The sequence below is a fragment of the Rhizobium sp. Rhizsp82 genome, from assembly GCF_047325115.1.
Lineage (GTDB): Bacteria > Pseudomonadota > Alphaproteobacteria > Rhizobiales > Rhizobiaceae > Rhizobium.
On sequence record NZ_CP168570.1, the window covers coordinates 417501 to 639473 of the forward strand.

Annotated in this window: 219 protein-coding genes, 2 tRNA genes and 1 pseudogene (2 of these 222 running past the window's edge); 94 read left to right on the top strand and 128 right to left on the bottom strand. The window is 61.8% G+C overall.

Annotation, left to right across the window (positions count from 1 at the left end; translation table 11 throughout):
* Positions 1–1078, top strand: the 3' portion of a protein-coding gene (locus tag ACEN84_RS06725; protein ID WP_413710364.1) for a M23 family metallopeptidase. Its footprint begins 860 nt before the window's first position; the window shows 1078 of its 1938 coding nt (coding positions 861–1938); its start codon lies off the left edge, out of view; it ends in the stop codon at positions 1076–1078.
* Positions 1079–1200: 122 nt separating this feature from the next.
* Here the strand turns inward: ACEN84_RS06725 and ACEN84_RS06730 are convergent, their stop codons facing one another.
* On the bottom strand, positions 1201–1506 hold the full coding sequence (locus ACEN84_RS06730; protein WP_413710365.1) for a hypothetical protein: 306 nt from the start codon (positions 1504–1506) through the stop codon (positions 1201–1203).
* Between the two features lie 19 nt (positions 1507–1525).
* The gene (gene clpB / locus ACEN84_RS06735) at positions 1526–4126 is read right to left on the bottom strand and encodes an ATP-dependent chaperone ClpB (protein WP_413710366.1); all 2601 of its coding nucleotides are present in this window, start codon (positions 4124–4126) and stop codon (positions 1526–1528) included.
* Positions 4127–4171: 45 nt separating this feature from the next.
* On the opposite strand from clpB, the gene ACEN84_RS06740 reads away from it, so the two are divergent.
* Positions 4172–4366, top strand: a complete 195-nt coding sequence (locus ACEN84_RS06740; protein WP_413710367.1) for a hypothetical protein — start codon at positions 4172–4174, stop codon at positions 4364–4366.
* On the opposite strand, the gene ACEN84_RS06745 is transcribed toward ACEN84_RS06740, so the two are convergent.
* Positions 4344–5249 carry a S1C family serine protease gene (locus ACEN84_RS06745; RefSeq protein WP_130284166.1) on the bottom strand — a complete coding sequence of 302 codons (906 nt, stop codon included), beginning with the start codon at positions 5247–5249 and terminating at the stop codon, positions 4344–4346. The genes ACEN84_RS06740 and ACEN84_RS06745 overlap by 23 nt on opposite strands.
* A gap of 224 nt (positions 5250–5473) precedes the next feature.
* Between ACEN84_RS06745 and ACEN84_RS06750 the strand changes: the two genes are divergently transcribed.
* Together ACEN84_RS06750 and ACEN84_RS06755 are read left to right on the top strand one after the other, a co-directional pair.
* Positions 5474–6352: a MurR/RpiR family transcriptional regulator gene (locus ACEN84_RS06750; RefSeq protein ID WP_413710368.1), complete on the top strand. Its 879-nt coding sequence runs from the start codon at positions 5474–5476 to the stop codon at positions 6350–6352.
* Between the two features lie 322 nt (positions 6353–6674).
* A complete protein-coding gene (locus tag ACEN84_RS06755) occupies positions 6675–8831 on the top strand; it encodes a TonB-dependent receptor family protein (RefSeq protein WP_413710369.1) in 2157 nt (718 codons plus the stop codon).
* 71 nt (positions 8832–8902) lie between these two features.
* Here ACEN84_RS06755 and ACEN84_RS06760 read toward each other — a convergent pair whose 3' ends face one another.
* The 6 genes from ACEN84_RS06760 to ACEN84_RS06785 form a co-directional block, all read right to left on the bottom strand.
* On the bottom strand, positions 8903–9601 hold the full coding sequence (locus ACEN84_RS06760; protein WP_413710370.1) for a DUF4167 domain-containing protein: 699 nt from the start codon (positions 9599–9601) through the stop codon (positions 8903–8905).
* A gap of 343 nt (positions 9602–9944) precedes the next feature.
* A complete protein-coding gene (prmC, locus tag ACEN84_RS06765; RefSeq protein ID WP_413710371.1) occupies positions 9945–10817 on the bottom strand; it encodes a peptide chain release factor N(5)-glutamine methyltransferase in 873 nt (290 codons plus the stop codon).
* Positions 10814–11893, bottom strand: a complete 1080-nt coding sequence (gene prfA, locus ACEN84_RS06770; protein ID WP_112720257.1) for a peptide chain release factor 1 — start codon at positions 11891–11893, stop codon at positions 10814–10816. Before prfA ends, prmC begins: the two co-directional genes overlap by 4 nt.
* Before the next feature lie 28 nt (positions 11894–11921).
* Positions 11922–14189, bottom strand: a complete 2268-nt coding sequence (ptsP, locus tag ACEN84_RS06775) for a phosphoenolpyruvate--protein phosphotransferase (RefSeq protein WP_112720256.1) — start codon at positions 14187–14189, stop codon at positions 11922–11924.
* A gap of 91 nt (positions 14190–14280) precedes the next feature.
* Positions 14281–15555 carry an aspartate kinase gene (locus tag ACEN84_RS06780; protein WP_112386085.1) on the bottom strand — a complete coding sequence of 425 codons (1275 nt, stop codon included), beginning with the start codon at positions 15553–15555 and terminating at the stop codon, positions 14281–14283.
* 198 nt (positions 15556–15753) lie between these two features.
* Entirely contained in the window at positions 15754–15924 is a 171-nt protein-coding gene (locus tag ACEN84_RS06785) for a hypothetical protein (protein WP_162708790.1), read from the bottom strand.
* Between the two features lie 111 nt (positions 15925–16035).
* Between ACEN84_RS06785 and ACEN84_RS06790 the strand changes: the two genes are divergently transcribed.
* Positions 16036–17367 carry an APC family permease gene (locus ACEN84_RS06790; protein ID WP_112720255.1) on the top strand — a complete coding sequence of 444 codons (1332 nt, stop codon included), beginning with the start codon at positions 16036–16038 and terminating at the stop codon, positions 17365–17367.
* Between the two features lie 34 nt (positions 17368–17401).
* Here the strand turns inward: ACEN84_RS06790 and ACEN84_RS06795 are convergent, their stop codons facing one another.
* Positions 17402–18184 (bottom strand): LuxR C-terminal-related transcriptional regulator, encoded by a 783-nt coding sequence (locus tag ACEN84_RS06795; RefSeq protein WP_413710372.1) that lies wholly within the window; start codon positions 18182–18184, stop codon positions 17402–17404.
* Positions 18185–18278: 94 nt separating this feature from the next.
* Here ACEN84_RS06795 and ACEN84_RS06800 point away from each other — a divergent pair, with 94 nt between their 5' ends.
* Together ACEN84_RS06800 and ubiG are read left to right on the top strand one after the other, a co-directional pair.
* Complete coding sequence (locus tag ACEN84_RS06800; RefSeq protein WP_413710373.1) at positions 18279–19709, top strand: amidase; 1431 nt, start codon at positions 18279–18281, stop codon at positions 19707–19709.
* 52 nt (positions 19710–19761) lie between these two features.
* On the top strand, positions 19762–20508 hold the full coding sequence (gene ubiG / locus ACEN84_RS06805; RefSeq protein ID WP_413710374.1) for a bifunctional 2-polyprenyl-6-hydroxyphenol methylase/3-demethylubiquinol 3-O-methyltransferase UbiG: 747 nt from the start codon (positions 19762–19764) through the stop codon (positions 20506–20508).
* Positions 20509–20512: 4 nt separating this feature from the next.
* Here ubiG and ACEN84_RS06810 read toward each other — a convergent pair whose 3' ends face one another.
* The 5 genes from ACEN84_RS06810 to ACEN84_RS06830 are packed head-to-tail and all read right to left on the bottom strand — an operon-like array spanning position 20513 to position 23454.
* A complete protein-coding gene (locus ACEN84_RS06810; protein ID WP_413710375.1) occupies positions 20513–21091 on the bottom strand; it encodes a DUF3291 domain-containing protein in 579 nt (192 codons plus the stop codon).
* A gap of 1 nt (position 21092) precedes the next feature.
* Complete coding sequence (locus tag ACEN84_RS06815; RefSeq protein WP_130284187.1) at positions 21093–21521, bottom strand: DUF1178 family protein; 429 nt, start codon at positions 21519–21521, stop codon at positions 21093–21095.
* The gene (locus ACEN84_RS06820) at positions 21518–22375 is read right to left on the bottom strand and encodes a carbon-nitrogen hydrolase family protein (RefSeq protein ID WP_413710376.1); all 858 of its coding nucleotides are present in this window, start codon (positions 22373–22375) and stop codon (positions 21518–21520) included. The genes ACEN84_RS06815 and ACEN84_RS06820 overlap by 4 nt, the downstream gene beginning before the upstream one ends.
* A 10-nt stretch (positions 22376–22385) precedes the next feature.
* Positions 22386–22643: a glutaredoxin 3 gene (gene grxC / locus ACEN84_RS06825; protein ID WP_112720248.1), complete on the bottom strand. Its 258-nt coding sequence runs from the start codon at positions 22641–22643 to the stop codon at positions 22386–22388.
* Between the two features lie 34 nt (positions 22644–22677).
* Complete coding sequence (locus ACEN84_RS06830; protein WP_413710377.1) at positions 22678–23454, bottom strand: ComF family protein; 777 nt, start codon at positions 23452–23454, stop codon at positions 22678–22680.
* A 77-nt stretch (positions 23455–23531) separates the two neighbouring features.
* Between ACEN84_RS06830 and ACEN84_RS06835 the strand changes: the two genes are divergently transcribed.
* Positions 23532–24416, top strand: a complete 885-nt coding sequence (locus tag ACEN84_RS06835; RefSeq protein ID WP_413710378.1) for an SAM-dependent methyltransferase — start codon at positions 23532–23534, stop codon at positions 24414–24416.
* A gap of 9 nt (positions 24417–24425) precedes the next feature.
* Here ACEN84_RS06835 and ACEN84_RS06840 read toward each other — a convergent pair whose 3' ends face one another.
* The 6 genes from ACEN84_RS06840 to ACEN84_RS06865 all read right to left on the bottom strand — a co-directional run bounded on the left by ACEN84_RS06840 (position 24426) and on the right by ACEN84_RS06865 (position 28479).
* Positions 24426–24599 carry a Flp family type IVb pilin gene (locus tag ACEN84_RS06840; RefSeq protein WP_413711271.1) on the bottom strand — a complete coding sequence of 58 codons (174 nt, stop codon included), beginning with the start codon at positions 24597–24599 and terminating at the stop codon, positions 24426–24428.
* 50 nt (positions 24600–24649) lie between these two features.
* Positions 24650–24970 carry a hypothetical protein gene (locus tag ACEN84_RS06845; RefSeq protein WP_112720246.1) on the bottom strand — a complete coding sequence of 107 codons (321 nt, stop codon included), beginning with the start codon at positions 24968–24970 and terminating at the stop codon, positions 24650–24652.
* Between the two features lie 124 nt (positions 24971–25094).
* Positions 25095–25508, bottom strand: a complete 414-nt coding sequence (gene mutT / locus ACEN84_RS06850) for an 8-oxo-dGTP diphosphatase MutT (RefSeq protein ID WP_112720245.1) — start codon at positions 25506–25508, stop codon at positions 25095–25097.
* 2 nt (positions 25509–25510) lie between these two features.
* On the bottom strand, positions 25511–26326 hold the full coding sequence (locus ACEN84_RS06855; RefSeq protein ID WP_413710379.1) for a GNAT family N-acetyltransferase: 816 nt from the start codon (positions 26324–26326) through the stop codon (positions 25511–25513).
* Positions 26295–27536, bottom strand: a complete 1242-nt coding sequence (argJ, locus tag ACEN84_RS06860) for a bifunctional glutamate N-acetyltransferase/amino-acid acetyltransferase ArgJ (RefSeq protein ID WP_413710380.1) — start codon at positions 27534–27536, stop codon at positions 26295–26297. The genes ACEN84_RS06855 and argJ overlap by 32 nt, the downstream gene beginning before the upstream one ends.
* A 55-nt stretch (positions 27537–27591) precedes the next feature.
* Positions 27592–28479: a peptidylprolyl isomerase gene (locus ACEN84_RS06865; protein ID WP_112720242.1), complete on the bottom strand. Its 888-nt coding sequence runs from the start codon at positions 28477–28479 to the stop codon at positions 27592–27594.
* Positions 28480–28728: 249 nt separating this feature from the next.
* Here ACEN84_RS06865 and secA point away from each other — a divergent pair, with 249 nt between their 5' ends.
* The 3 genes from secA (at position 28729) to ACEN84_RS06880 (ending at position 34301) form a co-directional block, all read left to right on the top strand.
* On the top strand, positions 28729–31443 hold the full coding sequence (gene secA / locus ACEN84_RS06870; protein WP_112720241.1) for a preprotein translocase subunit SecA: 2715 nt from the start codon (positions 28729–28731) through the stop codon (positions 31441–31443).
* A gap of 165 nt (positions 31444–31608) precedes the next feature.
* Entirely contained in the window at positions 31609–33024 is a 1416-nt protein-coding gene (locus tag ACEN84_RS06875; RefSeq protein ID WP_413710381.1) for a lipopolysaccharide biosynthesis protein, read from the top strand.
* On the top strand, positions 33024–34301 hold the full coding sequence (locus tag ACEN84_RS06880; RefSeq protein WP_413710382.1) for a GNAT family N-acetyltransferase: 1278 nt from the start codon (positions 33024–33026) through the stop codon (positions 34299–34301). Before ACEN84_RS06875 ends, ACEN84_RS06880 begins: the two co-directional genes overlap by 1 nt.
* Positions 34302–34311: 10 nt before the next feature.
* On the opposite strand, the gene ACEN84_RS06885 is transcribed toward ACEN84_RS06880, so the two are convergent.
* The gene (locus ACEN84_RS06885) at positions 34312–35940 is read right to left on the bottom strand and encodes an AMP-binding protein (protein ID WP_413710383.1); all 1629 of its coding nucleotides are present in this window, start codon (positions 35938–35940) and stop codon (positions 34312–34314) included.
* Positions 35941–36124: 184 nt separating this feature from the next.
* Between ACEN84_RS06885 and ACEN84_RS06890 the strand changes: the two genes are divergently transcribed.
* Positions 36125–37105, top strand: coding sequence for an aldo/keto reductase (locus ACEN84_RS06890; RefSeq protein ID WP_199627810.1), 981 nt, complete (start codon positions 36125–36127; stop codon positions 37103–37105).
* Between the two features lie 17 nt (positions 37106–37122).
* On the opposite strand, the gene ACEN84_RS06895 is transcribed toward ACEN84_RS06890, so the two are convergent.
* Positions 37123–37710, bottom strand: coding sequence for a TetR/AcrR family transcriptional regulator (locus ACEN84_RS06895; protein ID WP_112720237.1), 588 nt, complete (start codon positions 37708–37710; stop codon positions 37123–37125).
* A 126-nt stretch (positions 37711–37836) separates the two neighbouring features.
* Between ACEN84_RS06895 and ACEN84_RS06900 the strand changes: the two genes are divergently transcribed.
* Together ACEN84_RS06900 and ACEN84_RS06905 are read left to right on the top strand one after the other, a co-directional pair.
* Positions 37837–39132, top strand: coding sequence for an MFS transporter (locus ACEN84_RS06900; RefSeq protein ID WP_413710384.1), 1296 nt, complete (start codon positions 37837–37839; stop codon positions 39130–39132).
* Between the two features lie 118 nt (positions 39133–39250).
* Positions 39251–39335 (top strand) — tRNA-Leu (locus tag ACEN84_RS06905).
* A 207-nt stretch (positions 39336–39542) separates the two neighbouring features.
* On the opposite strand, the gene ACEN84_RS06910 is transcribed toward ACEN84_RS06905, so the two are convergent.
* From ACEN84_RS06910 to ACEN84_RS06920, 3 genes are all read right to left on the bottom strand, one after another.
* Entirely contained in the window at positions 39543–40409 is an 867-nt protein-coding gene (locus tag ACEN84_RS06910) for a DUF3800 domain-containing protein (RefSeq protein WP_413710385.1), read from the bottom strand.
* Between the two features lie 462 nt (positions 40410–40871).
* Positions 40872–41159 carry a hypothetical protein gene (locus ACEN84_RS06915; RefSeq protein ID WP_413710386.1) on the bottom strand — a complete coding sequence of 96 codons (288 nt, stop codon included), beginning with the start codon at positions 41157–41159 and terminating at the stop codon, positions 40872–40874.
* Positions 41160–41300: 141 nt separating this feature from the next.
* Complete coding sequence (locus tag ACEN84_RS06920) at positions 41301–41510, bottom strand: hypothetical protein (protein WP_112720226.1); 210 nt, start codon at positions 41508–41510, stop codon at positions 41301–41303.
* Positions 41511–41697: 187 nt separating this feature from the next.
* Between ACEN84_RS06920 and ACEN84_RS06925 the strand changes: the two genes are divergently transcribed.
* From ACEN84_RS06925 to ACEN84_RS06935, 3 genes are all read left to right on the top strand, one after another.
* Positions 41698–43461, top strand: coding sequence for a cation:proton antiporter (locus ACEN84_RS06925; protein WP_413710387.1), 1764 nt, complete (start codon positions 41698–41700; stop codon positions 43459–43461).
* A gap of 115 nt (positions 43462–43576) precedes the next feature.
* Positions 43577–44173, top strand: coding sequence for a YqaA family protein (locus ACEN84_RS06930; protein ID WP_112720224.1), 597 nt, complete (start codon positions 43577–43579; stop codon positions 44171–44173).
* A gap of 22 nt (positions 44174–44195) precedes the next feature.
* Positions 44196–44711 carry a disulfide bond formation protein B gene (locus ACEN84_RS06935; RefSeq protein ID WP_413710388.1) on the top strand — a complete coding sequence of 172 codons (516 nt, stop codon included), beginning with the start codon at positions 44196–44198 and terminating at the stop codon, positions 44709–44711.
* Positions 44712–44726: 15 nt separating this feature from the next.
* Here the strand turns inward: ACEN84_RS06935 and ACEN84_RS06940 are convergent, their stop codons facing one another.
* Both ACEN84_RS06940 and ACEN84_RS06945 read right to left on the bottom strand, forming a co-directional pair.
* A complete protein-coding gene (locus tag ACEN84_RS06940; protein ID WP_112720222.1) occupies positions 44727–45284 on the bottom strand; it encodes an HNH endonuclease in 558 nt (185 codons plus the stop codon).
* Between the two features lie 111 nt (positions 45285–45395).
* On the bottom strand, positions 45396–46082 hold the full coding sequence (locus ACEN84_RS06945; protein ID WP_413710389.1) for a DNA-3-methyladenine glycosylase family protein: 687 nt from the start codon (positions 46080–46082) through the stop codon (positions 45396–45398).
* On the opposite strand from ACEN84_RS06945, the gene gluQRS reads away from it, so the two are divergent.
* A complete protein-coding gene (gene gluQRS, locus ACEN84_RS06950; protein WP_413710390.1) occupies positions 46081–46962 on the top strand; it encodes a tRNA glutamyl-Q(34) synthetase GluQRS in 882 nt (293 codons plus the stop codon). The two genes, ACEN84_RS06945 and gluQRS, sit on opposite strands and share 2 nt — an antisense overlap.
* Here gluQRS and ACEN84_RS06955 read toward each other — a convergent pair.
* Positions 46927–47892 carry a YihY/virulence factor BrkB family protein gene (locus ACEN84_RS06955; RefSeq protein ID WP_112720219.1) on the bottom strand — a complete coding sequence of 322 codons (966 nt, stop codon included), beginning with the start codon at positions 47890–47892 and terminating at the stop codon, positions 46927–46929. The two genes, gluQRS and ACEN84_RS06955, sit on opposite strands and share 36 nt — an antisense overlap.
* Positions 47893–47968: 76 nt before the next feature.
* On the opposite strand from ACEN84_RS06955, the gene ACEN84_RS06960 reads away from it, so the two are divergent.
* The 7 genes from ACEN84_RS06960 (at position 47969) to ACEN84_RS06990 (ending at position 53331) form a co-directional block, all read left to right on the top strand.
* Positions 47969–48802, top strand: a complete 834-nt coding sequence (locus ACEN84_RS06960; RefSeq protein ID WP_413710391.1) for an SDR family oxidoreductase — start codon at positions 47969–47971, stop codon at positions 48800–48802.
* An 18-nt stretch (positions 48803–48820) separates the two neighbouring features.
* Entirely contained in the window at positions 48821–49024 is a 204-nt protein-coding gene (locus ACEN84_RS06965) for a twin transmembrane helix small protein (RefSeq protein WP_112386119.1), read from the top strand.
* A 23-nt stretch (positions 49025–49047) separates the two neighbouring features.
* Positions 49048–49626, top strand: coding sequence for a cob(I)yrinic acid a,c-diamide adenosyltransferase (locus ACEN84_RS06970; RefSeq protein WP_413710392.1), 579 nt, complete (start codon positions 49048–49050; stop codon positions 49624–49626).
* A gap of 34 nt (positions 49627–49660) precedes the next feature.
* A complete protein-coding gene (locus tag ACEN84_RS06975) occupies positions 49661–50416 on the top strand; it encodes a rhomboid family intramembrane serine protease (protein WP_413710393.1) in 756 nt (251 codons plus the stop codon).
* A gap of 180 nt (positions 50417–50596) precedes the next feature.
* Positions 50597–51346: an electron transfer flavoprotein subunit beta/FixA family protein gene (locus tag ACEN84_RS06980; protein WP_413710394.1), complete on the top strand. Its 750-nt coding sequence runs from the start codon at positions 50597–50599 to the stop codon at positions 51344–51346.
* Between the two features lie 23 nt (positions 51347–51369).
* Positions 51370–52299, top strand: coding sequence for an electron transfer flavoprotein subunit alpha/FixB family protein (locus tag ACEN84_RS06985; RefSeq protein ID WP_130284228.1), 930 nt, complete (start codon positions 51370–51372; stop codon positions 52297–52299).
* 150 nt (positions 52300–52449) lie between these two features.
* Entirely contained in the window at positions 52450–53331 is an 882-nt protein-coding gene (locus tag ACEN84_RS06990; protein ID WP_413710395.1) for a 3-hydroxybutyryl-CoA dehydrogenase, read from the top strand.
* A gap of 6 nt (positions 53332–53337) precedes the next feature.
* On the opposite strand, the gene tlpA is transcribed toward ACEN84_RS06990, so the two are convergent.
* The gene (gene tlpA, locus ACEN84_RS06995) at positions 53338–54000 is read right to left on the bottom strand and encodes a thiol:disulfide interchange protein TlpA (RefSeq protein WP_413710396.1); all 663 of its coding nucleotides are present in this window, start codon (positions 53998–54000) and stop codon (positions 53338–53340) included.
* 41 nt (positions 54001–54041) lie between these two features.
* Here tlpA and argH point away from each other — a divergent pair, with 41 nt between their 5' ends.
* The 5 genes from argH to ACEN84_RS07020 all read left to right on the top strand — a co-directional run bounded on the left by argH (position 54042) and on the right by ACEN84_RS07020 (position 60397).
* Positions 54042–55445, top strand: a complete 1404-nt coding sequence (gene argH / locus ACEN84_RS07000) for an argininosuccinate lyase (protein WP_203427839.1) — start codon at positions 54042–54044, stop codon at positions 55443–55445.
* A 96-nt stretch (positions 55446–55541) separates the two neighbouring features.
* Positions 55542–55736 (top strand): LPS translocon maturation chaperone LptM, encoded by a 195-nt coding sequence (lptM, locus tag ACEN84_RS07005; protein WP_130284234.1) that lies wholly within the window; start codon positions 55542–55544, stop codon positions 55734–55736.
* A gap of 12 nt (positions 55737–55748) precedes the next feature.
* Entirely contained in the window at positions 55749–57017 is a 1269-nt protein-coding gene (gene lysA, locus ACEN84_RS07010) for a diaminopimelate decarboxylase (RefSeq protein ID WP_413710397.1), read from the top strand.
* 149 nt (positions 57018–57166) lie between these two features.
* Entirely contained in the window at positions 57167–59869 is a 2703-nt protein-coding gene (locus ACEN84_RS07015) for a TIGR02302 family protein (RefSeq protein WP_413710398.1), read from the top strand.
* A 78-nt stretch (positions 59870–59947) separates the two neighbouring features.
* Entirely contained in the window at positions 59948–60397 is a 450-nt protein-coding gene (locus ACEN84_RS07020) for a hypothetical protein (protein WP_112720268.1), read from the top strand.
* 12 nt (positions 60398–60409) lie between these two features.
* Here the strand turns inward: ACEN84_RS07020 and ACEN84_RS07025 are convergent, their stop codons facing one another.
* The 3 genes from ACEN84_RS07025 to ACEN84_RS07035 all read right to left on the bottom strand — a co-directional run bounded on the left by ACEN84_RS07025 (position 60410) and on the right by ACEN84_RS07035 (position 62156).
* Positions 60410–60769 (bottom strand): response regulator, encoded by a 360-nt coding sequence (locus ACEN84_RS07025; protein WP_130284240.1) that lies wholly within the window; start codon positions 60767–60769, stop codon positions 60410–60412.
* A 120-nt stretch (positions 60770–60889) separates the two neighbouring features.
* Positions 60890–61432, bottom strand: a complete 543-nt coding sequence (gene hpt, locus ACEN84_RS07030; protein WP_112720206.1) for a hypoxanthine phosphoribosyltransferase — start codon at positions 61430–61432, stop codon at positions 60890–60892.
* A gap of 61 nt (positions 61433–61493) precedes the next feature.
* On the bottom strand, positions 61494–62156 hold the full coding sequence (locus tag ACEN84_RS07035; RefSeq protein ID WP_413710399.1) for a hypothetical protein: 663 nt from the start codon (positions 62154–62156) through the stop codon (positions 61494–61496).
* Between the two features lie 207 nt (positions 62157–62363).
* On the opposite strand from ACEN84_RS07035, the gene ftsE reads away from it, so the two are divergent.
* The 4 genes from ftsE (at position 62364) to ACEN84_RS07055 (ending at position 65697) form a co-directional block, all read left to right on the top strand.
* Complete coding sequence (gene ftsE, locus ACEN84_RS07040; RefSeq protein ID WP_112720204.1) at positions 62364–63023, top strand: cell division ATP-binding protein FtsE; 660 nt, start codon at positions 62364–62366, stop codon at positions 63021–63023.
* A 58-nt stretch (positions 63024–63081) separates the two neighbouring features.
* On the top strand, positions 63082–64029 hold the full coding sequence (locus ACEN84_RS07045; RefSeq protein WP_413711272.1) for a cell division protein FtsX: 948 nt from the start codon (positions 63082–63084) through the stop codon (positions 64027–64029).
* A 67-nt stretch (positions 64030–64096) separates the two neighbouring features.
* The gene (locus tag ACEN84_RS07050; RefSeq protein WP_112720202.1) at positions 64097–64813 is read left to right on the top strand and encodes a YdcF family protein; all 717 of its coding nucleotides are present in this window, start codon (positions 64097–64099) and stop codon (positions 64811–64813) included.
* Positions 64814–64899: 86 nt separating this feature from the next.
* Positions 64900–65697, top strand: coding sequence for a lysophospholipid acyltransferase family protein (locus ACEN84_RS07055; protein ID WP_413710400.1), 798 nt, complete (start codon positions 64900–64902; stop codon positions 65695–65697).
* 1 nt (position 65698) lies between these two features.
* Here the strand turns inward: ACEN84_RS07055 and ACEN84_RS07060 are convergent, their stop codons facing one another.
* Positions 65699–66229, bottom strand: a complete 531-nt coding sequence (locus tag ACEN84_RS07060) for a gamma-glutamylcyclotransferase (protein WP_130284248.1) — start codon at positions 66227–66229, stop codon at positions 65699–65701.
* A gap of 51 nt (positions 66230–66280) precedes the next feature.
* Between ACEN84_RS07060 and ACEN84_RS07065 the strand changes: the two genes are divergently transcribed.
* A complete protein-coding gene (locus ACEN84_RS07065) occupies positions 66281–67282 on the top strand; it encodes a DUF2125 domain-containing protein (RefSeq protein WP_413710401.1) in 1002 nt (333 codons plus the stop codon).
* A gap of 26 nt (positions 67283–67308) precedes the next feature.
* Here ACEN84_RS07065 and ACEN84_RS07070 read toward each other — a convergent pair whose 3' ends face one another.
* From ACEN84_RS07070 to ACEN84_RS07080, 3 genes are all read right to left on the bottom strand, one after another.
* Positions 67309–68241, bottom strand: a complete 933-nt coding sequence (locus ACEN84_RS07070) for a prephenate/arogenate dehydrogenase family protein (RefSeq protein WP_130284252.1) — start codon at positions 68239–68241, stop codon at positions 67309–67311.
* Complete coding sequence (gene hisC / locus ACEN84_RS07075) at positions 68238–69347, bottom strand: histidinol-phosphate transaminase (RefSeq protein WP_413710402.1); 1110 nt, start codon at positions 69345–69347, stop codon at positions 68238–68240. Before hisC ends, ACEN84_RS07070 begins: the two co-directional genes overlap by 4 nt.
* An 87-nt stretch (positions 69348–69434) precedes the next feature.
* On the bottom strand, positions 69435–70211 hold the full coding sequence (locus tag ACEN84_RS07080; protein ID WP_112720196.1) for a class I SAM-dependent methyltransferase: 777 nt from the start codon (positions 70209–70211) through the stop codon (positions 69435–69437).
* A gap of 53 nt (positions 70212–70264) precedes the next feature.
* Between ACEN84_RS07080 and gloB the strand changes: the two genes are divergently transcribed.
* Together gloB and ACEN84_RS07090 are read left to right on the top strand one after the other, a co-directional pair.
* The gene (gloB, locus tag ACEN84_RS07085; RefSeq protein ID WP_413710403.1) at positions 70265–71035 is read left to right on the top strand and encodes a hydroxyacylglutathione hydrolase; all 771 of its coding nucleotides are present in this window, start codon (positions 70265–70267) and stop codon (positions 71033–71035) included.
* A complete protein-coding gene (locus tag ACEN84_RS07090) occupies positions 71035–71457 on the top strand; it encodes a cupin domain-containing protein (RefSeq protein WP_130284258.1) in 423 nt (140 codons plus the stop codon). Before gloB ends, ACEN84_RS07090 begins: the two co-directional genes overlap by 1 nt.
* On the opposite strand, the gene ACEN84_RS07095 is transcribed toward ACEN84_RS07090, so the two are convergent.
* Together ACEN84_RS07095 and ACEN84_RS07100 are read right to left on the bottom strand one after the other, a co-directional pair.
* On the bottom strand, positions 71458–72351 hold the full coding sequence (locus ACEN84_RS07095; protein ID WP_413711273.1) for a DMT family transporter: 894 nt from the start codon (positions 72349–72351) through the stop codon (positions 71458–71460). It lies immediately after the preceding gene.
* Between the two features lie 30 nt (positions 72352–72381).
* Positions 72382–73158 carry a DUF3108 domain-containing protein gene (locus ACEN84_RS07100; RefSeq protein ID WP_112720193.1) on the bottom strand — a complete coding sequence of 259 codons (777 nt, stop codon included), beginning with the start codon at positions 73156–73158 and terminating at the stop codon, positions 72382–72384.
* Between the two features lie 237 nt (positions 73159–73395).
* Here ACEN84_RS07100 and rpmB point away from each other — a divergent pair, with 237 nt between their 5' ends.
* The gene (gene rpmB, locus ACEN84_RS07105) at positions 73396–73695 is read left to right on the top strand and encodes a 50S ribosomal protein L28 (protein ID WP_112386143.1); all 300 of its coding nucleotides are present in this window, start codon (positions 73396–73398) and stop codon (positions 73693–73695) included.
* Positions 73696–73828: 133 nt separating this feature from the next.
* The gene (locus ACEN84_RS07110) at positions 73829–74464 is read left to right on the top strand and encodes a VUT family protein (RefSeq protein ID WP_199627828.1); all 636 of its coding nucleotides are present in this window, start codon (positions 73829–73831) and stop codon (positions 74462–74464) included.
* Positions 74465–74485: 21 nt separating this feature from the next.
* Here ACEN84_RS07110 and ACEN84_RS07115 read toward each other — a convergent pair whose 3' ends face one another.
* From ACEN84_RS07115 to ACEN84_RS07135, 5 genes are all read right to left on the bottom strand, one after another.
* Complete coding sequence (locus ACEN84_RS07115) at positions 74486–75046, bottom strand: AAA family ATPase (RefSeq protein WP_413710404.1); 561 nt, start codon at positions 75044–75046, stop codon at positions 74486–74488.
* Between the two features lie 69 nt (positions 75047–75115).
* Positions 75116–76105 (bottom strand): esterase-like activity of phytase family protein, encoded by a 990-nt coding sequence (locus tag ACEN84_RS07120; protein WP_413710405.1) that lies wholly within the window; start codon positions 76103–76105, stop codon positions 75116–75118.
* Between the two features lie 5 nt (positions 76106–76110).
* Complete coding sequence (cobT, locus tag ACEN84_RS07125) at positions 76111–78012, bottom strand: cobaltochelatase subunit CobT (protein ID WP_413710406.1); 1902 nt, start codon at positions 78010–78012, stop codon at positions 76111–76113.
* Positions 78013–78024: 12 nt separating this feature from the next.
* A complete protein-coding gene (gene cobS / locus ACEN84_RS07130; RefSeq protein ID WP_112720187.1) occupies positions 78025–79017 on the bottom strand; it encodes a cobaltochelatase subunit CobS in 993 nt (330 codons plus the stop codon).
* A gap of 305 nt (positions 79018–79322) precedes the next feature.
* Positions 79323–79940: a J domain-containing protein gene (locus ACEN84_RS07135; RefSeq protein WP_112720186.1), complete on the bottom strand. Its 618-nt coding sequence runs from the start codon at positions 79938–79940 to the stop codon at positions 79323–79325.
* Between the two features lie 55 nt (positions 79941–79995).
* Between ACEN84_RS07135 and ACEN84_RS07140 the strand changes: the two genes are divergently transcribed.
* Positions 79996–80328 carry a BolA family protein gene (locus ACEN84_RS07140; protein WP_203427828.1) on the top strand — a complete coding sequence of 111 codons (333 nt, stop codon included), beginning with the start codon at positions 79996–79998 and terminating at the stop codon, positions 80326–80328.
* A 53-nt stretch (positions 80329–80381) separates the two neighbouring features.
* Here ACEN84_RS07140 and ACEN84_RS07145 read toward each other — a convergent pair whose 3' ends face one another.
* The 3 genes from ACEN84_RS07145 to ACEN84_RS07155 are packed head-to-tail and all read right to left on the bottom strand — an operon-like array spanning position 80382 to position 83409.
* On the bottom strand, positions 80382–81692 hold the full coding sequence (locus tag ACEN84_RS07145) for an HlyC/CorC family transporter (protein WP_413710407.1): 1311 nt from the start codon (positions 81690–81692) through the stop codon (positions 80382–80384).
* Positions 81689–82822, bottom strand: a complete 1134-nt coding sequence (gene aroB, locus ACEN84_RS07150; RefSeq protein ID WP_112720183.1) for a 3-dehydroquinate synthase — start codon at positions 82820–82822, stop codon at positions 81689–81691. The genes ACEN84_RS07145 and aroB overlap by 4 nt, the downstream gene beginning before the upstream one ends.
* Positions 82819–83409 (bottom strand): shikimate kinase, encoded by a 591-nt coding sequence (locus tag ACEN84_RS07155; RefSeq protein WP_112720182.1) that lies wholly within the window; start codon positions 83407–83409, stop codon positions 82819–82821. The genes aroB and ACEN84_RS07155 overlap by 4 nt, the downstream gene beginning before the upstream one ends.
* A 147-nt stretch (positions 83410–83556) precedes the next feature.
* On the opposite strand from ACEN84_RS07155, the gene ACEN84_RS07160 reads away from it, so the two are divergent.
* The 5 genes from ACEN84_RS07160 to ACEN84_RS07180 all read left to right on the top strand — a co-directional run bounded on the left by ACEN84_RS07160 (position 83557) and on the right by ACEN84_RS07180 (position 87396).
* Complete coding sequence (locus tag ACEN84_RS07160; protein WP_413710408.1) at positions 83557–83733, top strand: hypothetical protein; 177 nt, start codon at positions 83557–83559, stop codon at positions 83731–83733.
* A 4-nt stretch (positions 83734–83737) separates the two neighbouring features.
* Complete coding sequence (gene xerD / locus ACEN84_RS07165) at positions 83738–84691, top strand: site-specific tyrosine recombinase XerD (RefSeq protein WP_413710409.1); 954 nt, start codon at positions 83738–83740, stop codon at positions 84689–84691.
* Positions 84692–84753: 62 nt separating this feature from the next.
* Positions 84754–85707 (top strand): acetyl-CoA carboxylase carboxyltransferase subunit alpha, encoded by a 954-nt coding sequence (locus ACEN84_RS07170; RefSeq protein WP_112720180.1) that lies wholly within the window; start codon positions 84754–84756, stop codon positions 85705–85707.
* A gap of 199 nt (positions 85708–85906) precedes the next feature.
* Positions 85907–87166, top strand: coding sequence for a L,D-transpeptidase family protein (locus ACEN84_RS07175; protein ID WP_413710410.1), 1260 nt, complete (start codon positions 85907–85909; stop codon positions 87164–87166).
* Positions 87163–87396, top strand: coding sequence for a sulfurtransferase TusA family protein (locus ACEN84_RS07180; RefSeq protein WP_413710411.1), 234 nt, complete (start codon positions 87163–87165; stop codon positions 87394–87396). The genes ACEN84_RS07175 and ACEN84_RS07180 overlap by 4 nt, the downstream gene beginning before the upstream one ends.
* Before the next feature lie 3 nt (positions 87397–87399).
* On the opposite strand, the gene ACEN84_RS07185 is transcribed toward ACEN84_RS07180, so the two are convergent.
* Together ACEN84_RS07185 and ACEN84_RS07190 are read right to left on the bottom strand one after the other, a co-directional pair.
* On the bottom strand, positions 87400–88566 hold the full coding sequence (locus ACEN84_RS07185) for a CobW family GTP-binding protein (RefSeq protein ID WP_413710412.1): 1167 nt from the start codon (positions 88564–88566) through the stop codon (positions 87400–87402).
* Between the two features lie 11 nt (positions 88567–88577).
* The gene (locus tag ACEN84_RS07190; RefSeq protein WP_413710413.1) at positions 88578–89699 is read right to left on the bottom strand and encodes a D-alanyl-D-alanine carboxypeptidase family protein; all 1122 of its coding nucleotides are present in this window, start codon (positions 89697–89699) and stop codon (positions 88578–88580) included.
* 150 nt (positions 89700–89849) lie between these two features.
* Here ACEN84_RS07190 and ACEN84_RS07195 point away from each other — a divergent pair, with 150 nt between their 5' ends.
* Together ACEN84_RS07195 and ACEN84_RS07200 are read left to right on the top strand one after the other, a co-directional pair.
* Positions 89850–91010, top strand: coding sequence for a M20 aminoacylase family protein (locus tag ACEN84_RS07195; protein WP_413710414.1), 1161 nt, complete (start codon positions 89850–89852; stop codon positions 91008–91010).
* A 72-nt stretch (positions 91011–91082) separates the two neighbouring features.
* Positions 91083–91159, top strand: a tRNA-Arg gene (locus ACEN84_RS07200).
* A 157-nt stretch (positions 91160–91316) separates the two neighbouring features.
* Here ACEN84_RS07200 and ACEN84_RS07205 read toward each other — a convergent pair.
* The gene (locus tag ACEN84_RS07205; RefSeq protein ID WP_199627837.1) at positions 91317–91832 is read right to left on the bottom strand and encodes a DUF992 domain-containing protein; all 516 of its coding nucleotides are present in this window, start codon (positions 91830–91832) and stop codon (positions 91317–91319) included.
* A 354-nt stretch (positions 91833–92186) separates the two neighbouring features.
* Between ACEN84_RS07205 and ACEN84_RS07210 the strand changes: the two genes are divergently transcribed.
* The gene (locus ACEN84_RS07210) at positions 92187–92405 is read left to right on the top strand and encodes a hypothetical protein (protein ID WP_112720172.1); all 219 of its coding nucleotides are present in this window, start codon (positions 92187–92189) and stop codon (positions 92403–92405) included.
* A gap of 125 nt (positions 92406–92530) precedes the next feature.
* Positions 92531–92695, top strand: coding sequence for a hypothetical protein (locus ACEN84_RS07215; protein WP_413710415.1), 165 nt, complete (start codon positions 92531–92533; stop codon positions 92693–92695).
* Here ACEN84_RS07215 and ACEN84_RS07220 read toward each other — a convergent pair whose 3' ends face one another.
* The 3 genes from ACEN84_RS07220 to ACEN84_RS07230 all read right to left on the bottom strand — a co-directional run bounded on the left by ACEN84_RS07220 (position 92696) and on the right by ACEN84_RS07230 (position 94560).
* Positions 92696–93493, bottom strand: a complete 798-nt coding sequence (locus ACEN84_RS07220) for a class I SAM-dependent methyltransferase (RefSeq protein WP_413710416.1) — start codon at positions 93491–93493, stop codon at positions 92696–92698. It abuts the gene before it with no gap.
* A 109-nt stretch (positions 93494–93602) separates the two neighbouring features.
* Positions 93603–93869, bottom strand: a complete 267-nt coding sequence (locus ACEN84_RS07225) for a BON domain-containing protein (protein WP_112720170.1) — start codon at positions 93867–93869, stop codon at positions 93603–93605.
* Positions 93870–93927: 58 nt separating this feature from the next.
* Positions 93928–94560, bottom strand: a complete 633-nt coding sequence (locus ACEN84_RS07230) for a hypothetical protein (RefSeq protein WP_413710417.1) — start codon at positions 94558–94560, stop codon at positions 93928–93930.
* Positions 94561–94891: 331 nt separating this feature from the next.
* On the opposite strand from ACEN84_RS07230, the gene dxr reads away from it, so the two are divergent.
* Entirely contained in the window at positions 94892–96085 is a 1194-nt protein-coding gene (dxr, locus tag ACEN84_RS07235) for a 1-deoxy-D-xylulose-5-phosphate reductoisomerase (RefSeq protein ID WP_413710418.1), read from the top strand.
* Positions 96086–96122: 37 nt separating this feature from the next.
* On the opposite strand, the gene hemA is transcribed toward dxr, so the two are convergent.
* The 4 genes from hemA to ACEN84_RS07255 all read right to left on the bottom strand — a co-directional run bounded on the left by hemA (position 96123) and on the right by ACEN84_RS07255 (position 101257).
* A complete protein-coding gene (gene hemA, locus ACEN84_RS07240) occupies positions 96123–97337 on the bottom strand; it encodes a 5-aminolevulinate synthase (protein WP_413710419.1) in 1215 nt (404 codons plus the stop codon).
* A 189-nt stretch (positions 97338–97526) separates the two neighbouring features.
* A complete protein-coding gene (locus ACEN84_RS07245; protein ID WP_413710420.1) occupies positions 97527–98324 on the bottom strand; it encodes an FAD binding domain-containing protein in 798 nt (265 codons plus the stop codon).
* 12 nt (positions 98325–98336) lie between these two features.
* Positions 98337–100682: a xanthine dehydrogenase family protein molybdopterin-binding subunit gene (locus ACEN84_RS07250; RefSeq protein WP_413710421.1), complete on the bottom strand. Its 2346-nt coding sequence runs from the start codon at positions 100680–100682 to the stop codon at positions 98337–98339.
* Positions 100683–100765: 83 nt separating this feature from the next.
* Entirely contained in the window at positions 100766–101257 is a 492-nt protein-coding gene (locus ACEN84_RS07255; RefSeq protein WP_112720165.1) for a (2Fe-2S)-binding protein, read from the bottom strand.
* A gap of 280 nt (positions 101258–101537) precedes the next feature.
* Here ACEN84_RS07255 and ACEN84_RS07260 point away from each other — a divergent pair, with 280 nt between their 5' ends.
* From ACEN84_RS07260 to ACEN84_RS07270, 3 genes are all read left to right on the top strand, one after another.
* The gene (locus ACEN84_RS07260) at positions 101538–101804 is read left to right on the top strand and encodes a YMGG-like glycine zipper-containing protein (protein WP_112385738.1); all 267 of its coding nucleotides are present in this window, start codon (positions 101538–101540) and stop codon (positions 101802–101804) included.
* Between the two features lie 169 nt (positions 101805–101973).
* Complete coding sequence (locus ACEN84_RS07265) at positions 101974–103896, top strand: autotransporter assembly complex protein TamA (protein ID WP_413710422.1); 1923 nt, start codon at positions 101974–101976, stop codon at positions 103894–103896.
* A gap of 62 nt (positions 103897–103958) precedes the next feature.
* The gene (locus ACEN84_RS07270) at positions 103959–110063 is read left to right on the top strand and encodes a translocation/assembly module TamB domain-containing protein (RefSeq protein ID WP_413710423.1); all 6105 of its coding nucleotides are present in this window, start codon (positions 103959–103961) and stop codon (positions 110061–110063) included.
* Here ACEN84_RS07270 and ACEN84_RS07275 read toward each other — a convergent pair whose 3' ends face one another.
* Positions 110064–110492 carry an Lrp/AsnC family transcriptional regulator gene (locus ACEN84_RS07275; RefSeq protein WP_112720162.1) on the bottom strand — a complete coding sequence of 143 codons (429 nt, stop codon included), beginning with the start codon at positions 110490–110492 and terminating at the stop codon, positions 110064–110066.
* 128 nt (positions 110493–110620) lie between these two features.
* Between ACEN84_RS07275 and rocF the strand changes: the two genes are divergently transcribed.
* From rocF to ACEN84_RS07305, 6 genes are all read left to right on the top strand, one after another.
* Positions 110621–111556, top strand: a complete 936-nt coding sequence (gene rocF / locus ACEN84_RS07280; RefSeq protein WP_112720161.1) for an arginase — start codon at positions 110621–110623, stop codon at positions 111554–111556.
* Positions 111557–111573: 17 nt separating this feature from the next.
* Positions 111574–112773, top strand: coding sequence for an ornithine--oxo-acid transaminase (gene rocD / locus ACEN84_RS07285; protein WP_112720160.1), 1200 nt, complete (start codon positions 111574–111576; stop codon positions 112771–112773).
* 298 nt (positions 112774–113071) lie between these two features.
* Positions 113072–114856, top strand: coding sequence for a PAS domain-containing methyl-accepting chemotaxis protein (locus tag ACEN84_RS07290; protein WP_199627846.1), 1785 nt, complete (start codon positions 113072–113074; stop codon positions 114854–114856).
* On the top strand, positions 114856–115332 hold the full coding sequence (locus tag ACEN84_RS07295) for a chemotaxis protein CheW (RefSeq protein ID WP_413710424.1): 477 nt from the start codon (positions 114856–114858) through the stop codon (positions 115330–115332). The genes ACEN84_RS07290 and ACEN84_RS07295 overlap by 1 nt, the downstream gene beginning before the upstream one ends.
* A gap of 315 nt (positions 115333–115647) precedes the next feature.
* On the top strand, positions 115648–117405 hold the full coding sequence (locus tag ACEN84_RS07300) for a methyl-accepting chemotaxis protein (protein ID WP_413710425.1): 1758 nt from the start codon (positions 115648–115650) through the stop codon (positions 117403–117405).
* 517 nt (positions 117406–117922) lie between these two features.
* On the top strand, positions 117923–118639 hold the full coding sequence (locus ACEN84_RS07305) for a hypothetical protein (protein ID WP_413710426.1): 717 nt from the start codon (positions 117923–117925) through the stop codon (positions 118637–118639).
* A gap of 155 nt (positions 118640–118794) precedes the next feature.
* Here ACEN84_RS07305 and ACEN84_RS07310 read toward each other — a convergent pair whose 3' ends face one another.
* From ACEN84_RS07310 to ACEN84_RS07350, 9 genes are all read right to left on the bottom strand, one after another.
* Entirely contained in the window at positions 118795–120453 is a 1659-nt protein-coding gene (locus ACEN84_RS07310; protein ID WP_413710427.1) for an OFA family MFS transporter, read from the bottom strand.
* A 91-nt stretch (positions 120454–120544) separates the two neighbouring features.
* Positions 120545–120790: a formate dehydrogenase subunit delta gene (locus tag ACEN84_RS07315; protein WP_413710428.1), complete on the bottom strand. Its 246-nt coding sequence runs from the start codon at positions 120788–120790 to the stop codon at positions 120545–120547.
* Positions 120780–121607 (bottom strand): formate dehydrogenase accessory sulfurtransferase FdhD, encoded by an 828-nt coding sequence (gene fdhD / locus ACEN84_RS07320; RefSeq protein ID WP_413710429.1) that lies wholly within the window; start codon positions 121605–121607, stop codon positions 120780–120782. The genes ACEN84_RS07315 and fdhD overlap by 11 nt, the downstream gene beginning before the upstream one ends.
* Positions 121607–124486: a formate dehydrogenase subunit alpha gene (fdhF, locus tag ACEN84_RS07325; protein ID WP_413710430.1), complete on the bottom strand. Its 2880-nt coding sequence runs from the start codon at positions 124484–124486 to the stop codon at positions 121607–121609. The genes fdhD and fdhF overlap by 1 nt, the downstream gene beginning before the upstream one ends.
* Positions 124487–124492: 6 nt before the next feature.
* On the bottom strand, positions 124493–126049 hold the full coding sequence (locus ACEN84_RS07330; RefSeq protein WP_413710431.1) for a formate dehydrogenase beta subunit: 1557 nt from the start codon (positions 126047–126049) through the stop codon (positions 124493–124495).
* Positions 126046–126525 carry a formate dehydrogenase subunit gamma gene (locus ACEN84_RS07335; RefSeq protein ID WP_413710432.1) on the bottom strand — a complete coding sequence of 160 codons (480 nt, stop codon included), beginning with the start codon at positions 126523–126525 and terminating at the stop codon, positions 126046–126048. Before ACEN84_RS07335 ends, ACEN84_RS07330 begins: the two co-directional genes overlap by 4 nt.
* 141 nt (positions 126526–126666) lie before the next feature.
* Positions 126667–127560, bottom strand: coding sequence for a LysR family transcriptional regulator (locus tag ACEN84_RS07340; RefSeq protein WP_130284330.1), 894 nt, complete (start codon positions 127558–127560; stop codon positions 126667–126669).
* Between the two features lie 68 nt (positions 127561–127628).
* Positions 127629–127970, bottom strand: a complete 342-nt coding sequence (locus tag ACEN84_RS07345) for an ArsR/SmtB family transcription factor (RefSeq protein WP_112720148.1) — start codon at positions 127968–127970, stop codon at positions 127629–127631.
* A gap of 102 nt (positions 127971–128072) precedes the next feature.
* On the bottom strand, positions 128073–128843 hold the full coding sequence (locus ACEN84_RS07350) for an SDR family NAD(P)-dependent oxidoreductase (protein ID WP_130284332.1): 771 nt from the start codon (positions 128841–128843) through the stop codon (positions 128073–128075).
* Positions 128844–128937: 94 nt separating this feature from the next.
* Here ACEN84_RS07350 and ACEN84_RS07355 point away from each other — a divergent pair, with 94 nt between their 5' ends.
* Positions 128938–129720, top strand: a complete 783-nt coding sequence (locus ACEN84_RS07355) for a DeoR/GlpR family DNA-binding transcription regulator (protein WP_112720146.1) — start codon at positions 128938–128940, stop codon at positions 129718–129720.
* A 58-nt stretch (positions 129721–129778) separates the two neighbouring features.
* Entirely contained in the window at positions 129779–131341 is a 1563-nt protein-coding gene (gene glpD, locus ACEN84_RS07360; protein WP_413710433.1) for a glycerol-3-phosphate dehydrogenase, read from the top strand.
* Here glpD and soxR read toward each other — a convergent pair.
* Positions 131338–131799 carry a redox-sensitive transcriptional activator SoxR gene (gene soxR, locus ACEN84_RS07365; protein ID WP_112717968.1) on the bottom strand — a complete coding sequence of 154 codons (462 nt, stop codon included), beginning with the start codon at positions 131797–131799 and terminating at the stop codon, positions 131338–131340. The genes glpD and soxR overlap by 4 nt on opposite strands.
* Before the next feature lie 72 nt (positions 131800–131871).
* Here soxR and ACEN84_RS07370 point away from each other — a divergent pair, with 72 nt between their 5' ends.
* On the top strand, positions 131872–132435 hold the full coding sequence (locus ACEN84_RS07370; RefSeq protein WP_413710434.1) for an NADPH-dependent FMN reductase: 564 nt from the start codon (positions 131872–131874) through the stop codon (positions 132433–132435).
* Between the two features lie 145 nt (positions 132436–132580).
* Here the strand turns inward: ACEN84_RS07370 and ACEN84_RS07375 are convergent, their stop codons facing one another.
* From ACEN84_RS07375 to ACEN84_RS07420, 10 genes are all read right to left on the bottom strand, one after another.
* Positions 132581–132988 carry a F0F1 ATP synthase subunit epsilon gene (locus tag ACEN84_RS07375; RefSeq protein WP_112717964.1) on the bottom strand — a complete coding sequence of 136 codons (408 nt, stop codon included), beginning with the start codon at positions 132986–132988 and terminating at the stop codon, positions 132581–132583.
* Complete coding sequence (locus tag ACEN84_RS07380; protein ID WP_112717962.1) at positions 132988–133221, bottom strand: hypothetical protein; 234 nt, start codon at positions 133219–133221, stop codon at positions 132988–132990. The genes ACEN84_RS07375 and ACEN84_RS07380 overlap by 1 nt, the downstream gene beginning before the upstream one ends.
* On the bottom strand, positions 133221–134693 hold the full coding sequence (atpD, locus tag ACEN84_RS07385) for a F0F1 ATP synthase subunit beta (protein WP_112717960.1): 1473 nt from the start codon (positions 134691–134693) through the stop codon (positions 133221–133223). Before atpD ends, ACEN84_RS07380 begins: the two co-directional genes overlap by 1 nt.
* Before the next feature lie 23 nt (positions 134694–134716).
* A complete protein-coding gene (locus tag ACEN84_RS07390; RefSeq protein ID WP_112717958.1) occupies positions 134717–135601 on the bottom strand; it encodes a F0F1 ATP synthase subunit gamma in 885 nt (294 codons plus the stop codon).
* A 26-nt stretch (positions 135602–135627) separates the two neighbouring features.
* Positions 135628–137157, bottom strand: coding sequence for a F0F1 ATP synthase subunit alpha (atpA, locus tag ACEN84_RS07395; protein WP_112717956.1), 1530 nt, complete (start codon positions 137155–137157; stop codon positions 135628–135630).
* Positions 137157–137723 (bottom strand): F0F1 ATP synthase subunit delta, encoded by a 567-nt coding sequence (locus ACEN84_RS07400; protein ID WP_112717954.1) that lies wholly within the window; start codon positions 137721–137723, stop codon positions 137157–137159. The genes atpA and ACEN84_RS07400 overlap by 1 nt, the downstream gene beginning before the upstream one ends.
* A gap of 254 nt (positions 137724–137977) precedes the next feature.
* Positions 137978–138367, bottom strand: a complete 390-nt coding sequence (locus ACEN84_RS07405; protein WP_112717952.1) for a DUF4345 domain-containing protein — start codon at positions 138365–138367, stop codon at positions 137978–137980.
* An 82-nt stretch (positions 138368–138449) separates the two neighbouring features.
* Positions 138450–140666, bottom strand: a complete 2217-nt coding sequence (locus ACEN84_RS07410; RefSeq protein ID WP_413710435.1) for a primosomal protein N' — start codon at positions 140664–140666, stop codon at positions 138450–138452.
* A gap of 48 nt (positions 140667–140714) precedes the next feature.
* On the bottom strand, positions 140715–141863 hold the full coding sequence (locus tag ACEN84_RS07415; protein ID WP_413710436.1) for an AAA family ATPase: 1149 nt from the start codon (positions 141861–141863) through the stop codon (positions 140715–140717).
* A 25-nt stretch (positions 141864–141888) separates the two neighbouring features.
* On the bottom strand, positions 141889–142833 hold the full coding sequence (locus tag ACEN84_RS07420; RefSeq protein WP_413710437.1) for a GNAT family N-acetyltransferase: 945 nt from the start codon (positions 142831–142833) through the stop codon (positions 141889–141891).
* Between the two features lie 144 nt (positions 142834–142977).
* On the opposite strand from ACEN84_RS07420, the gene ACEN84_RS07425 reads away from it, so the two are divergent.
* Positions 142978–143913 (top strand): tyrosine recombinase XerC, encoded by a 936-nt coding sequence (locus ACEN84_RS07425; protein ID WP_413710438.1) that lies wholly within the window; start codon positions 142978–142980, stop codon positions 143911–143913.
* 87 nt (positions 143914–144000) lie between these two features.
* Positions 144001–145074, top strand: a complete 1074-nt coding sequence (locus tag ACEN84_RS07430; protein ID WP_413710439.1) for a TraB/GumN family protein — start codon at positions 144001–144003, stop codon at positions 145072–145074.
* A gap of 370 nt (positions 145075–145444) precedes the next feature.
* Here ACEN84_RS07430 and lpdA read toward each other — a convergent pair whose 3' ends face one another.
* The 15 genes and pseudogenes from lpdA to sdhC form a co-directional block, all read right to left on the bottom strand.
* Positions 145445–146851, bottom strand: coding sequence for a dihydrolipoyl dehydrogenase (gene lpdA, locus ACEN84_RS07435; protein ID WP_413710440.1), 1407 nt, complete (start codon positions 146849–146851; stop codon positions 145445–145447).
* Between the two features lie 45 nt (positions 146852–146896).
* On the bottom strand, positions 146897–147649 hold the full coding sequence (locus ACEN84_RS07440) for an SDR family oxidoreductase (protein ID WP_413710441.1): 753 nt from the start codon (positions 147647–147649) through the stop codon (positions 146897–146899).
* A complete protein-coding gene (locus tag ACEN84_RS07445; protein ID WP_413710442.1) occupies positions 147646–148155 on the bottom strand; it encodes a hypothetical protein in 510 nt (169 codons plus the stop codon). The genes ACEN84_RS07440 and ACEN84_RS07445 overlap by 4 nt, the downstream gene beginning before the upstream one ends.
* Positions 148152–148898 carry a DUF4241 domain-containing protein gene (locus ACEN84_RS07450; protein ID WP_413710443.1) on the bottom strand — a complete coding sequence of 249 codons (747 nt, stop codon included), beginning with the start codon at positions 148896–148898 and terminating at the stop codon, positions 148152–148154. Before ACEN84_RS07450 ends, ACEN84_RS07445 begins: the two co-directional genes overlap by 4 nt.
* 14 nt (positions 148899–148912) lie before the next feature.
* Entirely contained in the window at positions 148913–150148 is a 1236-nt protein-coding gene (odhB, locus tag ACEN84_RS07455; protein ID WP_413710444.1) for a 2-oxoglutarate dehydrogenase complex dihydrolipoyllysine-residue succinyltransferase, read from the bottom strand.
* A gap of 51 nt (positions 150149–150199) precedes the next feature.
* A complete protein-coding gene (locus ACEN84_RS07460) occupies positions 150200–153184 on the bottom strand; it encodes a 2-oxoglutarate dehydrogenase E1 component (RefSeq protein WP_130283293.1) in 2985 nt (994 codons plus the stop codon).
* A gap of 166 nt (positions 153185–153350) precedes the next feature.
* A complete protein-coding gene (gene sucD / locus ACEN84_RS07465; RefSeq protein WP_112717926.1) occupies positions 153351–154253 on the bottom strand; it encodes a succinate--CoA ligase subunit alpha in 903 nt (300 codons plus the stop codon).
* A 16-nt stretch (positions 154254–154269) separates the two neighbouring features.
* Positions 154270–155463, bottom strand: a complete 1194-nt coding sequence (sucC, locus tag ACEN84_RS07470) for an ADP-forming succinate--CoA ligase subunit beta (RefSeq protein ID WP_413710445.1) — start codon at positions 155461–155463, stop codon at positions 154270–154272.
* A 40-nt stretch (positions 155464–155503) separates the two neighbouring features.
* Positions 155504–156466, bottom strand: a complete 963-nt coding sequence (gene mdh / locus ACEN84_RS07475; RefSeq protein WP_112385778.1) for a malate dehydrogenase — start codon at positions 156464–156466, stop codon at positions 155504–155506.
* Positions 156467–156642: 176 nt separating this feature from the next.
* Complete coding sequence (gene zapE, locus ACEN84_RS07480; protein WP_413710446.1) at positions 156643–157806, bottom strand: cell division protein ZapE; 1164 nt, start codon at positions 157804–157806, stop codon at positions 156643–156645.
* A gap of 48 nt (positions 157807–157854) precedes the next feature.
* Positions 157855–158363: pseudogene (locus ACEN84_RS07485) on the bottom strand (protease inhibitor Inh/omp19 family protein).
* A 268-nt stretch (positions 158364–158631) separates the two neighbouring features.
* Entirely contained in the window at positions 158632–159411 is a 780-nt protein-coding gene (locus tag ACEN84_RS07490; RefSeq protein WP_112517747.1) for a succinate dehydrogenase iron-sulfur subunit, read from the bottom strand.
* Positions 159412–159423: 12 nt separating this feature from the next.
* Positions 159424–161265, bottom strand: a complete 1842-nt coding sequence (gene sdhA / locus ACEN84_RS07495; RefSeq protein WP_130283281.1) for a succinate dehydrogenase flavoprotein subunit — start codon at positions 161263–161265, stop codon at positions 159424–159426.
* A 7-nt stretch (positions 161266–161272) separates the two neighbouring features.
* Entirely contained in the window at positions 161273–161653 is a 381-nt protein-coding gene (gene sdhD, locus ACEN84_RS07500) for a succinate dehydrogenase, hydrophobic membrane anchor protein (RefSeq protein WP_112717916.1), read from the bottom strand.
* Between the two features lie 11 nt (positions 161654–161664).
* A complete protein-coding gene (gene sdhC / locus ACEN84_RS07505; protein ID WP_112717914.1) occupies positions 161665–162057 on the bottom strand; it encodes a succinate dehydrogenase, cytochrome b556 subunit in 393 nt (130 codons plus the stop codon).
* Positions 162058–162374: 317 nt separating this feature from the next.
* Between sdhC and ACEN84_RS07510 the strand changes: the two genes are divergently transcribed.
* Entirely contained in the window at positions 162375–162818 is a 444-nt protein-coding gene (locus ACEN84_RS07510; protein WP_413710447.1) for a hypothetical protein, read from the top strand.
* On the opposite strand, the gene ACEN84_RS07515 is transcribed toward ACEN84_RS07510, so the two are convergent.
* From ACEN84_RS07515 to tsaD, 5 genes are read right to left on the bottom strand one after another with little or no spacing between them, the layout of a single operon-like run.
* Entirely contained in the window at positions 162808–163455 is a 648-nt protein-coding gene (locus ACEN84_RS07515; RefSeq protein ID WP_413710448.1) for a class I SAM-dependent methyltransferase, read from the bottom strand. The genes ACEN84_RS07510 and ACEN84_RS07515 overlap by 11 nt on opposite strands.
* A gap of 6 nt (positions 163456–163461) precedes the next feature.
* Positions 163462–163893, bottom strand: a complete 432-nt coding sequence (locus ACEN84_RS07520) for an EVE domain-containing protein (protein ID WP_413710449.1) — start codon at positions 163891–163893, stop codon at positions 163462–163464.
* Between the two features lies 1 nt (position 163894).
* Positions 163895–164188, bottom strand: a complete 294-nt coding sequence (locus tag ACEN84_RS07525) for a YciI-like protein (RefSeq protein WP_413710450.1) — start codon at positions 164186–164188, stop codon at positions 163895–163897.
* Between the two features lie 9 nt (positions 164189–164197).
* Entirely contained in the window at positions 164198–165181 is a 984-nt protein-coding gene (locus ACEN84_RS07530) for an NAD(P)H-dependent glycerol-3-phosphate dehydrogenase (RefSeq protein ID WP_413710451.1), read from the bottom strand.
* On the bottom strand, positions 165178–166275 hold the full coding sequence (gene tsaD / locus ACEN84_RS07535; protein ID WP_413710452.1) for a tRNA (adenosine(37)-N6)-threonylcarbamoyltransferase complex transferase subunit TsaD: 1098 nt from the start codon (positions 166273–166275) through the stop codon (positions 165178–165180). Before tsaD ends, ACEN84_RS07530 begins: the two co-directional genes overlap by 4 nt.
* Positions 166276–166347: 72 nt before the next feature.
* On the opposite strand from tsaD, the gene hemC reads away from it, so the two are divergent.
* From hemC to ACEN84_RS07565, 6 genes are all read left to right on the top strand, one after another.
* Positions 166348–167277: a hydroxymethylbilane synthase gene (hemC, locus tag ACEN84_RS07540; protein ID WP_413710453.1), complete on the top strand. Its 930-nt coding sequence runs from the start codon at positions 166348–166350 to the stop codon at positions 167275–167277.
* 6 nt (positions 167278–167283) lie between these two features.
* The gene (locus ACEN84_RS07545) at positions 167284–167982 is read left to right on the top strand and encodes a uroporphyrinogen-III synthase (protein ID WP_413710454.1); all 699 of its coding nucleotides are present in this window, start codon (positions 167284–167286) and stop codon (positions 167980–167982) included.
* Positions 167983–168072: 90 nt separating this feature from the next.
* Complete coding sequence (locus ACEN84_RS07550) at positions 168073–169350, top strand: COG4223 family protein (protein WP_413710455.1); 1278 nt, start codon at positions 168073–168075, stop codon at positions 169348–169350.
* A gap of 3 nt (positions 169351–169353) precedes the next feature.
* A complete protein-coding gene (locus ACEN84_RS07555; RefSeq protein ID WP_413710456.1) occupies positions 169354–170967 on the top strand; it encodes a heme biosynthesis protein HemY in 1614 nt (537 codons plus the stop codon).
* Positions 170968–170984: 17 nt separating this feature from the next.
* Entirely contained in the window at positions 170985–171470 is a 486-nt protein-coding gene (locus ACEN84_RS07560) for a TerB family tellurite resistance protein (protein ID WP_112718453.1), read from the top strand.
* On the top strand, positions 171460–172221 hold the full coding sequence (locus tag ACEN84_RS07565) for a glutamine amidotransferase (protein WP_112718451.1): 762 nt from the start codon (positions 171460–171462) through the stop codon (positions 172219–172221). The genes ACEN84_RS07560 and ACEN84_RS07565 overlap by 11 nt, the downstream gene beginning before the upstream one ends.
* Here ACEN84_RS07565 and ACEN84_RS07570 read toward each other — a convergent pair.
* A complete protein-coding gene (locus ACEN84_RS07570) occupies positions 172196–173446 on the bottom strand; it encodes an MFS transporter (RefSeq protein ID WP_413710457.1) in 1251 nt (416 codons plus the stop codon). The genes ACEN84_RS07565 and ACEN84_RS07570 overlap by 26 nt on opposite strands.
* 141 nt (positions 173447–173587) lie before the next feature.
* Here ACEN84_RS07570 and ACEN84_RS07575 point away from each other — a divergent pair, with 141 nt between their 5' ends.
* Both ACEN84_RS07575 and ACEN84_RS07580 read left to right on the top strand, forming a co-directional pair.
* Positions 173588–173878, top strand: a complete 291-nt coding sequence (locus tag ACEN84_RS07575) for a YggT family protein (protein ID WP_112718505.1) — start codon at positions 173588–173590, stop codon at positions 173876–173878.
* Positions 173875–174177: a DUF167 domain-containing protein gene (locus ACEN84_RS07580; protein ID WP_413710458.1), complete on the top strand. Its 303-nt coding sequence runs from the start codon at positions 173875–173877 to the stop codon at positions 174175–174177. Before ACEN84_RS07575 ends, ACEN84_RS07580 begins: the two co-directional genes overlap by 4 nt.
* 2 nt (positions 174178–174179) lie before the next feature.
* Here the strand turns inward: ACEN84_RS07580 and ppa are convergent, their stop codons facing one another.
* The gene (ppa, locus tag ACEN84_RS07585; RefSeq protein ID WP_112718445.1) at positions 174180–174713 is read right to left on the bottom strand and encodes an inorganic diphosphatase; all 534 of its coding nucleotides are present in this window, start codon (positions 174711–174713) and stop codon (positions 174180–174182) included.
* A 219-nt stretch (positions 174714–174932) separates the two neighbouring features.
* On the opposite strand from ppa, the gene ACEN84_RS07590 reads away from it, so the two are divergent.
* Complete coding sequence (locus ACEN84_RS07590) at positions 174933–175373, top strand: MEKHLA domain-containing protein (RefSeq protein WP_413710459.1); 441 nt, start codon at positions 174933–174935, stop codon at positions 175371–175373.
* A gap of 12 nt (positions 175374–175385) precedes the next feature.
* Here ACEN84_RS07590 and ACEN84_RS07595 read toward each other — a convergent pair whose 3' ends face one another.
* From ACEN84_RS07595 to ACEN84_RS07610, 4 genes are all read right to left on the bottom strand, one after another.
* Positions 175386–175892 carry an N-acetyltransferase family protein gene (locus ACEN84_RS07595; RefSeq protein WP_413710460.1) on the bottom strand — a complete coding sequence of 169 codons (507 nt, stop codon included), beginning with the start codon at positions 175890–175892 and terminating at the stop codon, positions 175386–175388.
* 193 nt (positions 175893–176085) lie between these two features.
* Positions 176086–177909: a translational GTPase TypA gene (gene typA, locus ACEN84_RS07600; protein ID WP_112718439.1), complete on the bottom strand. Its 1824-nt coding sequence runs from the start codon at positions 177907–177909 to the stop codon at positions 176086–176088.
* A gap of 122 nt (positions 177910–178031) precedes the next feature.
* Positions 178032–179609 carry an alkaline phosphatase D family protein gene (locus ACEN84_RS07605; RefSeq protein WP_413710461.1) on the bottom strand — a complete coding sequence of 526 codons (1578 nt, stop codon included), beginning with the start codon at positions 179607–179609 and terminating at the stop codon, positions 178032–178034.
* A 113-nt stretch (positions 179610–179722) separates the two neighbouring features.
* The gene (locus ACEN84_RS07610) at positions 179723–181810 is read right to left on the bottom strand and encodes a M3 family metallopeptidase (protein WP_413710462.1); all 2088 of its coding nucleotides are present in this window, start codon (positions 181808–181810) and stop codon (positions 179723–179725) included.
* A 210-nt stretch (positions 181811–182020) separates the two neighbouring features.
* On the opposite strand from ACEN84_RS07610, the gene ACEN84_RS07615 reads away from it, so the two are divergent.
* Positions 182021–182455: a hypothetical protein gene (locus ACEN84_RS07615; RefSeq protein ID WP_130283249.1), complete on the top strand. Its 435-nt coding sequence runs from the start codon at positions 182021–182023 to the stop codon at positions 182453–182455.
* Between the two features lie 4 nt (positions 182456–182459).
* On the opposite strand, the gene ACEN84_RS07620 is transcribed toward ACEN84_RS07615, so the two are convergent.
* Complete coding sequence (locus ACEN84_RS07620) at positions 182460–183101, bottom strand: LysE family translocator (RefSeq protein WP_112718431.1); 642 nt, start codon at positions 183099–183101, stop codon at positions 182460–182462.
* A 119-nt stretch (positions 183102–183220) separates the two neighbouring features.
* A complete protein-coding gene (locus ACEN84_RS07625) occupies positions 183221–184444 on the bottom strand; it encodes an argininosuccinate synthase (protein ID WP_413710463.1) in 1224 nt (407 codons plus the stop codon).
* Positions 184445–184634: 190 nt separating this feature from the next.
* On the opposite strand from ACEN84_RS07625, the gene ACEN84_RS07630 reads away from it, so the two are divergent.
* Together ACEN84_RS07630 and ACEN84_RS07635 are read left to right on the top strand one after the other, a co-directional pair.
* Positions 184635–185486, top strand: coding sequence for an SDR family NAD(P)-dependent oxidoreductase (locus ACEN84_RS07630; protein ID WP_413710464.1), 852 nt, complete (start codon positions 184635–184637; stop codon positions 185484–185486).
* Positions 185487–185581: 95 nt separating this feature from the next.
* Positions 185582–186223, top strand: coding sequence for a LysE family translocator (locus tag ACEN84_RS07635; RefSeq protein ID WP_413710465.1), 642 nt, complete (start codon positions 185582–185584; stop codon positions 186221–186223).
* Here ACEN84_RS07635 and ACEN84_RS07640 read toward each other — a convergent pair.
* The 7 genes from ACEN84_RS07640 to ACEN84_RS07670 form a co-directional block, all read right to left on the bottom strand.
* Positions 186220–187467 carry an RNA polymerase sigma factor gene (locus ACEN84_RS07640; RefSeq protein ID WP_413710466.1) on the bottom strand — a complete coding sequence of 416 codons (1248 nt, stop codon included), beginning with the start codon at positions 187465–187467 and terminating at the stop codon, positions 186220–186222. The genes ACEN84_RS07635 and ACEN84_RS07640 overlap by 4 nt on opposite strands.
* Positions 187467–187820, bottom strand: a complete 354-nt coding sequence (locus ACEN84_RS07645) for a YciI family protein (protein ID WP_413710467.1) — start codon at positions 187818–187820, stop codon at positions 187467–187469. The genes ACEN84_RS07640 and ACEN84_RS07645 overlap by 1 nt, the downstream gene beginning before the upstream one ends.
* 114 nt (positions 187821–187934) lie before the next feature.
* Positions 187935–188729, bottom strand: coding sequence for an ABC transporter ATP-binding protein (locus ACEN84_RS07650; RefSeq protein ID WP_413710468.1), 795 nt, complete (start codon positions 188727–188729; stop codon positions 187935–187937).
* A complete protein-coding gene (locus ACEN84_RS07655; protein WP_413710469.1) occupies positions 188726–189607 on the bottom strand; it encodes an ABC transporter permease in 882 nt (293 codons plus the stop codon). Before ACEN84_RS07655 ends, ACEN84_RS07650 begins: the two co-directional genes overlap by 4 nt.
* Before the next feature lie 109 nt (positions 189608–189716).
* Positions 189717–190670 (bottom strand): ABC transporter substrate-binding protein, encoded by a 954-nt coding sequence (locus ACEN84_RS07660; RefSeq protein WP_203427770.1) that lies wholly within the window; start codon positions 190668–190670, stop codon positions 189717–189719.
* 91 nt (positions 190671–190761) lie between these two features.
* Entirely contained in the window at positions 190762–191991 is a 1230-nt protein-coding gene (rlmN, locus tag ACEN84_RS07665) for a 23S rRNA (adenine(2503)-C(2))-methyltransferase RlmN (protein ID WP_413710470.1), read from the bottom strand.
* Positions 191992–192219: 228 nt separating this feature from the next.
* Entirely contained in the window at positions 192220–192738 is a 519-nt protein-coding gene (locus tag ACEN84_RS07670; RefSeq protein ID WP_112385816.1) for an invasion associated locus B family protein, read from the bottom strand.
* A gap of 336 nt (positions 192739–193074) precedes the next feature.
* Here ACEN84_RS07670 and ACEN84_RS07675 point away from each other — a divergent pair, with 336 nt between their 5' ends.
* Positions 193075–193635 carry a sigma-70 family RNA polymerase sigma factor gene (locus ACEN84_RS07675; RefSeq protein ID WP_413710471.1) on the top strand — a complete coding sequence of 187 codons (561 nt, stop codon included), beginning with the start codon at positions 193075–193077 and terminating at the stop codon, positions 193633–193635.
* Between the two features lie 11 nt (positions 193636–193646).
* Here ACEN84_RS07675 and ACEN84_RS07680 read toward each other — a convergent pair whose 3' ends face one another.
* On the bottom strand, positions 193647–194036 hold the full coding sequence (locus tag ACEN84_RS07680; RefSeq protein ID WP_413710472.1) for a YkvA family protein: 390 nt from the start codon (positions 194034–194036) through the stop codon (positions 193647–193649).
* A 50-nt stretch (positions 194037–194086) separates the two neighbouring features.
* Positions 194087–194395, bottom strand: a complete 309-nt coding sequence (locus ACEN84_RS07685; RefSeq protein ID WP_413710473.1) for a 4a-hydroxytetrahydrobiopterin dehydratase — start codon at positions 194393–194395, stop codon at positions 194087–194089.
* Between the two features lie 37 nt (positions 194396–194432).
* Between ACEN84_RS07685 and ACEN84_RS07690 the strand changes: the two genes are divergently transcribed.
* Positions 194433–194933: a low molecular weight protein-tyrosine-phosphatase gene (locus tag ACEN84_RS07690; protein ID WP_203427767.1), complete on the top strand. Its 501-nt coding sequence runs from the start codon at positions 194433–194435 to the stop codon at positions 194931–194933.
* On the opposite strand, the gene thpR is transcribed toward ACEN84_RS07690, so the two are convergent.
* The gene (gene thpR, locus ACEN84_RS07695; RefSeq protein WP_148194744.1) at positions 194852–195433 is read right to left on the bottom strand and encodes an RNA 2',3'-cyclic phosphodiesterase; all 582 of its coding nucleotides are present in this window, start codon (positions 195431–195433) and stop codon (positions 194852–194854) included. The two genes, ACEN84_RS07690 and thpR, sit on opposite strands and share 82 nt — an antisense overlap.
* Positions 195434–195501: 68 nt before the next feature.
* Positions 195502–196146: an arylesterase gene (locus ACEN84_RS07700; RefSeq protein ID WP_112718401.1), complete on the bottom strand. Its 645-nt coding sequence runs from the start codon at positions 196144–196146 to the stop codon at positions 195502–195504.
* Positions 196147–196199: 53 nt separating this feature from the next.
* Between ACEN84_RS07700 and ACEN84_RS07705 the strand changes: the two genes are divergently transcribed.
* From ACEN84_RS07705 to ACEN84_RS07715, 3 genes are all read left to right on the top strand, one after another.
* Positions 196200–196907 carry an ABC transporter ATP-binding protein gene (locus ACEN84_RS07705; protein WP_130283218.1) on the top strand — a complete coding sequence of 236 codons (708 nt, stop codon included), beginning with the start codon at positions 196200–196202 and terminating at the stop codon, positions 196905–196907.
* Positions 196904–199447, top strand: a complete 2544-nt coding sequence (locus ACEN84_RS07710; protein WP_413710474.1) for an ABC transporter permease — start codon at positions 196904–196906, stop codon at positions 199445–199447. Before ACEN84_RS07705 ends, ACEN84_RS07710 begins: the two co-directional genes overlap by 4 nt.
* Before the next feature lie 181 nt (positions 199448–199628).
* The gene (locus ACEN84_RS07715; RefSeq protein ID WP_112718395.1) at positions 199629–200357 is read left to right on the top strand and encodes a Bax inhibitor-1/YccA family protein; all 729 of its coding nucleotides are present in this window, start codon (positions 199629–199631) and stop codon (positions 200355–200357) included.
* 167 nt (positions 200358–200524) lie between these two features.
* Here ACEN84_RS07715 and ACEN84_RS07720 read toward each other — a convergent pair whose 3' ends face one another.
* On the bottom strand, positions 200525–200761 hold the full coding sequence (locus tag ACEN84_RS07720) for a hypothetical protein (RefSeq protein ID WP_207225207.1): 237 nt from the start codon (positions 200759–200761) through the stop codon (positions 200525–200527).
* Positions 200762–201000: 239 nt separating this feature from the next.
* On the opposite strand from ACEN84_RS07720, the gene ACEN84_RS07725 reads away from it, so the two are divergent.
* A complete protein-coding gene (locus tag ACEN84_RS07725; RefSeq protein WP_413710475.1) occupies positions 201001–201558 on the top strand; it encodes an N-acetyltransferase family protein in 558 nt (185 codons plus the stop codon).
* 4 nt (positions 201559–201562) lie between these two features.
* On the opposite strand, the gene ACEN84_RS07730 is transcribed toward ACEN84_RS07725, so the two are convergent.
* From ACEN84_RS07730 to acnA, 3 genes are all read right to left on the bottom strand, one after another.
* Positions 201563–201964, bottom strand: a complete 402-nt coding sequence (locus tag ACEN84_RS07730; protein WP_112718393.1) for a DUF2794 domain-containing protein — start codon at positions 201962–201964, stop codon at positions 201563–201565.
* A 278-nt stretch (positions 201965–202242) separates the two neighbouring features.
* Positions 202243–202983 (bottom strand): DUF1223 domain-containing protein, encoded by a 741-nt coding sequence (locus ACEN84_RS07735; RefSeq protein ID WP_112718391.1) that lies wholly within the window; start codon positions 202981–202983, stop codon positions 202243–202245.
* Positions 202984–203200: 217 nt separating this feature from the next.
* A complete protein-coding gene (gene acnA / locus ACEN84_RS07740) occupies positions 203201–205891 on the bottom strand; it encodes an aconitate hydratase AcnA (protein WP_413710476.1) in 2691 nt (896 codons plus the stop codon).
* 261 nt (positions 205892–206152) lie between these two features.
* On the opposite strand from acnA, the gene ccmA reads away from it, so the two are divergent.
* The 5 genes from ccmA to ACEN84_RS07765 all read left to right on the top strand — a co-directional run bounded on the left by ccmA (position 206153) and on the right by ACEN84_RS07765 (position 209273).
* Positions 206153–206800: a heme ABC exporter ATP-binding protein CcmA gene (ccmA, locus tag ACEN84_RS07745; protein WP_413711274.1), complete on the top strand. Its 648-nt coding sequence runs from the start codon at positions 206153–206155 to the stop codon at positions 206798–206800.
* 220 nt (positions 206801–207020) lie between these two features.
* Complete coding sequence (ccmB, locus tag ACEN84_RS07750; protein ID WP_413710477.1) at positions 207021–207680, top strand: heme exporter protein CcmB; 660 nt, start codon at positions 207021–207023, stop codon at positions 207678–207680.
* 58 nt (positions 207681–207738) lie between these two features.
* Positions 207739–208500, top strand: a complete 762-nt coding sequence (locus ACEN84_RS07755) for a heme ABC transporter permease (protein WP_413710478.1) — start codon at positions 207739–207741, stop codon at positions 208498–208500.
* A 3-nt stretch (positions 208501–208503) separates the two neighbouring features.
* A complete protein-coding gene (gene ccmD / locus ACEN84_RS07760; protein WP_413710479.1) occupies positions 208504–208671 on the top strand; it encodes a heme exporter protein CcmD in 168 nt (55 codons plus the stop codon).
* Positions 208668–209273 (top strand): DsbE family thiol:disulfide interchange protein, encoded by a 606-nt coding sequence (locus ACEN84_RS07765; RefSeq protein WP_203427760.1) that lies wholly within the window; start codon positions 208668–208670, stop codon positions 209271–209273. The genes ccmD and ACEN84_RS07765 overlap by 4 nt, the downstream gene beginning before the upstream one ends.
* Positions 209274–209444: 171 nt before the next feature.
* On the opposite strand, the gene ACEN84_RS07770 is transcribed toward ACEN84_RS07765, so the two are convergent.
* The 6 genes from ACEN84_RS07770 to ACEN84_RS07795 form a co-directional block, all read right to left on the bottom strand.
* The gene (locus ACEN84_RS07770) at positions 209445–210032 is read right to left on the bottom strand and encodes a DUF2585 domain-containing protein (RefSeq protein ID WP_413710480.1); all 588 of its coding nucleotides are present in this window, start codon (positions 210030–210032) and stop codon (positions 209445–209447) included.
* Positions 210029–210673 carry a septation protein A gene (locus ACEN84_RS07775; protein ID WP_130283199.1) on the bottom strand — a complete coding sequence of 215 codons (645 nt, stop codon included), beginning with the start codon at positions 210671–210673 and terminating at the stop codon, positions 210029–210031. Before ACEN84_RS07775 ends, ACEN84_RS07770 begins: the two co-directional genes overlap by 4 nt.
* A 79-nt stretch (positions 210674–210752) precedes the next feature.
* Positions 210753–212381, bottom strand: a complete 1629-nt coding sequence (ftsY, locus tag ACEN84_RS07780; RefSeq protein ID WP_413710481.1) for a signal recognition particle-docking protein FtsY — start codon at positions 212379–212381, stop codon at positions 210753–210755.
* 16 nt (positions 212382–212397) lie between these two features.
* Complete coding sequence (gene mtaB, locus ACEN84_RS07785) at positions 212398–213672, bottom strand: tRNA (N(6)-L-threonylcarbamoyladenosine(37)-C(2))-methylthiotransferase MtaB (RefSeq protein WP_413710482.1); 1275 nt, start codon at positions 213670–213672, stop codon at positions 212398–212400.
* Positions 213669–214574, bottom strand: a complete 906-nt coding sequence (gene dapF, locus ACEN84_RS07790) for a diaminopimelate epimerase (RefSeq protein WP_413710483.1) — start codon at positions 214572–214574, stop codon at positions 213669–213671. Before dapF ends, mtaB begins: the two co-directional genes overlap by 4 nt.
* A gap of 73 nt (positions 214575–214647) precedes the next feature.
* Complete coding sequence (locus ACEN84_RS07795; protein ID WP_413710484.1) at positions 214648–215655, bottom strand: MBL fold metallo-hydrolase; 1008 nt, start codon at positions 215653–215655, stop codon at positions 214648–214650.
* A gap of 294 nt (positions 215656–215949) precedes the next feature.
* Between ACEN84_RS07795 and ffh the strand changes: the two genes are divergently transcribed.
* The 5 genes from ffh (at position 215950) to trmD (ending at position 219655) form a co-directional block, all read left to right on the top strand.
* On the top strand, positions 215950–217530 hold the full coding sequence (ffh, locus tag ACEN84_RS07800; RefSeq protein WP_199627911.1) for a signal recognition particle protein: 1581 nt from the start codon (positions 215950–215952) through the stop codon (positions 217528–217530).
* Between the two features lie 16 nt (positions 217531–217546).
* Complete coding sequence (locus ACEN84_RS07805; RefSeq protein WP_112718363.1) at positions 217547–217855, top strand: chorismate mutase; 309 nt, start codon at positions 217547–217549, stop codon at positions 217853–217855.
* A 48-nt stretch (positions 217856–217903) separates the two neighbouring features.
* Positions 217904–218272, top strand: a complete 369-nt coding sequence (gene rpsP, locus ACEN84_RS07810; protein ID WP_112718361.1) for a 30S ribosomal protein S16 — start codon at positions 217904–217906, stop codon at positions 218270–218272.
* A 129-nt stretch (positions 218273–218401) separates the two neighbouring features.
* A complete protein-coding gene (gene rimM / locus ACEN84_RS07815; protein ID WP_112718359.1) occupies positions 218402–218971 on the top strand; it encodes a ribosome maturation factor RimM in 570 nt (189 codons plus the stop codon).
* A 3-nt stretch (positions 218972–218974) separates the two neighbouring features.
* Positions 218975–219655 carry a tRNA (guanosine(37)-N1)-methyltransferase TrmD gene (trmD, locus tag ACEN84_RS07820; protein ID WP_413710485.1) on the top strand — a complete coding sequence of 227 codons (681 nt, stop codon included), beginning with the start codon at positions 218975–218977 and terminating at the stop codon, positions 219653–219655.
* 28 nt (positions 219656–219683) lie between these two features.
* Here trmD and ACEN84_RS07825 read toward each other — a convergent pair whose 3' ends face one another.
* Positions 219684–221138 (bottom strand): NCS1 family nucleobase:cation symporter-1, encoded by a 1455-nt coding sequence (locus ACEN84_RS07825; RefSeq protein WP_413710486.1) that lies wholly within the window; start codon positions 221136–221138, stop codon positions 219684–219686.
* A gap of 335 nt (positions 221139–221473) precedes the next feature.
* Between ACEN84_RS07825 and rplS the strand changes: the two genes are divergently transcribed.
* Positions 221474–221973: the 5' portion of a 50S ribosomal protein L19 gene (rplS, locus tag ACEN84_RS07830; protein ID WP_112718353.1), read on the top strand. Its footprint extends 37 nt past the window's final position; the window shows 500 of its 537 coding nt (coding positions 1–500); its start codon is at positions 221474–221476; its stop codon lies off the right edge, out of view.

Below are 221973 nucleotides of genomic sequence, written 5' to 3' on the forward strand. Positions count from 1 at the left end.
TCCCGACCCGCAGGCGAAGATGCTTTCCGGTTATCTGTCGCAACCGCTCGGCAGCGAGGATCTGTCGACGGGCGACGTGCTGCGCATCGGCATCATCCAGAAGGGCGAACAGGCAAAACTGATCCGCGCCAGCGTCTATCGCGGCACGCGGCATCTCGTGACGATCGCGCTCGATGACAAGGGCCGCTTCGTCGTTGCCAGCGAACCGCCGATGCTGGACGCCGTCGCCACCGCCTTCAGCGACGACTCCCTGTCGGTGCCCTCCGGACAGAACCTGCCGCGCGTCTATGACGGCATCTATCGCGCCGCGCTGTCCTACGGCATGACCAAGGACATGACGGCGCTGATCATCAAGCTGCTGGCCGCCAATGTCGACTTCCAGGCGCAGCTGAAATCCACGGACTTCCTCGAAGCCTTCTTCTCTGTCGCCGACTCGACCGGCAAGGCCACCGACGATTCCGAACTGCTCTATGTCAACGCCCGCTTCGGCGACACGGCGATCCGCTTTTACCGCTTCCAGGCCGATGACGGCAGCGTCGACTACTTCGACCAGGACGGCAAGAGCATCCGCCAGTTCCTGCTGCGCAACCCGGTTCCGAACGGCATCTTCAAATCCGGCTTCGGCATGCGCCGTCACCCGATCCTCGGCTTTGCCCGCATGCATACCGGCGTCGACTGGGCCGCCCCGCGCGGCACGCCGATCATCGCGACGGGTAACGGCGTCGTCGAAAAGGCCGGCTGGGATTCCGGCGGCTACGGCAACCAGACGATCGTGCGCCATGCCAATGGCTATGAATCCTCCTACAATCACCAGAGCGCCATCGCCAAGGGTGTCGTTCCCGGCGCCAAGGTCCGCCAGGGCCAGGTGATCGGCTGGGTCGGCACCACAGGTGAATCGACCGGTCCGCACCTGCATTACGAAATGATCGTCAACGGCACCAAGGTCGATCCGCTGCGCATCCGCCTGCCGGGCGGAAAATCGCTGGACGGCGATGCGCTCGCCAAATTCCAGGACGAGCGCAAGCGCATCGACACGCTGCTGAACAACCAGCCTGTCGATCAGGTTGCCAGCAAGTAGCCTTTACTACTCCAGGCGGCGGCAATGCTCTCTGAGACGAGTAGAATTCATCCCTGAAAATTTCGATTCAAGTAGAATCTATTTGAAGTAAAATATTCGAAAGTGATTCGGCATCGGTTTAGCTAAATGATTTGGCGGGCGACATGGAATCGAGCGATGCATTCGAAAAGTGGGCTTTGTGCAAGGCGCATGAAATCCTTTCGAAAGAAGGATTTCTTCTGATGGACGCGGCACAGGCCCTCGACAAGAAGAGAACCAAATCCAACGCATTTCTGCTGCGCAACGCCATTGCCCGCTCCCTGATGGAAGCGGCAAGCCTTCGCAGCCTTCCGGCAGCCGGCGAAACCGCTTGAACCTTCCGGAAACGCCATTGCCAGCGGGCAATGAAAAATGCCGCCCCGGCTTTCCAGCGGGACGGCATGCTTCAATTCCGTTCTGATCCGGCGCTTATGCCGCTTCGCTGACATTCTGCCGGGTGCGGAACAGCAGCCGGTCGGAGCCGTTCGTCACCTTGACCAGCGAACCATCCGGCACTTCGCCGGACAGGATCTGTTCGGCCAGCGGATCCTGAACGTATTTCTGGACCACCCGCTTCAGCGGACGCGCGCCATAGACAGGATCATAGCCCTTGTTGGCTAGCCAGTTGCGGGCATCCTCGTCGAGATCGATGACGATCTTGCGCTCGGACAGCAGCGCCACCAGCCGCTTCAGCTGGATATCGACGATCGCGCCCATTTCCTCACGCTTCAGGCGGTGGAACAGGATGATTTCGTCGACACGGTTCAGGAACTCCGGACGGAAATGCGCCTTGACGACATCCATCACCTGTTCGCGAACATTTTCGCTGTCTTCACCCTCGGAGAGCTGGGTCAGATAGTCAGCACCGAGATTCGACGTCATGATGATCATCGTGTTGCGGAAATCGACGGTGCGGCCCTGACCATCGGTCAGGCGTCCGTCGTCGAGAACCTGCAGCAAGATGTTGAAGACATCGGGATGCGCCTTCTCGATCTCATCGAACAGCACGACCTGATAGGGCCGGCGGCGGACGGCCTCCGTCAGCGCACCACCTTCATCATAGCCGACATAGCCGGGAGGCGCGCCGATCAGGCGGGCCACGGAATGCTTCTCCATGTACTCGGACATGTCCATGCGCACCATTGCCGTCTCGTCGTCGAAGAGGAAGCGGGCAAGCGCCTTGGTCAGCTCCGTCTTGCCGACGCCGGTCGGGCCGAGGAAGATGAACGAGCCGATCGGCCGGTTCGGATCCTGCAGGCCGGCGCGGGCGCGGCGGACGGCACGCGATACGGCCTGAACCGCATCACCCTGACCGATGACCGACTTCGCCAGTTCGTCTTCCATCCTGAGCAGCTTGTCGCGTTCGCCTTCAAGCATCTTGTCGACGGGAATGCCGGTCCAGCGCGAGACGACGTGAGCGATATTGTCGGGGGTCACGACCTCCTGCACCATCGCACTGCGATCGCCATCCTGCTTTTCAGCATCGGCAAGCTGCTTCTCGAGCTCGGGGATGACCCCATAGGTCAATTCGCCGGCGCGCTGGAATTCCCCCTTACGCTGGGCAATCGCCAGTTCGTTGCGGGCATCATCGAGCTGCTTCTTCAGGTCGGCGGCGAGGCCGAGCTTCTGCTTTTCCGCCTGCCAGCGCGCGGTCAGCGCATCGGCCTGCTCCTCCAGATCGGTTACCTCGGTCTCCAGCCGCTTCAGACGGTCTGCCGATGCAACATCGGTTTCCTTCTTCAGCGCCTCGCGCTCGATCTTCAGCTGCATGATGCGGCGATCGAGTTCGTCGAGCTCTTCCGGCTTGGAATCCACCTGCATGCGCAGGCGGGCTGCCGCCTCGTCCATCAGGTCGATGGCCTTGTCAGGCAGAAAACGGTCGGTGATGTAGCGGTTCGACAGGGTCGCAGCTGCAACCAGGGACGAATCCGAGATGCGGACCTTGTGATGCTGCTCGTATTTTTCCTTCAGGCCGCGCAGGATCGAGATCGTATCCTCGACCGTCGGCTCATCGACAACGACGGGCTGGAAGCGGCGGGCAAGAGCCGGATCCTTCTCGACATGCTTGCGGTACTCGTCGAGCGTGGTGGCACCAACGCAGTGCAGCTCGCCGCGGGCAAGCGCCGGCTTCAGGAGGTTCGACGCATCCATGGCGCCATCGGCCTTGCCGGCACCGACAAGCGTATGCATTTCGTCGATGAACAGGATGATCTCGCCATTCTCGGACTGAACTTCGTTCAGCACCGCCTTAAGGCGCTCCTCGAATTCACCACGGAACTTCGCACCGGCAATCAGCGCGCCCATGTCGAGCGCCATCAGTTTCTTGTCCTTGAGGCTTTCGGGCACGTCGCCATTGACGATGCGCAGCGCCAAGCCTTCGACGATCGCCGTCTTGCCGACGCCGGGTTCACCGATCAGGACCGGATTGTTCTTGGTGCGGCGCGACAGGACCTGGATCGTGCGGCGAATTTCGTCGTCGCGGCCGATCACCGGGTCGAGCTTGCCCTCACGCGCCTCAGCTGTGAGATCGCGCGCGTATTTTTTCAGGGAGTCGAAGCCCTGCTCCGCGTTGGCGGAATCGGCCGTGCGGCCCTTGCGGATCTCGTTGATCACCTGGTTGAGGCTCTGGGCCGAAACGCCGGCGTTCTTCAGCGTGATCGCCGTCGATGCCGAAGATTCGATCGCCAGTGCCTGCAGCAGGCGCTCGACGGTCACGAAGCTGTCGCCGGCCTTCTTGGCGGCTTCCTCGGCGGTCGAAAAGACCTTCGCAAGCGGTGCAGCGAGATAGATGTTGCCGTTGCCGCCGGAAATCTTGGGAAGCTTCGCAAGCGCAGCGTCATTGGCCAGACGGGCGGCCTTGGCGTCGCCGCCGGCACGCTCGATCAGCGAGGCAGCCATGCCCTGATCGTCGTCGAGCAGCACTTTCAGCACATGCTCGGGCGTGAATTGCTGATGGCCCTGGGCCAGGGCGTAAGTCTGAGCGGACTGGACGAAACCGCGTACGCGCTCGGAATATTTCTCGATATTCATACTGTACCTCCATGGATCGCCCTGCCCTGCAAGAGGCGCAGACCGATGATTGAGATTGAGCTCCCTGAAAAGGCAAGCCCGGCTTCACCGCTTTGGGATTCCGGCGAAGCAATCGAACCGAATATGGTGGGATATCGGGAGAGTTTAAAGGGGGATTGCTGCGAAAAGCGGCAGTTTGGCGCCGGCGCGGGCGCCGCGTTTGCAGCGCCCGTTTTGCCTATTGAAGCTGCGGCTTCTTGAGGAAGCTGTTGCGGTCTGCAGACTTGATGCGAAGCCATGCCTCGCGCCCGTCCCGCAGCACCCGCATCGGGATTTCGGCGCCGGCAGATCCGCTTTCCCAGACCTTGCGGTAGAAGTCCGCAAGCCCTTCGACCTCGCCGTCGCGGATCTCGGAAATCACGTCACCCTGGCGCAGACCGGCTTTCGCTGCCGGACCATCAGGCGCGACGCTCATGACGATCACCTCGCCGTTGCTCTCTGCCGAGAAGGCACCGAGCCATGGGCGGGCGGGCTTGTTGATCTGGCCGCGATTGAGCAGATCGTCGAGGATCGGCCGCAACAGGTCGATCGGGACGATCATGTTGATATCGGCGACCTCGCCATCCTTGGCCATTTGCAGCCGCAGCGACCCGATGCCAAGCAGCTTGCCTTCGGCATCGACCATCGCCGCCCCGCCCCAAGAGGGGTGTGCGGGCACCGTGAAGATCGCTTCGTCGAGCAGATATTCCCAATAACCGGCGAATTCCTGCTTGGCGACGATATTGGCGCGGACGAACTGGCCGATGCCATCGGCGACGATAACGGGATCGCCGACCTGCGCATCAGCCGAATTGCCGAGCGGAAGGGCTGGAACATCGAGCGCGCCGAGCGCCTGGACGAGGCCGAAACCGGTCTCCTGGTCATAGGCGAGCGCATGACCGGCAACCACATGGCCATCCTGCCGGGTGAGCCAGACCTCTTCGGCCTCGGTAATCAGGTAGCCGATGGTCAGCACGAGGCCGTTTTCGCGAATGACCACGCCGCTTCCTTCCCGGACGGTGCCGAGTGTCGAAGCGGTAAAAGCATCCTCCGGAATGGAGGAACGGACGGCCACGATCGACCGTAAAATCTGATCGGTATTCATCTCTTGACCCTGACGGTTCTGGAAAAGAGGCGCACGATACGCGTCTTGGGGAGCGGCGTATCATGCTTGATATAAGGTATGAACTGCCGTCTGCGAGTGCAAGCTCGGCACTATCAGTACGGCGAACCTCACCAGAGCATGCATGCGTAAGTTGGTGAATTTCCGTATCTATCAACGGCAAATTCGGCTATTCGCGCATTTGTGATCACAGCGGGTTGGAGAAGATGGAAACAAGCGACCGGGCCTCGTCGGTACTCAAGCAGCATTTCGACCAGCACAGGACCGAGCTCAGCCGCTCGGAGCTTGCGGTCGCCGAGTATCTCGTCGGCCTGCCGATCGATGTCCTGATCTTCAAGAGTGCCGAAGAGATCGCCGCCGACGCGGGAACCAGCGACGCAACCGTCATCCGTACCGCCCGTCGCCTCGGCTTCAGCGGCCTGCCGGAGCTGAAGCGTATCTGCAGCCGCACGATGGCGCGCACCATCCCGACCAGCGACCGGCTGGAGCAGCGCTTCCGCGGCACCGGCAGCGATCTGCCGAAAGTCGCGCATCAGATGTTTGCCACCGCCCGCGAGGTGCTGAGCTCGACCGAGGAGCAGCTCGACGAGGAAGCCTTTGCCGCCGCAGTTTCGCTGCTGGAAAGTGCCGACACCGTCTGGTGCCTTGGGATGGGAACGGCCGAGGTCGAGGCCAGGCACTGCTCGATTGCGCTCAGCCGGACGGGTCTGAGAACCCGCTGTTCCGGCGCTTCCGGTTTCACGCTCGCCAACGAGCTTCTAGATCTCCGCAAGGACGATGCCGTCATTCTCTTCAACGCCGTCCACGAAACCGCGGAATTCTCGCTGATCACGAGCCAGATGGCCGAACTCGGTTGCAAGCTCGTCCTCGTTTGCGGCGTGCAGCTCGGCGAGCTCTATCGCAACAAGGTGGATGCGCTGCTCACCTGCGTCGGCTCGCCATCGAAACTGGCAAGCTGGAGCCTTGGCGCGATCGTCATCGGCGACCTGCTCGCCTATGGCGTGGCGGTGAAGAACCAGCCGCGCGCAGTCGCCACGAAACGACGCCTTGCCGGCCTGCGGAGTAAGGTCCTCAGCCCGAAATGATCGGCCTCAGGTGGCCATCAAAATAAACATGACTATTTGAGTTATATTTATTGAAACGCTCACTACAATATTGTAGTGAGCCCAACACCGGCGTCCGGCTATGGATTTCCGGCGTTGGGGACAGACCGCATGACGCATCTCTTGGATGATCGAGGAGACCGCTCCGGCCGGACGGCTTTTGGCGTCATGCCGCGACCTCCCAACTCGAGTTGATCCCCGCGCTTCCATCACCAAAACCTGATGCCGCCAGACAACGGAAGAAGCCGCGCTTCTTTTCCGGATGATGGCTCATTGCCTGATCTTACCTACCCGCAGGACCCCCATGCTCAACAGACGATATCTCGCAGCCACCTTCGCGCTGCTCGCTTCCGCGACCTCGACGCTTGCTCAGGATGCCGCAAATTCCGGCGATACCACCACGCTCGAAGCCATCAAGATCACCGGAAACTGGCTGGACGAGCCGAACGAGGAGAAGGTTCTGAAACACCCCGGCGCCAGAACCATCGTCGATCGCAAGCAGATGGAAGAGCGCGGCGCCACTGACGTGCGCGATGCCCTGAACCTCGTCCCCGGCGTCCAGGTTCAGGAGAGCAATGGCACAGGCGGCAGCGATGTGTCGCTCAATCTCGGCGTTCGCGGCCTCACCTCCCGCCTCTCCCCACGCTCGACCGTGTTGATGGACGGCATCCCGCTCTCCTACGCACCGTATGGCCAGCCGCAGCTGTCGCTCTTCCCGCTGACGCTCGGCAATGTCGAGACGATCGATGTCGTGCGCGGCGCGGGCTCAGTACGCTACGGCCCGCAGAATGTCGGCGGCATCATCAATTTCGTGACCCATCCCATCCCGGACGAATTCACCGCGCGCTTTTCTTCGGGCGCCGACATCGCGAGCGGCACCGGCAACGTCAAGGCAACGCCCAACTTCCTGATCGGCGGCACCAATGACGACGGCTTCGGCGCCGCGCTCCTCTATTCCGGCATCCACGGCGAGGGCTACCGCGAAAGCAACGACCGCACCGATATCGACGACATCATCTTGAAGGGTAGCTACGAACTGACCGATACCGACAAGATCAGCGCGCAGTACCATCACTACGAAGGCGAAGGCAAAATGCCGGGCGGCTTGACGGCGGCCGAATATGCCGAGGACCCGTTCCAATCGACCCGCCGCTACGACGATTTCAGCGGCCGCCGCGACGACATCTCGCTGCGCTACCAGCATGACGATGGCGAAAACAATTTCGAACTGCTGACCTACTATGTCGACTCGTTCCGCGGCAGCCATGTCGAGCAGCAGGGCACCGGCGCCAGCGCCGGCCTCTATCGCCTGACTTCGGCGCCGCGCGAATACAGCTACTTCGGCATCGAGCCCCGCTATTCCCGCCTTATCGAGCTCGGCGGCATCACCCAGGAAGTGACGATCGGCTATCGCTATCTCTGGGAGGAGAGCTCCGAAGTCGCTGCGAGAACCGCTTTCTACAATCGCGCGGCCGGCATCGATCCCAACTCGCTGGCGATGAACACCTATCAGACCAGCGACGGCGGGACGACGGCGCATGCCTTCTACATCGACGACAAGATCGAGATCGGCGATTGGACGATCACGCCCGGCGTCCGCTACGAAATTATCAGCACCCATAACGATATCGCCAACCTGACCGGCGGCGTTGTCACGAGCACCTCCTCGCCGTCGATCGATGCCCATGAGGCCCTGCCGACCCTGTCCGCGGCCTACCAGATCAACGATTCCTGGAGCGTCTTCGCCAATGTCGGCGTCTCATTCGGCCCCCAGCAATACAGCCAGCTGGCCTCGACGACCGATGGCCTGCACCCGGAGAAGGCAACCACTTACGAAATCGGCACGCATTACGAGGGCGACAATTGGAGCGGCGAACTCACGCTCTTCAACATCGATTTCGACAAGGAACTCTATCTCGGCCGCACCATCGTCGGCGAAGGCATCTGGACCGATCTCGGCGCCACCCGCCATCGCGGTGTTGAAGCCGCCGGCCGCTATGACCTGAGCGATCTCTCGCCCGCACTCGACGGCCTGTCGCTGTCGGCGACCTACACTTATACCGAAGCGACCTATGAGGCCGGCGCCTTCGAAGGCCGCGATCTGCCCTTCTATTCCCGGCATTTCGGCTCGGTCGGCGCCCGCTATCAGTATAACGACTGGGCGATCAATGCCGATGTCTTCGCGCAATCGAAGCAGCATTCGCCGGGCAACGCCGCCGATGGCGCAACCTACGTGACCGACGAGGATCCGACCGGTCGCCTCGGCGACATTCCCGGCTATGCCACGGTCAACCTGCGCGTCGCCTACGAACCGCAGGACAAGAAGAATGCCCCGAAATTCGCCTTCGGCGTCAAGAACCTGTTCGACAAGGAATATTTCACCCGCTCGACCGACAACAACGGCGGCAAGTTCGTCGGCCAGCCGCGAACCTTCTTCGTCAACGCGTCCATCGCCTTCTGAGACCAGGCAATCCCGCAAAACAAAAAGGCCGCCCAAAAGGCGGCCTTTCGCATATCTGTGTTCGGCTCAGCTTACTCGGAAGCAGCGTCTGCCAGAACCGGAGCCTCGGAAGCGGCTTCGCCTTCGCCCTCACCGGCTGCGCGACGCGGACGGCGCGGGCGGCTGCCGGCATTGCGGCGGCGCGGCTGGCGCGTCTGGCCACCTTCTTCTTCCATCGAAACTTCGGCCGGAATGCCGTCGATCTCCGGCTGAGGGCCGGTGCCGTCGATGGCTTCTTCGGAAGCGGTGGGAGCTTCTGCTTCGACACGCTGTTCACGTTCGGCGCGCTGCTCGCGAGGCTGACGCTGCTGCTGTTCGCGCGGCGGCTGAACCACGACAACGTCATCGTTGTCGCCATTGTCCATATCCTCGCCATCGCGCTCGGCGCCCTGGTCCTGATAGTCGCCACGATCGTCACGCTGGAAGCGTTCCTGCATCTGCGCCTGAGCGCTTGCGATGATGCGGTTATAGTGCTCCGCGTGCTGCAGATAATTCTCGGCAATGACGCGATCGCCGGAGCTCTGAGCATCACGGGCAAGCTGGGCGTACTTTTCGGCAATATGCTGTGCGGTACCGCGGATCTTAACGTCAGGACCAGAGCTGTCGTAGGTCCGAGTCAGCGGGTTGCCGCCCTTGCGGTTGAAATTGTTGTTATTGTTATTTCCGCCGCCGCCGCCATTGTTGTTATTGCCACGCCCTCGACCGCGCTTGTTCTGCTGTCCTGGCCTCATAGATCGTTCACCTGAATTCTCTGTTCGTGTGGAGTTAAGGCACCGATCGCCAAGGCCGGGAAAAACCGGCTCAGGGCCTTCGTGCCGCAAGCATGATGCGCCTTCGCGCCGACCTGCCGCTTGTTCCTCAAGTCATATTGACTGATTCACGCATTGGGTCGTGTTCAACCTTTGAAACTCTCGTTTAAAAGAGTGGACCCCCGAGGCCGACCAAGTACCGAACGAATCTTCGTTCATTCCTGAGTGCCCAACGCGTGAGCGCAACCTATCTTGCTTCCTGGGGAAATCCAAGCCTTTTCTTCGCAATAGCAATATCGTCCTGTCCAATGCTGCAATTTGTCGCTCAAACATTGAGTGCGAACACGAGCACCCGGTCATTCTGGCCGTAGTCCTTTACGGACTCCAGACGTTTGAAGCCTTCTTTCTCGAAGACATCCGAGACGTCATCACATTGATCGAAGCCGATCTCCAGTCCGATAATGCCATTCTGCCGCAAGAACCTTGCCGCATCCTTGGCGATCGCCCTGTAGGCGTCAAGTCCATCCGGGCCGCCATCCAAAGCTGCCGCGGGATCAAATTTCTTCACTTCGGGAGCGAGATCGTGAATGACCTTGGAGGCAATATAGGGCGGATTTGAGACGATCGCGTGAAAGCGTCCATCGATATTGTCAAACCAGCTGGATTGTATTGCCCGGAACCGCTCCTCAAGCCCGTTCCGCTTCGCATTGGCCGCAGCCGTTTGAAGCGCGTCGGTCGATATATCGCTACCGGTCCCTTTGGCTTGTGGAAGCTCGCTCAACAGTGCCAGACATATGGCGCCCGTTCCCGTTCCGATATCCAGGATATGGAGATCGCCGCCCTCACTTGCAAGGGTTCTCAAATACGGAAGCATCGTATCGACAAGAATTTCCGTATCAGGTCGCGGCTCCAGCGTTTCGGCCGAAAGCGACAGCGGCAGACCGTAGAATTCACGCTCGCCAAGAATGCGATGAACCGGCTCGTGCTGCAGGCGGCGTTCGATCGCCGCCTCGATCACGGCGATCTTCTCGGCATCGGGAACATCATTGGCCCGCGTCAGCATCTCCGTCGACGACAGGCCGAGCAGACCCGAGATCAGCAGGCGAGCATCGGTGGCCGGATCGGCGATCCCGGCTTCCGTGAAGCGGCTGCGGGCGCCGGAAAGGATCGCCGAGACCGTTCGCCCGCTTGCCGTCATTGCTGTTCGCCGAGGCTGGCAAGCTGGCTTGCCTGATAGTCGGCCAGCAGCGCATCGACCACTTCGTCGATTTCGCCGACCATCATCCGGTCGAGCTTGTAGAGCGTCAGATTGATGCGGTGATCGGTGACGCGGCCCTGCGGGAAATTATAGGTGCGTATGCGCTCCGAGCGGTCGCCGGACCCGACCTGGCTCTTGCGGTCGGCCGACCGCTCGCTGTCGGCCCGCTGGCGCTCTGCATCGTAAAGTCGCGAACGCAGCACCTGCATGGCCTTGGCGCGGTTCTGGTGCTGCGATTTTTCGGAGCTGGTGACGACGATGCCGGTCGGCAGGTGAGTGATGCGCACCGCGGAGTCGGTCGTGTTGACGTGCTGGCCGCCGGCACCCGACGAGCGCATCGTATCGATGCGGATATCTTCCGGCCGGATTTCGATATCGATCTCTTCGGCTTCCGGCAGAACCGCAACGGTCGCCGCCGACGTGTGAATGCGCCCGCCCGCTTCCGTCTCAGGCACGCGCTGCACGCGGTGTACACCGGATTCGAACTTCAGCTTGGCGAACACGCCGCGGCCGGTGATCGTCGCGATGATTTCCTTGAAGCCGCCGGCTTCACCCTCGCTCGACGAGAGAACCTCGACCTTCCAGCCGTTGGCAGCCGCAAAGCGCTCGTACATCCGGAACAGGTCGCCGGCAAAAAGCGCTGCTTCCGACCCACCGGTTCCGGCGCGGATTTCCAGGATGGCGCTCTTCTCATCCGCCGCATCCTTCGGCAAGAGCAGGATCTGGATTTCCTGCTCCAGCCCCTCGATGCGCTCCTTAACGTCAGGATATTCAAGCTCGGCGAGATCGCGCATCTCGCGATCGACGGACTTGTCTTCCAGCATCGCTTCCAGATCGGCAAACTCGGCCACGGCCTTCTGATAGGCGCGGATCTTGCCGACCACAGGCTGCAGTTCGGAATATTCGGAGGCGAGCTTCACATAGACGTCGGCCGCGGGACCGGCGGACATGCGCGCTTCGATCTCGCCGAAGCGGCGTTCCAGCTCGCGCATCTTTTCAAGGGGAAGCTTCGCCACCCTTCACTCCAATTCTTCTTATCGTTGTCTAAAGCGGAATATTGTGGCTGCTGGCGAAGCGGACAAGAATGTCGCGCATCGATTCCGTGCCATGCGTATCGTCAAGCGCCTCGTCCATGACCTTGGCGAGCGCCGTCACGTCGAGCCCGAGCAGCATCGCCTTTACCGGACCGATAGAGGCCGGCGACATCGATACCGAGCGGAACCCGATCCCCATCAAAGCCATTGCCGAGATCGGCTTGCCGGCGAGTTCGCCGCAGAGCGTCACGGTCGTATTGTTGCGCTCGCCGGCGCGCGTGATATCGCGCAGGATGCGCAGGAACGGACGGCCCAGCGTATCGAAACGGTCGGACACGCGCGCATTGCCGCGGTCGACAGCCATCGCGAACTGGAACAGATCGTTGGAACCGACCGAAACGAAATCGGCAGCCTCCATCAGCTCATCCAGCTGCCAGAGCAGCGCCGGAACCTCGAGCATCGCGCCGAACTGCAGCTTGCGCGGCAGGCCATGGCCGAAGCGCGAAAGGTGCTGCACTTCCTTCTGCAGCAGTTCGCGGACCGCCTTCAGCTCCGAGACCTCGGTCACCATCGGCACCATGATCTTCAGCTCGGTGCCGGCGGCGGCCTTCAGCATGGCGCGCAGTTGCGTGCGCAAGAGACCCGGCCGGTCGAGTGACAGGCGGATCGCGCGCCATCCGAGCGCCGGATTTTCTTCCTCATGCCCGCGGAAATAGGGAACGACCTTGTCACCGCCGATATCGAGCGTGCGGAAGGTCACGGGGCGTCCTGCCGCCTGCTTCAGCACGTTGCGGTAAAAGGCTTCCTGCTCTTCCGCCTTCGGCATGGTCGAGGCGATCATGAACTGCAGCTCTGTGCGGAACAGACCAATGCCTTCAGCACCGGATTCGGCGAGCTGCGGCAGGTCGACCAGCAGGCCGGCATTCATCTGCAGCGCAATCCGCTTGCCATCCTTGGTCAGCGGCTCGACGGCGCGAAGCGCGCGGAACTGCTCCTGACGGCGGGCGCGGAAGCGGACCTTCTCCTCGTAGGAGCGCTGCAAATCCTGCATCGGCCGCAGGTGCACATGCGCCTCATCGCCATCGACGATCGCCGCATCACCATTTTCGGCAAGCGCCACGACACCGGCAACCTGACCGATAACGGGAATGCCCATGGCACGCGCGACGATAACGACGTGGCTGGTGACCGCGCCTTCCTCAAGCACGAGACCGCGAACATTGGCGCGCGGATAATCGAGCAACTCGGCAGCGCCCATGGCGCGCGCAAAGATGATCGCATCGTTCGGGAAGCCATCAGCGGTAGTGCGGCCGGTATAGCCGGTCAGCTGCCGCAGCAGGCGGTTTGCCAGATCTTCGAAATCATGCATCCGCTCGCGCAGATACGGGTCGGTGAGGCGCATCATTCGCGCTTTCGTGTCCGACTGAACCTTCTCGACCGCGGCTTCCGCCGTCAGGCCGTTGCGGATCGCCTCTTCCAGCTTGCGCACCCAGCCCTGATCATGGGCGAACATGCGGTAGGTTTCGAGAACCTCGCGATGCTCGCCTTCCATCGACACGTCACGGCGCGACAGCATGTCGTCGATCGACAGCCGCAGCGAACCCATGGCTTCGGCAAGGCGGCGGATTTCCTTTTCGGAATCCTCGTTCAGCAGGTTGGTGACGACGATGCGCGGCTCGTGCAGCACGACGTAACCGAGACCGATACCTTCATTATAGGTGTCGCCGTCGATCGTGACCGAGCGCGTCAGGTCGAGCTCGAGGCCGGGCTTGGTGATCTTCTTGAGTTCGCCGGTGGCGATCATCTCGGCGAGCACCATCGCCGTCGTTTCGAGCGCTTCGAGCTCTTCATCGCGATAGTTGCGGCTCGCCTTGTTCTGGACGACGAGAACGCCGAGCGAACGGCCCGTGCGCAGGATCGGCACGCCGAGGAAGGAGTGATAGATCTCTTCGCCGGTTTCCGGCAGATAGCGGAAGGCCGGATGCGATTGCGCATCGGAAAGATTGAGCGGCTGCGCGGAAGCGGCAATCGTACCGACGAGACCCTGTCCCATCTTCAATTGCGAAAGGTGGACGGCTTCCTTGTTCAGACCTTCGGTTGCGTAAAGCTCGAGGACGCCGTCGGCGCGCAGCACGTAAACGGAGCAGACCTCCGCCACCATGTTGCTGGCAATCTGGCGTACGATCCGGTCGAGTCGCTCCTGCGGCTCCAGCGGCTCCGCCATCAACTCGCGCAACCGCTTGAGCAGTACGCGCGGACCGCCGGACAGGTCTCTCATTGCGTCTCAAGCTCCCCGAAACAAATGCCTAATGCGGCCAGCAAACCGGCCGCATCTCTTCATGTCGAAGGGGCGGCCCGCCCGCTGGGAATCAATTCTTATCGAGACCGTAGCAGGAATGCAAAGTTCTGACAGCGAGTTCCGCATACGGGCCGTCGATGAGGATCGAAATCTTGATCTCCGACGTGGTGATCGCCTTGATGTTGATACCCTTTTCCGCGAGCGCGCGGAAGGCCGTAGCTGCAACGCCAGCGTGCGAACGCATGCCGATGCCGATAACCGATACTTTCACCAGGCCCGATTCGTGCTGCACGACATCGTAGCCGATCGCCGGCTTGTTGTCGGACAGGACCTTGATCGCCTTGTCGACATCGCCCGACGGAACCGTGAACGTCATGTCGGTCTTCGAACCGTCTTCAGAGATGTTCTGGACGATCATGTCGACATTGATGTGGTTCTCGGCCAGCGGTCCGAAGATCGCGGCGGAAACGCCCGGCCGGTCGGCAAGACGGCGAAGCGAGATCTGAGCTTCATCCTTGGCATAGGCGATGCCGGTGACTACTTCCTGTTCCACGATTTCATCCTCGTCACAAATCAGCGTTCCGGGCGGATTTAAGAAGTCACCCATGCCCGGAGCATCGGGATCTTCGAAAGAGGAGCGCACGAAGGTACGAACCTTGTGCACCATGGCAAGTTCCACCGAGCGGACCTGCAGAACCTTGGCGCCGAGCGATGCCATTTCGAGCATTTCTTCGAAGGCGATCTTCTTCAGGCGGCGCGCCTGCGGCACGATGCGCGGGTCGGTCGTGTAGACGCCGTCGACATCGGTATAGATGTCGCAGCGGTCAGCCTTCAGCGCCGCAGCAACGGCAACGGCCGACGTATCGGAACCGCCGCGGCCGAGCGTCGCGATGCGATTGTCCGGGCCGATGCCCTGGAAACCGGCGATGACGGCAACCTGGCCTTCGCCCATGCGCTTGACGATATCGGCACCGTCGATTTCCTGGATGCGGGCGGCGCCATGGGCGTTGTCCGTGCGAATGGCGATCTGCCAGCCCTGCCAGGAGCGCGCATTGATATCCATCGCCTGCAGCGCGATCGCCAGCAGACCGGCCGTGACCTGTTCGCCCGAGGCAACGACGGCGTCATATTCGCGCGCATCGTAAAACGGAGAGTTGGCGCCCACGACCTTCGGCATGTTCTGTACCCAGCCGACGAGCTCGTTGGTCTTGCCCGACATCGCCGAAACGACGACCGCGACTTCGTGGCCCGCGTCCACTTCACGTTTCACATGGCGGGCAACGTTCTTGATGCGGTCCAGATCGGCGACGGAAGTTCCGCCGAATTTCATAACGATGCGTGCCATAAGCCTCTACCACAGCCAGCGCCGGGGGCCGCGAGCGGATTTCTCCGGCCGATCATGCGCCATTGACAAACCACCGGGAGAGACGATTGCCAGACCCGGCATCAGGAGCCGGTCGGACCAAAGGCCGGAGCGCTCGAATTGGGAGTTCTGGAACGCTTCTAAAGCCTTGGCGCCCAAGGGCTCAAGTTGCGGCGTCTCTTAGCGGCTTTGCATGGGGGTGGCAAGGTCGCCAATTGGCGTTTGGCGGTACGGTTTAGCAAAGTTTTCCGCAATCGGCGGCAGAGGCTTTTCCCGGCGGCTGTTGACGTCTCCGGCAGCCGCTCCCCATAACACCTTGGGGTTATGTTCGATCTCCGCCCGCTCGTTCATCTTTTCTTCATAAATAAAAAATGCGGGCGGTGACCTGCGCGGAACAGCTAAAAGAATTGCCCTGCGCAGCTCCCGGGAAGATCAATCAACAACTCTTCGCGGAGGCAGAACATGAATGACACAGTAAAACTCGACCGCACATTGGGCCTCTGGTCCGTTGTGCTTTTTGGTCTGGCCTATATGACGCCGATGATCGTCTTCGGCACGTTCGGCGCACTTGCCGCCGCAAGCCAGGGCACGACGGCCATGGCCTATCTCGTAGCGGCTGCCGCGATCCTGCTCACCGCCATCAGCTACGGCGTCATGGCCCGCGTCTATCCGGTCGCCGGTTCCGCCTACACTTATGCCCGCCGCTCGCTGAGCCCGAGCATCGGTTTCCTCGTCGGCTGGGCAGTCCTGCTCGACTATTTCTTCCTGCCGATGGTCATCTGGCTGATCGGCGCGGCCTACCTGACCTCCGCCTTCCCGGCCATCCCGGCCTATGTCTGGATCATCGGCTTCATCCTGCTGACCACGCTGGTCAACGTCGTCGGCATCGCCTTCGCAAACCGCGTCAACTTCATCCTGATGCTGGTGCAGCTCGCCGTCCTGATCGCCTTCGTCTTCCTCGCAGCCCGCTATGTTATGGCTGCCAGCGGCCCGGGCGGCCTCGTTTCGGCAACGCCGTTCTTCAAGGCTGACGTGCCCTTCTCGGCATCGATCGCCGGTGCGGCAATCGCCGCCTACTCGTTCCTCGGCTTCGACGCCGTCTCGACGCTGACCGAGGAAACCAAGGATGCCAAGCGCACCATGCCCCGCGCCATCCTGATCACCGCCCTTGCCGGCGGCCTGATCTTCGTCGTCGCGGCCTATGTCACCCAGCTTGCCCATCCCGGCATGGACTTCGTCTCGGTCGATGCCGCTGCCAGCGAAATCGCCAAGACCATCGGCGGCGACCTCTTCGTCACCATCTTCCTTGCAACGCTCGTCGTCGCGCAGTTCACCTCGGGTCTCGCCGCCCAGGCCAGCGTCGGCCGCCTGCTCTTCGCCATGGGCCGCGACAGCGTTCTGCCGTCGTCGATCTTCGGCAGCCTGCATCCGAAGTGGCATACGCCTGTCATCAACCTCGTGCTCGTCGGCATCGTCGGCCTGCTGGCGCTGACCATGGACGTGACGACCTCGACCTCCTTCATCAACTTCGGCGCATTCCTCGCCTTCACCGCGGTCAACATCTCGGTCATCGCTCTCTATGTGAAGGGTGACCAGCAGGTGAAGCCGCTCGGCGCGCTGATCGGTCTCGTCATCCCGGCGCTCGCCGCGGTCTGCGATCTCTTCCTGCTCTGGAATCTCGACGAGCATGCCAAGGTTCTCGGCCTGATCTGGCTGGTCATCGGTGTCGGCTATCTGGCCTACCTGACCCGCTTCTTCCAGTCCGCGCCTCCCGAAATGGACTTCGCAGAGTAAGCTTCGAAAAGCGGCCCGGCCGGAAACGGCCGGGCTAAGCCAGGAACAGGCGGAAGAGCTCGGCCTGGCTGGAAATGTTGAGTTTCGAGTAGATCTGCCGGCGGTGCACCTTCACGGTGTTGGGCGAAAGCTCGAGAACGGCGGCAAGCGAGAGGTTGGAATGTCCCTTGAGGATCAGCGTCACGATCTCGAGTTCACGCTTGGTCAACAGCGGATGTTCGATCCGTGCGGCTGGAGCGGCATTCTTGATCTCCAGCGACAGGCCGGACACATGGAACCAGTGACGGCTTCCAAGCGCGCAGACGAGCAATGCGGCCGAACGCAGCCGCTGCATGTCCTCTTCGGAAAACAGCGCCGCGTTGCCAGTGCGCGACAAAGACAGCACGGCGATATAGCCGCTCTCGAGCGCCAGAACGAAACCGATCTCGTCGATGATCTCGGTCGTCGCGTAGTGCAGGCGGAAATATTCGGTCTGCGCAAAATCATCGGGCGCGATCTCGCGCATCACGATCATCCGCGCGCCGCCATCGGCACGGATCGCGTCATAGAAAGGATCGAGCACGAAGGCACCCGCCAGATACCGGTCGACGATCAGCGATCTCTCGGCGACGATCTTCTCGTTATAGAGATCGAAGGCATGGCCATCAGGCGAATAGATGAAGCCGTTCATCATCTGGAACGGCGCCAGCAGCCTGAGCGCTGCGGCAAGCGCATCCGGAAAGGCCCGCGAGCCGATGGCGTTCGCAGCCTGCGCGAGAGCAGCATTCCAGACGTCGAAGGACGGCATCTGGGAAGTTGGTCTCGAAACGGAATTCATGAATTGTCCTGGCAATGAAAAGCCGTAGACGGCCTCCGGCACAGCAAGCACTCTTTCAAAGCGAAATGCAATGACCCCGATGGAACACGCAGACATGACCAAGAACGCGGCCGAACAATCCGCCTCCCACCCGGTCGACCTCCCGGCGACGGAGATCGCCCGCGGCATTCGCGAAGGGAGTTTCTCGTCGGAATCAGTCGTTGCTGAATCGATCCGCCGTGCCAGGGCCGTCAACGCGACCCTCAACCCTTTCACGGTGATCCGCGAGGAACAGGCGCTGGAAGCTGCCCGCGCCGCGGACCGTGCCGCAGCGCGCGGCGAAGCGACCGCCCCCCTTCACGGCGTCCCCTTCGCCGCCAAGGACATGACCCCCACCAAGGGAGACCTGACGACGCTCGGCTCCTGGACCCAGGGGGACCGGATCCCCGACGAGACCGCCCTCGTCGTCCGCCGTCTCCAAGATGCCGGCGGCATCCTGATGGGCAAGACGACGACCCCGGAATTCGCCTATGCCAGCTTCACCCATAGCTCGCGCTGGGGGATCACCCGCAACCCGTGGAACCCGGAGCGCACCTCCGGCGGCTCCTCCGGCGGCTCTGCCGTGGCGGTCGCAACCGGCGTCGTGCCCTTTGCCGAGGGTACGGATATGGGCGGCTCGGTCCGCATACCCGCGGCCTTGAGCGGCACGGTCGGCCTCAAGGCCAGCATCGGCCGCATCCCGATGACCATCCTGCCGAGCGTCTTCGACAACATCTCGCATTTCGGCCCGCTCGCCCGCACCGTCGGCGATGCCGTCTCCTTCATGGAAGCGACCTGCGGACCGAGCGACGAGGACATCTCGTCGCTGCCGGTCGGCTTCGTCTCGCATGTTGCTCGCAACGGCAGCCTCGCAGGCAAGCGCTTCGCGCTCTCGGTCGATCTCGGCTATTATCAGGTCGAACCCGAGGTCGAGCGGCTCGTCCGCCAGGCGGCCGACGAACTGCGCCGCGCCGGGGCAACGGTTGATGAAGTACCGATGCAATGGACACGCGCCGTCAACGACGAATGGTTCGACCTCTGGTGCGTCTTCATGTCCGGCTTCTTCGGCGAGACGATCGAGACCTATCGCGACAAGATGGATCCGGCCGTCGTCTCGATGATCGAGCGTGGGCTGGCGATGAACGCCACCGCCTACAAGCGCGTCGAGCTGCTGCGCACCCGCATGTGGCGCGACATGGCGGCCCTCTTTGAAAATTACGATGCGCTGCTCTGCCCGACCTGCGCCGTCACTGCCCCGCTGGTCACCGAATGCGATGACGATTATGTCGCGACCGGTCCGGATGGCCGGTTCGTCGGTCTCGACATGACCTGTCCCTTCAACATGCTGCCGCAGCTTCCCGCCCTGTCGCTTCCCGTCGGCCTAGCATCGAACGGCCTGCCCGTCGGCCTGCAGATCGTCGGCCGCCGCTTTGCCGATGAAAACGTGCTGTCGATGGCTGCGGCGCTGGAGGCGCGGCTCTCTGTCCCGCGGCTTCCCGCCCCTTGACTTATGCCGCCGATCGTCCGACTTCACTCTGACTGACGCAAGGAGCAGACCCATGAGCGAAGCCGCAAAGAGCACGATCGACCAGAGCGAAGTGGACCGCTTCTCGGCGATGGCCGCTGAGTGGTGGAGCCCGACCGGCAAGTTCAAGCCGCTGCACAAGTTCAACCCGGTGCGGCTGACCTATATCCGCGACAAGGCAGCCGAGAATTTCGGGCTCGACCCGAAAAGCCCGAAGCCGCTGGAAGGCCTGCGCGTCCTCGACATCGGCTGCGGCGGCGGCCTGCTGTCCGAGCCGGTCGCGCGGATGGGCGCCACCGTCGTCGGCGCCGACCCCTCCGAAAAGAATATCGGCATCGCCTCCACCCATGCGAAGGCGTCGGGCGTTTCCGTCGATTACCGTCCTGTCACGGCCGAACAGCTCGCCGAAGCCGGCGAGACCTTCGATATCGTCCTGAACATGGAAGTCGTCGAGCACGTCGCCGACGTCGAATTCTTCATGTCGACCTGCTCGAGGATGGTCCGCCCCGGCGGCATGATGTTCGTCGCCACCATCAACCGCACGATGAAGGCCGCCGCGCTCGCGATCTTCGCAGCCGAAAACATCCTGCGCTGGCTGCCGCGCGGCACGCATCAATATGAAAAGTTGGTCCGTCCCGAAGAGCTGGAAGCGCCGATGACCGCCTCCGGCCTCGAAATCATCGACCGCACCGGTGTCTTCTTCAATCCTCTGGCCAACCAGTGGAATCTGTCGAAGGATATGGACGTGAACTACATGCTACTGGCAAAGCGCCCGGCCTGAGCAATCAGACCTTCAATTTACTGACGAGTTCCAAGAGATCCTGCTGGCGCGTGGCGTTTTGGGCAGCAAGCTCCTTCACCCGTTCGCGGTCGATGGTGATTTGCTCGCCGTCAGGACCATAAGGCTGCTTGAAGTTGAACGCATGCGCGCTCGGTCCGTGATCGTCGAGATATTCAAGCCGCGAGGCGCCCTCCTGCCAGTCTGGCCGATGCGTGGCCGAAACCCACCACAAAACCAGCGGCGGCCAGCTCTGCCGGGCATTCCAGGCCCGGGCATTCTTCAACGCGTCGGCATGCACGCCGTTATAGCTGAAGGCCATCAACGACTCGATATCGGCCCAGAGCGACAATGAGGACGGCGCGGTGGTGAAGCCGCTGCCTTCGATATATCTCGGAAAAACCTGAACGCCCCAGCTTCGCGTACGGGGTACGCCCGGATAACCCGAACGCCCCAGGAAGCCTTGTGCTCGCGCCGCTGCTTCGAAATTTGCGGGTTCGCGCAGCATGAAGCCGCGAACCGCCTCACTATCAGCCGGCGCCACATGAAGCCCGAAATTGTAGAAGGCGAGGCGCGCGGACTGCATGTCAGTTCACATCGTCAGGTAGGACGGGCAGGGCAGCGATCTCGATGCCCTCCTCGATCAGCTCCTGGGCCTCGTTGGCCGTTGCCTGGCCGATAATGCCGCGCGCATCGGCTTCGCCGTAGTGGATCTTACGCGCCTCCTCTGGGAAGCGCGTCCCGACATCTTCGGAATTCGCCTTCACCTGAGCAACGGCATCCTTGAGCTTCTGAAACGCTTCACGGCGCATCGCGTCCATGGCGACGGTCTTGATTTCGTCCTTCTTGCGTGCGGTGGAGACGGACGGCGCCATGAGCACTTTCGAGATCGAGCCCGAATGGCAGACGGGGCAGGTCAGGAAGCCGGACGCTACCTGCCTGTCGAAATCGGCGCTCTCGGAAAACCAGCCTTCGAACTCGTGGGCATTCTCGCAACTGAGGGAATAGCGGATCAAGCGGCAACGCCTCCCTTCACCGCCCCCGGTATCTTCTCGATCGAGAATTCCCGGCCGTTCTTCAGGTTCGGGATCTTGTCATGCGCAGCCTTCACGGCAGCCGGATCGATCTCCGCCAGGATAACGGCCTCGCCGGTGCCCCCGGCAGATGTCAGAACCCGGCCCCAGGGATCGATGATCATCGAATGGCCGAACGTCTCCCGCCCATCCTCATGCACGCCGGCCTGCGCGGCAGCGATGACGAAGACACCGTTCTCGATGGCGCGGGCCCTCAGCAGGATTTCCCAATGCGCTTCGCCGGTCTGCCTCGTGAAGGCGGCAGGAACCGTCATCACTTCGGCACCGGCAACCGCCTGCGCCCGGAAAAGCGCGGGAAACCGGACGTCGTAGCAGATGGTGAAACCCATCTCCACAAATGGCAGCGACACGACACGGGCTTCCGAGCCAGGCCGGTAGGCAGCGCTTTCACGCCAGCTCTCGCCGTTGTCTAGGTCCACATCGAACATGTGGATCTTGTCGTAGCGGTTCAGGACCTTGCCATCGGGGCCGAACAGAAAGCCGCGATTGGCCATCTTGCCATCGTCGAGCGCGATCGCCGTCGAGCCGACATGCATATGGATGCCGAGCTCGGCCGCAAGCTCCGAAGCGGTCCGCACGATGATATCGTCGGCTTCACCGCGCAACACCGCTTTGGCTGCCGCGCGGTCTCGCTGCAGCATTCCTGTCATCTCGGGCGTCTGAACATAGGTCGCGCCCTGAGCCGCAGCCTCACGGACAAGCCGCGCCATAGACACGGCATTGCGCGCCGGATCGACGCCCGAGCACATCTGAACCGCTGCAGCCTTGAAGACCATGGTGCTACCCTCAGGCCGCCAGCATCGGATCGAGCTTGCCGGCTCGGTCGAGCGCGAAGAGATCGTCGCAACCGCCAACATGCTCACTGCCGATGAAAATCTGCGGGAAGGTCGTGCGGCCGTTCGATTTGCCGATCATCTCCTGGCGCAGATCGGGCGAGAACGTCGCATCATGCTCGACGTAGTCGACACCCTTCTCTTCGAGCAGGGATTTGGCGCGGGCGCAATAGCCGCAGAACTGCCGTGTATAGATCGTGACGGGTACCATATTCCGGTCTCCAGACGGGCCTGTTTTCTCCTTGTCATATAGGTTCTTGCAGAGCCCTTGCAAAGGTCAAAACAGTGATGTCGGAGGCGCCTGCCTTGCGCAAGACGCGCGTTGCCGCAGCCACTGTCGCGCCGGTCGTGTAGACATCATCGACAAGCACGATCCGTTTGCCGAAAACATCGTTTTCCCGCCCGCGTGCGATCGCGAAGGCTCCGCGAACATTCTCCTCACGCGCCCTCGCCCCGAGCCCCACCTGCTGTTCCGTTCGCTTGACACGCAGCAAGGTGGCGGGAAGCAACGGCTTGCCCGAGACGCGGCCCAGATGCCGCGCAAGCTCCGCCGCCTGGTTGAACTTGCGCGACAGCATCCGCGACCGGTGCAGCGGCACCGGAATGATCGCATCGCAGGCTTCGACGGCGCCATCGCTCGCCCGCAGCATCCAGCCCGCCATCATCGGCGCAAGATCGACGCGGTCGCGATACTTCAGCCCATGCACCAGATTGCGGACCGCCTCGTCGTGAACGGCGGCGGAGCGCAGGCGATCGAAGGGTGGCGGGTCGGCAATCGCCTGCGCACTCAGGATACCGCCTCCGAGATCGTGAGAGAATGGCGACCCCAGCACCTCGCAATAGGGCCTCTCGATGAAGAGCACGCCCGACCAGCATTCGGCGCAAAGCCCGCGATGCCCTGATGTCATCGTACCGCAGGCAGCGCAGGCCGGCGGATAGACGAGGTCGGCAAGCGCATGGAAGGGCCGCGCAAGATGCGCCCAGCCTGACCGCGCTGCTTTGCCGAAATCGATTGCCCCCATGGAGCGAGAGTAGCCGCTTCCGGCCAAAAGGAAAATCCGTCTTGCCGCCTGCCGGTGACGGGACTATGCACTTCGCCATGGATATCATTTTCGATAGAGCCGCGATCGCCGCCCACCGTCACCGGGCGCTGAAGAACGGCGACCACAACGCAGCCTTCCTTCTCGACATAGCAGCAACCGAGCTTGCCGAACGGCTGTCCGTCGTGGAGCGGCAGTTCGATCGCGCCGTCGAGCTGCATGGCGCGACCGGCACGGCAGCAAAGGCAGCGCTGGCGCTCGGCAAGATCGGTCAATTGGACCGCGTCGAAACAGAGGCAGCCTACGGCGCCGAGGGAGAGGTCGCCTTCGTCGCCCCCCTCGAAGACGTCCCGCTCGAGCCGCAATCGGCTAATCTCATCATCGCGCCGCTCAGCCTGCACCTGACCAACGACACGCCCGGCGTCTTCATCCAGATCCGCCTCGCCTTGAAGCCCGATGGCCTTTTTCTTGCGGCTATCCCCGGCGCGGGCACGCTGCAGGAACTGCGCGACGTCCTGCTTGCCACCGAAGCCGAAATGACCGGCGGCGCCAGCCCTCGCGTCATTCCCTTCGCCGATGTCCGTGATGTCGGTAGCCTGTTGCAGCGCGCCGGCTTCTCGCTGCCGGTCATCGATGCCGAGAGCTATACAGTGCGCTACGACTCGATCTTTCCGCTGATGAAGGATCTGCGCGCCATGGGGATGGCGAACCCGCTCGCCGCCCGCAGCCGCAAGCCGCTCTCACGCGCCTTCTTCCTGCGTGCCGCCGAGATCTATGCCGAACGCTATTCCGATCCTGATGGCCGGATCCGCGCGACATTCTCGATCATCTATGTCTCGGGATGGGCTCCACACGAGAGCCAGCAGAAACCTTTGCAGCCGGGATCGGCCAAGGCGCGTCTCGCCGATGCTCTCCGGGTCGAAGAGCACAAGCTGAAGCAGTAGTCAGCAGCTTTACGGCGACTTCGAGCCAATCGTGGTGCTGAGATTCATGAACGTGTTCTGCAGGCTGTTGCTGAACGTACCGACACCGGCAATTGCGCCAACCGAGATCAGTGCCGCGAGCAAACCGTATTCAACGGCAGTTGCGCCGCGGATGTCGGCGATCAAGGCTTTCAGAGAACGCATCATCCCAACCCTTCCCGCAGAAAGCGGCGCATCAGCCATTTGATCTTCCATCAGCAGCCGGCCCCCGAGCCGTATCCCTGAACGACGCAAACGGAGCCCGGAGTTTCCTGGAGCACGCTGCGGCGGATCGTGTAACGCTTGCCGTTCTCGGTCTTGGGGATCGAGCCGGTGGTGATGTTGTCGAAGTCGGAGGGAACGCTTGCGAAAACGCTCGACTTCGACTTGTCGGCTAGCATCGGGGTGAGGATGAGGGTGAGCGCCACGGCGGCGGTGCCGAAGAGCAAGGCAAGATTGAGCGCGCCCGTCCTGCGTGAAGCATTCGAGCCTTGCTGTTTTTCTCTAACCGCTTTCCAGAAATCGTCGTCGACCATGCGTCAAGCCTTCATACACACACGCCAGTTGCTTGATTGAGGCCGATCTTTGGCAGAAGGTGTTAAACGATCGATTAATATCCACAGACAAAAACCGTCCGTGAAAGCAAATAGTGAGAAATCCCTAAAGTAGATCCTGCAGCATCGGGATCAGCGGCTCGTCAGCCGGCGGCATGGGATAATCACGCAATTGCATGGGCTTGACCCATTTCAGCGCCTGCCCTTCCCGGCTTTGTGGGATGCCTTCATAGCGGCGGCAGACATAAAGCGGCATCAGCAGATGAAATGTGTCGTAGCTGTGGCTGGCAAATGTCAGCGGCGCCAGGCAGGCGACCTTCGTCTTGATGCCGAGCTCCTCTTCGAGCTCCCGCACCAGGCACTCTTCCGGCGTCTCACCCGGCTCGACCTTGCCGCCCGGAAATTCCCAGAGACCGGCAAGCGACTTACCCTCCGGCCGCTGCGCCAGAAGAATGCGCCCGTCGGAATCGATCAGCGCGCAGGCAGCAACCAGGAGAATTTTCTTGCCGGCGTCGCTCATCGTCAAAGCGCCTTGCGCCAGTAGCTGTAGCGATAGGCTTCCCGGAAGCCGAGGCGGTCGTAGAGTGCAAGAGCCGGCGCGTTATCGGCCTTGACCTGAAGCCAGCCGGTGCGGGCACTGCGCATACGCGCCCAGCGAAGAGCCGATGTCAGAATTTCGAGACCGAGACCTTCGCGCCGGCGCTCCCGGGCGACCGACAGCGACATGATGCCGGCCAGATCGTTGTCCTGCACGCAAAGAACCGTCGCCAGCGGCCCCGATGCCGGATCCTCGATCATGAACAGGCCGGACGGCGGCTTGATCGCGTTGATCACTTCGGCCAGCGCCGCCTTCAGCCGCGGCGAGACCTGGTCGGTCGAGAGATTGGCGTCGACGAAGCGGCCGATATCGTGCGTCGGCAAATGGTCGAGGGTATCTGGAAGATCGGCCTGTGTCAGATCGCAGGTCATGACGATCGTTTCGTCGAAATGCGTCCAGTTCTGCGCGGCGACCAGATCGACGAGTAGCGCCGTGCAGAGCGGCGTCTGCCGCAGCACGGCCGGACGGCCATAGGCTTCGAACTTCCTGCTCGCCTTTTCCAGGCGGATCTCGATATCGCGATGATCGGACGGATCGAGCGGCACGATGGAGTTCAGACGGTTCGACGGATGACCCGCCGTCAGCCGTACCTGCCAGCTGCCGTCATACTGCACGGAAGAAGCGGGCCACGCCCGGAAGCCAACTGCTTCCAGCCTGCGAACGAGCGGCAGGTTTGCCGTCTTTGAAGAAGTCTCAGTCAATGAACGATCAGCTCCGGTAGTCACCGTTGATCGCCACATACTCCTTAGTGAGGTCGCAAGTCCAGACCGTTGCCTGACCTTTACCGAGACCGATGTCGACTTTGACCGGAATATCCTGCTGTTTCATGACATTCGAGGCCGCGTCTTCGGAATAGCCGGGATCGCGCTCGCCGTTGACGGCAACGCGCACATCGCCGAACCAGATCGCCAGGCGGTCGCGATCGGCCATCTCGCCAGCCTTGCCGACAGCCATGACGATACGGCCCCAGTTGGCGTCCTCACCGGCAGCCGCCGTCTTGACCAGCGGCGAATTGGCGATCGACAGGGCGATCCGCTTGGCCGCCGCATCGCTCTCGGCACCGGTCACGGTGATTTCGAGCATCTTGGTCGCGCCTTCGCCGTCGCGGCAGACCTGCAGCGCCAGATCCTTGAGCACTTCGTTGAGCGCGACGCGGAAGGTCGCGAGGCGCGCATCGTCGGCGCGCTCGACGCGCGCCTGGCCGTCAGCCGCTGCGGCGCCGGTTGCAAACAGGATCAGCGTATCGGAGGTCGAGGTGTCGCTATCGACGGTCATCGAGTTGAAGGTCGGGCCGACGCCATCCGACAGCATCGCCTGCAGCGCGGCCGGAGCGATATCGGCGTCGGTCACGACGAAGGAGAGCATCGTCGCCATGTCGGGCGCGATCATCCCGGCGCCCTTGGCGATCCCGTTGATCGTCACCTTGACGCCGCCGATTTCGGCGCTGCGGGTCGCGACCTTCGGATAGGTGTCCGTCGTCATGATCGCCTTGGCGGCCTCGAACCAGAAATCACCGGTCGCATCGCGATGCATGGCATCGAGAACACCGGAAAACTTGGTCGCATCCAGCGGCTCGCCGATAACGCCGGTCGAAGCGAGGTAGACTTCGTTCTCGCCGCAGCCGACGGCAGCCGCAGCGGACTTCGCGGTCAGCTCGGTGGCGGCGCGGCCCTTCAGGCCGGTGAAAGCATTGGCATTGCCCGAATTGACGACGACGGCACGCGCAACCCCGTGCGGCAGATTGCTGCGGCAGAAATCGACCGGCGCCGACGGGCACTTCGAGCGGGTAAAGACGCCCGCGACCGAAGCAGGCTTGTCGAACACCATCATCAGTACGTCGGTTCGGTTCTTGTACTTGATCCCGGCGGCAGCGGTCGCCATGCGCACACCGCGCAGCGCGGGCATGGATGCGAAGGTCTTCGGGGCGAGCGGAGAAACGGAACCGGACATTGTGATGGACCTGCCTGATAGTGAAGGGCCCGGAAGAACCGGGCCCGAATGATGATTACTGCTGCGGCTGAACGGCGGGCTCATCGCCCGGCGCCGGCTGCTTGTTGGCATCCTCGTAACCCTTGCGAAGGGTTTCGTCCATGATGTCGACCTTGGACTTTTCCTTCGCCGAAGCGAGAAGAGCAAGATACTTGTCGCGCATGACGAGCTGACGAACCTGGTCCTTGACCTGGTCGAACGGCGGCGGCGGGGCGTCGCGCTTATCTTCGACCTTGATGACGTGGTAGCCGAAATCGGTCTTCACCGGGGTCTTGGAGTAGGTGCCCTTTTCGAGCGCGAAGGCTGCGTCTTCGAATTCCTTGACCATGCGGCCCTTGGTGAAATAGCCGAGATCGCCGCCGTCAGCCTTGTTCGGGTCGGTGGACTTTTCCTTCGCGAGTTCAGCAAAATCCTTGCCGGCGTCGAGCTGCTTGATGACGTCCTTGGCTTCATCCTCGGTCTTGACCAGGATGTGGCGGGCGTGAACTTCTTCCTGCTTCGGCAGGGCTGCGACTTCCTTGTCGTAGCGTGCCTTCACTTCGTCGTCGGTGACGGTGTCGACAACGTGCTTCTTGAAGTAGGCATTGTGCAGCTCGCGATCGGAAAGATACTGCATGCGCTTCTTGAATTCTTCGGTCTGGTCGAGCTTTTCGGCGGCGGCGTCGCCGGCCAGCAGCTTCACATCGATGGCAGCAGAAAGGGCAGCGACCTTCTTCTGATCGTCCGGCAGCTGAGCGAGCTGCGGGTCCAAATTGGCGATCGCCAGATCGAGTTCCGACTGATGAATTTCCAGGTTGCCAACCTTGGCGATGACGGCGTCCGGCTTGTCTTCAGCGTAGACCGGCGCATGGAACGCAACGAAGGTCGCGACCGCCATCACGGCAAGTTTGTTGTAGCTCAACATCAAATAACCTTTCAGAGTTACACCACCGGCTTCAGCATCACGTGTGAATCCAGCCTAAAACAGCGTTCAACACTGGAATGTGGCCTTTCTATATCAGCCAAATCCGTTGACATCATTCGACCCCCCTCTTATCTGTCACGCAACCTCGCGTCCAGAACAGTTTCCTGGCGTTTCGAGGCGTGCGCCTGAATTTCGGCTGGGTGCGCGCATAAGAAAAGCCGGGGAAGAATATGAGAAAGGGCCAGTCATATGGTCAGCTTTGGCGGCATCGCCCGCAAGATATTTGGCTCTGCCAATGACCGCCGCGTGCGGTCTTTCCAGCCGAAAGTCGCAGCAATCAGCGCCATCGAAGAGAAGACGAAGGCCTTGAGCGACGAGCAGCTCGCCGCACAGACGGTCGAGTTCCGCAAGCAGCTGGCAGATGGCAAGACGCTCGACGACATCCTGATCCCGGCTTTTGCCGTGGTCCGCGAGGCCTCGCGCCGTGTTCTCGGCATGCGACCTTTTGACGTACAGCTCGTCGGCGGCATGATCCTTCACTCCGGCGACATCGCCGAGATGAAGACCGGTGAAGGTAAGACGCTGGTCGCAACCCTGCCGGTCTATCTGAACGCGCTTTCCGGCAAGGGCGTGCACGTCGTCACCGTCAACGACTACCTGGCGCAGCGCGACGCGGCGACCATGGGCAAGGTCTACGGCTTCCTCGGCCTCACCACGGGCGTCATCGTCCACGGTCTTTCCGACGAGGAGCGCGCAGCCGCCTATAACTGCGACATCACCTACGCCACCAACAACGAGCTCGGCTTCGATTATCTTCGCGATAACATGAAGTATGAGAAGGCGCAGATGGTCCAGCGTGGCCATAACTTCGCGATCGTCGACGAAGTGGACTCGATCCTGGTCGACGAAGCCCGCACGCCGCTGATCATCTCCGGCCCGCTCGATGACCGCTCCGATCTCTACAACACGATCGACGCCTTCATCCCGCTGCTCTCCGATGGCGATTACGAAATCGACGAAAAGCAGCGTTCCGCCAACTTCTCCGAAGAAGGCACGGAAAAGCTCGAAGGCCTCCTGAAGCAGGCCGGCCTGCTCAAGGGCGCTTCACTCTACGACATCGAAAACGTCGCGATCGTCCATCACGTCAACAACGCGCTGAAGGCCCACAAGCTGTTCCAGCGCGACAAGGACTACATTGTCCGCAACGACGAGATTGTCATCATCGACGAGTTCACCGGCCGCATGATGCCGGGCCGCCGTTATTCGGAAGGCCAGCACCAGGCGCTCGAAGCCAAGGAAAAGGTCAAGATCCAGCCGGAAAACCAGACGCTGGCGCAGATCACCTTCCAGAACTACTTCCGCATGTACGGCAAGCTCGCCGGCATGACCGGCACGGCGCAGACGGAAGCGGAAGAATTCGGCAACATCTACGGCCTCGAAGTCGTCGAAGTCCCGACCAACCTGCCGATCCAGCGTATCGACGAAGACGACGAGGTCTACCGGACCTTCGAAGAGAAGTACAAGGCGATCATCGCCGAGATCGCTGACGCGCAGAAGCGCGGCCAGCCGGTTCTCGTCGGCACCACCTCGATCGAAAAGTCCGAACTGCTCGCCGACCTGATGCGCAAGCAGGGCTTCAAGGACTTCCAGGTTCTGAACGCCCGCTACCACGAGCAGGAAGCCTATATCGTCGCCCAGGCCGGTGTTCCCGGCGCTGTGACAATTGCTACCAACATGGCCGGCCGCGGTACCGACATCCAGCTCGGCGGCAACCTCGAAATGCGTGTCGAGCGCGAGCTCGAAGGCGTCGAGCACGGTCCAGAATATGATGCCAAGGTCGAGGCGATCCGTGCCGAGATCAAGCAGCTGAAGGAAAAGGCGCTTGCCGCCGGCGGTCTCTACGTCATCGCGACGGAACGCCACGAAAGCCGCCGTATCGACAACCAGCTGCGCGGCCGTTCCGGCCGTCAGGGCGACCCGGGCCGCTCGAAGTTCTACCTGTCGCTCCAGGACGACCTGATGCGCATCTTCGGCTCCGACCGTATGGACGGCATGCTGACGAAGCTCGGTCTCAAGGAAGGCGAGGCAATCGTTCATCCCTGGATCAACAAGGCCCTTGAGCGCGCGCAGAAGAAGGTCGAAGCCCGTAACTTCGACATCCGCAAGAACCTGCTCAAGTATGACGACGTCCTCAACGACCAGCGCAAGGTCATCTTCGACCAGCGCCTGGAGCTGATGGAAGCCGCCAACATCGCCGAGACTGTTTCGGATATGCGCCGCGAAGTCATCGAAGACCTCGTCGACAAGCACATTCCGGAACGCGCCTACGCCGAACAGTGGGATGCTGCCGGTCTCAAGGAACAGGTCGCAAACCTTCTCAACCTCGACTTGCCGATCGAAGATTGGGCCAAGGAAGAAGGTATCGGCGAAGACGATATCCGCGAGCGCATCACCGAAGCTGCAAACGCCGCCTTCACCGAGAAGGCCGAGCGTTTCGGCGACGACATCATGCGCTATGTCGAGCGCTCGATCCTGATGCAGACGCTGGACCACCTGTGGCGCGAGCACATCGTCAACCTCGACCACCTGCGTTCGGTTATCGGCTTCCGCGGCTACGCGCAACGCGACCCGCTGCAGGAATACAAGTCCGAAGCCTTCGAGCTCTTCCAGTCGCTGCTGAACAACCTCCGCCAGGCGGTTACCGCGCAGCTGATGCGCGTCGAGCTGGTCCAGCAGGCACCGGCCGAGCCGGAGCTTCCGGTCATGCAGGCCCAGCACCTGGATCCCGACACCGGTGAGAACGATTTCGCGCCGATCTACCAGGCATCAGAAGTGATCGTCGCGCCCGAAAACCGCGATCCGAACGATCCCTCGACCTGGGGCAAGGTCGGCCGCAACGAGCCCTGCCCCTGCGGTTCCGGCAAGAAGTTCAAGCATTGCCACGGCGCTTTCGCCGAAGCGTGATTGACTGAAAAAGATGATGAAGATGCCGCCTCCGGGCGGCATTTTCTTTTGTGGATCAAGCAACTTCAATGTTGGGCACGCGCCGCCCGCACAACCGTTTCTTAACCCTGATCTGGCAAGACTGAGAACACGATTTGCCTGAGTTCTGAGTTGTGCGTGTTCATTATGGCAGTCATTGAAACAGCTGAAAGAATGCTGCCCGCCAGCTTGCGTCCGGCCGGCAGCCGTCTTCTACGCATGCTCGCTGCTGTCCTGACCGAACGTGACGGCAAGGCGGCCGCCCAGCGCATGGCGCTGACCGCTTTCGCAATCCGCATTATGAGCGCCGCCCTCGCCTTCGTTTCCCAGATCATCCTGGCGCGCCTGATGGGCGAGTGGGAATATGGCATCTTCGTCTTCATCTGGGTGCTGATCGTTCTCTTCGGCGATCTCTCCTGCCTCGGTTTCCATACCGCGATCGTCCGCTTCCTGCCGCAATACAAGGCATCCGGCGCCTTCGAAGAAATCCGCGGCCTGACGGGCACCGCCCGCATCTTCGCCATCCTTTCCGGCTCGCTGCTGATGGTCGCGGGCATGGTTGGCCTGCATTTCTTCGGCGACAAGATCGAGATCTATTATCTGATCCCCGGCTTCCTCGGCCTGCTCGCCCTGCCGATGATCGCGCTCGGCGATATCCTGGAAGGCACCTCGCGCGCCAACCATTGGCCGGTCATGGCGCTGAGCCCGGTCTACATCGTCCGGCCGATCCTGATCATCCTCTTCATGCTGATCGCCAATGCCATGGGCGCCGAGCATACGGCGGTCGTTGCGATGCAGTCCGCCCTGCTCGCCACCTATGTCACGGCGCTCGGCCAGTATGTGGCAACGCTGCTGCGCCTGCGCCGCCACTACGACACCGGCCAGCGCAAGGTGGATTTCATCGCCTGGCTGAGCGTCGCCTTCCCGATCTTCCTGATCGAGGGGGCGAGCTTCCTGCTCACCAATTCCGACGTCGTCATCGTCGGCATCTTTCTCGAGCCGCACGACGTCGCGATCTATTTCGCCGCCGCCAAGACCATGGCGCTGGTGCAGTTCATCATGTTCTCGGTGAAGGCAGCATCGGGCCCACGCTTCTCCAGCATCATCGCCGGCGGCAACCGGGCCGAGCTTGCCGTTGCTGCTGCCGATGCGGCCCGCTGGACCTTCTGGCCGGCGCTCGGCATCGGCCTCTGCGTTCTGGCCGCGGGCCATCTGCTGCTGTCGCTCTTCGGCGGTGCGTTCACTGCCGGTTATGTGCTGATGGCGATCCTGCTTGCCGGCATCCTCGCCAAGGCGCTGGTCGGCCCGGCCGAAACGCTGCTGATGATGGCGGGCAAGCAGAACCTCTGCGCCGCCCTCTATGCCGGCGCGCTGACGGCAAACATCACGCTCAACCTGACCCTCATCCCTCACCTCGGAACCGTCGGCACCGCGATCGCCACGGCATCGGCCATGGCTGTCGAGGCGACACTTCTCCACATCGCCGTGCGGCGCACGCTCGGCATCGTTCTCTTTGCATTCAGCCGCCCGGCAACGGCGCAGGCAGACAGGAAGGCCCATTGATGGTGCGCACTCCTCCGAATACCGAGTCCACGGACGCCACGACGAACCGCATGGTCCATGAGCTCGCCTCCTTGAATTTCGACGGACCGCAGGCGGAAGCCCGCGTCGAGGTCGGCCGCGCCGGCCGCGAGCTCTGCGTCTATCCCGGCAAGCTTGGCTATGAGCTGCAGGACGAGCTCGACTTCCTTTCGAACCGCGCGATCGAGCCGAACGTCTTCTTCACCGGCCGCTTCCTGGCGCCCGCCATGCCGCGCCTCGACGACAGGCAGGTGAGCTTCGCCCTGATGCGCGACACCGCCAGCAACCGCAGCCGCATGCGCTTCCTGATGCCCTTCTCCGTCGAGAAGCCGGGCTTTGCCGTCGGCCCCTCGATCATCCGCGGTTGGTCGAACAGCTTTGCGCCGCTCGGCACTCCGCTCGTCGATGCCGAGGATGCCGCCGAGACGCTCGATAACCTGTTCGAAGGCCTGACGGCCCGCGACCTGCGACTGCCGCAGATCCTCGTGCTGCCTGATCTCCGGCTGAACGGCATCTTCGCCCGGCTGGTGAAGGCCGTCGCTCTCGGCCGCAACCTGCCGCTGACGATCACCAATCCGTTCGAACGCCCGATGCTGGAGAGCGAGGAAGACGCCGTCGCCTATCTCGCAAGCTCCGTCTCCTCCTCGCACATGCGCGAAATGCGCCGCCAATGGCGCCTGCTCGAGGACAAGGGCACCGTGACCTACAGCGTCGCGCGCCAGCCGCGCGACGTGCATATGCGCTTCGAAGAATTCCTGGCGATGGAAGCCGGCGGCTGGAAGGGCAAGAAGCGTAGCGCGCTGGTCACGGACCGCTATCATACCGCCTTCGCCCGCGAAGCCGTCTCCAATCTCGCAGCCATCGACGCCGTGCGTATCCATACGATCGACTTCAACGGCAAGGCAATCGCCGCGATCGTCGTGCTGATGATGGGCGGCGAAGCCTATACCTGGAAGACGGCCTATGACGAGGAATTCGCCCGCTTCTCGCCAGGCAAGCTGCTGATGGGCGAGCTGACGGAATGGCATCTCGACGACGCCAACATCGTCCGCTCGGATTCCTGCGCCATCCCCGATCACCCGATCATGAGCCGCTTCTGGAAGGAGCGCGAGGATATGGGCACGCTGGTCATCGGCCTTAACCAGAACGGCGACCGTGATGTCCGTCAGGCGGCCACCCAGCTTCACATGTACCGCAACACCCGCAACATGGCGAAGATGCTACGCGCCAAGATCATGTCGCTGGCAGGCCGCGGCTAAACTGCGGAACCTACGCGGCTTCGGCCGCTGCCCGCTCGCGCAGCAGGCGGCGGATCACCTTGCCCGTCGTCGTCAGCGGCAGTGAATCGACGAACTCCACCTCGCGCGGATATTCATGCATCGAAAGCCGCATCTTCACCCAATCGCTGATTTCGGTGGCAAGCTCGGCACTGGCGCTAACGCCGGGTACCAGGACCACATAGGCCTTGACGATCTCGGTGCGAACCGGATCCGGCTTGCCGACGGCAGCCGCCAGCTGAACGGCCGGATGGCCGGACAGGCAGTCCTCGATCTCGGCAGGTCCGATCCGGTATCCCGAGGAAGTAATGACATCGTCATCCCGGCCCTCGAAGGTGATGAACCCTTCCGCATCCTGATGTGCGAGGTCGCCCGTCAGCAGCCAGCCATTGGCAAACTTGCGCTCCGTCGCCTCCGGATCGTTCCAGTATCCCAGAAACATCACCGGATCGGGCGCCTTGACACCGATCTGGCCTGTCTCGCCCACCGGCAATTCAATGCCGCAATCATCGACGACGGCAACCCGATGTCCCGGCGACGGACGGCCGATCGCCCCGGCCTTGGAAACACCTGCAGCCCGGCTTGAGGAGATGACGAAATTGCACTCCGTCTGGCCGTAGAATTCGTTGACCGTGATGCCGAGCGTATCGCGCGCCCAGACATAGGTTTCGCGCCCGAGGGATTCGCCGGCCGAACCGATCGTCCGCAGATTGAGCTTGTGCTTCAGATACGGATCACCGGCCGCCTTCAGCAGCCGCAGCGCCGTCGGCGGAATGAACGCATTGCGCACCTGCATCTCGGCCATGATGCGGTAGGCCGTATCGGCATCGAACTTCTGCGCCGGAGACGAGACGACGGGGACGCCCAGCAACAGGCTCGGCAGCAGCGCATTGAGCAAGCCGCCCGCCCAGGCCCAGTCCGACGGCGTCCAGACCTTGTCCCCCGCCTGCGGAAATCCTTCATGGGCAAACTGCATGCCGGGAATATGCCCTGCCAGCACACGATGCCCATGCAGCGCACCCTTCGGCGCTCCCGTCGTGCCCGAGGTAAAGATCATCAGCGCCGGATCGTCCGGCCCCGTATCGACCACCTCGAAGACCGGCGGATGCGAAGCGACGAGCTCGTCAAATGCCAGTGCCTCTCCGCCATCAATCGAAATCACCGTCTTCAGATCAGGCAGGCGATCGCGAATCTCTGATATCCGCGCCATGCCGAAAGCATTGGTGATGACGGCGGACGCACCCGCGGTTTTCAGCCTGTATTCCAGCGCCTCGACACCGAAGAGCAACGCCAGCGGCAGCGCAATCGCGCCCATCTTGTAGATCGCCACATGCGAGATGACAGTCTCGAAGGATTGCGGCAGCAGCAACGCCACGCGGTCCCCCCGCCGGATGCCGAGCGATACAAGCCCATTGGCAAGCGATGCCGACCGCGCCGACAGTTCGCCATAGGTCATCGAGGGGTGCTGGCCGCCGGGATCGAAATGCTCGAGACAGATCCGGTCGGGCTCGATCTTCGCCCAGTCGTCGCTGACGGCACGGCCCATATTGAAATCATCGGGGATGTCCCACGCAAAATCGCGGTAGAGATCGTCATAGCGATCGAAGCGGGGCAATTTCATAGGCTAGTTCCGGTCAATGCTGCACCAGCTAACACCCGCAGGCGCGCGAGTGCAAGCGCGAGCATTCAAGGCGCCCTCCGCCCTGTCATCGAAATTTATGCGCGATGCTTGCTGACTTTTGCCGCCGCTCCGCCCTAAATTGATCTTCAGGCGGCGGGCGGAATTCAATCACGGAGTCATTTCAATGGATTATGTAAAACTCGGCAAGACAGGCCTCGAAGTTTCAAAAATCTGCCTGGGCTGCATGACCTTCGGCGATCCCGGCCGCGGCAACCATGCCTGGACGCTCGGCGAGGAGGAAAGCCGCGCGATCCTCAAGCAGGCAATCGATCTTGGCATCAACTTCCTCGATACGGCCAATACCTATTCCGACGGTTCTTCCGAAGAAATCGTCGGCCGGGCCATCAAGAGCTTTTCCAAGCGCGAAGACATCGTGCTCGCCACCAAGGTCTTCAACCGCATGCGCCCGGGCCCGAACGGCGCTGGCCTGTCGCGCAAGGCGATCTTCGACGAGATCGACAACAGCCTGCGCCGCCTCGGCACCGATTATGTCGACCTCTACCAGATCCATCGCTTCGACTATTCGACACCGATCGAGGAAACGCTGGAGGCGCTGCATGACGTCGTGAAGGCAGGCAAGGCCCGCTATATCGGCGCCTCCTCGATGCATGCCTGGCAATTCGCCAAGATGATTTACACCGCGCGGCTCAATGGCTGGACGGAGTTCGTCAGCATGCAGGACCACGTCAACCTGCTCTACCGCGAGGAAGAGCGCGAGATGCTGCCCTTCTGCCAGGACCAGAAGATTGCCGTTATCCCCTGGAGCCCGCTCGCCCGCGGGCGCCTGACGCGGGACTGGGACGAGCAGACGGCCCGCACCGAAAGCGACGAATTCGGCAAGACGCTCTACCGGCAGGCCGAAGATTCCGACCGCAAGATCATCGATGCTGTCGGCCGTCTCGCCAAGGAGCACGGCGTTCCTCGCGCGCAGATCGCCACCGCCTGGATCCTGCAGAAGAGCGCCATCACCGCCCCGATCATCGGCGCCTCACGCCCCGGCCACCTCAGCGACGCCGTCGCCGCGCTTGCCGTCAAGCTGACGCCGGAGGAAGTGGCGATGCTGGAGGAACCCTACGTTCCGCACCGCGTCGAAGGTTTCAAGTAAGACGCTCGCGCGGCGCCTCAGATTTCGAGAGGCGCCGTCGCCGGCGACAGCTTCTGGCGCGTGGTCGAGAGAAACTGCGCGGCAAGCTCGCGGCTCTCGACAGCCCGCGCGAGGCTGACCGCCCCCATCATCGACGACAGGGTCGTAAAGCCGTTCTTGCGGCGTTCTTCCGGCGTATCGCCAGGCACGACTTCGGCAAGGATCGACACGAGCATCGAGAGCCCGTCATTGAAAATTTCCCGCACGGCACCCTTGCTGCGGGCAACCTCGTCCATCAGCGACACGAAAACGCAGCTGTTGCCGGGATCGTCGACTGCGCACCAGGAGACATAGTGCTCCAGCAGCGCTTCGAGCGGCCGGTGCGGCGAGCCTGCTATCAATTCCTTCCAGCGCACCTCGACGCGGGCCACCAACGCGCGGCTGACCTCGATCTGCAACTCGTCTTTCGACTGGAAGTGACCGTAGAACCCTCCATGCGTCAGCCCGCAGGACTTCATGATGTCGGCGACACCGACGCCATCGAAGCCGTTTTCGCGAAACATCACCCCGGCGGCCTCGATGATCTTCTGGCGGTTTTCGGCAAATTTTTCGCGGCTCACGCGCATTGCAGCAATTCCTGAAATTGGTCGCTTGACAATTTATATGATGCCAATCATCAATACGCAACAAATATGATGACCATCATCTAAATCGGTGATGTATTGATCAGCCCTCTGAATGGATGACGCCTCATGGTATCGACAGCGCTTGCCTCCACCCTCGCCCGGCGAAACATTCATTACGGATGGATCATCGTCGCCGCCACCTTCCTGACCATGCTGGTCACGGCCGGCGCGATGGGCGCGCCCGGCGTCCTCATCAAGCCGCTGCAGGATGAATTCGGCTGGGAAACCTCGCAGATCTCCTCGGCCTTGGCGATCCGCCTGATCCTCTTCGGTCTGATGGGTCCGTTCGCCGCCGCCTTCATGAATTATTTTGGCGTCCGCAAGGTCATCGTCTTCGCCCTCGGCCTGATCGGTGCCGGCTTCATCGGCTCGCTGTTCATGACCTCGCTCTGGCAGCTTCTGGTGCTCTGGGGCATCGTCGTCGGCTTCGGCACCGGACTGACGGCCATGGTGCTGGCGGCAACAGTCTCCGCCCGCTGGTTCACCAAGCATCGCGGCCTCGTCGTCGGCATGCTTTCGGCGAGCTCGGCAACCGGCCAGCTGGTCTTCCTGCCGCTGATGGCCGAGTTGACGGAGCGCTACGGCTGGCGCTCGACGGTGTTCTTCGTCTGCGCCATGATCATGGTCGCCGCCCTCGTCGTCCTGCTCTTCATGCGCGACCGCCCGTCGGACCTGAACCTGCCGTCCGTCGGCGAGGCGCATGTGACGGCCGCTCCGGCCCGCGGCACGCTGATCGACGCCTTGAAGATGCCCCTCGTCATTCTCCGGGAAGTCTCGACGACCTCGACCTTCTGGATCCTGTTTGCCACCTTCTTCATCTGCGGCCTCAGCACCAACGGCCTGATCCAGACGCATTTCGTCACCCTCTGCGGTGACTTCGGTATCCTGCCTGTGGCCGCCGCCAGCGTTCTCGCCGTCATGGGCATCTTCGATTTCTTCGGCACGATCGGCTCCGGCTGGCTTTCCGACCGCTTCGATAACCGCTGGCTGCTTTTCTGGTATTACGGCCTGCGCGGTCTCTCGCTGCTCTTCCTGCCCTTCAGCGATTTCACCTTCTACGGCCTGTCGATCTTCGCCGTCTTCTACGGCCTCGACTGGATCGCCACGGTGCCGCCGACCGTGAAGATCGCCGCCGATCGCTTCGGCAAGGAAAAGGTCGGCCTCGTCTTCGGCTGGGTCTTCGCCGGTCACCAGCTGGGTGCCGCGACCGCTGCCTACGGCGCCGGCCTGTCGCGCACCGAGCTGCAGAGCTATCTCCCCGCCTTCTTCATCGCCGGCGCCTTCTGCTTGCTCGCCTCGATCCTGGCGATCACCCTGAAGAAACCCGGCGTCGGCAGCGCCGGAGAGGCCGTCGCCCACTAACGAAAATGGCTTCCGGCGCGCCTGCGCCGGAAGCCATATCAAATCAGCCGGATAACACCGCCCACCGTCTTGCATGCGCAGGCGCCTGCATGTTAGACACCCGCCCGTTACTATCCGTGCCCCATTGGCGGAATTGGTAGACGCGCTCGACTCAAAATCGAGTTTCGAAAGAAGTGCTGGTTCGACCCCGGCATGGGGCACCACGTCTCTGTTTGGCTTTTCCGAATTTTTTTTGGCGCTTAAGGGCGATGGGTGGATTCGCCAAGTCATTGAAATGAATCACGCAACAAGATGATGCGCGGAATAGGTCGATAAATACGGCATGTCGGCCCACTTGTTGCCAGGATTCCACTGACATATATTGATTCTAGGCCCTGCCTTCGATGAAGCCTTTAGTGCCACTAAAGGTATCAGTAGTCGTTGGTGGGGCCGTTCTTTTTCTTGCCGATAGCCTCATTAACCGTATGGGCGCGAGGTTTGAATTTCCAATGTCGGTAGGGATGATCCCATCTGTCAATGGCGCCATTTGGAGTGCCTGTAGACTCGCCGATATTGAAATTCGGGTAGACGTTTCTTATCCGCTTGTTGATGTGTTTATAAAGCTTTTCCTTTGCGATCGTTCGCTTGCCGCGACGACGCTGGCCTTCCGGCTTTGCCAAATGAAGATCGTTGAGACGGAAATACATGCTGCCAAGCACGATATCGAGACCTTGCAGAATTGAATGCTCTTTAGAATCGACGTCTGCTATTTGATCGCGGACTACGGTAACGCGTGCCTCACGAAAAAGCTTGCGATCCGATAAGGAAGCGACCTCATCTCGGAACCTTGCGACCTTCTCCTTAGAATGTGGAATTTGATCAAGCAGCATGGACACGAAAACGCGATCGAGTTTGTAAGGGTTACAGTGCCCTAGACCAAAGGCGTGCTTGAGCATCTGGTAGTATAGCAAGAAATACTGATTCTCTTTCTGCTCGTCCGACAAAGTGCTCGCAACGAACCTGTTGTGAGTGAACATTATCCGGACCTTAACCAGACCAGCTTCGATAAGGTCAAAAAACGTATCTACAAATTCCTTGTATTTCTCAAGATAGTTTTCGGTTACCTTGGTCCATTTAAGCTCATCGAATAGATGGAGCTCTGCTTTTTTATCTTGCAGAATTTTTTCGATCGCTTCTCGATCCTCTGCTCTTACGATCGCTCCACCGTAGAAATTGGAGTAATACTTTCCCTTTTTCGCGGACTCATCACAGTATAAGATGTAATTTCGCTTTGCCATAAAGAGGCGCTCTCAAAGAATCACAGGCTGGATAGATAAACCCTGTTCAGTCCTGTGATCAAACGCGCGTCTTGCTAAATCCCCTTATTCACAACGCCTGATCCCAAAATTCAGGTCACAGCATCTCAGAAAAAGTCGTGGCGTTGAACCTGTCAGCGACCATGCGCCGGAATTCATCCGAGGTGAAATATGTTCCTAAAAACACTTCAGGCTCTTCCAATCTCCCGCGTCAATGGCCGTTTTGGCCTCCGGCAACCCGAAGGAGCGAATTCAAAGCCTTGGCCATAAGGAGGCGTTAAAATTTGCTACCCCCAAAAGGTGCGGCCGGTTGTGCAGATTCGTCACTGAATTCGAAGGCATACAAACGGGAGGCGGACGCGTAGGACGTTGAAAACATTGCGATGTTTTACAACGGCGTGGGGCATAGCTCCTCAGCAAAGCAGCTCTCAGCGCTCTCCTGACCTACTTGTTCTTCAGCAGCCACATCTTGCCGGCCATGGTGATGCCGTAGACGTCCTTGGCGGCGTCGGCGTCGAGGTTGCGGCGTTCGATGAGGCCGGAGTTGCTCAGTTCCTCGATGGACTTGGGCGTCACGGACTTGATCTTCTGCGGGCGCTCTTTCCACCGGTCGTTCTTCGCGTAGGTCACGGTGGCATTCTCATGCGTCCACTTGTTGGTGGGCTGAGGATGGAGGTCGCCGTCCTTTGCAAGCTTCAGCGCAGAGATGAGGGCGGGTGTAAGTTCGGTCATAATTGTAAAAGGCCTGTTCTAAGTTTCCGAGGGGCCCTTAGCACACATTTGCGGCAGCACCTCAAAAAAGCGGCCGGATTTGCATTTTCTGCGTGAATGCGCGGCAGATCCATCACAGCGGCGCCCGCTGGAGGCCGCCTGCTAGTGGATCAGCTGCAGCCTGATCTCTTCCTTCGCCGCAAACGACCGGCATTCCGCCAGGTCGTCGCCGACGAAGATCACGTCTCCGTCCTCGTCGAACACGCCCCAGCACGCCTCGTCTTCGAGCAGGACCTCGCGGACATAGCCGAACTCGACGGTATCCTCGGAATAGTAGGTGGCTGACGCAGCAACAGTTCCTAATTCTCGCATGGAAATCTCCAATGAGATGGCATCGACTGTTTTAGTGCGCACTCATATTGCGTCCCGAAACTGGCTTCAGGCTGTTGCAACTTTTGCGGATTATCTGCGGGAAGCGCTGCGGCGCCTCAAATCAAGTGTTTAATTCTGCTCATCCTTCGTTCTAAAGTGGCGCCGCATTCAACACCGAGGGAAAGACGTGCATCAGGAAGCAACCCTTATCGCGACGGTGGCCGTAAGCTTCGTCTTTGCAGCGGTGCTCGGCTATGTGGCGGACAGGCTGCGGCTGCCGCCGCTGGTCGGCTATCTGATGGCCGGCATCCTGATGGGTCCCTTCACGCCGGGTTTCATCGCCGATACCGGGCTTGCAAGCCAGCTCGCGGAAATGGGCGTCATCCTGCTGATGTTCGGCGTCGGCCTGCATTTCTCGGCCGGCGACCTCCTGGCCGTCAAGGGCATCGCCATTCCGGGCGCCGTACTGCAGATCGTCATCGCGACACTGCTTGGCGTCGCGCTCTGCTCCTTCTGGGGCTGGGGTCTCGGTGCCGGTATCGTCTTCGGGCTCAGCCTCTCGGTTGCCAGTACGGTGGTTCTCTTGAAGGCGCTGGAGGAGCGAAATCTCGTCAATTCCGCCAGCGGCCGCGTGGCGATCGGCTGGCTGATTGTCGAAGATCTGGCCATGGTTCTGGCGCTCGTGCTGCTGCCGGCCCTTGCCGAACTGCTCGGCGGCCACGCAAGCGATGCGCTCGCCCATGGCGGCGGCCTGCCGCTGCCCTTGACCATCGGCCTGACGCTGCTCAAGGTCGGCGCCTTCGCGGTCATGGCCGTCGTGCTCGGCCCCAAGGTGGTTCCCTGGCTTTTGACTCTGGTGGCGCGCACCGGTTCGCGCGAACTCTTCACGCTTGCGGTTCTGGCGATCGCCCTCGGCATCGCCTTCGGCTCGGCCGCCATCTTCGGCGTATCCTTCGCACTCGGCGCCTTCTTCGCCGGCGTCGTCATGAGTGAATCCAATCTCAGCCATCGCGCCGCCGCCGATTCCCTCCCGCTGCAGAACGCCTTCTCGGTGCTGTTCTTCGTCTCCGTCGGCATGCTCTTCAATCCAGCGGTTCTGGTGAAGGAACCGATGGCCGTATTCTGCGCGCTGATGCTGATCATCGTCGGCAAGGCGATCATCTCTTTCGGCGTCGTGCTTCTGCTGCGCTATCCCGTCGGCATGGGCCTGACGGTCGCTGGCGGTCTTGCGCAGATCGGCGAATTCTCCTTCATCCTCGCCGGTCTTGGCGTTTCACTCGGCCTGATGCCGCAGGAGGGCCAGGACCTGATCCTCGCCGCCGCCATCCTGTCGATCACCCTCAATCCGCTGGTCTGCTTCGCAGCCGAGGTCGCGCATAAGAAGGTGCACAAGAAATGGCCGCACCTTTACGACGGCTACGGCCGCAAGCGTCTCGACATCCTGGGCCGCGAACTCGAAAAGAACCGGCTTCTCAGCGAAGAGCGCGAGCGCGAGCATCAGCTGGAAATGCAGAAGCTGGTCGAAACCTTCCCGCTCTTTGCCGAGGTCGATGAGCATTCGCAGGAGGAACTGCTGCTGCTCTTCCGGCCGAAATCGGCTCTCCCCGGCGAACGTGTGGTGCGCAAGGGCGACCGCGGCGACGGTATGTATTTCATCTCGTCCGGCGCCGTCGAAGTCCGCGTCAATGGCGGGCCGGTGGCCCTGGAAGCAGGTGCATTCTTCGGCGAAATGGCCTTGCTCTCAGGCGGGCGCAGGACGGCCGATGTCATCGCCATCGACTTCTGCCAGTTCCTGGTTCTTGAACGGCGCGACTTCAACATGTTCTCGGCCCGCCACCCGGCACTCCGCGCTGCCGTCAGCGAAATGGCGCGTGAGCGCACGGAGATGAACGTGATGCGCGCCAAGCGCGCCAAACAGGCCGAACAACACGAGCCCTCGACGGAAAGCTGACGGCGCAAGATCACGAAAAATTTCCACGCCGGCGCCGCTATCATTGCCATAGTCGGCATTTACAGCGCCGGACCGGCCCCCTAATGCTTTTGCACCGCAGCACGAAAGGAATGGAATGCTCCGCAGACTTTACGACTGGACCATGTCTCTCGCCGCCCGCAAGTCGGCCGAAGTCTGGCTCGCCGTTATCGCCTTCGTCGAAAGCTCCGTCTTTCTCGTTCCGGCCGACGTGCTCTACCTGCCGATGGCCCTTGCCAAGCCCGAGCGCGCCTATCGCTACGCGCTGGTGGCGACGGTCGCCTCCGTTCTCGGTGGTATCGCCGGCTGGGCCCTCGGCTACTATGCCTATGATGCTATCGCCCGCCCCGTTCTGGAATTCTACGGCAAGCTCGACGCCTTCGAGCAGCTGAGGGTCTATATCCACGACGAGTGGGAAATCCTGCTGCTGCTTCTGGTAACGTCGGGTCTCGCGCATCTGCCGCCGATCAAGGTGGTCACCATTCTCGCCGGCGTCATCCACATGAACCTCGGCTTCTTCGTCATCTCGGCGATCATTGCCCGCGGCGCGCGCTTCTTCTTCCTCGCCTGGCTGCTGCGCCGCTATGGCGAGCCGATCCGCGATTTCATCGAGAAGCGCCTCGGCCAGCTGGCGGCGATTGCCGCAGTCGTGCTGATCGCGCTCGGCGTCGCCTACAAGTTAATTGCCCACTGAGACCAACTCGCGGAGTTCCGCCATGACTGCCATTGCCTCGCCCCTCACCCGTCCGGTCCTCGTCTATTCGCTGGTCCTGGCTGTAGCCATGGCTGCCGTCGTCGGCACCGCGCTCGGTTTTCAGTATATCGGCGGCTACATTCCCTGCGAGCTCTGCCTGATGCAGCGCCAGCCCTACTATTATGCCATTCCGATCGCCCTGCTCGGCGCTTTCGGTTCGCTTTTCCGCCTGCCCAACTGGATGTGCCGCGCGCTGCTTCTTGCCGCCGGCATGCTGATGGTCGTCGGCGCCGGCATGGGCGTCTATCACTCCGGCGTCGAATGGCACTTCTGGGCTGGCCCGACCGCCTGCTCGACCACGGCCGGCAGCATGACCGAGAATGCCGGCGATCTCCTGACTCAGCTCAACACCATCAAGGGTCCGTCCTGCACCGACGCAGCGCTGCGCGTGCTCGGCCTGTCCTTTGCGGGCTGGAACGTGATTGCAAGCCTCGTGCTCGCGGCCTTCGCCTTTATCGGCGTCCGCAAGTCGGCCTGAAGATGGCTGCAGCCGTCAGGGCTGCAGTTCGCTATCCCAGTAGAGATAGTCGAGCCAGCTGTCATGCAGATAGTTCGGCGGAAAGAGCCGGCCGTTATTGTGCAGGTCCTGCACTGTCGGCTGATACGGCTTTTGATGCGGGAACATGCCTGCCTGCTTCGGTAGCTTGCTGCCCTTCCTGAGATTGCAGGGGGAGCAGGCCGCCACGACATTCTCCCAGGTCGTCTCGCCGCCATGAGCGCGCGGGATGACGTGGTCGAAGGTCAGGTCGTTGTGATCGCCGCAATACTGGCACTCGAACTTGTCGCGAAGGAACACGTTGAAGCGCGTGAAGGCGGGATTACGGGACGGCTGAACGTAGGTCTTGAGGCAAACGACACTGGGAAGCCGCATCGAAAAGCTCGGAGAAGACACCGAGTGTTCGTACTCTGCGATGATATTCACACGGTCAAGGAAGACCGCCTTGATCGCGTCCTGCCAGGACCAGAGCGACAAGGGATAATAACTCAAAGGCCTGTAGTCAGCGTTCAGGACGAGCGCCGGCAGGGCCTGGGGGGAGACTGCAATCGTCAAGGGACTCTCCTGATCGATTCGGCATCTGCATCCTTATATTAGGCCGGTTGTGACAGCCTTGTGAAGTCCAATAAATTCAGTCAATAACGGCAATTCGATGAGTGTTGCAGATCAGGCGACCGGCACGAGCCCGCGACCGAGTTTCTTGGCATAGTAAGCCCAGAAAAGCCTTGCAGCGACGGACCTCCAGGGCGACCACGCTTCCGCCATCGCAGCCAGCGCTTTCGCCGGTGGCCGTTGAGCGAGACCGAATGCCGCGGCCACGGCATTCTGCAGCGCCACATCGCCGGACGGAAAAATATCCGCATGGCCGCAGCAGAACATCAGATAGACCTCCGCCGTCCAGGGGCCGACACCATTCAGCGCCGTCAAAGCTTGCAGCGCTTCGCTGGGCGGCAGCACCGAAAGCGCGGTAAGATCGAGATGACCGGCAGCGACGGCGTTGGCGATCCCCGAAAGGGTCGTGGCCTTGGCCCGGGAGAGCCCGAACTCCCGCCACGCCTCGTCATGCAGCATCACATAAGTCTCGGCGGTCAGCTCGCCATCGGCAGGCAGCATCCGCCGCCAGATCGCCTCGGCGCTCGCTCGCGACACCATCTGCGAGACGATGATATGCGCCAGTCCGGCAAATCCCGGCTCGCGCAGCCGCAGAGGCAGCGGTCCGGCATCGGCGGCGACGATGGAAAGGCGCGGGTCCAGGCGCAGCAGTTCCGATAGTCCCTGCTCGACATCGCCTTCGTTTCGAATGATCTGCACGTCGCCTCGCGGTGGTTTCGAATCCGTGGCAGAAGAAAGCATGACCACGACTCAGCGTCAAAAGCCCATCTTCCGTTTTGCCCCAAGCCCGAACGGGCCGCTGCATCTCGGCCACGCGCTGTCCGCCTTCATCAATCACGACATGGCAAAAGCTTCGGGCGGCCGTTTGCTGCTGCGCATAGAAGACATCGACCTGACGCGCTGCACACCCGATTTCGAGACCGGCATCTATCGGGATATGGACTGGCTTGAAATCGACTGGGAAAAACCGGCCCGCCGCCAGTCGGAACATTTCGGCGAGTACCAGGCAACCCTTCAGACATTGATCGAGCGCGGCCTCGTCTATCCGTCCTTCATGACCCGCGGCGAGGTGAAGGCCGAGGTTACGGCATTCGAGGCCAATGGCGGCAGCTGGCCACGCGATCCCGACGGCTCGCCGCATTATCCCCCACGTGACCGGGGGCTGACGCAGGACGAGCGCGAGGAACGGCTGAGATCAGGCGCCAAACATGCCTGGCGCCTCGATACAAGGCGTGCGCTCGATGAGGTTGGCGCCAAGCTCGATTGGACAGAAACCGGCGATGGCGAGACCGGCACGATCAAGGCAGATCCGGCAGCATGGGGAGACGTGATCCTGTCGCGCTCAGATGCGCCTTCGAGCTATCACCTGTCGGTCGTCCTCGACGACTCCCTGCAGGGCATCACGCATGTCGTGCGCGGCATGGACCTTTTCCACGCGACCTCGGTCCACCGACTATTGCAGTCCCTGCTCGGGCTTCCCGCACCGATCTATCATCACCACCGGCTGATCACCGATGCTTCAGGCCGCAAGCTGTCCAAGAGCGAGGGCGATACAGGGCTGGCGGAACTGCGGGCCAAAGGCCTCTCAGTGGCCGGCGTCAGGCAGCTTGTCGGTCTCTGAGCGCTTGTGACCGTTGCCGCTCAGGAAATTGCGCTTGAAGATCGCTCGCACGCGGAATTTCAACAGCGCCGCATTGAGTTCCGCACCGATGATGAAGATCACGCCCACCATATAGAGGAAGATCAGCACCACCATGACCGAGGCCAGACCCGCATAGGTCGCGGTGTAGTTGGCGAATGTGGCGAGGTAATAGGCAAAGATCAGCGCTCCCGCCAACCAGAGCAAGAGCGTCAGCAGCACCCCGGGGATGACGTCGAAGACCTTCCGGCGCCCTGCCGGCAGCCAGAGATGGACCACAAGCAGCCCGAGCGTCAGCATCACCAGCGTTCCGTAGATACGCCAGCTGAAGACGATCTCCAGCGTATCGACGATGACAGGCAGCCACTGGCGGATCGTATCCGGCACCCACTCGAACGTATCGTTGTGCAGCAGCCATTCGCGGGCATAGTTCAGCCCGACCGGAACGGCGACCAGCAGAATGCTGATCGCGGCGAAGATGATCACGGCGACCAACACATATCCAAGACTGGCGAGGCGGGTGAAATACCAGGGCCGCGTCTCCTGAACCCGGTAGGCGCGGTTGAGCGAAATGCGCAAAGCCTCGACGCCGTTGGAGGCGAAATAGGCCGCTGCCAGCACCGAGATCGTCAGCAGTCCACCGCGCGGGATGGTCAGAACCTGCACGACCTGATCAGCCAGCGGTTTGGCGATCGCTTCCGGCCAGGTATCGAAGATGATGTGGATCGCCGTCATCGAAAACTGATCGGCGCCGAGGAAGTTCGCGAGCGCCGTTCCGAAGATCAGGAAGGGGAAGACGGCAAGCAGCGTCGACAGCGCCACGTGGCTCGCCATGGCGAAGCCGTCGTCCTCGATGAGATGGCAGATCGCATCATAGACCACCTCATAGAGCGTGCGCAGTATCTTCGGCATTCCATCTCCGGCTCTGACGATTGTAACCTCGGTGCGAATATGGGAAACGAGTCCCAGTTTGTACAGGAATCATTGAATGGCTGAACCGCGCACAATCATCGTTACCGGATGCTCGTCCGGTATCGGTGCCTATTGCGCACGCGCCCTCAAGGCCGATGGCTGGAGGGTCTTCGCCACTGTACGGAAACAGGAAGATCTCGGATCGCTTGAGGCCGATGGCATCGAAGCCTTCCGCATGGATTATGCCAATAGCGATTCCATCGCCGATTTCATGCGCGAGGTGGAAGCTCTGTCCGGCGGGCGGATCGATGCGCTCTTCAACAACGGCGCCTACGGCCAGCCCGGCGCCGTCGAAGACCTGACGACCGACGTGCTGCGCGAGCAGTTCGAGACAAATTTCTTCGGCTGGCACGACCTGACGCGCCGCGTGCTGCCGCTGATGCGCAGGCACGGAAGCGGCCGGATCGTCCAGTGCTCTTCCATCCTCGGCGTCGTGCCCTATCGTTACCGGGGAGCCTATACCGCGTCGAAGTTCGCGCTCGAAGGCCTGAGCGTCACCCTCAGGATGGAGCTGCAGGGCAGCGGCATCCATGTGAGCCTCATCGAACCGGGGCCGATCGCCTCCCGCTTCACGGCCAACGCGCTCGCCAAGATCAACGAACACATCGATGTGCGCGGCTCCGTGCATGCGGCAGATTATCGCCGCCAGCTCGCCCGGCTTGACGGCAGCGGTCCGGTCAGCCGACATAAACTACAACCGGATGCGGTCTATGCGGTGCTGAAACACGCATTGAACTCGAAAAATCCGAAGCCACATTATCCTGTAACGGTTCCGGCAAAGCAGGGCATGATGCTGAAGAGGCTGCTGCCTGCAGATCTCTTCTATCGCCTGATGCGCTGGACCGACTGACCAAGAAAGCCGAATGCCATGTCCACGGCCACTTACATTCTCGCCATCATCGTCATGGGCCTCGTCGCCCTGGTGCTGATCCGCGGCCTCTTCAACATGATGAAGGGTGGCGATTCCAACCTGTCGAACAAGCTGATGCAGCTGCGCGTGCTCTTGCAGGCGATCGCCGTCATCCTGATCATGCTGACGCTGTGGCTGACCGGCGGCGGCCGCCCGACCTGACGCATTGATAACCGGGGGATCGATTGGTCAAGCTCAACAAGATCTACACCAAGACAGGCGACGACGGCACGACCGCGCTCGTTTCCGGTCCCCGGCGGCAGAAGCATGATCTGCGTGTCGAGGCCTACGGCACGATCGACGAGACCAATTCGGCGATCGGCATTGTGAGGCTGCACACTGCCGACCTGGCCGAGCTCGACCGGATGCTGATGCTGATCCAGAACGACCTCTTCGATCTCGGCGCCGATCTTGCAACGCCCGATACCGGCAAGCCGCTCGACTACGAGCCACTGCGCATCGTCGCCGCACAGGTGACGCGCCTGGAAGGCGATATCGACACGCTGAATGCCGATCTCGAGCCGCTGAAATCCTTCGTCCTCCCGGCCGGCTCCCCGGCATCCGCGCATCTCCACCTCGCACGCACTATCTCCCGGCGGGCAGAGCGTCTGATGGTGGCGCTGTCGCGCACCGAAGGCGAGATCGTCGGCGCCGAGGCGCTGAAATACGTGAACCGCCTTTCGGATTTCCTCTTCGTCGCCGCCCGTCATGCCAATGACCGGGGCCGCGCGGATGTGCTTTGGGTTCCCGGAAAAAACAGATAGGGTCCGGCATCGACATAGCCGGGGGCGGCCTTCCATGTTCATTCCGCTGCATGATGCCAACACGCTGAAGCACATCAAGGTTCAGTGGGTTACCCTTGGGCTAATTGCCGCCAATGTCGCGATCTGGTTGTTCACCGGCTTTGCCGCACCCGATCTGGCCAAGGCGGCGACCGTCGGCCTCGGCTATATCCCCGCCGTCGCCTTCGACCATGCGATCCTGCCGCCGGAACTGGAACTCGTTCCGGAGCCGCTGACCTATATCAGCTACGCATTCCTGCATGGCAGCTTCTGGCATCTGGCAGGCAACATGATCTTCCTCTGGGTCTTCGGCGATAATGTCGAGGATGCGATGGGGCACATCCGCTTCATGATCTTCTATCTTGCCTGCGCCGCATTCGGCGCGCTTTGCCACGGCCTGCTGGCAACGGAGTCCCAGGCTCCGCTGATCGGCGCGTCCGGTGCCATATCCGGCGTTGTCGCAGCCTATCTTGTGCTGCACCCGCGGGTAAAAGTCTGGGTTCTCGTCTTCTTCCGCGTGCCCCTGCCTCTCCCGGCCTTCATTCCGCTGCTATTGTGGATCGGCCAACAATTTTTCATGCTCGTCATAAACCGCGATGGCGATGTCTCCTGGGGTGCCCATGTCGGCGGCATCATCGCCGGCGCCGTCCTCATCGTCTTCTTCCGCCAGCGCGGTGTTCCGCTTTTCGACCGGGAGATCGTCACGCCCCGCGCCGTTCGCAGCACGCCCGCAATCCGGCGCACGGTGGCGACCGAAGACGGTACCTCCTGAGCCCACAGCCACAATATTGACGTTCACGTAAACGTAATATATTTCCCTTCTCCAATTTGTCTGTCTGCGACTGGCAAGCGTTGTGTTTGGAGGAAAAACGCGTATCCATGTCGCCATTCGACAATCGGAGCAGCGCCGAAGCGCGCATTTTCTTGGCGAAAGAGTTGAAGGAAGGACCCCATGAAAATTCTCGTCCCAGTGAAGCGGGTGGTTGATTACAACGTGAAGATCCGCGTCAAGCCTGACGGTACGGGTGTTGAGCTCGCCAACGTCAAGATGTCGATGAACCCGTTCGATGAGATCTCGGTCGAAGAGGCTCTGCGCCTGAAGGAAGCCGGCAAGGCTGAAGAAGTGGTGGTCGCCTCGATCGGTCCGGCCAAGGCCGAGGAAACGCTACGCACCGCGCTCGCCATGGGCGCCGATCGCGCCGTCCTCGTCGAAACCGACGATGCCGTCGAGCCGCTCGCCGTCGCCAAGATCCTGAAGGGCGTTGCCGATGCTGAAAAGCCCGGCCTGATCATCGTCGGCAAGCAGGCAATCGATGACGACTCGAACCAGACCGGCCAGATGCTCGCCGCCCTCCTCGGCACCGCCCAGGCAACCTTCGCCTCGAAGATCGAGATCGGCGACGGCAAGGCAACCGTGACCCGCGAAGTCGACGGCGGCCTGCAGACGATCGACGTCAAGCTCCCGGCTGTCGTCACCACCGACCTTCGCCTCAACGAGCCGCGCTATGCCTCGCTGCCGAACATCATGAAGGCGAAGAAGAAGCCGCTCGACAAGAAGAGCCCGGCTGACTTCGGCGTCTCCACCGAGCCGCGCCTCAAGGTGCTGAAGACTGAAGAGCCGTCCGGCCGCAAGGCAGGCGTCAAGGTCAAGTCGGTTGCCGAGCTCGTCGAAAAGCTCAAGACCGAAGCCGGCGTCCTCTAAGGTTCGAGAAAGGATTTACGACCATGGCCATTCTTCTTCTGGCTGACCACGACAACGCAACCCTTTCCGACCAGACCGGCAAGGCACTGACGGCCGCCTCCAAGATCGGTGGCGACGTCCATGTGCTGGTCGCCGGCAAGGGCGCCAAGGCTGCTGCCGATGCGGCTGCCAAGCTCGCAGGCGTCTCCAAGGTTCTGCTCGCCGAAAGCGACGAACTCGCCAACAATCTGGCAGAGCCGCTCTCCGACCTGATCGTTTCGCTCGCAGGCAGCTACGACACGATCATCGCGGCTGCGACCTCGACCGGCAAGAACGTGCTGCCGCGCGTCGCCGCTCTGCTCGATGTCGCACAGATCTCCGAGATCATCGAAGTCGTCTCCGCCGACACCTTCAAGCGCCCGATCTATGCTGGTAACGCCATCCAAACCGTACAGGCGACCGACGCCAAGAAGGTCATCACGGTGCGCACCGCTTCCTTCGCTGCCGCAGCAGAAGGCGGCTCGGCTTCGGTCGATGCCATCCCGGCCGTTTCCGATCCGGGTCTCTCGACCTTCGTCAAGGACGCGCTCTCGGCCTCCGACCGTCCGGAACTCACATCCGCCAAGATCATCATCTCCGGCGGCCGTGCGCTCGGTTCTGCCGAGAAGTTCCAGGAAGTCATCCTGCCCGTCGCCGACAAGCTCGGTGCTGCCGTCGGCGCCTCGCGCGCTGCCGTCGATGCAGGCTACGCGCCGAACGACTGGCAGGTCGGACAGACCGGCAAGGTCGTCGCTCCGCAGCTCTACATCGCCTGCGGCATCTCGGGTGCGATCCAGCATCTCGCCGGCATGAAGGATTCGAAGGTCATCGTCGCCATCAACAAGGACGAGGAAGCGCCGATCTTCCAGGTCGCCGACTACGGCCTCGTCGGCGATCTCTTCGAGATACTGCCCGAGCTGCAGAAAGCTCTCTGAGCGGGCAGATTGCCGGTTTTTCGCACTTGCGAATGACTGGAAAATTATCTTTTATGGCGCTACTACTGCTGCCGGGCGATCACTTTGCCCGGCAATTTCATTAGAAAATACGGCAGCGCTTTCGGGGGTGACTGCTGCGGGGGTTTGGAGATGAACGCGGTGTTGAAGACGATCGGTATTGTCGGTGCGGGCCAGATGGGTTGCGGCATCGCGCATGTTTCGGCTGCCGCAGGCTACAAGGTCCATATCTACGACCTCAGCCAGGAGCGGATCGAATCGGGCCTGGCAACCATCAACGGCAATCTGGCCCGTCAGGTGACGAGCGGCAAGATGACCGAGGAGGAGCGCAAGTCGATCCTCGCGCTGATCTCCGGCTCCGCCAATCTCAACGATCTCGCGCCCTCCGACCTCGTGATCGAGGCCGCGACCGAGGAAGAGGCCGTCAAGCGCAAGATCTACGCGCAGGTCTGTCCGGTCCTGAAGCCGGAAGCGCTTCTTGCCACCAACACCTCGTCGCTGTCGATCACCCGCCTTGCATCGGCAACCGACCGCCCCGAGCATTTCATGGGCATCCATTTCATGAATCCGGTCCCGGTCATGAAGCTGGTCGAACTGGTGCGCGGCATCGCCACAGACGAGACCACTTTTGCGACCGCCAAGGCCTTCGTGGCCTCGCTCGAAAAGACAGTCACGGTCGCCGAAGACTTCCCGGCCTTCATCGTCAACCGCATCCTGCTGCCGATGATCAACGAAGCGATCTATACGCTTTACGAAGGCGTCGGCACCGTCGACGCGATCGATACCGCCATGAAGCTCGGCGCCAATCATCCGATGGGCCCGCTGCAGCTTGCCGATTTCATCGGCCTCGACACCTGCCTGTCGATCATGCAGGTCCTGCATGACGGCCTGGCGGATTCGAAATACCGCCCCTGCCCGCTGCTGGTGAAATATGTCGAAGCCGGCTGGCTCGGCCGCAAGTCCGGCCGCGGCTTCTACGATTACCGCGGCGAGGTTCCGGTTCCGACCCGCTGACCGGCCTTACAGGCCGATCGCACCCCTGATCAGCGCCTTGGCGTCTTCGCTGTCCCAGGCAGCCGGACCGTTCATCGCCGAGATCAGGCATCCCTTGTCGTCGAGCAAGAGCGTGACCGGCAGACCGAAGGCCAGGCCTTCCTTCTTCAGATTGTTGAACACGCCGATCGTGTTGTCGCGATAGAGCTTCAGGGAATCGACGCCGGTTTCGCTGAGAAACGCCTTCGGCTTCTCGTCGTCGCCCGTATCGATATTGACGGCGACGACCTGGAACTTGTCGCTACCCATATCCTTCTCCAGCGCATTCAGCGCCGGCATCTCTTCGCGGCAGGGCACGCACCATGTGGCCCAGAGATTGAGAAGCACGGTCTTGCCGGCAAAACTGTCGAGCGTCACCGGCTTGTTGTCGGCATCGTTGAAGGCAACCGTAGTCAGCTTGCGCGGCTCGTTGGCGGCAACCATGGCGGCAACTTGCCCCTTGGCGAGGGGGGTGATCTTCTGCGCCAGATCCTTCGCAGCAGCGCATTGGCCGGACGCCGTTTCGCCGCCGCCATTGCCAGACCCCGTCTCCTTAATGTAAACCGCTGCCGCACCGGCAATTATGCCTGCAACGGCGGCTATCGAGATCAATTTCAGGGATGGCAGCCCAAGCGGCTTTCTTGTCGTCATTTCATTCTCCAGGACATGCATCCTCAAGGCAGGCAGCTTCGATGGCCGACGGCAACACGGACACCAAATCCTCCAACCAGATGTGGGGCGGGCGTTTCGCTTCTGGCCCCGATGCGATCATGGAGGAGATAAATGCCTCGATCGGTTTCGACAAGAAGCTATTCGCTCAGGATATCCGCGGGTCGATCGCCCACGCGACAATGCTTGCCCATCAGGGCATCATTTCCGGCGACGATAAGGACAAGATCGTTCACGGGCTAAACACGATCCTGTCAGAGATCGAAAGCGGCAATTTCGAATTTTCGCGCCAGCTCGAAGACATTCACATGAATGTCGAGGCGCGCCTCGCAACGCTGATCGGTCCGGCCGCCGGCCGCCTGCACACCGCCCGCTCGCGCAACGACCAGGTGGCGCTCGACTTCCGCCTCTGGGTGAAGGAAGAGCTGCAGAAGACCGAGGCGATGCTGACGAGCCTGATCGCCGCCTTCCTCGACCGCGCCGAAGAGCACGCCGAGAGCGTCATGCCGGGCTTCACCCATCTGCAGACCGCCCAGCCCGTCACCTTCGGCCATCATTGCATGGCCTATGTCGAAATGTTCGGCCGCGACCGCTCGCGCGTGCGCCACGCCATCGAGCATCTCGACGAGAGCCCGATCGGTGCCGCTGCCCTTGCTGGCACCGGCTACCCGATCGACCGCCACATGACCGCGAAGGCCCTCGGCTTCCGCGAGCCGACCCGCAACTCGATCGACACCGTCTCTGACCGTGACTTCGCCATCGAATTCCTGTCGATCGCCGCGATCTGCGGCATGCACCTGTCGCGTCTCGCCGAAGAGATCGTCATCTGGTCGACGCCGCAGTTCGGCTTCGTGCGCCTGTCGGACGCCTTCTCGACCGGCTCCTCGATCATGCCGCAGAAGAAGAACCCTGACGCTGCCGAGCTCGTGCGCGCCAAGACCGGCCGCATCAACGGCTCGCTGGTCGCGCTGCTGACGATCATGAAGGGCCTGCCGCTCGCTTATTCGAAGGACATGCAGGAAGACAAGGAACAGGTCTTCGACGCCGCCGAAAGCCTGGAACTGGCAATTGCCGCGATGACCGGCATGGTCCGCGACATGACCATCAACACCGCGCGCATGAAGGCGGCGGCCGGTTCCGGTTACTCGACCGCCACCGATCTGGCCGACTGGCTGGTGCGCGAAGCCGGCCTTCCCTTCCGCGACGCCCACCACGTTACCGGCCGCGCTGTCGCGCTTGCCGAAAGCAAGGGCTGCGATCTGGCGGAGCTTCCGCTCGCCGACCTGCAGGCGATCAACTCCGCCATCACCGACGCCGTCTACAGCGTCCTGACGGTGGAAGCATCGGTTGCAAGCCGCAAGAGCTTCGGCGGCACGGCGCCCTCGGAAGTGCGCAAGCAGATCGCCTACTGGCGCGGCCGCAACTGAGTTCCGGCCGCCGCTATCAGCGCAACAATCAGGGTGCACAAGCTGGACAAACTTCGCTATGAAGGTGTCCAACAGCGCCGCTCCAAGAGGAATCCCATGCAGACCAGCTTGCCGCACCTCATCCGCCTGACGGTCGTTTTCGCCGTCATCGGCCTTGCCGTTGCCGGATGCGGTCGCAAAGGTGATCTCGATCCGCCGAGCGCGATGGCAACGAAGGGTGGCGATTCCTCCAAGCCGACGAAACAGCCGGGTGTCGCAGACAAGCCTTTCCTTCTCGATCCCCTGCTCTGATAGGCTAAAGCCGTGAACCATTTCGAGTACCGCGACGGCATCCTCTACGCCGAGAACGTTCCCGTTCCCGACATCGCCAAGGCCGTTGGCACCCCCTTCTACTGCTATTCCACCGCGACGCTGGAGCGCCACTACCGCGTCTTCGCGGAAGCCTTCAACGACGTCGACTCCATGGTCTGCTACGCCATGAAGGCGAACTCGAACCAGGCGGTGCTGAAAACCCTGGGCAAGCTCGGCGCCGGTATTGACGTCGTTTCCGAAGGCGAGCTGCGCCGCGCGCTGGCCGCCGGCATCCCGGCAAGCCGCATCATGTTCTCCGGCGTCGGCAAGACGCCGCACGAAATGGATTTTGGGCTCGAAGCCGGGATCTACTGCTTTAACGTCGAGTCCGAACCGGAACTCGAGATCCTCAACCAGCGCGCCGTCAAGGCAGGCAAAAAGGCTCCCGTTTCCTTCCGCATCAATCCGGATGTCGATGCCAAGACGCATTCGAAGATTTCGACCGGCAAGAAGGAAAACAAGTTCGGCATTTCATGGGAACGCGCCCGCGCCGTCTATGCGCGCGCCGCCACCCTGCCGGGCATCGAGGTTACCGGCATCGACATGCATATCGGCAGCCAGATCACCGAGCTGCAGCCTTTCGACGACGCCTTCAAGCTGTTGCGCGATCTCGTCGATACGCTGCGCGGCGATGGCCACGACATCCATCACGTCGATATCGGCGGTGGCCTCGGAATCCCCTACAAGGACGACAACAACCCGCCGCCGCTTCCCGACGCCTATGCGGCGATCGTCAAGAACCAGCTGCGCAGCCTCAACTGCAAGATCGTGACCGAGCCCGGCCGCCTCATCGTCGGCAATGCCGGTATCCTGGTGACCGAAGTCCTCTATGTGAAGGATGGCGGCGAGAAGACCTTCGTCATCGTCGATGGCGCGATGAACGACCTGATCCGCCCGACGCTTTACGAAGCCTATCACGAGATCAAGCCGGTGGTGATTTCGGCCGCCAACGCGCCGCGCATCAAGGCCGATATCGTCGGCCCGGTCTGCGAAACCGGCGACTATCTGGCGCTCGATCGCGAGATGGCGATGCCGAAGCCCGGCGACCTCTTCGCCGTGATGTCCGGCGGCGCCTATGGCGCGGTGCAGGCCGGCACGTATAACAGCCGCCTGCTGGTGCCCGAAGTCCTCGTCAAGGGCTCCGAGTTCCATGTCATCCGGCCGCGCCGGACCTACGAGGAGCTGATCGGCCTCGATTCCGTCCCGGCCTGGCTCGACTGACGGAAGCATCACTTTTTGGCGACTGGGCGTGAAAAACCGGCATTAACAGCCGGCCGCCCTCGCCTTCGCCACAAAGAGTGTTATCCTTTCAGCATGCGAGCGAATTGCTGAGCAATCGCCGGAAGCGCCCACTGTTACTCTAACACGCCATGGCGGAGACCGGATTGAAGAAGAGCCCAGGCAGGCAGGGACATGGTGCATTTGCCATCAGGCCATCTCTTGCGAGGCTGGTTGCGGTAAAGCGGCTCTTCGCGCGTGTCGTCCTCCTTTCCGAGCAAATCTTGCCGCCGCTGGTGCCGGTTCTTTCGGTCATCGCGCTTTATCTGGCTGCCTCCTGGTTCGGCCTTTTCCGCAGCGTCCCCGATATCGCCCGCATTCTGCTGCTGATCGCCTTCGCTGGAGCGCTGGTTGCCGCGCTGATCCCGTTCCGCCGCCTGCGCTGGCCGGATACGGCGGAAGCCGACCGCCTTCTCGAAGAGCGCAACGGCCTGCCGCACCAGCCGGTCACCGTGCAGGAAGACGAACCGGCCTTCGACACACCCTTCGCCCGTGCCCTCTGGCGCGAACACCAGACGCGCATGGCCGAGAAGATCGCGGCACTCGATGCCGGTTTCCCCCGCCCTGATATCGCCAAGCACGACCGCTTTGCCCTTCGCGCCATTCCGGCGCTGCTCGTCGTCATGGGCTTCGGCTATTCGCTGTCGACCAATGGCGGCTCGATCGCCGACGCCTTCCAGCCACCGGTCGAGCAGGGGGAAAGCAATCCGGCCGTGCGCATCGACGCCTGGGTCACGCCACCCTCCTATACCGGCCGTGCGCCCGTCTACCTCACGGCAACAGGCACCGAACAGGCGCCCATCAACGTCCCGCAATTCTCCAACCTGACGGTGCGCGTCAGCGGCGGCCAGGCCGACGAGAAGGTCGTCTTCAAGAAGGAGAACGGCGAGGCGAAAGAGATTGCCGCTGAAAAGCAGGCAAGCCAGCAGCCGCTTGGCGCGCCGCAGCAACCCCAACAGCCGCAGCCACAGCAGGCGGCAGCCGGCGAAACACCTGTTCCCGCAGCGCAGACGCACCTGATGAAGCTTGAGGAAAACGGCGCGCTGCAGGTGAATGGCCGAAGCTGGACCTTCAACGTCATCCCCGACAAGGCGCCCCAAATCGCCTTCGACGGCATCCCGAAGGCAACCGTCAACGGCGCGCTGGAGATCAAGTTCACCGCTAAGGACGATTACGGCATCCAGGAAGCCCATGCCGAAATCCTGCCGGTGGAGACCGATCCGTCAGCCAAGCCGCTCTACCCGCTTCCCGATTTCCGCCTCGAGATTCCGCGCCGCAACGCGCGCGACTCCAAGGGCGTCAGCAGCAAGAACCTGACCGAGCATCCTCTTGCCGGCAAGCGAGTCCGCGTTACGCTCGTTGCCAAGGATGGCGCCGGCCAGATCGGCCGCAGCCCGCCGCACGAGATGACACTGCCTGCCCGCCCGTTCAACGAGCCGCTGGCCGCAGCCGTTGCCGAGGAGCGCCAGGTCTTCGCGCTCGATACCCGCAAGATGCCCGAGGCGATCGCCCTCAACGAGGCGCTGACGATCCGCCCCGAAGAGACGATCCCGAAGCTCACCAACTATCTGCTGATCGAATCCGCATTGGCGCGTATGAAGCTCGCCAGGACCGACGAACAGCTGAAGGACACCGCCGACTATCTCTGGGACATCGCCCTCGGCATCGAGGATGGCGACCTGTCTCAGGCCGAGCGTAACCTGCGCAACGCCCAGCAGAACCTCGCCGACGCCCTGCAGCGCAATGCGCCCGACGCCGAGATCAAGAAGCTGATGGACGAGCTTCGCAAGGCGATGAACGACTACATGAAGGAGCTCGCTCAGCGCATGCAGAATGCGCCGATGACGCAGCCCAACCAGAATGCGCAGATGCTGCGGCAGCAGGATCTGGAGCGCATGATGGACCAGATCGAAAACCTCGCCCGCTCCGGCAACCGCGATGCGGCCCAGCAGATGCTGTCCGAACTGCAGCGGATGATGAATAACCTGCAGGCAGGCAGGCCGCAGCAGGGCCAGCAGCAGCAGGGCGACAACAGCCAGATGCGCCAGCAGATGGACAAGCTCGGCAAGATCTTGCGCGACCAGCAGCAGCTGATGGAACAGACCTTCAAGCTGGACCAGCAACTGCGCGACCGCATGCAGCGCGGCGATCCCGACATGGGCATGAACGATCCGCTGCTGGACAACATGATGCCCGGCCAGGACGGCGAGCGGCAGGATCAGGGCCAGCAGCAACAGCAGGGCCAGAACGGTCAGCAGGGCGACCAGCAGTCGAACGAAATGACCGAGCAGCAGCTGCGTGATGCGCTGAAGAAGCTGCGCGAGCAACAGGATGCGCTCGGCAAGCAGCTCGGCGAGCTGCAGAAGGGCCTCGGCGACATGGGCATGAAGCCCGGCCCGGGCTTCGGCCAGGCACAGCGCGAGATGGAAGGCGCCGGACGCGAACTCGGCCAGGGCCGCGGCGATACCGCCGTCCAGGGCCAGGGCCGCGCGCTGGAAGCCCTGCGCCAGGGCGCCCGCGACATGATGAGCCAGATGATGCAGGCACAACAGGGTCAGCAGGGTCAACAGGGACCGAACGGCCAGGTTGGCCAGGGTGACCAGAACGGCCGCGATCCGCTCGGCCGTCCGCGCCGCGCGGATGGCCCCGATTTCGGCGACACCGTCAAGGTTCCTGACGAGATCGACGTCCAGCGCGCCCGCGAGATCCTCGATGCCATCCGCGAGAAGCTCGGCAACAACCCGCCGCAGGAAATGGAGCGGCGTTATCTGGAGCGGCTGCTCGATATTCAGTAATCGAGCGGCCGAAGGGCTCGCGTTTTTCGGTCAGCTTCGTAATGTCAATCTTGACGATTGACGAACGACAGCGATTCGATGGCAATTCTCTTCAAGACCGCAATCAGCGAAAACTCGGCATTCGAGATGATCGAACGGGCACTGTCCGGCGCCTACCAGTATGACGGCTATCTCAACGTCGTCAGCGATGCCGGCGAGACGGCTTTGTCCTGGGGCCCGGCAATGCATGCCGAAGAGTTCAAGGCCGAGGTCAGCGAGATCCTCAGGAAGACATGGGATGCGGCCCGCTTCTGGATCATCTACGAGCGCCGTGAAGACAGGCGGGATCCCGAAGCGACCGATATCCGCAACGCGGCCTTCCGCATCACCCGCGGCTATAGCGGCGTCATCGTCATCACGCTCAGCCTGCTCGGAAAGCGGGACAGCGACAATGACATCGAACTGGTGTTCGTCTGCTTCGAGCAGGATTTTCACAGGCGGAATTTCCGGGTGCGCTACGAAGGCAAGTTCGTCCCGGACGATAACTGAGGCTGCCCGAAATCAGGCAGCCAGAGCGCGGGCAACCGCCTTGCGGATATCGGGAAGCGCAAATGGCTTCGAGACCACATCAACGATCTTTTCTGCGAGATCATCAGCGCGCTCGCGCTGTTCGGCATAGCCGGTCATCAGCAGGATCTTCAGCGCCGGAAACGCCGACTTTGCCTGGTGTGCCAATTCGATACCGTCCATGACGGGCATACGAATATCGGAGAGCAGCAGGTCGTAAACGCCGTCCTTCAGCTTCTCCAGTCCCTCGGCACCATCGGCCGCTTCTTCGGTCTCATGACCGTCGAGCCGCAGTGCCCGGGCGACGAAAGAACGGAGGGAATCTTCGTCTTCCGTGATCAGAATTTTTGCCATGATGTGCATCGCTCCGTCTTCATGCCCCAAGACGGAGATCGCACGCCGCTCCTTTGCGATCGGTAAACAGCGGCGGGCGATGGACGGGATGGTTAACAACCCGTCTGCATCCGGGACAGCTCAGGCGTCGCCGGTGACGACGCCGACGAAGGGCAGTTCACGGAAGGCATAGGCGACGTCCATGCCGTAGCCGACGACGAAATAGTCGGGGCATTCGAAGCCGACATAATCAGCTTCGAGCTTTTCCTTGCGCTTGACGCTCTTGTCGAGCAGCACGGCGATCGTCACGTTGCGGGCGCCGCGTTCGAACAGCAGTTCCTTGGCAAACAGCAGCGTGCGGCCGGATTCGAGGATGTCGTCGATCAGGAGGACGTCGCGGTCCTTCACGTCGCTGTCGATATCCTTGACGATGCGAACGCCCTGCGAAACCGTGCCCGTGCCATAGCTCGACAGCGTGATGAACTCGACCTCGGGGGCGAGACCGTTGTTGTGCAGCGCCCGGATCAGGTCGGCGGCAAAAATGAACGACCCCTTCAGAACGGCAATGACCAGAAGGTCCTTTGTGGGGCCTTCGGCGATCTGCTTTGCCATCGCATCATTGCGCTCGGCAATCTGCTCGGCAGTGAAAAGAGGTTCGATATTTTTTCCGCGCACGACAGGCATACGGCTTGCTCCGTGAAAATGAAGGGTAAGCCGTTAGCACATTAGACGCGGAGAAACACCCTTAGGGCATGAATGACAGCCGGACTTCCGGCATTTTTCCACCGGAGTGCTGGACACGCGCCGAAAATCCGCGGCTCTCGCCGCCATAGATGACGTCAGCGGGTGGGTTGATGACGATGCTTGCGGTCAGCCTGCCGTCGCTGACGAGATCGGCGCGGATCGGCCGCACTGTCTGCGTCGTGCCGCTCTCGTTTTCGAGAATGCCGTTGATCATCAGGATGCGCATGCCGTTGGCATCACGCGGCGTCAGCGTCACATGGGTGAAATGCAGCGGCGATCCCGCGGTAGCCTGATCCTCTGCCTGCAGCCCGGAGAAACCGCCGGAGAGGCCGAAAACCAGCAGGAACAGCAGGAAAACCAGCGCCGTGAAGCTTTTGAACGACGCCTGCTGCAGATGCTCCTCGACACCGCGGGCAATGCCCGCTGCAGCCGAAAACGCCTTGGGGGGCTCCGCCTTCCTGACGGCTGCGGCCTGTTGCTTGCGATTGTCGTTGAAGCTTTTGGCGTTGAACGCCTGCGACTGCCGGCCGCCGATGACGACGAATTCGGCATCCGAGATATCGGCAGGGCGAGCGCTCGCCCGCGGCTGGCGCGCCGCCCGGTCTGGCGGCAGGAAATCATAAGCGTGGCCGGGCGAACGGCGGCTGAACGAAGATGCTTCCATGATGACGGCCTTTCAGCTCTTCACATGGTTTCAGTGCATGGACGATCCCAGGCATTGAAACGAATCCCGCCCAGTCGTAAATTTTAATGGTTAATGCTTCGCTAAATCTGGCATCGGCCGGGCATCTTTCCGCCGAAATTTACCGGTTGTTAATCGAGTTGGTTAACAAGTCGATGGTGTGAAACCACGAACAATCTGAGTTGCCCGTTGATCCACTTCGAGAATGTCGGTTTGCGCTATGGTATGGGACCGGAGATCCTCCGGGACCTGACCTTTGACATTCCGAAAAAGTCCTTCCAGTTTCTGACGGGTCCCTCCGGCGCCGGCAAGACCACGCTGCTGCGCCTTCTGTTCATGTCGCTGCAGCCGACCCGCGGTCTGATCCGCATGTTCGGCCGCGATATCTCCGATATTCCGCGGCCCGAGCTGCCGCTGCTGCGCCGCCGTGTCGGCATCGTCTTCCAGGACTTCCGCCTTCTCGATCACCTGACAACCTATGAAAACGTCGCGCTTCCGCTGCGCGTGCGCGGCAAGGACGAGAGCACCTACAAGACCGATGTGCTGGAACTCCTGAAATGGGTCGGCCTCGGCGAGCGCATCAACGTGCTGCCGCCGGTGCTTTCGGGCGGCGAGAAACAGCGCGCCGCGATTGCCCGCGCGCTGATCGATCGCCCCGAAATCCTGCTGGCCGACGAGCCGACCGGCAACGTCGACCCGCCGATGGCGCGCCGCCTGCTCAATCTCTTCCTCGAGCTCAACCGGCTCGGCACCGCCGTCGTCATCGCCACCCACGATCTGGCCCTGATGGACCAGGTCGAGGCGCGCCGCATGATTCTTTCCGGGGGGCATCTCGACGTCTATGACTGAGCGATCCTCCAAGAAACCGGCGGCTGAACCCGCAGCGCAGCAGCAGAAGCGCCCGGAAATGCGCGTGCGCCCGACGGCCCCGATCCTGCCGCCCTCGAATATTCAGGGCAACGCGCTGATGGTGGTGATCGCCATCATGGCTTTCCTCGCCTGCCTGACGCTCGGCGGCGTCAGCATGGTGCGGTCGACGGCTGCCAGCTGGGAAAGCCAGATCTCCCGCGAGATCACCATCCAGATCAAGCCGGACGACGGCCTCGACATGGAAAAGGCGCTGAACCAGGCCCGTGATATCGCCATGACCTTCGTCGGCACCAAGAGCGGCCAGATCGTCGATGAGGCGGCAACGGCACGCCTGCTCGAGCCCTGGCTCGGCAGCGGGCTCGATCTCAAGGAACTCCCGGTTCCCAGGCTCGTTATCGTCACGATCGATGAAAACAATCCGCCGGATTTCGATGCAATGCGCTCGCTGCTCAAGGACAGTATCCCGCAGGCGACGCTGGACGACCACAGAACCTGGGTCGACCGGCTGGTCTCGATGGCGCATACGACCGTGATGATCGGCACCGGCATCCTGCTCCTGGTTTTCACTGCCATGGTGCTGACCGTCGTCTTCGCGACACGCGGCGCCCTGTCCGGCAACCGCCATATCGTCGAGGTGTTGCATTTCGTTGGCGCAGAAAGCTCATTCGTCGCTACCGAATTCCAGAAGCACTTCCTGAAGATCAGCCTCAAGGGCTCGGCGATCGGTAGCGCGCTTGCCGCCCTCTTCTTCGCCAGCGCCGGCTTCCTGCAGAGCAAGACCATCGCCACGCCGCAGACCGATCAGGCAACCGCCCTGTTCGGCACCTTCTCCGTTGGCGCGCTCGGCTATGCCGGCATCTTCGCGACGATGATCATCATCGCCCTGCTGACGACCCTGACGGCGCGCGTTACGGTCGTCCGCACGATATACGAGATCGATACACTCCGCTCCGATCCGACACGAACAGACGGGATAGCGAGCTGATGACAGCGATCACATTTACCGCCGCCTTTGCCTGTTCCCCGCCGCAATCTCGATATATGCACGACTCATGACCATGGGCTATACGCGACGCAATCCGATACGGCCCGATCCGGCGCTTGCAAGCTACCGGGTCGAGACGCCGCGCCGCGGCCCGCTGCGCCGGATGCTGCGCTGGAGCGGATTTGCCTGCATTCTCGCCATTGCCCTGATCTTCGGCGGCTTCCTGCGTTTTGCCGATTCGATCACCACGATGAAGCCGCCGGCAGACCCGAAGGCCGACGCGATCGTCGTCCTGACGGGCGGCTACCAGCGTATCGACCAGGCCGTCGAGCTTCTGCAGAAGGGTGCCGGCAAGCGCCTGCTGATCTCCGGCGTCCATCCCTCTACGACACCCGCACAGATCCGCAAGACGACGACGGGTTCCGCCGATCTCTTCGATTGCTGCGTCGATATCGGTTATGACGCGATCGACACGATCGGCAATGCCGAGGAAGCCTCGAACTGGATCCACGCGAAGGGCTATAAAAGCGTTCTCGTGGTCACCAATAATTACCACATGCCACGGAGCCTCGCCGAACTTGCCTATGTCGATAGCGACACGCAGTTCATTCCCTACCCGGTCGTCAATTCCGACCTGAAGACCCGCGCCTGGTTCATGGATCCGAATGCGCTGCGCGTCATGCTGGCGGAATATGGCAAGGTGCTGCTCGCCGGCGCCCGCAATATCACCGGCTTCGGCCGCCATCCGGGCCTGCGCTCGGCGGAGATGGGCGGCGAAGGCTGAGCCAAACCGTCTTTTTATGGAAGCGATAATCGTGTAGGCAGATCGCAACCGCCCTGCCCGCGGATATAGGCTTTTCGGGAATCCTTATGCTCGCCCTGCGTTCCGTTCTCTTCAACACGATCTTCTACGCCAACCTGATCATCCGGATGATCGTGCTCTCGCCCTATTACTTCATCGTGTCGCGCGAGACCGCCTACCGCATCCCGAAGAACTGGGCGCTTTCCAATCACTGGCTGATGGAAAAAATCGTTGGCACCACCTTCGAGATCGAAGGCCTGGAGAACCTGCCCGATGGCAGCTACATCCTGGCGCCCAAGCATCAGTCCTTCTGGGACACCTACGCGATCCTGCCCTGGCTGAAAGATCCGGTCTATATTCTGAAGCGCGAACTGATGTGGATCCCGCTCTTCGGCTGGTATGCCAAGAAGCAGCGGATGATCCCGGTCGATCGCGGCGCACGCGGCAAGGTCATGGTCGAGGTGCTGAAGCGCACCAAGGAAGAGCTTTCGACCGGCCGCCAGCTGATCATCTATCCCGAGGGTACGCGCCGTCCGCCGGGCGCCGAGCCGGTCTACAAATACGGCATCGCCCGCATGTACCGCGACCTCAACATCCCCGTCGTGCCCATAGCCATGCATCCCGGCCTGTTCTGGCCGCGCCGCAGCACCATGCGCTATCCCGGCCATTTCAAGGTCCGCATCCTCGCCCCGATCCAGCCGGGCATGGATCCCGATGCATTCTTTGCGCATCTGATCGATGTGACGGAAAAGGCGAGCGACGAGCTGCTGCTCGATACCGTCGCCCGCAATCCGGACCTGCCGCTGCCGCAGACGGCGATCGATCGTCTGGCGGTCCTGCGCCAGACAAAGGCTGCGTCAGCGTAATCTAGGCCGCGCGCAACCGCTCGACTTCGCCGACCACCTGCTCCAGCCAATGATCGCGAATGCCCATCTCCTTCAGATGGGCAAGCGTATTGAAGACATAGGCGTCGTTCGGCCCCGACTGGCCCTCGGCCCGATCGACCACGCGAGCCGCCTCAAGCGCATCGAGCGCGCCGGCATATTGCCTGTGCGCGCGATCGACGACATAGGTCACCGCCTTCACGGCGCGTCCATCAGCCAGGAGAAGCGGCACCTTCCGCTCCAAATAGACATTGGTGACGAGTTCGCGTGCGCGGAGATACTCGACCACCTCTTCCCAATTCTCAGGCGCTACCGAAAACGCCATGCCGCGGCATGAACCGCCGCGATCGAGCCCGAGCACGAGTCCCGGATTCTGCTCGGTACCGCGATGAACCCAGGAGCGGACGCAGAGCGAACGCCTGTAGCCATAAATCAGAGCCTGCGACCGTTCGGCAAACTCAAAGCCCGGATTCCACATCAGGGATCCGTAGCCAAACACCCAAAATTCGTCCATATCGCAAGCCAGACCGAGATTCCCATTCGCGATTCACCATTGGAGAACATCATGGCAGCGTCAAGCCAATCCGGTAGCAGCAGAAAATTCTGGTGGCTTGGATTGGGCATCGTTCTGGTTATCGCGATCTATACCGGCGGCTGGTTCTATGCCGCCTCGCAGCTCAAGGACACGGTGCTGAAGGCGATCGCGCCGCGCAATACCGCTGGCGTCAGCGGCGAGTGCACGGATATCGATTTCCGCGGCTATCCCTTCCGAATCGGCCTCTATTGCTCGAAAGTGGATGTCGACGACAACAAGAACGGCGTATCGGCAAGCTTCGGCGCCCTGCGCTCTGCCGCACAGGTCTATGCGCCCGGCCATATCGTCTGGGAACTGGATTCGCCCGCCGAAATCCGCACGGCCAACGGCCTGACGATCAACGCCCAGTGGGCGAACCTGCAATCGAGCCTAATCACCAAGCTGCGCGGCATCGACCGCACCTCGACCGTCATCGAGGGCCTGAAAGCAACCGCGATTTCCTCCTATGACGGGCAGACGATCAACGTCGATGCCGGCCGCACGGAAATCCATCTGCGCCAGAACGAAGGCGATCTCGACGGCGCGATCTCGCTGCAGGACGCCAATACCGTCATCAAGGATTGGCCGCAGGTCTTCCCGAAATTCTCAGCCAGCGCCGACATCACCCTCGCAGGCAAGGCCGGCATGATCGACGGCAGTGACAGGCAGGGGCTCTACGGCGCGAGCGGCGAGCTGCGCAAGGTTGTGGTCGACATTGGTGACGGCAAGGTGATGACGTTGACCGGCCCCTTCTCCTTCGACGAGCAGGGCTTCCTGTCAGGCAAGTTCAAGCTGGAGATCGAGCAGCTCGGCCCCTGGCGCGACAGCATCAAGCAGGCCTTCCCGCAGGTCGCTAAGACGGTCGATACCGCCGCCAAGCTCCTGAAGGCGCTGGCCGGTGGCGGCGAGCGCGCTTCGGTGGATCTGGTCGTCAATCGCGGCGAGGCGACCATCAGCGGCTTCATTCCTCTCGGCTCGATCCCGCCGATCTAAAGCGTTTCTTGAGAAACGCCCCCGGATCAGCTCTTCTTCTGGTCCTGCCCATGCGGGCGGCCAAAATCCGGCGCATCGACATCCTGGCCGGCCTGGATGATCGAGCGGCGGATGGTGCGGGTGCGGGTGAAGAGCTCGAACAGCTTGTCGCCCTCGCCCCAGCGGATCGCGCGCTGCAGATAGGCGAGATCTTCCGAGAAGCGCGCCAGCATCTCAAGGATCGCATCCTTGTTGTGCAGGCAGACGTCGCGCCACATCGTCGGGTCGGATGCCGCCAGACGCGTAAAGTCGCGGAAGCCGGATGCCGAATACTTGATGACTTCCGATTCCGTCACCGTCTCCAGATCATCGGCGGTGCCGACGATGTTGTAGGCGATGATGTGCGGCAGATGCGAGACGATCGCCAGCACCTTGTCGTGATGTTCCGGATCCATCTCGTCGACGCGGGCGCCGAGCGCTTCCCAGAATGCCCTGAGCTTGGCAATCGCAGCCGGGTCCGTGTCGGGAACCGGCGTGAAGATGCACCAGCGCTGCTCGAAGAGCCCCGGAAAACCTGCGTCCGGACCGGACTTTTCGGTACCGGCGAGCGGGTGGCCCGGGATGAAATGGACGTTCTCCGGCATATGCGGCTGCATCTGCGCGATAACCGACGCCTTGGTGGAGCCAACATCGGTGACGATCGCGCCCGGCATCAGCGTGCCGGCAATTTCCTTCGCGACGCTGCCCGAGGCACCAACCGGTACCGACACAATCACCAAATCCGCACCCTTCACGGCTTCCGCCGCCGACGGCACGTAGCGATCGCCGAGCCCGAGCTCTTGTGCCCGCTTCAGCGTTTCGGCGCTGCGGGTCGAGACCACCACTTCCTTGGCAATCCCCAGCCGCTTGACGTCATAGGCGATCGAGGAGCCGATGAGGCCGATACCGATAAGCGCGATGCGGTCGAACTGGATCGTCATACCTTACGCCCCATAAACTCGCCGAGCGACTCGATAACGCCGCGGTTTGCTTCTTCCGGACCGACGCTCATGCGCAGCGAGTTCGGGAAGCCGTAGCCCTTGACGGCGCGCAGCACGTAGCCGCGGCTGGTCAGGAACTCGTCGGCATCGGCAGCGCGCTTGCCGTCGGCATCCGGGAAGTGGATGAGAATAAAATTGGTAACCGACGGCGTAACCGTCAGGCCAATGGCCTCGAAGGCACCCTTGAGCTTCTCGATCCACATCAGGTTGAAGGCGACGGCGTCCTGAACATGCGCCTGGTCGCGAACAGCGGCAGCACCTGCGGAGATTGCCGGCGCATTCATGTTGAACGGGCCGCGGATGCGGTTGACGGCATCGATGATCTCGGCCGGCGCATACATCCAACCGACGCGGAGCGCTGCCAGACCATAGACCTTCGAGAAGGTGCGGGTCATGACGACGTTTGCGTTGGACGAGACGATCTCGATGCCGGATTCGTAATCGTTGCGGCGGACATACTCGGCATAGGCCGCATCGAGCACCAGCACGACATCCTTCGGCAGCGCTGCCTGCAGGCGGCGGATCTCGCTGACCGGCACATAGGTTCCGGTCGGATTGCCCGGGTTGGCGATGAACACCATCTTGGTCTTCGGCGTCACGGCGGCGAGGATCGCGTCGACATCGACCGCGTGATCCTTTTCCTTGACGGTGACGGGCGTCGCACCCGCGCCCATGATCTGGATCTTGTAGACGAGGAAGCCGTGCTCGGTGATGATCGCCTCGTCGCCGGCGCCGAGATAGACGTGGCAAAGCAGGCCGAGCAGCTCGTCCGAGCCGTTGCCGCACATGATGTTAGCCGGATTCAGACCATGAACCGCAGCGATCGCTTCGCGCAACTCATGAGCCTGGCCGTCGGGATAGCGCTCGAGATTGCCGGCAGCGCTCTTGAATGCCTCGATCGCCTTCGGGCTGGCACCGAGCGGCGTCTCGTTGGAGGAGAGCTTGTAGACGCGGGCAACACCCGGCGCATGTTCCTTGCCCGGCACATAGGCTGCGATATCCAGGATACCGGGACGCGGAACGGGCTTGCTCTTCTCAACGCTCATAGCTTCGACCTTGGAAAAATGCCGGGAAATCCGGCTCAAAATTGCCATGTGGCAATAAAGGGGAAAGCGGCTTTTGTCGAGCAGGACTTAGCGGTTGCGGGTCGTCGGAACGCCGTGCGGCGCCAGAACCGGCACAAAAACCCGCCGCGAAGCGCGAGCAGCCACCGGCAGGCCCTGATAGAGACGCTTCTGCGCCTCGACGATGATGACGCCGGAAAAGGCCGGCCAGAGCGTGCGCCCGATCCGCTCGAAGCCGCGCCGCAGGCTGAGCACCGTGCGCAGCTTGGACGGCGGGAAGAACAGCGCCTCGGCCGTGGCGCCCGGCGTAAAATTGGTCTCGCGCAGCAGATGGGTCAGCTGGCCACGCGAATAGGGCCGGCCGGAGCCGAAGGGCGTGTGCTCCATCCGCGCCCAGACGCCGCGGCGGTTCGGCACGACGATGACGAGCCGCCCGCCCGGCGCCAGCACGCGCCAGAGCTCCTTCAGCGTCTCCCGCGGACTTTCGGCAAATTCCAGCGAATGCACCATAAGCACCCGATCGATGGACGAGTCGGGCAGCGGCAGTTCTTCGTCGAAGATCAGGGCCGTCGACGACAGCGAGCCCATCGGCCAATTCACCGCGCCCTGCCCCGCCGGCATGAAGGCGAAGGTGCGCTCGGTATCGGCGCTGAAACGGTCGAGGAAAGGCACGGCATAGCCGAGACCGATCAATCGCTCCTGCGGCAACCGGACCCAGAGCGACGACAGCGCCATGGCAATCGACTGCTCCGCCAGACGGCCAAGCTCGGAATGATAAAACTGGCGTAGATCGACAATATCCGCGTGCATTGCACTAAATGTTATCAGTGGGCGGTTGGACTTCAAGGCCGGAGCCTCTACATTCCGGACATGTCCGTGGGAAAGAGGCCGCTTAGACTATGAAACCTTTGGAATTAGAAGTTTTTCTCTGCCGATCCGATAATTTTGGCGTTCTCGTGCATGATCCGGAAACCGGCCTGACGGCAACGATCGACGCGCCGGATGCGGCTGCCGTCGAGGCGGCTGCCAAGCGCCGCGGCTGGCGCATCTCGCATATCTTCACCACCCATCACCATACCGACCATGTCGAAGGCAATCTGGCGCTGAAGGAACAGTTCGGCTGCGAGATCATCGGCCCGGTCAACGAAGCCGTTGCCATTCCCGGCCTCGACAAGACGATGGCCGACGGCGACAGCTTCACCTTCGGCGACCATACGGTCAACGTCATCGAGACACCCGGCCACACCGCGGGTCACATCTGCTACCACTTCGTGGACGACAAGTTGCTCTTTGCCGCCGACACGCTCTTCGCGCTCGGCTGCGGCCGCCTGTTCGAGCGCCCGGCTGCCGACATGTGGCATTCGTTGCAGAAGCTCGCGGTGCTGCCGGATGAGACCGCCGTCTATTTCGGCCATGAATACACGCTGTCGAACGCCCGCTTCGCCCTGACGATCGACCCTGACAACGAGCGGCTGAAGTCCCGTGCGGCCGAGATCGAGGCGCTGCGCGCCGAGGGACGCTTCACAATCCCGACGACCTTGGCGCTGGAAAAGGAAACCAACCCCTTCCTACGCGCCGCCGACCCGGCGATCCGCCGCAACCTGCTGATGGAAACCAAGACGAACGAAGAGGTCTTTGCGGAAATCCGCAAACGCAAGGACAATTTCTGATGTCTCCAGACGAGATCATCGAGACGCTTTCGATGCAGCCGCACCCGGAAGGCGGCTGGTACGTCCAGACCTTCCGCGACACCAATGGCGGCGAGCGCGGCCATTCGACGGCGATCTACTATCTCCTGAAAGCCGGGCAGCGGTCGCATTGGCATCGCGTCCACGATGCCGCCGAGGTCTGGCACTATTATGCCGGAGCGCCGCTCGCCCTGCACCGCTCGGAAGATGGCAGCAGCAGCGAGACGCTGAAACTCGGCACCGATTTCGCCAAGGGTGAACGCCCGCAGGCGATCATCCCGGCGAACTGGTGGCAATCAGCCGAAACGCTCGGCGAATTCACGCTGGTCGGATGCACCGTGGCCCCCGGTTTCGAATTCTCGAAATTCGAAATGGCGCCGCCGGACTGGAAGCCGGAAGCCTGATTACTCGGCCGCGGCAGCTTCCGCTGCGGCCGACTTCCGCCGGAACATTTCCTGCGCCGCCAGCACCGCACCGCCGGTCACCAGCAGGCAGGCGAAGGCAATCCGCAGGCTCGGCTCGGCAAAGCCGAACAGCGTCAGAATCAGCGTCGAAAGCAGCGGCGCCGCATAGCTGGCGGCACCGAGGATCTGGATGTCGCCGTTCTTCACGCCGTAATCCCAGGCATAGAAGGCTGCCCCGACCGGGAAGAGCCCGAGGCCGACCACAGCCAGCCATTCAAAGGACGTTTCCGGCCAGACCGTCGTCTCCAGGCCGATATGGCAGATCAGCGAGAGCACGGAGGTCGCAAGGCAGAAGCCGGTCACCACATCCGTCGATACAGCATCGAAACGGCGCGTCAGCAGCGAATAGCCGGACCAGGTGAAAGCGCAGAGGAAAGCCGCACCATAGCCGACGGCATAGGCGCCGTCGAAATTGATGCCGTTGCGGCCGACGATCAGGAAAGTGCCGCAGAGCCCGGCGAGCGCGCCGGCAACGTGATACCAGCGCAGCCTCTCGCCCGGTAGCAGCGCCGAACCGACGACGATCAGCAGCGGCCAGAGATAGGCGATCAGCCCGGCCTCGACAGCCGGCGCATTCCTGAGCGCCGTGAAATAGAGAAAGTGGTAGCCAAAAAGACCGGCGATCCCGATGATCCACACCTTCGCCGGCTGCTTCAGCAATGCGAGCCGCGAGGGATTGAGAACGAGCACGGCAATGCCGGGAATACTGCCGATGGCAAAGCAGATCGCCGAAAGCTGAAACGGCGGCATCTTGCCGGAGGCGGCAGTAAAGAGCGCCAGAAACGACCACATCAGAATGGCCGTGAACCCGATCAAAGTCGCCCGAAGCTTCATCATGTCCCCCGAAACCGGAGACAGGCTCCGTCAGCTTGCGCTGTATTTCACCGCCTTGATCGTCACTGTTCCATACTGCGTCGGAATACTGACGTAGACAGGAGCATATACATTCGCGGCATCGGCCTTGGCAAACCAGATTTCCATCTGGCCGCTCTTGCTCAGGTAATCGATATCCTTGCGGCCCTTCTTGTATCCAGCCTTCGGCACGAAGCGCACGCTGCAGACCGTTGCCTGGCCGGCAAAGCCATCCGTTTCGAAATCTTTCGATCCCTTCGGCGACAGCACCAGATCCATGCGCATCTCGCCGTCATAGATCGGCAGCCGTTGCGAGCAGAGCTTCGTATCGCCGGGGAAGATCAGCCCGGAGATCGGGTCAAGCACGGCGCGCATGTCGCCCGGCTTGAGATTGACCCAGTTGTTCGGCAGCTTCCGCTCCGGCTTCACCGTCGTCGAGACGATATTGCCGTTGGCATAGCGAACCTCATAGGTGCGCGCCCGCTTGCCGCTCTTGTAATAGAGATAATAGCGCTGCGCCTGCAGCCGGTCGTCGCGGATGACGCCGTCGACACTGGTCTTGGCCGAGATCGTCGTCACCAGATCGGCGAGGCCCGCCGAACTGATATCGCCGGAAACCTTGTAGCTCTTGTCATCCTCGATCTTGGTGACGAAGGCCGCACGCGCGATCGGCAGGATGCCGAGGGCGACGCGATATTCCGTGCGATGGCGGATTTCTTCCGCACCTGCCGGAACGGCCATCAGCGCCGCGATTGCCGCGATCAAAATTCGTCTGCCCGAAAGAGCCATGAAGCAAGCCTTGTTTGACGGGCGAAATCCGCCCTGTTAAGCGGTCTATACTCTGCCCGCCCCGCGAAGCAAACACGAGCTTTTTGACAGAATTGCGGGAAAGGCCAAGGTTTGGCTTGACGCGGGCGGCCGCTCTGACTATAGAACCGCAACTTTCCAATCATGGCCTTGGATTGCAAGCCCGGTTTTGCCGTGCGTCGCAATTTGATGGCTGAGAAAAACAAGAATAGGTGTCAAATGTCTCGCGTGTGCGAATTGACCGGCAAGGCCGTCCTCGTTGGCAACAATGTCAGCCATGCCAACAACAAGACCAAGCGTCGTTTCCTGCCGAACCTGTGCCAGGTTACGCTGATCTCCGACGCTCTCGGCCAGCGTTACCGTCTCCGTGTTTCGGCTCACGCTCTGCGTTCGGTTGAACACCGCGGTGGTCTCGATGCGTTCCTGATCAAGGCAAGCGAAAACGAACTGTCGATGCGCGCTCGTCTGCTGCGCCGCCAGATCGTCAAGAAGACTGCAGAAGCCGCTGCCGCTGCTTAAGCATCGGCCAGCTTTCTTCTCGAAAGTTTCAAAAGGCTTGCACGGTTGATACCGGACAAGCCTTTTGCTTTGCCGGCATGGTGCCGGCCAAAATTTGTTCACTCCAACTGGTGGCATCACCCAGGATAAAAAAATGCTGAAGACACGCTATCTGCTTATCTATGTGGCCCTGATGACGCTCGTCGTCGTCGCCTCCAACTTCCTCGTTCAGTTTCCGCTGAACGCCACGGTTGCCGGCATCAATCTTGCCGACATCCTGACCTGGGGCGCCTTCACCTATCCGATCGCCTTCCTGATCACCGACCTGACGAACCGCCAGTTCGGCCCGCAGACCGCCCGCAAGGTTGTCTTTGCGGGCTTCGTCGTCGGCGTCGGCCTGTCCTTCTACACGGCCGTCCCGCGCATCGCGATCGCTTCCGGTTCCGCCTATCTCGCAGGCCAGCTGCTCGACATCTCGGTCTTCAACCGCCTTCGCCGTCAGGCCTGGTGGCGCGCGCCGCTGGTCGGTTCGCTGATCGGTTCGGCGCTCGATACGATCATCTTCTTCTCGTTCGCCTTCGCCGCCTTCTTTGTCTTCTTCGGCCCGAACGAACCCTTCGCGCTCGAAACGGCACCGATCCTTGGCGTGCTCTCGATCGAAGCCCCGCGCTGGATTTCCTGGGCGCTCGGCGACTTCACCGTGAAGATGCTGGTCGGCCTCATCATGCTGCTGCCCTATGGCGCGCTGATGAACACCCTGCGCCCGATGCAGGCAACGCCTGCCCGCTGATTGCAGCAAGGGCCGCCGGCGCTAAGCCTGCGGCCTTTTCGCCATGACGGCTGCATGGCCCAGAACCTGCTCGACGAGATCGTCGACCAGCCGAGACGAGTCGAGCCTCAGCAACGGCGTGGCCCTCTCCTTCAGCCATTCCTCATGCGAAGCAGCGCTCCGCCGCTCCGGCCCCGCCGTATCGTAGCTCTCGGCCCATTCCAGAAACTCCCGGCTCTTCTCCGCCATATCGCCGCCCGGCTTGATCCGGTCGCCATAGCGCGTTTCCTCACGCCGCCGGATACGCGCCATGCGCATTACAGGATCGATCTTGAGGAAGACGATGAGATCGTAGAGCGGCTCGAACTCGGCCGCCCATTTCAGCGCCGAGCCCGAGAGCACCCAGCCATCGGCAGCCCCGATCGCCTCGCGCAGCATTTCTACGCGTGCCTCGACCGGCCGCTGCGTCGTGAACGGCGGATCGGTCGGCATCCAGAAGAAGTGATCGGTATCGAGATGACGGATCCCGAGCTTTTCGGCGAGCGCCTGACCGAGCGTGGTGGTGCCGGAGCCTGAGGCTCCCATGACATGGATGTTCAGCATGGCTCTCTCGAAACGGGTGAAGGGAGGGAGCAGATAGCGGAGAGTTGTGACAGTTGTTCGGCGGCGCGCTCAGTCGAGGAGCCGGAATTCCAGCATCATGTTGCGCTGCAGGATCGAATGGTTGTCGTCCGAGACAAGGATGATGTGGGTCGAGCCATCCTCGGCCTGGAAGGCATCGAGCCCTTCCATATTGTCGATCTGATAGCCGAAATCGGCCGTCATCAGTACCTTGCCCGTTGCAACCGCACCGGGCCGGATTTCGGCAGCAGCGATCCGCCGGATGCGCATGCCGATACCGTTTGCCATGTTGAAGCGCCGCTCCAGAAGCAGCAAGTCGCCATCCGGCAGGAACGCCCCGTCGGTCGGGTCGAAATCATCTGTGCGGCTGACGGTAAACCGGCCCTTCAGCGGCCCCTCCAGGATCGCCGCATAGACGTTTCCGTCATCATCAAGGCTCTCTTCCGAAACGATGACTGCAGCGCCCTTCAGGGCGCTGTCTGCGGGCGCGATTGCCACCGTCTCGAGGCCGCGGTTGCCCCTGAGCTCATCCCGCGGAATGAGGATCGGCAGCGTGCCAACGGCAGCTGATGTCGCGAAGCCTTGGCGCGGATAGATATCGACGCGGTGATTGCCCTCGAAGGAGACCAGCGCCCGGTCCCTGTCGAGCGCCAGCCCCTCGGCATCCATACGGCCCTTGCCTTCGAAACTGCGGCCGGTGCGATCCTGCATCGGCGTGATATCGACATCGGCAAGACCGGAGAGGCGGCCCTGCGCATCGCGCATCAGCGAACCCGTCAGCCAGTGGCCCGTGTCGAGAACGCCCGCCACATGCTTGCGGTCCGGATCGACCTTGATCGACGACCACGAGCCGAAGATCCGGTTGCTCGAAACCATCTCCAGACCGCCGATAAATTCCAGCGGGCCGAACCTTGTTTCGTCAGAGCCGATCTTGAAGGTGGTGATGACGCGGCTCTCGATCGGAGCGCTTTCTGCGAAGACCGCAGACGGCAATCCCGCGAGGCAGGCGGCAAGCATGGCCACGCGGGAAAGAGCGATCATACGGGTCAGCTGGCGCGGCGGAGGCGCCCGCCACGCGGGGCGGCGGCGTGATCCTCGAAGAGCGAAGCCAGCTGCTCGGTCATCGCGCCTGCAAGCTCGTCCGCATCGACGATGGTGACGGCACGGCGATAATAGCGCGTCACGTCATGGCCGATACCGATGGCCAGCAGCTCGACCGGCGAGCGCGTCTCGATCTGCTCGATGACGGCGCGCAGGTGCCGCTCCAGGTAGTTGCCCGGATTGACCGACAGCGTCGAGTCATCGACCGGCGCACCATCCGAAATCATCATCAGGATACGGCGCTGCTCACGGCGGGCGAGAAGGCGGTTATGCGCCCAGATCAGCGCCTCGCCGTCGATATTTTCCTTCAGCAGACCTTCGCGCATCATCAGGCCGAGATTGCTGCGGGCGCGGCGCCACGGAGCATCGGCGGACTTGTAGATGATATGACGCAGGTCGTTGAGACGGCCCGGCGTCTGCGGCTTGCCGCCGGCAAGCCAGCTCTCGCGCGCCTGTCCGCCCTTCCAGGCCTTGGTCGTGAAGCCGAGGATCTCGACCTTGACGCCGCAACGCTCCAGCGTGCGGGCCAGAATATCGGCGCAGGTCGCGGCAACCGTGATCGGACGGCCACGCATGGAGCCGGAATTGTCGATCAGCAGCGTCACGACAGTATCGCGGAACTGCGTATCGCGCTCCATCTTGAAGGATAGAGCCTGCATCGGGTCGATGATCATACGCGTCAGGCGCGCCGGATCGAGGTAACCCTCTTCGAGGTCGAAATCCCAGGAGCGGTTCTGCTGCGCCATCAGGCGGCGCTGCAGGCGGTTCGCGAGACGCCCGACGGCACCCTGCAGATGCGCCAGCTGCTTGTCGAGGAAGGCGCGCAGGCGCTCCAGCTCGGCAGCGTCGCACAGCTCTTCGGCCGTGATGATCTCGTCGAATTCCTCGGTAAAGACGTGGTAGTCGACCTTCTCGTTGAAATCGGCGAAAGGCGTGTTCGGACGGCGGGTTTCACCCGGCGTCTCGGAATCGTCCTCGCCCTCTTCCATCATGTCGTCGTCGGAGATCTCGGCGCCTTCGGTCTCGCCGTCCTCCATCTGCTCGTCGGCAACTTCGCTGTCTTCGACAGGCGCTGCATCCGAGCCGGCATCTTCGTCGACTTCGTCCTGATCCTGCTCGTCGCCGCTCGGCTGATCGTCCTGATCCGAATCCTCGTCGGTCTCCGGCTCACTGTCGTCGTCGCCATACTCCTCGGCCATTTCCATGGCCGACAGCATGTTGCGGATCACCTTCGAAAAGGCCTGCTGGTCGTTGATAACGTTCGAGAGGTTATCGAGCTCGGCACCGGCCTTGTCTTCGATGAAGGGCCGCCAGAGATTGAGCACCTTGCCTGCGGACGCTGGCGGCTTCTGACCGGTCAGCTTCTCGCGGACCATCATGGCGACGGCTTCGCCGATCGGCGCATCTTCCTGGCGTTCGATGCCGGAGAAATTGGCCTTGGCGTATTTTTCCTCGGTCATGGAGCGCAGGTTTGCAGCCATGCCCTCCATGCGCAGCGCACCGATCGACTCGACGCGCGCCTGCTCGACGGCATCGAAGACCGCGCGGGCATCCGAGCCCTGCGGCGCCATCGTCGTGTGAACCTTTTCGTCGTGGCAGGCAAGCCGGAGCGCCATGGAATCGCCGAGACCGCGGGTCACCGCCAGCTCATGCGCCGTCGGGCGCTTGGAAAGCTCGGGCAGCCGGATACGCTCGGCCGTCATTCCCGGACGTTCGTTGGCGAAGGTCACTTCGACTTCGTCGTCACCGGCGATTGCGCGAACGCAGCCGGTTATCGCACGCCGCAACGGCTCCACATCGACGGGGCCGTTGGGCTTGGCTTTCGAATTGTCACCACGAGATGCCATGATCGACCGGCCTTAGGCCTCCAGCACGATATTGGCAGCGCTTTCCTTCAGCTCGACGCCAAAGGCACGCTGATAATGCTCGGCCACGAGCGCACGCTCGAGCTCATCGCACTTGTTGAGGAAGGTGACGCGGAACGCGAAGGCGAGATCGCCGAAGATCTCCGCATTCTCGGCCCAGGTGATGACGGTACGCGGGCTCATGACGGTCGACAGGTCGCCGTTCATGAAGGAAGCGCGCGTCAGGTCGGCAACGCGCACCATCTTCGAAACGGTGTCGCGGCCTTCCTTGTCCTTGCCGAAGGTTTTCACCTTGGCGGCGATGATGTTCACTTCGTGGTCGTGCGGCAGATAGTTCAGCGTCGTCACGATCGACCAGCGGTCCATCTGTGCCTGGTTGATCTGCTGCGTGCCGTGATAGAGGCCGGTCGTATCGCCGAGACCAACGGTGTTGGCGGTCGCGAACAGACGGAAAGCCGGGTGCGGACGGATAACGCGGCTCTGGTCGAGCAGCGTCAGGCGGCCGGCGGATTCCAGAACGCGCTGGATAACGAACATGACGTCAGGGCGGCCGGCGTCGTATTCGTCGAAGACCAGCGCGACGTTGTGCTGGTAGGCCCACGGCAGGATACCGTCCTTGAATTCGGTGACCTGCAGGCCGTCCTTGACGACGATCGCGTCCTTGCCGATGAGATCGATACGGCTGACATGGCTGTCGAGGTTGATACGTACGCACGGCCAGTTGAGGCGCGCAGCGACCTGCTCGATATGCGAGGACTTACCCGTGCCGTGGTAACCGGAGATCATGACGCGGCGGTTATGCGCAAAGCCTGCAAGAATGGCGAGCGTCGTCTCGCGATCGAAGAGATAGTCGGGATCGAGATCCGGAACATAGGCGTCGCCCTTGCTGTAGGCGGGAACGCGAATATCGGAATCGATGCCGAAAACCTCCCGGACCGAAACGGTGGTATCCGGCAGAGCGGGAATATCTAAGTCAATCTTGCTCATCACGTCTCCAAGGCGGGCAAAACACCCGGCCATATCTCTCAGGCCATTTCGCGACCACGACGCCGCAGTTCTATTCCGCGCCGTCCGTGGTGAGAACGTCGGCGATGCTTCTCCGGGACTGAAATGAAACCTCGGCGGGATGATGACGCCCGAGCATTTTAGAACAAAGTCCCGGACAAGAAACGCCGCGTCCGGAAGGAAGGCAAAGGCGCCAGAAGCAAAACGCAATAATGCATGCCGCGTTGGCCTGCGGCCCTAGCCGATTTGGACCATACCCGATTGAAGACGGAGAGCAAGGACGGGAATTAACAAAAACCGTTCTGCTTCAACAATTGATAGGCCTGGATGACGGCACGGAAACGCTCTTCGGAGCCACGGTCGCCGCCATTGGCATCCGGGTGATGCTTCTTGACGAGTTCCTTGTAGCGCGTCTTGATCTCGGCCGATGTCGCATTCGCCTCCAGCCCCATCGTGTCGAAAGCCTTCGCTTCCAGGCTCTTCAGCTTGCGCTGCTGCTCGGGAAAACGCGGACCGGCGCCCTTGGTGCCGCTGACGAAGCCGAACGGGTCGCGGACGCGATTGTAGGAGCCGGAACGGACGTCCGAATGCAGCGGGCTGTTCTTGGCATCCTTGTTGACGCCGACCGTCCAGGTCGGCCGGTGGCCGGTGATCGCCTCTTTCTGATAGCGCGCGATCTCGCCGTCCGACAGGCCGGAGAAATAGTTGTAGCCCTTGTTGTATTCCTTGACGTGCTCGAAACAGAACAGAAAGAACTGCCCCTCGGCATTGCGCCCGACGGGAGCGCGATGCACGCCTTTTTGATCGCAACCATCCCACTGACAGACCGGTGGAGCCTTTTCGGGCTCCTGCTCGCGTTTGCGGCGGGTCCGGATGCGATCGAAATATTTGGAATCAAGTCTCATGACGGCGCTAATTATGGGGCTGCCGCGAAGCGACAACAAGAATTGACAAACGGGAATGTTGCTGGCTTCTTGGGAACCCTTTTTTCACAAGCAACGAGACGAAAACGTGACCCTGCAGGCCCGCATTGAAGAAAAACTCACCGAGGCTTTCGCGCCCGAACGTTTGAGCGTCATCAACGAAAGCCATCTCCACGCCGGGCACCAGCCTGACATAACAGGAACAGGCGAAACGCATATGCGCGTTCGCATCGTCTCTGAAAAATTTTCAGGAATGACGAGGCTCGCCCGCCACCGTGCCATCACCGAGCTGTTGAAGCCGGAGCTCGACGCCGGACTGCACGCCCTTGCCGTCGAACCGGCAGCACCCGGTGAAGCCACCCGCTGGTAGCGGAGACAGCCTCCATATAGGCATTCCCGCCCGGCAATCCAACCGAAAACCGCTCAGAGCGCCTTGGTCGCTTCTTCTTCCGCCGGGCGGATGCGCAGCTTGGTGATGCGGTTCTTCTCGCGCTTCATGACGATGAACCGCTTGCCATAGAAGGTGAAAGCCTGGCGCTCTTCGGGAATAGTCATCGACTCGTGGATGACCAGACCGGCGATCGTCGTCGCCTCCTCGTCTGGCAGCTGCCAATCGAGGGCGCGGTTGAGATCGCGGATCGGCACGCCGCCATCGACGACGATCGACCCATCCGCCTCCTGCCGCACGCCCTGCATGTCGATATCATGCTCGTCGGAAATATCGCCGACGATCTCTTCGAGAATATCCTCGAGCGTCACGATGCCCTGCACCTCGCCATACTCGTCGACGACGACGGCGAAATGCTGCTTGCGGCGCAGGAAGGCGTTGAGCTGGTCTTCGAGATTGGTGCTGTCAGGCACGAACCACGGCTTCTGGGCAATCTTCACGATGTCGAGATTTTCGGGCTCGACATTCGGCTCCGCCAGCGCTCGCAACAGGTCCTTGGCATGGACGACGCCGATGATGTTATCGATCGTGCCACGCCACAGCGGCATGCGTGTATAGGGACTTTCAAGAATGATGCGAACGATCGCCTCCGGCGCATCGTCGGCATTGATCGCCCGCATCGCCATGCGGTGGACCATGATGTCGGAAAGCTCGAGCTGGCTGAGATCGAGCACCCCCCCGAGACGGTCGCGGTCGGCCTTGACCACCGATCCCTCGCGATGCAGCAGATCGACCGCGCCACGCAGTTCCTCATGCGCCGTCAGCATCGACGTTTCGCGTGAAAGCATGATCCCGAAAATGCCGAGGATCCTGCGAACGATTCCATTGATGAAGGACGAGACCGGGCCGACGACGGCGACGAACATCTTGACCGGACGCGAGACGCCCAGCGCAAAGCGGTCAGGCGTCGAGATCGCCCAGCTCTTCGGGAGCACTTCGGCAAAGATGACGAGAATGACGGTCATCGCCAGTGTCGCCAACGCCACGCCCGAATTGCCGAAAAGCCCGAGGAACAGGCTGGTTGCCAGCGACGAGGAGAGAATGTTTGCGAGATTATTGCCGATCAGCATGGCGCCGATCAGCCGGTCACGCCGTTCGATGAGCTCGCGCACGACGCCGGCGCGCTCCTCTCCATTGGCCTCAAGCGTATGGATGCGGCTGCGCGAAACGGCCGTCAGCGCCGTTTCCGAGCCGGAGAAGAAGGCAGACATGAGGACGAGGGCCACGATGGAGACTATTTCTGGCCAGTAGACGGAAAGAAATGCCAGCGTGCCTTCGATGCTCATTGAGGGTGCTTTTCCTTCAGGAAACTCAACACTTCGGATTGCGGTACGTCGTCGGCGATAAAGGATTGTCCGATGCCGCGCGTCAGGATGAAGGTGAACTTGCCGTTCTTGACCTTCTTGTCCTGCGCCATCGCCTCCATCAGCCGCTCTGCCGGCGGCAGCTCGCCCGGAATATCGGACATGCGCGTCGGCAGGCCAACTTCTTTCAGATGCTTCTCGACGCGCTTGCCATCGTCAGGGCTCGCAAGGTTCATGCGCGCCGAAAACTCATGCGCCAGCACCATGCCGATCGAAACGCCTTCGCCATGCACGAGCCGGGCGCTGTCATAGGCCGTGACGGCTTCCAGAGCGTGGCCGAACGTGTGGCCAAGGTTAAGAAGCGCACGAGGACCGTTCTCCCGCTCATCGGCGACGACGACATCGGATTTCGCCTGGCAGCTCGTGGCGATCGCCTCGATCCGGGCATCGCCACCGGCAAAGACCGCCTGCCAGTTCTTCTCCAGCCAGGAAAAGAAATCCGGCTTGTCGATCAAGCCATATTTCGCGACTTCGGCATAACCGGCACGGAATTCGCGCTCCGTCAGCGTGTTCAGCACGTCGGTATCGGCGAGAACCAGATCCGGCTGATGAAAGACGCCGATGAGGTTCTTGCCATGGCGGCTATTGATGCCTGTCTTACCGCCGACGGAAGAATCCACCTGCGACAGCAGCGAGGTCGGCACCTGCACGAAGCGCACACCGCGGCGCACGATCCCGGCTGCAAAGCCCGCAAGATCGCCGATCACACCGCCGCCGAGCGCGACGACATAGTCGTTCCGCTCGACACGGGCTTCCAGCACCTTGTCGCAGACAGTCATCAGATGCTCGAAGCTCTTGGTCTTCTCGCCCGCCGGCAGGACAAGCGAAGAAGCGGTAATGCCAGCGGCTTCGAGGCTCGAAACCAGCGCATCGAGATAAAGCGGCGCGACGTTCGCATCGGTAATCACGGCAGCCTTGCGGCCCTTCAGGCGCGAGGCGATCTCCGCACCGGCGCGCGCAATCAGCCCTGGACCGATCAGGATGTCGTAGGCGCGCTCGCCGAGCGGCACATGCACCTTCTTTTCGGTTGCAACGGAAGCGATCGCATTCATGGCACTGCACTTTCGGTTTGGTATTCGATCACGGCCTTCAAGACTTCGTCGGCCATCAGTTCCTTGCGCACATCGCGCGACAGAACGGTGACGTCAGCCTGCGCATAGACCGGGTATCGCGCATTCATCAGGTTTTCGAGCGTCTGCTTCGGGTTCTCGGTCTTCAGCAACGGCCGCGTATCGCGCTTGTTGACGCGCTCCCAGAGCACGTCGAGATCGGCTTTCAGCCAGAGCGACAGGCCGCCCTTCTTGATATGCTTACGGGTGCGATCGTTGATGAACGCACCGCCGCCGGTGGAAACCACGCGCGGGCCGTTCTTTAAAAGCCGCTTCATCACCCGCGTTTCCAGCGCCCGGAACTCTTCTTCCCCATAGGCGGCAAACAGCTCGGTAATCGTCATGCGCGACACGCGCTCGATCTCGACATCGCTATCGACGAAGGGAATGCCGAGCTGGCTCGCGACGAGGCGGCCGACGGAGGATTTCCCGGCTCCCATGAGGCCGACAAGGATAAGATTGCGGGACCCGAGCGCGGCGCGAGCTCTGTCTTTCAGACTGTCTGCAACTGTCAGAACGGGATCACTCATTGGTCCATTCACACTTTGTTTGCAAACGGTATCGACAAATGCAGGTACAGCGTCAAGTCGCGGGCAAGGGAAACATGATCCAAATGCCGCTTCTTGCACGCAATCACGCTTCTTCCTAAAAAGAAGCCGAGCCCATGGAGTTCTGGAATGCCGACCCTCTTCCGCTTTCTGGCTGTCTTGGCTATCATAGCCGGGATCATCTATGGCGGCATGGTCGCACTCGTGACCTTCGTCGAGCCGCAGCCCCGTGACGTGACGATCCGCATCCCCTCCGAGCGTGTCAATCCGCCGGCGACGGGAACGATTGCCCCTGCAAAGAAGTGAGCCGATGCCGGATCTCGGACGCGCCCATGTGGAAGCCTTTCTCGAGATGATGAGCGCCGAACGTGGCGCAGCTCAAAACACGCTGCTCTCCTATGAGCGCGACCTCGACGACCTGCACGGCTTCCTGAGTGGCAAGAGCGTGCGCCTGACCGAGGCCGCTTCCGCCGACCTGACCGCCTATCTCTCCTCGCTTGCAAGCCAGGGCTTCAAACCCTCCTCTCAGGCACGCCGCCTCGCCGCCATGCGGCAATTCTACAAGTTTCTCTATGCCGAAGGCATCCGCACCGACGATCCGACCGGCATCCTCGACGCACCGAAGAAAGGCCGCGCCCTGCCGAAGACCATGGGTGTCGCGGAAGTGACCAAACTGCTGACGCAGGCCGAACAGGAAGCGTCCGACACAGCCCCCGGCCAGCTGCAGCGCCAGCGCATGCTCGCCCTGCTGGAGCTGCTCTACGCGACCGGCATGCGCGTCAGCGAGCTCGTCTCGCTCCCCGCCCGCGTCCTCGATCAGGAAGGCCGCTTCCTGATCATCCGCGGCAAGGGCAACAAGGAACGCCTCGTTCCGCTTTCCCAATCGGCAATCGCCGCGCTGAAGGTCTATGGCCGCTCGATGGCAGTGGAAAACGCCAATAGCAAACAGCCTGTGGAAAGCCCCTGGCTCTTTCCGGCTGCCTCGAAGGAAGGTTATCTTCCCCGTCAGGTCTTTGCCCGCGATCTCAAGAACCTGTCGATCCGGGCCGGGCTGACGCCGTCGATGATCTCGCCGCACGTGATGCGCCACGCCTTTGCCAGCCATCTGCTGGCCAATGGCGCAGACCTTCGCGTCGTGCAGGAACTCTTGGGACATTCGGACATTTCGACCACGCAGATCTACACCCATGTCCTCGAAGAACGCCTGCAACAACTGGTGCAAACGCATCACCCTCTTGCAAAACAGGCGAAAAAGCACGAATAGGACCGGCGACAAGGGGCGACGCCAGCAATTTGCCCTGGGCACAAGGAACGGAAACGCACCTCATGCACAACTATCTCGACTTCGAAAAGCCGATCTCCGACCTCGAAGCTAAGATCATCGAACTGAAGAAGCTCGCGTCCGAGGGCGAGAGCATCGACACGTCGGATGAAGTCGGCCGCCTCGAGGTTCGCGTTCGCGAAGCGATGGTCGATATCTATTCCAAGCTCAATGCCTGGCAGAAGACGCAGGTCGCGCGCCATCCGCAGCGTCCGCATTTCGTCGATTATGCCAAGGTGCTGTTCCAGGAATTTACGCCGCTCGCCGGCGACCGCAAGTTTTCCGAGGACGCCGCCATCCAGGCCGGCCTCGCCCGTTTCCGTGGCCAGCCTGTCGCCGTCATCGGCCAGGAAAAGGGCAACGACACCAAGAGCCGCCTGAAGCACAATTTCGGCAGCGCCCGTCCTGAAGGCTATCGCAAGGCGATCCGCGTTCTCGAAATGGCCGACCGCTTCGGCCTCCCGGTCGTGACCCTCGTCGACACCGCAGGCGCCTACCCGGGCGTTGGCGCCGAAGAGCGCGGCCAGGCGGAAGCCATCGCCCGCTCCACGGAAATGTGCCTTGGCGTCAAGGTTCCGATCATCTCCGTCGTCATCGGCGAAGGCGGTTCGGGCGGCGCGATCGCCATCGCCACCGGCAACAAGGTCTTCATGCTCGAACATTCGATCTACAGCGTGATCTCGCCGGAAGGCGCAGCTTCGATCCTCTGGCGCGATTCCACCCGCGCCAAGGAAGCGGCGACCAACATGAAGATCACCGCCGAAGACCTGAAATCGCTGGGCATCATCGACGGCATCATTCCCGAGCCGCTCGGTGGCGCGCACCGCGATCCGGACAACGTGATTGCCGCGACCGGCGATGTCATCGCCAACGCTCTGGCCGAGCTTTCGCCGCGCACCGGCGAGCAGCTGCGCAACGATCGCCGACAGAAATTCCTGTCGATGGGTCGTAACCTCTAAGGCAAAGCCAGTGAAAATGGCCCGATTGGGGCCAAATCTTGGCCACAATAATGTTATCTACCGAACTTCGTGCTTGCGGGGGCGCCGCAGGCAGGTCATAGGCTGGTAAGGATTTGTAAAGTATAAGCCGCCTATGATTCCTGGTAATGCCCGGAACTCTGCGTGCGGAGTGGGCTGAATCCTTAGTTGGGCTAGTTGAATGCGCATTCGTCATTTCGCCTACGTGTCGCTGATGGCGCTCGCACTTGCGGGCTGCAACGACACTCTCGAATCCGCCAGCAAGATCGACCTCTCCACCGTCAAGAACAAGGTGGAGCAACCGCTGCCGCCGCGCATCCTGGCGCAGATGAGCGCCAAGAGCATGGATCGCAATTCGCCGATCCTGATCCGCATCTTCAAAGAGGAAGGCGCGCTCGAGATCTGGAAGGCGAAGACCGACAACCGTTTCGACAAGATCGCCGACTACAAGATTTGCGCCTGGTCCGGCCGTCTCGGCCCGAAGGTGAAGACCGGCGACCGTCAGGCCCCGGAAGGTTTCTACAACCTCACCCGTGCCAACCTGAACCCGAATTCGAAATATTACCTCGCGATCAATACCGGCTTCCCGAACAAATATGACGCCGTCAACGGCCGTACGGGTTCCGATCTGATGATCCACGGCGCTTGCTCGTCATCCGGCTGCTACTCGATGACCGACGAACAGGTCCTCGAGATCTACGCCTTTGCGCGCGACGCCTTCAAGGGCGGCCAGACCTCGGTGCAGCTGCAAGCCTTTCCGTTCCGCATGACCGCGGAAAACATGTACAAGCACCGGCTCGATCCGAGCTACGACTTCTGGAAGATGCTGAAGGTCGGCTACGACAATTTCGAAGTCACCAAGCGTCCGCCTGACGTCAATGTCTGCGAGAAGAAATACGTCTTCAACCAGCAGACCACCGATGGCGGCGCCTTCAATCCGGCCGGCAAGTGCCCGGCCATGTCGACGCCTCCGGCACTCGCATCCGCGCTGTCGTCCTACGACAAGACCTATGCGATGGACTATGCCAAGGCCGAGAAGAAGTTCGATGGCCTCGCCTGGTACGATCCGACAGAAGCCGAGCGCAAGGCAGTCGTCGCCAAGACCCGCAAGGGCCGCGAGCTTGCCTACGCCCCGACCGGCACCTCGCTGGAAGCTGGCCGCATGGTCAAGGTCGCCGAACTCGAAGGCATGATGTCGAAGCCGGCTGTCCCCGCGACGGTCCCGGAAGCCGCGATCGCATCGGCTGCCCCGGCAGCAGCGCCGGCTACGGCAGCGCCCGCCGCCGCTCAGGCCGCAGCCAACGCCACGGCCGTGGCAGCAGCAACGCCTCCAAACGTTCCGGTTCCGCAGCAGAACCCGCTCGCCTTCGCACCCGAGCCGCCGCAGGAAACTGCCGACGCCTCCAAGAAGCCGTTCTGGAAATTCTGGTCCAAGAATTGAGCGGTACTGACGCCGTCACTTATGACCTTCGCGGTCTGAAGTGCCCCCTGCCCGTTCTGAAGACGCGCCGCAAGATGTCATCCATGGCAAGCGGCGCGCTGATCCGCGTCGAAACCACCGACCCGCTGGCAGGCATCGACATCCCACACTTCTGTAACGAAGACGGTCATCAGTTGCTCGAAACGGAAAAGACCGAGACCGGTCACCGCTTCCTGATCCGCAGGAAATAAGCGTCAGATCTTCATGCCGGGAATGGCGAGCGGATTGTCGTGCAGTGCGGCACGATCCGGCGTATCGATACGCGGCTTGCCGAGAAACGCATCGAACAGCGTCTTCACGAAATCCTCCGGCAAATCCTTGGTGATCAGCACCATGCGCGTGCGCCGGTCGCTGGCGTCAGGCCATGCAGGCAGCCGCACCGGCGGATGGAAGATATTCTGCACGCCGTGCAGCACCAGCGGCTTGTCCGGCCTGTCCGATACCGCGACGATCGCCTTCATCCGCAGCAGCTTCTCGCCGTGTGCCGAGCGCAGCAGATCGATGAACATCTCCAGCGCCATCGGATCGATCGGCTTCTCCTCGACGATCGAGAAGGACCGGATCGATGCATCGTGACGGTTCACGTCATGCGGATCCTGGTCGTCGTGGCCGTGATGATGGTGGTGATGCCCGTGATGATGATCGTGATCATGGTCAAGGTGGTGATGATGATGCGCATCATGAGCATCTTCATCGCGCAGCCAGCGGCCGACATCGGCAATCTTCGTGTCCGGATCGTAGAGCCCGTTGACGAGAACCGCAGCCGTGCCGGCCCCGCCGCCATCGGCATCCATCAGCGCCGCCCGCGGATTGAGATCGCGCAGCCGCGCTTCCAGGGCCTGTAGCTGCCCTGCATCGGCCATAGGCCGCTTGGAGACGATCAGCCGGTCGGCAACTGCCACCTGCTTGCGGGCCTCCTCGTGATTGTCGAGCGTCTGCAACCCGTTGACCGCATCGACGACGGTAACCACGCCATCCAGCTGGAAATTCGTGGCAATGATCGGATTGCCCATGATCGCCTGCATCACCGGTGCCGGATCGGCAAGCCCCGTCGTCTCGATGACGATGCGCTTCACAGCCTTCACGCGGCCAGTCTGGATCGCATCCATCAGATTGGCCAGCGTATCGACGAGTTCGCCGCGCACGGTGCAGCAAAGGCATCCGTCCGAAAGCTCGATGATCGCATCGCCGGAGCTTTCGACCAGCAGGTGATCGATACCGACATCGCCGAACTCATTGATGATCACGGCCGCTTCCTTCATCGCGGGATCCTTGAGGATCCGGTTCAGAAGCGTCGACTTTCCTGCACCGAGAAAGCCGGTGAGGATGGTGACCGGGATCCGGTCTGCATGCAGGCTCATGGGACTTGCCTTTAGAAGGACGTGGGACGCGGCAGCGGCACCGGAACATTGGCAGCATCGCCGATCGCATCCGCCTTGGCGGTCTTGTCGGGCTGCGGGTCCTGGCCGGGGATCAGACCGGCGAAGACGAAGTTCGGCTCGTGGTCCATTTCATGGATATAGGGCGACTGTACCTTCATGCGGCCCACTTCATCGCGCGTTTCGCTGCGCACCTTGGCGCCCTTGGCGCTGCAGATGTCGGCGCTGATGTCGGTCACCGCATCCTGCCCCGGCCCATAGGGCTTGAGCGAGCGGAGCGTATCGCCCGAAGACGTCGGCGAGGAGAATGCCTTTTCCAGCAGGTTGGCCGTCGCATCGGCGCGCGCCGCAAGGCTGTCCGTGCCGAGCACGACGGAAACCACCGTGCGTCCGTTGCGGGTTGCCGAGCCGATCTGGTTGAAGCCCGAAGCGCAGATGAAGCCCGTCTTCATGCCGTCAGCACCGGCAAAGCGCCCGATCAGCAGGTTGATACTCGGCGTATTCGTCTTGCCGTTGGTGAAACCTTCGAGCGCGAAATAGCCGGCATATTGCGGGAAGTCGCGGCGCAGCGCGACCGTCAGGATCGCCAGATCGCGCGCCGTCGTATATTGCCCCTTGCCGGGCAGGCCGTTCGGATTGACGAAATGCGAATCCGTCATGCCGAGTTTGACGGCCTCGGCATTCATCCGCAGCACGAAGGCATCCTGCGTGCCTGCAACGGCTTCCGCGACAGCAACCGCGATATCATTGGCCGACTTGACCATCAGGATCTTCAGCGCGCTATCAAGCGTCAGCTTCTGGCCGGGCTTGTAATACATCTTGGCGGCCGGCTGGGCGGCAGCCTGCTTGCTCATGACGATCGGGGTGTCGAGGCTGATCTGGCCGGAGCGGATGGCATCGAAGGTCGTATAGACGGTCATCAGCTTGGTCAGCGATGCCGGATACCATTTGCGGAAGGCTTCCTCATGCTCGATCACGCGGCCGCTCTGGACATCGACGAGAATATGCGGATTGGCCTGCGCCAGCGGAACCGAGGAAAGCAGAGCTGCGGCGGCAGTGACCGCGAATGATACCGGCCGCAAAGCAGCGAACAAACGATTCTGGCGCGTCGACACGTCTAGTCCTTAAATTGTCCGGAAATCTCGAAACCTTCACCTATTTAACGTATATGGCCATGACATGGCAAAGGCCATTGAATAAGTTCTTTTCGCGGCACCATGTCTTGGGTGCCGTGGAAAACCCGTTGTCGCTATAGGAATTTTCGCATGCCGATTTTGAACAGAGCCGCTGAATTGCAGGATGAAGTGACCGAGTGGCGCCGCCATATTCACGCCCGGCCCGAGCTGCTGTTCGCCGTCGAAAACACTGCCGCTTTCGTCGCCGAAAAGCTCAAGGAGTTCGGCGTTGACGAAATCGTGACCGGCATCGGCCGCACTGGAGTCGTCGGCCTGATCAAGGGCAAGGGCGAAGGCCGCACCATCGGCCTGCGCGCCGATATGGACGCCTTGCCGCTCACCGAAATCACCGGCAAGCCCTGGGCTTCGACGACAGCCGGCAAGATGCATGCCTGCGGCCATGACGGTCACACGGCCATGTTGCTCGGCGCCGCGAAATATCTGGCCGAGACGCGCAACTTCACCGGCAATGTCGCCGTCATCTTCCAGCCCGCCGAAGAAGGCGGCGGCGGCGGAAACCTGATGGTCAAGGACGGCATGATGGAGCGCTTCGGCATCGAAGAGGTCTATGGCATGCACAACCTGCCGGGCCTACCCGTCGGTCAGTTCGCGATCCGCAAGGGCCCGATCATGGCAGCGACCGACGAATTCACCGTCACCATCAAGGGCCGCGGCGGCCACGCCGCCCAGCCACACCGGACGATCGACCCGATCGCCATCGGCGCGCAGATCGTTTCCAACCTGCAGATGATTGCCGCCCGAACCGTCGATCCGCTGCGTTCGGTCGTCATCTCCGTTACCAAGTTCAACGCCGGCTTCGCCCATAACGTCATTCCCAACGACGCCCAGATCGCCGGCACGATCCGAACACTCGATGGTGAGGTTCGCGACCTCGCCGAAAGCCGCTTCAAGCAGGTGGTGAACGGCGTTGCCACCACCCACGGCGCCGAAGCCGAAATCGCCTTCCATCGCAATTACCCGGTGACCGTCAACCACGCCGACGAGACCGGTCACGCGATCGCGACGGCAACCGACATCGCCGGTGCGGCAAACGTCAATCCCGAGATCGATCCGATGATGGGCGGCGAGGATTTTTCCTACATGCTGAACGCCCGCCCCGGCGCCTTCATCTTCATCGGCAACGGCGACACCGCAGGCCTGCACAACCCGGCCTACGATTTCAACGACGAGGCCATCGCCCACGGCATTTCCTACTGGGTCCGCCTTACCGAACAGCGTCTCGGCGCCTGATCCGATACTTGCAGCGAAACCTGAAAAAGGCTTGGCTTCCCGCCAAGCCTTTTGTATGCATGAGCCCCAAGTGGTTCCGTAGCTCAGCAGGATAGAGCATCAGATTCCTAATCTGAGGGTCACGCGTTCGAATCGCGTCGGAATCACCATTATTTCAGATGAATAGGCATAGTTTATCGCGGGACGTTCTCTCGGCGTTCCCGAGCATATCAGGGAACGACCCATCTAGCGTCGGCCAATGCCAATACCCCTGACAAATAGCACACCCCTCCCGCTCGCGCGGAAGGGGCGCGAATAGCCCTAAAATCAGCCCGGGGTCAGCGTCATCGAAGCGCTGCCGGCAGCGACGTTGAGGCCGAGCTGGCCGGTGACGCTGAGGGCCTGGAGGTGGATCGAGCCGGAGGTGCCGCCGATCAGGACGTTGGCGCCGACGCCAGCACCAACGGTGGCTTCGGCCGATGCGCCGACATAGAGGCCGCCGAGCGAGCCGCGGTGATAGCCGGCGGTCGGTGCGAAGACGGCCCAGACGAGACGGCTGCGGGTGGTGAAGCCGAGGTCGATGCCGAGCTTGCGGATATCGCCGGTATAGTGGTCGGTGACTTCGTTGCCGATCGTCGAGCTAAAGACGCAATCGGCTTCCTTGGCAGAGCCCAGCACATAGCCGAGACCGCCGCCGATATCGCAGGTGAGCATGCCGATCTTGACGCCGCCGCGCGTATCCGGTTCCTCGTAGGTCCGGACCATATCGGCTGCACTGGCCGCCGTAACGCAAGCCTGGGCAAGCGAAGCTGCTGCAACTACCATCGCAATGGTCTTTTTCATCATGGTCTCCTTCTCAAAATGGCACCGGCAGCTTCACATCGAAGACGCACCGGCAAGCAAACCCAGCCACAAATAACGTATGGGATCGCAGAACGATCCAAACAGCCTTCATTGTTTCCATGCGCAATGAAGAACGTCCTTAACGTTCTGATCGCAAAGGGGACAATTCGAAGGCAGGACCGTTGCTTATTGGCCGCACTCGATGTCCGAATGCCCGCTTGGGCAACCCCACGCAGAAATTGAGCGGTGGCTGATCATAGCCGCCTTCGGGCGAAAAACCTAAATATTTCGTAAGGTTGGAACCGGCCCACCGTCTGGCGAGTTCATCGTCCGGTTAATTGAAAGGCCAAAACCATGAAATCTCTTATTCTTGCTTCCATGCTTGCCGCAGCCGCCATTGTCTCCACCACCGCCCCGTCCCAGGCGGCCAGCATGACGGTCACCACCACCGAGCGCGGTCCGGACCATCATTGGCACAAGCCGATGCACGTCATGACGCATTGCTACACCAAGACGGCCCGCATTCACGAACACGGCCACTGGGTCGTCAGGAAGACCCGCGTCTGCCGCTAACAGATAGCTCAGCATGATTGAAACCGGCCGCCACGCGGCCGGTTTTTTGTTGGGCAGACGCCAATCGCCGCAGCTGGAACTTTGAGAAAAGGCGGACGTTAAGCTGGCAAAACAGGAGTTTTGTCATGCGTCAGAAACTTGCTTTGCTCACCGTCGCCTATGTCGCGATCAGCGCCATCCTGCTGGTGCTCGCCTATCATCCGCAGGGTCCGATCACCACGCAGAAGACCGACCGCGTCGCCGGCGCCAGCACCGGCTCGCATTTCCTGGTCGAGCGCTTCGCCGGCTGATCAGCTGAGCGCCGGCTTGTAGGCGACGACGTGGAAATACTCTTCGTCGGGAAGGGTCCCGCCGCTGAGAAGGTGGCCCTCGACGGAGAACAGCATCGGATCGCCGTCGAAACCGCTGGCGCCCAGTTGCGCCCGCAGCTGCTGCGGCGTCGTGGCATAGACCATGATTCCGAAATCATGGGCGCGGTGCAGCAAGATCGCGTGCTCGCCTTCACGCTGCTCAAGCGGTGCAAACCGGCGTTCACGCACCAGTCCTACCGCATGCTTCATGAGCCGGAAACCAAGCTTCAGCGGATCGTTCGACCAGACGATAGATGAGCGCGCCCGCTTCTCTCCGAACCCATGCCAATTGCGATTGAAGGTGGAGAAGACGAAGGTCCCGCCCGCCCTGAGCACGCGTGACACCTCGGACAGAACGGCCCGGCGCCCCTCCGCATCGACAGAATCGATGCCGTTGTAGCTGAAGAGCACGAGATCGAAGCTGGCATTGCCGAAAGCAGAGAGATCGCGCGCATCCATATGCGCCAGCTGCGCCTGCGGATAGTTGCGCTGGGCAAGCTCCACCATTTCTGGCGTATAGTCGATGCCGACATAGTCTGCGGCGATATCGCAAAAAAGCCCGGTCGTCCGTCCGCCGCCAATGCCGATATCCAGGATCCGCCCGCCGCTCGTGCGCTTTCTCGCGATCTCGAACACCAGCCGTTCGCCTTCGTTGATGAAGCCGGTGCTCGCCCGGTAATCGCGCCGGGCGATCGGATTGCGCCAGGTCCTGCGGTTGATCTCTTCCATGCGATGCATTGCGGCACCTCCGGTTAAGCCAGTTGCATGGCTCTAGACCTAGGCCGCAAGGAAGGTGGGGTCCAATTACAGAACGTTAATCTTTCGTTAATGGTTAACGCGCGCAATTTTACCCGAGCAGGATCTGGTTGCGGACGTCGTGGACCCCCTGCACAGCCCGGACGATCGCGGTCGCCCGCTCGATTTCGCCGACGGTCGCAACCGTGCCCGTCAGCACGATATCGTCGGCATCGGACGTCACCTGAACATCCGAGGCATCGATATCTCCGGCGGTCGCCAGCGCCTCGGCAGCGGCGATTTCCAGCGCCGCGTGATTGACGAACTCCACCTCGATCTCCGGCTGCTTGCCATGAAATGTGGCTTCCTTGAAAACCATCACTCGTCCTCCTTCTGGTGATCTCAGGGAAACGCCGGAGGTCTGGCTTGGTTTCAGATCACCAGGTGACGCGGTAGTTGACGTTGACGCTGGCCGCCCGCCCGGCGGAGAGCGGATCGTTGACGGCAGCGTTGAGATTGAGGTTCGGCAGGATGTTCTGGCTGACGCCGACGGTGCTCGAAAAATCCTGCCCGAAATCGGTGACACTGCCATTCGCCGTCAGCGATGTTCCCGTCCAGGGATAGATGAGCTTGACGGCCTGCGTCGCCGTCACCGAGGTCTGGCGCACCGCAAGCGGGTCATAGCCGACATTGACGAAGCGGCTGGTCTGCAGGTCGAGAGAGTCGGACAGGATGAAGCTCTTCGCGCGGCTGAGCATCAGCGACCCGCTGCCCCGCAGCGTATCGACCCGCACGCCCGCCGATTGCTGCGCATTGCCGGCCGGCGTCACCCGGACGCGGGTGATCTTGCCCCAGAGGGTCGCCTGCCCCGATCCAGGCAGGATCGCATCGCCATCGGTTGCGGCGAGGCCGAGATCGGCGCCTGCGCTGGTTTCCCATTCGAATGGCAGGCGGAAACCCATCGTCGCCTTGTAGGATTGATCGGAGACCTGCACCGGATTCCAGATGAGCAGATTATCCGCCCGCGCGGGAAACGCGGCCAGAGCCCCTACGGCGAAGAGAAAGGTCATTTTCAGCATCGTCAGCAAGCCGGTTCCTTGGCGCCTGAAGCGCGCAACAGTCATGCAGATGCGCCTTGCGGCACCTCTGTCGATCCTCCCGATTTTTGAAATGGCAGAGGCATCGCGATGCCCTCTACCCGATGCGCCGGAGCGCTGGGATACACCGATGGCCGCAAGCAGCCGCGCATCCCGTCATCCTCCACGGATGTTATAAGAATCCCATCCCGATGCCGCTCTGTAAACCCCGCTGGAAGAGAAAACTGCTGCGTTGCACACTTGCCGCACCCCGGAAAGCGCGCTAGAGCCGAAGACAAATGACGGCTCTGGATAAGACACGCGCATGAAGACCGGCCCTAACGCGCCGCGGCGCCTCAGCATTTTCGGCTCAACCGGCTCGATCGGCGTCAACACGCTCGATGTGGTCACCCAGCTTGGTGGCCGCGAAGCCTTTGAGGTCGTCGCCATATCAGGCAACGCTAATGTTGCGTTGCTGGCGGAGCAGGCAAAAGCTTGCGGCGCCGAGCTCGCCGTCACCGCCGATGAGGCAAGCTACGGCGCCCTGAAGGATGCACTATCCGGCACCGGCATCGAGGTCGCCGCAGGCCGCGAGGCCCTGATCGAGGCCGGCGCCCGTGACGCGGATGTCGTCATGGCGGCGATCGTGGGAACGGCCGGTTTGGAACCGACGTTGGCAGCCGCAAGACGCGGCGCCGACATCGCGCTCGCCAACAAGGAATGCCTGGTGTCCGCCGGCGAGCTCTTCGTCAAGGCCGTGGCCGAAGGCGGCGGGCAGCTTATCCCTGTCGACAGCGAACACAGCGCCATCTTCCAGTCGCTCGAAGACGGCCAGCACCATGCGATCGAGCGCATCGTTCTCACGGCCTCCGGCGGTCCGTTCCGCACCTGGACGCGTGAGCAGATGGCCGGTGTTACCGCCGATGTCGCCCGCGCCCACCCGAACTGGTCGATGGGCCTGAAGATCTCGATCGGCAGCGCCTCGATGTTCAACAAGGCGCTGGAGATGATCGAGGCGAAGCATCTCTTCAACCTCCGTCCGGATCAGGTGGAAGTGATCGTCCATCCGCAGTCGGTGATCCACTCCATGGTCGGCTATGTCGACGGCTCGGTGCTGGCGCAGCTCGGCTGCCCAGACATGCGCACGGCGATCGGCTATGCGCTGACCTATCCGAACCGCTCGAAGCTCGATGTCGAACGGCTGGATTTCGCAAAGCTCGCCCGGCTCGATTTCGAAGCACCCGACGAAGTGCGCTTCCCGGCCCTGCGCCTCGCCCGTACCGCGTTGGAGCGCGGCGGCCTGCAGGGCGCCGTCATGAATGCCGCCGAAGAGATCGCGTTCCACGCCTTCTGCGATGGACGGATCGGCTTCCTTGAAATGGCAGATATCGCCGAGCGCGTCATGGACGACATGACCGGCTACAAGGCGGCAGCAACGATGGAAGACGTCTTTGCCGCCGATGGCGAGGCGAGACGCCGAGCGGGCGAAATCATCGCTCAAAAGGAAATGGCCGCTTAAGCGGCCATTTGTTTATCAAGCTGTTTTTCTTTTCCGCTCAGGCAACGTGCCGCGCCAATGCGCAGCGCGACCAGAGCGAATGCAGCGCGCCGACCAAATGCTCGATATCGGCATCCGTATGCTGCGGCGTCGGCGTGAAGCGCAGGCGCTCGGTCTTCTTCGGCACGGTTGGGTAATTGATCGGCTGCACGTAGACGCCGAAATTGTCGAGCAGCAGATCCGAGATCCACTTGCACTTGGCCGCATCGCCGACCATGACCGGCACGATATGGCTCGGGTTCGGCATATGCGGAATACCCTGCTGATCGAGCAGCACGCGCAGCTTGCGCACGCGATCCTGATGACGGGCACGCTCGAACGGGCTCGACTTCAGATGCTGGATCGAAGCAACCGCACCGGCGGCAAGAGCCGGAGGCAGCGAGGTCGTGAAGATGAAGCCCGATGCAAACGAGCGAATGAAATCGCACAGCGCAGTCGAGGCCGCGATATAGCCGCCCATGACGCCGAAAGCCTTGGCAAGCGTGCCTTCGATGACCGTGATCCGGTCCATCAGGCCTTCGCGCTCGGCAATGCCGCCGCCGCGCGGGCCGTACATGCCGACGGCATGGACTTCGTCGAGATAGGTCATCGCGCCATACTTGTCGGCGAGATCACAGATTTCCTTGATCGGCGCGATATCGCCGTCCATCGAGTAGACGCTTTCGAAAGCAATCAGCTTCGGCGCCTTCGGATCGGCGGCCGCCAGCTTGGCTTCGAGATCGTGGATGTCGTTATGCTTCCAGATCACCTTCTCGCACTTCGCATAGCGAATGCCTTCGATCATCGAGGCATGGTTCAGTGCGTCGGAAAAGATGATCATGCCGGGGATCTTGCCGCCGAGCGTGCCGAGTGCGGCCCAGTTCGAGACATAACCCGACGTGAAGGTCAGCGCGGATTCCTTGCCGTGCAGATCGGCGAGCTCGCGCTCGAGCAGAACGTGGTAGTGGTTGGTGCCAGAGATATTCCGGGTGCCTCCCGCACCCGCGCCACAGTGCTCGATGGCGGCTTTCATCGCCTCGATCACCTTGGGATGCTGGCCCATGCCGAGATAGTCGTTGGAGCACCAGACTGTTACGTCTTTCGGGCCGTCGGCCGTGTGGCGCGTCGCGCGCGGGAAACTTCCGCGGTGGCGCTCAAGGTCGGCAAAAACGCGATAGCGGCCTTCGGTGTGAAGACCTTCCAGCTCGCTTTTGAAAAACGCTTCGAAATCCATGCATATGCTCCAGTATCGCGCGACCGTTTTGCTGGGCGCACCGACGCGCGTCAACCCATGGCCCCTGCTTTAGCATCAACTGCGGCAAAAGGCGCATATTTTTGAATCATTCCAGACGAAAAAGCTTCAACCCAGCCGATAAAGCGGCTGGGTTGACATATCGGGAATGCCGTCAATTGCCCTGTAGTTCTAACCTACAGCGGCAACCGCGCGCTTCGTCATGACTTTTATCAAATTGGCGCGATATTCCGCGCTGGCATGCAGATCAGAGAGCAGGCCGCTTGCATCGACCTGAACACCCATCGCCGCATCCGGCGACCAGTTGGCAGCAAGAGCCGCCTCAAGGCCGCCGTGCCGGAAGGCGCCGTTGCTGCCCGCCCCTGCGATACCGACCCGAACCGTACCCCCTGATTTGGTCACGAGAACGCTGGTCATCGCATAGCGCGAGGCCGGGTTGCGGAACTTGGCGTAGCCGGCCTTGTCCGGCGCATCGAAGCTGACCCCGGTGACGATCTCGCCATCCCCGAGCGCCGTCTCGAACAGACCGGTGAAGAACTGGTCTGCCGCAAGCTGCCGCTTGCTGGTGATGATGGTCGCGCCGAGCGCCAGCATAGCCGCCGGATAATCCGCCGCCGGATCGTTGTTGGCGATCGAGCCGCCGATCGTTCCCATGTGCCGGACATGCGGATCGCCGATCAGCCCGGCGAGCTCACAGAGAGCCGGACACACGCCGCGGATGGCGGACGAGGCCGCCACTTCGGCATGCGTCGTTGCCCCGCCGATCGTCACCTTGCGGCCATCGACCTTGATGCCCTTCATCGCATCGATGTGGCGCAGATCGACGAGATCGCTTGGTGCGGCGAGCCGCTGCTTCATCGTCGCGATCAGCGTCATGCCGCCAGAGACGAACTTGCCTTCCGGCTTGCCCGATATCAGCTTGACGGCTTCATCGACCGAAGAAGCGCGGTGATAATTGAGTTCATACATGGCCCGTCCTCCTCAGTTCGTTGCGCGTGCTGCCATCCACACCTTCTGCGGCGTGGCGGGCATGGTCAGCATATTGTTGCCGATCGCGTCGGTGATGGCGTTCATCAGCGCCGGCGGAGAACCGATCGCACCCGCCTCGCCGCAGCCCTTGATGCCCAGCGGATTGCTGGGGCAGGGCGTGTTCTGGTGCGAAATCTTGAACGACGGCAGATCGTCGGCGCGTGGCATGGCGTAATCCATGTAACTCGCCGTCAGCAGCTGGCCGTTCTCGTCGTAATGGACGCCTTCGAGCAGCGCCTGGCCGATGCCCTGGGCGATACCGCCATGCACCTGCCCCTCGACGATCATCGGGTTGATGATATTGCCGAAGTCGTCGGCCGCGACGAACTGCACGATCTTGGTATTGCCCGTTTCCGGATCGACCTCGACTTCGCAGATGTAGCAACCCGCCGGAAAAGTGAAGTTCGACGGATCGTAGAACGCCGTCTCCTTCAGACCGGGCTCCATGCCCGCCGGAAGGTTGTGCGCGGTATAGGAGGCGAGCGCCACCTGGAACCACGGCAGCGCCTTGTCGGTACCGGCGACCTTCAGCTCGCCGTTCTCGACGACGATATCGCTCTCGTCGGCTTCCATCAGATGCGCGGCGATCTTCTTCGCCTTCGCCTCCACCTTGTCGAGCGCCTTGACGACGGCGGACATGCCGACGGCGCCGGAGCGCGAGCCGTAGGTGCCCATGCCCATCTGCACCTTGTCGGTGTCGCCATGGACAATCGAGACGCTGTCGATCGGAACACCGAGACGGTCCGCTACCAGCTGCGCGAAGGTCGTCTCGTGGCCCTGGCCATGGCTGTGCGAGCCGGTCAGAACCTCGATCGTACCGACCGCATTGACCCGCACTTCCGCCGATTCCCACAGGCCGACACCAGCACCGAGCGAGCCGACTGCCTGAGACGGCGCGATGCCGCAGGCTTCGATATAGCAGCTCATGCCGATACCGCGCTTCATGCCGCGGTTCGCAGCCTCCGCCCGGCGGCTTTCGAAACCGCTCCAGTCGGCAGCCTGCATCGCCGCGTCCAGCGACGCGTCGTAGTCGCCGGCGTCATACATCATGATCACGGGCGTCTGATGCGGGAAGGAGCGGATAAAATTCTTGCGCCGGAGTTCCGCGGGCGAAATGCCGAGCTCGCGCGCCGCCGTCTCCATCGTCCGCTCAAGCAGATAGGTCGCCTCCGGTCGCCCGGCACCGCGATAGGCATCGACAGGCGCGGTGTTGGTATAGACGCTACGGACATTGGCGTGAATCGCCGGGATGTCGTACTGGCCGGAAAGCAGCGTCGCGTAGAGATAGGTCGGCACCGCGGAGGAGAATAGCGACATATAAGCGCCGAGATTGGCGACCGTATCGACTTTCAGCCCGATGATACGATGATCCTTGTCGAAGGCCATCTTCACCTTGGAGACATGGTCGCGCCCATGCGCATCCGTCAGGAACGCCTCGGTACGATCGGAATTCCACTTCACGGGAACGCCGGTTTTCTTCGAGGCCCAGAGACAGACGATCTCTTCCGGATAGATATAGATCTTCGATCCGAAGCCGCCGCCGACATCGGGCGCGATCACCCTCAGCTTGTTTTCCGGCGCGACATTGTAGAAGGCGCTCATGACCAGACGGGCCACATGCGGGTTCTGGCTGGTCGTGTAGCAGGTGTAGTGATCCTCAGCGGAATCGTAGATCCCGAGCGCCGCGCGCGGCTCCATCGGATTGGGCGACAGACGGTTGTTGGTCAGCTCGATTTCGGTGACATGGGCGGCCTCCGAAATCGCCTTATCGGTCGCGCCTTCATCGCCGATCACCCAGTCGAAAATCAGATTGTCGGATGATTCCGGATGGATCTGCGGTGCCCCGGGCTTCAGTGCCTCGACGGCCTCCGTGACAACAGGAAGCTCTTCATAATCAATGCTGACGGCCTCGGCGGCATCCCGTGCTTCGCCGAGCGAATCCGCAACGACGATCGCCACGGCATCACCGACATAGCGGACGGTATCGACCGCCAGCGGCCGCCAGGCGCCCATCTTCATCGGCGAACCGTCACGCGAATGGATCATCCAGCCGCAGATCAGGTTGCCGATGCCATCGGCGAGCAGCTGCTTGCCGTCGAGCACGTCGATCACGCCGGGCATCGCCTTGGCGGCAGAAACGTCGATATTCCTGATCTTTGCATGTGCATGCGGGCTGCGAATGAAATAGCCGTATTTCATGCCTGGGACGACCATGTCGTCGGTATAACGGCCCTTGCCGGTCAGGAACCGCTTGTCTTCCTTGCGTGCGACGCGTGCACCAATTCCTTCAACACCCATGATGTCCTCCAATGGGGTTTCGGGCCTGGCATTCCGCCAAAGAGTGTCGTGTTCGGCAGCTGCCAGACGAATTCAGGGAGATGCTATTCGGCAGCCTGCTTGGCGCCGCCATGCATTTCGGCATTGGCAGACAGCACGGCCTTGACGATGTTGTGATAGCCGGTGCAACGACAGATGTTGCCCTCGAGCTCGTGGCGGACGGTCTCTTCGTCCAGCTGGCCGCCATGCCGGTTGATCATATCGACCGAGGCCATCACCATGCCGGGCGTGCAGAAGCCGCATTGCAGGCCGTGATGCTCCTTGAAGGCAGCCTGGACCGGGTGCAGTTCGCCGTTTGCGGCAAGACCTTCGATCGTCGTCACCGACGAGCCGGATGCCTGGACGGCAAGGATCGTGCAGCTCTTCACCGACTTGCCGTCCATGTGAACGACGCAGGCACCGCATTGGGTCGTGTCGCACCCGACATGGGTGCCGGTCAGGCCGAGCTTTTCGCGAATGAAATGGACGAGAAGCGTTCTTTCTTCACAGTCGCCGCTCACCGCGCGGCCATTCACCGTCAGTTTGACTTTCGCCATGATGTCCTCCTCGTGCCTCCTCCAGGCACAAGCGGCATCATTTGACTTTTTCCCTGCACTATCAACCGCTACTTTAGGGAGTTGTATCAATTTTGCTTCACTATGCGGGAGGAAAAGCCACGAGCCCTCTTGCAACGTTCTGAAATGAAGCGTGACCGGATTTTTCGTGGCACTTGCTGGACACGATTTCTTTACGCCATAGTTTGCAGGCAGCGTGACAAAAAGAAAAACACGTGAGGGACAGCTGCTGCCCGGGGGGCAGCCAACCCAGGAGATGAAAATGAAGAAGATTATTGCATTCGTACTCGTCGGCCTCTCGATCGCGAGCTGTACGCCAACCCAGCAGGGTGCCGGCATTGGCGCAGCATCCGGCGCGGTGATCGGCGGCGTTGCAACCGGTAATGTTCGTGGCGCCGCTGTTGGCGCAGCAATCGGCGGTGTCGCCGGTGCCCTGATCGGCCGTGTCGCCGAGCAGCCTGGCCAGTGCTACTATCGCGACCGGAACGGCAACCGCTATATCGACGACTGCCCGCGCGGCGGCTACTAAGACTTAAATTCAACGATGCAGAAATCCCGGCCAGCGCCGGGATTTTTCATTTTTTGTACTAAATTAGCCCAGCAACAACTTAAATTGGTACACGTTTCGCATTTTTGCCGCTAAGGTGCCCGCGGCTGGGCAACGCGAAGCTTCATTTTCATGTAACAAAAAGCGGCGGATGCAGATCAGAGGGAAGACACCGAAAGCGGGTTTCGCGTCTCGGCGGACAGGCACCATGATGGTGATCGCGGCAACAGCCGCGCTATCACCGATTCTGGTCGATGAGGCATACGCCTTCAAGCTGTTTGGCATAACGATATTCGGCAAGGACGATAGCGACGCGGAGCAGGTTCCTGATCCAGTGCGCTACAACGTCGACCTGACGGCAGGCACGGCCGACCCCGATCTCACGGAAGCGCTGCAGAACAGCTCTCGCCTGGTCGGCGACAAGGACAAGCCCGTTTCCGGCGATCTCGGCGTCGTCGTCAAGGCGCGCGACGACCGCGACCGGCTGATCGCCACGCTTTACGAAAAGGCCCGCTACGGCGGTGTGGTGACCATCACCATCGGCGGCAAGAATATCGATGACCTGCCGCCCAATCCGGTCTTCGACCGCTCTAAGCCCGTCCCAGTCAACGTCTCCGTTGATCCCGGCCCGGTCTTCCATGTCCGCGATGTCCAGTTCGGCGGCGATGCGGCGATGCGCAATCCGGCCGACTACGACCTCGCGCCCGGCCAGGAAGCCGGATCCCTCGTCATCATCAAGGCCGGCGACAAGATCGTCGAGCAGCTGAAGAGCGAGGGGCGCCCACTTGCCAAGCTCACCAAGCGCGAAGTGGTCGCGGACCACCGCAGCAACACCGTCGACATCATCATCACCACGGAAGGCGGCCCGGTCGCACCTGTTGGCTCCGTCGGCGTCACCGGCGAAAAGGGTGTGAAACCGGACTTCATCCAGCGCTATTCCCGCCTCAACCGCGGCGATGCCTATTCGCCCGAAGCGTTGAAAAAGGCCGGTGACCGGCTGCGGGCGCTCGGCGTCTTCTCCAGCGTCACCATTCACGAAGCCAACGAACTTGCTGCCGATGGCACACTGCCGATGACCATCGAGGTCTCCGAAGGCAAGCAGCGCTACTTCGGCTTCGGCGCTAATTATTCGACGATCGACGGCTTCGGCGTTCAAGGTTACTGGGGCCACCGCAACCTTTTCGGCGAGGCGGAATCGCTGCGCATCGAAGGCGCGGTCGGCCGTCTCGGCGAAAACGACATCAGCAATCTCGATTACTCGGCCGGCATCTCCTTCACCAAGCCCGGCGCCTTCCTGCCCGCCGGAACGCTGAAGGCATCGATCCTCGCCAAGACCGAAAACCCGGACGCCTACAATGCCTCGCTGCTCACCGGTTCGCTCGGCTATGCCTATGAGCTCAGCGATCAGGACACCGTCTCGGCGGCGGGCGAGATCAGCTACGAAAAGGACGACGACGCCTTCGGCCAGAACGAATACCTGACCTTCGCTCTGCCGCTGACCTATGAGCGCGATGCCCGCGACAACAAGTTCAACCCGACCGAAGGCTACCGCGCAACGCTCGCGGCAACCCCGAGCTACGAAGCTTTCAACGGCACGATCTTCTCCTCCTTCGAGGGCTCGATCTCGGGCTATCAGGCAATCGGCGCTGAGGACAATGTCGTCTTTGCAGGCAAGCTCGCGGCCGGCTTCATGGTCGGCGGAGAGCTGCAAGACATCCCGGCGACCCGCCGCTTCTTCGCAGGCGGCGGCGGATCGGTGCGCGGCTATGGCTATCAGGAAATCTCGCCCTACGACGCCGACAACGAGGCGACGGGTGGCAAGTCCTATGTCACGGCATCCTTGGAAGCGCGCGTGAGGATCACCGATACGATCGGCATCGTGCCCTTCCTCGATGTCGGCACGGTCTCCGCCGAGACCTTCCCGGATTTCGGGGATTTCCGGGCCGGTGCGGGCGTCGGCATCCGCTATGCAACGCCTTTCGGCCCATTGCGGCTTGATTTTGCCGTACCGCTGAACAAGTACGAAAATGGCACGGCCTATGGCATCTATGCCGGCATAGGCCAATCATTCTAACGGTGTGACAAGCAGCTGCTTGGCCGCTGCAGCACCTCACGAACGGGATAGTGTCCGCCTTCATGCAAGCACTGACGAAGCTCATCAACTGGATCGTAAGGCTGCTCGGCTACGGGCTGGGCGTCGTGCTTGTTGCCGCGGCGATCGCCATTGCCATCTTCGGCTTCACCACCTTCGGTTCGCGCATCGTGACGGAGAAGGTCGCCGAGATCATCTCCAACCGCGACATGAACATCGCGATCCGCGAGCCGGGCAGTCTGCTGACCGGCGGTCTCGATGCGGCGCAGGTGACGATTTCCGATACGCGCGGTGTCTTTGCCGAAGCCCGCGGCATCTCGATCAACTGGAACCCGCTGGCACTTCTGACCGGCACCTTCCACGCCAAGCAGATCGGCATCCAGTCGGTGACCGTCGTGCGTAAGCCGATCCGCACCCTGCCCTCCCCGCCCGATACCGGCGAGGAAGGCGGCTTCAAACTGCCGATCAAGATCGCCATCGATAGCATCGCCCTGCCGCAGATCAATCTCAGCGAACAGCTGGCGGGACGCGCCTTCACGCTGACCGCGAACGGCAATGTGCAGGCCGACCAGGACGGCGGCCATGCCGTCATCAACGTCAACCGCCAGTCCGTGCCGGACGCCAAGCTCAGCGCCGACGTCGCCTTCATCCCTGGAGAAAATCAGCTGCGGCTGAAGGCGCAGGTGGCCGAGCCCAAGGGCGGGCTTCTGGCAACGCTGCTGTCTTTGCCGGGCGAACCTGCCGTCAATGTCGCCATCGACGGCGACGGACCGATCTCCAACTGGAAAGCCAAGCTGCAGGCCTCGCTGGACGGCCAGCCACGCGCCTCGATCGAGGGCCAGCATGTGCTCACGCCCGAGGGGCTTCACCAGCTGAACCTCAAGGGTGGCGGCGACCTGAGCTCGCTGCTTCCCCCGCCCTTCCGTCCGCTCTTTGCCGGCCAGACGAATATCGATCTCGCCGCCACTTTCGATAACAAGGGCAAGATCGACATCCAGACCGGCAATCTCGCAACCGGCTCGGTGGTCATCGCCGCGTCGGGCACGCTCGATCCGGCCGGCAACAACAGCCTCAACGCCAATGTGCTCGGCACGTCGGGTCCGGTCGATTTCCGCTGGCCTCTCGAAAAGGGCGAGGCGCGCTTCCTGATCAGCGGCCTCAATCTGGCGCTGACGGGCGATGCCCAGGCAGCCCGCCTGAACGCGAGCGCCTCGCTCGACGCCGTCACCTTGCCGCAGGCAACGGCAAGCAACGTCAAGCTCACAGCCAAGAGCGACGCTTTCAACATCGCAAAGCGCAGCGGCGGCGTACAGATCCGGCTGGTGGCCGGCGATACGGCCTTCCTCGATCCGTACCTCAACCGCGCGATTCAAGGCCCGGTCACGCTCGCTGCCCCGATCCAGATTGCCCCTGACAGCATCGGCTTCAACGGCACGACGCTCGAAAGCGCCAATGCGAGCGGCGGCGTCAACGGCACCTACCGGCTGGCAAGTCAGGCGCTGACGGGCAATGCCAAGCTGACCATCGAGCCGGCCGCCCTCCCGCCCGCCGTCGCTCCACGCTTCGACACGCCGATCTCGATCGAAACCCAGGTCGCCGGCACGATCCCGTCGAAGATCAACCTGTCGAACCTGATCGTGAAATCCGGCACGATCGAAACAGCCGGCAACGTGACGCTCGACGGCGACACGCTGGCTGCGGATCTCAGCGGGCGCTTGCCCGATATCGCCAAGCTCGCCGAGAACGCCAGCGGTGAAGTCGGCTACACGGTCAATATCAGCGGCGCGCTCTCGGCCCTCGCGATCAAGGCCAATCTCAAGTCGGCGACGCTGCATACGGTCGACCGCACGCTTTCGAACCTTGACGTCAACATCACCGGCACCGCCGACCCAGCCGCACCGCAGGCAACGATCGAGGCGAAGGGCGCTATCGACGGCCAGCCGCTGACGATCAATGCCAATGCCCTGTCGAAGGACGGCATCACCAGCATCCCGTCGATCTCCGTCGAGGCCGGCGCCAACAAGCTGAACGGCAATATCGAGCTGACGCCCTCCTTCCTGCCGAGCGGCAAACTGAGCTTCGATTTCCCCGATGTCGGTCTGCTTGCGGCACTCGCCGGGCAGCGGGCCGAGGGCGACCTCAAGGGCGGCTTCGACATCGCCAATGACGGCGGCAAGATTTCGATCTCCGCCAAGGCAAGCGGCAGCGGCATCCGCCGTGACGGCCTCTCGCTCGTCCGGCCCGATATCGACGTGACGATCAGCGACCTCAAGGCCTTCGCCGCCAGCGGCGTCGTCAAGGCCGACGAGATTTCGTCGGGCGCCAATGTGATCAGCAGTCTGGCGCTGAATTTCACCCAGCAGCAGAACCGGACGAATTTCGATCTGTCGTCGACCTATGACGCTAATCCGCTGGTCGCGGCCGGTGCCGTCGAGACCAACGGCGGCGACATGAAGATCGAGCTGAACCAGCTCTCCGCCAAGCCGCGCAACATTGCAGTCGACCTGGCTGCACCGACGGCAGTCACCATCTCGGGTGGCGCAGCCAAACTCGACGGCCTGACGATCCGCACCGGCGACGGCTCGGTCAGCGTTTCCGGCTCGGCCGGGGAAACGCTCGATATCAACGCCACGATCAAGGATCTGCCGGCAAGCCTCGCCAACACCTTCGTGCCCAAGCTCGAAGCGGCCGGAACCATCTCGGGCACGGTCACGGTCACCGGCACACCCGCGGCACCGCTCGCCAATTTCAAGCTCGACTGGAAGGATGCCGCGACCAGCCACACCAAGGCGGCCGGCCTTTCCGGCTTCGCGATCGAGGCGGGCGGCAAGTTTGCCAACAACCGCCTGGAGTTCGAGACCACCGCGGCGGGCGACAGGAAGCTGTCGCTGAAGGCTTCGGGCAATTACACGGTGGCGGGCGCTGATGGGCAGGCGCTATCCGTCGATGCCGAGATCGCCAATGTGCCGGCTGCTCTCGCCAATGCCTTCGTTCCCGATCTCGGCGCCGAGGGCATCATCTCCGGAACGGCAAAGGCATCGGGCAAGCTTCCGCAACCGACCGCCGATTTCAAGGTGACCTGGAAGGACGCTGCAACGAGCCAGACCGTCAAAGCCGGGCTCGCCAAGCTTGGCATAACGGCAAACGGCACCTTCGCCGGAGACACGCTCGATTTCACCGTCGATGCGGCGGGCGCCAAGGATTTGAGCCTCAAGGCGACCGGCAATTTCATTGTCTCCGGCCTTCAGGCCAACACCCTCTCCGTCGATGCGACCGTCAGCAACGTTCCCGCATCGCTCGCCAACGGCTTCGTTCCGGATCTGGCGGCCGAAGGCATGATCTCCGGAACGGCGAAGGCGACCGGCAGATTGCCACGCCCGGCCGCCGACTTCGATCTTGCCTGGACCGACGCGGCAACCGGCCAGACGAAAAAGGCCGGTCTCGCCAGCTTCGACGTCTCCGCCAAGGGCAAGTTTGCCGACAACAAGCTCGATTTCGATGCCAGCGCCGACGGCGCCAACAGCCTGTCTCTCAAGGCTGTCGGCAATTTCACCGTCGCCGGACCGGATGCCAACACGCTCTCCGTCGACGCGACGCTCAGCAACGTCCCCGCGGGTCTCGCAAACCCGTTCGTGCCCGGCCTCGGCGCCGAGGGCCTGATCTCGGGCACCGCCAAGGCAACGGGCAAGCTTCCGACGCCGACCGCCGATTTCGACCTGACCTGGGCCAACGCCGCAACCGATCAGACGAAGAAAGCAAAGCTCGCCAGCTTCGATGTGACGGCCAAGGGCAAGTTCGCCGATAACAGGCTGGACTTCGATGCGGCCGCCAGCGGCAAGAACAGCCTGTCGCTGAAGGCGCTCGGCAATTTCACGGTCGCAGGCCCCGATGCCAACGCGATCTCGGTCGATGCGACCGTCAGCAATCTGCCTGCCGGCCTCGCCAATCCCTTCGTTCCCGGCCTCGGCGCCGAAGGCCTGATCTCCGGCACCGCCAAGGCATCCGGCAAACTGCCGCGGCCGACTGCGGACTTCAATCTAACCTGGAGCGATGCGGCGACCGACCAGACGAAGAAGGCAAAGCTTGCAAGCTTCGATGTCTCGGCCAAGGGCAAGTTCGCCGACGACAAGCTCGATTTCGATGCCACGGCGAGCGGCACCAACAGCCTCTCGCTGAAGGCGAACGGCAACTTCATCGTCTCCGGCCCGGATGCGAACATGCTTGACGTCAATGCCGATATCAGCAACGTCCCGGCTGGTCTCGCCAATCCCTTCGTTCCCGGCCTCGGCGCCGAGGGCCTAATCTCCGGCACCGCCAAGGCATCCGGCAAGCTTCCGAACCCGGCTGCAGACTTCAAGGTGACCTGGAAGAATGCGGCCACGAGCCATACGAAAGCCGCCAACGTCACCGGCCTTGGCGTCTCGGCCGATGGCACGCTGTCGGGCAACACGCTGAACTTCAACGTCAATGCCAGCGGCAGCGGCGCCCTGTCCCTGAAGGGCAAGGGCAGCTTCACGGTCGCCGGTCCAGATGCCAATTCGCTGAAGGCCAATGCCGACATCGCCAATCTGCCGGCCGGCATCGCCAACGCTTTCGTTCCCGGGCTCGGCGCCGAGGGCGCGATCTCGGGCAGTGCAAGCGCCGCCGGAAAGCTGCCGATCCCGAATGTCGATTTCAAGCTGAACTGGAAGAATGCCGCGACCAGCCAGACGAAGAGCGCCGGGCTCGCGCCGCTCGGCATCACCGCCGATGGCAAGCTCGCAGGTCAAACCCTAACGATCGATACCGGTCTCAACGGCGAAGGCGGCCTGTCGATGAAGGGTGGCGGCAGCGTCGGCATAGCAGGCCAGCGCGCCCTGAACCTGCAGTTCAAGGGCAATCTTCCTTTCGCCATTCTCGGCGCGCAACTCGCCCAGCAGGGCCTCGTCGCCGATGGTGCCGCCGATATCGATCTGCGCATCACCGGCAACGCCGGTGGCCCGGTGATCAACGGCACGATCAACACCAGTGGCGCCAAGCTGGTCGACGTGCGCCGCAATCTTGCGCTCAACAACCTGACCGCCAACATCACCATGAATGGTCAGCAGGCGACTATTTCCCGCTTCAGCGCCAATCTCGCCAGCGGCGGTGCCATCTCCGCCAGCGGCACGGTCGGCATCCAGCCGAACAGCGGCTACCCCGTCAATATCGAGGTGAAGCTCGACAAGGCCGTCTATGTCGACGGCACGCTGGTTGTCGCCACGGTGGACGGCACGCTCGGCATGCGCGGCCCGCTTTTGTCCAATCCGACGCTGAGCGGCCGCCTTAATCTCGAAAAGGCATCGATCACGGTACCGGAAAAGCTGCCGACATCGCTGCGCGAGATCAACATCAAGCATATCCATGCGCCTGCCGCCGTTCGCGCCCAGCTGCGCGACGAAGGCAACCAGGGCGCCAGCCAGAAATCCTCGACCATCGCCCTCGACCTGCGGCTCGATGCGCCCTCGCAGATCTTCGTCCGCGGCCGCGGCATCGATTCCGAGCTCGGCGGCAGCGTCACGATCAAGGGAACGGCAGCCTCGCCCGTCGTCTCCGGCGGCTTCACCATGCGGCGCGGCCGCCTGACGATCCTCAATCGGCGCATGAACTTCACCGACAAGAGCCGCATCACCTTCGCCGGCGACCTGACACCGGCGCTCGACATGGAAGCAAGCTCGACATCGGGCACGACGACGCTGACCGTCGATGTCGCGGGTCTCGCGACCGATCCCGCCATTACCTTCTCCTCCTCCCCCGCCCTTCCGCAGGACGAAGTGCTGGCGCAGCTGATCTTCGGTCAGTCGATGTCGAAGCTCTCGCCGGTGCAGATCGCCCAGCTTGCCGATGCCGTCAGCCAGCTGGCGGGCGGCCGTTCAACCTCGCTCTTCGAAGGCCTGCGCAATCAGCTCGGCGTCGACGATCTCGACATCAGTACCGACGAAAAGGGCCAGACCAGCGTCAGCGTCGGCCGCTATCTCAACGAGCGCACCTATTTCGAGCTGCAGCAGGGTGGCGAAGCCGGCGCCAAGGCGGTCATCAATCTCGATGTCGGCCGCGGCGTGAAGCTGCGTGGTGCGGCCGGCGGCAACGGCTCTGGCGAAGCAGGCGTCGTCTACGAGCACGAATACTGATCAGAACACCGTCTTGCTGGTCTTCAGCAGGATGTTGGTCTCGGTAACGTTGATGCCGTCGATCAGGCGAATGCGCCGGAGGGTCTCGTCGAAGGAAACCAGGTCGCGGTCTTCCAGTTCGGCGATGAAGTCCCATTTGCCGTTGGTGCTGTGAAGCGCGCGCACCTGCGGAAGACCGCGCAGTTGATCGGCCACCTTGTCGGCGAGCTTGCCGAGAACCTCGATGAGAATGATGGCCCGGACACCGGCCGAGCGCACTTCATGACCGGTACGGATGGTGAAGGCGGCAATCGTGCCATTCGCCACCAGCCGGTCGATACGTGCCGCCACGGTGGCGCGTGACGCCCCGGTCATTGCCGCAAGCGACGATACTGGCGTGCGCGCATTGTGGCGCAGCGCGCTCAGTAGTTCCTGATCCAGATCATCCATGATGTTCACTTTGCTCAAACGATGTGATCAATCTGTACAATGGCGCTTTTCTTTTGGCAATTTTCCATCTTTTTGCCGCCGCGCCGATAGCCGAATATGCAACTCGAAACTCGGAAACGGAGCCCGGAATGGACGTTCAGTCGCGCGCAGTCACCCTCATTGGTGTTCCCCTCGAAGAAGGCTCCGGCCGCAGAGGCGCGGCCATGGGTCCGGCAGCGCTGCGCATCGCCGGTATCGACCAGACGCTGATCGAGCTTGGCCACGACGTGAAGGATGAGGGCGACCTGCAGATCGTCCCCGCCCGCGATCTGCCGAACCATCCGAACGCCCATAACCTGCGCATCGTCGGCGCCTTCACCCGCGCTCTGGAAGCAAGCACCTACGAGGCCGCAGCCGCCGGCCGCTTCCCGCTGATCCTGGGCGGCGACCATGCTCTGTCCATGGGCAGCGTTTCCGGCATGGCGCGCTATGCCGCCGAAAAGGGCCGTCCGCTCTTCGTCATCTGGCTCGATGCCCATTCCGATTTCAACACACCGGAAACCTCGCCCTCCGGCAACATCCACGGCATGCCTGTGGCTTTCTTCAGCGGCAACGCAGAATTTGCCGAAATCCTGCCGAAGAACCGCCCCTTCGTCGATCCCCGCCATGTCTTCCAGGTCGGCATCCGCTCCGTCGACGCGCCTGAGCGCGTGCTGATCAAGCAGCACGGCGTCAACGTCTTCGACATGCGCTCTATCGACGAGCAGGGCATTGCCGCGATCATGAAGCAGATCCTGGCCGCGGTCGAAGCGGCGAACGGCCTTCTCCATGTCAGCCTCGACGTCGACTTCCTCGATCCCGATATCGCGCCCGGCGTCGGCACGACGGTGCCGGGCGGCGCGACCTTCCGCGAAGCCCACCTGGTCATGGAGATGCTCTCCGACAGCGGCCTCGTCTCCTCGCTCGACCTCGTCGAGCTCAATCCATTCCTCGACGATCGCGGCAAGAGTGCCCGCGTCCTCGTCGAGCTGACCGCAAGCCTCTTCGGCCGCCGTATCTTCGACCGTCCGACACGCGCCGCATAATCTGAGGGAACACGGCCATGAACGCATCTGAAAGCCTGATCGCCACCGAACAGCGGCTCGGCGCCCATAACTACAAGCCGCTCGACGTCGTCCTGACACGCGGCGAAGGCGTCTACGTCTGGGATACCGACGGCAAGCGCTATCTCGACTGCCTCTCGGCATACTCGGCGGTCAACCAGGGCCACTGCCATCCGAAGATCCTCGCCGCCATGGTCGAGCAGGCCGGGCGCCTGACGCTGACGTCGCGTGCCTTCCGCAACGACCAGCTGGCCTATCTCTACGAAGAGCTTGCAGCCCTCACCGGCTCGCACAAGATCCTGCCGATGAACTCCGGTGCCGAAGCCGTCGAAACTGCCATCAAGGCGGTCCGCAAATGGGGCTACGAAGTGAAGGGCGTGCCGGAGGGCAAGGCCGAGATCATCGTCTGCTCGGACAACTTCCACGGCCGCACGCTGAGCATCATCAGCTTCTCGACCGATCCCGATGCGCGCACCGGCTTTGGACCCTTCACCCCGGGCTTCCGCACCATTGCCTTCGGCGATGCCGACGCCTTTGCCGCCGCCATCAACGAGAACACCGTTGCCGCCCTTATCGAGCCGATCCAGGGCGAAGCCGGCGTCAAGATCCCGCCGGCGGGCTATTTCAAGCGCGTCCGCGAGCTCTGCACCCAGCATAACGTCACGCTGATCCTCGACGAGATCCAGACCGGCCTCGGCCGCACCGGCAAGCTGCTTGCCGAAGAGCATGAAGGCATCGAAGCCGACGTGACGCTGATCGGCAAGGCGCTCTCCGGCGGCTTCTATCCGGTTTCCGCCGTTCTCTCGAACAGCGAAGTCCTCGGCGTCCTGAAGCCCGGCCAGCACGGCTCAACCTTCGGTGGCAACCCGCTCGCCTGCGCCGTCGCCCGCACCGCGCTCAAGGTCTTGACCGAAGAAGGCATGATCGAGAATGCCGAGAAGATGGGTGACTACTTCCTCGAAGGCCTGCGCTCGATCCGCTCCAACATCGTCAAGGATGTTCGCGGCCGCGGCCTGATGCTGGCCGTCGAGCTGGAGCCGGAAGCAGGTGGCGCCCGCCAGTATTGCTACGGTCTCAAGGAGCGTGGTCTGCTCGCCAAGGATACCCACGAGAACACGATTCGCCTCGCCCCTCCGCTTGTTGTCACCAAGGAACAGGTCGAGTGGGCTGTCGAGCAGATCGAAAAGACGATTACCTGAAGTCTGCAGCCACTTCCCCGGCCGCAACTCCGGGGAAGTATTTTCGGCCATCCTCAGGAAAACATTACTAATATGCGGCAGTAAAATGCCGCAGTTACTCATTCTTAATCTAAATAATTATATTACTTTAGTAGAAACACCAGGGCGTATTTGCGGGGGCAGGAGCCGGGTTTTCAGGATTTATTTGAGCTCAGACCTGCCGCACCGGATGCGATGCAGGTGCGGACACCTGTTGCCCTGTTCCGGCAAGAGAGCCGCCCCCGTATCGCCTGAGGCGCAGTCTCCATAAGGGACGACGATGCCGTTATTTTCAATAGTTTCAGGAACCGACGCCAAGGCGATGTTCTCGGCGCTCAACAGATCGCAGGCCGTCATTGAATTCGACCTGCAGGGCAATATCCTCACCGCCAACGAAAACTTCTGCCGCACGGTCGGCTACGAGCTTTCCGAAATTGTCGGCAAGCACCACCGCATCTTCTGCGAGCCGGAATACGTCGCCTCGCAGGCCTATAAGGATTTCTGGGCAAAGCTCGGCCGCGGCGAGTTCGACGCTGGCGAATACCGTCGCATCGGCAAGGGCGGCCGCGAAGTCTGGATCCAGGCGACCTACAACCCGCTTCTGTCCAACGGCAAGCCCTACAAGGTCGTCAAGTTTGCGACCGATGTCACTGCGACCAAGCTCGAGTCGGCGAATGCCATCGGCAAGATCGAAGCGATCTCCCGCGCCCAGGCCGTGATCGAATTCACCCCGGCCGGCGAGATTCTCACCGCCAACGGCAACTTCCTTGACGTCGTGGGCTACAGGCTCGACGAGATCCGCGGCAAGCACCACAGCATGTTCTGCGAACCGGCCTATACCGGCTCGCCCGCCTACCGCGAATTCTGGGCCAAGCTCGCGTCCGGCCAGTTCGTCGCCGAAGAGTTCAAGCGCATCGGCAAGGGCGGCAAGGTCGTCTGGATCCAGGCATCCTACAACCCGATCTTCGACATGAACGGCCGCGTCTTCAAGGTCGTCAAGTTCGCGACCGACATCACCAGCCGTGTCCACGCCGTCGACGAGCTCGGCCAGGGCCTGACGAAACTCGCCGCCGGCGATCTTACCGGCTTGATCGACACGCCCTTCCTCCCCGCCCTCGACAAGGTCCGCCTCGACTTCAACAGCGCCGTCGAGCGGCTGGGCGATGCCATGCGCACCGTTGCCGAAAATACCGACGCGATCGCCCACGGCTCCCGCGAGATGAGCATCGCAGCCGATGAGCTCTCCCGCCGCACCGAGCGCCAGGCCGCGACCGTCGAGGAGACTGCGGCTGCTCTCGAGGAGATCACCCAGACGGTCGCCGACAGCGCCAAGCGCGCCGGCGAGGCTGGCGAACTGGTGGCCAAGACCAAGCTAGGCGCTGGGCACTCCGGCAGCATCGTCCGCAAGGCTATCGGCGCCATGGATCAGATCGCCAACTCGTCGCGCGAGATCAGCAACATCATCAGCGTCATCGACGAGATCGCCTTCCAGACCAATCTTCTGGCTCTCAACGCCGGTGTCGAGGCTGCCCGCGCCGGAGAGGCCGGCAAGGGCTTCGCCGTCGTTGCCCAGGAAGTCCGCGAACTCGCCCAGCGCTCCGCCAACGCGGCCAAGGAAATCAAGACGCTGATTACCGCATCGACCGAGCATGTGAAGAGCGGCGTCACCCTGGTCGGCGAAACCGGCAATGCGCTGGAAGAGATCGTCTCGCAGGTGACCGAGATCGACAGCAACGTCGTCGCCATCGTTACCGCCGCCCGCGAACAGTCGACCGGGCTGAACGAGATCAACAAGGCGGTCAACGCCATGGATCAGGTGACACAGGACAATGCCTCGATGGTCGAGGAGACCACTGCGGCGAGCGGCAAGCTCTCCAAAGAGGCCGAAAACCTCAGAGTTCTGCTGTCACAGTTTAGATTTGCGCAACACTCTTTGGCTAAGCTCAACAACAAAGCCACAAACGCGCCAGCCGCCTACGGAACGCCGCGTGGTCAACGGGTAAGTACTGTCCGCGCCAATGGCGGCGCAGCCGCTCTGGCTTACGAGAACTGGGAAGATTTCTAATGAGCACCATTAATTCCAATAGTTTCAGTGGCGACACGCTCGAGATCATTGCCTTCCGGCTGCACGATCAGGAATTCTGCGTGAAGACGACGACCATCCGCGAAATCCGTGGCTGGGCCCCTTCGACGCCGATCCCGCATGCTCCGACCGATGTCATCGGCGTCATGAACCTGCGCGGCTCGGTCATCCCGATCATCGACCTCGCCTACAAGCTCGGCATGAAGAGCACCGTCGCCAACGAACGCAGCGCCATCGTCGTCGCTGAAGTTCACAGCATGGTCATCGGCATGCTGGTCGACCGCGTCTCCGACATCCTGACGATCTCTTCCGGCCAGGTTCAGCCGGTGCCGGAAGTGACCGCCTCCTTCGACCGCGCTTATTGCGAAGGCATTATCGCTTCGGAAAACGGCATGATCTGCTTCCTGAACCTCGCCAAGATGTTCAAGGAAAACGAAGCCGAAGAGCTGGCCGCCTGATCACTGCGCGCCACAACGAAGCTCAAATAAAAAGGCCGCCCTCTGAGGCGGCCTTTTTCGTGCCCGGTAAAATTTCATGCCCAGCAGAAATCACCGATGAAAACTTGTGGCCAAAACAAATCTTATTAGCAATATCTTTTATACGCTAAATTAACCTTCCCGTTAGCATCATTGGTTGTGACAAAAGCAGCCTATGTTTTCCGATAGTTGAAGTTATCCCGTTTAGCGAGAATAGCCTCCGTCAAAATCCATAGATTGCATTTGGGCATTTTCTGCCGTGGCGCAGGGCGCGCCGGCCACAAATGGGGAACGGGGATGCTTGGTTTATCTTCCGATGCAAAATACATTCTTGATGCCATTTCGAAATCGCAGGCCGTCATCGAATTCGACCTGAAGGGCAATGTCCTCAAGGCCAACGACAACTTCTGCCGGGCCATTGGCTACGGTCTGGATGAGATCACCGGCAAGCACCACAGCATGTTCTGCGACCCCGCCTACGCGGCAACCGCCGAGTATCGCGAATTCTGGGCGCGGCTCGGCCGCGGCGAGTATGACAGCGGCGCCTACAAGCGCCTCGCAAAGGGCGGGCGCGAAATCTGGATCCAGGCGACCTACAATCCCGTCTTCAAGAACGGCAAGCCCTACAAGGTCGTCAAGTTCGCCTCCGACATCACCGAGACCAAGCGCCAGTCGATCGACGACGCCGGCAAGCTGAACGCCATCTCGCGTTCGCAGGCCGTTATCGAGTTCAAGCCCAACGGTGAGATCCTGACGGCCAACGAGAATTTCTGCAAAGGCCTCGGCTACAGCCTCTCCGAAATCACCGGCAAGCATCACAGCATGTTCTGCGACCCGGCCTATGCGCGCACCGAGGAATACGCCAACTTCTGGCGCCGCCTCGCGGGCGGTGAGTTCATCGCCAATGAATTCGTCCGCTACGGCAAGGGCGGCAAGGAGATCTGGATCCAGGCCGCCTATAACCCGATCATCGATGCCGATGGCCGCGTCTATAAGGTGGTGAAATTCGCCACCGATGTCACCGAACGCATGAGCGCCATCAGCCGCCTCGGCGCCGCGCTGAAGCTGCTCTCGGAGGGCGATCTCACACAAACCGTCGATACCGCCTTCGTGCCGTCGATGGAGCAATTGCGCCATGATTTCAACGCCGCAATCGAAAAGCTGCGCGATACCTTGACGACGATCGGCGAGAATACCGTGGCGATCGCGGCAGGCTCGCAGGAGATCGGCGGCGCAGCGGACTCCTTCTCCAAGCGCACCGAGCAGCAGGCCGCCTCGGTCGAACAAACGGCAGCGGCCCTGGAAGAGATCACCACGACCGTCAACGACTCCAGCCACCGCGCCGCCGAGGCCGGTTCGCTCGTCGCCAAGACCAAGCAGGGCGCCGAACAGTCCGGCGTCGTCGTGCGCAACGCGGTCGCCGCCATGGGCCAGATCGAGCAATCCTCGCGCGAGATCACCAACATCATCGGCGTTATCGACGACATCGCCTTCCAGACCAATCTTCTGGCGCTGAATGCCGGCGTCGAAGCCGCCCGCGCCGGCGAGGCCGGCAAGGGGTTCGCGGTCGTCGCACAGGAAGTCCGCGAACTGGCGCAGCGCTCCGCGAGTGCTGCAAAGGAGATCAAGGCGCTGATCAACCAGTCGAGCGAGCTGGTGAAGAACGGCGTCAGCCTCGTCGGCCGCACCGGCGAGGCGCTCGAGGAAATTCTCGGGCAGGTCGCCGCGATCAATACCAACGTCTCGGCGATCGTCGAAGGCTCACGCGAACAGGCAACGGGTCTGAAGGAAATCAACCAAGCCATCAACACCATGGACCAGGCGACGCAGCAGAACGCCGCCATGGTAGAGGAGAGCACGGCGGCAAGCCATAAGCTTGCGGCCGAAGCCGAGATCCTGAGATCGCTTCTCAGCCAGTTCCGTCTCGGCAATGAAATGCAACAGCGCACCACCGCACGGCAGATGCACAATTCCCCGGCCCTGCATCTGGTCGCCCGCGTTGCCAAGGCGCATGGCGCAGCCGCTCCGGCGGCCGATAGCTGGGAAGAATTCTAAGCTCCAGGCAAGCACGACTGTTACTCCGGCCCCGCTCTGCGGGGCCTTTTTCAGTCCCTCATTGCAAGCAAAACGTGCTGATCAACAGTCATCAGATGCGTAATCCTTGATTGAATTAGAATATTACGATTGACCCAATCCAATTAGGAACGGCACAAGCGCGATTTTGCAATACGACAATGCCAACAATGCTTGCCCGCAGCTAATTTCCGGAAATCCCAATAAAAACAATCGTTATAAATTCCAGAGCTTTCCAATTATTGCGCAATGGAAAATGATCTATACAGACTGCGATCTTTTTCGTTTAGATCTCTTTAGCTGTACAAATAAGCAAAACCAACTTTAGCGCGAAACAGCTACACAACATTAGAACTTACGTATATTCTTATATTGTATCAACGGGAGACCAGACAGCCACTCTTGGTTGCTGACATCCCGAGACGGAAAGCGCGCGCTTCCAACTTTGATTTCCAAGCCTGGGCATGGGGTCCTGGCAGAATCGTTTTGGAGGTTGGAAATGCAGTATCATAAATCGGCGATCGCCATAGTCGCAATCAGCTGTGCATCGCTCATCATTCCGGCACAGGCTTCTGCTGAAGGCCTGCTCGGCGGCCTGGGGAGCGCCCTTGGCGGCGGCTCCAAGAGCAGCAGCAGCAGCGGCGGCAGCAAGAGCGGTGGCGGCCTCAGCATTGGCGGCAGCAACGGCGTCAGCGTCGGCAACAATGGCGGCCGTGGGCTAAGCGCCTCGATCGGCGGCTCCAGCGGCATCAACGCCAGCGTCGGCGGCACCTCCAAGGGCGGCCTCGGCGTCAACGCATCGGTCGGCGGCACCAACGGCATCAACAGCAAGACGACGCTCGGCGGCGCAACCAAGGGCCTCGGCGTCGGCACCACGGCCAGCGTCGGCGGCACGAAGGGGCTCAATGCGGATGTGAACGCCACTGTCGGCGGTCCGGGCCTCGTCAGCGCCAAGGCCAAGGCTGGTCTCGGCGGCAACACGCTCGTCGATATCGCTCTCGGCCTGCCGGGCATCGACCCGAACGATCCGGATGGCCCCGGCGGTCCTGATGGTCCGAATGGTCCGCGCGGCCCCAACGGCCCGACCTACTCCTATAATGACATGTCGGCTGCAGAAAAGGCCAAGGTCAAGCTGCGCTGCCGCGACATCCTCGGCTCCGGCGGCTACGAGGCGAGCCTCGTCAAGCTCTGCCGCATGGTCATCGCAATGCGGTGACCGCCTCCCCCGGCAGTACCCGGCGCCTCGGCGCCGGGTATTCCTGGACAACATCTCAACTCCAGAATTTTCGCGCCTCGCCCCGGAGGCGCTTTTTTTATGCGAAAAAGGGCACGCGCAAAGCGCATGCCCTTCTCTCAAATCATAAGTTCCGATCAGCCGAACAGCGCAAGCGTCGCCTTCAGCGTCACCCAGACACCCCACAGCAACGGAATGCCGACGACGGCCCAGGCAAGAGCCGCCTTGGCGTCGAAGCCACCGCGGCCGATGCCGAACGAGCCGCTCGGCCCGGCGCTTGCGGCCGCCGATTTCGCCTGCAGCGATGCCACTTCTGCGTCCGACATGAACCACTTGTCGGCAAGCGGCCGCACGAAGAGGTTGGCGATCAATCCAAGCGCCAGCATGCCGGCGAGGATATACATCGTGCCGGTATAGAGCGCCGGTCCGGGTGCGACTCCGGCCGAGATCTGCGCCTCGCGGATATAGTTGACGACGACGGGGCCGACGATACCGGCGGTCGCCCATGCCGTCAGCAGACGGCCATGGATGGCGCCAACGAACTGCGTGCCGAAGATATCGGCGAGATAGGCCGGGATCGTTGCAAAGCCACCGCCATACATCGACAGGATGATGCCGAAGGCGAGAACGAAGAGCGCCTTGTTGCCCATGTCGGCAAGCGTCGGTGCCGCCGCATAGAGAACGATGCCGAGGATGAAGAACGTGAAGTAGGTGTTCTTGCGGCCGATCTTGTCGGAGAGCGACGCCCAGAAGAAGCGCCCGCCGATATTGAAGAGCGACAACAGACCGGCGAAGCCCGCCGCAATCGTTGCGATCGATGCCTTCTGCCCTGCATCGAGCTGCGCGAAGCCGACATCCGGCAGGCCGATCAGCGAACCGGCGAAGATTTCCTGCAGCATCGGCGATGCCATGCCGAGAACGCCGATACCGGCGGAAACGTTGAGGCAGAGCACCGCCCAGATCAGCCAGAACTGCTTGGTCTTGTGCGCATCGCGCAGATGCACATGCTTGGTGGTGATCATGCTGCTTTTGGCGGCGGGCGCCGTCCAGCCTTCCGGACGCCAGCCGGCCGGCGGGATGCGGTAGCCGAAGGCACCGCCCATCATGAAGACGAAGTAGATGACGGCCATGACCACGAAAGTCTGCCAGACGCCGACCGACGTATCGGTCTTGAAATAGTTCATCAGCAGGTTCGCGAGCGGAGCGCCGATCATCGCGCCACCGCCGAAGCCCATGATCGCCATGCCGGTCGCCATGCCGCGGCGGTCCGGGAACCACTTGATCAGCGTCGAGACCGGCGAGATATAGCCGAGACCGAGGCCGATACCGCCGATCACGCCCGCGCCCAGCCACATCAGCCACAGCTGGTGGGTCATGACGCCGACAGCGGCGACGAGAATGCCACCGCACCAGCAGCAGGCGGAAACGAAACCGGCCTTGCGCGGACCGACCCGCTCAAGCCAGCCGCCCCAGATCGCTGCCGAGCAGCCGAGGAGCACGAAGAACAGCGTATAGATCCAGCCGAGATCGGCAACGCGCCAGTCGCAGCTGGTGGTGAACAGGGCCGAAGCCAGTGTCAGATCCGGGCAGGCCGTCGAAGCGCTGATGCCGAGAGATTTCGACAGCGGCAGCCAGAACACGCTGAAGCCGTATGCCATGCCGATGCACAGATGAATGGCGAGTGCGGCCGGCGGTACGAGCCAGCGGTTGAACCCCGGTTGCGCAATTATTCGCTCACGATCAAGCAGGCCAGCGCCCGCTACTACCCCTGCTCCTGATGTATCCGCTGCGGTCATGAATAAGTTCCTCCTGGATCTGACCTTGCTGACATGAATCGCGCTCGAACAGGCAATGACAACCTGCGTCCCCCCTTGCGCGAAACGATGTTTACTGCCGGATAGGCTCCGCCGGCTCGGGCTTGCGGATCAGGGAAGACGCCTCGATCACCAAGGGATCGAAACCGTTATTCTCCTGCTCCAGAATCTCGAAAAATTGGCGCCGCATGCGCGGCTCCCAGAATTTATTGATATGCGTGGCAACTCCCTGAGCCGCCTCGCTGGCCGGCTGGGTCTTGAAAAAAGTGGCAATCTGATTGGCCATGTAGACCAGCTTGGAACGGGTATCATGCGACATCGGCGATACTTTCGGGCGAGATGCGGTCTGGATGGGTGAAAATCTCGAAGTCTTCGCCGCGCACCAGCGCAACAAGCGTCATTCCGGCTTCTTCGGCCGTGCGGATCGCCAGCGCTGTCGGCGCCGAGATGGCGATCAGGATCGATGCGCCCAGGATCGCCGTCTTCTGCACCATCTCGACCGAAATACGGCTGGTAACGACGACGGCACCACCGGCGCCGGTTCGCCCCGAACGGATCACCGCACCGCAGAGCTTGTCGAGTGCATTGTGACGGCCGACATCCTCGCGGACGGCAAGAAGCCCTTCGCCGGGCAGATAGAATCCTGCGCCATGGACGGCCCGCGTTTCGCGATGTAGCGGCTGCGCCTCGTTCAGCAGCGAGGCCGCCCGGACGATATCGGCATGCGTCAACGTCACACCGGCAGCAGACACATCCGGCACCTTGCGTACCGCCTGCTCGATCGACTCGATGCCGCAGAGCCCGCAGCCGACCGGCCCGGCCATGCTGCGGCGCCGGGCGCGCAGGGCGTCCTCGACGTCATCGGCAAGCATGATCTGCACGTCGATGCCGATCTCGCTATCGACGGCCTCGACCGAGGAGATCTGCTCCATCGAGCTGATGATGCCTTCCGTCAGGCTGAAACCGACGGCGAAATCCTCGAGATCATCCGGCGTCGCCATCATCACGGCATGCGAGCTGCCGCCATAGGAGAAGGCGATCGGCACCTCTTCCGGCACGATCCGCTCACCCGGCACGACCACACCGCCCTTGCGGGCGATGCGGCTGACGGAGATGCGCGTGTGCCGGTCGGACATTACTCCGCGGCCTCCATCTTGCCGGAGATACGGCGGCTCTGGCGGGCCTGCTCGTCATATTCGAGCTGCCATTCCGTCGGCCCGTTGGAAGGCGAAACCTGCACCGCCGTCACCTTGTATTCCGGGCAGTTTGTCGCCCAGTCGGAGAAGTCGGTGGTGATGACGTTCGCCTGTGTCGTCGGGTGGTGGAAGGTCGTGTAGACGACGCCCGGCGCCACGCGCTCGGTGATCAGCGACCGCAGCGTCGTATCGCCGGAGCGGCTCTGCAGCTTGATCCAGTCGCCATCGCGAATGCCGCGCTGCTCGGCGTCATGCGGATGGATTTCCAGCCGGTCTTCCGGATGCCAGGCGACGTTATCGGTACGGCGCGTCTGCGCTCCGACATTGTACTGGCTGAGAATGCGGCCGGTGGTAAGCAGCAGCGGGAAGCGCGGGCCGGTCCGTTCGTCGGTCGCGACATATTCCGTGCGGATGAACTTGCCCTTGCCGCGAACGAAACCGTCGACATGCATGATCGGCGACCCCTCGGGATGCGTCTCGTTGCACGGCCACTGAACCGAGCCCATCTTTTCAAGATAGTCGTAGGAGACCAACGCAAAGCTCGGCGTTGTCGCGGCAATCTCGTCCATGATCTCGGACGGATGTTTGTAGTTCCAGTTGAGGCCCATCGCCTGGGCGAGCTTCTGCGTCACTTCCCAGTCGGCGTAGCCGTTCTTCGGCGTCATCACCTTGCGCACGCGGTTGATGCGGCGCTCGGCATTGGTGAAGGTGCCGTCCTTCTCCAGGAAGGTCGAACCGGGCAGGAAGACATGCGCGTAGTTGGCGGTCTCGTTGAGGAAGAGATCCTGAACGACGACGCATTCCATCGCGGCGAGGCCAGCCGCCACATGCTTGGTGTCGGGGTCGGACTGCAGAATATCCTCGCCCTGGATATAGAGGCCCTTGAACGTGCCATCGACAGCCGCGTCCAGCATGTTCGGAATACGCAGGCCAGGCTCATTGTTGAGCTTCACGCCCCAGAGCTTCTCGAAGACATCGCGGGTCGCGTCATCAGAGATATGGCGGTAGCCCGGCAACTCGTGCGGGAACGAGCCCATATCGCAGGAGCCCTGCACGTTGTTCTGGCCACGCAGCGGATTCACGCCCACGCCTTCGCGGCCGATATTGCCGGTCACCATGGCAAGGTTGGCGATCGCCATGACCGTCGTCGAGCCCTGGCTGTGCTCGGTGACGCCGAGGCCGTAATAGATCGCGCCATTGCCGCCGAGCGCATAGAGCCGTGCCGCACCGCGCAGATCGGCAGCCGGAACGCCGGTGAACTTCTCGGTCTGCTCGGGGCTATGCTGCGGTTCGGAAACGAAGGCCGCCCAATCCTCGAATTCCGACCAGTCGCAGCGCTCGCGGATGAATTTCTCGTTGAACAGGCCTTCGGTGACGATGACATGCGCCAGCGCCGTCATGACCGCAACGTTGGTGCCGGGCTTCAGCGGCAGGTGATAGGCCGCCTCGACATGCGGCGTGCGCACCAGATCGATGCGGCGCGGGTCGATGACGATCAGCTTGGCGCCCTGACGCAGCCGCTTCTTCAGACGCGAACCGAAGACCGGATGACCATCCGTCGGATTGGCACCGATGACGACCACCACATCGGAATGCTCGACACTGTCGAAATTCTGCGTGCCGGCTGAAGTACCGAAAGCCTGGCCAAGACCGTAGCCGGTCGGCGAATGGCAGACGCGGGCGCAGGTATCGACATTGTTATTGCCGAAGCCGGCGCGGATCAGCTTCTGAACGAGGAAGGTCTCCTCGTTGGTGCAGCGCGACGAGGTAATGCCGCCGACCGCTTCGCGGCCATACTGATACTGGATGCGCTTGAACTCGGAGGCGACATGCGCATAGGCCTCGTCCCAGGTCACTTCGCGCCAGGGATCGCTGACCTTCTCGCGGATCATCGGGTTGAGGATACGGTCCTTGTGCGTGGAATAGCCGTAAGCGAAGCGGCCCTTGACGCAGGAGTGGCCGCGGTTCGCCTGGCCATCCTTCCAGGGCACCATGCGCACCAGCTCTTCGCCGCGCATTTCCGCCTTGAAGGAGCAGCCGACGCCGCAATAGGCGCAGGTCGTGACCGCCGAATGTTCCGGCTGGCCGATGGCGATGACGGATTTTTCCGTCAGCGTCGCCGTCGGGCAGGCCTGCACACAGGCGCCGCAGGAAACGCATTCGGAATCGAGGAAATGCTCGTGCATGCCGGGCGAAACACGTGAGCCGAAGCCACGCCCCTCGATCGTCAGCGCGAATGTGCCCTGCACTTCCTCGCAGGCACGAACACAGCGCGAGCAGACGATGCATTTCGACGGATCATAGGTGAAGTACGGGTTCGACTCGTCCTTCGGCATCCATTTCAGATTGATCTCGCCGTTGCTGCGCGCCTTGACGTGATTGTCGCCCTCATAGCCGTAGCGAACGTCACGCAGGCCAACCGCGCCCGCCATATCCTGCAATTCGCAATCGCCGTTGGCAGCGCAGGTCAGACAGTCGAGCGGGTGGTCGGAGATATAGAGCTCCATCACACCGCGGCGGATATCCTTCAGGCGGCCCGTTTGCGTATGAACCACGAGACCAGCGGCAACCGGCGTGGTGCAGGACGCAGGCGTTCCGTTGCGGCCTTCGATCTCGACGAGACAGAGGCGGCAGGAGCCAAAGGCATCGACCATATCGGTGGCGCAGAGCTTCGGCACCTGTATCCCGGCTTCCATGGAAGCACGCATGATCGACGTGCCCTCCGGCACGGTGATTTCGCGGCCATCGATGGTCAGCGTGACCATGGCTTCGGATTTCGAAGCCGGCGTTCCGTAGTCAATTTCGTGAACGAGAGACATGGGTCTTTACTCCGCCGCTTCGATAAGGGGTGTGGGAGCGAAATCGTCCGGAAAGTGCGTCATCGCACTCATCACCGGATATGGGGTGAAGCCGCCCAAAGCACAGAGCGAGCCGAATTTCATCGTGTTGCAGAGATCGGTGAGCAGCGCCCGGTTCTTCTCGGGTTCGATCCCCTGGGCAATCTTGTCCGCCGACTCGACTCCTCGTGTCGAGCCGATGCGGCAGGGCGTGCACTTGCCGCAGCTTTCGACGGCGCAGAATTCCATGGCGAACCGCGCCTGCTTCAGCATGTCGGCCGTGTCGTCGAAGACGACGATGCCTGCATGGCCGATCAGGCCGTCCTTGGCAGCAAAGGCCTCATAGTCGAACGGCGTATCGAACAGCGCGCGTGGGAAATAAGCGCCGAGCGGGCCGCCGACTTGAACAGCCTTGACCGGCCGCCCGGTCGCCGTTCCGCCGCCGATCTTGTCGACGATATCGCCGAGCGACAGGCCGAAAGCCGTCTCATAGAGACCGCCATGCTTGACGTTTCCGGCGATCTGCAGCGGGATCGTGCCGCGCGAACGGCCCATGCCGAAATCGCGATAGAAGGCAGCGCCCTTGTCGAGGATGACGGGCACCGAGGCCAGCGAGATGACGTTGTTGATGACGGTCGGCGACGCGAACAGGCCCTTGTGCGCCGGCAGCGGCGGCTTGGCACGCACGATGCCGCGCTTGCCTTCCAAGCTGTTCAGCAGTGCCGTTTCCTCACCGCAGACATAGGCGCCGGCGCCCGTGCGCACTTCGATATCAAAGGCCTTGCCCGAGCCCATGACCGAAGGACCGAGCACCCCGGCCTTGCGGGCGATTTCGACCGCCTCCGTCATCGCGGCGATCGCATGCGGATATTCAGAGCGCGTATACACGAAGCCCTTGGTGGCGCCGGTCGCCAGACCCGCAATCGCCATTCCCTCGATCAGCACGAAGGGATCGCCTTCCATGATCATCCGGTCGGCAAAGGTGCCGCTATCGCCCTCGTCGGCGTTGCAGACGATGTATTTGCGCGGACCCTGGGCGTCGAGAACCGTCTTCCACTTGATGCCGGTCGGGAAGCCCGCGCCGCCACGGCCGCGCAGACCGGAATCGGTGACTTCCTTGACGATATCGGCAGGCGCCATGGCGGCAGCGCGCCTCAGCCCGGCAAGACCGCCATGCGCCTCGTAATCTTCGAGCGACAGCGGATCGGTGATGCCGCAGCGGGCGAAAGTCAGGCGGGTTTGTTCCTTGAGGAATGGGAGGTTTTCGACCTCCCCAAGACAGAGCGCGTGATCCCCGCCGGAAATCAGTCCAGCTTCGAACAACCCAGCCACGTCCCTGGCCTTCACCGGACCATAGCCGATACGCTTGCCATCGATCTCGACCTCGACGAGAGGCTCAAGCCACAGCATGCCGCGCGAGCCGTTGCGCACCAGCTTCACATCGAGACCGCGTGCTGCGACTTCCGAAGCGATCGCCTTGGCAACCTTGTCGGCGCCGAGCGAAAGTGCAGCCGCATCGCGCGGAACGAAAATCCTGATGGTCATTGCCGCACCTCCGCTGCGAATTCGGCAATGGTCTCGTCATCGATGCGGCCATAGAGCTCGCCATCGAGCATTGCCGCCGGGGCGCAGGCGCAAAGCCCGAGACAGTAGACCGGCTCCAGCGTCACGCTGCCATCGAGCGTCGTCTGGTGAAAATCGATGCCGAGAAGCTTCTTGACCCGCTCAGCCACGGCGTCGCCGCCCATCGACTGACAGGCCTCGGCCCGACAGAGCTTCAGGACGTGGCGGCCTGCAGGATGGTCGCGATAGTCGTGATAGAAGGTCACCACGCCATGCACTTCGGCGCGCGACAGGTTCAGCTCATGCGCAATGACAGGAAGCGCTTCCTGCGGCACATAACCGAACTCATCCTGGACTTCATGCAAGATTGGAAGGAGCGGGCCTTCGAGGGAACGAAGGTGCGAGACGATCGCGCGGGTGCGCTCGGCAATATCGCCATTGGCGACGTGAGCATTCATTGTGGCAGGCCTCCCGAGGCTTCCCGTTATCAGCCGTCACACCATGCTCCCCCAGCTTGGTATGACATTGTGACAGGAAGTGTCTCAGGGAACATGCAACCGATCAATAAAGCTGTTCCGTCAGTTGATAGGATTTTCCTATCAAAGATCTTCGCTCTCCGCGAGAATCCTTGCTTCATGCAACAGCGCAGAGACGAGTGGCGTGAACGGCTCGCGATGCGTCGCAACCAGGCCAACAAGATGATCGGCCTCGGGCTCGACAATCGGGATCATCCGGATTTCGGCAGGAAAACCGAATGATTCCGCGACATTTCGCGGCATGATGCTCGCCCAGCGCCCCGTTCGAACGTGGGAAAACAGCACGATCATCGATCCTGATTCGAGCGTCGGATGCGCTGTGGCCCCAGCTTCGGCCAGATGCCGGTTGATGATACGGCGGTTCTGCATGTCTGCGGTCAATAGACAAAGCCGAAGATTGCCAACCTCACGCCAGGTCACAGTTTCGCGATCCGAAAGCGGGCTGCCGGCCGCGGTGATCAGATTGTAGCGCTCGGCATAAAGCGGCACGGCCGTCACCCGCCCCAGCGGTTCGTTCTCCAGATAGGTGACACCGGCATCGATCTCGAGATTTTCGAGCATGCTCAGCACCTGAAGCGAATTGCGCGAGACGATCGAGAAAGTCACATCAGGATGGCGTTCCTGAAATGGCGTGGTGATCCGCGGCAGCATCGCCAGAGCCGTTGGAATAGAGGCGATCCGCAGGTGTCCGGAAAGACCCTTGCGGGCTGTGCGCATCTCCTCGCGCATGGTGCGCGTATCGCCGACGATGCGGCGTGCCCATTCGAGCACGCGCTGCCCCTCCGGCGTCAGCCCCTGAAAACGCGAGCCGCGCTGCACCAGCATCACGCCGAGCTGGTCTTCCAGCTGCCGGATCGCGGCTGATAGCGTCGGCTGCGAAACACCGCATTCTTCGGCGGCGCGGCCGAAATGCTTTTCATTGGCAAGAGCTATGAAGAATTCCAGCTTGTCGATCATCCGGCCTCCTGCCGAACTGTGCGTCCGGGCATCTTTGGCGGGACATCATAAGCTTAGCAAGACCTGCCTCAACGGGCAGCGGGCGCCGGAAACATGGCGAAAAGCGAATCCAAGAAGGATGCGACGCTGTCATTGCCGAGGCTGTAATAGACGAGACGCCCTTCGCGGCGGGTATTGACCAGTCCTTCCATGCGCAGCCGCGCCAGCTGCTGCGATACCATGGCCTGCTGCACGCCAAGCAGTTCCTCGATCTCGCTGACGGTCTTTTCCTGCTCGGCGAGAATGCAGAGAATAAGAAGGCGCGTCTGATGTGCCATTGCCTTCAGGAGGCTGCTCGCTTCGTGAGCTTTTTCGGCAAGCTTCTGCAGTTCCTGACCGGCTGTTCCCGGCGCAGTTGTAGGCAAGCGCATTCGGATTCTCTGATGGACGGGTTGGGACGGGCCCAAGCGATACCATATTCAGACCGATATACTGCGCAATTTTACTAAAATACCAAAAATAGTCCAAGTAAATCAGCAGATAAGCTGGCCACCATTGATCTCCAGAACTTGCCCGGTGATGTAGCCCGCTAAGGAAGGCGCGGCCAGAAACAGGTAGGCGGGGGCGCAATCCTCGGAGGTTCCGAGCCGTTGCAAGGGTATGGTCTTGCGTGTCGCCTCAAGCTTTTCGCGCGACGAATAGCGCTCATGGAAGTCGGTTTCGATCGTGCCCGGCGAAACGCAATTGACCCGGATCATGTCAGGGGCAAGCTCGCGCGCCAGCGCCTTCGAATAGGTGGAAACGAAGGCTTTCGAGGCCGAATAGATCGCCGATCCCGGACTGCCGCCGGTCAGCGCCGATATCGATACGGTGTTGACGATCGCCGCACCCTTGGCGGCCCGCAACGCCGGCAGCAGCGCGCGCGTCACCTCGACGACGGAGGTCTGGTTGAGCCGGGTAACCGCCTCATAATCCTGATCCGTCAGCTCACCCGCCGGAAACCGGCCGACCATCGTCCCGGCATTATTGACCAGCACATGAATGGTGCCGAAGGCATCCAGCACCTTCCAGGCGAAAGTGGCGGTGCCGCCTGGCTCGCTGAAATCGCCTGAGATCAGCACGGCGCGACGATCGGCTTCGGCCGTCAGCAGGAAGTCCGGAAGGTCGCGGCTCTTGCTGCGGCCGGTATGAACGGCGACGCGTGCGCCGCAATCGAGAAACTGGCGTGCGACCTCGAGGCCAATGCCGCGCCCGGCACCCGTGACGACGACATTGCGGTTTTCGAAAAGCTTTGGATGAAACACGCTGAGGCCCTCCCCACTCCGGCTGGCAGTCGCCGATTGCGCAATTTTCGCTTTAACATATGATCGCAAGAAACGAAAGAAAGGGAGGCGCAGCATGTTTCTGTCCGGACGGCAGACCGAGATCCTCGACATAGCAAAGTCAGAGGGCCGCGTGCTGGTGGAAGACCTGGCGGCCCGCTTCTCGGTCACCCCGCAGACCATCCGCAAGGACCTCAACGACCTCTGCGACAGCCGGGTACTAACGCGCATCCATGGCGGCGCGATTTTCCCTGGCGGTACCGAGAACGTCAAATACGAGGCGCGCCGCTCGATCGCGGCCAACGAGAAGACGGCGATCGGCCGTGCCTCGGCCGCGCTGATCCCGAACAATGCTTCCCTCTTCATCAATATCGGCACGACGACGGAAGCAGTCGGCGAAGCCCTGATCGAGCATCACGAATTGATGGTCATCACCAATAACATCAATGTCGCCAGCCGCTTGCGACTATTCCCGTCGATCGAGGTCGTGATCGCCGGCGGCGTCGTGCGCCATTCGGACGGCGGCATCGTCGGTGAAGCCGCCGTCGATTTCATCCGCCAGTTCAAGGTCGATTATGCGGTGATCGGCGCCTCGGCGATCGATCCCGATGGCGCGCTTCTCGATTTCGATTACCGCGAAGTGAAGGTCGCGCAGGCGATCATGGCCAATGCCCGCCATGTCGTCCTGGTCGCCGATTCCACCAAATTCGAGCGCACCGCGCCGGTTCGCATCGGCCACCTGTCACAGGTCCATACCTTCGTCACCGACGAATGCACGCTGGATTCGCTCCGCCGCATCTGTTCCGAGGGCGGCATCAATCTGGTGGAAACCAACCGGGCGGGCAGCACCAAAGATTAAATCTTTCGCTGTCGCAAAAGGTTCGTTTGACATTCGCTTTCTTTCGTTTTAGCGCTTAATGGATTTCATTTTAAGCACTAAATCGTTGGAGAACCGCGTGGGCAGCCAGACTTTCGACCTATTCGTGATCGGCGGAGGCATCAACGGCTGCGGGATCGCGCGTGATGCGGCGGGGCGCGGCTATTCGGTGGCGCTGGCGGAGATGAACGACTTCGCCTCCGGCACCTCGTCGGGCGCCACCAAGCTGATCCATGGCGGCCTGCGCTATCTCGAACATTACGAGTTCCGCCTTGTCCGGGAATCGCTGATGGAGCGCGAAGTGCTCTGGGCGATGGCGCCGCATATCATCTGGCCGATGCGTTTCGTCCTGCCCTATCACAAGGGCGGCATCCGCCCGGCCTGGCTGATCCGGCTGGGACTGTTCCTCTACGATCACCTCGGCGGCCGCAAGCTCTTGCCGCCGACATCAGTGCTCGACATGCGCCGCGACGCCGCCGGCAAGCCCTTGAAGGCGCTGTTTACGAAAGCCTTCGAATATTCCGACGGCTGGGTCGACGATGCCCGCATGGTGGTGCTGAACGCCCGGGATGCAGCCGACAAGGGCGCGCTGATCATGCCGCGCACGAAAGTGGTGTCGGCGCGGCGCGAGAACGGCCTGTGGGTCGTCGAGACGGTGGATACGCTCTCGGGCCGCAGCGAGACGCATCAGGCCCGCATGCTGGTCAATGCCGCCGGTCCCTGGGTCGATCACGTCATCCGCGCCGCCTTCGGCCAGAACGAGGCCCGCCATGTCCGCCTCGTGCAGGGCAGCCATATCGTCGTCAGGAAGAAGTTCGACGGTCCCAAGGCCTATTTCTTCCAGAACCCTGATAACCGCATCATCTTCGCCATTCCCTATGAGGACGACTTCACCCTGATCGGCACCACCGACCGGGATTATGGCGGCGATCCCAAGGATGTCAGGATATCCGCTGAAGAGACGGATTATCTCTGCAAGGCGGCCAGCGAATACTTCAAGGAGCCGGTCACGGCCGACGATATCGTCTGGACCTATTCCGCCGTCCGCCCGCTCTTCGACGACGGCGCCTCGAAGGCGCAGGAGGCGACGCGCGATTACGTGCTGAAGCTTGAAGGCAAAGACGGCAGCGAGGCGAATGCGGCGCCGCTTCTCAATGTCTTCGGCGGCAAGCTCACCACCTACCGGCGTCTGTCGGAACATGCGCTGGAGAAGATCGGCGAGGCGATCGGCATGAGGGGCAGCCCTTGGACGGCGAAGAGCCATCTGCCGGGCGGGGATTTTCCAGCGCAGGGGTTTGAGGCGGAAGTGGCCAGGCTGCAGGCGGCCTATCCGTTCCTGGCGCCGGCCCATGCGCGGCGGCTGACGCGCCGCTACGGCACCAAGGCCACCATCCTGCTCGGCAAGGCAGCCTCGACCGCCGATCTCGGCCGGCATTTCGGGTCGGATCTCTACGAGGCCGAAGTGCGCTATCTCATGCAGCATGAATGGGCCTTCACCGCTGAGGATGTCCTCTGGAGGCGGAGCAAGAAGGGTCTCTACCTCAGCAAGGACGAGGCAGCGGCTCTGGAGAGCTTCCTGCAGGCCGAGCGCATCGCCGCCTAGATATCTTCGAGCAACCGCGCACCGGTACCCTCGCTGCCCAGCCTGTCATGCGGGTTGCGCAGCGGACAGCTTTCGATCGACAGGCAGCCGCAGCCGATGCATCCCGTCAGGTGGTCGCGCAACAGTGTCAGCCGCTTGATGCGGTCGTCCAGATCGTTCTTCCAGAGCTGCGACAACGTCTGCCAGTCGGCGACCGTCGGCGTGCGGCCCTGCGGCAGGGTCGCGAAGGCCGCCTCGATCTCGGCAAGCGGAATTCCAACCCGCTGCGCCACCTTGATGATCCCGAGACGGCGCAGCACATCGCGGCCATAACGGCGCTGGTTGCCGCGCGAACGAATGCTCGCAATCAACCCCTTGCTCTCGTAGAAATGCAGCGCCGACACCGCAAGACCACTGCGTGCCGCTACCTCGCCGACGCTGAGCAGCCGGCTCATCATGCCATCCGAATTTTTCTGCATGGGCTGTTGACCTCAATATTAGTTGAGGTTTTATAACCCGAGCTCCCGATGATCGTAAAGAAGGAGCAATGCATGCAGACCACGATCAGATTGGCCGTCATCTACGGCAGCACGCGGCCCGGCCGCATGTGCGACCGCGTCGTCAAATGGCTCGTCAGCCAGCTCGGCCACTACCCGCTGATCGAACTGGATATCATCGACCCGCTCGATTTCGGCCTGGTCCCCAATAGCGGCGACGAAACCGGCGAGATCGCCGCGAGGCTGCAGCGCGCCGACGCCTTCATCATCGTCACGCCGGAATACAATCACAGCTTCCCCGCCTCGCTAAAATTCTTCATCGACGCCTTCTACGAGCCCTGGCACGTCAAGCCGATCGCCTTCGTCGCCTATGGCGGCATTTCAGGCGGCCTGCGAGCGGTGGAACATCTGCGCCTGGTCTTCGCCGAGCTCCACGCAGTCGCGATCCGCGATACGGTCAGCATCGTCTCCCCCTGGGACCGGCTCGACAAGGACGGGCACTTCGACCGCCCGGAAGAGGCGCTGCGGCATCTCAGCCGGATGATGGGCAGGCTGCAATGGTGGGCGCGCGCCCTTCGCGCCGTCCGCAGCGAGCAGCCCTATCAGGCGGCGGCCTAGAGATCACGGCCGCGGCTCTGGCAGGTACGCGGCCGCGATGCGCACCCGGGCAAGGCCACCGCCCGGGTGCGCTGATCGATCCGGTAGCCTGAAAACAAAAAAGCGGCCCTGAAGGCCGCTTTCGATCGTTTGGGAAAAGTCCAGATCAATCCTGCTCGACGACGCCACGCAGATGCGTGAGTTCGAGGATGAACTGCTCAAGCTTGGACTTGTGCTCGTGATGCTCGGCATCCTCGAGGTCCTTCTGCGCAGCCTCGATGCGGCGGGTCAGCTCGTCCTTGTTGATTTCCTCAACCGGAACAGCAGACTCGGCAAGCAGCGTGCAGCCGGTCGGCAGGATATCGGCGAAACCGCCGAACACGACATAGTCCTGCTTGCTGCCGGAGGCCGAACGAACGCTGACGATGCCGGGCTTGATGGTCGTCATCGTCGGCGCATGGTGGGCCATGACCGTCATCTCGCCCTCGGTGGCCGGAATGACAACTTCCGTCACCATCTCCGACAGAAGCAGACGCTCCGGAGATACGAGTTCAAAATTGAAATTGTCAGCCATCAGTGACTTACCTTCTCGGCCTTTGCATCTTGCAGTTTGGTCCCGCAGAACGGGCAGTGCTGTATCGCCTGATCGAGATAGCCGAGACCCTCTTCGGTCTGGACCAGTCCCACCACCATCATCAGCTGGCCGTTATCCGCCCTATAGACGGTCGGGGCTGCAGGGGCCGGAAGATCTGCCACGACTTCCCGAAGGGAGTCGCAGCAGAAGATCTCGTCATGAGCGTCGCTCATCAAGCAGCTGCGGAGAGCTTCTTGGCCTTTTCGATGGCTTCTTCCATCGAGCCGACCATGTAGAAGGCTGCTTCCGGCAGGTGGTCGTATTCGCCGTTGACTAGGCCCTTGAAGCCCTTGATCGTGTCTTCGAGCGCAACGAGCTTGCCCGGCGAACCGGTGAAGACTTCGGCGACGAAGAACGGCTGGGACAGGAAGCGCTCGATCTTGCGGGCGCGGGCAACGGCCAGACGGTCTTCTTCAGACAGTTCGTCCATACCCAGGATGGCGATGATGTCCTGCAGGGCCTTGTAGCGCTGCAGCGTCGACTGAACCTTACGAGCCACTTCGTAGTGCTCTTCGCCGACAACCATCGGGTCGAGCATGCGCGACGTGGAGTCGAGCGGGTCAACGGCCGGGTAGATACCCTTTTCAGCGATCGAACGCGACAGAACGGTCGTTGCGTCCAGGTGGGCGAACGAAGTTGCCGGCGCCGGGTCGGTCAAGTCGTCGGCGGGGACGTAAATGGCCTGAACCGAGGTGATCGAACCGGTCGTGGTCGTGGTGATGCGTTCCTGCATCTGACCCATGTCGGTTGCAAGCGTCGGCTGATAACCAACGGCCGAAGGAATACGGCCGAGCAGAGCCGACACTTCCGAGCCAGCCTGCGTGAAGCGGAAGATGTTGTCGACAAAGAACAGAACGTCCTGGCCCTGGTCGCGGAAGTGTTCAGCAACCGTCAGACCGGTCAGAGCAACACGAGCGCGTGCGCCCGGCGGTTCGTTCATCTGGCCGTAAACCAGCGCAGCCTTGGAGCCTTCGCCACCGCCGTGCTTGTTAACGCCGGACTCGATCATTTCGTGGTAAAGGTCGTTGCCTTCGCGAGTACGTTCACCCACGCCTGCGAACACCGAGTAACCACCGTGCGCCTTGGCGACGTTGTTGATCAGTTCCATGATGAGAACGGTCTTGCCGACGCCTGCGCCGCCGAACAGGCCGATCTTGCCGCCCTTTGCGTAAGGAGCGAGAAGGTCGACGACCTTGATGCCGGTGACGAGGATCTGCGCTTCCGTGGACTGCTCGACGTAAGCCGGAGCGTCCTGGTGGATGGCGCGCTTGGAAGCGGTAACCAGCGGACCAGCTTCGTCAACCGGTTCGCCGATGACGTTCATGATACGGCCGAGCGTTTCGTCACCAACCGGAACCGAGATCGGAGCGCCGGTGTCGGTGACTTCCTGACCGCGAACCAGACCTTCGGTCGAGTCCATGGCGATCGTGCGAACGGAGTTTTCGCCGAGGTGCTGCGCGACTTCGAGAACAAGGCGGTTGCCCATGTTCGTGGTTTCGAGCGCGTTCAAAATCGCCGGCAGTTCGCCTTCGAAAGCAACGTCGACGACGGCGCCGATAACCTGTGTGACCTTGCCGACAGAGCCTGTGGCGGTCTTCTTAGCGGCGGTCTTCGCTGCCGCCTTCGGGGTAGCTGCCCTAGCCATTTTAATACCCTCTTTCTCTAACCTCAGAGCGCTTCCGCGCCCGAAATGATTTCAATCAGTTCCTTGGTGATCTGCGCCTGACGCTGACGGTTGTAGTTGAGCGTCAGCTTGTTGATCATCTCACCTGCGTTACGCGTCGCGTTGTCCATTGCGCTCATCTTGGCGCCCATTTCACCGGCTGCGTTTTCAAGCAGTGCACGGAAGATCTGGACAGAGATGTTGCGCGGGATCAGATCCTCAAGGATCGCAGCCGGATCCGGCTCATATTCGTAGACCGCGCCGGCATGGGCAGCATCTTCGACAACGCCTTCAGGCGCCTGTGCCGGGATGATCTGCTGGGCCGTCGGGATCTGGCTGATGACCGACTTGAACTCGGAATAGAACAGCGTGCAAACGTCGAACTCGCCGGCTTCGAACATCTCGATGATGCGCTTGCCGATCTGGTCCGCGTTGTCGAATCCGACGCGCTTGACCTCGCGCAATTCCTTGCGCTCGACGATCAGCGATGCGAATTCGCGGCGCAGGCTGTCAAAGCCCTTCTTGCCGACCGTGAAGATCTTCACGGTCTTGCCTTCGGCGATCAGCTTGCGCGCATGATCACGGGCAAAGCGCGAGATCTGCGAGTTGAAGCCGCCGCAAAGGCCGCGTTCTGCGGTGCAGACAACGAGCAGGTGAACCTGATCCTTGCCGGTACCGGTCATGAGCAGCGGTGCGCCGTCGGCATCGGTAACCGCATTGGCGATGTTCGAAAGAACAGCCGCCATGCGTTCCGAGTAAGGCCGGGCGGCCTCGGCCGCCTCCTGCGCACGCCGAAGCTTAGCCGCGGCGACCATTTTCATCGCCTTGGTAATCTTCTGCGTCGCCTTGACGGAGGCGATCCGGTTTTTCAGATCCTTAAGTGAAGGCATCCGTTATCCGTCCTAACTGGGTCCGATCAGGCAAAAGACTTGGAGAACGCTTCGAGAGCAGCGGTGAGCTTGCCCTTCGTATCGTCGCTGATAGCCTTTTCCGTGCGGATCGTGTCGAGGATCGCCTTGCCTTCCGAGCGGAGGTAGGAGAGCAGAGCCTGTTCGAACTTGCCGACCGATGCAACCGGCAGCTTGTCGAGGTAGCCGTTGACGCCAGCGAAGATCACAGCGACCTGTTCTTCCGTCTTCAGCGGCGAGAACTGCGGCTGCTTCAGGAGTTCGGTCAGACGTGCACCGCGGTTCAGGAGGCGCTGGGTTGCGGCGTCGAGGTCCGAGCCGAACTGAGCGAATGCCGCCATTTCGCGGTACTGGGCGAGTTCGCCCTTGATCGAGCCTGCAACCTGCTTCATCGCCTTGATCTGCGCGGCAGAACCGACGCGCGAAACCGACAGACCGACGTTAACGGCCGGGCGGATACCCTGGTAGAACAGGTCGGTTTCGAGGAAGATCTGGCCGTCGGTGATCGAGATCACGTTGGTCGGAATGAAGGCCGAAACGTCGTTGCCCTGCGTTTCGATGACCGGCAGAGCGGTCAGCGAACCGGCGCCCTTTTCGTCGCTCATCTTTGCAGCGCGCTCGAGGAGACGCGAGTGCAGGTAGAAAACGTCGCCCGGGTAAGCTTCGCGGCCCGGCGGGCGGCGCAGCAGCAGCGACATCTGACGGTAGGAAACAGCCTGCTTGGACAGGTCGTCGTAACCGATCAGGGCGTGCTGGCCGTTGTCACGGAAATATTCGCCCATGGCGCAACCGGCGAACGGTGCGAGGAACTGCATCGGAGCCGGATCGGAAGCCGTGGCAGCGATGATGATCGAGTATTTCAGAGCGCCGCGTTCTTCGAGAACCTTGACGAACTGAGCAACGGTCGAACGCTTCTGGCCGACAGCGACGTAGACGCAGAACAGCTTTTCGCCTTCCGGACCGGAGTCGTGAATGGCCTTCTGGTTCAGGATCGCGTCGAGAATGATCGCGGTCTTGCCGGTCTGGCGGTCGCCGATGACGAGCTCGCGCTGGCCGCGGCCAACCGGGATGAGGGCGTCGATAGCCTTGAGGCCGGTCGACATCGGCTCATGAACCGACTTGCGCGGGATGATGCCCGGAGCCTTGACGTCAACGCGTGCGCGCTGCTTGGCATTGATCGGGCCCTTGCCGTCGATCGGGTTGCCGAGAGCGTCAACGACGCGGCCGAGGAGTTCCGGACCAACCGGAACGTCAACGATGGCGCCCGTACGCTTGACGGTGTCGCCTTCCTTGATGTCGCGGTCCGAACCGAAGATAACGACGCCGACGTTGTCGGATTCGAGGTTCAGAGCCATACCACGGGTGCCGCCTGGGAACTCGACCATTTCACCGGCCTGAACGTTGTCCAGACCGTAAACGCGAGCAATACCGTCGCCGACAGAAAGAACCTGGCCGACTTCCGAAACCTCAGCCTCTTTGCCGAAGTTTTTGATTTGATCTTTGAGAATTGCGGAAATTTCCGCGGCGCGGATATCCATCAGCCAACCTCTTTCAATGCAAGCTTGAGAGTAGAAAGTTTGGTGCGAAGCGACGTATCAATCTGACGGGACCCGACCTTGACGATCAGACCACCAAGAATTGACGGATCAACCGTGACGGCAATCGCCACGTCTTTGCCGGTGACGCCCTTCAGCGCCGCCTTCAATTCGGTTTCCTGCGCTGCGGTGAGCGCATGGGCCGAGGTAACCTCGGCAGAAATTTCGCCACGCTGACGGGCAGCGATGACACGGAAGGCCTTGATCATGCCCGGGAGGGCAAACAGGCGGCGGTTGCGCGCCACGACCTTCAGGAAGTTGCCGACGAAACCGGAAATACCGGCCTTTTCGCTGATGGCAACAATAGCCTTCAGCTGATCGTCAGCCGAGAATACCGGGCTAGCGACGAAACGCTTGAGGTCGTCGCTCTCATCCAGCATCGCCTGGAAACGGTCGAGATCTGCGGTGACGCTCTCGACGGCACCTTCTTCGAGCGCCAGATCGAATAGCGAGGACGCATATCGTTCTGCAACACCAGAAGTAAGCTGGGACGTGTCTGCCACGGGCACAAATTTCCCTGATTTCAATTCAAGAATCCGGCCGTCGGCGGGCGCCTGACCTATGCTCTTGAATTCGTTTTGATTTCCCCCAGAAATCGCAAGAGAAGCCTCTTGCTTCTTCCGAAATTCGGGGTCCGTCTAACATAGGACGCAGGGACTCGCAACACGCGTAATGCCCGAATATGCCTTTCGAATGATTTTCTGTCGGCAAAATCGTGAAATGGCATTCGAGCAGGCGAGCGGGCGCCCGTCAGCCCTGTAATTCAGGTTGCAAAGAACCCAAAAGAATAGGCCAGCGGAACCGCTGCGAGAACCGCCTGCACAACCAGAAGTAAATAGTTGATAATTGTGCTCCCCTTATCAGAAAGAAGGGAGATGACGCGGGCAAAAAATGCCATCGCGAAGGCGGCGCCGAGCGCCATGTAGATGAAGTCCTGGGCGAGCATGATCGCCGCCAGACCGAAGCCGAGATAGAAGCCGCCGACCGAGCGCTGCTCCGCATAACCATCCCGCCGCTCGCCGCGCGGCGCGAGACCGAAGAGCTTCATGGCGTAACCGGGCGCGAACATGATGACGAAGCCCGCAGCCGCCGTGAATGCCGCGCAGCAGAATGCCAGCTGCTCGCCGAAGGTTTCCGGAAAATAGAACTCCATGAATCAGCCCCAAATCATGCCCATGTTTTTTGACCTTATGGCATGATTGTCTGCTGCCGGAAACGGCCACGATCAGCTGTTTTTAAAGGAAGCTCTGCGGATCGATGTCGAGCTGAACCTGAACCGAACCCCGCTCCTTCGGCGCTTGCGCCAGCATGGTTTTCAGGAACGCCTGCATATCGGAATTGCGCCGGCCGTGGACCAGCAGGCGGAAACGGTGGCGGCCGCGCACGATCGCCAGCGGCGCTTCAGCCGGACCCAGCACCGAAATGCCCGACACCTGCGGCGCCGAACTGCGAATGCCGCGCGCATGGCTTTCCGCGTCCTGGCGGGTCTCGGCCGAGACGATGATCGAGGCCAGCCGGCCGAAGGGCGGCAGGATCGCCCGCTCGCGCTCGGTGATCTCCCGCTCATAGAAGGCTCCGGCATCGCCCGAGACGATCGCCTGCATCACAGGATGCTGCGGCTGGTAGGTCTGCAATAGACCATGGCTCTTCAAACCGGTTCGCCCGGCGCGGCCGGTCACCTGCGAGAGCAGCTGGAAGGTGCGTTCCGCGGCGCGCGGATCGCCATTCGCCAGCCCGAGATCGGCGTCGACGATGCCAACCAGCGTCATCAGTGGGAAGTTATGTCCCTTGGCAACGAGCTGCGTGCCGATGACGATATCAGCCTCGCCCTTGGCGATGGCATCGAGCTCAAGGCGAAGCCGCTTCACGCCGCCGGTGATATCAGATGACAGCACGATCGTCCGCGCATCCGGGAAATGCCGCTCGACCTCTTCGGCGATGCGCTCGACGCCAGGGCCGCAGGCAACCAGATGATCGAGCGTGCCGCATTCCGGGCAAGCTTCCGGCGTCCGCTCGGTATGGCCGCACTGATGGCATTGCAGCTGGCTGCGGAAGCGATGCTCGACCAGCCAGCTCGAACATTGCGGGCATTGGAATCGATGCCCGCAGACGCGGCAAAGCGTCAGCGGCGCATAACCACGCCGGTTGAGAAAGAGCAGTGCCTGCTCCTTCTTCTCGATCGTCTTGCCGATCGCCCGGATCAGCACCGGTGACAGGAAGCCGCCGCGCTCCGGCGCATGACGGCGCATATCGACGAGATGCAGATCCGGCAGCGCCGCGTCGCCAAAGCGCGTCGGCAGATGGATCGTCGTATAGCGACCGCTCTGGCCGTTGACCTGGCTCTCGACCGACGGCGTTGCAGATACCAGCACGATCGGAAAATCACCGATCCGCGCCCGCACGACGGCCATGTCGCGGGCATTGTAATAGACGCGATCCTCCTGCTTGTAGGCAGGGTCATGCTCTTCATCGACGATGATCAGGCCGAGATCTTCGAACGGCAGGAAGAGCGCCGAACGCGCACCGGCGACGACACGCACCTCGCCGGTAACGGCCTGCCGCCAGACCTTCTCGCGGATACGCGGCGCCAGATCGGAATGCCATTCGGCAGGCTTGGCACCAAAGCGATCCTGAAAACGCTCAAGGAAGCTCGCCGTCAGCGCAATCTCGGGCAGCAGAATCAGCACCTGCTTTCCACGCCTGAGCGTCTCGGCGATCGCCTCGAAATAGACCTCGGTCTTGCCCGAACCGGTGACACCGTCGATCAGCGACACGGCGAAGGCGCCATTGCGCACCTCGCCGAGAATATCCTCCGCCGCATCCTTCTGCGGGCCGGCCAATCGCGAGGCGGCAAAATCAGGATCCGGCTTAGCGACGACCGGTGGCGGCGGCAGGAAGATCGTTTCGAAAATCCCCTGGCTGATCAGACCATCGACGACGCTTGTCGAGACCCCGGCCGCATGGGCAAGCCCCGTGCGCGTCCAGGAAACGCCATCGGAGGCCCGCTCGAGCACGCGGGCCCGCGCCGGCGTCATCCGCTCGGGCTCGCCGCCGATGAAGCGCAGGCCTTCGACCATCGGCTCCGGCTCGAACGCATTCGGAGCCCTCAGCGCCATGCGCGCCACGAGACCGGGCGGCGAGAGCGTATAGGCCGATACCCAGTCGATGAAATCGCGCATTTCCTTGTTCAGCGGCGGGCAATCGAAGACATGGCTGATCGGCCGCAGCTTCTTCGGGTCGACGCCATCCTCGCCGCCGTCCCAGACGACGCCGATCACTTGGCGCGGCCCAAGCGGCACCTGCACCACCGAGCCGACCTCGACGGCCATGCCCTCCGGCACGGCGTAGGAATAGGGCCGCGGCGCAGGCAACGGTACGAGCACCGGAACCGTGCGGGTTGCCGGTGGTGTCTCGAACAATGCGCCAAAGAGATCGGACGAATCTGTGCTCATCGCGCCAGACCATGCCCGCTACGGCGTGAAAATGAAACCCGCCGCATGCTAGTCGTCATCGTCCTCTTCACCCGAGATCACGCCCGTCAGCCGCATGCCCTCGATCCAGGTCGCGCCGCTCTCGCGGATCACCTTGCGCGGACGCACGCCGCAGCGCCCACGGACGGCTTCGGCGAGCTGCGCCGAATGCGTGACGATCCACACCTGGCTGGTCTTCGAGGCCTCGGCGATCATATCCGCCAGCGGTCCCAGCATATCCGGATGCAGGCTGGCTTCCGGCTCGTTGAGCGCGATCAGCGGCGGCAGCCGGTAGGAGAGAAGTGCGGCGGCCAGGCCGAGAAACCGGATCTGCCCATCCGAGAGTTCCCGCGGCTGGAAGATCCGATGCGGAAAGTCTGGCAGCTTCAACCCGAACTCCGCCGTCTCGCCGGGCTCCGGTACGACCAGCTGCGCGCCGCCGAGAGCGGAGCCCAAGATGCGATCGAGCTCGACCGTATCCTGCCTGGTATGCACAAGCGTCGCGAAGACTGCGGCCAGATTGGCCCCATCTTCGTCCAGCATCGGGCCTGTCACGGCAAGGCAGGGATGGCGCAGCGGCGAGGCGCGGTCGGTCCGAAAGCCATGGAAGAAGCGCCAGTTGTTGACGATGCGCCTGAAGGCGGCGACCTCGGGGAAATTGCCGGCATCGCCGAGCAGCGCGATCGCCGTCTCCGATGTCAGCGCCTCGTCGGGATGCTCCTGCATCCGCCCGTCGCCGTCGCGCACAAAAATGCCGGGACCCGACCGCTTCATCATCGTCACAGCCCGGCGGCCGGTCTCGACCGTCAGCTCCTCGGCCTTGACCTGCGGCTCGAGCGGAAAACCAGCGGCGGCCGTCGGCGGCCGCAATCCGGCTTCGACGTGATAGCGGAAAGTAACCGCCCGCTCCTCGTCGACGATCTCGACTTCAAGCCGGATTCGCGCCGGTCCATCGGATTTGCGCCGGGTACCGGACCAGAGCACCGAAAACATGCCGCCCTCAGCCGCCAACTCATGTGCCAGCCGCCCGCGCACGGCCGCCTGCACCAGCTGCAGCGCGCGATAAAGATTGGATTTGCCGACGCCGTTCTCGCCGAGAAACAGCGTCGTATCCGCCAGATCCATGCGGATCGAGCGCAGCGAGCGGTAATTCTGGGCAAACATCGAGCGAAGACGCATGAGACCGCTTTAGCGCAAACCAGCGTCAAAAAGAATGGGCGAGCAGCGGCTCAGGTTGCGGCTCGCCGGCGACCGGCGAGAAGCGGGCGCTGTCATCAGCGGCCAATCCGAAAACCGTGTGCTGCTCAAGCGCCTTTGTCACATCGTTGATATCGCCATCCAGTTGCTTGACCGGAATGAGATCGCCGATCGTGAAGTCGAACCGGTCGCCGCGCTTGTTGAGAAGCTCATGGAAAACCGTCATGTCGCGCAGCTCCGTCGACCACTTGGCAAACCAGTAGAACAGCCCGGAATTGCGGGCGGTCATATGCACCGGCAGGATCGGCAGATTGTATTTGCGCGCCAGCCCCACTGCAGAGCTCTTCCATGGCCGTTCGTTGAGCTTGCCGTTCGCCCAATAGGCGATACGGCCGGATGGAAAAAGAATCGTCGCCTTGCCTTCCTTGACCGCATGGTTGGTCAGCTGCAGCGTCTCGCGGGTCTTGAGCTTGGTCTTGTATTCCTCGCGCCACTCGACCGGGATGACCATCTCCGCAAAACGCGGATTGACGCGAACCGCATCGCGATTGGCAAAGAACATCATATCCGGCCGGCGCGTCTTCAGGAGATCGAACACGGCAACGCCATCGGCGATCCCCGTCGGGTGGTTGCTGACCAGAATGAAGCCGCCCGTTTCCGGAATGCGCTCGGCATGCCGCACTTGGATATCCAGCTTCAGCAAATTGCTCATATATTCGAAGCACTGGAAACCCGGCATATTCGCCACATCATTGGCGAATTGCAGCGCCTTGTTGTAGCGCAAGAGCGTGTAGAGGAAGGGCCGCATCACCGGCCAGAGCGGGTTGTTGACGATCCGCTGTCCGCGCTCGGCAATCAGCGTATCGACGATATGGCCGGGGTTGCCGTGAGAAACCAGGGCGATTGCTTCCGCGAGCTGTCCGAAAGCCGTCGTGGAGTGGCGCCGCGCCATACAAGAGTCCTGCCTCGTTCCGGGAACCAGCTATCGCAACCTATTATGATCGAAGCATGGCAAGCGCTTGGCCGATATTAGCAATTCCATAACCGTCCCTCGGTGAAAATTGGCGGCGATTGCCCCGAAATCAAGGCCCGAGCCGTGAACGAACTTTTGATTATTGCCGATCCGCGCCTGATGTCCGAGCGCAGCGCCTGGCTCCAGAGCCTGGAGAGCGAACGCCGCCTTTCCGGGCACACGCTCGACGCCTACGAGCGCGACAGCCGCCAGTTCCTGACCTTCCTCACCGGTCATCTCGGCGGCCCAACGACGCTGAAGGATATCGAGGCGCTCCGCCCCGCCGATTTCCGCGCCTTCCTTGCGGCTCGCCGCAAGGAGGGATCCGGCGCCCGTTCGCTCGGCCGCAATCTCGCTGGCCTGCGCTCGCTGCTGCGCTATCTCGAGAAGAAGGGATTGGTCAATGCCGCAGGCGCCAGCGCCGTCCGCTCGCCGAAGCAGCCGAAATCGCTGCCGAAGCCGCTCTCCGACCGGCAGGCCGTCACCGTCGTCGGTGACGATGCGCAGATGCATGACGAGCCCTGGATCGCGGCGCGCGATGCTGCCGTCATGACGCTCCTCTATGGCTGCGGGCTGCGTATCTCCGAAGCGCTCGACCTGACCCCCCGCGATTTCCACGACGCTGCGACCTCGCTGCGTATCACCGGCAAGGGCAACAAGACCCGGCTCGTGCCGCTTCTCGCCATCGTCAGCGAGGCCATCGGCAAGTACCGCGCGCTCTGCCCGTTTCATCTTGAAGCAGCCGAACCTCTCTTCCGCGGCGCCCGCGGCGGCAAGCTGCAGCCGGCGATCATCCAGCGTACCATGCAGAAGATGCGCAGCGCCTTCGGCCTGCCGGAGACGGCAACGCCGCATGCGCTGCGCCACTCCTTCGCAACGCATCTGCTTGCCGGTGGCGGCGACCTTCGCACCATCCAGGAACTTCTCGGCCACGCCAGCCTGTCGACCACGCAGGTCTATACCGGCGTCGATTCAGCAAGGTTGCTCGAGGTCTACGATCGTGCCCATCCAAGGGCGTAATCATTCGTTAACGCTTTCCCTTAAAGGAATATGCGCGAAGGCGGCGTAGAGCATGGATCTGATTAAGCATAGCGAGCGGAACCAATCATGACGATTTCCATCGGCCACCGCAGATTTGAGATTGCGCAGCCGGGCAACATCCTGCTCTGGCTGATCGCGGTCTTCCACATGCTGCTCGCCGCGTCGCTGCTCGCCGTGATCTTTTCGGTGACACCTGCCGCGGCCGCCGATGACAGCTGCTCCGGCAAGGACCTGATGGCCGAACTGAAACAATCCGATCCCGCCCGCTATGCCGAGGTCGTGAAAGAAGCCGAGGCCGTGCCTAACGGCAAGGGCATCTTCTGGAAAATCGAGAAGCCCGGCCTGAAGCCCTCCTGGCTACTCGGCAGCATGCATGTCACCGACCCGCGCGTCCTGAACCTGCCTGCCTACGCCCAAACCGCCCACGACAACGCCGATACGATCGTCATCGAATCCGACGAAATACTCGACGAGAAGAAGGCCGCCGCCGCCCTGCTCGCCCGCCCCGATCTGACGATGTTCACCGACGGCACGACGATCCAGAAGCTCCTGTCGCCGGAAGATTACGCCCGCCTCGACGCCGGCCTGAAGCAGCGCGGCATTCCGCTCGCAGCCGTCTCCCGCATGCGCCCCTGGATGATCGCCAGCGCCGTGGCCCTCCCCGCCTGCGAAATCGCCCGCAAGGCCAAGGGCGTCCAGTTCCTCGACCAGAAGATCGCTGCCGACGCCGTCAAGGAAGGCAAGCAGGTCAAGGGTCTGGAAACCCTTGCCGAGCAGCTGCAGGCCATGGCCGAGCTGCCGATGGAATTTCATCTGAAGTCGCTGATCGAAACGCTGGAACTCGGCCCGAAGATGAACGACGTCGTCGAGACCATGACCGACCTCTACCTCTCGGGCGACGTCGGCATGACCATCCCGATGCTGAAGACCGTCTCGCCCGAAGAAGGCGGTGACGGCGACTATGCCGCCTTCGAGCAGCGCATCATCCTCGACCGCAACAAGGTCATGGCCGACCGCGCCGCCCCCATCCTCGCCGCCGGCAACGTCTTCATGGCCGTCGGCGCCCTGCACCTGCCGGGCGACAAGGGCGTCATCGAGCTGCTGCGTCAGCAGGGCTTTACGGTCACTGCGGTGAACTGAGCCGGAAGGCTACAGGTCTCAAATCCCAAACTCATCCTCATTCCTGTTCTCGTCACAGGAATCCAGCCGCCGCGCGTCTGCGCGGCGAAGAGAATCTTCCCAGCCCAAGGACTTGGGCTGGCTGGATCTCTGTGACAAGCACAGAGATGAGGGCGATGTTATGCCCGCGGCCCCCTCATCCGGCCCTTCGGGCCACCTTCTCCCCGCTGGGGAGAAGGGAAGTCGAGGATGCCGCCAGCGCCAACGCCCCCTCTCCCCAGCGGGGAGAGGGCAGGGTGAGGGGGCTCCGGGCTCGAGCTCTCCATAACACCAGGCACAAAAAAGCCGCGGCCCTCTCGAACCGCGGCTTCATACTAACCAGCTACCGATCTCACATATGGATCGGCTTGAAGAACGCCGCCAGTGCAGCTTCCTTCACGGCTTCCGACATCGTCGGATGCGCATGGCAGGTGCGGCCGAGGTCTTCGGCGGAGCCGCCGAATTCCATCAGAACGGCGATCTCGTGGATCATCTCGCCGGCGCCGAAGCCGACGATGTGGCCGCCCAGCACGCGGTCGGTTTCCTTATCCGACAGGATCTTTACGAAACCGTCGGTCGCCAGCATGGCGCGGGCGCGGCCGTTGGCGGTGAACGGGAACTTGCCGATCTTGTAGGCGATGCCTGCAGCCTTCAGTTCTTCCTCGGTCTTGCCGACCGAAGCGACTTCCGGCTGGGTATAGACGACGCTCGGGATGACGTCGTAGTTCACATGGCCGTGCTGGCCGGCGAGGATTTCGGCAAGCGCCACGCCTTCGTCTTCAGCCTTGTGCGCCAGCATCGGACCCTTCACGACGTCGCCGATCGCATAGATGCCATCGACGTTGGTCTTGAAGTGACCATCGATTTCGACGCGGCCGCGGTTGTCGAGCTTGACGCCGGCTTCCTCGAGGCCGAGGCCGGCGGTGTAGGGCACGCGGCCGGTGGAGATCAGCACGACATCGGCTTCAACCGTCTGTGCGTCGCCGCCCTTGACCGGTTCGAAGGTAACCTTCGCGCCCTTGCCGCCCTTCTCGACGCCAGTAACCTTGGCGCTGAGATTGATCTCGATGCCCTGCTTGCCGAGCATGCGCTGGAACTGCTTGGAGACGTCGCCATCCATCGCGCCGAGGATCTTGTCGAGATACTCGATGACGGTGACCTTGGCGCCGAGGCGCGACCAGACCGAGCCGAGCTCGAGGCCGATGACACCGCCGCCGACGACGATCATCGTCTCCGGCACCTTCTCAAGCGCGATCGCGCCGGTCGAGGAAACGATGATCTTCTCGTCGATATCGACCTTGACGCCCGGAATGCCGGCGACGTCGGAGCCGGTGGCGATGACGATGTTCTTGCCCTCGAGTTCCTGCACCTTGCCGTCTTCGGCGGTGACGGAAACCTTGCCGGCGGAGACAATCTTGCCGGTGCCCTGGAAGGCATCGATCTTGTTCTTCTTGAACAGGAAGGCGACGCCATCGACGTTCGACTTCACGGTCGCGTCCTTGTGCGCCAGCATCTTTTCGAGATTGAGCTTCGGAGCCGCGACCTCGATACCGAGCGCATCCATTCCGTGCGCGGCCTGATGGAACATCTCGGAGGCATGCAATAGCGCCTTGGACGGGATGCAGCCGACATTGAGGCAGGTGCCGCCGTAGGTCGCGCGCTTTTCAACGACCGCAACCTTCAGGCCGAGCTGCGCAGCCTTGATTGCCGCGACATAACCGCCAGGGCCGGTTCCGATAACGATCACATCGTAAGCCATTGTTCTTTTCCTTTTGTTTGTCCGTTGGTCAGGAAATGGAAATGCCTAGCGCCCGCCGCTCACATTCATGATGGCGCCGGTCACATAGGAAGAATTGGAAGAAAGAAGATAAAGCACCGCATCCGCGACCTCACTGGCCGTCCCCGGCCGCTGCATCGGAATGGACGGTGCCATGTCCTTCGCGCGATCCGGCAGGCCGCCGGATGCATGAATATCGGTGTCGATGATACCCGGCCGGATAGCATTCACGCGCACGCCTTCCATCGCGACTTCGCGCGCCAGGCCGATCGTGAACGTGTCGATCGCTGCCTTCGAGGCCGCGTAGTCGACATATTGCGACGGCGAACCGATGATCGCCGCCATCGAGGAGATGTTGACGATCGAGCCACCCTTGCCGCCGTGACGGGTCGACATGCGGCGCACAGCCTCTGCAGCGCAGAGAACCGAACCAGTGATATTGATGCGCATCATCCGCTCGATGCGCTCGACGCTCATTTCATCGACCCGCTGCGGCTGATCGACGATACCGGCATTGTTGACGAGACCGTCGAGCCGGCCGAACTGCTTGTCGACGGCTGCGAACATTGCGGTGATATCAGCCGCATTGCCGACATCGCCCTTGACGGCAAAGGCTTCGCCACCCTGGCTGACGATGTCACTGACGACAGCATCGGCGGCATCCTTGTTGGATGCGTAGTTGACGGCCACACGCCATCCCTGGCTTGCGGCAAGCCTGCAGACCGCGGCACCGATGCCCCGGCTTCCGCCGGTGACGAGGAGAACAGGTGCGCCGCTCATTTCGTGCATTCCTTGAAGGCAAAGACATCCCAGGGCGCAGCAACCTGCTTGCCTTCGCCGAGGATGGTGGAATCGCGAAGCGCCGGGCCGATGGCCGGAAGCACGATGCTGTCGACGGCATTGGCCTTTTCGGCTGGCAGATTATCGATCACGCCCTTGGCATCGACGCCATAGACCGGTCCCTGCCAGATCGTGCAGGCGTCGAGATCAGCGCCCGTCGCATCGCCGTCAGGGCAATGGAACATCACCATGCCGATCGTCCGCGTCGGGTCTTCCGAAGGCATGACATAGCCGTCGAGCACGGCGTCGCTGTCTTTCACGGTCATCTTGAACTGGTTGTTGGCGGCGGCTGCGTCGGAATTCAGCGGCTGAAATTTCAGCTGGTAGATGCCATCGCGATCGGCATAGACGGCATGCGACTGCAGGCAATCCGCCGCCGATGCCATGCTGGGCAGGATCAGGATGGAGGCCGCGAACAGGGCCGCAAGGCTAGATCTCTTGCTCATTGCGCCACCGGCTCCTTCCGCCCGTCGGAATTTTCGATCACATAAAAGTCCGTCAGCATCACCAGCGGATGACCGTCTTCGGCCAGTCCCCAGAAAACCGGATAGAAGCCGTCGCCCCAGCCGCTCCAGAAGATCGCGACATTGCCGGGCTTTCCCGATACCGGTGAATGCAGCGCATAGCGCCCGCCATTGGCATCGAGTTCCGGGGCGATGATGTCGTAGTAGTTCACATCCTCGTCCGGCTTTGCGGCCTGCGCAGTCTCTGCGCGCTCTTCGAGCAGCTTCAGCGTATCGGCATCCATGTAAGCGCCGAGGCCGGCATCGACAGGATAGCCGAAGATCTCATCGTCCTTCAGCGTCGCCGGATCCTGCCCGGGGATCGCCGCCATCTCCCAGCGAACCGGCTTGCCTTCGCCAAAGCGCATGCTGGCGGCGGCAACGCGGCCGAAGGCCTGATAAAGGGTCACGGGATAATTGCCCGGAGGCACGGTCCTGACAAAGGCAGGACGGTCAGGCTGGGCCAGCGGATCGGCGGCGATGATACGGCCCGATGTCAGCTGCACATCGCCCATCTTCACCGTGGTGATCTTGCGCTCGGCAAGTGCTGCATCATCCAGCGAGACGAGGTCGAAATTGCTGCTCGCCTTGGAGATATCCCAGGCGGCAGCGGAAGCCGGAACCGGAAGATGCACTGCGGCTGCGCACAAAAGCGCCAATGCCGCCTGCTTGATCCGGTTCCGCATCGGATTTGCTCCGCTTAGAGATCGAGAACCAGACGCTCCGGATCTTCCAGGCTTTCCTTGACGCGGACGAGGAAGGTGACTGCTTCCTTGCCGTCGACGATGCGGTGATCGTAGGAGAGCGCGAGATACATCATCGGACGGATGACGATCTGGCCGCCGACGACCACAGGACGGTCCTGGATCTTGTGCATGCCGAGGATGCCCGACTGCGGAGCGTTCAGGATCGGCGAGGACATCAGCGAGCCGTAGACGCCACCGTTGGTGATCGTGAACGTGCCACCCTGCATGTCGGCCATCGACAGCGAACCGTCACGGGCAGCCTTTGCAAGACGGCCGAGTTCCTTTTCGATCTCGGCGATCGACATCTGGTCGGCATCACGGATAACCGGAACGACAAGACCCTTGTCCGTGCCGACGGCCATGCCGACGTGGCAGAAGTTCTTGTAGATGATGTCGGTGCCGTCGATCTCGGCGTTGACGGCCGGGAGTTCCTTCAGCGCGTGGGTCACGGCCTTGGTGAAGAAGCCCATGAAGCCGAGCTTCACGCCATGCTTCTTTTCGAAGACGTCCTTGTACTTGGCGCGCAGGTCCATGACCGCCTTCATGTCCACCTCGTTATAGGTGGTCAGCATGGCTGCCGTGTTCTGGGCGTCCTTCAGGCGCTTGGCGATCGTCTGGCGCAGGCGCGTCATCTTCACGCGCTCTTCGCGGCCGGCATCTTCGACGGTCGAAGGTGCGCGGGCGGCAACTGGGGCGGCCGGTGCAGCAGCCGGAGCCGAAACGCCCTTGGCAACGGCAGCGATGACATCGCCCTTCAGGACCTGGCCACGCTTGCCAGAACCATCGACCTGCTCGGCCGAAATGTTATTTTCAGCGAGCATCTTCGCAGCAGCCGGAGCCGGCGGCATGGAGGACGCTGCGGCAGCCGGAGCAGCCGGTGCAGCAGCAACCGGTTCGGCAACCTTGGCCGGAGCGGCAGCAGCAGGCGCAGCGGCCGGGGCTGCAGCGGCGGCACCTTCGGCGATCTGACCGAGCAGCGCGCCGAGGCCGACGGTTTCGCCAGCCTGGGCAACGATTTCAGACAGCGTGCCCGAGGCCGGAGCCGGGACTTCGATGGTCACCTTGTCGGTTTCAAGCTCGAGGATCGGCTCGTCTGCCTTGATGGCATCGCCGACCTTCTTGAACCAGGTGCCGACTGTCGCCTCGCTGACGGACTCACCAAGAGTTGGAACGCGGATTTCTGTGGCCATGATTTTAGTTTCCGTTGATCAGTTTGTTTCGATCGTTGTTCGTTTCGAGGGTCAGCCGCCCAGCGCATCCTCAAGGAATGCGGCAAGCTGCGACAGGTGCTTGGACATCAGGCCCGTTGCCGGCGAAGCGGCGGCCGGGCGGCCCGTGTAACGGACGCGCTGATACTTCGCATCGATATGGGCGAGAACCCATTCCAGATACGGGTCGATGAACGACCATGCACCCATGTTCTTCGGCTCTTCCTGGCACCAGACCATCTCGGCATTCCGGAAGCGGCTGAGCTCGTTGATGAGCGCCTTTGCCGGGAACGGATAGAGCTGTTCGACGCGCAGCAGGTAGATGTCGTCGATGCCGCGCTTTTCGCGCTCTTCGAGCAGGTCGTAATAGACCTTGCCGGTGCAGAGCACGACGCGGCGGATCTTGGCATCCTTCTGGAGCTTGATCGGACCGTCCTTGATGACTTCGGCATCGTCCCACAGGAGACGGTGGAAGGAGGACTCGCCGGCCATCTCAGCCAGGGTCGAAACCGCACGCTTGTGGCGCAGCAGCGACTTCGGTGTCATCAGCACGAGCGGCTTGCGGAAGTCGCGCTTCAGCTGACGGCGGAGGATGTGGAAGTAGTTCGACGGCGTCGTGACGTTGGCGACCTGCATGTTGTCTTCGGCGCAGAGCTGGAGGAAGCGCTCCAGACGTGCCGAGGAGTGCTCCGGACCCTGACCTTCATAGCCATGCGGCAGAAGGCAGACGAGACCGGACATGCGCAGCCACTTGCGTTCGCCCGACGAGATGAACTGGTCGAACACGACCTGTGCACCGTTGGCGAAGTCGCCGAACTGGGCTTCCCAGAGCGTCAGCGCATTCGGGCGGGCCAGCGAGTAGCCGTATTCGAAGCCGAGAACCGCTTCTTCCGAAAGCATCGAGTTGATGACTTCGTAGCGGGCCTGGGTCGGCGACAGGTTGGCGAGCGGGATGTAGCGCTCTTCCGTTTCCTGATCGTAGAGGACCGAGTGACGCTGCGAGAAGGTGCCGCGTTCGCAATCCTGGCCCGACAGGCGGATCTTGTGGCCTTCCGTGACCAGCGAGCCGAATGCCAGCGCTTCCGCCATTGCCCAGTCGAGATTTTCACCCGTCTGGATCATGTTGGCGCGGTTTTCCATGAAGCGCTGGATGGTGCGGTGTGCATGGAAGCCTTCCGGAATTTCGGAGAGCTTGCGGCCGATTTCCTTCAGCTGCTTCATCGGAACGGCGGTCTTGCCGCGGCGCTGTTCATCGGCATTGTCGGCCGTGCGCAGGCCCGACCACTCGCCGTCCAGCCAGTCGGCCTTGTTCGGCTTGTAGCTTTGGCCAGCCTCGAACTCCTGCTCGAGATGGGCGCGCCAGTCGGCCTTCATCTTTTCGACTTCGCCTTCGGTCAGCAGGCCTTCGCCGATCAGACGCTCGGCGTAGATCTGCAGCACGGTCTTGTGGCCGCGGATGACCTTGTACATCTTCGGCTGCGTGAAGGACGGCTCGTCGCCTTCGTTGTGGCCGTACCGGCGGTAGCAGAACATGTCGAGGACGACAGGCTTGTGGAACTTCATGCGAAATTCCATGGCAACCTTGGCGCCGTAGACGACCGCTTCCGGATCGTCGCCGTTGACATGCAGGATCGGCGCTTCGATCATCTTGGCGACGTCGGATGGATAGGGCGACGAACGCGAGAAGGCCGGGTTCGTGGTGAAGCCGATCTGGTTGTTGATGATGACGTGCATCGTACCGGCAACGCGGTGACCGCGCAGGCCGGAGAGGCCGAGGATTTCAGCGATGACGCCCTGGCCGGCGAAGGCCGCGTCACCGTGGATCAGCAGCGGCAGAACCTTGGAGCGCTCGGACAGCGGAATGGTGTCGCCGTCCCAGACGGTGGCGCCCATGTCCTGCTTGGCGCGGGCCTTGCCCATGACGACCGGGTCGACGATTTCGAGGTGCGACGGGTTTGCCGTCAGCGAAACGTGGACCTTGTTGCCGTCGAATTCGCGGTCGGAGGAAGCACCGAGATGGTACTTCACGTCGCCGGAACCTTCGACTTCGTCAGGTGCGTAGGAACCGCCCTTGAACTCATGGAAGATGGCACGGTGCGGCTTGCCCATGACCTGCGAAAGCACGTTCAGACGGCCGCGGTGGGCCATGCCGAACACGGCTTCCTTGAGGCCGAGCGAGCCGCCGCGCTTCAGGATCTGCTCAAGAGCCGGGATCAGCGATTCACCGCCGTCGAGACCGAAACGCTTGGTGCCCTTGAACTTGACGTCGAGGAACTGCTCGTAGCCTTCGGCTTCGATGACCTTCTGCAGGATCGCCTTCTTGCCCTCGGGGGTGAACGCCACGCCCTTGTCCGGACCTTCGATACGCTCCTGGATCCAGGCCTTCTCTTCCGGATTGGAAATGTGCATGAACTCGACGCCGAGCGTCGAGCAATAGGTGCGCTCGAGGATCTCGATCATCTCGCGGATGGTCGCGTATTCGAGGCCGAGAACGTTGTCGATGAAGATCTTGCGATCGTAATCGGCGGCCGTGAAGCCGTAATTTTCGGGCGACAGCTCGTGGTAATCTTCAACCGGTGCAGCGATACCGAGCGGGTCGAGCTTGGCATGCAGGTGGCCGCGCATGCGGTAGGCACGGATCATCATGATGGCGCGGACGGAATCGCGCGTCGCCTGCAGGACGTCGGCGGCTTCGGCCGGCTTGCCCGCGGCTTCGGCCTTCGCCTTCACCTTGGTCTCGATGACCTTCTCGACGATGCCCCAGTCGCCGTCGAGCGCCGAGACGAGATCGCCGCCGGCCGGGATCGGCCAGTGCTTCTTGCGCCAGGATGCACCCTTGGCCGCCTTCTTCACATCAGCGGGATCGTCGTCGAGCGCCTTGAAGAAGGTGCGCCACTGTTCGTCGACCGATGACGGATCGTCTTCATAACGGGCGTAGAGCTGCTCGATATAAGCAGCGTTTGCGCCATCCAGAAACGAAGTGATCTGAAACTGCTCGTTGGCTTCTTGCCGTGCCATGGTGTTATGCGGACGCTTCCGCCCGCCTCCTGACTAAGATGAGTTTGCCGGCCATCTCGCCGGCTGCCGCATTTCCATTTGCCGCCTGTCCGCGGCACATCTGCATTCGAAAGGTCAGCCGGGCGGAGGAGGCAGATGCAGTCCGCCGCCCGGGTCTTATGTCGGATCAGCCCTTGAGGACTTCAACCAGCGTCTTGCCGAGGCGGGCCGGAGAAGGCGACACCTTGATGCCTGCCGATTCCATGGCTGCGATCTTCGATTCCGCATCGCCCTTGCCGCCGGAAACGACTGCACCGGCGTGACCCATGGTGCGGCCCTTCGGAGCGGTACGGCCAGCGATGAAGCCGGCCATCGGCTTCTTGCGGCCCTTCTTGGCTTCGTCCTTGAGGAACTGCGCCGCGTCTTCTTCAGCCGAGCCGCCGATTTCGCCGATCATGATGATCGAGGTCGTGGCTTCGTCGGCCAGGAACATCTCGAGCACGTCGATGAATTCGGTGCCCTTGACCGGGTCGCCGCCGATGCCGACAGCCGTCGTCTGGCCGAGGCCTTCGTTCGAGGTCTGGAAGACGGCTTCATAGGTCAGCGTGCCGGAGCGCGAAACGATACCGACCGAACCCTTGCGGAAGATCGAGCCCGGCATGATGCCGATCTTGCATTCTTCCGGCGTCAGGATACCCGGGCAGTTCGGGCCGAGCAGGCGCGACTTGGAGCGGTCGAGGCGAGCCTTGACGCGGACCATGTCCATGACCGGGATGCCTTCGGTGATGCAGGTGATGAACGGGATCTCGGCGTCGATCGCTTCGATGATCGCATCTGCAGCGCCTGCCGGCGGAACGTAGATGACGGACGCGTCAGCGCCGGTCTTCTCGCGGCCTTCGGCGACGGAAGCGAAGATCGGCAGGCTTTCGCCCTTCGAGCCGGTCCAGGTTTCGCCACCCTTCTTCGGGTGGATACCGCCGACCATCTGCGTGCCGTAGTAGGCGAGAGCCTGTTCGGTGTGGAAGGTACCGGTCTTGCCGGTCAGGCCCTGAACGAGAACCTTGGTATTCTTGTTTACGAGAATAGACATCTATCAGGTCCTCAAATTAGTCGTTGATCGCCGCGACGATCTTCTTCGCGGCATCGTCGAGATCGTCAGCCGCCGTGATCGCCAGACCCGACTCGTTCAGGATCTTCTTGCCGAGCTCGACATTGGTGCCTTCGAGGCGCACGACGAGCGGAACCTTCAGGCCGACTTCCTGCACGGCAGCGACGACGCCTTCAGCGATGACATCGCACTTCATGATGCCGCCGAAGATGTTGACGAGAATGCCTTCGACCTTGGGGTCGGCAGTGATGATCTTGAAGGCTGCAGCCACCTTCTCCTTGCCGGCGCCACCGCCGACGTCGCAGAAGTTTGCCGGCTCCTTGCCGTACAGCTTGATGATGTCCATCGTCGCCATGGCGAGGCCTGCGCCGTTGACCATGCAGCCGATGTTGCCGTCGAGGGCAACGTAGGCGAGGTCCCACTTGGAGGCTTCGATTTCCTTGGCGTCTTCTTCGGTCTCGTCGCGCAGCGCCTTGACGTCGTCATGGCGGAACAGCGCGTTGCCATCGAAGGACATCTTGGCGTCGAGAACGCGCAGATGACCGTCCTTCATGACGATCAGCGGGTTGACCTCGAGGAGAGCCATGTCCTTTTCGTTGAAGGCCTTGTAGAGCGCCGGGAACAACGACTTCGCATCTTCAGCGGCAGCACCGTCGAGCTGCAGGGCCTTGGAGATCGCAGCCACGTCGGCAGCCGTCACACCGGTTTCCGGGTTGATGGCGATCGTGTGGATCTTCTCGGGCGTGTCGTGGGCAACGGCTTCGATGTCCATGCCGCCTTCGGTCGAAACGACGAAGGCAACCTGGCCGACCGAGCGATCGACGAGCAGCGAGCAATAGAGTTCGCGGGCAATGTCGGCGCCGTCTTCGATGTAGAGGCGGTTGACCTGCTTGCCGGCTTCGCCCGTCTGCGCCGTGACCAGCGTGTTGCCGAGCATTTCCTTGGCGTGAGCGACGACTTCGTCGATCGACTTTGCAAGGCGAACGCCGCCCTTGGCGTCGGGGCCGAGTTCCTTGAACTTGCCCTTACCGCGGCCACCAGCATGGATCTGGCTCTTGACGACGTAGAGCGGGCCCGGAAGCGACTTTGCAGCCGCTTCGGCTTCCTCGACCTTGAGGATCGGCACGCCACTTGCGACCGGCGCGCCGTAGCCCTTCAAGAGAGCCTTGGCCTGATATTCATGAATATTCATGGATCTATTCCTGTTTGAATTGCGTGGGGGCGCGCGGGAATTACTTCAGCGCAGGCGCAATGTTGATGCAGGCTTCGCAAAGGCCGGCGACAGCAGCCACCGACTTGTCGAAGGCTTCCTTTTCGGCCTTGTTCAGGTCGATTTCGATGACGCGCTCGACGCCGCCGGCACCGATGACGGTGGGAACGCCGACATACATGTCCTTGACGCCGTACTGGCCGGTGAGCTGCGCTGCGCAAGGCAGTACGCGCTTCTTGTCCTTGAGGTAGGATTCAGCCATTTCGATCGCCGAAGCGGCCGGAGCGTAATAGGCCGAGCCGGTCTTCAGCAGGCCGACGATTTCGGCGCCGCCGTCACGGGTGCGCTGGATGATTTCTTCGAGGCGCTCCTTGGTGACCCAACCCATGGTGACGAGGTCGGTCAGCGGGATGCCGCCGACGGTCGAGTAGCGAGCGAGCGGCACCATCGTGTCGCCGTGGCCGCCGAGAACGAATGCGGTGACGTCCTGAACGGAAACGTTGAATTCCTTCGAGAGGAACAGGCGGAAGCGCGAGCTATCCAGAACACCGGCCATGCCGACGACCTTGTTGGCCGGCAGGCCGGAGAACTTCTGCAGGGCCCAGACCATCGCGTCGAGCGGATTGGTGATGCAGATGACGAAAGCGTTCGGGGCATACTTCTTGATGCCGGCGCCGACCTGCTCCATGACCTTCAGGTTGATGCCGAGAAGATCGTCGCGGCTCATGCCGGGCTTGCGGGCGACACCTGCGGTAACGATGCAGACGTCAGCACCTTCGATCGCCGAGTAATCGCTGGCGCCGGTCAGGTTGACGTCGAAGCCTTCGACCGGAGACGACTGGGAGATGTCGAGGCCCTTGCCCTGCGGAATGCCGTCGGCAATGTCGAACAGAACGATGTCGCCGAGCTCCTTGAGACCGGCGAGATGCGCCAGCGTGCCACCAATCATGCCAGAACCAATGAGTGCGATCTTATTACGCGCCATTTCGCTTTTCCTTTGCGAATATAATCGGTCGGGCGGCGCGCGGCGGCGTCGTCCAATGCCGCAATCGCATAGACCTAAAGCCAAAAAATGGCAACGTGTTATTTTTGGTGTAGCATTTTCAATCGTTTAGATATCAAAATTCTTACGTAAACGTAAGATAATTTGTCACTAAAGTGTTACTCGGCAGCGGTCTTCTGATGATGCAGCGCAAGATATTCCGCGCTCCGCATCTCGAAGAGACGCGATGCCGTACGATCGAATTCGAACCCCTCGGTGCCCCTGCGTTCGGTCAGCAGATCCTCGGGCATGGCCGCGGCGGAGGCATGAAGCCGCACGCCATGGTCATATAGGGTATCGACGAGAATGATGAAGCGCTTGGACTGATTTCGCTTGTCGGGACCAAGCAGCGGAATGCGGTCGATGAAAATCGTGTCGAAACACGCGGTGATCGCCAGAAAGTCGGCAGCGCCAAGCGGCTTGTCGCAGAGATCGCTGAAGGCGAAGCGCGCCATCCGGTCGACGGCGAGCGGCACATGGATCGACCGGCCCTTCATCGGAATTTCAAGCGGTTGCGCCTTGCGACCATGCAGCATCTGCGTCCAGGACGCATCCATTGCCATATCCGTCCGTTCGTCGATCGGCGTCAGATAGACGGGCTGGCTGTTCAGCTTCTCCATCCGGTAATCCGTCGGGGAGTCGAGCGTCACGACGTCGACATTCTTCTTCAGAAGCTCGACGAAGGGCAGGAAAAGGCCGCGATTGAGGCCATCCCTGTAAAGATTTTCGGGCTCGACATTGGAGGTCGCGATCAGCACGCAGCCACGCGCAAAGAGCTCTGAGAACAGCCGCGACAGGATCATCGCATCGGCAATGTCGGTGACCGTGAATTCGTCGAAGCAGAGAAGCTCGGCCTCTTCGTAGAGGGAGGCTGCGACCGGCGGCATTGGATCCGCCTGCTTGGTTTCGCCGTCCTTCAGCTTCTGGCGGTGCGCCGCGATGCGGTTATGCACATCGGCCATGAATTCGTGGAAATGCGCCCGGCGTTTCTTTTTGCAGGGCGCCATGCCGAAGAACATGTCCATCAGCATCGTCTTGCCGCGGCCGACGCTGCCATGGATGTAGAGCCCCTTGATCCCCTGCTCGGCCTTCTTCTTGGAAGCGAACAGCCAGCCGAGAGCGCTGGACTTGGCCGCGGGGCGGCGCTGCTTCAGCTGCGAAAGAACCCGGTCCAGGTTCTTTGCCACGTCCATCTGTGCGGAATCGACCTGCAAATCACCGTTGGCCGTCAGCGACTTCAATTGTTCGCTGACGCTCAGGGCGTAGTCTGGCATTGGCTGCATGAGAGCAAATCCGCCTATGCGTGGCCGGCGGACCCGCCGCCGGATGAATTACCGGCTGAGGGTGATTGCCTGGCCGCCGCTGGTCTGGCCGGAGAAGCTGTTGTCGGCGGTCTTGTAAACGCTGCCGATCTGGTTGCCGCTACGGTCCTTGAGCAGAACCTGCTTGCCGGACACTTCCCAGGAACCCATTGCCGTCAGTTCGCCGGCGCAACCGCGCGTACCGCCGCGCGAGCCGCTGCCGAGATTGGTCAGCGTCAGGAACATGTCGCAGCTGCCGTTGACGCGCCAGCTGCCGACCATCGATTCTTTGGTGACATCGAGAGCGTTTGCGGCCATGGCGCCCGGGGCTGCCGGAGCGGCAGGCGCCGCGCTCGGTGCGGCCGGGAACTGCGATGCGCCGCCCGGAGGGGAAGCTGGCCGCCCTGCACCGACGGCACGGGCTGCGCCGTCAGCGGCGCCGGCTGGCTGCTGTAACTCGCGTTGTCATAGGCCGTACGCTGGCAGCCAGCGAGTGACAGAACAACCGCCACACCTGTCATCGCATATCGCAACTGCATCTTGAGGCTCCCGAATATTCGCTTTGCCGCATCAAAAATAGTCATCGGACTAATTTTCGAATTAACGTATTTCACTTTGGTTAATCAAGTCGGCACAGCCGTAAATTGCCCGTGACAGGACCTAAGCCGGAACAGAGGCAATTCAAGCCGTGCGGAAGGACTTCTGAAGGCAGAATTTGTCATCAAGGTGATGACCGCGCATTCTTCCCCGGTTTGACCGGCCACCGGAAGAAAAACGGCGCCGCAAGCGGCGCCGTTCGATTTGCCGTCAGACGCGGCGCTCGACCATCATCTTCTTGATCTCGGCAATCGCCTTTGCCGGGTTCAGGCCCTTCGGGCAGGTCTGCGCGCAGTTCATGATCGTGTGGCAGCGGTACAGGCGGAACGGATCCTCGAGATTGTCGAGGCGCTCGCCGGTTGCTTCGTCGCGGCTGTCGATCAGCCAGCGATAGGCCTGCAGCAGAACAGCCGGACCGAGATAACGGTCGCCGTTCCACCAGTAGCTCGGACAGGAGGTCGAGCAGCAGGCGCAGAGAATGCACTCGTAGAGGCCGTCCAGCTTCTGGCGGTCCTCGTGGCTCTGCTTCCATTCCTTGGCCGGCGTCGGCGACACCGTCTTCAGCCAAGGCTCGATCGAGCGGTGCTGGGCATAGAAGTTGGAGAGGTCGGGAACCAGGTCCTTGACGACAGGCATATGCGGCAGCGGATAGATCTTGACCGTACCCTTGATGTCGTCGAGACCCTTGGTGCAGGCCAGCGTATTCGTGCCGTCGATATTCATGGCGCAGGAACCGCAGATACCTTCGCGGCAGGAGCGGCGCAGCGTCAGCGTCGGGTCGATCTTGTTCTTGATGTAGAGCAGACCGTCGAGAACCATCGGGCCGCAATCGTCGATATCGATATAGAACGTATCGATCGACGGCGTCTGGCCGTCATCCGGGCTCCAGCGATAGACGCGGAATTCGCGGGTGTTCTTGGCACCGGCAGGCTTCGGCCACACCTTGCCTTCGCGCATCTGGGAGTTCTTGGGGAGAGCGAGTTCAACCATGTCCAGTTCCTCTTAATACACGCGAGCCTTCGGCGCGATCTTCTTGGGATCGATGCCGTCTGCAATCAGCTCGGTGTGAACCGGGCGGTAGTCGAGCTTGACGTCGCCTGCCTCGTTGACCCAGGCAAGCGTGTGCTTGCGCCAGTTGACGTCGTCGCGGCCGGCGAATGCGCCTTCCGTATAGTCTTCGCGCGCATGCGAACCGCGGCTCTCCTTGCGGGCCTCGGCGCCGTAGATCGTCGTGATGGCGTTGGCCATCAGGTTCTGCAGCTCGAGCGTTTCGACGAGGTCGGAGTTCCAGATCATCGAGCGGTCGGTGACCTTGATGTCCTTCATCTCGCCCCAGATCGCCGAAATGCGCTGGCAACCGGATTCCAGCGATTCCTGCGTGCGGAAGACGGCGGCGTCTTCCTGCATGGCGCGCTGCATCTTTTCACGCAGCACCGCCGTCGGCGTACCGCCGCTGGCGTGGCGCAGGCCGTCGAAGCGGTCCATGATCTTGTCGCAGGCAGCGACGTTGAGATGCGGGACGGGCGCTGCGCGGTCGATAACCTCGCCGGCGCGGATTGCGGCGGCGCGGCCGAAGACCACGAGGTCGATCAGCGAGTTGGAGCCGAGACGGTTGGCGCCGTGCACCGAGGCGCAGCCCGCTTCACCGACAGCCATCAGGCCCGGAATGATCCGCTCAGGGTTATTGCTGTCGGCATTCAGCACTTCGCCCCAGTAGTTGGTCGGAATGCCGCCCATGTTGTAGTGGACGGTCGGCAGAACCGGGATCGGCTCGCGCGTCACGTCGACGCCGGCGAAGATCTTGGCGCTCTCGGAAATGCCCGGCAGGCGCTCGTGCAGAACGGCCGGATCGAGATGGTCGAGATGCAGGAAGATGTGGTCCTTGTTCTTGCCGACGCCGCGGCCTTCGCGGATTTCCAGCGTCATGCAGCGCGAGACGACGTCGCGCGAGGCAAGATCCTTGGCCGACGGTGCGTAGCGTTCCATGAAGCGCTCACCCTCGGAGTTGACGAGGTAGCCGCCTTCACCGCGTGCGCCTTCCGTGATCAGACAGCCGGAACCGTAGATGCCGGTCGGGTGGAACTGGACGAATTCCATGTCCTGCAGCGGCAGGCCGGCGCGCGCAACCATGCCGCCGCCGTCGCCGGTGCAGGTATGGGCCGACGTCGCCGAGAAATAGGCGCGGCCGTAACCGCCGGTCGCCAGCACCACCATCTTGGCGGCGAAGCGATGGATCGTGCCGTCATCGAGGTTCCAGGCAACGACGCCGGTGCAGCGGCTGCCGTCTTCCGACATGATCAGATCGAGCGCGAAATACTCGATGAAGAATTCAGCATTGTTTCGCAGCGACTGGCCATAGAGCGTGTGCAGGATGGCGTGGCCGGTACGGTCGGCGACGGCGCATGTACGCTGTACCGGCGGTCCCTCGCCGAAATTCTGCATGTGGCCGCCGAACGGGCGCTGGTAGATCTTGCCTTCCTCGTTACGCGAGAACGGCACGCCGTAATGCTCGAGTTCATAGACCGCCTTCGGCGCTTCCATGGTGAGATACTGCATGGCATCGACGTCGCCGAGCCAGTCGGAACCCTTGACGGTGTCGTAGAGGTGCCACTGCCAGCTATCGGGCGTCATGTTCTGCAGCGACGCGGCAATGCCGCCCTGGGCCGCAACGGTGTGCGAGCGCGTCGGGAATACCTTGGTGATGCAGGCGGTGCGGAAGCCTTGCTCTGCCATGCCGAGCGTGGCGCGCAGACCGGCGCCACCGGCGCCGACGACGATCACATCATAAGAGTGGTCGACGTACTTGTAGGCCTTCCCATTCTGAGCGGGTGAAGAGGGTGCCATGATACGGTTATCCTACGAATGCAATTTTCAGAATGGCGAAGAGACAGAGGCCGGCGATCAGGATCGAGAAGAACGTGTTCAGCATCAGGCTGATGATCTTCAGCCATTCGGAATGAACATAGTCCTCGATGATGACCTGCATGCCGAGCTTCATGTGAATGACGCCCGAGATGATCATCAGGCCCATGATGACGGCGACGAACGGGTTCGACAGGGCATGAACCACTTCCGCATAGGGCTGGCCGGCGTGAACCAGCATGAAGATGATGAAGAACAGAAACAGCGGCACGTTGGCGACCGCGGTCACACGCTGGCGCCAGAAATGATCGGTGCCATCCTTGGCGGAGCCGAGGCCGCGAACCTTACCCAGGGGGGTACGCATATCCATGAGAGCGACCTTTAACGAACGATGAAGCCGATCACCCAGACCAGCGCGGTCAGACAGAGCGATCCGATCAGATTGGCGATGGCGAGCTTGGTGGAGAATTCCTTGCCGAAGCCGTGGCCGAGGTCCCACATGAAGTGGCGGAAGCCGCCGAGCATGTGGTGGATCAGCGCCCAGGTGTAGCCGAGCAGGACCAGCTTGCCGATGATGCTGCCGAGCACCCAGTTGGCCCAGTCGTAATTCGACTGGCCGGTCGCGGCTGCAATCAGCCACCAGGCGATCAGCAGCGTGCCGACATAAAGAGCGCCACCGGTAATGCGGTGAACGATCGACATGATCATGGTGGGGATTGGTTTGTAAATTTGCAAATGCGGCGACAGGGGCCGGTTATTTGTCACATTCGCCATCAGAACCTCGCGGCGTCTTCTCTGCGCTTCCGGAATACGGAGCATATCAAGGCAACCACAGGAATGACAAAATTGTCTGTGTGCGTTGCATCAATGGCGACGTTTAATCACCGAAACCCCGGACGACAAGCACAATTGCTGTCCGCTTTTTAATTTAATCGATTCGCGTTACCGGGAAGTTGCTGCAGAGCAAAACTGGCCCGCGCCGCTCAGATTTTATCCTGATTTTTCATCGCTCAAGTGGACATGCAGAAAGTTTTGACGCAAGCTGCCGTTAACGATTTGTTAACGATCGCATTTTGCGAGGAAGACATCCGATGGTCACGCGTTTTTCGAAAGTCCTTCCGCTCATGCTCGGCGCCTTGATGGCGCTGCCGGCCGCCGCCGGTGAACGCTTCCCGCATCGTGATCGCGGCATGGTTCACTGGACGGGCGGCAATCAATGGTATGGCGATCGCGATCGTCGCCATGGCCACAACCGCTATGTCCGCCTTCGCCAGTTCTCCCCGGTTGCCAACGGCTACAGCATCCGCAGCGTCAATGCGGCCGCCCCGCAGGTGGCAGGCCCAGCATACAACGGCACCTATGCCGGTTCCTACGCCTATGACGTCGATGGCGGCACCTATATCGGCGCCAGCGGCTATACGATCTATGGCGCGCCGCAGACCGCGACCGTTGCCCCCAAGGCAAAGATCATCGACGTCGCCGTGCAGGACGACCCTTGCGAATACGAGGCCAATGTCTGCGTGATCAGGCCCTGAAGCGCCAGACGGTCGTCTTCTTGACTTCGCTATCCTCGAGCGCCCGGGTGACGGGCACTTCATAGACAGCGCAGAATTCCAGCCTGTCTTTCGGCAGATAGGCGCGGCCTGGATCGCCGACCAGAATATCCTTGCCTCCGGCCGCCAGGCGCTGAAACCACGGCAGCAGCGCATCGGCAAAGCCGCGATCATAGAAGACGTCACCGGCAAGCAGCACGTCGGCAGCGATCATCGAGCCGATCAGGTCCGCACCCTCGAATTCAATCGAAACGTCATTCGCCGCGGCGTTCAGCCGGACCGCGGTTTCCGTCCATGGATCGATATCGGCCGCCAGCACCTTCACCGCACCTGCAATGCGGGCGGCGATCGCCACGAGACCGGATCCCGTCGCAAAATCCAGAACGCTCTTGCCGCGCAGATGCTCCGGATGATCGAGCACGTAACGCGCCAGCCCCTGCCCGCCCGCCCAAGCGAAAGCCCAGAATGGCGGCGGCAGACCGATCTCGGCAAGCTCCTCTTCCGTCTTCAGCCAGAGCTCATGGGCTTCGCTCGCCAGATGCAGCCGGATCTCAGGCACATGCGGCGGCGCCATCAGGCTGGTATTGGCGCGGATGAAGAGTTCGGGATCGGTCTTCAAAGGCGGTCAGCGCGGCGGGTTGTCGAGCCCGCCCATGCGGCAGACTTCCAGCCACTCGTCATCGGTCACGGGCTGCACGGAGAGGCGCATGGACGTGACCAGCGACATCTTGGAGAGTTTTTCGTTCGCCTTGACATCCTTCAGCGTCACCGGCTTCGGCATGTCCATCACGGCGCGGATATCGACGCAGTCCCATTTGGGATCGCCTTTGGCGCTGGAATCGGGATGCGAGAGAGCGCAGACTTCGACGATACCGACGATCTCCAACCCCTCATTCGAATGGTAGAAGAAGCCCTTGTCGCCGATCTGCATGGCCCGCATGTTGTTGCGCGCCAGATAGTTGCGAACACCGGTCCATTCCGTGCCTTTTTCGCCGGCAGCCTTCTGCCGCTCCCAGGACCAGGATTCAGGCTCGGACTTGTAAAGCCAATGCGCCATCTCAGGCCTCCGGATTGTTGAAGACCCAGTTATAGGGCTTCACCTCGACGCTCTCGAACAGGCCGGCCTTAGCATAGGGATCAGCCTCGCCGAGCGCCTTGGCGGCTTCAATGCTGTCGGCCTTGACGATCACCAGGCTGCCATTCGGCTTGCCGTCAGCGTCAAGGAACGGGCCGGCGATCGCCAGCTTGCCTTCGGCATTGAGCTTGTTGAGATACTCGACATGCGTTGGGCGCGTTTCGATGCGCACGTTCAGGTGTCCCGGCTTGTCCTTGCAGAGAAGGGCGAAAAGCATGTCAGTCTCCTATTCGGTGGTGATCGGACGTGTCATCAATTGTTCGATTGCCTCGGCAATACCGAGTTTGCCCTCGATGATCGCCGAGACGGCATCGGTGATCGGCATCTCGATGCCGAGCTCTCTCGCGAGCCGCGACGCGACGGCGGCCGCAAAAGCGCCCTCGACCAGCTCGCCATGCGAGGGATCAGCCTTGTCTCCGCGCCCGAGCGCGATGCCGAAGCGCAGATTGCGCGACTGATGGCTGGTTGCCGTCAGCACCAGATCGCCAAGGCCGGAAAGCCCCCGCACCGTATCCGCCTGCCCGCCCTTTGCCGCAACGAGCCGGGACATTTCGGCCAGGCCACGGGCAATCAGCGCTGCACGGGCGGAATCGCCTATGCCGCAACCTTCGACGATGCCGCAGGCAATCGCGAGAACATTCTTCAGCGCACCACCCAGCTGGACGCCGGTGCGGTCATCGGAGGCATAGAGCCGGAACGTGCGGCCCGAAATTGCCTGCGCCAGCCGCTCGGCGACATCCATATCAGCAGCCGCAATCGCCATCGCCGTCGGTAGCCCCTTGGCGATATCTGCGGCAAAGCCTGGACCGGAAAGCACTGCCACATGATGATCGGGCAGCTCGCGTTCCAGCATATCCGTCAAGAGCGTACCGGTAGAGCGTTCGATCCCCTTGGCGCAGGTAACGACGACAGCATCGTGAGCCAGATAAGGACCATAGTGTCGCGCCGCATCCGCCTGCGCCTGCGACGGCATGGCGAACAGCACGATGCCTGCCCGGCGGATCGCATCGGGCTCGGCGGAGAATTCCAGCGCCTCAGGCAGGGCAATGCCCGGCAGCACGGCGTCATGAAGCCGCTCTGAAGCAAGATCGGCCATCAGAGCCGGATCGCGGCCGATCAGCGTCACGGCGCTGCGCCCGGCGAGCGCGATGACCGCGGCAAGCGCCGTTCCGAACGCACCGGCACCGATGACTGCAATCCGCTCGCTCACGCCTTGGCTCCTCGTTTTCCGTAGTTAATTAGCGCCTCGGCATTGGAATCCAGCGGCCAGCGTGAGCGTGGCTGCACATCGAGATCATCGGGCGCGACACCGAGCGCCATGCGCTCCAGCCCCGCCCAGGCAATCATCACCGCATTGTCGGTGCAAAGCCTCAGCGGCGGCGCGATAAAGCGGAAGCCGTGCTTGTCGCAGAGTGCCTGCAGCGTGCCGCGAACCTCCTGGTTGGCTGCAACGCCGCCTGCCACGACCAGCGCCGGCGGGCCTTCTACATCCGGGAATTCCGCCTTGAAGCGCTGCAGCCCGCGGCCGATGCGATCCTTCAAGGTACGGGAAATGGCCTTCTGGAACGAGGCGCAGATATCGGCGATATCCTGCTGGGAAACCGGCGCGATGTCTGTCGCCGCCTGACGCACCGCCGTCTTCAGGCCGGAGAAGGAGAAGTCGAGCCGGGCCTCGCCGACCAGCGGGCGCGGAAAATTGAAGCGGTCGGGATTGCCCTTCGCAGCCGCCCTCTCGACCTCAGGCCCGCCGGGATAGGGAAGGCCGAGAAGCTTGGCGGTCTTGTCAAAGGCCTCACCCAGCGCGTCGTCGATCGTCGTGCCCCAGCGCTCGTACTCGCCGATGCCACGCACCAGAATGAGCTGCGTATGGCCGCCGGAGACGAGCAGCATCAGATAGGGAAAGGAAAGGCCATCCGTCAGCCGCGCCGTCAGCGCGTGACCCTCGAGATGGTTGATCGCGTAGAGCGGCTTGCCCGCTGCCTTGGCGATCGCCTTGCCGGTCATCAGGCCGACCAGCAGCCCGCCGATCAGCCCTGGTCCCGATGTCGCGGCGATCGCATCGACATCGGCCAGCGACACATTGGCGCGCTGCAGCGCTTCGTCGATCAGCGTGTCGAGCGCCTCCACATGGGCGCGCGCAGCGATCTCCGGCACCACACCGCCATAGGCGCTATGCTCGTCAAGTTGGCTCAGCACAACGTCGGAAAGCACATTCGAGCGGCCGTCCGCATCGCGTTCGACCACCGCTGCTGCGGTCTCGTCGCAGCTTGTTTCGATGCCGAGGATGCGTAGAAAGGAAGCCATGAAACCTGATCGTTGATTGCGATGGGTAAGAAACCCGGTTACGAGACTTCCGGTAACAACGGATCAAAGCGGATGCAAACAAAACCTTTCCGGATCGGCACGCGGGGCAGCCCGCTTGCGCTTGCCCAGGCCCATGAAGCCCGCGATCGGCTGATGGCTGCGCATGGCCTGCCGGAGGAAATGTTCGAGATCGTCGTGCTGACGACGACAGGCGACCGCATCACCGACCGCTCTCTCGCCGAGATCGGCGGCAAGGGGCTTTTCACCCAGGAACTGGAAGAGAAGCTGGCACTCGGCGAACTCGATTTCGCCGTTCATTCCGCCAAGGACATGCCGACCGTTCTGCCCGAAGGCCTCTATCTCTCCGCCTATCTGCCGCGCGAAGACATCCGCGATGCCGTCGTCGGCCGCACAGCACCAAAGCTGATCGACCTGCCGCATGGCGCCACCGTCGGCTCCTCGTCGCTGCGCCGCCAGGCGCTGATCCGCCGCATGCGGCCCGATATCAACGTCATCACTTTCCGCGGCCTCGTCGACACCCGCCTGCGCAAGCTCGCCGAGGGTCAGGTCGATGCGACGCTGCTGGCGCTCGCCGGTCTCAAGCGCCTTGGCAAGGTCGAAGTTCTGACCGACATTCTGGACCCCGACACTTTCCCGCCCGCACCCGCACAGGGCGCAATCGCGATCGAAAGCCGCATCGGTGACGAGCGCATCGACAATCTGCTGGCGGCGATCAACGATCCCGCAACCTTCGACGCCGTCTCCTGCGAGCGCGCTTTCCTCGGCGCTCTCGACGGCTCCTGTAGGACGCCGATCGGCGGCTACGCGATCTGCGAAGGCGACCAGATCAAGTTCTCCGGCCTGATCATCACCCCGGATGGCCGCCACCAGCATGCGATCTCGATCGACGGCAACCGCCGCGATGCCGCAGCACTCGGCACCCGCGCCGGGCAGGACGTCCGCGCCCGCGCCGGAACCACCTTCTTCGACGACTGGAGCTAGTCTTCCATGCGCGTGCTCGTCACCCGCCCGCAGCGTCAGGGGGAACGAACGGCACGGCGATTGCGCGAACGCGGACATGACGCCATGATGATGCCGCTCTCCGAACCGGTACATGACGGCGCGACGGCAATGGCCGCCCTTGCGCAGACATCGGGCCCGATCGCCATCACCAGCGCCGAGGCCGTCCGGGCGCTCTCCGACCAAGCCGCATCGCTGACACCGCACCTCAACCGCCCTCTCTATGCCGTCGGCAACGCCACGGCTGAAGCGGCAATCGCAGCAGGCTTCGTCACGGTCAAGGCAGCCTCCGGCGATGGCGGCGATCTCGCAGAATTGATCGCCGCCGAGACCACCGGCGCTGTCACCTATCTCGCTGGAAGACCACGGGCGGAAACCTTCGAAAAGCGCGCCGCCGAGCTTGGCCTCGAGCTGGCCACCGCCGAATGCTACCGCATGGAGCAGATTGCTCCGGGCCGCGATGCCCGCGAGGCGCTGCAGCAATCGCCGCCAGATGCCATCCTCCTCTATTCCCGCGAGACGGCAATCGCCTTGTTCCGATTTTTCAATCCCTTACCGGAGTGGCTGAGCGCCGCTCGCATTCTCTGCCTCAGTGAGGCCGTTGCAGCCGCCGTTCCGGCCGGGCTGCAGAAAAATCTTCGCATTGCGGCAATGCCGGATGAGCAAAGTCTTTTGTCGCTTCTTTGAAGGCGTTAGCCGCCCAAATTTGATCTAACCTCTTTCCTTAACTGGGATCACTGACTAGTTTCGTTGCAATGCAGGAAATATGAGGGCCTCATGGTATCGGGAAACCCGCCACGCCATTCGAAGAGAACCGACAAGCCGGTCACCATCGATCTGGAAGCGCAGGAATTTGCCAAGCAGGAGGATACCGCCTCCACCCCTGCCGATGCCGCAGCCGATACCGACGAGCAGGCGGCAAATGAGCTGAAGGAAACGCTGGAAGCGACGCCTTCGGAAGACGTATCGGCCGCAGCTGCGGTAGAAGAACCGGTACACACCGAAGAGCCATCGGCACCCGAAGCTCCGGCTGAAGAACCGGCGCCCCGCCACACCGAATCGACCATGTCTCCGCCGCCCCAGCAGCAGCGCGGCGGCAACACCTCGGGCCTGATCGCCGCCGGCATTTTCGGCGGCCTCGTTGCGCTCGCGGGAGCCGGCGCCATCCAATATGCAGGCTATCTCCCCGGCTCCGCACAGCAACCGGCGCAGACGGAACAGAACAGTGAACTCTCCGCCGAGATCGACGGCCTGAAGCAGTCGATCGCCAATCTCGCAGCCGCGCCGAATCCCGATGACGATGCTCTCGACAAGCGCATCGCCGCCCTGGAAGCCGCCGCCAAGACGCCCGCGGCTGCCCAGCCCGGCGATCCGGCAGCAACGGAGGCCCTTAACCAGAAGATCGCCGATCTCACGGCGCAGGTGTCCCAGCTGCAGAGCTCGCTCACCCAGGCCTCCGAACAGCAGGCGTCAAACGGCGCCGACATCACCAAGCGTCTCGACGAAGCCGAGAAGAAGCTCAACGAACCGCGCCAGGATGTGGCCGTCGCCCAGGCGATCGCCGCAGCAGCGTTGAAAGCGGCGATCGATCGTGGCGGACCGTTCACCGCCGAACTCGATACATTCGCGGGCGTCGCGCCTGACGATCCCGCCGTCAAGGATCTGCGCAACTTCGCGCAGACAGGCGTTCCCTCGCGTGCCGAGCTGATCCGCCAGGTTCCCGATGTCGCTACGTCGGCTGTTGAGGCCGTAAACCAGGCGAACCCGGATCAGAGCTGGTCCGACCGGCTGATGTCGAGTGCCAAGTCGCTGGTCAGCGTCCGCCCCGTCGGCAACATCGAGGGCGAAAGCGTCGAGGCGATCGCCGCCCGCATGGAAGACAAGGTGAAGAACGGCGACTTGCCGGGCGCCGCCAACGAATGGAACGACCTGCCGCCCGCAGCCAAGCAGGCATCGGCCGCCTTCAAGCAGTCGCTCGAAGCCCGTATCCGTGTCGAAGACCTCGTCAGCGGAGCGCTCTCGAAGGCCGTATCCGGCACCGGCAAGGAGGGCTGACCGATGATCAAGCTCGTCATCTTCGCCCTGCTCGTTCTCGTCCTTGGCTACGGCTTCTCCTGGCTTGCCGATCGTCCCGGCGACCTGTCGCTGATCTGGGAAGGCCAGCTCTACCAGACCAAGCTGATCGTTGCCGCCAGCGGCCTGATCGCGCTCATTGCTCTCGTGATGATCGGCTGGTGGCTGATCCGCACGATCTGGACCTCGCCGCATTCCGTCACCCGCTACTTCCGCGCCCGGAAGCGTGACCGCGGTTATCAGGCGCTCTCGACCGGCCTGATTGCCGCCGGCGCCGGCAATGCGCTTCTCGCCCGCAAGATGGCGGCCCGTTCGCGCGGTCTCATCCGCGCCGATCAGGAACCGCTTATCAATCTCCTGGAAGCACAGGCAGCATTGATCGAAGGCCGTCACGACGAGGCCCGCGCCAAGTTCGAAGCCATGGCCAACGATCCCGAGACCCGTGAGCTCGGCCTGCGTGGCCTCTATCTCGAAGCCAAGCGTCTTGGCGCCAATGAAGCTGCCCGCCAATATGCCGAGAAGGCTGCCGATAATGCGCCCTATCTCCCCTGGGCCGCGCAGGCGACCCTGGAATCCCGCAGCCAGGCCGGACGCTGGGACGATGCGATCCGCCTGCTCGACCAGCAGAAAGCCGCCCGCGTCGTCGACAAGCATGACGGCGACCGCATGCGCGCCGTGCTGCTTACGGCGCGCGCCGGCGACAAGCTCGACCGCGATCCGGCAGGCGCCCGCGACGATGCCCTGCATGCGCTGAAGTTGATCGCCGATTTCGAACCGGCCGCGATCATTGCCGCAAAGGCGCTTTTCCGCGAAGACAAGCTGCGCAAGGCGGCCTCGATCCTTGAACAGGCGTGGAAGACCAATCCGCATCCCGAGATCGGCCGCGTCTATGTGCTGGCCCGCAGCGGTGATTCCGTCATCGACCGGCTGAAACGTGCTGACAAGCTGGAAGCCATCCGCCCGAACAATGTCGAGTCGCTGCTCGTCGTCGCGCAAGCCGCTCTCGACGCGCAAAACTTCGCCAAGGCCCGCGCCAAGGCGGAAGCCGCCGCCCGCATGCAGCCGCGCGAAGCCGCCTTCCTGCTGCTTGCCGATATCGAGGAAGCCGAGACCGGCGATCAGGGCCGTGTGCGCCATTGGCTGGCGCAGGCGCTGAAGGCGCCGCGTGATCCGGCCTGGGTGGCCGATGGCTTCGTTTCCGACAAGTGGCTGCCGCTCTCGCCGGTCACCGGCCGTCTCGACGCCTTCGAATGGAAGGCGCCATTCGGCCAGCTGGAAGGCCCGGTCGAGGAAGGCTCGGCCACGTCGATCGACACGGCACTCAAAACATTGCCGCCGGTTCGCGAACATCGCCAGGAAGCACCGGCGAGCGATCACCGCATCATCGAGCTGGAACGCGCCGCAACGATCGCCGAAGCCGTTCGCCCGGCTCCGGCACCCGCGGCCCCTCCGAAGCCCGCTCCGGCGCCCAAGCCTGCCGAAGCGGCCTCCCCTACACGCCCGCCCGAACCGAAACCATATTATGGAATGCCTGATGATCCAGGCGTTCGCGACACCAAGGTGGATACGGAACCCAAGACACGGCTCCGCCTTTTCTGAGATGGAACGAAAACCGCATGTTCGAACGCTTTCAGGCATTCTTCCACAACCTCACGGCAGACGGGAGCAGGAAGGGTTTCGATCCCGATGACCCGCGCATTGCCGTTGCCGCGCTCTGCATGCAGGTCATGGAAGCCGACGGCCAGATCAAGGACAGCGAGAAGAAGCGGCTGCGCAAGCTGCTGAAGGAGCAATACGGGCTGGACGGCAAGCAGCTCGATGCCGTGATCGCCGCCGGCCTCGAGGCCGAAAGCAGCGCCGTCGACTACTATCGCTTCACCTCCGATCTCAAGCGCCATCTGAACACCGAGCAACGGCTCGAGCTGATCGGCATCCTCTGGGACATCGTCTATGCCGATGGCGAGCGCAGCGAGATGGAGGATCACGTCATCTGGCGGATCGCCGATCTGCTCGGCGTCTCCTCCCGCGAGCGCATCCAGAAGCGCCAGGAGGCCGCCGCCCGGGTGACCGATACGGTCGTGGTTCAAGACGATGCAGATTGAGCGCCCTGTAAAACGCGACAAGCGGCCCGTCCTGATCGTCCTGCATCAGGAACAATCCAGCCCCGGCCGCGTCGGCCAGCTGCTGGTCGAAAAGGGCTACAGCCTCGACATGCGCCGCCCGGTGCTGGGCGACAAGCTGCCGTCGACGCTTGACGGACATGCCGGCGCCGTCGTCTTCGGCGGCCCGATGAGCGCCAATGATCCGGAAGATTTCGTCAAGGCGGAGATCAACTGGCTCGACGTGCCGCTCAAGGAAAACCGTCCGTTTCTCGGCATCTGCCTCGGCGCCCAGATGCTGGTGCGCCATCTCGGCGGCAAGGTGCAATCAAACCCCGATGGTTCGACGGAGATCGGCTGGTATCCGCTGCGTCCGACGGAGAAGGGCCGGCTGCTGATGCACTGGCCGAAGATGGTCTATCACTTCCACCGCGAAGGCTTCGATCTGCCGCGTGGCGCCGAGCTGCTGGCGGAAGGTGATGCCTATCCGAACCAGGCTTTCCGCTACAACAAGAACGCCTGGGCGCTGCAGTTTCATGCCGAGCTGACGCGGGTGATGATGCACCGCTGGGTCGTCCACGGCGCCCACCGCTTTATCCTACCGAACGCCCAGCAGGGCCGCGAGCACCTTGAGGGACGCATGCTCTTTGATGCGCCGCTGAAGGCGTGGCTGAACGAGTTCCTCGATATCGTCTTCGAGGGCAAGACGGCGAAAGGCGCGCCGCTCTCTATGCCGGCGACGCTGAGCGCATAGGCGCATCGAGCGTATCGATCTGCCGCAGCTGGCGGAAGCTCATCGCCCAGATCACCGAAACGGCAAGCGTCCCCAGACCACCGATGACGACGGCAGGCACCGCGCCGAAGGTATGCGCCATCGTGCCTGCCCGGAACTCGCCGAGCTCGTTCGATGCACCGACGAAGACCATGTTGACGGCGTTGACACGACCGCGCAGCTCGTCCGGCGTCCACAGCGCGATGAGGCTTTCGCGCCCATAGACCGAAATCATGTCTGCGGCTCCCATGATCGCCAACGCGGCGATCGAGGTCCAGGTATGGGTCGAGACGCCGAAGACGATGGTGGCGATACCGAACAGGCCGACACCGGTGAACATGTAGAAGCCGGCGCGGTGTTTCATCGGATAGGCTGCCAGGAACAGCGCCATCACGATCGCGCCGACGCCGGGCGCCGAGCGCAGAAGACCGAGCCCCCAGGGACCGAGCGTCAGGATATCGCGCGCATAGATCGGCATCAGTGCCGTAGCGCCGCCGAGCAGCACGGCAAACAGGTCGAGCGAGATCGCGCCGAGCACCACCTTGTCCGCCTTGATGAAGCGGAAGCCGCCGAGGATCATGTCCCAGCTCTTTGCTTCGCCGGCGCTGTGCTGTGCTGGCTTCGGGATCATGAAAAGCAGGATGGCGCCGAGCACCGCGAAGATGACCGAGACCGTGTAGGCCGTCGTCGCGCCGACGCCGTAGAGCAGGCCACCGAGCACCGGACCGGTGATCGCCGCCAGCTGCCAGGAGGAAGAATTCCAGGCAATCGCGTTGGAGAGATCCTTCTCCGGCACCAGGTTCGGCGCCAGCGACTGCACGGCAGGTGCTGCAAAGGCGCGCTCGATGCCGAAAACCAACAGCACGATGAAAACCGGGATCGGCGAAAAGGTGCCCGTCACCGTCATGATCAGCAGCGCCAGCGTGCAGAGAGCGCTGACCAGCGAGCAGATCGAAGCGATGGCACGGCGATTGTAGCGGTCGGCGACCGATCCCGTGACCAGGATCAATAGCAGCGACGGCAGGAACTGCACTAGGCCGATCAGGCCGAGATAGATGGCGCTCCGCGTCTGGTCATACATCTGCCAGCCGACCGCGACGCTGAGGATCTGCTGCGAAAAGGAAAGCAGAAACTTCGCGAAGAAGAACCGGGTGTAGGAAGAATGCCGGAACGCGGCAAAACGGTCTCCGGTGAACGAGAAAGACATTGGGGGCAACCAAGGAAATCGGGCCGCGCGGTACAGTTCAAACGCGCCCATTAAACATGATTCACCGCGCGTTAAGACACGGCACTTGCCCGTTTAGTCGCCAATAGCTACATGTCTGTCAACAACGAACTGGAGACGACGATGATTGCCCTCTTTCAAACCATTGATTTGGCTTTGAATCTTTACACCTGGGTGCTGATTGCGAGTGCCATTTTCTCCTGGCTCTACGCCTTCAACGTCATCAATTCCAGCAACCAGTTCGTCAACTCGGTTGGGATGTTCCTCTACAATGTCACCGAACCGGTGCTGCGCCCGATCCGCCGCGTGCTGCCGAATCTTGGCGGCATCGACATCTCGCCGATCATCCTGCTGCTGATTATCTTCTTCCTGCGCTCCTTCATGTGGAACACCATTTTCCCGCTGGTGGCGTGAGCTCCGCCTGGACCGTTCATGACGGTCATCTCAGGCTGACGGTGCGACTGACCCCGAATGGCGGCCGCGACGCGATCGATGGATTGGACGGCGAGGGACAGCTGAAGGTGCGCGTCAGCGCGGTGCCGGAAGACGGCAAGGCGAACAAGGCGCTGATCGCCCTTCTCGCCAAATCTCTGCGCGTGCCGAAATCGGCCGTCGCCTTCATTTCCCGCGAAACATCGCGCAAAAAAATCCTCCGCATCGAAGGCGATACGGAGGATCTGATCGAAAAGCTGAAAGCTTTTACGAAAGCCTGAGCTTACTTTGCCTTCTTGGCGCGCTCGACGGCTTCGAGAATGAGTTCGCCGGCTTCCTTCGAACCCTTCCAGCCGAAGATCTTCACCCACTTGCCGGGCTCCAGATCCTTGTAGTGCTCGAAGAAGTGCTCGATCTGCTTCAGCGTGATGTCGGGAAGATCGGTATATTCCTTCACCTTCTCGTAGCGCAGCGTCAGCTTCGGCGACGGAACGGCAATGATCTTCTCGTCCTTGCCGGAATTGTCTTCCATCATCAGAACGCCGATCGGGCGTACGTTGATGACACAGCCCGGAACCAGCGGACGGGTGCTGGCGATCAGCACGTCGATCGGGTCGCCGTCCTCCGACAGTGTGTGCGGCACGAAGCCGTAGTTACCCGGATAGGTCATCGGCGTGTACAGGAAGCGGTCGACGACGAGGGTGCCGGCGTCCTTGTCCATTTCGTACTTGATGGGATGGCCGCCGACCGGAACCTCAACGATAACGTTGACATCTTCCGGTGGGTTGTTGCCGATGGAAATGGCGTCGATGCGCATCAGTGTCCCCTAATATAGGATGGTTTCCGGCTGCCAGATAATCAGAATCTCTTCGCAACGCAACATGTCAGGCCGCATCTTCCGTCGTTTTGGCTAATAGAGTTCGCCACCAACAGCGAAGTTCGGGGATCACCAGGGCAATGACCGGCGAGGCCACAAACCGGTCGCATTGTCCGGATTAGTTGGGCTTTTCAGATCTCATATTGCAAGCAGATGGCCATGTATCTTTACGAAAGCGACGACTTTTTCGATCTCCTCACCGGCAGCTACCGCCGCATCACCGGCAAGGATCTCGTGCCGCCGGAACTGACCAGACAGGAAGGCATCCGCTGGCTCTACGAGGACGCGCCGTTCGGCCTGCTGGCGCATGACACCGCACCCGATCCGGTCTTCGTCTATGGCAACAGGAACGCGCAGCGACGCTTCGAATATAGCTGGGACGAACTGACGGCATTGCCGTCGAGACTGTCCGCCGAAGCGCCCGAACGCGCCGCACGGGAGAACTTCCTGCGGCAGGTTGCCGAGAAGGGCTATGTCGACAATTACGAGGGGATCAGGATCAGCAAAACGGGCAAGCGCTTTCCGATCGCAAACGTGACGGTTTGGCAATTGATCGATGCCGACGGAGTGATCCGTGGCCAGGCAGCGAGGCTGCCATAAGCGGCAGTGCCGCTAGTTCCAGATGAAGCCAATCTTCTTCAGCTGCTTGTGGTCGAAGTTTTCCATGCCTTCGCAGAAATCGAGCCCGCCATGGCCGCGATAGAAGCGGCTGGCATTCTCGTTGTCTTCCAGGCACCAGACGACCAGGCCATTGCAGCCGAGCGACTTCAGCAACCGGCGCGCTTCTCCAAACAGCATCCGGCCGAGACCGATGCCCTGATATTCCGGGCGGAGATAAAGCTCGTAGATTTCGCCTTCCTGGGGAAGAGCACGGGCACGGTTAAGGCCGAGCGTCGCGTAACCGGCGACCGTTCCGGCCACATCGAGAACCAGCAGCGTTGCCGGGCCTCTGGTGGCCTTGCGCCACCAGCCTTCGCCGCGGCGTTCGATCATTTGTGTCAGAGCACGGTGTGGAATGATGCCGGCATATGTGTGCTGCCACGCAAGGCGATGCGCCTCCGATATGGCGCGGGCATCATGCGGCTCAGCCCGCCGAACACCGATCGACAACGTCTTCATAACGCTACTCTGGTCCTTCAGCGGACAATTAACCATACGCGATCACGCGCCCTGGCTGATTGCCCACAGACTTAACATGTGGACGATGGAAAAAATTTAACGCTTTTTTAACCATTGTCACAAGCCGGAATCGGCGGACCACACATAAAAAAACCCCGGCTCAAGGCCGGGGTTTGATGTGTTAGAGCAGGGCTTAGAGCGCTGCCTTCGACTTTTCGAACCGCTTGCGGTCGTTGGCGTCGAGATACATCTTGCGCAGACGGATCGACTTCGGCGTCACTTCGACCAGCTCGTCGTCCTGGATCCAGGAGAGAGCGCGGTCCAGCGTCATGCGGATCGGCGGCGTCAGCTTGACGGCTTCATCCTTGCCGGCGGCGCGGATGTTGGTCAGCTTCTTGCCCTTGAGAACGTTGACTTCGAGGTCGTTGTCACGGCTGTGGATGCCGATGATCATACCCATATAGACCTTCTCACCGGCGTCGATGATCATCGGGCCGCGATCTTCCAGGTTGAACAGGGCGTAGGCAACGGCTTCGCCGGCTTCGTTGGCGAGCAGAACGCCGTTAACGCGGCCGCCGATTTCGCCCTTGTACGGCTGATAGTCGTGGAACAGGCGGTTCATGACGGCCGTACCGCGCGTGTCGGTCAGCAGTTCCGACTGGTAGCCGATCAGGCCGCGCGTCGGCGCCAGGAACTTCAGACGGATACGGTTGCCGCCCGACGGACGCAGCTCGGTCATTTCAGCCTTGCGCTCAGACATCTTCTGAACGACGACGCCGGAATGTTCTTCATCGACGTCGATGACGACTTCTTCGATCGGCTCGAGCATCTGGCCGGTCGCTTCGTCCTTGTGCATGACGACGCGCGGACGCGAAACGGCAAGCTCGAAGCCTTCACGGCGCATGGTTTCGATGAGGACGGCCAGCTGCAGTTCGCCGCGGCCGGAAACGAAGAACGAATCCTTTTCGGAGGACTCTTCGATTTTCAGCGCAACGTTGCCTTCGGCTTCCTTGAACAGACGGTCGCGGATGACGCGCGAAGTGACCTTGTCGCCTTCGGTGCCTGCATAGGGGCTGTCGTTGACGATGAAGGACATGGTGACGGTCGGCGGGTCGATCGGCTGAGCCTGCAGCGGCTGGCTGACGGACGGATCGCAGAACGTGTCGGCGACGGTGCCCTTGGAGAGGCCGGCGATCGCGACGATATCACCTGCATGCGCTTCTTCGATCGGCTGACGCTCGATGCCGCGGAATGCGAGAATCTTGGAAATACGACCGGTTTCGATGGTCTTGCCATCGGCATGCAGAACCTTGACGGCCTGGTTCGGCTTGATCGAGCCGGAATTGACACGGCCGGTGATGATACGGCCGAGGAAGGGGTTGGCTTCGAGGATCGTGCCGATCATCGTGAACGGGCCTTCGTGAACCGTCGGCTCAGGAACATGCTCGAGCACCAGGTCGAGAAGCGGTGCGAGACCCTGGTCCTTCGGACCTTCCGGGTTGACGTTCATCCAGCCATCGCGGCCCGAACCGTAGAGGATCGGGAAGTCGAGCTGCTCGTCAGTTGCGTCGAGGTTCGCAAAGAGGTCGAACACTTCGTTGATGACTTCTTCGTGGCGGCCATCCGGACGGTCGATCTTGTTGATCGCGACGATCGGGCGAAGGCCGACCTTCAGCGCCTTGCCGACGACGAACTTCGTCTGCGGCATCGGGCCTTCGGAAGCGTCGACGAGAACGATCGCGCCGTCCACCATCGAGAGAATACGCTCGACTTCACCGCCGAAGTCGGCGTGGCCGGGGGTGTCGACGATGTTGATGCGGACACCCTTCCACTCGACCGAGGTCGCCTTGGCGAGAATGGTGATGCCACGCTCTTTTTCGAGGTCGTTGGAGTCCATGACGCGTTCTGCAACGCGCTGGTTCTCACGGAAGGAGCCGGACTGCTTGAGCAGCTCGTCCACCAGTGTCGTCTTGCCATGGTCAACGTGCGCGATAATCGCGATGTTGCGAAGTGCCATTGTGTCAAATCTCTGAGGCTGGGGCGCTACGTCGGAGGGAGGCGCCTATTACGTTTGGCGCGCTCATACAGTGTTTTTCGCGATTGCGAAAGGGGTAAGAGGTTCGAAGCGCCATTCCAAGGTTAACTCGTACGTTGCGGGTCGATGACAGTCCGCCACAATTCGTTGTCGTCGCGGTCCATCAGCCGCACCGTCATCTGCTCGCTTTCCCCGTCGATATCGACGACGCCGAAGAACTGCATCCCTGATGATGGCGGCAGGTTCGACTCGATGCCGCCGGGTGCCGCCTTGATGAAGCGCACTTCCGGCCCGAACGTGCCATCGAGCTCCAGAGGCCCGTATGTGCCGGAGTGAAGCGGGCCGGACACGAACTCCCAAAATGGCAGGAAATCCTGGAACTTCGCCTTGCCCGGATCGTAATAATGGGCGGCGGTGTAATGCACATCCGCGGTGAGCCAGACGATATTGCCGATCGCCGCGTCGCGGATGAAACGCAGCAGATCCGCGAACTCCAGCTCGCGGCCGAGCGGCGCGCCATTGTCGCCATTCGAGATGGATTCGCTGCCGCGGCGTTTGCCGTAATCGTCCCAGATCACCAGCCCGATGGGCAGATCGCAGGAAATCACCTTCCATGTCGCTGTCGATCGCGCCAGCTCGCACTTCAGCCACGCCACCTGCGCCTCGCCGAAAATCCGCGACTGCGGCGTCAGTTCTTCATCGAGACCATGCGTATTGGGTCCGCGATAAGAGCGGAGATCGACGAAGAACACATCGAGCAGCGGGCCATAGGAGACCTTGCGGTAGATACGGCCGGGATCCGCGGCGACATAGCGGATCGGCGTCATTTCATGGAAGGCGCGGCTGGCGCGCGCCGCGAGCACAGCGACCGACTTTTCTTTGTAGCGGTCATCGGCGCTGAGATCCGTCGATGGCGACCAGTTGTTGAGAACCTCATGGTCGTCCCACTGGTGGAAGACCGGGCAGATCGCATTGAGCGCCGTCACATGCTCGTCGAGCAGATTATATTTCCACTGGCCTCGGAACTCAGGAAGCGTCTGGGCGATCGTCCGCTTTTCCTCGGTGACGATCCGGTTCTTCCAGACCCCGCCGCCGCGGAGCGCGATCTCATCGGGGATCGGGTTGTCGGCATAGATGGTATCGCCCGAATGGATCATGAAATCCGGCCGGTGATAGGCGATCGCCTGATAGGTCCGCATCCCCTCGTCATCGATGCCCCATCCCTGCCCCGCCGTATCGCCCGACCACACGAAGCGGATATTGCGTCTGGAGACCGGCGCGGTGCGAAACTCGCCACGAATGGGCTCGGAACGGCTGTTGATGTCCTGCAGATCGGCGGCGACGAAGCGATAGAAGATTTCCTGATCCGGCGGCAGACCGGTCACCAGCAGCTTGCCGGTAAGATCGGTCTCCGGCGTCACGTCGAAGGGCGCGAGCCTGACGGCGTTGGCAAACTTGTCTGTGGTGGAATATTCGATGAACAGCCGCGACGGCCGGTCGACCCGCGTCCAGACGACACCCGAGGCCGCATCGACATCGCCCGATTGCACGCCCGAGGTAAAGACCGGCCGGCTCGACGAGCCGCGGGCGTAATAGGGCATTGCCAGGCTTGCCGCCGCAAAGCCGCCGACTGCACCCACCGATGTCAGGAACCGGCGGCGCGTCGTTTCCTTCAAGATCATCCCAAGGCCCTTCAGGAGCGGGATCGAATCGTCCCGCCCCAGCCTTGAGCACCCGTCATGTCAGTCTCTTGAAGACCGCATGACGGTTTGCCGAAACTTCGGCGACAGTTTTGTTACGCGTCGCTGCCGGACAATTCCTTGAAGGTCGAGAGCCCCTTCTTGATCAGCATCGCATCCGGGCTCGGCAACTTGCCGCGGAAGCCTTTGTAGGCATCCTCGGGATCGATCGAGCCGCCGGTCGAATAGATGTTGTCCTTCAGCTTCGCCGCCATCTCGCGATTGAAGGCATCGCCGGTTTCCTCGAAGGCGGAAAATGCATCCGCATCGAGCACTTCCGACCACATGTAGGAATAGTAGCCGGCCGAATAACCGCCCGAAAAGATATGCTGGAAATGCGGCGAGGCATGGCGCATGGCCAGCGACTTCGGCATGCCGAGCTCGGCAAGCACCTCGGCCTGCACCGCCATCGGATCATCGACCGCATCGCGCGTATGGAATTCCATGTCGACGATCGCCGAGGAGGTGAACTCCACCGTGTTGAAGCCGGCATTGAAGGTGCGCGCCGCCTGAACCTTGTCGAGCAGTGCCTGCGGCATCGGCTCACCGGTTTCGAAATGCACCGCATATTGCTTGAGGATCGCGGGCACCGTCAGCCAGTGCTCGTAAAGCTGCGAGGGGAGCTCGACGAAATCGCGCGAAACACCAGTGCCCGAGACCGACGGATAGGTCACGTTGGACAGCATGCCGTGAAGCGCATGGCCGAATTCGTGGAACAGCGTGCGGGCATCATCGAGCGACAGCAGCGCGGGCTTGCCTTCGGCAGGCTTGGCGAAATTGCAGACATTGTAGATGATCGGCAGTTCGCCCTTGTTGCCGTTCTTCAGCGTCAGCTTGTGCTGCGACTGGAACGAGCTCATCCAGGCGCCCGAGCGCTTCGAGCCGCGGGCAAAGTAATCGCCGAGGAACAGTGCAACGAGCTTGTCGCCGGCATCGCGGATCTCGAACACCCGCACGTCAGGATGATAGGCGGCGATCCCCTTTTTCTCGACGGCGCGGATGCCGAAGAGGCGGTTCGCAACATCGAAGCAGGCTTCGATGATCTTCTCGAGCTGCAGATAGGGCTTCAGTTCCGTCTCGGAGAAATTGAACTTCTGGGCCCGGATCTTTTCCGCATAGAAGCGCCAGTCCCAGGGCATCACCTCATGGTTCTTGCCATCTTCGGCAATCAGCTTGGCGATATCGGCCTCTTCCTCGCGGGCACGCCCCACAGCCTTCGTCCAGACGGCGCGCAGCAACTCGTCGACGGCTTCAGGCTTCTTCGCCATCGTGTTGTCGAGCTTCAGCTCGGCGAAATTGCCGTAGCCGAGAAGCGCGGCCATTTCCTTGCGAAGCGCCAGCGTCTCCTTGATGATGCCGCGATTATCGGTGGCGCCGGCATTCTCGCCACGGGCGACCCAGGCCCTGAAGGCCTGCTCGCGCAGATCGCGCTTTTCAGAGAAGGTCAGGAACGGTTCGATGATCGAGCGCGACAGCGTGACGGCAAACTTGCCCTCTTCGCCGCGCTCGCGCGCTGCAGCCGCCATCGCATCCCTGAGGAATTCAGGCAGTCCATCAAGCTCCGGGCCATCGGAAAGAAGGAGCGACCAGCTCTTCTCGTCGGCGAGCACGTTCTGGCCGAAATTGGTGCCGAGACCCGCCAGCTTCTCGTTGATGCCGGCGAGCTTCTCCTGCTCCGGCTTCGGCAGCTTGGCACCGGACTTGACGAAGCCCTTCCAATGCCGCTCCAGCACGCGCGTCTGTTCGAGCGTTAGGCCGAGCTCTTCACGCTTTTCCCAGAGTGCATCGATGCGGGCGAAAAGCGCGGCATTCATGCCGATTTTCGAGTAGTGCCGCGACATCTTCGGCGAGATCTCCCGCTCCAGTGCCTGGATGACCTCATTGGTATGCGCACCGGCGCGGTTCCAGAACAGTGCCGAGACCCGCGAAAGCTCATCGCCGGCAATTTCCAGCGCCACGATGGTGTTCTCGAAGGTCGGCGCATCCGGATTCCCGGCAATGGCATCGATCTCCTTCTCATGAGACGCAAGCGCCGCATCGAAGGCGGCGGCGAAATCGCCGTCATTGAGCGCATCGAAGCGCGGCAGGCCGTGATGCCCGTTCCAGTTGACGAGCGCCGGATTGAATTCTGGTGTGGAAGGCATGCTGAGATCCTTTTACGCAAGACAGGTGAAAGGCAATATAGGTGACCCATCGCGGCATTGGTATGTTGCTGATCAAATTCGTCTTTTGCCGGCCACCAAAGAATTGATCCACAAGAACTGATAGACGAAAATTAACCAATTGTTAACGATTGCACCGCCGCGGCCCAAAGGCTAGTTTCCTCTTACTCTTTTCGTAAGGGGACATGGGTCATGGAAATATTTTCTATGCGGTCTTCTCAGAGTTTGCTTTTTAAAAACAGCGATAATAACGCAAAGTCTTCGAAGACCTCTGATATTGAATTCGATACTGGTACGTCTGCACAAACCGGCTTCAGGCTGGAGGACGACAAACCTGCAGATAGCCCTGACTTCACATCGGTCAGCCCGGGTGAATTGCGCAGCTATGCGCGCCAGAGCTACGATTCGGGCGCGCTCGATCAGCAGACCTACGCGGCCATCTCCGAGCCCTTGCCGATGCACGCTATCGATGCACAGGGCAATATTCTGGATCTGACAGGCGTCACCGACGGCACCGCTTTCAATTTCCGCGACTATTACGACAATCAGCTGCAGATCGCGAAATCGCTCGGTGATTCCAATGGCGCGAAGACGCTGCAGTCGATCGTCGATTTCATCGGAAGCTGATTGATCAGGCCTTCCGCCAGCCGAGCAGGCCAGGCGTCGCATGCCATAGGGCCTGCACCGCAAAGCCCATGAACAGCACGCCGGAGCAACGGACGATCAGACGCTCATGGGCGCGATAGAACCGGCGCACCGCACCGGCGCCGATGATCGTCACCAAGATGATGTCGGCAGTGACAAAGCCGACGAAGGACACACAGAGCATCAGCGGCAGGGCGGCGAAATCCAGCGCGCCAGACGAACCCGCGACAAGGGCGGTGAACGTCGCCAGCGCGACCGGATAACCCTTCGGGTTGGTGACGCCAAAAATCAGGCCGCGCCGGAACGGACGCTCGACCACGACAAGCGCCTGACCGTCGGCTTTGGGCTTGGCACTGACGGCGCTCCAGCCGATCCAGGCGAGATAGAAGCCGCAGAGCAGGCCGAGAAGATCGAAAACGAATGTGCCGATGATCTTCGCGCCGACAATGGCGATCAGCGCCAGGGCAGACCAGATCGTGTCGCCGACCAGATGACCCATCAGGAAAAACGCGCCTGCCTTGCGTCCCTGCCCGGCACCGATACCGAGCAGCTGCAGGAAGGCCGGGCCAGGAATGAGCACATAGAAAAGGGCTGCCAGAAAGGCGCCGAGAAGTAGCGACTGCGTCATGAAATGCTCCGCGGATGGTGTGCGCAGACTATGCCAAAGCGCAATGCCGTCAAGGTCCCGGCGTACCAACGAAAAAGGCCCGCACAAGGCGGGCCTTTCGAAAAGCGGTCGAGCTGCAATCAGCCCTTCAGATTACGCTTGGCAAGCGTGCGCAGGCGCAGCGCGTTGAGCTTGATGAAGCCGGCGGCGTCCTTCTGGTCATAAGCGCCCTGGTCGTCCTCGAAGGTGACCAGCTTGTCGGAATAGAGCGACTTGTCGCTCTCGCGGCCGATGACCATGACATTGCCCTTGTAGAGCTTCAGCGTCACTTCGCCCTCGACATGCTCCTGGCTCTTGTCGATCAGAGCCTGCAGCATTTCGCGCTCCGGCGAGAACCAGAAGCCGTAATAGATCAGCTCGGCATAGCGCGGCATGATCTCGTCCTTGAGATGCGCAGCGCCGCGGTCGAGCGTGATCGATTCCATCGCGCGGTGAGCAGCCAGCAGGATAGTGCCGCCGGGCGTCTCGTAGACGCCGCGCGACTTCATGCCGACATAGCGGTTTTCGACCAGGTCGAGACGGCCGATGCCATTGTCGCGGCCATAGTTGTTGAGCGCGGCGAGCAGGGTCGCAGGCGACATCGCAACGCCGTTGATCGAGACGGCATCGCCCTTCTTGAAGCCGACCTTGATGACGGTCGCCTTGTCAGGGGCGGCTTCCGGCGAGATCGTGCGCATGTGCACGTATTCCGGAGCTTCCTGAGCCGGATCTTCCAGAACCTTGCCCTCGGACGAGGAGTGCAGCAGGTTGGCGTCGACCGAGAACGGCGCTTCGCCCTTCTTGTCCTTGGCAACCGGGATCTGGTGCTGCTCAGCAAAAGCCAGAAGATCGGTACGGCTCTTGAAATCCCAGTCGCGCCAGGGAGCGATGATCTTGATATCGGGGTTCAGGGCGTAAGCCGATAGTTCGAAACGAACCTGGTCATTGCCCTTGCCGGTGGCGCCATGGGCGATCGCATCGGCGCCGGTCTTGCGGGCGATGTCGATCAGATGCTTGGAGATCAGCGGACGGGCGATCGACGTGCCGAGCAGGTAGACGCCTTCATAGACGGCATTGGCGCGGAACATCGGGAAGACGAAATCCTTCACGAATTCTTCGCGGACGTCCTCGATGTAAATTTCCTTGATGCCGAGCATCTCGGCCTTCTTGCGCGCCGGCTCCAGCTCTTCGCCCTGGCCAAGATCGGCCGTGAAGGTCACGACTTCGGCGCCGAGCTCGGTCTGCAGCCACTTCAGGATGATCGAGGTGTCGAGGCCGCCCGAATAGGCAAGCACGACTTTCTTCACGTCTTTCTTAGATGCCATGATGATGAGGTCCGTTGCATATGGGCGGCGGCATACCCGCAGAGCCCGTTGTCGCGGGCACTTTTAGCGAGATTGTCACACGACGCAAGGGCAAGCAGCGCCGCCCGCGTGTCGCGGATAGTGTTTGACAGGAAGAAATACACCCCCATATCTGCCTGCGTCCAGACACCGCCCGAGGAGGAGCTATCCCGTGGCCAATATTCAAGAGATTTTCAAGAAGTCGAATGTCGCCGTGATTACCGGCGGCGCCTCCGGTATCGGACTGGCGGCCGCAAAGCATTTTGCCAAGGCGGGCATGAGCGTCGTGATCGCCGATCTCGGCCAGGAGAAACTGGCCAAGGCGCGTGCCGAGCTTGAAGCCATCGCCGGTGAGGAACATGTGCTTGCCTCGGAGACCGACGTTTCCGACAAGGCGGCTCTCGAAGCCTTGGAGCGGACTGTCATCCAGCGCTTCGGCCGTGTCCACGTTCTGATGAACAATGCCGGCATCGGGCCGGAAACCTCGATCTTCAGCGCCGACGCCGGCTGGGACAACATCCTGGGCGTCAACATGATGGGCGTCATCCACGGTACCCGCACGTTCGGCGCTGCCATGGCAAAGCACGGAGAACCCGGCCTGATCATCAATACAGGCTCGAAGCAGGGCATCACCACGCCGCCCGGCAATCCGGCCTATAACGTCTCGAAAGCCGCCGTGAAGGTCTTCACCGAAGCGCTGGAACACGAGCTGCGCAATACCGAAGATTCGCAGATCTCGGCTCACCTCCTGATCCCCGGCTTCGTCTTCACGGGCCTCACCAAGGGCGACCGCGCCGAAAAGCCGGCTGCGGCCTGGACGCCGGAGCAGACGGTCGATTTCATGGTCGAGAGCCTTGAGAAGGGCGACTTCTACATCCTCTGCCCCGACAACGATGTTGCCCGCCCGGTAGACGAGCGCCGCATGGCCTGGGCGATCGGCGATATCATCGAGAACCGCCCGCCGCTGTCGCGTTGGCACAAGGATTATGCCGACAAGTTCAAGGCCTATCTCGAAGGCAAGTAAGCCGAAGCGATCGCCGCATCAGAAGGTTTGATTGGTAATTTCCTGAAAGCCGGATAAGAGAAAGGCAATTCCCTTTCCGGCTTTCAGAGTGTGCCATGGACTTCCTTCCGACCCTGCCGACGCTTCTTGCCTTTTCCGCTGCGAGCCTGCTTCTGGCGGCAACGCCGGGGCCTGACATGACGCTCTCGATCAGCCGCGCGCTGTCGCAGGGCAAGAAGCCGGCGCTCTACGTCGTCCTCGGCACCAGCCTCGGCATCGTCGTTCACACCATGCTCGTCGCCTTCGGCATCTCGGCGCTGATCACCGCTTCGCCGACCGCCTTCCTCATCCTCAAGACCGGTGGTGCCGCCTACCTTCTCTGGCTTGCCGTCCAGGCGATCCGTTTCGGCTCGAAGCTGACAGTCGGCAAGGTCGATGAAGCCAAAGGCACGCCGCTTTCCAACATCTCCAGCGGCTTCTGGGTGAACCTGCTGAACCCGAAGGTCATCATCTTCTTCATGACCTTCCTGCCGCAGTTCGTCACCGCCGGTGATCCCACGGTCACCCACAAGCTGCTCTTCCTCGGCTTCTTCTTCATACTGATCGGCATGCCGGTGAACGCGCTCGTCGTGCTCGCATCCGACGGGCTGGCAAGCTGGCTGCAGAACAACAGGAAGGTGCTGCGCGGCATGGATTATACCTTCGCCGGCGTCTTCTCGATCTTCGCCGTGAAGATCTTCATGACGCAGGGCCGCTAGGCGATCTCACTCAGCCGTTGCTTTAGGAACAGCTTCTCCGCACCCGACTGCGAGAGCTCGATAGCCCTCGCATAGGCGATCCTCGCCTGATCGATCTGGCCATCGCGCGCCAGAAGGTCGGCCTGTACTGCATAGAATGGCTGATATTGCACCAGCGCCATGGCGATCGGCTTCAGGCGCCCGAGCGCGGCACCCGCCCCCTCGACATAGGAAAGCGCGACGATCCGGTTCAGTTCATAGACCGGGTTATCGGCGGTGCGGGCCAGCTCACCATAGAGCAGGGCGATCTGCCGCCAATCCGTGTCTGCGAAACTCCGCGCCTCCGCATGCACGGCGATAACCGCCGCCTGCAGCTGATAGGGTCCCGGACAGCCCTGCTTGAGCGCCCGCTCGATCAACGCCATGCCTTCGTCTATGACCGCGCGATCCCACAAGCTGCGATCCTGCATTTCGAGTGTGAGTATCCCACCACCCTCGCCAATACGTGCCGCACGGCGGGCATGATGCAGGAGCATCAGCGATAGCAGCCCCTCGATCTCCGGCTCATCCGGCCGCAGCGCCGTCAGCAGCCGCCCGAGGCGGATCGCCTCGTCGCAGAGATCGGCGCGGATATGACTGCCGCTGCCGGAGGCATAGCCCTCGTTGAAGATCAGGTAGACGACGGCGAGCACGCTTTCGAGCCGCGCCGCCCAGCCGTCCGGTCCCGGCACCTCATAGGCTATGCCCGCCTTGGCGATCTTGTCGCGGGCGCGCACCAGCCGCTGCGCCATTGCATCATGCCGGTCGAGAAAGGCATCGGCGATCTCTTCGGTCTTCAGCCCGCAGACGGAGCGCAATGTCAGCGCCACGCAGGTCTTCCGGTCGATCGCCGGATGGCAGCAGGCAAAGATCAGCTTCAATCGCTCGTCGCCGATCGGATCGGCCTCATCCTCCACAGAGGATGCATTCTCAAGCTCGATCAGATGGGCGATCTCCGCCGACTTCTGCCGGAAATTGGCCGAGCGCCGCAGCCGGTCGATCGCCTTGCGCCGCGCCACCTGCATCAGCCAGGCATTCGGCGAGGCCGGCAGGCCGTTCCGATTCCAATGGATGAGCGCCGATTCCAGCGCATCCTGGAAACTGTCCTCGGCCAGCTGGAAATCCCGCAGCGACCCCACCAGACTGGAGAGGAGACGGCCACCGTCGCACCGGGCGATCCTGTCGATCGCTTCGGCAATCGGAGCGGCGGCCGGAACCTCGCTCATCAGCGGTCGAAGACCATAACCGGCCGCACCTCGACGCAGCCCATGGCCGCATGCGGGATCATCGCCGCATATTTGATGGCGTCATCGAGATTGTCGCAGTCGAAGATGTAGAAGCCGCCGAGCTGCTCCTTGGTGTCGGCGAAGGGGCCGTCCATGGTCTCGGTCCTGCCGTTGCGCACCCTGACGGTGGTCGCGGTCGTTACCGGCTGCAGCGCATCGCCGGCGACCCAGATGCCATCCTGCTTGTAGGTCTCAGTCGCCGTGGCATAGCCGCTCATCATCTTGCCGAATTCCGGAGAATCCGGCGGCGTGCGGGTGCTCGGGTCCATGTAGATCAGCGCCATATATTTCATCGTCCGTCTCCTCAGATCTCCATCGCTCCATTGCGATGGTGACGGATAACGAACGCGATGCAAGCGGATCGACATCGCTGCAGAAATATTTCTCGCAAGAGATTGGCGCCGCGATCAGCCGATCAGCAGCGCATCATCGTCGAGCGTCTGGCCGCGCATCTTGCGGAACATCGCGATTAGATCCTCAACCTGGAGATCCTTGCGGCTGTCGCCGCTGACATCCAGAACGATCTCGCCGCCATACAGCATGATCGTGCGATGGCCGTAGTCGAGCGCCTGGCGCATCGAATGCGTCACCATCAGCGTCGTCAGCTTGCGCTCGGAGACGATCTTGTCGGTCAGCCCCATGACGAATTCCGCCATGCCGGGGTCGAGCGCTGCCGTATGCTCGTCGAGCAAGAGCACCTCGGAACCGGCAAGCGTCGCCATGACGAGCGAGACCGCCTGACGCTGGCCGCCCGAAAGCAGATCCATGCGGTCGGCCATGCGGTTCTCAAGCCCGAGATTGAGCTCGCTGATGCGCTCGCGAAAATGTTCGCGGCGACGCGGACCGAGTGCCGCAACGAGGCCGCGGCGCTCACCGCGACGGGCGGCAAGCGCGAGGTTCTCTTCGATCGAAAGCGAGCCGCAGCTGCCAGTCAGCGGATCCTGGAAGACACGGGCAACGAGACCGGCGCGCGCCGCCGTCTGTTTGCGCGTCACGTCCGTGGTGCCGATCATCACTTTGCCTTCGCTCGCCAGCACGTCGCCGGCGAGCACGCCGAGCAGCGTCGATTTGCCGGCGCCGTTGGAGCCGATGACGGTGACGAACGAGCCCTGCTCGATCGTCAGGTTGACGCCGTTCAGCGCCTTCTTTTCGAGCGGCGTCCCCTTCCCGAAGACGACCTTTACATCCTTGACGCTGATCACGATGCGGCTCCTCCGCGGCGAAGACGGGGCAGGATGAGCGCGAAGGTCACGAGAACCGCCGTCACGAAATTGAGGTCGGAGGCCTGCAGGCCGATGAAATCGGTCGATAGCGCCAGCTGGATGGCGATGCGGTAGAGGATCGAGCCGAGCACGCAGCCGATCAGCGCGATCAGCAGACCGCGCCGTCCGAGTAGCGTCTCGCCGATGATGACGGCCGCAAGGCCGACAACGATCGTCCCGACACCGGAGGTGACATCAGCGAAGCCGTTGGTCTGTGCAAACAGCGCGCCACCGAGCGCCACCAGCGCATTGGAGATCGCCATGCCGAGATAGATTTGCCGGTTGGTATCGACGCCCTGGGCGCGGGCCATGCGGGCATTGGCGCCCGTCGCGCGCATTGCAAGTCCCGCATCGCTCTCAAGGAAGCGCCAGACGACGATGACGGCGACGATGACAAGCACGCCGACGAAGAGCGGCCGGACGTAGAAATCGCGAAGTCCATGGCCGAAGAACGGGCTGATCATCGTATCGGCGTTGATCAGCGCGACATTCGGCTTGCCCATGACGCGCAGGTTGACCGAGAACAGCGCGATCATCGTCAGGATCGAGGCCAGCAGATTGAGGATCTTGAAACGGACGTTGAGCAGCGCCGTCACCATGCCGGCGGCCGAACCCGCAATCATCGCGACCAGTGCGGCAAGCCAGGGATTGACGCCGGCGGTAATCAGCACCGCCGTGACGGCAGCGCCGAGCGGAAAGGAACCGTCGACCGTCAGGTCCGGGAAATCGAGAACGCGGAACGCGAGATAGACGCCGAGAGCGACGAAGGCATAGACCAGCCCGAGCTCCACGGCTCCCCAAAATGCAATCTGACTCAAGGCCCCCGCCTTTCTTTGTGCCCGTGTTTCCTCGGGTCTTAAAATATCAAACCGCCCCCGTTTAGAAACAGGGGCGGCTTAACGCAATATCAGATGCGTGGAATAAGCGTTATTCGACGACGCGGTTGGCGCGCTTCAGCACGCTTTCCGGCAGCGTCACGCCCATCTTTTCCGCAGCCTTCTTGTTGACGACGAGGTCGCTGCCGGCAGCAACCTTCACCGCGATATCGCCGGGGTTCTCACCCTTCAGGATGCGAACGACGATATCGCCGGTCTGCTTGCCGACGTCGTAGTAGTTGAAGCCGAGGGCCGCGATCGAACCGCGATTGACGGAGTCCGTGTCGGCGGTGAAGAGCGGTAGCTTTGCTTCTTCGGCAACGGCAACCGCGCCTTCGAGAGCCGAGATGATCGTATTGTCGGTCGGCACGTAGATGACGTCGGCACGGCCGACGAGCGCGCGGGCGGCACCCTGAACTTCAGCCGACTTGGTCGCGGCCGACTCGACGACCGTCAGACCGGCCTTCTCGGCTTCCGTCTTCAGAACGGCGAGCAGCGAAACGGAATTGGCTTCGCCCGAATTGTAGAGATAGCCGATCGACTTCACGTTCGGCAGGATTTCCTTGATGAGCGCGATATGCTCGGCAACCGGCGACATGTCGGAAAGGCCGGTGACGTTGCCGCCGGGCTTGTCCATGTTCTTGACCAGCTGCGCGCCGAGCGGATCGGAAACGGCGGTGAAGACAACCGGGATGTCGCGCGTTGCGGAAACCACGGCCTGGGCCGACGGCGTGGAGATCGGAACGATGACGCTCGGATCCTCACCAGCGAACTGCCGGGCGATCTGCGCGGCGGTCGCCGGGTTGCCCTGCGCGGATTCGAAGAGGAACTTGAGGTTCTCGCCTTCCTTGTAGCCGGCAGCCGCCAGCGTGTCCTGAACGCCCTTGCGCACGGCATCGAGCGCCGGATGCTCGACGATCGCCGTTACGGCAACGGTCACGTCTGCAGCCTTGGCAGGCAGGGTAAGGGCAAGGGTCGCCGCAACGGCGAGCAAGATCGAACGCATTTTGTCCTCCATCAAATGATCAAGGCGCTTCTAGAAAAAGAGAGGCGCCCGATCAATCGCAAAGAACTGTTATAAGGATCAAACTTGCTGATCAGTCGTCCGCGCCGTGATTGGCGATCATCATCGCCTCGAAGGCGAGACGCTCGGTCTTGCGCATACGCTCGGATTCGGACTTCAGCTGACCGCAGGCGGCGAGAATGTCGCGGCCGCGCGGCGTGCGGATCGGCGAGGCATAGCCGGCCGAATTGATGAAGTCGGCGAATTTCTCGATCTGCGCCCAGTCGGAACACTGGTAGTTCGTACCCGGCCACGGATTGAACGGGATCAGGTTGATCTTGGCCGGCACGCCCTTCAGAAGCTGGATCAGCCCCTTGGCATCCTCAAGGCTGTCGTTGACATCCTTCAGCATCACATATTCGAAGGTGATGCGCCGGGCATTCGACAGACCCGGATATTTCCGGCAGGCGTCCATCAGTTCCTTCAGCGGATACTTCTTGTTGATCGGCACGAGGATGTCGCGCAGGTCGTCGCGGACCGCATGCAGCGAGATCGCCAGCATGACGCCGATCTCGTCGCCGGTGCGGAAGATCTCAGGCACGACACCGGATGTGGACAGCGTGACGCGGCGCTTCGAGAGCGACAGGCCGTCACCGTCGGTGGCGATCAGCAGCGCCTGCTTGACGGCATCGAAATTGTAGAGCGGCTCGCCCATGCCCATCATCACGATGTTGGAGACCTTGCGGCCTTCGGCCGGCATGATCGTGCCCTGCGGCGCTTCGCGGTCCGGGAAGTCGCCCAGCCGGTCGCGCGCCAGCAGCAGCTGCGACAGGATCTCTTCTGCCGTCAGGTTGCGCACCAGGCGCTGCGTGCCGGTGTGACAGAAGGAACAGGTGAGCGTGCAGCCGACCTGACTGGAAATGCAGAGCGTGCCGCGCCCCTCTTCGGGAATATAGACGGCTTCGATCTCGACGGGGCGGCCAGCACCGCGCGGCGGAAAGCGCAGCAGCCACTTGCGGGTGCCGTCGTTGGAAACCTGTTCTTCGACGATCTCCGGACGCGCGATGGTGAAATGCTGCTTCAGCGTCTCGCGCATATCCTTGGAGATATTCGCCATGTGATCGAAATCGGAGACACCGCGCACATAGATCCAGTTCCACAACTGGCTGACGCGCATCTTGATCTGCTTTTCCGGCACGCCCTTTTCGCGCAGCGCCTCGGCCATCTGCTCGCGCGAAAGGCCGATCAGCGAGGGCTTTTCATCGCCGATCGGAGCGCGCGGCGCCTGCGGCTTGGTAACGGCCATAGCATCCATGACGGACATAGTTCTTCGATCCCGAAATCAAAACTGGACGCGTCCCGGAAAGCCGGAAGACTTGGCGGGCGGCATCGGCAGTTCGCAGAAAGTTGAATGCGGAGCTGCGATCAAGGCCGCATTCGTTCCGCTATTGCGCCGGGCTTTATCATCATTTTCCCCGCACGTCACTATAGATGGAAACGGCAAAGGCCGGCGCAAGGCCGGCCTTCGAATTCCATGATGAAGCGAAGAAGCTTACTTGCAGCTTTCGATCTGCTTCAGCGCCGCGGAGATGCCCGACAGCGAATAGGCGTAGGAAGTGCCGGTACCCTTGCGGGAAACGGCGGTCACGGTCATCGAATGACCGCCCTTCATGGCGGCGACCAGCGCCGGCTCCTGCGCGGCATTCTCGACCCAGCCGGCCTTGTCCTTGGTGAACATGACGAAGGTCTTGTTGTCGATGACAACATTGATCTTGGAGTTTTCCTTGACCGTGTAGCCCATCATCGCCTGCGGCTCGTAGGAGATATTCTGGCCCGGGCGCTGCGAGACGATGAAGAAGTTGTCGCCGTGATCGACGCTCGCCGGCTGCTTCGTCGTCGGAACGGACAAGACGTAGCAGACGGTGCTATTACCCTGCTTGTAGGAATAGGCGCCCCAAGCCTGGAACTGCTGGATGCGGGTCGGCGCCGAAGCTCCGCCCTGCTGTGCTCCTGCGACTCCGGCCGTGATGAGAACGAGAGCGAGAGCGGGTGCGATACTTTTTACAAACATTGATTTCCTGCCGGTTCTTGCGATTCAGCGCCCGTTCGAGCGGGCTGCGCTTTCGTCACGATCTGCTTTATTTTGACTTAATTCAGGTTACCAAAGCGTCAACGGAGACTGTGATATGTCTCCACCTGTGTCATTTAGGCCCGAGTGTCAACGTTCGGCTTGGTGCGGATGCCTGTGTGATGTCCTTGCATTGATGACGGCGCGTCATCCCTTCGAGGGCAATTTAAGACATAAAGATTCAGGCAAGAGTTTGACCTTTCGAAAATCCGTTGTACCTCATTAAGGTATTGGAAATCCGTCGAAGAATTGCCTGAGCCAGGGGGCCCGTAACCGGACATGGATGCTGAGGAAAAACAGCGTTTCACTGCCCTCGCAAAAGCAGTCGCAGAACGGCGCGATCAGCAGGCCTTCTCCGTCCTGTTCGATTATTTCGCGCCGAGGCTGAAATCCTGGCTGCTACGTCAGCGCATGCCTGCAACCGAAGCCGAAGAGCTGGTTCAGGAAGTGATGATCGTGCTCTGGCACAAGGCAGATCTCTATAATCCCGCGCGCTCGTCGCTCTCGACCTGGCTCTTCCGCATCGCCAGAAACCGCCGCATCGATCTGCAGCGCCGCGCCCGTGCGCGGGTTCTCGACGAGGACGATCCGACGCTGCAGCCGCCTGCCGAAATCGGCGCCGACGAGGCCGTCGCCAACGATGACCGCGATGCGCATGTACGCGCCGCCGTCAGTCAATTGCCGGAGGAACAGCGCGAAATGCTGAAGGCAGCCTTCTTCCTGGGGCAGTCGCATTCGGAGATCGCCGAGGCCACAGGACTTCCGCTCGGCACGGTGAAGTCGCGCATCAGGCTCGCCTTCGGCAAGCTCAAGAAGGTTCTGGAGGCGCAGACGGCCTAGGAGCGACCGGCCTAGATCGTCTTCATGCCCTCGGGCTGGTCCGCAAGCGCCCGATCAGCCGCCTCGTAATGCTTCGGCTTCATATGGCCGCTGACCATGGCAAAGGCCGCCGACAACACGGCGACGTCGTCGGAAAAGCCGATGACCGCGAAGACATCGGGGATCAGGTCGAAGGGCAGGACGAAATAGGCGAGCGCGGCAAGCAGGATGCCGCGCACGCGCGTCGGCGTCTGCGGGTCGAGCGCGCAGTAGAAAGCGGCAACGACGTCGCGCGAGAACGGGATCTGCCGGACGGCACGCTTGAAGGTCGGCCAGAACTTCTTGCGCACGGTTTTCTCCCGACGGCTCTGGGTTTCCTCATCGCCGGGCAGCAGGATCTCACCGTATTTGACGTCGTCCATTCCGATCTCCTCAAAAGGCATGGGCTGATATGGGGATTGAACACGCCGATTCAATTGTTCGTGTTCAAACCCGCCGCCTTGTCCATCGCCCTGGCGAGCTTGAAGTCGAGCTCGGTAAGCCCGCCCGCATCATGCGTATTCAGTTTCACCTCCACCTTGGAATAGACATTGAACCATTCCGGATGGTGGTTGAGCTTCTCCGCCGTCAGCGCCGCCTTCGTCATGAAGCCGAAAGCCTCGACGAAACTCGCGAACTTGAAAGTCTTCGAGATCGATTGTCCGTCATCGGCAAGCGCCCAGCCGCTCACACCAGCAAGCTGCTCGTCGATCGCCCGGCGTTCCAGTTTCTCCATCTTCATGTCATGGTTCTCCCATCGTTTTCAGAACAGGCTTTTCATGAAACGCGTCAGCATCCTGTTTGTTTGCATGGGCAATATCTGCCGGTCGCCACTTGCGGAAGGTATCTTTCGCCATGTCGCGGCCGAAAGCGGGCTTGCCGAAATCGTCTCGATCGATTCAGCCGGCATCGGCGGCTGGCATGAAGGCGATCAGCCCGACCCTCGCTCGATCGCAACGGCGGGAAGCCACGGCATCGACATTACCGGCCAGAGGGCGCGCCGCATCCGCTCGTCGGATTTTGCAGCATTCGACCTGATTGTCGCAATGGATCGCAGCAACGTGGCGGAGCTGAGGCGCAAGGCGCCGGATGCCAGAAACATCCACCTGTTCGGAGACATCGCGCTTGGCACCGGCGAGGACATTCCGGACCCCTACTACGGCGGCCCGGAAGGCTTCGAAGCGGTCTATGCCAGGCTTCACACCGGCTGCATGAAGCTCGCAGGCATGCTCGGCGCCGAAAGCGCTTCGTGGAGCGGGAACACTTCTTCGGTCAGGTAAGGACCGCCGCCGACCGATTCCCGCGACGACAGAAGTACGAAGCGGGGTACGGTGAAGGCCGAGGTCTGGAAATTGCCGCGGCCCGAGAGGTAGTGCACCACATCGTCAACCCGCGACGACTTGAGGCGGGCGAGCGTGACATGCGGGGTAAACTTGCGGGGATCCGGCGGCAGGCCGATGCGCTGGCAGATCCGTTCGATCTCAGCCTGCAGCGCATACATCTCGGGCGACTGCGTCACGCCGGCCCAGACCGAATGCGGCTTCTTGGAACCAAAGGCCCCGATGCCATCAAGCCTGATCTGGAATTCGGGCCGGTCGATCCGGTCGAGCCGGTCGACGATCTCGTCTGCCGTGCGGCCATCGACATCGCCTATGAAGCGAAGCGTGATGTGGTAATTCTCCACATCGATCCATCTGGCACCGGGAAGACCACCGCGCAGCAAAGAGAGGCTCATCGCCGCATTGCGCGGAATTTCGAGGGCGGTAAATAGTCTCGGCATAACGAGCACTCCCCGAATCTTTTGCAGGTGCTAACACGGAATCACGCATTGGTGAGCCGCGCAAGCCCCTATTTCTTCACAGTAGAAATCGTCCGGATGAAATTTGTGACAGCCGGCTCCATCTTCTGGACCATGACATCTACACCCTTCGAATTGGGGTGCATGCCGTCCTCCAGCTTCAGGCTGGCATCCATGACGACGCCGTCGAGAAAGAAGGCGTAGAGCGGAACCTGATGTTTTTGCGCCAGTTTCTCGTAGATCGGATTGAAGCGCGCGGCATAGTCAGCCCCCATGTTCGGCGGCGCCATCATGCCGGCAAGCAGCACCGGGATGCCCCGCTCCTTTAGCCGGGTAATCATGGCGTCGAGATTCTTCTCGGTTTCTTCGGGTGGAATGCCCCGCAGTGCATCATTGGCGCCGAGTTCGAGAATCACACCATTCGTGCCGTCGGGCACCGACCAGTCGATTCGCGCCAGTCCGCCCGTCGACGTGTCGCCGGAAACCCCGGCATTGGTGATCGCAACGTCTTCACCCTTGGCCTTCAGCGCCGCCTGTAGCTTTTCCGGAAAGCCGTCGCCGGGTGGCAGCTGGTAGCCCGCCATCAGACTGTCGCCGAAGCCGACGAGATTGAGCGTCGCGGCCTGAGCCATGGAACTTGCGAGCAGAGAGCCTGCAATGACAGCGATGTGAAGCAGGCCAACTTTAAATCTCATTCCGCTTTCCCTAAATTGTCGAAGTCTTTGAGATTTATATAGGGCTATTTTCTTTGGCAAAAACCATCATCGAGCTGAAGCACGCGGATTTGACCTTGGGCAATGCCGCCGCATCCGTGCATGTGCTGAAGGGCATCGACCTGACGATCGCCGCCGGCGAATCGGTCGGCATCGTCGGCCCCTCCGGATCCGGCAAGTCGACGCTGCTGATGGTGCTGGCTGGCCTGGAACGACTCGATAGCGGTGAGATCCACATCAACGAAACGCCGCTCCACGCCATGAGCGAGGATCAGGTCGCCGATTTCCGCGGCCGCAATATCGGCATCGTCTTCCAGTCCTTCCATCTGATCGCCAACATGACGGCACTCGAAAACGTCGCCGTTCCCCTCGAGCTCGCCAATGTCCCGAACCCCTTCGAGATCGCCCAGCGCGAGCTCCGCTCCGTCGGCCTCGGCGAGCGCCTCAACCACTATCCGGGCCAACTCTCCGGCGGCGAGCAGCAGCGTGTCGCCATTGCCCGCGCTCTCGCCCCCTCGCCTGCCCTGCTGATCGCCGACGAACCGACCGGCAATCTCGATACCGATACCGGCCGCCAGATCGCCGACCTCCTCTTCTCCAAACAGGCCGAGCGCGGCATGACGCTGCTGCTCGTCACCCACGACAATGCGCTCGCCAACCGCTGCTCGCGGCAGATCCGCGTGCGCTCCGGCAAGATCGAAGGCGACAGTGCCGTTCGCCAGTCTGCGGCAGCCATCGCATGACGCTGATCACCCCGCGCGTTTCGCTAGCCTTCCGCCTTGCCCTTCGCGAACTGCGCGGCGGCCTCAGAGGCTTCTACATATTCCTCGCCTGTATCGCGCTCGGCACCGGCGCCATTGCCGCCGTCAATTCGGTCTCGACCTCGATCACCGATACGATCGCCTCGCAGGGACAGGAACTGCTGGCCGGCGACGTGCGCTTCGAGCTGAACAATCGCGAGGCAACGCAGGACGAGATGAATTTCCTGCGCGGCTTCGGCAAGGTCTCGACCTCCACTGGCCTGCGCTCCATGGCCCGCAAGCCCGACGGTACCGATCAGGCGCTGGTCGAGGTCAAGGCCGTCGACGATGCCTATCCGCTCTACGGCACCTTCCAGTCCGAGCCGGACTATCCGCTCGCCGCCCTGCTCTCAACCCAGAGCGGCACCTACGGCGCCGTCGCCGCCCCGTTGCTGCTCGAACGTCTCGGGCTATCGATCGGTGACGAAATCCTGCTCGGCAATGCCACGCTCAACATAACAGGTACCGTGAAGACCGAACCGGATGCGCTTTCCGAAGGCTTCGGCTTTGCCCCGCGCCTGATCGTCAGCCGCGAGGCGCTGCAGGCATCCGGCCTGATCCAGACCGGCAGCCTTGTCGAACATGCCTACAAGATCAAGCTCGATGATCCCGGAGAAATCGGCACCGTCCGCGATCGCGCCGCCAAGGAGTTTCCCTCCGCCGGCTGGTCGATCCGCACCAGCGACCGTGCAGCCCCCTCGCTCACCGAAAACATCACCCGCTTCTCGCAGTTCCTGACGCTGGTCGGTCTGACCGCGCTGATCGTCGGCGGTGTCGGCGTCGCCAATGCGGTGCGTGCTTTCCTCGATTCCAAGCGCACGACAATCGCCACGTTCAAGTGCCTGGGTGCACCTGCCTCGGTCGTCGTACTGATCTATCTTTTCCAGATCGCCATCATCGCCTTCGCCGGCATCCTGATCGGCCTCATACTGGGCGCCATATCGCCCGTCATCGCAGCGCAGTTCCTGGCACAGTTCCTGCCGGTCTCCACCGAGCCGGCGCTCTATCCGGGCGCCCTGCTGCTCGCCACGCTCTTCGGCATCCTGACGACGCTCGCCTTCGCCATCCTGCCGCTCGGCCATGCCCGCGAGGTTCCGGCAACGGCGCTGTTCCGCGAGCAAGGCTTCGAAGCCCGCAAGCTCCCCTCCTGGCCCTATATCCTGCTCGCCGCCCTCTTCATGGCGGCGCTTGCGGGCCTGGCGATCGTCACCGCCTATGACCGCTTCATCGCCGTCGTCTTCGTCGGCGCCATCATCTTCGCCTTCGTCATCCTGCGCGTCGTCGCGGCTGTCATCGCCTGGCTTGCGAAGCGCAGTCCACGCGTCAATTCCCCGGCGCTGCGCCTCGCAATCGGCAATATCCACCGCCCCGGCGCTCTGACCCCCTCGGTCGTCCTCTCGCTCGGCCTCGGCCTCGCGCTCTTGGTCACCCTGACGCTGATCGACGGCAATCTGCGCCAGCAGCTGACCGGACGGATGGCCGAAGGAGCGCCGAACTTCTTCTTCGTCGACATCCAGAGCGCCCAGGTCGAAGACTTCCGCAGTCTCGTCAGAGAGCAGGCGCCGGAAGGCAAGCTCGTCGAAGTGCCGATGCTGCGCGGCCGCATCCTTGCCTTCAACGGCGAGGATGTCACCAAGCGCAAGGTTCCGCCCGCCGGCCAATGGGTGCTGCGCGGCGACCGCGGCATCACCTACTCCGAAAACATGCCGGAAAATGCCTCGCTGACCGAAGGCAGCTGGTGGCCGAAGGATTACAGCGGCGAACCGCAGGTCTCCTTCTCTGCCGAAGAGGCGGGTGAGCTCGGCCTCAAGATCGGCGACACCGTCACCGTCAACGTGCTGGGCCGCAACATCACCGCGCGCATCGCCAACCTGCGCAAGGTCGAATGGGAATCGCTGTCGATCAACTTCGTGATGGTCTTCTCACCCAACACCTTCCGCGGCGCCCCGCATGCCTGGCTCGCCACGCTGACCGATCCGTCCGCCACACCGGCCGAGGAAGCGGCGCTCCTGAAGACCGTTACCAACACCTATCCGACGATCACCAGCGTGCGGGTGAAGGATGCGCTCGATATCGTCAACGAGCTGGTCGGCCAGCTTGCGACCGCCATCCGCGCCGCGGCCTCCGTCGCCCTGATCGCCTCGATCCTCGTTCTCGCGGGCGCCCTCGCCGCCGGAAACAGGGCACGCACGCATGATGCCGTCGTCCTGAAGACGCTGGGTGCCACCCGCTCCATGCTGATCCGCGCCTTCAGCTACGAATATCTCATTCTCGGTGTCGCCACTGCGATCTTCGCGCTGCTTGCCGGCGGAACGGCCGCTTGGTTCGTCGTCAGCCGCATCATGAAGCTGCCCTCGGCCTTCCTGCCGGATGTCGCCGGACTGACGCTGGTGACGGCACTTGTGCTGACCGTCGGTATCGGCCTGATCGGCACATGGCGCATTCTCGGCCAGAAGGCAGCACCCGTTCTGCGCGAGCTCTAGAATGAGCGTTTGACGAAATAGCTTCACCTTACGGCGATTTAACCCCGCCGCTGGTTGCAAGGGCCTTGTTTGCTAGGGGCGAAAGCCTCATATTGTCTGCAGGCATGCTGGAGCTCCGCAGCGGCGCCCGGGTCGTAAAGCCCGACACCGTATTCACATCGGAGCTTGTATAGAGGAAACAATGGCTGACCTTCGTAACTACCAAAGCCGGGCACAGACTGGCGAGATGATCGACCAGGGGCTGCGCTCCTATATGCTCAAGGTCTACAACCTGATGGCGCTGGGTCTGGCGATCACGGGTGTTGCGGCCTATCTCGGCTTCAATTTCGCGGTCCAGGACAATCAGCTGACGCAGTTCGGCGTACTGCTTTTCCAGTCGCCGCTTCGCTGGGTCGTGATCCTTGCTCCGTTGGCTGCGGTCTTCTTCCTGAGCTTCCGGATTAACCGCATGAGTGTTGCCGCCGCGCAGACGACCTTCTGGGTCTATGCCGCGCTGGTCGGCCTGTCGCTCTCGTCGATCTTCCTGGTCTACACGCAGTCGAGCATCACGCAGACCTTCTTCGTGACCGCCGCTTCGTTTGGTGCCCTATCGCTCTACGGATACACGACCAAGCGTGATCTCTCGGCCATGGGCTCGTTCCTGATCATGGGTCTCTTCGGCCTGATCATCGCGTCGATCGTGAATATCTTCCTGGGCTCTTCTGCCCTCCAGTTCGCGATCTCCGTGATCGGCGTCCTGATCTTCGCAGGCCTCACGGCCTACGATACCCAGCGCATCAAGGAACTGTACTATGAAGCAGACGGTGCTGAGGTCATGGGCCGCAAGGCGATCATGGGCGCTCTGACGCTCTACCTCGACTTCATCAACCTGTTCATGTTCCTTCTGCAGTTCATGGGTAACCGCAAGTAACACGGAACGAGTGCCGGCGAGGGCAACCTCGACCGGATCAAAGACACAAGCCGCCTGCAGCAGAGATGTTACGGGCGGTTTTATTTTGCGGAATGAGGATGCGGCGCTTCGCGTGGCGCATCATGACGATCGACATGCAGCCGGCATACGAAAGCCGGCCCTTTGTCTCAGAGCTTGCGCGCCGCCAGACGCCGCCGATCGAGCGCAACATGGTCGGAGCCGCGCTTCGTCAGACGGAATTGCCGCTTCTGGAATTCTCCGCGAATCTCGATAAAGCCCTTCTCCTCGGCCTCGTTCAAGGTCTTCAGGCTGGTGCCCTCGGGAGGAGACTGCCAATCGATGCCGACGGCGGCATGCAGCAAAACCAGGATCTTGATAATTGCGTTTCTCCATGGCTGACGCATGCGGCGACTGTGCCGCCTGAGGCAACGGGCCCGTTCAGCGAATGCCGTTCTCTAGAAGCTCCGGCGGCTTCGGTCAACTCGCCGGGCTGGCCGCCATGCAGGTGTCAGCGGCGGAACGAAGACAATAGCGACAAGCAACTGCGCTCCACCCGGCGATACCCCTGTACGCTTTTCCTGTTGCCAAATCGCGCACCGGATGGTTTTCAGCCTGAACCACACTTCAGGACATCGGCTGCCGAATGATCGTCTATCTCCGCGATATCTCCGCTTCCGACCTCGATGCCATCACCGCGATCTACCGCGAGGCCGTTCTGTCAGGCACCGCCAGCTACGAGATCGTTCCGCCAGAGCGCCAGGAGATGGCAACGCGGCTATCTGCCATAACGGGCCAGGGCTACCCTTATATCGCCGCGGCCGACGAAAACGGCTTGTTGCTGGGCTATGCTTACGCTACGGCTTTCCGCACGCGGCCGGCCTATAGATGGATGGTCGAGGATTCGATCTATCTTGCCCCCGCCGCCCGTGGAAAGGGCGTCGGCAAGGCGCTGCTGGCGGAGCTGATATCACGCTGCACCGCGCTCGGCTTCCGGCAAATGGTGGCCGTCATCGGCGGCGCCCATCCAGCCTCGATCGCGCTGCATCGTTCATCGGGTTTCGAGGAAACCGGTCTGCTCAAGGGCACCGGATACAAGCACGGCCGCTGGCTGGATACGATGCTGATGCAGCGCGCGCTTGGCGAAGGAAAGAACAGCGATCCCGACCCGTCGGTCTATCCCGGCACGCTGTTCAAGGGTTGAACGCCTATTTGTCGACGAGCTTCAGAACCTTGTCGAAGACCTTCAGGACCTGCTGCAGCTCGTGGCCACGCTTCAGGATCATGCCGTTGGTATTCACCACGGAATAGGCGCCCTGCTTATTGGCAAGCTTGGGATCTTTCTCGATGGTGAAGAGGGGCATTTCGCCGGAGCGCTTGAAGACGGAGAACACCGCCTTGTCCTTCATGTGGTCGATTGCGTAGTCTTTCCACTCGCCCTCGCCGACCATGCGGCCGTAAATCCACAGGATTGCATCCAGCTCTCGCCGGTGAAACGTCACCGGCAACGGATCCTTGCTCTGCTTGTATTCTTTAAGATCGACGACGACTGAGGAACTATTGTCGGCGGAACGGTGATCGCCATGCCGCAAATCCGGCTGATCTGTCATCAGTCTCCCTGTGCCTCCGCTTGTGACAGGAGAGTGACAGTTTGCCCGAGCCGCGCCAAATTGCAAGTGCGGCCAGTCATCACATTAATCATATGCTATGCAATCTCCTGAGCGCCGCAATTCAGTCAAAACAGCGCCTCATTTGCAGGGGAAGTTCCGCTCACCGATTTGGCGCCAGCGCGCCAAAGGGCCCGGCTGAGCGTATCGACCTTAACCCCAGCCCCGAATACGATCAGCCGGGCCGCCCCGTTTTCCATCTGCCGGAGCAGATGAAACCCTCAGATATTCTTGCCCGCCATGATGACGGTTGCGCCCAGGATCGCGGCCGGGTCACCATCAGCCGTAGCAGCCTGCAACAGAATTGCACAGCCCTCGAGGTCGGCCTTCTGCAGCACCGTTGCAGGTAAGGTCAGGCTTGTTGCCTTTCCGTCCCACATGCCCACGGTTTCAATGTCGCTGACGCTGTTGATGTAGGAAATCTTCTGGCCGCTGTTCTCGCCCTTTTCGACGTCGATGGTCTTTTCCTTGTCGAAATAGACCATGACGACGCTGGCCTTGCCCTGCCCGGCGCCGATCTTGATCTCCAGCTCGTCGCCACGCATCTGCGCATCGACGGGCACGGAGAGGCCCTTGCCCTCCGTGGAGAAGCCGTTGATCTTGCCGTTGATCGCCGAGATGTCGGAGCCCGCCATATGGTCGCGGCCGTTGACCACCACCTGCGGCGTATAGACGTTGCTGCGGCCGAGCATGCGGGCATAGCCATACTGCCGGTCGGTATTCTGCTTGGAGCTCAGCGTGTCGGTCCAGCCGAGATAGTTCCAGTAATCGACGTGATAAGCGAGCGCGATGACATCGCCCTGGCCGACGATCTTGCGAAACGCCGCATCAGCCGGCGGACAGGAGCCGCAGCCCTGGGAGGTAAAGAGTTCGACGACGCCCTTCGGCTTGCCGTCTTCGGCATGAAGCGGTGCCGCGAGCACCAGACCGGCAATCATCGAAATCAAAAAACGCGGCGACATTGCAACCTCTTTTCCAGAACATGCGGCGGACCGATACCGCAGGCCCCGATTACGACCGTAGAGATAATCCTTCCGGCTCAAAACGGGAAGTAACGAACGGGTGAGACAGGCCCACCCGCCATCGCAGCCGGAACACATCGCCGTGAGCCCAGTCCCGCAAAGAAAAACCGCCGGAGATTGCTCTCCGGCGGCGATTATCATGCGCTTGTCTTAAGAATTAAGCAGCGAGATCACGCAGAACCGTCTGCAGGATGCCGCCGTTGTTGAGGTAGATGACCTCATCCAGCGTGTCGACGCGCGACAGAAGCGGAACTTCCTTCACGGTGCCGTCGCCGTAGGTGATCTTGGCAATCTTCTTCTCACGCGGCTTGATGTTCTCGAGACCTTCGATGGTGACGATTTCGTCGCCCTTCAGGCCGAGGCTCTGCCAGGTCGTGCCCTCTTCGAAGACGAAGGGGATGACGCCCATGCCGACCAGGTTCGAGCGGTGGATACGCTCGAAGCTCTGCGCGACGACAGCCTTGACGCCGAGCAAGTTGGTGCCCTTTGCAGCCCAGTCACGCGAAGAGCCGTTGCCGTATTCGACACCGGCGAAGATGACGAGCGGAACGCCCTCGGCCTTGTACTGCATGGCCGCGTCGTAGATCGATTCCTCTTCCTTCGACGGATAGTGGATCGTGAAGCCGCCTTCCTTGCCGTTCGCGCCCAGCATGTGGTTGCGGATACGGATGTTGGCGAAGGTGCCGCGCATCATGACTTCATGGTTGCCGCGGCGCGTGCCGTACTGGTTGAAGTCGGCAACGCCGACGCCGTGACCGGTGAGATATGCACCAGCCGGCGAAGCCGCCTTGATCGAACCGGCCGGGGAAATGTGGTCGGTGGTGATCTTGTCGCCGAAGAGACCGAGAACGCGGGCACCCTTGATATCGGAAATGCCGCTACCGGTCTTGCCCATGCCAACGAAGTAAGGCGGGTTCTGAACGTAGGTCGACTGGTCGTCCCAGGCATAGGTCTGGCCCGGAGGAACCTGAACGGCCTGCCAGTTTTCATCGCCCTTGAAGACGTCGGCATACTTGGACTCATAGAGTTCGCGCGTGACGTACTTCTGGATGAATTCCTGCACTTCGTGCGAGGTCGGCCAGATGTCCTTGAGGTAGACAGGATTGCCGTTCTGGTCTTCGCCGATCGGCTCCTTGGTCAGGTCCTTCTGGACCGTACCGGCAAGCGCGTAGGCGACGACGAGCGGCGGGGAAGCGAGGTAGTTCGCCTGAACGTCCGGCGAGATGCGGCCTTCGAAGTTACGGTTGCCCGAGAGAACGCCCGAGACAATCAGGCCCTTGTCGTTGATCGTCTTCGAGATCGGCGCCGGCAGCGGGCCGGAGTTACCGATGCAGGTCGTGCAGCCGAAGCCAACGAGGTTGAAGCCGAGCTTGTCGAGGTCGGCCTGCAGGCCGGACTTGGCGAGATACTCGCCGACAACCTGCGATCCCGGAGCCAGCGAGGTCTTGACCCACGGCTTGGTCTTCAGGCCCTTGGCAACGGCGTTGCGGGCGAGAAGGCCGGCAGCGATCAGAACCGACGGGTTGGACGTGTTGGTGCAGGAGGTGATGGCAGCGATGGCAACGTCGCCATGGCCGAGATCGAAGTCGGTGCCTTCGACGGCATAGCGGTTCGAAAGCTGGCCGGGCTTCTTGTATTCGCCTTCGAGCGAGCCGGCGAAGCCGGAAGCGATGTTCTCGAGCGGGATACGGCCTTCCGGACGCTTCGGGCCGGCCATGGCAGGCACGACGTCGCCGAGGTCAAGTTCGAGCGTATCGGTGAATACGAGGTCGGAACCATCGCCTTCACGCCACATGCCCTGAGCCTTGGAATAGGCTTCGACGAGCGCGATACGTTCCTTGGTGCGGCCCGACATGTTGAGGTAGTTGACGGTTTCGCCATCGACCGGGAAGAAGCCGCAGGTCGCGCCGTATTCCGGGCCCATGTTGCCGATGGTGGCGCGGTCGGCGAGCGGCATGTTGTCGAGGCCCGAGCCGAAGAATTCGACGAACTTCGAAACCACGCCCTTCTTGCGCAGCATCTGAACGACCATGAGCACGAGGTCGGTCGCGGTGACGCCTTCCTTTAGCTTGCCGGTCAGCTTGAAGCCGATGACTTCAGGCAGCAGCATGGAAACCGGCTGGCCGAGCATGGCAGCTTCGGCCTCGATACCGCCAACACCCCAGCCGAGAACGCCGAGACCGTTGATCATCGTCGTATGCGAGTCGGTGCCGACGCAGGTATCCGGATAAGCGATCGTCTCGCCGTCCTCTTCCTTCGTCCAAACGGTCTGGCCGAGATATTCGAGGTTGACCTGGTGACAGATGCCGGTGCCCGGAGGAACGACGCGGAAGTTCTGGAATGCCTGCTGGCCCCACTTCAGGAAGCGGTAGCGCTCGCCGTTGCGCTGGTATTCCAGCTCGACGTTCTTGGCGAAGGCCTGCGGCGTGCCGAATTCATCGACGATGACCGAGTGGTCGATGACCAGATCGACGGGAACCAGCGGGTTGATCTTCTCGGGGTCGCCACCGAGCGAAACCATCGCATCGCGCATTGCGGCCAGATCGACGACAGCCGGAACGCCGGTGAAGTCCTGCATCAGCACGCGAGCCGGGCGGTATGCGATTTCGTTTTCGACCGAGCCCTTGTTGACGAGCCATTCGGCAACAGCCTGGATGTGCTCCTTCGTAACCGACTGGCCATCTTCGAAGCGCAGCAGGTTTTCGAGCAGGACCTTCATCGAATAGGGAAGCTTCGAGACGCCAGCCAGACCATTCGCCTCAGCCTTCGGAAGGCTGTAATAGACGTAGTCCTTACCGTTGACGGTGAGGGTGGAGCGACAATTGAAGCTGTCAAGAGATTTAGACACGAGATACCCCGTTTCTGATAGCCAACACAGTCGTGCGAACGCCTATGCACTTAATGCACATCAGGATGCGGGTACGGCCATTTCCGCTGTCCGCACGTGGAAAGAATATTCCATGTTCGGCGCAAGGATGAAGTTCACGCCGACCGCTGGCGTGGTTGCGGGTCTTATAGATAATTTCTAAGAAGGGTGCCAGATAGTGCGTGGCCCATTTCGGACATTTTTTGCGACGCAATGACTAAAATCTTAAACAACGGAAATGCCGTGCACCTGACTGCCGAGAAACTCGCTGCGCGCCGGGGCGAAGACCTGATTTTCGAGGACGTGTCCTTCCACCTCGAAAGCGGCGAAGCACTGGTTTTGACTGGTAAAAATGGATCAGGAAAGTCCACTTTACTGCGTGTCGTGGCTGGCCTGCTGCGCACCGAAAAGGGTGCCGTGCGCTTCACTGATTCGCACGGTTTGGACGAGCATCGCGCCAGCGAAGTCAGCCACTATCTCGGCCACCGGAACGCGATGAAAAGCGAGCTCACGGTCGAGGAAAATCTCGCCTTCTGGCAGGACTTCCTGGGCGACGTTCTTGGCGCCTCCGGCATGTCCATCGCCGGTGCGGCGGAGGCCGTCGGCCTTTCCGGAATTACCCACCTTCCCTTCGGCTACCTCTCGGCCGGCCAGCAGCGTCGCTTCGCCTTCGCCAAGCTGCTCGTCGCCTACCGCCCGATCTGGATCCTCGACGAGCCGACGGCGGCGCTCGACGCCAGCGCCGACAAGCTGTTTGCGGAGTTGATCGGCGCGCATCAGAGAAAGGGCGGCATCGTGCTGGCGGCGACGCATCAGCCGCTGGGGTTGGAGAATGCGCGGGAATTGCGGATGACGGGATTTGCGGGTGTGGATCAGGGGGTATGGGGATGAGGTCTCGTTCCGCGGCTACCCCCCTCTGCCCTGCCGGGCATCTCCCCCACAAGGGGAGAGATTGGCTGGGTTCAGACGCTCGCCCTGCCATCTCTGCAATCGCGAACGTCAAACATGGCCCGATGAGCGCGCCACACTTGATCTCCCCCCTTGTGGGGGAGATGTCCGGCAGGACAGAGGGGGGTAACCCACCCACCATACGGAACGAGGGCCCAACCCCATGAAAGCCCTCTTCCTCCGCGATCTCAGGCTCTCCATCCGCTCCGGCGGCGGCGCACTGATCGGCGTCCTGTTCTTCCTCACCGTCGTCGCCGTCATCCCCTTCGGCGTCGGCCCCGATCTCAACCTGCTCTCGCGCATCGGCCCGGCGATCGTCTGGATCGGCGCGCTGCTTGCCGCCCTCCTCGGCCTCGACAGGCTCTTCCAGGCGGAGCGCGACGATGGATCGCTCGATATCCTGCTGATGCAGGAAACGCCGCTGGTGCTGACGGTCTTCATGAAATGCCTGGCGCACTGGACGGCAACCAGCCTGCCGCTCGTCATCGCCTCGCCGCTGCTCGGCCTCTTCATGAATATGAGCGAGACGGCGATCGGCGCGACGATGCTGACGCTGCTGGTCGGCTCGCCCGCGATCACCTTTATCGGTGCCGTCGGCGCGGCGGTCGCCGTCGCCCTGCCGCGCGGCGGCCTGCTCGTCTCGATCCTCGTCCTGCCGCTGACGATCCCGGTGCTGATCTTCGGCGTCAGCGCCACCTACGCGGCCGTCGAGGACCCGGCGCCATTCATGCCGCCCTTCCTCGTCCTCATCGCGCTGACGCTGTTCTTCGCCGTCATCGGCCCGGCAGCAGCGGCTCTGGCGCTCAGAAACACGTCGGATTGATCGTGCCGTTGACCGGCATCAATTGCGGGAGAACCCCGTTCAAGGTAAAGAACCGCTCATGAGCGAAACCAGCCTGGCCATCAGCAAATTCAGCGACCTCGCAAACCCGACCCGGTTTCTGGCGCTTGCAAGCCGTATCATTCCCTGGATGGCGGGCATCACTGCCCTCTGTCTCGCCGTGGGGCTCTATCTGAGCTTCGCGACCGAAGGCGACTACCAGCAGGGCGAGACCGTCCGCATCATGTATATCCATGTGCCCTCGGCCTGGCTGGCGATGATGTGCTACACGGTCATGAGCATCTCGGCGATCGGCACGCTGGTCTGGCGCCATCCGCTGGCCGATGTGTCCGCCAAGGCCGCCGCGCCGCTCGGCGCCGCCTTCACGCTTCTGGCCCTCGTCACCGGCTCGCTCTGGGGCAAGCCGATGTGGGGGACCTGGTGGGTCTGGGATGCGCGCCTGACATCGGTTTTCGTGCTGTTCCTGATGTATCTCGGCCTGATCGCCCTCAATCGCGCCATCGACGATCCCTCCAAGGCCGCCCGCGTCGTCGCCGTCCTGATCCTCGTCGGCTTCGTCAACATCCCGATCATCAAGTTCTCCGTCGAGTGGTGGAACACGCTGCATCAGCCGGCAAGCGTCATGCGCCTCGATGGCCCGACGATCGATCCCGAATTCCTGCGTCCGCTGCTCATCATGGCTGTCGGATTCACGCTGCTGTTCTTCACGCTGCACATCATGGCGATGCGCAACGAGATCTGGCGCCGCCGCGTCGCCGCTCAGCGCCGTCTTGCCGCCCGCATGGCAAGCCGCGAGGACTGATCGATGACGCATGCTTTCTACGTCTACAGCGCCTATGGCTTCGCAGCTTTCGTGACCATTGCCGTCACACTCTGGATCTGGGCCGACGGCCGCGCCCGCCAGAAGGAGCTCGCTGCCCTCGAAGCCTCCGGCATCCGCCGCCGGTCGGCCCGAAAGAAGGATGACGAATGAGCGCGCCCGAGACGCAAGAGACCAAGGCGCGTGGCCTCAGCCGCTATGCGGTCGCCCTGATCCCGCTCCTCGTCTTCGGCGGCATCGCTGCGACTGCGGCCAAGATGCTCTACGACCAGGACTTCCACGGCAAGGACATCTCGGAAATCCCCTCCGCGCTGCTCGGCACCAAGGCGCCCTCGCTGAACCTCGCACCGCTCGAAGGCTCCAACCTGCCGGCACTGACGGACGCTGCGGTCAAGGGTAAGCTGACGCTCGTCAACGTCTTCGCCTCCTGGTGCATCCCATGCCGGCAGGAACATCCGATCCTAAAGCAGCTCGCCGCCGACGGCAGGCTCAACATCGTTGCCATCAACTACAAGGACAAGAGCGAGAACGCGCTGCAGTTCCTGAGCGAACTCGGCAACCCGTTCAAGGCAATCGGCGTCGATCCGAACGGCAAAGCGGCGATCGACTGGGGCGTCTATGGCGTTCCCGAAAGCTATCTCGTCGCCCCTGATGGAACGATCATCTACAAGCGCGTCGGCCCCTTCGATGAGATCAGCATGAAGGAAGGGCTTTTCCCGGCGATGGAGAAAGTGCTGGGGAAGCCGGCGTCCTAAAACGTTGCATCATATGACTGATGCTTTGCCGTGCGCCCCTCATCCGGCCCTATCGGGCCACCTTCTCCCCGCTGGGTGGAAGGGATCGGCGACGTCACGGCATCTTCCCTTCTCCCCGGCGGGGAGAAGGTGCCGGCAGGCGGATGAGGGGGCTGCACGGCAAAACGTCCGCTAAATCGCACCCTGCCAGGTCTTGATCGCCTCGACCGGCCAGATCAGCATCAGCACGTTGAGCGTCAGATTGTCCCGGATCATATAGCCCGTGAAAATCTCGAAAAAGATGGCGATCGCGACGGTCAGCGCGACCGGTGCCCGGGCCGCGAAGAAGAAGCCGATCACCATGAACACGGCGTCCATCGCCGAATTGATGATGCTGTCGCCGTAATAATCGAGCGAGATCGTCGCCGCGCGGTAGCGGTCGATGATGATGGGCGAATTTTCGAGCAGCTCCCAGCCGGATTCGATCACCAGCGCCAGGAGCAGGCGTGCCGCAAACGGCTTGCCGCGCAGCACGAGATGCGCCAGCCCGTAAAACAGGAAGCCGTGAATGATATGCGAGGGCGTGTACCAGTCCGAGAGGTGCTGGGAATTGCCGCTGGAATTGACGGTACCTTCCCAGAGCTTCACATATCCGCAGGTGCAGATGATCGTGCGGCCCATGAAATATTCGGTGACGACCTGCGCAAGCAGCACGGCAAAGCAGGCGAGAACCCAGAAGGTCTGATGTTTCGTGCGCTCGGCCGTACTGTCGAAGCTCACTTCTCGGTTTCTCCCGCAGGCTGGATCGTGTGCTTCAGGATCAGCGGCATCTGCGCCATCGTGAACAGGATGGTGATAGGCATCGTGCCCCAGACCTTGAAGGCGACCCAGAAATCATCGGAGAAATTCCGCCAAATGACCTCGTTCAGCACGGCGAGGAACAGGAAGAAGATGCCCCAGCGCAGCGTCAGCTTCCGCCATCCCTCGGCATCGAGCTGGAAGGCGGCATTGAAGACATAGCCGAGCAACGACTTGCCGAAGGCGAGACCGCCGAGCAGCGCCACACCGAACAGCGCATTGACGATCGTCGGCTTCATCTTGATGAAGGTCTCGTTCTGCAGATAGATCGACAGCGACCCGAAGATCAACACCACGATGCCCGACACGAAGGGCATGATCGGCAGATGGCCGAGGATGATCTTCGAGGCGACAAGCGAAATCACGGTCGCGGCCATGAACAGGCCGGTAGCGACGAAAAGCGGGCCGCCGAGCTCAGCAAGAGCCGGGAAGCGATCGACCAGCCACTGGCCGCGCAGGTTGGCGAAAAAGAAGATCAGCAGCGGTCCGAGCTCCAGCGCCAGCTTCAGCAGCGGATGGTGCCGGTCTGCGGCGGAGGGCGTGATATCGCTTTCGGTGGTCATGCTTTTCGTAAAACCTGTCAGTTTCGGGCCTGTCTCAACCGGCCGCGGCTTGCGCGCTCTTGGCGGCTTATCTGTGGCATCATTGACCGATACCGGCAATGGCATGTGCGAAATCCTCAGCCTCGAAAGGCTCCAGATCGTCCACGCCTTCGCCGACACCGATGAAATAGACCGGCAGTTTGTGCTTGGCGGAGATGGCGACGAGAATGCCGCCGCGCGCCGTGCCGTCGAGCTTGGTCATGATCAACCCGTTGACGCCGGCGACGTTGCGGAAGATTTCCACCTGGTTCATGGCGTTCTGGCCGGTCGTCGCATCGAGCGTCTGCAGCACGGTATGGGGCGCGTCAGGATCGAGCTTGCCGAGCACGCGCACGATCTTCTCGAGCTCGGCCATCAGCTCCGCCTTGTTCTGCAGGCGCCCGGCGGTATCGATGATCAGTACATCGCATTTCTTCGCCTTCGCCTGCTCGAAGGCGTCATAGGCGAGACCGGCGGCATCGGCGCCGAGCTTGGTGCCGATGAATTCGGATTTGGTGCGATCGGCCCAGATCTTCAGCTGTTCGATCGCGGCGGCGCGGAATGTATCGCCGGCTGCGACCATCACCTTCAGCCCGGCGCCCGAGAGCTTGGCGGCCAGCTTGCCGATCGTCGTCGTCTTGCCGGTGCCGTTGACGCCGACGACGAGGATGACATGCGGCTTGTGGCTGAGATCGAGCTGCAGCGGCTTGGCGACCGGCTTCAGGACCTTGACGATCTCGGATGCCATGATGCGCGTGACGTCTTCGCCCGTCACATCCTTGCCGTAGCGCTCCGAGGCCAGCGTATCGGTGACCCGCATCGCCGTCTCGACGCCGAGGTCGGCCTGGATCAGCAGGTCTTCCAGATCCTGCAGCGTCTCGTCATCGAGCTTGCGTTTGGTGAAGAGTGCGGTGATCTGGCCGGTCAGCTGCGACGAGGTGCGCGCGAGACCGGCACGGAGACGCTGGAACCAGCTGAGTTTCGGCTGGATGACGGCGGGTTCGGGTTCCGGGGCGGCGGCGCCTGTGGCGAAACCTTTCGGGAGGATGGGTGCTTGTTCGGGTGACGCTTCCTCGACATCTGGCGTCTGCTCTGCCGTTGTTTCTTCGATGTCTGTGGGTGACGTACCCCCCTCTGCCCTGCCGGGCATCTCCCCCACAGAGGGGGAGATCGGCTGAGTGGGGAACTCTTGCTCCACTTCGGCGTCGAGAAGGCTTTCGTCTTCCTTCGAGAGGATTTCTTCCGGGAAAGTTTCAGTCGGCTCTACGCGGCCTTCTTCGCGATCAGGAACAGCATCCTCGACCTGATCTCCCCCCTTGTGGGGGAGATGTCCCGTAGGGACAGAGGGGGGTGTTTCCGCAGGGATCACGCTGGAATCTTCAGCCGGCGCCTCAAGCGCAACCTCAGCCTCAGCTTCCGCCTCCAGCAAAGACAACGGCACCACACCCACATCGCTCATCTGCGCGACATCAGGCAGGATCGCCGGCTCTTCCGCTTCCTCAACCACCTCAGGCTCGACGACGGCGGCAACAGGCCCGCCAGCCGTCTCCACCTCTTCCGGCAGCACCGGATCGGCGACAACCGGCAGCTCTTCCTTCACCGGCTCGATGGCGGGAGCAGCCTCTTGCGGCTTTGCCTCTTCAAGCGGCTTGCCGAAGGTGAAGACCTTTTTGATGAAACTGAGGGCCATGAGAATTCCGTGAAAGTCAGGCGGCCTCTGCGGCCGTCAATTGCATGTCGAGGTGCTTGCCGTTGTGGCCGGTGATTTCGGCCTGCAGCATGGAGCGCGGGCGAAGGCCGGGGGCGGCAACGAGCGTGAAGTTTTCGGTATGCGCCAGGCCGTTGTTTTCGACCAGCAGCCATTGCCGCGTTCCAACCATCCTGTCGAGATGGGACTGATAGAGCGTCTGTCCAGTGGCCCGCAGCCTGGCGGCGCGATCCTTGATCAGCGAGCGGTCGAGCTGCGGCATGCGGGCCGCCGGCGTGCCCGGACGCGGGCTGTAGGGGAAGACATGCAGATGCGCGATACCGGCCTCTTCGGCGAGGCTGACGGCATTGGCAAACATCTCCTCGGTCTCGGTCGGAAAGCCGGCGATCATATCGGCGCCGAGGCTGATTTCAGGCCGCAGCCGGCGCACCTGCGCGACGAAATCGAGCGCATCGGCCCGGCTATGGCGGCGCTTCATGCGCTTCAGGATCATGTCATCGCCATGCTGCAGCGACAGATGCAGATGCGGCATGAAGCGCGGTTCGTCGCCAATCAGGTCGAAAAGATGCTGGTCGGCCTCGATGCTATCGATTGAGGAAAGGCGGAGGCGCCGGATCTCGGGGATCTGCTTCAGCAGCGTCTTGGCAAGCAGCCCGAGCGTCGGCTGGCCCGGCAGATCTGCACCATAGCTGGTGGCATCGACACCTGTCAGCACGATCTCACTGTAACCACCCTCGACCAGATTTCGGGCTTGGTCGACCACGGCGCCCATCGGCACCGAACGCGAATTGCCGCGGCCATAGGGGATGATGCAGAAGGTGCAGCGGTGGTCGCAACCGTTCTGCACCTGGATGAAGGCGCGCACATGACCGTCGATATGCTTGACCATCTGCGGCGCCGTCGCCTTGACGCTCATGATGTCGTTGACGCGCAGTTTCTCTTCGGCGGAGACACCGAAATCGGGAAGTGTGCGATAAGAAGCGCTCTTCAGCTTCTCCTCGTTGCCAAGCACGGCATCGACCTCGGCCATTTCGGCAAAGACTTGGCTTTCGGTCTGCGCCGCACAGCCGGTGACGATGATGCGGGCATGCGGATTTTCCCGGCGCGCGCGGCGGATCGCCTGGCGCGCCTGGCGCACGGCCTCGCCCGTTACGGCGCAGGTATTGACGAGGATGGCATTGTTGAGCCCGGCCTTCTCGGCCTCCGCCCGCATCACTTCGGATTCGTAGGTATTGAGACGGCAGCCGAAGGTAATGACCTCGACGCCGCTCACCGCGCCTCGGCTCCCTGCTCCGCGTCGCGAGACCAGCTGCCGGTCGTCGGATCGACCATGCCGGACCATTCCCATTCGGCAGGCCCGGTCATGATGACGTGATCGTCGCGCTCGCGCCATTCGATCGACAGCGAACCGGCATTCGGGCTACTCGCCACCTTGATCTCGACCTTGCGGCCGGTGCGCCCGGTGCGCGCCGCCGAAACGGCGGTGGCGCAGGCGGCGGAACCGCAGGCAAGCGTCAGGCCGGCGCCGCGCTCCCAGGTGCGCGTGGTGATCGAGGACGGCGACGTGACCTGCGCCAGCGTGATATTGGCGCGTTCCGGAAACATCGGGTGGTTTTCGAGCAGCGGCCCGAAACGACCGAGATCGAAGGACATCACATCCTTGTCGATCCAGAAGATCGCATGCGGATTGCCCATCGACATGGCCGACGGCGAATGCAGCACGGGATTGTCGATCGGCCCGATCTGCAGCTCGATGCGGCTGGTGTCATAGAATTCTTCGGCAAGCGGGATCTTGTCCCAGGCGAAGACCGGCTTACCCATGTCGACGGAGATCGTCCCGTCCTCATGCTCGACGGCATTCAGAATGCCGGCGACCGTCTGGAAGGTGAAGATCTTCTTGCCGGTTTCGGCAGACAGCGCCTGCACGACGCAGCGCGTGCCATTGCCGCAGGCCTGCGCCTTCGAGCCATCGGAATTGAGGATATCGATCCAGGCATCGGTGCCGTCGGCCCTGGGATCATGGATTGCCATGATCTGGTCGAACTGTGTCGCCGGATCGGCATTCAGCGCGATCGCGGCATCGGGCGTCACCTTGTCGCCGCGGCCGCGCATATCGACAACCAGGATCTTGTTGCCAAGCCCGTTCATCTTCGCGAATTCGACCGTTGCGCTCATTGCTGCCACTTCCATTGCTTTCGGGCTGTATATGGCGGAAACGCGGGCGAATTACCAGTGGTTTACCGGCTGCTCACGCAACCGGCACGTCAAACACTTCGCCTGCGCGCAGCGGCCGGAAGCGGCCGGGTTCGATACCGCGGGCCGAAAGCGCCTGCTGCAGTGCGGCAACCGGTGCGTCGATCGCCTCGTTGGTCAGCTGGAAGGTGGCGAAATGGTGCCCGGCGACATGGGCGGCATTGCAGAGCTCCATGCCCGCCACCGCCTCTTCCGGGTTCTGGTGCTGCCCTTTCATGAACCAGCGCGGCTCGTAGGCGCCGAAGGGCAGGATGGCGAGGCGGAAGCCGCCATGCTTCTCCCGCGCCGCCTTGTAATTGATGCCCTCATGAAAGCCGGTATCGCCGACATGATAGATCTTGCCCGCCGGCGTCGAGATGACGAAAGCGGCCCAGAGCGCCATGCGCCGGTCGCGCGTGCCACGGGCCGACCAGTGATGGCAGGGCTCGGCATCGATGGTGACACCATCCCAATAGGAAAGCCGGTCGCCCCAGTCCATGTCCGAGACCTTGGCCTCAGGAATGGCGCGATGAATGATGGTGTCATTGCCAAGCGGCGTGATGAAATGCGGACCATGCTCCTCGAACAGCCTCTTCAGCGTCCTGATATCGAGATGGTCGTAGTGATTGTGCGAGACGAGTACGATATCGATCGGCGGCAGTTCCTCGAAGCGGATGCCGGGCGGCGACACCCGCCGCGGCCCGGCGAAGGAAAAGGGGCTGGCGCGATCCGACCAGACGGGGTCCGTCAGAATATTGAGCCCGGCAACCTGTATCAGCAGGCTCGCATGGCCGACCATCGTCACCCGCAGATCCTCGCCATCGATGCGTTGAGCAGGTTTCGCCGGCGGAAACGGACTGTCGACCGCCTTCGGCCAGCGGAAGCGACCGCCGCCGAACTGCCAGCGCATCAGCTCGCGAAAGCCGAGCGGCTCGATCCCTTCAGGATTGAAAAACTGAACGCCGTCGAAATGGTCTGAAACCGGCCCCTGGTAATAGGGATTGCGCATCTTAGCGTCGGGCATGAGCGAATGGACTCTCGTGGCGGGATGATGCATTTGGGATCGGAAGCGTGGTTTGAGAAGAACCGGAAGCGCTAATTTGGCGGCTTCGGCTTGACTTTCCGGCCGCTTTCCTGTTTACCGCGCCTCAATTCTGCGACGAGCGACATGACTCCGAGCCGCCGACCGGGACCCTGATCCCGGAGGTCCACACCCGACAGCGCGATGCGCCCTCGGGTGCTTTTTGGCTTTGCGTCTTGTTTTCGTCAAGGAAAAGCACAAGGTTTCCGTCATCCCGGAAATCACAAGGAAGAGCCGATGTTTGAAAACCTCCAGGACCGTCTTGGATCCATTCTCAATGGACTGACAGGCCGTGGCGCGCTTTCGGAAGCCGATGTTTCCGCAGCGCTGCGCGAGGTTCGCCGTGCGCTTCTGGAAGCCGACGTCTCGCTGGAAGTCGTTCGTGGCTTCACCGACCGTGTTCGCGAAAAGGCCGTTGGCGCCGAGATCCTGAAGTCGATCAAGCCCGGCCAGATGGTCGTCAAGATCGTCCATGACGAGCTGATCGAGATGCTCGGCGGCGAAGGCGTGGGCGTCGATCTTCATGCCGTAGCGCCCGTCGTCATCATGATGGTCGGTCTGCAGGGCTCCGGTAAGACGACGACTTCGGCAAAGATTGCCAAGCGGCTCACCGACCGCGAGAAGAAAAAGGTGCTGATGGCGTCGCTCGATACGCGCCGTCCGGCCGCCCAGGAACAGTTGCGCCAGCTCGGCGTCCAGACCGGCGTCGATACGCTGCCGGTGATCGCTGGCCAGTCGCCGACCGATATCGCCGCACGCGCCGTTCAGGCTGCGAAGCTCGGTGGCCACGATGTCGTCATTCTCGACACCGCCGGCCGCACGCATATCGACGAGCCCTTGATGGTCGAAATGGCCGACATCAAGAAGAAGTCGAACCCGCATGAAATCCTGCTGGTCGCAGATTCGCTGACCGGTCAGGACGCCGTCAATCTGGCGCGCAATTTCGACGAGCGCGTCGGCATTACCGGCCTCGTTCTGACCCGCATGGACGGCGATGGCCGCGGCGGTGCAGCGCTCTCGATGCGCGCCGTCACCGGCAAGCCGATCAAGCTCATCGGTGTCGGCGAGCGCATGGGCGAGCTGGAGGAATTCCATCCCCGCCGTATCGCCGACCGCATCCTCGGCATGGGCGACATCGTTTCGCTGGTCGAGCGTGCCGCCGAAAACATCGACGCCGAAAAGGCGGCCGCCATGGCCGCCAAGATGGCCAAGGGCAAGTTCGACCTGAACGACCTCGCCGATCAGCTGCGCCAGATGCAGAAGATGGGCGGCATGGGCGGCATCATGAGCATGATGCCCGGCATGGCCGGCATGAAGGACAAGATGGCTTCGGCCGGTCTGAACGACAGCCTGTTCGGCCGCCAGCTGGCGATCATCTCCTCGATGACCAAGGCCGAGCGCGCCAACCCTGATATGCTCAAGCACTCCCGCAAGAAGCGCATCGCGGCCGGCTCCGGCACCGACGCCTCCGACATCAACAAGCTTCTGAAGATGCACCGCCAGATGGCGGACATGATGAAGATGATGGGCGGCAAGGGTAAGGGCGGCCTGATGAAGCAGATGATGGGCGGCCTTGCCGGCAAGATGGGTCTTGGCGGTATGGGCGGAATGGGCGGCATGCCCGATCTCTCGAATATCGACCCCAAGCAGCTGGAAGCGCTCCAGAAGCAGGCCGAAGCTGCGGGTCTTGGAAAGCCGGGCGGGGGCATGCCCGGTCTCGGCGGAATGCCGGGTGGTTTGCCCGGGCTCGGCGGCGCCAAGCTGCCGGGACTCGGCGGTGGTTTCCCGGGCCTTCCCGGTTTGCCGAAGAAGAAGTGAGAGGATCGCCTGCCCCATGATTGATCCAGACGTCAAAGCCCAGCTTTCGGGTTACCGCCAGTCGATCGACAATATCGACGCGGCACTCGTCCATATCCTGGCCGAACGCTTCCGCTGCACCAAAGAGGTCGGCGTGCTCAAGGCCAAGTACCAGCTGCCGCCGGCCGATCCGGCGCGCGAAGAATACCAGATCGAACGCCTTCGCCGTCTGGCGAAGGATGCCAATCTGGATCCGGATTTCGCCGAGAAGTTCCTGAACTTCGTCATCACGGAAGTCATCCGGCATCATGAGCAGATCGCTGCGGACCACGCCGCAGCAAAGTGAACAAACCGCCTCACGAAGCGGTCCAAGAAAGCCTAAGGAGTAAAGAACATGGCACTGAAAATTCGTCTCGCACGCGGTGGTTCCAAGAAGCGCCCGTACTACCACATCGTTCTCGCCGACGCCCGTTCGCCGCGCGATGGCCGCTTCCTCGAGAACCTCGGTTCCTGGAACCCGATGCTGGCCAAGGACAACGACGGCCGCATCAAGCTGAACAACGACCGTATCAAGCATTGGCTTGAACAGGGCGCACAGCCGACCGACCGCGTTCTCCGCTTCCTCAACGAAGCCGGCCTCGCAAAGCGCGACGCCAAGAGCAACCCGGAAAAGGCAAAGCCGGGCAAGAAGGCTCAGGAGCGCGCTGCTGAAAAGGCTCAGAAGGCTGCTGACGCCGCTGAAGCTGCAGCTTCCGCAGAATAATCCCAGAAGGATTTCCTTATGGGACGGGCGGCATGGCGACATGCCGCCCGTTTTCGTTTTCAATCCGGTGCACTTCGTTTATGAGAAGCGTGAACTCGGATCGATGCCGGCATTCGGACGAAGGACACCATGACAAAGCTTGAAAACCCGGTGCTGATGGGCACGATCGGCGGCGCGCAGGGCATCCGCGGCGAAGTCCGCGTCAAGCCCTATACCGCTGATGCGACCGCGCTCGGCGATTACGGCCACCTGCACAGCCTCGATGGCCGCGTCTTCGAGGTCCTCGAACTGCGCGAAATGAAGAACATGGTCGTCGTCCGCTTCCGCGGCGTCAACGACCGCAATGCCGCCGAAGCGCTGAACGGTCTCGAACTCTATATCGAGCGCGACAATCTCCCCGACGACGAGCTCGAGGAAGACGAATTCTTCTATGCCGATCTCGAGGGGCTGGAAGCGCTCGACGACAAGGGCGTCAGCTATGGCACGATCACCGGTGTCTTCGATTTCGGCGCCGGCGATCTTCTGGAGCTCAAGGGTCCGGGCAAGCGCCCCGTGCTGATTCCGTTCTCCGAGGCCTCCGTGCTGGAGATCGATCTTGAGGGCGGCACGATCCGCATCGATCCGATGGCTGCTGGTCTCGTCGACGATCCCGAGGACATCTCCAAGCTCGCCTCCGGCAAGCCGAAGAAAAAGAAGTAAGTCATGGCCTTCCGGGCAACCGTGCTCACCCTCTATCCGGAGATGTTTCCGGGCCATCTCGGCTTCTCGCTGTCAGGCAAAGCGATGGAGCGCGGGCAGTGGTCGCTGGAACCAGTGCAGATCCGTGATTTCACCACCGACAAACATCGCACAGTCGACGATACCCCGGCCGGCGGCGGCGCAGGCATGGTGCTGAAGCCCGATGTTCTCGCACGCGCCATCGATACAGTCTCGGAAAACGACAATCGCCCCCGCCTGCTGATGAGCCCGCGCGGCAAGCCGCTGACGCAGAAGCGCGTTCGCGAACTCGCTGGGGGTGAAGGCGTCATCATCGTCTGCGGCCGCTTCGAAGGTGTCGACCAGCGCGTCATCGATGCGCGTGAGCTGGAAGAGGTCTCGATCGGCGATTACGTGCTATCAGGCGGCGAACCCGCTGCGCTGACCGTCCTGGACGCGATCGTCCGAATCCTGCCCGGCGTCATGGGTAACGATCTCTCCGGCCTGCATGAAAGCTTCGAGGGCGGCCTGCTGGAGCATCCGCATTATACCCGTCCGCAGGAATGGGAAGGCCGGGAAATCCCCGCGGTTCTGACCTCAGGCAATCACGGCGCCATCGAGAAGTGGCGGCATGAACAGGCCGTCGCCCTGACCAGGAAACGACGGCCCGACCTTCTGGACGAGTAGACGCCCGCAGAACCGGGCGCATCATATGTCAGGTGGCGGCGCCGACGGCCGAGCCGCGCGTGCTCATGCGCAGCACGTAATAAACCAGGCCGCCGATGCCGACGCCGAAGAACCAGCCATAGGTTCCCCACCAATCCGGCAGGATCGAGGTGAAGGTCGGCAGGATCGACGAGAACACCATACCGACAATGAAGGCGATGAAGGCGTTCGTGTGCCAGCCGTTCTGGAAGCGGAATTCGCCGTTCTCCTGGTAGAGCGCGGCGACATCAAGCTCGCCCTTCCGGATCAGATAGTAGTCGACCATCATGATCCCGAAGATCGGCCCCATCGTCGAACCGATGAAGTTGACGAAATGCGCCGCACCGGTCTCCCACGGCGCGAACGGATAAAGCACCAGCGCGATCAGAGCCGCGATATAGCCGCCCCGCTTGAAGCTGATCTGCCGCGGGAAGACATTCGAGAAATCGAAGGCCGGCGAGACGAAGTTGGCGACGACGTTGATGCCGAGCGTTGCGACGGCAAAGGTCAGAGCCGCAAGCAGCGCCAGGAACCAGCTGTCGAATTTCGCCGAGATCGCTTCCGGATGCAGCAGCACCTCGCCGTAAACGGTGAAGGCGGCCGTGGTCGTGACACCGGCAACGAGGCAGAAGGCGAGAAGGTTGATCGGCAGCCCCCAGAGATTGCCCTTGCGCAAGGTCTTCGTGTCCTTGGCATAGCGCGAGAAGTCGCAGAAGTTCAGGTAGAGCGCTGCGAAATAGGTGATCCAGGTCGCAGCCACGGCGGCAAGCGCCGGGAAGGAGCCGGGCTCATAGGAAATGCCTGCGTCCTTGGTCTTTTCGATCAGCACGTCGCGCGGGATTTCGCTGCCGAAGGAGAAGGTGCCGGCCTTGGTGACGAGATAGACGGCAAGAATGAGCATCATGATCCAGACGGCAGGGCCTGCCCAATCCTGGAACTTGCGCACGGTTTCCATGCCGCGCTGGATGATCAGCAGCTGCAGCCCCCAGATGATCACGTAGCAGATCACCTCGAGCGTCGAGTGGCCGAGCATATGACTGTTCTGGTGGAAGGCGAGGATGCTGTCGTTGCGGATGAGAAGCGCAACGATGGCGCCGGATGCCGCCGCAGTCTGCGCGCCGTACCAGAAGCAGGCGACGACGGCGCGCACCAGCGCCGGGAGGTTGGCGCCGAACGTGCCGAAGGAGGCGCGCGCGAGAACCGGGAAAGGCACGCCCGTCTTGACGCCGGCATTGCCGACGAGGCTCATGAGGAAGAAGATGACCAGCGAGCAGATGCCGATCGCAATCACGAAGTTGATGAAACTGCCGCAGAGCAGGAACAGACTGGCGGCGAGATAATAACCCCAAAGACTATGGACGTCGGACGTCCAGACATTGAAGATGCTGAAGGCGCCCCACTTCCTCTCCTCTGCAGGCGCCAGGTCCTCGTTATACAACGAAGGCGATGGATTGCTTATCGACATTCATTCCCCTCCAAATTCCCACGGGTCATGATTTGGCCCGAATCAGAATCTGCTCCCAAATTAGGCATTCGACAAATAATTAATCACTGAAGTCGCAGCCATGATCGCGCGGAGAAGCGCAGCGAACCGCCCGGCATTGCGGATTTTCCGGCGGAGAGGGGTGACAAGGTCTGCGTAATAGGGTATGCGCACGCCCGGAATGGGAAAACTCCCATCAGCCAAGCAAAGAAAAACAGACGAATTCGCTCCTGCCTTCACCGGCATATATCTGAGGCTCGACCAAGGATAGATCGTTCAGAGCGCTCTGGCTGTTGAACCAACAATGAGGTTGAGTCATGAACATCATCCAGCAGCTTGAGGCCGAACAGGTCGCCAAGATCGAAGCCCAGCGCACGCTCCCGGAATTCTCCCCGGGCGACACCGTCCGCGTTAACGTCCGCGTCAAGGAAGGCAACCGTACCCGCGTACAGGCCTACGAAGGCGTTTGCATCGCTCGCTCCGGCGGCGGTCTCCAGGAGAACTTCACGGTTCGCAAGATTTCCTACGGCGAAGGCGTCGAGCGCGTATTCCCGGTTTACTCCCCGGCTGTCGAAAGCGTTGAAATCGTTCGCCGCGGTAAGGTCCGTCGCGCCAAGCTTTACTACCTGCGCGATCGTCGCGGTAAGTCGGCTCGTATCGTCGAGAACACCGGTACCCGCGCCCGCAAGCTGAACGAAGCCGAGCGCGCTGCAGTTGCCGAGGAAAAGGCACGCATCGAAGCTGAAAAGATTGCAGCAGCACAGGCTCTCGCCGCCGAAAAGGCAGCAGCAGAAGCCGCTGAAGCAAAGGCAGCCGC

Excerpts from the sequence above, each read along its gene's own strand:
- ACEN84_RS07155 (WP_112720182.1), bottom strand. The coding sequence starts at position 83,409 with ATGAGTGATCCCGTTCTGACAGTTGCAGACAGTCTGAAAGACAGAGCT.
- ACEN84_RS06895 (WP_112720237.1), bottom strand. The coding sequence starts at position 37,710 with ATGCGCGTGAGCCGCGAAAAATTTGCCGAAAACCGCCAGAAGATCATC.
- lptM (WP_130284234.1), top strand. The coding sequence starts at position 55,542 with ATGCAGACCAGCTTGCCGCACCTCATCCGCCTGACGGTCGTTTTCGCC.
- sucC (WP_413710445.1), bottom strand. The coding sequence starts at position 155,463 with ATGAATATTCATGAATATCAGGCCAAGGCTCTCTTGAAGGGCTACGGC.
- ACEN84_RS07185 (WP_413710412.1), bottom strand. The coding sequence starts at position 88,566 with ATGAGCCTGCATGCAGACCGGATCCCGGTCACCATCCTCACCGGCTTT.
- prmC (WP_413710371.1), bottom strand. The coding sequence starts at position 10,817 with ATGACGGCAAGCGGGCGAACGGTCTCGGCGATCCTTTCCGGCGCCCGC.
- ACEN84_RS07380 (WP_112717962.1), bottom strand. The coding sequence starts at position 133,221 with ATGAGCGACGCTCATGACGAGATCTTCTGCTGCGACTCCCTTCGGGAA.
- ACEN84_RS07335 (WP_413710432.1), bottom strand. The coding sequence starts at position 126,525 with ATGAATGCTCACGTCGCCAATGGCGATATTGCCGAGCGCACCCGCGCG.
- ACEN84_RS06800 (WP_413710373.1), top strand. The coding sequence starts at position 18,279 with ATGACCAAGAACGCGGCCGAACAATCCGCCTCCCACCCGGTCGACCTC.
- ACEN84_RS07245 (WP_413710420.1), bottom strand. The coding sequence starts at position 98,324 with ATGTATGAACTCAATTATCACCGCGCTTCTTCGGTCGATGAAGCCGTC.
- fdhD (WP_413710429.1), bottom strand. The coding sequence starts at position 121,607 with ATGTCCGACCGGCACACGCGCATCTCCGTCAGCCGCATCGCCCGCAAG.
- ACEN84_RS06920 (WP_112720226.1), bottom strand. The coding sequence starts at position 41,510 with ATGCGAGAATTAGGAACTGTTGCTGCGTCAGCCACCTACTATTCCGAG.
- ACEN84_RS07255 (WP_112720165.1), bottom strand. The coding sequence starts at position 101,257 with ATGGCGAAAGTCAAACTGACGGTGAATGGCCGCGCGGTGAGCGGCGAC.
- ACEN84_RS07725 (WP_413710475.1), top strand. The coding sequence starts at position 201,001 with ATGATCGTCTATCTCCGCGATATCTCCGCTTCCGACCTCGATGCCATC.
- rlmN (WP_413710470.1), bottom strand. The coding sequence starts at position 191,991 with ATGTCCGTCATGGATGCTATGGCCGTTACCAAGCCGCAGGCGCCGCGC.
- ACEN84_RS07140 (WP_203427828.1), top strand. The coding sequence starts at position 79,996 with ATGTTGCTGGCTTCTTGGGAACCCTTTTTTCACAAGCAACGAGACGAA.
- ACEN84_RS06755 (WP_413710369.1), top strand. The coding sequence starts at position 6,675 with ATGCTCAACAGACGATATCTCGCAGCCACCTTCGCGCTGCTCGCTTCC.
- ACEN84_RS07270 (WP_413710423.1), top strand. The coding sequence starts at position 103,959 with ATGCAAGCACTGACGAAGCTCATCAACTGGATCGTAAGGCTGCTCGGC.
- trmD (WP_413710485.1), top strand. The coding sequence starts at position 218,975 with ATGGCCTTCCGGGCAACCGTGCTCACCCTCTATCCGGAGATGTTTCCG.
- ACEN84_RS06830 (WP_413710377.1), bottom strand. The coding sequence starts at position 23,454 with ATGGGGGCAATCGATTTCGGCAAAGCAGCGCGGTCAGGCTGGGCGCAT.
- ACEN84_RS07145 (WP_413710407.1), bottom strand. The coding sequence starts at position 81,692 with ATGAGCATCGAAGGCACGCTGGCATTTCTTTCCGTCTACTGGCCAGAA.
- rocF (WP_112720161.1), top strand. The coding sequence starts at position 110,621 with ATGGACGTTCAGTCGCGCGCAGTCACCCTCATTGGTGTTCCCCTCGAA.
- ACEN84_RS07065 (WP_413710401.1), top strand. The coding sequence starts at position 66,281 with ATGGCAGCGTCAAGCCAATCCGGTAGCAGCAGAAAATTCTGGTGGCTT.
- rpmB (WP_112386143.1), top strand. The coding sequence starts at position 73,396 with ATGTCTCGCGTGTGCGAATTGACCGGCAAGGCCGTCCTCGTTGGCAAC.
- ACEN84_RS07100 (WP_112720193.1), bottom strand. The coding sequence starts at position 73,158 with ATGGCTCTTTCGGGCAGACGAATTTTGATCGCGGCAATCGCGGCGCTG.
- ACEN84_RS07390 (WP_112717958.1), bottom strand. The coding sequence starts at position 135,601 with ATGCCTTCACTTAAGGATCTGAAAAACCGGATCGCCTCCGTCAAGGCG.
- ACEN84_RS07290 (WP_199627846.1), top strand. The coding sequence starts at position 113,072 with ATGCCGTTATTTTCAATAGTTTCAGGAACCGACGCCAAGGCGATGTTC.
- ACEN84_RS07460 (WP_130283293.1), bottom strand. The coding sequence starts at position 153,184 with ATGGCACGGCAAGAAGCCAACGAGCAGTTTCAGATCACTTCGTTTCTG.
- ACEN84_RS07055 (WP_413710400.1), top strand. The coding sequence starts at position 64,900 with ATGCTCGCCCTGCGTTCCGTTCTCTTCAACACGATCTTCTACGCCAAC.
- lpdA (WP_413710440.1), bottom strand. The coding sequence starts at position 146,851 with ATGGCTTACGATGTGATCGTTATCGGAACCGGCCCTGGCGGTTATGTC.
- ACEN84_RS06935 (WP_413710388.1), top strand. The coding sequence starts at position 44,196 with ATGACTGCCATTGCCTCGCCCCTCACCCGTCCGGTCCTCGTCTATTCG.
- ACEN84_RS07610 (WP_413710462.1), bottom strand. The coding sequence starts at position 181,810 with ATGCCTTCCACACCAGAATTCAATCCGGCGCTCGTCAACTGGAACGGG.
- ACEN84_RS07355 (WP_112720146.1), top strand. The coding sequence starts at position 128,938 with ATGTTTCTGTCCGGACGGCAGACCGAGATCCTCGACATAGCAAAGTCA.
- clpB (WP_413710366.1), bottom strand. The coding sequence starts at position 4,126 with ATGAATATCGAGAAATATTCCGAGCGCGTACGCGGTTTCGTCCAGTCC.
- ACEN84_RS07410 (WP_413710435.1), bottom strand. The coding sequence starts at position 140,666 with ATGAGCACAGATTCGTCCGATCTCTTTGGCGCATTGTTCGAGACACCA.
- ACEN84_RS06790 (WP_112720255.1), top strand. The coding sequence starts at position 16,036 with ATGAATGACACAGTAAAACTCGACCGCACATTGGGCCTCTGGTCCGTT.
- ACEN84_RS07195 (WP_413710414.1), top strand. The coding sequence starts at position 89,850 with ATGCCGATTTTGAACAGAGCCGCTGAATTGCAGGATGAAGTGACCGAG.
- odhB (WP_413710444.1), bottom strand. The coding sequence starts at position 150,148 with ATGGCCACAGAAATCCGCGTTCCAACTCTTGGTGAGTCCGTCAGCGAG.
- ACEN84_RS06740 (WP_413710367.1), top strand. The coding sequence starts at position 4,172 with ATGATTGAGATTGAGCTCCCTGAAAAGGCAAGCCCGGCTTCACCGCTT.
- ACEN84_RS06835 (WP_413710378.1), top strand. The coding sequence starts at position 23,532 with ATGGATATCATTTTCGATAGAGCCGCGATCGCCGCCCACCGTCACCGG.
- ccmB (WP_413710477.1), top strand. The coding sequence starts at position 207,021 with ATGAAAGCCCTCTTCCTCCGCGATCTCAGGCTCTCCATCCGCTCCGGC.
- ACEN84_RS07550 (WP_413710455.1), top strand. The coding sequence starts at position 168,073 with ATGGTATCGGGAAACCCGCCACGCCATTCGAAGAGAACCGACAAGCCG.
- hemA (WP_413710419.1), bottom strand. The coding sequence starts at position 97,337 with ATGGATTTCGAAGCGTTTTTCAAAAGCGAGCTGGAAGGTCTTCACACC.
- ACEN84_RS07710 (WP_413710474.1), top strand. The coding sequence starts at position 196,904 with ATGACGCTGATCACCCCGCGCGTTTCGCTAGCCTTCCGCCTTGCCCTT.
- ACEN84_RS07675 (WP_413710471.1), top strand. The coding sequence starts at position 193,075 with ATGGATGCTGAGGAAAAACAGCGTTTCACTGCCCTCGCAAAAGCAGTC.
- ACEN84_RS07605 (WP_413710461.1), bottom strand. The coding sequence starts at position 179,609 with ATGATCTTGAAGGAAACGACGCGCCGCCGGTTCCTGACATCGGTGGGT.
- ACEN84_RS07805 (WP_112718363.1), top strand. The coding sequence starts at position 217,547 with ATGATTGATCCAGACGTCAAAGCCCAGCTTTCGGGTTACCGCCAGTCG.
- glpD (WP_413710433.1), top strand. The coding sequence starts at position 129,779 with ATGGATTTCATTTTAAGCACTAAATCGTTGGAGAACCGCGTGGGCAGC.
- ACEN84_RS07275 (WP_112720162.1), bottom strand. The coding sequence starts at position 110,492 with ATGGATGATCTGGATCAGGAACTACTGAGCGCGCTGCGCCACAATGCG.
- ACEN84_RS07210 (WP_112720172.1), top strand. The coding sequence starts at position 92,187 with ATGAAATCTCTTATTCTTGCTTCCATGCTTGCCGCAGCCGCCATTGTC.
- ACEN84_RS07175 (WP_413710410.1), top strand. The coding sequence starts at position 85,907 with ATGCGCATTCGTCATTTCGCCTACGTGTCGCTGATGGCGCTCGCACTT.
- ACEN84_RS07330 (WP_413710431.1), bottom strand. The coding sequence starts at position 126,049 with ATGACCATCAGGATTTTCGTTCCGCGCGATGCGGCTGCACTTTCGCTC.
- hisC (WP_413710402.1), bottom strand. The coding sequence starts at position 69,347 with ATGAGCGTTGAGAAGAGCAAGCCCGTTCCGCGTCCCGGTATCCTGGAT.
- ACEN84_RS07690 (WP_203427767.1), top strand. The coding sequence starts at position 194,433 with ATGAAACGCGTCAGCATCCTGTTTGTTTGCATGGGCAATATCTGCCGG.
- ACEN84_RS06780 (WP_112386085.1), bottom strand. The coding sequence starts at position 15,555 with ATGGCACGCATCGTTATGAAATTCGGCGGAACTTCCGTCGCCGATCTG.
- ACEN84_RS06880 (WP_413710382.1), top strand. The coding sequence starts at position 33,024 with ATGGTGCGCACTCCTCCGAATACCGAGTCCACGGACGCCACGACGAAC.
- ACEN84_RS07730 (WP_112718393.1), bottom strand. The coding sequence starts at position 201,964 with ATGACAGATCAGCCGGATTTGCGGCATGGCGATCACCGTTCCGCCGAC.
- ACEN84_RS07445 (WP_413710442.1), bottom strand. The coding sequence starts at position 148,155 with ATGAGCAAGAGATCTAGCCTTGCGGCCCTGTTCGCGGCCTCCATCCTG.
- ACEN84_RS07555 (WP_413710456.1), top strand. The coding sequence starts at position 169,354 with ATGATCAAGCTCGTCATCTTCGCCCTGCTCGTTCTCGTCCTTGGCTAC.
- tsaD (WP_413710452.1), bottom strand. The coding sequence starts at position 166,275 with ATGGCTTCCTTTCTACGCATCCTCGGCATCGAAACAAGCTGCGACGAG.
- gluQRS (WP_413710390.1), top strand. The coding sequence starts at position 46,081 with ATGACCACGACTCAGCGTCAAAAGCCCATCTTCCGTTTTGCCCCAAGC.
- ACEN84_RS06930 (WP_112720224.1), top strand. The coding sequence starts at position 43,577 with ATGCTCCGCAGACTTTACGACTGGACCATGTCTCTCGCCGCCCGCAAG.
- ACEN84_RS07625 (WP_413710463.1), bottom strand. The coding sequence starts at position 184,444 with ATGGCATCTAAGAAAGACGTGAAGAAAGTCGTGCTTGCCTATTCGGGC.
- ACEN84_RS07415 (WP_413710436.1), bottom strand. The coding sequence starts at position 141,863 with ATGCGTCTTCGCTCGATGTTTGCCCAGAATTACCGCTCGCTGCGCTCG.
- sdhC (WP_112717914.1), bottom strand. The coding sequence starts at position 162,057 with ATGGCGAATGTGACAAATAACCGGCCCCTGTCGCCGCATTTGCAAATT.
- ACEN84_RS07120 (WP_413710405.1), bottom strand. The coding sequence starts at position 76,105 with ATGATCGCTCTTTCCCGCGTGGCCATGCTTGCCGCCTGCCTCGCGGGA.
- ACEN84_RS07735 (WP_112718391.1), bottom strand. The coding sequence starts at position 202,983 with ATGTCGCCGCGTTTTTTGATTTCGATGATTGCCGGTCTGGTGCTCGCG.
- ACEN84_RS07450 (WP_413710443.1), bottom strand. The coding sequence starts at position 148,898 with ATGCGGAACCGGATCAAGCAGGCGGCATTGGCGCTTTTGTGCGCAGCC.
- ACEN84_RS06890 (WP_199627810.1), top strand. The coding sequence starts at position 36,125 with ATGGATTATGTAAAACTCGGCAAGACAGGCCTCGAAGTTTCAAAAATC.
- ACEN84_RS07645 (WP_413710467.1), bottom strand. The coding sequence starts at position 187,820 with ATGAAATATATGGCGCTGATCTACATGGACCCGAGCACCCGCACGCCG.
- sdhA (WP_130283281.1), bottom strand. The coding sequence starts at position 161,265 with ATGGCACCCTCTTCACCCGCTCAGAATGGGAAGGCCTACAAGTACGTC.
- ACEN84_RS06795 (WP_413710372.1), bottom strand. The coding sequence starts at position 18,184 with ATGAATTCCGTTTCGAGACCAACTTCCCAGATGCCGTCCTTCGACGTC.
- soxR (WP_112717968.1), bottom strand. The coding sequence starts at position 131,799 with ATGCAGAAAAATTCGGATGGCATGATGAGCCGGCTGCTCAGCGTCGGC.
- typA (WP_112718439.1), bottom strand. The coding sequence starts at position 177,909 with ATGGCACTTCGCAACATCGCGATTATCGCGCACGTTGACCATGGCAAG.
- ffh (WP_199627911.1), top strand. The coding sequence starts at position 215,950 with ATGTTTGAAAACCTCCAGGACCGTCTTGGATCCATTCTCAATGGACTG.
- ACEN84_RS07620 (WP_112718431.1), bottom strand. The coding sequence starts at position 183,101 with ATGACGCAGTCGCTACTTCTCGGCGCCTTTCTGGCAGCCCTTTTCTAT.
- ACEN84_RS07640 (WP_413710466.1), bottom strand. The coding sequence starts at position 187,467 with ATGAGCGAGGTTCCGGCCGCCGCTCCGATTGCCGAAGCGATCGACAGG.
- ACEN84_RS06990 (WP_413710395.1), top strand. The coding sequence starts at position 52,450 with ATGAACGCGGTGTTGAAGACGATCGGTATTGTCGGTGCGGGCCAGATG.
- sdhD (WP_112717916.1), bottom strand. The coding sequence starts at position 161,653 with ATGGATATGCGTACCCCCCTGGGTAAGGTTCGCGGCCTCGGCTCCGCC.
- ACEN84_RS07230 (WP_413710417.1), bottom strand. The coding sequence starts at position 94,560 with ATGACCTTTCTCTTCGCCGTAGGGGCTCTGGCCGCGTTTCCCGCGCGG.
- ACEN84_RS06985 (WP_130284228.1), top strand. The coding sequence starts at position 51,370 with ATGGCCATTCTTCTTCTGGCTGACCACGACAACGCAACCCTTTCCGAC.
- ACEN84_RS07595 (WP_413710460.1), bottom strand. The coding sequence starts at position 175,892 with ATGAAGACGTTGTCGATCGGTGTTCGGCGGGCTGAGCCGCATGATGCC.
- thpR (WP_148194744.1), bottom strand. The coding sequence starts at position 195,433 with ATGCCGAGACTATTTACCGCCCTCGAAATTCCGCGCAATGCGGCGATG.
- ACEN84_RS06955 (WP_112720219.1), bottom strand. The coding sequence starts at position 47,892 with ATGCCGAAGATACTGCGCACGCTCTATGAGGTGGTCTATGATGCGATC.
- mdh (WP_112385778.1), bottom strand. The coding sequence starts at position 156,466 with ATGGCGCGTAATAAGATCGCACTCATTGGTTCTGGCATGATTGGTGGC.
- ACEN84_RS06900 (WP_413710384.1), top strand. The coding sequence starts at position 37,837 with ATGGTATCGACAGCGCTTGCCTCCACCCTCGCCCGGCGAAACATTCAT.
- grxC (WP_112720248.1), bottom strand. The coding sequence starts at position 22,643 with ATGGTACCCGTCACGATCTATACACGGCAGTTCTGCGGCTATTGCGCC.
- ACEN84_RS07405 (WP_112717952.1), bottom strand. The coding sequence starts at position 138,367 with ATGGAGTTCTATTTTCCGGAAACCTTCGGCGAGCAGCTGGCATTCTGC.
- ACEN84_RS07305 (WP_413710426.1), top strand. The coding sequence starts at position 117,923 with ATGCAGTATCATAAATCGGCGATCGCCATAGTCGCAATCAGCTGTGCA.
- ACEN84_RS07015 (WP_413710398.1), top strand. The coding sequence starts at position 57,167 with ATGGCGGAGACCGGATTGAAGAAGAGCCCAGGCAGGCAGGGACATGGT.
- ACEN84_RS07700 (WP_112718401.1), bottom strand. The coding sequence starts at position 196,146 with ATGAGATTTAAAGTTGGCCTGCTTCACATCGCTGTCATTGCAGGCTCT.
- ACEN84_RS07635 (WP_413710465.1), top strand. The coding sequence starts at position 185,582 with ATGGACTTCCTTCCGACCCTGCCGACGCTTCTTGCCTTTTCCGCTGCG.
- ACEN84_RS07545 (WP_413710454.1), top strand. The coding sequence starts at position 167,284 with ATGCGCGTGCTCGTCACCCGCCCGCAGCGTCAGGGGGAACGAACGGCA.
- ACEN84_RS06820 (WP_413710376.1), bottom strand. The coding sequence starts at position 22,375 with ATGGTCTTCAAGGCTGCAGCGGTTCAGATGTGCTCGGGCGTCGATCCG.
- ACEN84_RS07090 (WP_130284258.1), top strand. The coding sequence starts at position 71,035 with ATGTCTCCAGACGAGATCATCGAGACGCTTTCGATGCAGCCGCACCCG.
- zapE (WP_413710446.1), bottom strand. The coding sequence starts at position 157,806 with ATGCAGCCAATGCCAGACTACGCCCTGAGCGTCAGCGAACAATTGAAG.
- ACEN84_RS07225 (WP_112720170.1), bottom strand. The coding sequence starts at position 93,869 with ATGGTTTTCAAGGAAGCCACATTTCATGGCAAGCAGCCGGAGATCGAG.
- atpA (WP_112717956.1), bottom strand. The coding sequence starts at position 137,157 with ATGGATATCCGCGCCGCGGAAATTTCCGCAATTCTCAAAGATCAAATC.
- sucD (WP_112717926.1), bottom strand. The coding sequence starts at position 154,253 with ATGTCTATTCTCGTAAACAAGAATACCAAGGTTCTCGTTCAGGGCCTG.
- ACEN84_RS07170 (WP_112720180.1), top strand. The coding sequence starts at position 84,754 with ATGCACAACTATCTCGACTTCGAAAAGCCGATCTCCGACCTCGAAGCT.
- ACEN84_RS07615 (WP_130283249.1), top strand. The coding sequence starts at position 182,021 with ATGGAAATATTTTCTATGCGGTCTTCTCAGAGTTTGCTTTTTAAAAAC.
- ACEN84_RS07250 (WP_413710421.1), bottom strand. The coding sequence starts at position 100,682 with ATGGGTGTTGAAGGAATTGGTGCACGCGTCGCACGCAAGGAAGACAAG.
- ACEN84_RS06910 (WP_413710385.1), bottom strand. The coding sequence starts at position 40,409 with ATGGCAAAGCGAAATTACATCTTATACTGTGATGAGTCCGCGAAAAAG.
- ACEN84_RS07315 (WP_413710428.1), bottom strand. The coding sequence starts at position 120,790 with ATGTCGCATGATACCCGTTCCAAGCTGGTCTACATGGCCAATCAGATT.
- gloB (WP_413710403.1), top strand. The coding sequence starts at position 70,265 with ATGAAACCTTTGGAATTAGAAGTTTTTCTCTGCCGATCCGATAATTTT.
- ACEN84_RS06750 (WP_413710368.1), top strand. The coding sequence starts at position 5,474 with ATGGAAACAAGCGACCGGGCCTCGTCGGTACTCAAGCAGCATTTCGAC.
- ACEN84_RS07685 (WP_413710473.1), bottom strand. The coding sequence starts at position 194,395 with ATGAAGATGGAGAAACTGGAACGCCGGGCGATCGACGAGCAGCTTGCT.
- ACEN84_RS07215 (WP_413710415.1), top strand. The coding sequence starts at position 92,531 with ATGCGTCAGAAACTTGCTTTGCTCACCGTCGCCTATGTCGCGATCAGC.
- ACEN84_RS07070 (WP_130284252.1), bottom strand. The coding sequence starts at position 68,241 with ATGACGATCCAGTTCGACCGCATCGCGCTTATCGGTATCGGCCTCATC.
- rocD (WP_112720160.1), top strand. The coding sequence starts at position 111,574 with ATGAACGCATCTGAAAGCCTGATCGCCACCGAACAGCGGCTCGGCGCC.
- ACEN84_RS06845 (WP_112720246.1), bottom strand. The coding sequence starts at position 24,970 with ATGGTCGACGACGATTTCTGGAAAGCGGTTAGAGAAAAACAGCAAGGC.
- ACEN84_RS06865 (WP_112720242.1), bottom strand. The coding sequence starts at position 28,479 with ATGTTGAGCTACAACAAACTTGCCGTGATGGCGGTCGCGACCTTCGTT.
- ACEN84_RS06745 (WP_130284166.1), bottom strand. The coding sequence starts at position 5,249 with ATGAATACCGATCAGATTTTACGGTCGATCGTGGCCGTCCGTTCCTCC.
- ACEN84_RS06945 (WP_413710389.1), bottom strand. The coding sequence starts at position 46,082 with ATGCTTTCTTCTGCCACGGATTCGAAACCACCGCGAGGCGACGTGCAG.
- ACEN84_RS06885 (WP_413710383.1), bottom strand. The coding sequence starts at position 35,940 with ATGAAATTGCCCCGCTTCGATCGCTATGACGATCTCTACCGCGATTTT.
- aroB (WP_112720183.1), bottom strand. The coding sequence starts at position 82,822 with ATGAATGCGATCGCTTCCGTTGCAACCGAAAAGAAGGTGCATGTGCCG.
- ACEN84_RS07060 (WP_130284248.1), bottom strand. The coding sequence starts at position 66,229 with ATGGACGAATTTTGGGTGTTTGGCTACGGATCCCTGATGTGGAATCCG.
- ACEN84_RS07115 (WP_413710404.1), bottom strand. The coding sequence starts at position 75,046 with ATGCTGAACATCCATGTCATGGGAGCCTCAGGCTCCGGCACCACCACG.
- ACEN84_RS07295 (WP_413710424.1), top strand. The coding sequence starts at position 114,856 with ATGAGCACCATTAATTCCAATAGTTTCAGTGGCGACACGCTCGAGATC.
- ACEN84_RS07440 (WP_413710441.1), bottom strand. The coding sequence starts at position 147,649 with ATGAGCGGCGCACCTGTTCTCCTCGTCACCGGCGGAAGCCGGGGCATC.
- ACEN84_RS06875 (WP_413710381.1), top strand. The coding sequence starts at position 31,609 with ATGGCAGTCATTGAAACAGCTGAAAGAATGCTGCCCGCCAGCTTGCGT.
- ACEN84_RS07715 (WP_112718395.1), top strand. The coding sequence starts at position 199,629 with ATGGCTGACCTTCGTAACTACCAAAGCCGGGCACAGACTGGCGAGATG.
- ACEN84_RS07340 (WP_130284330.1), bottom strand. The coding sequence starts at position 127,560 with ATGATCGACAAGCTGGAATTCTTCATAGCTCTTGCCAATGAAAAGCAT.
- ACEN84_RS07670 (WP_112385816.1), bottom strand. The coding sequence starts at position 192,738 with ATGTTTGTAAAAAGTATCGCACCCGCTCTCGCTCTCGTTCTCATCACG.
- ACEN84_RS07035 (WP_413710399.1), bottom strand. The coding sequence starts at position 62,156 with ATGGAAGCATCTTCGTTCAGCCGCCGTTCGCCCGGCCACGCTTATGAT.
- ACEN84_RS07490 (WP_112517747.1), bottom strand. The coding sequence starts at position 159,411 with ATGGTTGAACTCGCTCTCCCCAAGAACTCCCAGATGCGCGAAGGCAAG.
- cobT (WP_413710406.1), bottom strand. The coding sequence starts at position 78,012 with ATGGCATCTCGTGGTGACAATTCGAAAGCCAAGCCCAACGGCCCCGTC.
- ACEN84_RS06840 (WP_413711271.1), bottom strand. The coding sequence starts at position 24,599 with ATGCGTTCTCTGAAAGCCTTGATCGCCGACATCCGCGGCGCAACTGCC.
- ACEN84_RS07795 (WP_413710484.1), bottom strand. The coding sequence starts at position 215,655 with ATGCCCGACGCTAAGATGCGCAATCCCTATTACCAGGGGCCGGTTTCA.
- ACEN84_RS06810 (WP_413710375.1), bottom strand. The coding sequence starts at position 21,091 with ATGCAGTCCGCGCGCCTCGCCTTCTACAATTTCGGGCTTCATGTGGCG.
- ACEN84_RS07520 (WP_413710449.1), bottom strand. The coding sequence starts at position 163,893 with ATGGCGCATTGGCTTTACAAGTCCGAGCCTGAATCCTGGTCCTGGGAG.
- ACEN84_RS07300 (WP_413710425.1), top strand. The coding sequence starts at position 115,648 with ATGCTTGGTTTATCTTCCGATGCAAAATACATTCTTGATGCCATTTCG.
- dapF (WP_413710483.1), bottom strand. The coding sequence starts at position 214,574 with ATGAGCGCAACGGTCGAATTCGCGAAGATGAACGGGCTTGGCAACAAG.
- ACEN84_RS06965 (WP_112386119.1), top strand. The coding sequence starts at position 48,821 with ATGTCCACGGCCACTTACATTCTCGCCATCATCGTCATGGGCCTCGTC.
- ACEN84_RS07575 (WP_112718505.1), top strand. The coding sequence starts at position 173,588 with ATGATTGCCCTCTTTCAAACCATTGATTTGGCTTTGAATCTTTACACC.
- ACEN84_RS07590 (WP_413710459.1), top strand. The coding sequence starts at position 174,933 with ATGTATCTTTACGAAAGCGACGACTTTTTCGATCTCCTCACCGGCAGC.
- ACEN84_RS07680 (WP_413710472.1), bottom strand. The coding sequence starts at position 194,036 with ATGGACGACGTCAAATACGGTGAGATCCTGCTGCCCGGCGATGAGGAA.
- atpD (WP_112717960.1), bottom strand. The coding sequence starts at position 134,693 with ATGGCTAGGGCAGCTACCCCGAAGGCGGCAGCGAAGACCGCCGCTAAG.
- ACEN84_RS06855 (WP_413710379.1), bottom strand. The coding sequence starts at position 26,326 with ATGTGGCGATCAACGGTGACTACCGGAGCTGATCGTTCATTGACTGAG.
- cobS (WP_112720187.1), bottom strand. The coding sequence starts at position 79,017 with ATGAGCAAGATTGACTTAGATATTCCCGCTCTGCCGGATACCACCGTT.
- ACEN84_RS07765 (WP_203427760.1), top strand. The coding sequence starts at position 208,668 with ATGAGCGCGCCCGAGACGCAAGAGACCAAGGCGCGTGGCCTCAGCCGC.
- tlpA (WP_413710396.1), bottom strand. The coding sequence starts at position 54,000 with ATGACGACAAGAAAGCCGCTTGGGCTGCCATCCCTGAAATTGATCTCG.
- ACEN84_RS07160 (WP_413710408.1), top strand. The coding sequence starts at position 83,557 with ATGCCGACCCTCTTCCGCTTTCTGGCTGTCTTGGCTATCATAGCCGGG.
- mutT (WP_112720245.1), bottom strand. The coding sequence starts at position 25,508 with ATGAGCGACGCCGGCAAGAAAATTCTCCTGGTTGCTGCCTGCGCGCTG.
- ACEN84_RS07420 (WP_413710437.1), bottom strand. The coding sequence starts at position 142,833 with ATGGCGCGGCGCCACTCCACGACGGCTTTCGGACAGCTCGCGGAAGCA.
- xerD (WP_413710409.1), top strand. The coding sequence starts at position 83,738 with ATGCCGGATCTCGGACGCGCCCATGTGGAAGCCTTTCTCGAGATGATG.
- ACEN84_RS07660 (WP_203427770.1), bottom strand. The coding sequence starts at position 190,670 with ATGCGTTCGATCTTGCTCGCCGTTGCGGCGACCCTTGCCCTTACCCTG.
- ACEN84_RS07525 (WP_413710450.1), bottom strand. The coding sequence starts at position 164,188 with ATGCTTTTCGCCCTTCTCTGCAAGGACAAGCCGGGACACCTGAACGTG.
- dxr (WP_413710418.1), top strand. The coding sequence starts at position 94,892 with ATGAAGACCGGCCCTAACGCGCCGCGGCGCCTCAGCATTTTCGGCTCA.
- ACEN84_RS07775 (WP_130283199.1), bottom strand. The coding sequence starts at position 210,673 with ATGACCACCGAAAGCGATATCACGCCCTCCGCCGCAGACCGGCACCAT.
- ACEN84_RS07375 (WP_112717964.1), bottom strand. The coding sequence starts at position 132,988 with ATGGCTGACAATTTCAATTTTGAACTCGTATCTCCGGAGCGTCTGCTT.
- ACEN84_RS07345 (WP_112720148.1), bottom strand. The coding sequence starts at position 127,970 with ATGCGCTTGCCTACAACTGCGCCGGGAACAGCCGGTCAGGAACTGCAG.
- ACEN84_RS07560 (WP_112718453.1), top strand. The coding sequence starts at position 170,985 with ATGTTCGAACGCTTTCAGGCATTCTTCCACAACCTCACGGCAGACGGG.
- argJ (WP_413710380.1), bottom strand. The coding sequence starts at position 27,536 with ATGTCCGGTTCCGTTTCTCCGCTCGCCCCGAAGACCTTCGCATCCATG.
- ACEN84_RS07510 (WP_413710447.1), top strand. The coding sequence starts at position 162,375 with ATGGTCACGCGTTTTTCGAAAGTCCTTCCGCTCATGCTCGGCGCCTTG.
- ACEN84_RS07570 (WP_413710457.1), bottom strand. The coding sequence starts at position 173,446 with ATGTCTTTCTCGTTCACCGGAGACCGTTTTGCCGCGTTCCGGCATTCT.
- ACEN84_RS07720 (WP_207225207.1), bottom strand. The coding sequence starts at position 200,761 with ATGCGTCAGCCATGGAGAAACGCAATTATCAAGATCCTGGTTTTGCTG.
- secA (WP_112720241.1), top strand. The coding sequence starts at position 28,729 with ATGGTCAGCTTTGGCGGCATCGCCCGCAAGATATTTGGCTCTGCCAAT.
- ACEN84_RS07310 (WP_413710427.1), bottom strand. The coding sequence starts at position 120,453 with ATGACCGCAGCGGATACATCAGGAGCAGGGGTAGTAGCGGGCGCTGGC.
- argH (WP_203427839.1), top strand. The coding sequence starts at position 54,042 with ATGGCCGACGGCAACACGGACACCAAATCCTCCAACCAGATGTGGGGC.
- ACEN84_RS07025 (WP_130284240.1), bottom strand. The coding sequence starts at position 60,769 with ATGGCAAAAATTCTGATCACGGAAGACGAAGATTCCCTCCGTTCTTTC.
- ACEN84_RS07045 (WP_413711272.1), top strand. The coding sequence starts at position 63,082 with ATGCGCGTGCGCCCGACGGCCCCGATCCTGCCGCCCTCGAATATTCAG.
- rpsP (WP_112718361.1), top strand. The coding sequence starts at position 217,904 with ATGGCACTGAAAATTCGTCTCGCACGCGGTGGTTCCAAGAAGCGCCCG.
- ACEN84_RS07265 (WP_413710422.1), top strand. The coding sequence starts at position 101,974 with ATGCAGATCAGAGGGAAGACACCGAAAGCGGGTTTCGCGTCTCGGCGG.
- fdhF (WP_413710430.1), bottom strand. The coding sequence starts at position 124,486 with ATGTCTCTCGTTCACGAAATTGACTACGGAACGCCGGCTTCGAAATCC.
- ACEN84_RS06960 (WP_413710391.1), top strand. The coding sequence starts at position 47,969 with ATGGCTGAACCGCGCACAATCATCGTTACCGGATGCTCGTCCGGTATC.
- ACEN84_RS06915 (WP_413710386.1), bottom strand. The coding sequence starts at position 41,159 with ATGACCGAACTTACACCCGCCCTCATCTCTGCGCTGAAGCTTGCAAAG.
- ACEN84_RS07205 (WP_199627837.1), bottom strand. The coding sequence starts at position 91,832 with ATGAAAAAGACCATTGCGATGGTAGTTGCAGCAGCTTCGCTTGCCCAG.
- ACEN84_RS07110 (WP_199627828.1), top strand. The coding sequence starts at position 73,829 with ATGCTGAAGACACGCTATCTGCTTATCTATGTGGCCCTGATGACGCTC.
- ACEN84_RS07565 (WP_112718451.1), top strand. The coding sequence starts at position 171,460 with ATGCAGATTGAGCGCCCTGTAAAACGCGACAAGCGGCCCGTCCTGATC.
- ACEN84_RS06760 (WP_413710370.1), bottom strand. The coding sequence starts at position 9,601 with ATGAGGCCAGGACAGCAGAACAAGCGCGGTCGAGGGCGTGGCAATAAC.
- ACEN84_RS07220 (WP_413710416.1), bottom strand. The coding sequence starts at position 93,493 with ATGCATCGCATGGAAGAGATCAACCGCAGGACCTGGCGCAATCCGATC.
- ACEN84_RS07095 (WP_413711273.1), bottom strand. The coding sequence starts at position 72,351 with ATGAAGCTTCGGGCGACTTTGATCGGGTTCACGGCCATTCTGATGTGG.
- ubiG (WP_413710374.1), top strand. The coding sequence starts at position 19,762 with ATGAGCGAAGCCGCAAAGAGCACGATCGACCAGAGCGAAGTGGACCGC.
- ACEN84_RS07050 (WP_112720202.1), top strand. The coding sequence starts at position 64,097 with ATGACCATGGGCTATACGCGACGCAATCCGATACGGCCCGATCCGGCG.
- ACEN84_RS06785 (WP_162708790.1), bottom strand. The coding sequence starts at position 15,924 with ATGAACGAGCGGGCGGAGATCGAACATAACCCCAAGGTGTTATGGGGA.
- hemC (WP_413710453.1), top strand. The coding sequence starts at position 166,348 with ATGCAAACAAAACCTTTCCGGATCGGCACGCGGGGCAGCCCGCTTGCG.
- hpt (WP_112720206.1), bottom strand. The coding sequence starts at position 61,432 with ATGCCTGTCGTGCGCGGAAAAAATATCGAACCTCTTTTCACTGCCGAG.
- ptsP (WP_112720256.1), bottom strand. The coding sequence starts at position 14,189 with ATGAGAGACCTGTCCGGCGGTCCGCGCGTACTGCTCAAGCGGTTGCGC.
- ACEN84_RS06975 (WP_413710393.1), top strand. The coding sequence starts at position 49,661 with ATGTTCATTCCGCTGCATGATGCCAACACGCTGAAGCACATCAAGGTT.
- ACEN84_RS07135 (WP_112720186.1), bottom strand. The coding sequence starts at position 79,940 with ATGAGACTTGATTCCAAATATTTCGATCGCATCCGGACCCGCCGCAAA.
- ACEN84_RS07020 (WP_112720268.1), top strand. The coding sequence starts at position 59,948 with ATGGCAATTCTCTTCAAGACCGCAATCAGCGAAAACTCGGCATTCGAG.
- ppa (WP_112718445.1), bottom strand. The coding sequence starts at position 174,713 with ATGCGCATCGACGCCATTTCCATCGGCAACAACCCACCGGAAGATGTC.
- ACEN84_RS07260 (WP_112385738.1), top strand. The coding sequence starts at position 101,538 with ATGAAGAAGATTATTGCATTCGTACTCGTCGGCCTCTCGATCGCGAGC.
- ACEN84_RS07755 (WP_413710478.1), top strand. The coding sequence starts at position 207,739 with ATGAGCGAAACCAGCCTGGCCATCAGCAAATTCAGCGACCTCGCAAAC.
- rimM (WP_112718359.1), top strand. The coding sequence starts at position 218,402 with ATGACAAAGCTTGAAAACCCGGTGCTGATGGGCACGATCGGCGGCGCG.
- ACEN84_RS07825 (WP_413710486.1), bottom strand. The coding sequence starts at position 221,138 with ATGTCGATAAGCAATCCATCGCCTTCGTTGTATAACGAGGACCTGGCG.
- ACEN84_RS06980 (WP_413710394.1), top strand. The coding sequence starts at position 50,597 with ATGAAAATTCTCGTCCCAGTGAAGCGGGTGGTTGATTACAACGTGAAG.
- ftsY (WP_413710481.1), bottom strand. The coding sequence starts at position 212,381 with ATGGCCCTCAGTTTCATCAAAAAGGTCTTCACCTTCGGCAAGCCGCTT.
- ACEN84_RS07370 (WP_413710434.1), top strand. The coding sequence starts at position 131,872 with ATGCAGACCACGATCAGATTGGCCGTCATCTACGGCAGCACGCGGCCC.
- ccmD (WP_413710479.1), top strand. The coding sequence starts at position 208,504 with ATGACGCATGCTTTCTACGTCTACAGCGCCTATGGCTTCGCAGCTTTC.
- ACEN84_RS07430 (WP_413710439.1), top strand. The coding sequence starts at position 144,001 with ATGACGATTTCCATCGGCCACCGCAGATTTGAGATTGCGCAGCCGGGC.